Source organism: Mesorhizobium loti R88b (genome assembly GCF_013170845.1).
GTDB classification, from domain to species: Bacteria; Pseudomonadota; Alphaproteobacteria; order Rhizobiales; family Rhizobiaceae; genus Mesorhizobium; species Mesorhizobium loti_B.
Genome location: NZ_CP033367.1, coordinates 4,065,956 through 4,294,120 on the forward strand (window position 1 = coordinate 4,065,956; position 228,165 = coordinate 4,294,120).

The following is a 228,165-nucleotide window of genomic DNA, read 5'->3' on the forward strand; positions in this document are numbered from 1 at the left end:
AGGACGAGGAAGGCCTAGCCGGTCGCGCAGCATGCCCGGCCCGTATTCGGTCCGAACAAGTCCTCGGCGTTGCAGCTTGGGGACCACTTCACGGATGAAATTTTCCCAGTCCTCGGGCAGCAACTGGAACATCAGGACGAAGCCGTCCGCCGCGCCGCTTTCGAACCAGCTTTCAAGCTGGTCGGCCACGTGCGACGCTGTCCCTGCTATCATGTGAACGGAACCGGTGGCGCTGACCTTGCGGGCCAATTGCCTGATCGAAAGGCCTTTGTTCGACTCGTCCTTGATAAGTCCGAGCCAGGTGTGCCAGCCGTTGAAGTTGGCCTCCTGGGGCAGATCCGGGATGGGACCATCTACGGGATAGACAGAAAGGTCGACCCCCGCCCATGTCGACAGCAGGTCTACAGCGACTTCATCGACCATGAACGACTCAAGGTATGCCTGTTTCTCCTCGGCTTCGGCGGTCGACCCGGCCACGACCGGAACGATGCCCGGGAGAAGTCGGAACCCGCTGGGATCGCGCCCGAATTTGGCAAGCCTCGCCATCATGTCGGCGCGGTATTCGATTGCCTGCGCTTGGTTCTTGAGGATCGCAAACTGGAGCTCCGCGTGCTTGGCAGCCAAGTCCCTGCCTGCTCCCGACGATCCTGCCTGCACAATGACTGGATGGCCTTGCGGCGGCCTCGAGATGTTGAGCGGGCCTCTGATCTTAAAATATTCCCCTTGGTGATTTAACAAGTGTACCTTTTCGCTTCGCGCGAAGACGCCTGACTGTTTATCAATGGTGAGTGCATCGTCCTCCCAGCTGTCCCAGAGCGCCTTCGCGACGTCGAGGAACTCGGTCGCGCGCTGATACCGCAAACCGTGGTCGATGTTGGCGTCACGGCCAAAATTCATGGCCTCCTCCTCGAGCCCCGATGTGACGACGTTCCACGCCACGCGGCCTTTGCTGATATGATCGATCGACGCGAACATCCTGGCCGTATGAAACGGCTCAGTGTAGGACGTCGAGCCTGTCACCATGAAGCCGATGTCCTTGGTGACGGCAGACAATGCCGAAACCAGGGTAAGAGGTTCCAGGCGCGGGTTGGCGTAGTGGGGGATGCCGCTGCCGAGGCCGTTCCAGATACCCAAATGGTCCGCGATGAACACCGCGTCGAGCTTCGCGGCTTCAGCCATGACGACAAGTCGCCGATAATAGTCGAAGTCCAGGAAGTCATCGGCAGGGGCGCGGGGATGCCGCCATGACATTCGGTAGTCGCCGTGCGGATTGAAGAAGAACGGCAGTAGGATCATCTGTCCGCGGGGCATTGGCGCTGTCCAGTCCATGGGTGCGCGAGGCGCCTTGTGGTGTTCACGCTATGCGCAAAATCGATCCTTTGAAAAAGATTTATAATGTACAATAGGAAAGCCAGACTTATCGATCGAGGTTCACCCGCGTGTCAGGAATATTCTCCTTGAAGGGCCTTGAAGCGTTCGAGACCGCCGCACGCCGCGGTAGTTTCGTGGCTGCTGCCGAAGAGCTTTCGATCTCAGCGGCCGCTGTCAGCCAGCTCATCCGTGGCCTGGAGGATCACGTCGGACGAAAACTGTTTCATCGGATCAAGCGCCGCGTGGAGCTGACTGAAGCGGGCATTGAGATCCACCCAAGGCTGAGCCAAGCGTTCGATGAGCTGCGGCGCGTTTCCGATGAACTAGCGCAGAAGGACTCGGTCGCGGCGCTTGTTATATCGGTCGCTCCCTCCACGGCCATGGGGTGGCTAGCCCCTAGACTTCCTCGATTCGTCGAGACACATGGCTGGGTGGACGTATCACTCCGAGGCGAGGAAGATCCGGTCGCTTTCGAGAAGGAAGGGATCGACATTCGATTGTCATATGGCTCGTCCCACTATCGCAGCCTCGAGACGGAGATTCTATTGACAGACGCGGTCTATCCGGTTTGCTCTCCCTCCTACATCTCGCGGCATGGAGCGATCGACAAAGGCGCGGACTTGCGGTCTCGTCGCCTGGTTCACACTGACTGGGGGCCTTCGAATGCTTCGTTCCCATCATGGCAGAGCTGGTTCGAGGCCTACCAGCTGACTCCTGGAGCCAAGAGCCGTCGCGGGATGACGGCGAATACGTCGATGGCCGCGCTCGATCTTGCACGCGGCGGGTTGGGAGTCGCGCTAGCTCAGGGACTCTACTGCGCGGACTTTATTGAGAGCGGCGAATTGCTGGTTGTCGGAAAACCTCTGACGTTGCCCAGTCCTTATTCCATTGTCATTCCGCCGCGCAGCCACGCCCGTGCGGCGATGGCCGCCTTCAAGACCTGGTTCGTTGCCGAAATCCGCGCATGTGTCCTGTCGGAAACTTTGCTTGCCGCCGCAGGGACGGCGTCGTGATCTTGACTCTGGCTCAGTTGTACAAACTATCCCTGTACCCTGTTCGATAGGTTCGGTGAGCATTTGGATCGACTGCAAGCTATGGAAATGCTGGTGTCTTCAGTTGAGCAAGGTAGCTTGTCGGCTGCTGCGAGAAAGTTGCGTATTCCTGTTGCCACACTCACTCGACACATCAACGACCTTGAGGCACTGGTTGGTACGAAGCTGCTTGTCCGATCGACGCGCAAGCTTGACCTCACAGATGCAGGCGCAGATTATTTAGCTGCTGCTAAGCAAATCTTGGAGCAGGTTGACGAACAACAGCGTCGTGCGGCGGGTGAATTCACGGCCCCCCGAGGCGAGCTTGTCATTACAGCTCCAGTGCAGGTTGCGCGCCTGCGTCTGCTGCCCGTTGTCGATCAATTTTTGGCGCAATATCCTGAGATAAGAATTCGGCTCCTGCAGTCCGACCGCAATGTCGATCTCATCGATGCACACGTTGATGTTGCGATCCGTATCGGGCATCTGCGCGACAGCAGTTTAGTCGCAACGCGCGTTGGAAGTCTGCGGGCGGTGGTGGTCGCTAGTACGGAGCTACTGACGAAACGGGGCATGCCGGCTACTCCAGAAGACCTACGCGGTTATCCCTGCGTGGTCTTCGATAGCCCGAACCTTTCGACGTGGCATTTTCGCAATCCGGATACTGGGGAAATTTCGACGATCGCAGAAGTGCCACGACTGTTGGTGTCATCGCCGGATGCCGCTGTGGATGCCGCGATCGACGGAATCGGCGCTACGCTCGTCCTTGAACACGATGTTGCCGCTGCGGTGAGCGCGGGAAAGCTGCGCCATATTCTGCAGGAGTTCGAGGTCGAACCAATCCCGGTTCATCTCTTACACCTCTCCCGAAAAGTAATGCCGATGAAGCTCCGCGCTTTCATCGACTTCGCCGTACCAAAGCTGCGGGAGAAGCTGGCCGAGTTTGGGCGTGTCCCATCTGTCTAGCAGGGCAACTGCAGCGCTTTCGGATCGCAGCGCCCAGTGCTTTGCAAGGCCTCGGTGTCAAAAAGAACGACCCGCCGCCTGCGATCAAGATCGAAGCGACAGGCCGGGTTGAACGTTAGTTCTTGTCGTCATCCGGCGTTTTGCGCCGAAGTTGGTTAGAACTGGGTCAGGCCGCCATCCACCACCAGTTCTGTGCCGGTGGTGTATGAGGAGTCATCGCTGGCCAGAAAGAGCGCGGTCTTTGCGAGTTCTACCGCTTCGCCGAAACGCTTGAGGCCAATCCTCTGTGTGATGCCGGCAGCAACCTCTGACAGGGCGGCGTCAGGCAGTCCGATCTTTCCGTAGAATGGGGTTGCGATGGCTCCAGGGCTAAGCGCGTTCACACGGATGCCGCGCGGCGCCAATTCCGCACCCAGGGTACGGACAAGGGACCGGGTCGCCGCCTTGGTCGCGGCCAATATCGATAGGCCCGGATAGCCGATCGTGTTGAGGAACGAGGTAGTGACGATGATGCTTCCCCCCTTAGGGATGATCGCCGCTGTCTTCTGGATCGTGAAGAACGTGCCGGTGAAATTGAGCGCGAGGTTGTCGGCAAGATACGCCTCGGTCACCGCCTCAAGCGGCACGACGGTGGTGGCGCCGGCATTGGCGAAAACGACGTCGATATGACCGAACCTGGCCCGAGTATCCTCGACCGCCTGCTCGATCTCGGCCACATTGCGAAGATCGGCCCGTACCAGTAGTGCCTTTCCGTCCAATGCCTTGCCAGCCTCGGCCAAGTGTTCTTCGTTCGAGCCAACCAAGACTATGTTGGCGCCTTCAGCTTGGAATAGCTTTGCGGTCTCAAGGCCGATACCGGAAGAACCTCCGGTGATAAAGGCTACTTTGTTCTTCAACTTCATTATAGTCTCTCTCCATTCGAATTGGACTGCGGAACATCAGATCAAGCCAAGGCTGACCACTGCCAAGAATGATCCACCTCGCTTGAAATGAGAATGCAGTTCGCCAACTGGAAATGGAATGCGTAGAAATCGAGCAACATCTAACCGAAATATGGAGAGATTGGGGTCTTTCGCGAGTCTAACGGACCAGCGAAATTGACATTCATTGCGCATGCTTGGAAAAGCATTCCGGCATTTTACCAATCATGTCTGGGATCAACTGGTTCCGCCGCTCAAGCCTTATCTGATGGCGCAGCAGGCCCAGTTCCGAGTTGCACGGAACAGCTTGAACCGCCGGCAGGCCATGCGCGATCGAACTGTTGACGGGCTGCGCGGCCTGCGACGTGCCAGATCATAGACCTCGCGGAACTCCTTGATGACGTTCTCATGCTGAACCCTGCGGAGGTTTCGCAAGACCAGATCCTTATCGAGGACGATCGGGAGCCACCACCGGGCATAGCCGACGCGAAACGCCGAACGTGCTTGCGTGCCGCCTTGATGACCGTGAAGAACAGCTGTCGGCTGAGCTCGCGGCGGAATGTATCGTACAAGCCCTTTCGATTCTGGATGGCATTGATTTGCATGGACAGGCGATCGAAACGAGCAGCGGCTTGGCGATCTCGACGACTTGATACAACAACAGTTGATCCAGCGAACCCGTACGGCCGACAAGCTCGACGCCATTGGCGGCGACAGCGCGGTTTACGAGGCAAACTTTGCCCGATGACTGTGAACTCGAACGGCAGCTTACCGACGAGCGCTTCCTGGAAGCAGGCCGTCCGGATACGGCCCAATCTCAGCCGTTGTCGGCGCAAACTGATTTGGACAGGCCCCGGATCCAGCGTCCTGGACGGTCACGTTGGATAACGCGCGGGCTCTACGCCGACAACATTCCGCTCCTCGTCCGTGGTGAACGTTCCCTTCGTTTGATCCAATATTACAAGCACGTTGCCGAAAGGATCACAAAGACGGGCGCATCGCCCGATCGCGATGTCGAAGGCTGGTTCCACTGCCTTTCCGGCCGCTGCCAAAAATTCTCGAAATGCCGTGTCCACATCATCAACCAGAATATCGGTCTCTGGACCAACACGAAGATGAACTACTAGTTCTGCATCAGTTTCAGGCAACGCAAATCCGGCGGCTTCCGCGTCCCGCCAGATAAGCGCATGGCTGAGCCGATCCCGATAAAAGGATATCGCTTCCTTAAGATCGCTTACACGCAGCAGATAGTTGTCGAATTTTCGAAACAACGGTTTTTTGGCGGCCACACTGCACAAGATTATACTTCCGTACGTGTTCCGCAACGACTCAATTGCTGTCCAGCTTGCAACAGCTTTTGTATCGCGCGAAGGGCAGCTTCCCGGCTGTTCGAGCGCAAATCTGTCCGTCAGCAAACGCTTTTCGGCAGCCACAAGCTGCCAAGCCGCTACCATATTTGCGCTTTAGACGGAGTGGGGACACCAGGATCAGCGATCGGAGTCATCGCTGCCTTCGAACCGGCCAGCCACGCGCGCCGCCGTCAATAGCCAGGCACCAGCCTGGTCTCACGCACAGGCAAAGCCATTGCGAAGTGGAAACCGTCGCGGTGGTAGTTCAATTCGAGCTTGGCATCGCACTGCACCGCCACAACCTTCTCAAGCAGCGTCGTGCCGAAACCGCGCCTTTTGGGCTGCTCTACCGCAGGACCGCCCTTTTCCAGCCAATTAAGATTGACGACCCTAGCGTCGCCTGAGCTGCCGACCGACCACCTAATTTCAAGGCGGCCTTGAGGTCGAGATAATGCACCATACTTCGATGAATTGGATGCAAGCTCATGGAACGCCATACCGACCGGTATCGCAATGTCAGCGACTAGCGACACATCCGGTCCCTCGAGCAATACGCGGGACTTGTCGCTGGTATCGTAATGTCGCAGCTCCGATTCAAGCAGCTTATGTAAGGAAGCCATCTGCCAGTAGTCGTCGGTCAGCATCGAGTGCGTGTCAGCCAGAGAAACAATTCTGGCCGAGAAATCTCGCGTGAAGTCCTCCACGCTGCCACTCGACCTAGCGGTCGCACTCATCATTGCACGGACATTGGCCAACGTGTTTTTGACACGGTGATGGAGTTCTCGGATCAACAACTTCTGCCGATCGGCTATTTCCTGCCTCTGTTCAATATAGGACTTCACCTCAAGTTGGCGGGCACGGGCGCGCAGTGCGGAGCGCACAGAATTTGCCAGGCTGGAGGCCAGGAACGGTCGCTCCAGGACAATAAGGTAGCCATCCAGAAACGACAGCCGCTTGTCGATTTCTGTTCCCCGCATGCTCAAGAGCACGATCGGGAAATCCGACCACGTTGGTTGGTGCTCCAACCAGGATGCAAATTGATTTCGGTCGGAGCTGATCAGGGCCTCCTCGGCAACCACCAGACACTGGGCCTCGTCCAGATGCGAAAGGGTTTCATTCAGGCTTGGGCAGATGTGCGAGCGGATTTCATTCGTGGCGAGTATCGACGCCGCAATCTTTGCGTCACGTCCCACTGGCGCAAGTATGAGCACACCGCAGTCAGATGGCATCACGATGCCTTGTCGTTGAGGAGATCGCCCTGCTTGCCCTCATAGGTAGGCACACCAGTCAAAATCCCCCGGAACTCTTCCAACGGCTCCCCAACGGCGAGGCCCGCCGCACTGATCTTGAATTCGCGGATGGTATCCTCATGAGGGCCAACGCGCTTTTTGACGACCGATATAGCCCGTCTCAGCCGGCCGCCGCTTTCAAAGAACCGCAGCAGCATGACCGAATCGCAGAGGTAGGTCATGTCGACAGGAGAGGCCATTTGCCCGATCAGTCCATGATTGGCCAAAAGCAGGATTGTCACAACACCCTTCTGGTTAAGGTAGGTGAGGATCTCGTGCATCTGCAACACGAGATGCTGCTCCTCCGACATTGCGTTGAGGTAACCAGTCAAACTATCGATCACCACAATTCTCGCATTCGATTGCTCGACAGCCGACTGGACGCGTGACGACAACTCGCCCGGCGACAATTCTGCAGGATCAACCTGTTCCAGCAACAAGCTCCCATCGTTGGCAAACGGCTGCAGGTCCATGCCCAGCCCTGAGGCACGCGCCAGGAAGATGCGCTTGGTCTCATCGAACAACAGGACGAGCACGTGTTCACCGCGCTTCAGAGCGGCATAGCAATAAGTACAGGCAATGGTTGATTTCCCAACACCAGATGGGCCCATGAGCAGGGTGCTGGTGCCGCGTTCAAGGCCGCCGCCAACCAGCGTATCGACAGAACTGTCGCTGACGGCCACAGTCCCGTGCTCGGCCACGTCGTGTTCGGCGGCAACTAGACGGGGAAAGACGCTAACCCCACCGGGGCGAATGACGAAATCGTGGAAGCCGCCGCGGATCTGGACACCGCGCATCTTGATCACACGAAGCCGTCGACGTTCCCCTCCATAGATTGGCGAAAGCTGCTCCATGCGGATCACGCCGTGGCTGATCGAATGCAAGTTGAGATCATCATGCTCGGCAGTGAGGTCATCCAGTAGAAGCACAGTGACGTTGTTTAGGAGAAAGAAGCTCTTCAACGCCAAGACCTGCCGCCGGTAGCGCAACGATCCTTGTGACAGAAGGCGGATCTCCGACAAGGAGTCGAACACGACCCGATCCGGTTTGATGCGCTCGATTTCGGCAAGCGCGGACTGCACCGTCTCACCCAATTCCAGATCGGAGGAGTGCACCAAGGTCTGAAGCTGCGACGGGTCGAGACTTAGCTCTGGCGGCACCAGTTCGAGTATTTCGATGCCCTCGAGTGAAAAGCCGTGCCGGTCAGCTACGGATCGCAGTTCTCGCTTACTTTCGGAGAGGGTTATATAAAGACATTTCTCGCCGGTCTCCGCGCCATGGATCAGGAACTGGAGACCGAGGGTTGTTTTGCCTGAACCCGGCCTGCCCTCGACGAGATGTGAACGGAATTTCGCATACCCGCCCCGCAGGACATAATCGAGGCCGCTAACGCCGGATGGTATAGGTGAAGCGTCATCCTGGTCCACGTTGCCTCGCTCATGCATTTCGTGAACAGCCTAACGGATGGCGATTTCAATGGTTCCGCTTCGCACGGCAAAACGAGGCCGTTTCAAGCGCTGTCCAAAGCAGGCTTGCGCTGATTGCCGGACGCGGTGGCGATCGATGGAGCCACCCCCGCCTTGCTTCCCCTGCCAGACGCGAGTCCTGCAGACCTTCGTCGAGAATGAAAAGCAGTATGAGGGGGCTGCCCGCGTCGACTGCGGACGACAGTGTCCGATTGTTCAAAATGCGTAGGTCGTTGCGGAACAGGACGATGATGGGTCGGCTGTCATTCGCGTCCGTCGCTTGTCGGAGTGCCAATCAGCGTTGTGCCGTCGCAAATGCTTATGAAGGAATCCGTTGCCGTTACATCATAGTTTAATGACGGCCGATAGCGACGCTGCCAAAATGATCAGGTTGGCGAGCCCTCTTTGGGCTTCGCTGCTTGGGAGCGACCATCGCACCCTCTCGTCTTTGGAGGCGTCTGATGCATAACCGACCAGTGCGCTCTTACTGCGAAGCATTTTATCCCAACGACCTCGACGCACTAAAAGCCGTTTTTGACTGCCTGTGTGTTGAATTTCATGTGCTTCCCGACACCTCACACGCGCAAGAAATCGCTGCGGAACTCATTAGGCTTTTCCAGACCGGCATGGCTGATGACGATATGTTGAAGATTGCGATGCGCGCCCGCTGGAATAATTACTGCAAGGTAGCTGGTTAAGACCTTTGGCTCCTATCTCTGTCACAATCTGGCGGCGGTACGGATTTTAGCGCAACATTCGCAAGCACTTTGGCATCAGGTCGCTATGTCCGCTTTTCGCGTTGCCCACATTTTTAGCGGACGATCTGCTGTCGGCCCCCGTGCAGACATATCGCAACTTGGTGGGAGAGGAGTGGCGAGCGGTCATTGTACCGTGCACCCGATAAAAGCCATTTGCCGTTCATAGTCAGCTTGGCACGACGAGAACCCAATGATGCATGACGATCAGGTGGATATCGACATCGATATCGCTCGCCAGATGATCCGCGATCAGTTTCCCCAGTATCGCCATGAGGAAATCACCTCGGTGAAGTCCTCGGGAACCGTTAATGCAATCTTCCGCATTGGCGCGAAGAGCGCCGCGCGGTTTCCACTGCGGGCAATGAATCCGACCGACTGCGCCGATATGCTTCGGTCAGAGGCCGCTGCCATGGTTGAGCTTGGGGAACATTGCCCGTTTCCGACGCCCCAGCCGATTGCACTCGGTGAGCCAGGTCCTCACTATCCAATGCCATGGGCATTGCAGACGTGGATCGAAGGCGAAGTTGCCACGCCGCGCGGGCTAAGTGGATCGACGACGTTCGCCCTGGACCTTGCACACCTCGTGGCATCGTTGCGCAAAGCAGACACAAGGGGGCGACGCTTCGACGGGCAAGGACGTGGCGGACATCTCTCCGATCATGACGACTGGCTGGCTGTTTGTTTTGAAAACAGCGAGGGCCTTCTCGATGTGGCTCGGCTGCGCGATTTGTGGGCTGGCTTGCGCGAGTTGCCATCGCCAGAGCCTGTCGTGATGAGTCACAGGGACCTTATCCCGGCAAACCTTCTCGTCCAGAGCGGGCGCCTTGTCGGCGTGCTTGATGGCGGCAGTTTCGGACCAGCCGACCCATCGCTGGATCTGGTAGTCGCGTGGCATCTTCTGGACCGCGAACGAAGGGCGACGTTTCGGCGCCACCTTCAAGTTGAGGATCTCTGGTGGAAGCGTGGTGCTGCCTGGGCTTTCCAGCGGGCAATGGGTCTCGTCTGGTACTACCGTCGCACCAACCCCGCCATGAGTGAACTGGGGCGCAGCACGATCTCTCGCATTCTCGACGATCCGGAAATCTGAATCGAGCAGCCCCTCCGCCGTGCTGGCGGCGGCGCACTGCAGAGCCGCGCCTTGACTTCGCAAATCGCGTCCCCAACTATAGCTTTATGTGCACCGCCGCCAAAATCCTTAGCGATTTTCTTTTCCGGGTTTGCCCCATAGCGGGATCGTAACCCCCGGCTCGGTGGCCATGCGCGCCTCGGGCCGAGGGGTAACATCTAACATCGACATGTGAATTGGCGCAGGGTCGCATCAGTCCCTGCAGCAGCATCGGCGCATTCAGCAATAAACTTTCGTCGCACCGACAACCGTTGACGACCCTTCTGCGGGTCCCAGGCGCGGGGCAGAAGCATGAGTATTCAAATGCAAGACAACACGAAAACCCGGAGCAAGCCGATTATCCGCATCGCACAGTCGGAGCACGCACGTTTGTCGGCGCTAGCGAACACCGTTGCCGCCCGAAAGGCTCGGTCTCCGCCGACACCGTGCGGATGGGCTCGATTGTGACGTTCAAGCCCGACACCGGTGATCCCAAAACGGTCACGCTGGTTTTCCCTGGCGATGCGGACATCTCCCAAGGCAACGTTTCGATCCTTACGCCGATTGGCACGGCTTTGATGGGCCTCTCGGCCGGGCAGTCGATCATGTGGACCGCCAGGGATGGACGCCAGCACCAGTTGCTGGTGCTTCAAGTGAGCCAGCCAGCTCCGGAAGGCGATACAGCCGATCAGCGCGTGGCATCGTTTTCGACAATTGCGACGCGCGTCTAGCCATGGGCGTTTCCATCCGTCTCCTCAATCATGCGGGCAGCCTCATCGCGGGAGTGTGACCCCTGCGCCGGCCAATCCTGGCCAGGCACAGGGGTAGCTCTCCCCGATCAACGCTTGACGCCGGATCCCTGCACAGGGCCGGCCGGAGACTCGCCATGCCCACTATCGATAGCTGCCAACTGACCACCAAGGACTACAGCATTCTTGAAGTGATGCAGGAACGCCGACCTGCCCGCGGCGTTGCCTTGTCGGCTATCCTTCAACGCAAGATTTCGAGCGCGGTTGTAGTGTTTCGCGAAGACATCCCTGCCAGCGTCGTGACACTCAGTACCCGCGTGGCCTATCGGGTGAACGACGGCCCAGCCGAAACTCGCATCGTCGCCCATGACGAGATGCGCGGTCTGGTTGGAATGCTTTTGCCCATCACCAATCCACGCGGCCTGGCGCTGCTTGGTCTGGCCGAAGGTCAGTCCATATCCATTCCGACGACGAACGGAGGCCTTGAAACATTGACGGTGCATGAAGTGGTTTATCAGCCGGAAGCCGCAAGGCGCGAGAGACTGAAGTTGGCGGGGGCTGCTGCGTCGGGCTCGCGGCGACCGGGCGGACCAGTTCTCCGCGTCGTCCATCGTTCCCATGAGGCCCAGGACAAAGCGGCAACGCAAGTCATGGCGGCTTTAGACACCGGGTTCGACGACCCGGGTCCGTCGGCCGCGTGATAGGCTCGACGACGAGCATCCGGCAGGCGATCGATGCGATCGTGCGGCTCCTGAAGTCGTTAGAGCGATATCGGATCAGGTCGCTTTATTATCAGACCTATGGACGCACACCTGTCGCCACGAGCCACGCGGTTTCCAGGCTCTGTCTCCGAACCTCGGTGTCGTCGAACCCTGCGTCTTGCAAGGCAGCAATGACTTCGTCAGGCTCGCGCGGTGTGAAGATGTCGGCTGGCATTTTCATCCGATCCATATGCGCCTTCGGGAGGAAGCCAAGCACGACTCGCCCGCCTGGCTTGAGAACGCGTGCCAGCTCTGCGGCTCCAGCTCCAAGGCCTTCCCAGAAGTACACTGTGTGAACGCTGAGGGCCTTGTCGAATGTGGCATCCGGAACCGGCAGATTCTCCACCGTCCCGAGTCGGAACTCGGCTCGTCCGGCCCGCACTGTATCGGCGAACCGGCGCGCGGCAGCGTCCACGACATCCTGTGAGCGATCTACACCGCAGACGAATGCTGCGCGCCGAAGAAACAGCGGCAATAAAGGTCCGCCGCCGAATCCAACCTCCACGGCACGATCTTCCGAAACCAACTGCAATTGATCGATAGCGAAGCTGTTCAGCCGGGCATTGCCACGGTTCATGCCGGCGCGGACTAGCCAACCGCCGACTCCGCTCGGCCAGGAAAGCTGTTTCGCTAAAAACCTTGGAGCCATTCGATTCCCCACCTGGCTTGAACATAGAGCCGGGAGGCAACTTCTCACCCGTTGGATCAGCCGACTCTATGAAGTCGCTTCATCATCCTATGGAAATTCCGATCAAATCAAGTCGAGCGGCTTTGACGGACATCCGCACTCCTCACCCTGAGAAGCCGTACCGTTTATGGGAAGGCGCCACTCAGTGGCCGATGCTATGGTTGAGCTTCGGAAACATTGCCCGTCTCCGAAGCCTCAGCCGATTGGACTTGGTGAGCGAGGTCCCCACTATCCAATGCCATGGGCATTGCAGACGTGGATCGAAGGCGAGGTTGCCACGCCGCGCGGGCTAAGTGGTTCGACGACGTTCGCTCTCGACCTTGCACACCTCGTGGCATCCTTGCGCCAGACACACGCGGCCGACACTTCGACGGGCAAGGACGTGGCGCACATCTCTCCAATCATGACGATTGGATGGGTGTTTGTTTTGAGAACAGCGAAGGCCTTCTCGATGTGCCTCGACTGCGCGATTTGTGGTCTCGCTTGCGGGAGTTGCCGTTCGCCGCGCCTGTCAGGATGCGGGATTTGGTCTCTAAAGTCACCCGTCGCGCCAGCCAGGGAAAAAGCAAGCTGAACGTCGCCTATGCAATCGGGTTGTGCTGCAATCGGGTTGTGCTTCGGCGCCTTTTTCTCAGCATCGGTCGTGAGTCGGGCATTGCTCTGGCTGTGCGCAGCTGGGGCGCTGCTGAAACGCGTCCGGTGGTCGCCAACGGGTTATCTTTCGTCATCTTTGTTGGCGTTTCTATCTCCGTTCGGGGCGGGTTCGAGTTGGCAGCCGCATTTCTGCATTTCGTAGCTAAGGCTATCTGGCTTTGCGTAGATTTGTAGCGACGTGCAAGGAGGTCCTAGCCAAGCGTTCTGAAGACTACTCAGCGACCCGAAATGCACTGGCTTTTCCGCCTGCTGCGTTTCTAACCCTTATCCAAGGTTTTCCAGGTGCCTTGCCAGGCATCAAGGGCTTGGGGATGGTTTTCACCACTGCATGAACGGGGCTCTGCGCAGCAACCGAAACGGTGCGCACGACTTTCCGACCACTCATCAAGTCAATCCGAAAGCTTTCCATCGGCTCGCTCCTCGCTGGCGAATGTAACACTTCGTCTAAAAAGAAGGATTAACAAATGGCTTTTTCCCGAGAAAATGAATCGCTTGCCCGTGTGCTTGCGCACGAAAGCGGCTATTCGAACCATCCCGCCGACCCTGGAGCCCGACGATGAGGGCATAACCCAGCGCGTCTATGATGGCTATCGCAAGGGCAGGGCCTCGCCACTCACTTACCGCTATCACCTGTCCCGCCAAAAATTCTCTGACTTGGTACGCCACCGTCGGCCTCGCTTCGAATTATAAATCAGGTATTTCGCCTTTAATTTAGATATTAGACATGTCTGATATAAAAAAGAAATCCTCTTTCGAGGAAAGTCCTACCGTTAAGCACCCGAGAAGCTCCGCCTGTCGTTATTAGCTCACAGTCGAATTTCCGGCTGTCGAAGCAACGCAACAGGAGAGTGTCATGAATTCTTTCGTGAAGACCTTCGCCAGGACTCTGGCTAGCAGTGCATTCGTTCTCGCAATTTCACTTCCCGTGGATGCCGGTGGAATCGGCGTCGGCGCTGGCGCATCCGTAGGGGGCGGCGGCGGCGTAAATGCTGGCGTTGGCGCCTCTGTCGGCGGAGCTGGTGGCATCGGCGTTGGAGCCGGGGCATCCATTGGCGGGGCGGGCGGCGTTAACGCCGGAGCCGGCGCTAACGTCGGCGGATCAAACGGAGTGAGCGCTGGTCTCGGCGCTTCTGTCGGCGGCAACAACGGCGTGAGTGCCGGGGCTGGAGCCAATGTTGGGGGTACCGGCGGGATCACCGCTGGCTTAGGTGCCGACGTCGGCGGCACAAGCGGTGTGGGCGTGGGTGTGGGCATTGGCATTGGTGGAACAAACCCAAGCAATCCGTCAAACCCAAGCAATCCGAGTAACCCCAGCAATCCTTCGAACCCCAGCAATCCAAGTCTGTCGAGCAAGGTGGCCCAGATGTCGGACGGCAAAATCGCACGCCTTAAGAAGCGGTGCGCGGACGTGCTCAGCAGTGAAGGCGCGTACGATCGCGATCTGCGTCAACTCTGCCTGCTGATCGCCAGCCGTTAAGCTACTGAGCGCGAGGCTTGTTCCGCACTCTCCAGACCTCGCGCTCGAAAGCCCGTCGCCTCATGGCGGCGGGTTTTTCCTTTCCGGGAACCGCGCAGGTAATTGAAGTTGCCAATGCCGACAGTGTTCCTCCAGGCTTGTCGCTGGCCAAGGTGCGGTTTTTGGCCGGCCCGCGCATCGCTCAAGATGTCGCGGGTCTCAGACCTAGATGGCGGACACATGAGCAAGATCAGAGACCTGGCTGCGATAGGGAAGCCAGTGCTAGGCATGCTGCTCGGCGGCCTGTCGGCCCGATCTTCCCGCCGACCGGAAGGCCACGCATCATCTCAAAGGCTGTAATGGCGTGCCGCAGGTTGCCACCGTCATGCCCGTCGATACCTTCTGGCGACGCCCCCGCCCGGTCGAGCGATACTTATAACCGGACGATAGACGGCGAGGGCGTGTCTCCCGTGGGGTTTGCGTAAATTCCGTCGAAGGGGCGGCGCCTCCTGCATTGAACGTACTGCCGGCGGTCAGGGATCGATCTTCCACGCCGGGGGTCGAACGCCGAAATTGCGTCTAGCTGCGCTGCGTTGATGGGATGGTGACGCCGCTGTCGCCAGGCAGGCAAAGGCTGTCAATGCAACAACGCCAAGACCGTGCTGGCGATAAAGGTAGTTATAGATGGGCTGAGAGCGCCACGGACGGGGAGTGTTCCTGGGAGCGAAAACAGCCGCTATCGACATTCTCCCGGATTGGTTACCGATATCTTACGGCAGGCCTATGCAAATCATAAGAGTACCGATTAGACCCAGGGTCAGTCGAAGGCCACCAGGCCGGTTCACCTGCCATTAGTAACTGTAGACCACTGTGCGCATGCTTTAACTTGCGGCGACGTGATTTGCCATGTTTCGGGCAATAAGGCGAGGTACTGTGCTTGGTCACCAAATCACTCAAGAACGCCGTCAACACTTCTGAGGCGGCAAGCCTGACTGCCCTATCAAAACTGACGATCACCTCATACGAGACACTCGAGCTTGAGCTCCGCGCCACGATTGCAGCGCTCGAAGGGCAGGCGCTTCGTTTCGAGACAGCGATCGACAACATCACCCAAGGGATCTGTTTCTTTAACGCCGATCAGAAGCTTATTTTGTGCAATCGTCGATATGCGGAAATTTACCGGATTGCCCCTGAGCTTTTGCTTCCCGGGCTGACCCTTAGCGAAATCGTTGAACTCCGCGAGGCCGCCGGCACATCTGCAATGCCCGGCGACGCCTACCTCGCAATGGCCCGGTCGGTCAATTCGGGCTCCACTTCAAAAATATGGACCGCCAGTCTTGCTGATGGTCGAACAATTCAGATTTGTCATCAGCCAATGTCGGACGGCAGTTGGGTTGCCACACATGACGACGTCACCGAGCGCATTGCCAGTCGTCAGATCCTCGACGAGCGTATTTCCCTGCAGGCGTTGATCGACTGGGTGCCCGACTATTTATGGGTCAAGGACGCCGAAAGTCGCTTCGTCATCGTTAACAGGGCGCTCGCCGCCGACAGCGGCTTCGAGAAGACCAGCGACATGATCGGCCTGACCGATTTCGAACTTCACGCGCCGGAACTCGCCCAGAAATTTCGCCGCATTGAGCAGCGTGTTCTCGACAGCGGACAACCGATGGTCGACGAGGAGGAGTTTGTTGTTGACGCCTCCGGGGCAGGCAAGTGGCTTTCATCCACCAAGGTTCCGTTGCGCAATATCGAGGACAATGTCTTCGGACTTGTCGGCATCGCCCATGACATCACCGCCCGCAGGCGGGCGGACATCCTGCTAAATGGGCAGGCGCATATCCTCGAAATGATTGCGACGGGCGCTCCGCTCGAGGACGTTCTCGACCGACTGATGCGCCTGGTGGAAGCCCAGCTTAAAGGCATATTCGGTTCCGTGCTGCTTCTTGACAAGGACGGCAGCCATCTCCGGCACGGTGCGGCCCCGAGTTTGGCGAAAGATTACACGAACGCCATAGACGGGGTCGCCATCGGCCCCAAGGTGGGATCCTGCGGGACTGCCGTCTACCGCCGCGAACCGGTCATTGTCACCGATGTCATGCAAGACCCTCTGTGGGAGGATTACCGCGATCTGGCATCGGCCTTCGGCTACCGTTCATGCTGGTCGACCCCAATCATCTCGCAGAGCGCCGTGCTGGGTGTCTTTGCGATGTATTCGATGACGGTACGAGAGCCAACCGAAGCCGAGAGCCAGCTGATTGATTTTACCACCCGCATCGCTGGCATCGCAATCCAACGCAAACGGGCTGAAGATCAGATTCACTTCATGGCCAATCATGATGTGCTCACCGGACTTCCCAATCGCGCTTTGCTTGAAGACCGACTTTCGCAAGCGATCTTGTATGCGCAACGATACGACCGCTGGGTGGCTGTGGTGTTCATCGACCTGGACAACTTCAAACTCTTCAACGACACACTTGGGCACAAAGCCGGCGATGAGCTCTTAAAGATCGTCGCCGGCCGTATGGTCGAATGCGTGAAGGCGACCGACACAGTGGTGCGACTTGGTGGCGATGAGTTTGTCATCGTGCTGTTCGACCAGCCTAAAAACGTCGAACTCGCTTCCGAGACCCTGCAAAACCTTCGAGCGGCTATTGCGGAACCGGTTCAGATCGGCGAGCGTCAGGTAAGCGCGACGGCCAGCATAGGCATCGCGAACTACCCCAGAGATGGCAAGCACTCCGATACGCTTCTGGCCAACGCCGATGCGGCAATGTATCGGGCAAAGGAACTCGGCCGCGACAACGTGCAGTTCTACGCTCCGGAGTTCAACACCAGAGCGCGCGAAAAGATCGAGCTTCAGGAGGAGTTGCGAAAAGCATTGGCATGTTCGCAGTTTAGTCTGGTGTATCAGCCGCAGGTCGATCTTCGTTCCGGGCAGGTCTTTGCGGTCGAAGCGTTAATACGCTGGCAGCACCCGACGCGGGGCGCCATGGCGCCCATGAACTTCATTCCAACAGCTGAGGAAACGGGTCTGATCGTGCCGATCGGCGACTGGGTACTGCACGAGGCCTGCAGGCAAAACAAGGCCTGGCAGCTATTGGGCCTACCGCCGATGACCGTTTGCGTGAACGTGTCGGCACGGCAATTCAGGGAAAAGGCCCTGGTTGGACGCGTCGTCAATGCGCTGGAGGAAAGTGGCTTAGAGGCTCAATATCTCGAGCTGGAGCTTACGGAAAGCCTGATCATGCAGGACATCGACTTGGCAGTCGCAACGATGAACGAACTGCAGCGCCTGGGCGTCCATATCTCCATCGATGATTTCGGAACGGGTTACTCCAGCCTGAGTGCTCTCAAAACTTTTCCGCTTGCCCGGCTAAAGATCGACAAGTCGTTCATCAAGGACGTCGCCAACGACCAGAGCAGCAGGGCTCTTGCCAGCGCGATGATTTCGTTGGGTCAAAAGCTGAACATGAGGGTTATTGCCGAGGGCGTCGAAACGGATGATCAGGTGGCCTTCCTCCGCGAAAGCCATTGTGACGAGATGCAGGGAAATTACTTCAGCAAGCCGATTTCAGCGCAAGCCATCGAAATATTGCTCGGCTGAGACTACGGCAAAGAACTATGGCGTGAACCCATAAACTTGGAGCGGTCGCGCGGACGTCCGCTTTGGTTCCGATGACGAACGTGTCGGACATGGCCCTATGTCCGACAAGTGCCAAAAGGCGAAGTTATTTGATCGAACGGCGGCGGGTTTCCGCTAGCTACTCGTTTAACCATTTCAAATGGCGTCTTGAGCGATTGACTGACGGCGGACCGAAGTCGTGACGACGCTCTCGTCGAACTGCCGGCCAAGATTGGCCAGGATTGGAAAGACGGATAGTTGATGGGGCGAGGCGCAAAATCATTAGGTATGGTTGGCTAATCCCGGAAGCTTTTTCCGCGCCACGTATTGGGCAGAGTGAGCGCCTCCCCGAAAATCGGACAGTGACGGAAGCTACGAACTGACGTCTGCTGATCTCCAAGGACGAGGAGATCAGAATATGCGCAAACGCAGGAATCATGACGCGGGCTTCAAGGCTCGCGTGGCGCTAGATGCCGTGAAGGGCGAGCGCACCATGTCGGAGTTGGCCGCGGATTATGGCGTGCATCCGACGATGATCCACCAGTGGAAGAAGGCGCTGCTTGACGGGGCGGCGGACATCTTCGAGCGGGGCACGAAGATGGCTGCGAAATCTGGAGGGTGAAGTGATGCACCTCATTCGAGGACCCAAGGCGTACACGCCGGTCGAGCTGGCGTTTGCTGGCGCTAAAGCCCGAGAGTTGCGTGCGGAAATCCGGCAGTGCGCGGCCATCCAGCCCGAAGTGACGGCGGTGCAAAAGACCTTCTGCTACGAGACGGCCACATCGCAAGCGAAGCTTCGCTATTACAGGCGAAAAACGAGGGGCACGCCGGGTCGGCCGCAGCGGCACAATCGCCGAACACCAGCCTCTGAAATTCCAGTGTTCAAAGACTCGGTCATGTCAGCTGCGAGCATGCCGCTCCCCGCCACCGAACCGGGATTGCGTGCTACCGATGAGCGGAGGGCGAGGTATTTCCAGCGCGGTCGCGCTTAACTCAACCGATACCTCCTGATATGCGTTCTGTCGGGGGATTCAATGAACCTAAGACGCGGGCTGTTTCGAGTGTGGATAGTGGCCAGCATTTGCTGGCTGATCTTTGTCGGGAGCGTCACCTACTGGGGCGTCCAGCGCCAGATCGCCGAGGGCGATGCCTTTCAACGGATGAAGCGGGACGGGTTTGTCATAGGCACGTTCTGCGATGAGGCCAAAGGTCAGGAGAATGTCGATTTCGACAAGGCCGGTAAGGCGTTCAACGAGGCTATGAAGGATACTGCCGGGCAGGAGCGGGAGTGGTGCCAATACTCACTTGCGGGATATCACAAAGCCCACCCCGAAGAGGCGTCCAAAACCGACGATCAGATCCTTGCAGCGAATTTCATAACGGATGATAGCCACCCTTGGCAGACGGCCTTCTACGGCCTTGTAGCTGCTGCGGCTGCGCCCCTCGCGGTGCTGCTCGTCTGGTTTGTTGGTACGTGGGTGATGGCCGGATTCCGCAAAAGCGAAAAGCCGAGCTAGCTGGAGGGTGGCGATGAACCTGAGGCGTGGCTTATTTAGAGTGTGGGTGTTGATCACCATCGCATGGTTTGTGGCCGTCGGGGCTTTTGCCTACAGCACCTTGCAGCACAGACCAAACCGAATGCCCGTCGCTACCAGAATCATGAGCGGAGACAAACCTGTCGTTGAGATGCTGTGCAGCGAAGCCCGAGGAAAGCTCGGAACTGACTTCTCGACATCTGACACTGGGGTGCCAGGCCCGTGGGATGACTACACGAAGCTCAATGTCGGCACGCGGTGCTATTATTTGATGCCTGCTTACCGTGCGACCTACCCGGAATATGCATCCCTCAGTGATGATCAGCTATTCGGCGATTATGGGCTGCTGTCAGGAGTGAGCGTCAATCCGTGGCCTGTCATCTGGCGAATCCTGGTCGTCGGCGTCAGCGGATCGCTCGCGCTCTTGCTGGTGGGTTGGCTTGTCCTCTGGGCAGGCGCCGGGTTTGCGAAGCCTAGACAGCCTCCACCCGCATAAGCATCCGATCAAAACCGCCGTAGCATTTGGCGACGGTCAGCCGGACCACCTGCGCATCGCCGCTCCACCCACCGGCAGCCGTCATGGCGTCCAAAACCGACTTAGCCAGGTTGTCGACATCCCCGCGCGGCCAGCCGCCTTCTAGGCGTCCTTGTCGTTGCTTTTTGCTATCGCTCTTAGGGGGTAGCTCCACACACTCAATCACAACGCTCAGGCGGCCCGCTAATAGCGACTTGACCTGTTTTCGTAGGTCAACTTCGGCCTGCTTTTTCCAGGCGATGTATGTTTTCGGGTAATGCACGCCCCAGCGTGTGATCCTCGGCCGGGGACACGGTGGCGTCTTGTAGGGCAGAACAAATTCCAGTCACGACACGATGGGACACGCCAAGCCGCGCGACAAGCACTTTCGTTCATGCTGGTCCGGTGCAGGTCACGTCTATGACTGCGTAGCCGCACTTGTTCCCACCTACGTCGGAAATCTTATTCGTCCCAAATGACTGGCATTTGCTCTTTGCCCAAGCTTGCTCATCAGTGCCGCAGGCCAAGTGTATTGTTTCACTCGGGCATTTTTCGGCTATCTCGCCGATACAGATTTTGTAGTGGATCGTGGCATCGGCTCTGCCGCTGTTTGAGCCGCCAGACGGCCTCAGTAGGGCTACGATGGTAATTAACGCCGCCAGCACCGCGACAATAACGAAGGCCGCCAATATCATCATGTCACGTCGGGCGCGGATTTCGAGTTGCTTGATTACAATGTCAGTTCGCTGTTTTTGAGTTAACCCCGCCGTCTCGACAGAAAAACGCTCCGCAATCGCTAAGACTACATCCCCGCGCTCTTGCGCAGAAGCCTGTTTTACCATTTCAATGGCGGCGTTCAGGCGGCTGCGATACGCATACACGCCCGCAGCCACCAGGAAGGCCAGCAGGCTGACCCAAGTGCTTATGTGTTGCGCTGCCTCAAACATGAAGCCTAGCCCCCAGCTTTGACAGCAAGCACTTTATTATACCGTTCGGTAGATGGAAGCCTCTATTTCAACATGCCAAATGAACTGATTGGTTTTCCTTTTCTTCGCCACTTCTCCCCGTCGCATGAGGGACTCAGTTGCGGCCGAGAACGCCGACAAGCACCTTATTGCCCGTCTTGTTTCCGCACCGGCACAGCAGCTTGCCGCCGATGCTGTGAAGGTACTGGTTGCCATACTGGCGCATCACCTTCGCCGTATCCAGCCATCCAATATGACCGCACCTGGCACACTTGGCGCCCAGCACCTCCCATTCCCTAAGACCTTGCACCGTACCGTAGACGCCCGTTGAAGCCTCATACTCATGGTGGCGAACAGGAGGGATGGATGCGGTCAAATCAATTCCGCGTCGAAGTCTCATGGCTGTGCTCAACACTCGGGATAGGAATATGTTCCCGTTTCGTTCCACAGAGTCAAGTGCTCAAAATTCGCCGTCTTTCACCGACAGGCGGGCGGTCATCTTATCAAGCCGATCCTGCCGCCCGTCCACCAAATCGGCAATGATAAGCTCGACCAGCTCAAAACAATCAATCAAGGTTTCAAATTTGGCTTTGCCGGAATGGCTGGCGTAATTTCCGACGTTGCGAAGGGCGTTGAACGTCTTCTTGTGGCCCGGCTTCTTTGCCTCCAGCCGCTCGATCCGGTGGTAGAGCTTCAAGTCGTACTCTTCACCCTTGGCATTGATGTCGGTGCGCAGGATCTCAAAATGGTCCATCAGGAATTCGAGGAACACCCTGATGCGGTTCGCGCACGATGCTGGATCGACCCACAACAGTTCAAACGCCTTTCGCAGATGCGCAGCCAGCTCCTTCTTCAGCCTCGTGGATAGGGGGAAGACCGGCGGCGCGGGGAACATTTGCCGAGGTGTGTAGTAGGTGGAGTCGAAGGTCACCATTTCGCCAACACTCTCCTCGAATTGCTCATGGCGTTCGTGACTAACCCGCCCGCAGGACGCCACCACCTCTCCGCAAATTTTGTTGCTGCACACCAAAAAGCAGATGTAGCGTTCGGTCACATGTTCCGGTTCCCAGCTCCCATCGGATTGTTCAGAAACGGAATAGGCCGTTTCCTTTGTCTGCAAGCTGTCTCTGAGCAGCACCAGTTGGCCAGTCCTGCATCGAGGGCATGGAAATTTGGGAAACGAACTGTAGTAGGGGCGGCAGATGTTTCTTTCCACGGATCACCAGGGAACTGAGTCAGCATTCTTGAATAGAACACTTAGCTTGCTCCAGCCAGCTCGTCCGCACAGTGTTTAGCTGAGCCAGCGTACAAGCAGATTCCGGCGCTCGATGACCTGATTTCCGACCGCCAGCTTCACGTCGCGGATGAACGCGGCCAGCGACGGCAGCTTGCCTTCACCCCAGATGGCCCATTTGTAGGCCTTGCGGATGGCGTACAGCGGGTATTCCTCCAACTCATCAGCCCAGACCTCCACCATAGCGTTCAGCTTCCCCCGGTCCCCTGTGTAGAGGTTAAAGGCGGCGAACATCTTGAGGATCTGAACTTCGAGCTCATGCGCGACGAAGCCAAGGCGATCTTCCACCTGATCGACGAAGCCGGCATTGAGGGGATGGTGTCGAAGCGGCGCGACAGCAAATATCGCAGCGGCCGTTCGACAAGCTGGCTGAAGATCAAGAGTTACGTGATCGACGAATACGAGCTGCTTGCCGTTGAACGCGAGATGGGGAAGACCGCATTCGCCCTGATGGCAGATCGCGCCACCGGGAAATATGTCGGCTCCGCCTTCATCAACTCCATCCGGGCGATCCGCGCGCGGCTCTGGAAGCGCGTCCAGGAGCATGCCGACCCCGCACCGAAGGGTATGAAGCGGCTGGCAACACAATGGGTCAAGCCGGGTCTGATCGGCCGAGTGAAGCACCTGCGCGGCGAGGAAGACTTACGGCATGCCCCACTGCAGGATTTCTGGGATGAGGATGCTGGCCGGGCTTTGGGTTCGAAAGTCAAAATCGCTGACACATTGCGGAAGAAAGCCACCTGACGAACATATCAAGAGCCTGCTCGTGCAGACGGTCGACGGGTCGCAAAGCCAGAAAATCGTCGATCGATATCCGGTCCTGCGGCGCTGGCGGCGTGCCGCCGACGACGACCTCGATAAACAGGTCAAGCTCATCAGCGATGAACGATAGCCTCCATGCTGCCTGAGGGTTGTCTGCCAAAATCATTGATTGAATGGTCATTGCGGGCACCTCCGTGTCTAGCAAGCTCGCCATTTCCCCTCCGCCCGTCTATCCTCAAATTCCGGTATTGACGGTGGAAGTGAACCGAAATGGTTGTTGCGAAGAAGGACCAGGAGCGCGCCGGCTACGCCTGGATGTATGGCGCACAGGCCAGCAGAGACGGGCAACTGCGCATCGTACCCGACTATTGGCAGAATTGGGCTGAGGCCTGGCTGCAAAGCTTTGACGGCGTTCCGCTGGACGGCGCTGTCAAGGCGAAGCCGATCAGCGACCAGATGGAAGCCGAGGTGGACGAGAGCGCAGTCGAAAAGCCGGCGGGAACCTAGGCGCTAGCCTGAGCTTATGAGCTCCATGAGCGCACGAGGCATCAACTTTTTCGATGAATGGCTACGAGACAACCTGCCGACTATCTCGGGCGCCGACGTGATCTCTGTTGCCGAAGCGATCCAGAAGATGTTTCGGGATGCGAAACTGCGGGGCATCGGGAGCGAGGAAATCGAGGTAGAGACAGGAAGTGTTTACGAGAGGGTAGTCGACGCGATCGTCCATTACGTTCCAGAGCTTCCCAAATGAGCACCCGTGGCATCAATTTCCTCGACAAATCGATGGCAGAACAGCTGCCCGGAACCGCGACAGACGATCCAGCCGTGATCAGCAACCTTGCGGACAAAGCGATGAAGGCGGCAGACGCCAAGCCTCAGCTATCGAATCATCCCGCGAAGAACTGTCCACCTCCATGGCTGGCTTCGTGTCAGCCAAGTGGGGATTGGTCCCCGGCTGGGCTCGTGACGACAGCGGCCGCCCGCCGCCCGTCAACGCGCGCTGCGAGACCATCGCGACCAATGGCATGTTTCGCAAAGCATACGCCTCACGGCGCTGCCTGGTCCCGGTGGACGGCTACTTCGAATGGCAGAACCTTGACGCCTCGGGCAAGAAGAAACAGCCTTATGCGATCGCTATGAAGGATGACGAGCCCTTCGCCATGGCCGGCATCTGGGAAGAGTATTCCGACAAGGTCACGGGGGAACTGATCCGCACCTTCGCGATCGCCACCTGCGAGCCGAATGAGATGATGGCGACCATCCATACAGGATGCCGGTGATCCTGGCGCCTTCCGATTATATGCGCTGGCTTGGCCCGGAACAGGATCCTCGGGACCTCATGAAGCCGTACCCGTCCGGCCTGATGAAGATGTGGCCGATCAGCGGCAAGGTCGGCAGCCCTCGTAACAACACGCCTGACATCATCGACGAAATCGGCCTTGGCCCCGATGACCTGTTCGACGTCTGATCACTCCATGTCGGGCACTTCACCACTCGCGAACAGGGTGGTCGGGGCGCCATAGTCGCCCAAGAGCGGGTCTGCGTAGCGGCTCCACGCAATCACGCCGGCGTGGCTGGATGCCAACGTCCTGGCGGTGCGAATGGTCCGATCCTCGCTCCGCTGATCGGTCGGGCCGAAAGCCGTGAACAGTTCTCCGTCTTCCCCGCGGTCGAAGGCAACGATCACAATCAGCTTTGGCTTCTCCTGGCCGGGCAGGATACTCTCAGACATTGCCACTCCCGAGATATTGGTCGCCATCGGAACGATGTGTAAGGCAGAACCAATGCGCAGGTTTCTTGGGCTTCGCATATCCAAACGGCGCGCTCTTGACGCACCCGTAATGCTCGCAGATGTGATTTTCGATGCGATGATATTCGCGCGGTGCCGGCGTCATTCCTTCAGCGACCTTGATTGGCTCGTAGCTCACAATTCAGCCAGCTCAAGCAGTAGATAGCTCTCCGGTACGGCATCGACCGGCCAATCCGCGCAGCACGCCGCTATTGCCGCCTTGTTCGCATCCATCCAGACAGAGGCGCCGTCGCTCTCAGTCTCGGTTGGTGCATGATCGTCAGAAAAGCTGGCAGCGTCCCACCCTTCAAGCGCGAACATACCGTCTGCGGCCTGCTCGGCGGATATTCCGGCTGCCGTAAAAACAGCCTTGGTCGCCTCGATGCTTCGATGCTTCCCTTCGGCGGAAGCGCTTTTGATCTCCAAGCGTAGCTTCATAGCTCATCTCCTGTGATCGTACGGTCGACAGTGAACAAAATGTGAACATTGAGTCAAGGGCACCCTTGACGATAGAGGAATATGTTCCTTATTTCGGGCTGTACCTGGAGCGGAAGGCCTATGGGAAAGCGCCGAAACGCGCCTAACGGCGAAGCTGTGTCGGAATTAGAGTTGGCAGCCCACCAAGCCATTGCTGTAGCCGGTGGGGACATCGTGGTCGCGTTGCTCAACGCGCTCGCGAGGAATTCCGTACTCGAACGCGAGTTGGCGCTTTCTCGCGTGGCGGTGTCATCAGGCTTTTCGCGCGGCTGGCATAAGGCGCGGCCGGCATGAGCAACAGCCACGAAGACAACTACCGGATCGAGGTATGGGATAGTGAGGACGAAAAGACGCTTCTCGAAACCATCAGCAAGGCTTCGGATTTTGCTGTCAGCATGGCGGCCTGGCAAGCCGCCATCCGTCGACGACCGGGCATGCTGTTGATCCACTACAACAGCCGGCACGTCATGGAAAAGATCACCACGCCGGGCGAGGTGAAGCTTCCGCCCCAGGCGATCATAAACGGAAGCGTCCACGCCGGCCTGGACGTGGCCCTCGGCGATTTGCGCGAGTGGCACGTCTTAAGGGCATCGTGCACGAAATGCTCGCACCAGGCCGAAGTCAAGCCGGCCGGGCTGATCCGTCGCTACGGCAAGGGAGCGCTGTTCAGCACCGTCGAGAGGGCACTATTCTGCACTAGTTGCAATAAGGGCGGTCCGGTTCGGCTCGAAATCCACAACATGCCGCGCGGTTAGATTAAAGAGGACCGGCAGCGGAAGCCGACGCGCGCCGACGAAGCCCTCGTTCTATGCGCAGGCGGCGGGGCGTTTAGTGTGCCAAGAAAGCGCCCAGATGATACCCGCTGCAAGCGCCAAGTTTAAGCAGGAATATGCGGGCACAAACGGCATGAAAAAAACGCAGGATAGCGCGGTTTCAGCGGTTTTACCGCTCGTTACACGAACGTGTCGGAAGTAAATTCGCGGATCATTAGAATCAAAATTCGCATGCCGATGAATGAAATATTGAGTACTCGGGCCGATAATAAGGCGTTCGGGAGACTTTACGATGAACAGCAGAATGCAAAGAGACTTTGGAAAGCGCACGAGCAACGTCGCCAGCTCTAAGTCGATCGTGGTTACTCCGGGCGGTCCATCCATGGCCGACTACGCCTTCTACGGCGCGCTTGGGCTGCCGCTACTGGCTGTCATAGGATTTCTTGGCGTTCTGCTGAAGGATCCTCCGTCACGCGATGACAAGTTGGCCCCGTCTCAACCCGCCACGTCAGCGTACGATGGCGGACTGCTTACGGAGGCGACTCGTGTGGATCCTGGCGAGCCCGTTGCAACGTACACGGTACAGAAGGTGACGTCCGAAGGCGCAGGAATCGTAAACGTGATCAACTCGAGGTACAGCGACAACACAGGCGCCTGGTTCACAAACGCCAGGTACGACTGTAACAAGGGAACGCGCTTTACCCTTGCAGGCGGGGAGAGCCAATCCTCGATGTCGACAAAGAGCAACGACTACAAGTGGGCCTATCTAGTAGATGGCTCATCCGCCAGCTTCGTCGCCCGATTTGCATGTTCGAGAGCTGGGTTGAAACTGCACGTGTCAGACTGAACGACGCCGGGATTTCGCGACGCCGTGACACATTTGGCCCGGAAGCGATCGCACTGTGACATGGCGTTCCTAAGTGTCTCGCAATTAGGAGCGGTTTGATGCTCTCAAGCCCCTTCATGGCACCATTTGGGGGTGCAACCAGATCTCTTCTCCGTACTTATGGCGTACATCGCAGCAAATTTCTTGAGAAGCCATATCGTTTAAGCGATTGAAAATATTGGCTCCCCGGGCCGGATTCGAACCAGCGACCAACCGGTTAACAGCCGGTTGCTCTACCACTGAGCTACCGGGGAACGGAGGCTCTTTGAGCAAGTGGCGCAGCCTATAGCAAACACCTTTCGGCTTTGCAAAGAACCATTTCGTATTTTTCCGAGACTTTTTCGCCCAAGCGTTTCTCGCAATCGGCGGGGTCCGCCCTCATATTAGCCGTCTTGGCGATGAGCGCGGAACCGAAACGGCGGTTGCGGCTTTCGTAAACAGGTATTTTCGAGCGACCATACGGGTAGCCATTGGCGATGACGGCAGCAGACGAAAACCGGATACCGGCACGAAAGCTCTCGATTTTCGGGCGCGAGTTCACCATGCCGCAATCGCGCGGCCTGAGAATCACGATCGGTATTCTTTTGACCATCGGCGGCATTCTCGGATTCCTGCCGATTCTTGGCTTCTGGATGGTTCCAATCGGGTTGCTGGTTTTGTCCTATGAATTCGCCATGGTGCGCCGCCACCGCCGTCGCTTCGTCATCTGGTGGGAGCGCAGGCGGAGGCCGGATCGAGCGGCACGCGTCAAACCGCAGGTTTGACCGCATCGCCCTTTGAATGCGCTAAACGCTTGATCGGGCTGGGGATTTTCGAGAGTCCGCCTTTCGGCCAGTGTCTCTTTCCAGGCCCTCACGAATGTCCCCGAGAACGACGGTCGCCGAGGCAAGGCGCGCCCGGTCACGCGGTGAAAGCATGCCGTCTACTGCAATGCAGTCGATCGCATAGCGCAACAATTCCCCGCATCCCGCTCGCGACAGTCCTTTCCAGGCGTTTGTTCCCTTGTTTTCTGGCCGCATGGCGCAGTCCTCCTTGCTTCCAACGGCGGCCAGCGCCCTGAGTTTCTCGCGATCGCCACGCATGCTTAATCTTTGGCTAATGCATGCGGTGACGGCAGTGGCCGCGATGCTCTAGGCGAGAGGGTGGAATTCATGCTGAGGAAACCGCTGGGAATGCGTGGTGGCCGCTTGACGCCATTTTCGCCGCAACCTATTGGAACCGGGTGGAACGCCGGGAGCAACGAGGCCTCGTGGCGGAGTGGTTACGCAGAGGACTGCAAATCCTTGCACCCCGGTTCGATTCCGGGCGAGGCCTCCAATACCCGAGCTCCCGCGCATCCGCGCTGGAGCTTGAAGTTCCGGTCGAAGTGTACCGCGTTGTCGACGCGGCAAGCGGATTGGTTGGGACATGAGCGCTGATTTCTCCGAGCTTCGCGTCAAGATGGTCGATGGCCAGGTCCGCACCACCGACGTGACCAGTGCGCCGCTGCTGGACGCCATGCTATCCGTGCCCCGTGAGCTTTTCGTCGGCGATCGCCAACGCGAACTTGCCTATATCGACGAAGACATCCGCATTGCCGACAGCGCCGACGGTGCACGCTACCTCATGGAAGCATCGCCGCTGGCCAAGCTGATGCAGCTGGCCGAGATCAACACAACCGATTCGGCGCTCGATGTCGGCTGCGGTACCGGCTACGCGTCGGCCATCCTGTCGCGATTGGCGAAGTCCGTCGTGGCCCTCGAAAGCGATTCTGCACTGGCGCAGACCGCGGCCTTGACCCTTTCCGGCCTTGGCTACGGCAATGTGACCGTTGTCCAGGGCGCATTGGCAAATGGTCATGCGGCCAAGGCGCCTTATGACGTCATCTTTGTCGGCGGCAGCGTCGAGAAAGTGCCGGTGCCGCTGCTCGATCAGCTCGCCGAAGGCGGCCGCCTGGTCGCGGTCGAAGGGCAGGGCAATTCGGGCGTGGCGCGACTCTTTTTTAAGGCTGGGGGGGTTGTAACCGGGAGACGGGCGTTTAATGCGGCAATTAAGCCACTACCCGGATTCGAACGTGAGCATGCTTTCGAATTCTGAATGATTTGGCCTTGCAGCGAAGGCTTTGTCATGGTCGCTTGCATTTGAACAAATCGTTGCTCATCCCAGACTGGGGGCACTTTGGGACCGAGCGACAGGGAACACTAAAACACGCCACGCCGGCTACTCCCAGGGAGAAGTTGGCGCGGCGCGGTTCTCATGGAAAACGAATGAGGGATATACCCGTGCCGTCTGTATCCAAGAGTCTCTTTGCCGCCGTCCTCGTTTCCGCGACCGCGCTTTCGCCCCTGGCCGCTTCAGCCGAAACCATCTCCGGCGCGCTTGCAAAGGCCTACCAGTACAATTCCACGCTGAATTCATCCCGCGCCGGCGTGCGTGTCACCGACGAGGGCGTCGCCATCGCCAAGTCGGGCTGGCGCCCGACGATCACGGGATCGGCCAACATCGACTATACCAACACCCGCCAGGCAAATGGCGGCGGCAACTCGAAGCTGACGAGCGGAAGCTACGGCATTCAGATTAACCAATCGTTGTTCGACGGCTTCCAGACCCGGAACAACGTGGCGGCCGCCGAATCGCAGGTCAAAGCGTCGGTGGAAAGCCTGCGCAACACGGAAGAGAACACGCTGTTCAACGCGGCCACGGCCTATATGGACGTGATTCGCGACCGCCAGATCGCTGTCTTGACCGAGCAGAACCTGCAGTTCCTGACCGAGCAGGCGCGTGCCGCGCGCTCGCGTTTCGAAGTTGGCGAGGGAACGCGCACCGACGTGGCCCAGGCCGATGCGTCGCGCGCTTCGGCTGTAGCCTCGCTCAGCGCCGCGCGCGCCCAGGCCTTGGCCAGTGCGGCAACCTATCACCAGGTGGTCGGCGACGAGCCGGGCAAGCTCAAGCCGGCTTCGCCCTTGGGCAGGTTGTTGCCGTCGAGCCTCAATGCCGCGATCGAGATCGGATCGAGGGAACATCCGGCCATTCTCGCCACCCAGCATCTTGTAGACGCCGCCGCGTTTTCCGTGAAATCGGCCGAAGGCGCGCTCCTGCCGCAGCTGTCGGCGTCGGCTGGCATTTCGGAAGATTACCGCAAGGCCATTCCAGACTCCACCGGTTCCAATGGCAATTCGACCTCGGCCAATATCGGCGCGACGCTGACCATTCCGATCTATTCGGGTGGCCGCACCTCCGCGGTCGTGCGTCAGAACAAGGAATCGTTGGGCGAAGCCCGTATCCAGGTCGATGTCAGCCGCGACCAGGTGCGCCAAGCCGTTGCCACGGCATGGTCGCAATACACCGCTGCGCAAGAGAGCGTCTCCGCCAACAGGCAAGTGGTCGATGCCGCGCAGTTGGCGCTGAATGGCGTCATCGAAGAGCGCAATGTCGGTCAGCGCACCACGCTCGACGTGCTCAACGCGCAGGCCACCGTCATCACCGCCAAGATCAATTCCGCCAATTCCGAGCACGACGTGGTGGTGGCGAGCTATGCCATCCTGTCGGCGATGGGCCGTCTGTCGGTCGACCGGCTCGCCTTGCAGGTGACGAAGTACAAGCCTGAAGAGCATTACAACGCCGTCAAGGACAAGTGGATCGGCGTGCGCACGCCGGACGGTCGCTGACGGCAGGCTGGCGACGGCGCGGATCGCATCGTCGCAAGCGGCTCGGCATTTGATAGAAAAGCCGAGCCCGGCCATCTGTTTGTTTGCGCAATCGCGGACAGCAACCTGTCACACGCCTTTGCTGAAATTGCTCTAATCTGTTGAAATCCCACAAGTCCCCAGATTGGGGATTCTCGCGCGGCGATCCGTCGGCTACGCTGTCGCCATGATTCGAATCCGGCTTTGCCGGAGCGGAAGACTACAGAGGTCACAAGGGCGGCGGATGTGACGATGGCAACGGCAAGCAGCGCACAGCGCGAACCTTCCATGGAAGAGATACTGGCTTCCATCCGGAGGATCATCGAGGACAGTGACAACGGCCGCAAGCAGCCGGGAGAAACCGATGAGTTGCGGCAGGATCTGGAGCCGGCGCTTGGCGTCGCCCAGGGTGCCGACGTCGACGCTTTTCGCGCCGAACTGCATGCCGCCCCCGAAGTCAGGAAACCGGTCGTTCTTGCGGAAGTCCAGGCGCTGTCGCCGGAGCCCGCGCGCATGGAATCGCAGCCGCGCATCGATCCTGCGCCGGTCAAGCCGTCGATGACGCTTGCCGAGGTCAGCGCCAGGATCGCGGCCGAGCCGGTGCCTGCCGGCAGGACCACGGCGCCAGTTATCCCGGAGGCTGAGGCGCCGCAGGCTGGCGTCCCGCAGGCCGAGGCGCCGCAGGCCAGTGCGACAAGCGATACCATTGTTGCCGATTGGCGGCGTGAGATCACGGCGGTCGGCGAGCAGGCGAAAGCGATACCGGACCGGAGCATTCGCAAGACGCTCGCCCAGCCCGAGGCGCCGGCGAGCCAACCGGTGGTGGAGGCTGCATTCGAGCGGCCTTCTTCAAGCGACGCTCCAGCAAGCACCTCGCAGGCGCGCGCGCCGGCAAGCGAGGCGCCCACGGCTCGTCCGGCAATCCTTTCCGAGCACACGGGCCGGCAGGTCGCCGCGGCCTTCGGCGAGCTGTCCGACGCCTTTGCCAGCCGTAGCAAGAAGACATTCGACGAGATGGCCGAGGAAATGCTGCGGCCGATGCTGCAGGACTGGCTGGACAACAATCTGCCGACGCTGGTCGAAAGGCTGGTGCGCGAGGAAATCGAGCGCGTGGCGCGCGGCGCGCAGTAATCTCCTCATACGATCGCTCTCGAAACGCTGCCCCATGAGGCGGCGTGTTCGTCGGAGGTCAGCCCGCGCTGGTTGCAAAGCAGATGAGGTTGCCGTCGGGATCCTTGACGATGAACGTGCGGGCGCCCCAGGGTTCGGTCCGCAATGTCTGATGGAACGGGGCCGTGGCCGCCTGATACTCCAGAAACAGAGCCTTGATGTTGTCGACAACGATCGTCGCCGCCAGTAGGTCATCGGTCGAGTTGGCGGCGAGCGGAGGCTTGTCGACATGGCGCAGGTTGAGCCGTGCGCCATCGCGGATGATTTGGGCATAGAAGGGCGGCTCGCCATAGGTGAAGCGCGTCTTGAAACCGAGCTTTTGCCGGTAGAAATTACAGGCGGCTTCGATATCCGAGACAAAGAGCTGTGGTTCGGCAAAGGCGAGATGCGGTTTTGCGCCGTCTGGTGCTGCATCATCGGTCATGGTTCGAAGGCCTTCCTTCAGCGCCTGCCAGCTCTCGAAACCTGACTTCCTGGCAACGAGTTCCTGGGCATCGACAAGCTTGAAGCCGTGATCGAGGATTTGGCTGTCGCTGAGATGGTGAAAACGCGGCAAGAGCCATCCAATCACGGCGGCGACCGGATAATACCGCTCGCGGTGCCATTTGAGATAGAGCTTGGCCTGTTTCTTGTGGTGTTCGAGTGTCGGCATGGGCGCATTGCGGGTTGAGATGGCGTAGGCGGGCAATGCCCCTCCGGCCGGAAGCCGATGCGCCCTACAGCAGCGTTAGTACGGTATTGCCGAGAAGTCCCCGGGTCAAGGCTCGAGCGCCAGCGGCACGGCATTCCGTTGAAATGAACACGGCCGCGCCTATCTGCTTGTGATGGACCGGGGCGGCCCTTGCGGTTGACTTGGCCAAGACCTTCCGATTTACACCGAACCAGCAAAAATCCCGACAGCGCGGACCGTTTCCCCATGCTTGAAAAGACCTACGACGCAAAGACCGTCGAGCCGAAGATCGCCAAAGTCTGGGAAGAGGCCGACGCGTTTCGCGCCGGGGCCGGCGCCGAGGAGGGGGCCGAGGCCTTCACCATCGTCATCCCGCCGCCCAACGTCACCGGCTCGCTGCATATGGGCCATGCGCTCAACAACACGCTGCAGGACATATTGGTCCGTTTCGAGCGCATGCGCGGCAAGAACGTGCTGTGGCAGCCCGGCATGGACCATGCCGGCATTGCCACGCAGATGGTGGTCGAGCGCCAGCTGATGGAAAAGCAGATCCACCGCCGCGATCTGACGCGAGAGCAGTTCATCGAGAAAGTGTGGGACTGGAAGGCTGAATCCGGCGGTGCCATCTTCAACCAGCTTAAGCGGCTCGGCGCCTCCGCCGACTGGTCGCGCGAACGCTTCACCATGGATGAAGGCCTGTCCAAGGCCGTGCTCGAAGTGTTTGTCGCCCTCTACAAGGAAGGCCTGATCTACAAGGACAAGCGCCTGGTGAACTGGGACCCGAAACTGTTGACCGCGATCTCCGATCTCGAGGTCGAGCAGCAGGAGGTCAACGGCAATCTCTGGCACTTCCGCTATCCAATCGAAGGCGAAACCTTCGACCCGGAAAATCCGAAAACCTTCATCATCGTGGCGACGACGCGTCCTGAAACGATGCTCGGCGATACGGCGGTCGCGGTGAATCCGGACGACGAGCGATACCGGCATCTGGTCGGCAAGAACATCGTTCTGCCGATCGTGGGCCGGAAAATCCCGGTCGTGGCGGACGCGTATTCCGATCCTGAAAAAGGTTCTGGCGCGGTCAAGATCACGCCGGCGCATGACTTCAACGACTTCGAGGTCGGCAAGCGCCACAAGCTGCCGGCGATCAACATCCTCACCATCGAAGCCGCCATCAAGTTGAAGGACAATGAGGACTTCCTTGCCGACCTCGATGTGACGCCGGAGCGCCAGGCCATTTGGGACGAACTCGATGGGCTCGACCGTTTCGTCGCGCGCAAGAAGATCGTCGAGCTGATGGAGGCCGGCGGCTTCCTCGACAAGATCGAGCCGCATCGCCACGCCGTACCGCATGGCGACCGTGGCGGTGTGCCGATCGAACCGTTCCTGACCGAGCAGTGGTATGCCAATGCCGCCGAACTCGCCAAGCCGGCGATCGCCTCGGTGCGCGAGGGCCGCACCAAATTCGTGCCGAAGAATTGGGAGAAGACCTATTTCGACTGGATGGAGAACATCCAGCCCTGGTGCATCTCGCGCCAGCTGTGGTGGGGTCACCAGATACCGGCCTGGTACGGGCCGGACGGTCGTGTCTTTGTCGAGAAGACCGAGGAAGAGGCTCTGGGCGCGGCGATCGAATATTATCTGGCTCTCGAAGGCCCCTGGAAGGCCTGGGTCGAGGACAAGCTGGAGAACTTCAAGCCGGGCGAGATCCTGACCCGCGACGAGGACGTGCTCGACACCTGGTTCTCGTCGGCGCTGTGGCCATTCTCGACGCTGGGCTGGCCGGATCAGACGCCGGAGTTGAAGACCTACTACCAGACCGACGTGCTGGTGACCGGCTTCGACATCATCTTCTTCTGGGTTGCCCGCATGATGATGATGGGCCTGCACTTCATGGACGAGGAACCGTTTCACACCGTCTATGTGCATGCGCTGGTGCGCGACAAGAACGGGCAGAAGATGTCGAAGTCGAAAGGCAACGTCATCGACCCGCTCGATCTGATCGACGAGTTCGGCGCCGATGCGCTGCGCTTCACACTGACGGTGATGGCGGCCCAGGGGCGCGACGTGAAGCTCGATCCGGCGCGCATCGCCGGCTACCGCAATTTCGGCACCAAGCTCTGGAACGCGACGCGCTTTGCCGAGATGAACGAAGTCGCCCGTAATGACGATTTCTGGCTGAACGACGCGAAACTGGCGGTCAACCGCTGGATCCTGACCGAGCTGACACTCGCCGCTCGCGAGATCACCGACGGCATCACCTCATACCGCTTCAACGAGGCGGCGGGTGCGGCCTATCGCTTCGTCTGGAACCTGTTCTGCGACTGGTATCTGGAACTGCTGAAGCCGGTGTTCATGGGTACGGACGAGGCCGCCAAGGCCGAAAGCCGTGCCTGCGTCGCCTTCGTGCTCGACGAGATCTACAAGCTCTTGCACCCGATGATGCCGTTCATGACGGAGGAATTGTGGGCGCAGACCGCGGGCGAGGGCAAGGAGCGCTCCTCGCTGCTCTGCCACGCCGCCTGGCCGGCGCCGGACTTCGAGGACGCGCAAGCGGCCGCCGATATCAACTGGCTGGTAGATCTCGTCTCCGGCATCCGCTCGGTGCGCTCGGAGATGAACGTGCCGCCGGCGGCCATCGCGCCGCTGGTTGTGGTCGGCGCCAATGAAGTGACACGTGAACGGCTGGCACGCGAGGAGTCGGCGATCAAGCGGCTGGCGCGCGTCGGCGACATCTCATTGGCTGACGCGGCACCGAAAGGCTCAGCACAGATCGTGCTCAACGAGGCGACGATCTGCCTGCCGCTCGGCAGCCTGATCGACCTCGCCGCCGAGGCTGCGCGGCTGCAGAAGGAACTGGCCAAGGTGACCGAGGAAATCGCGCGCCTGCACAAGAAGCTGTCCAACGAACGCTTCGTCGCCAGCGCGCCGGCCGAGATCGTCGACGCCGAGCGTGAAAAGCTCGCCGAATACCGCGATCAGCAGGAGAAGCTTTCGGTGGCGTTGACCAGGGTGCGCGACGCTGGTTGAGGGGGATTCGGAGCCCTTCGGTCTGCCATCAGGACAGGCTGTTTCTGCCTTCAAAACAGGCATTCCGTTGCGGTAATCTTGACGTAAAAGGAAGTTTGCGCCCCATTGTTGCCATAATGTAACAATGGGGCGTTATACCTGCCAAAACAGCCTTTTCCTGGCCTGTTTTGGGCAGTTTTCGCTGATTTGATCTGTCGATTTGCGCTCAAAAGCCGATTTTTAGGTCTATGGCGAGCGCCTGCACTTTGTCGAAAATACGTTCAAATCACCTGTACGTGTACGCCTCTTGAATTCGTTGTTGCACCGTTAACCTGAATTGGTTCTAGGTTGATGCACTGATGTTCGGGGAGGATTTTCATGAACAATTTGCGACTGAAAGCATTGGCGGGGGCAGGCTGCTTTTCACTGGTGGTATCGGCGGCGAGCGCTGGTGGCTTCGATCGCGGGGGCGTCAACATCGACCAGCTGTTTGATGCTGCGCCCTATTCGTTCGACGCCGGAGTGACGTACGTGTCGCCACAGCGCAAGCTCAAGAACGTGCAGCGTCTGGATGGTTCAGGTCTGTCGACATCGGAAGTAGACGTCGGCGGTGACTATGCTGTGCCTCGGATCGGAATCAAGGCCAACATATTCGAACCGGTCGACTGCCTCGCAAGCTATTCCAAGCCCTACGGCGCTGACGCCGACTACGGGACGAACAACGCTTATTCGCCGACCGCAACCAAATACTCGGTCAAAACCAACGATTATGGCCTCACCTGCTCCTACAAGTTCAATGTCGGGAAAGGCGCCTTTAGATTTATCGGCGGCGTTTCTTATCAGGACGTCGATGCATTCTTGTCTCGCCAGACGCTTTTGGCTTATGGCAATACAGGCCTCGGGAAGTTCCACCTTACAGACTCAGCATGGGGATGGCGCGCGGGCGCCGCGTATGAAATCCCAGACATCGCACTGCGCGGCAGCCTGATGTATTTTTCCAGCTACAAGTACGACGGCCTGTCAGGCACCGTCGACACAACAGGTTTCCGTGGAGGTCCAGTTGCCGATTCAGTTCCTGGGTCAACAGGCGTTTTCCCTGTAAGCGCGTCGGCGGAAATACCTCAGGCTTTGGAGTTTAAGCTTCAGACCGGCGTAGCTCCAGGTTGGCTCGCATTTGGCTCTGTCCGCTGGCAGCAGTGGAGCAAACTTGGGATTATTCCGATCAAAGGAGTGCGTAGTCCCGTGACCGGTGGCATACCGAATTCGCCGGATTCGCCCGTCTCCTTCGATCTGCTTTATCGCGATGGATGGACGATTTCGGGTGGTATCGGCCACAAGTTTACTGACCAGCTATCGGGCCTGATTTCGCTGACATGGGATCGCGGAACTTCGACCACATCCGGTTTTCAATCGGACACATATGCTGTGGCGACAGGCATTTCCTATTCGCCGAACGACAAAGTGGAAGTCAGGCTTGGCGGATCGATCGGCGTGCTGACTAGCGGTTCGTCGACCTTCACTGGTGTGGGCGACACGGCAAATGCCATAAGGTATACTTATGGCAACGATCTACTCTTGGCGGGCTCGGCTTCCGTCAAAGTGAAATTCTAAGCGTCTAGAAAAGTCTGCGCGAAAAGGCCGGGCATTGCCCGGCCTTTTTTTGCCGACCTGTCTTCTCATGACAAGCATTCCGCTGCGTCACTGTTGACGTAAACGGAAGTTTTTGCCGCATTGTTGCCGTAATGTAACAGTGAGCCCATTTGCCTTCGGTGATGGTGTTATTCAGCCATTTTGGCCGGTTTTCGCAGGTTTTTCGCGGCTGCCTTGCACACTGGCAGGCGTCTTGAGCGCGGCCGCGTCGATGCTCGCAGCCTCAGAATTCATTTTCCGAAAATACGTACACGTACGCCTCTTGAAATCGCTGTTGCACTACCCAGGCAATTGGTTCTTGCTTGGGTTGTATTCGAAATTCGGGGAGGCGATTCATGAACAATCTGCGTCTTAAAGCACTGCTGGGGGCGGGATGCTTTTCGCTGGCTTTGCTCGGGACCGCGGTGAACGCGGCGCATGCCGGTGGCTTGGAGCGTGGGGGTTACGACGTCGACCTGTTGTTCGATCCGGCCCCATTCGCTTCGGACGTCAGCGGGACTTATGTCATGCCCGAGCGCAAACTCAAGAATGCGGTGGACACCGCCGTCGGCGGACCACCCCTGACGGTTAGTAGTACGGCTAACAATACCGAGAGCTACTGGGTACCCTATGTTGGCGTCAAGGCGACGATTGGTTATGGCGTGGACTGTATGCTGGATTATTCGCAGCCATGGGGCGCGAGTTCAAACCCCGGCATCTGGAACGGCTCCTATTCCAACATCAACACCCAAATCAAAAGCAACAATTACGCCGGCACCTGCTCCTACAAGATGGATGCCGGCAAAGGGCAGCTCCGCTTTATTGGCGGCGTTTTCTACCAGGAGGTCTATGGCTTCAAGGAAAGCTACGCCAGCCCGTTCCTGGGCACCACAATTGGCCGTGTGGACCTGACCAGCAGTGGCTGGGGCTGGCGCGCCGGTATCGCCTACGAAATCCCCGACATCGCGCTGCGTGCCAGCCTCGTCTACAATTCGCAGGTGAAGCTCGACAATATCGCGGGCACCCTGAACGTCGGCGGTGTCGTCAACAACATCTACGCTCCGACACAGTCGATGCCGGATTCACTGGAACTGAAACTCCAGTCCGGCATTGCGCCCGGCTGGCTCGCCTTCGGTTCGATCAAGTGGGTCAATTGGAGTGTGCTGCAGAGCGTTCCGATTTGCACGACAGCGTCCCAACCGTTTCCGTGCTCAAGCGGAGTTACGAATCCGCTTATCAGGCCGACTTCGCTTGATCTGATGTATCGTGACGGCTGGACGGTCACCGCGGGCCTCGGCCACAAGTTCAACGAGCAGTGGAGCGGCGCCGCGCAGATATCGTGGGATCGTGGCACCTCGCATGGCTATGGCGATCAGACCGATACCTGGACGCTGGGCGGTGGTGTTGCCTACACGCCAACTCCCAATATCGAACTTCGTCTTGCCGGCGCTATCGGTGTACTGACCAGCGGCCATTCGGGTACGCTGACCGACCAGAATGGCTATACGGCCGGCACTGACGTCGCTTACGACTTCGGCAACGATCTGGTCACGGCAATATCGGGCGGCGTCAAGATCAAGTTCTAAGCTTTTGAAAGTGCTAATAAAAGGCCGGGCATTGCCCGGCCTTTTTTTGTTTGCGCCGGCATCACCGATACGCCGGTCATACAAGCCGCGTTGCATATAAGCCGCACTGTGGTCGGCTCGTGCGATTGTGACGTTTTGGCAACACTTTCTGAACAACCCCTGCGCTAAAAGTCAGGTCGAGGAAATTGCCCATTTCCCGCCATAAACCCGGCGCACCTCGAACTTGTCTCGGGACACGCGCCAAAAGGCTCGGCGATGGGGCAGGCCGCACCGCCCGCGGCAAGGAAGAGAATGGACGCCAAAGTCATTTCCAAGGCTAAGCTCCCTAGCCGCCATGTGACTGTCGGTCCGGCACGTGCGCCGCACCGGTCCTATCTCTATGCCATGGGCCTGTCGGCTGCCGAGATCGCGCAGCCGCTGGTCGGCGTCGCCTCCTGCTGGAATGAAGCGGCACCTTGCAACATCTCGCTGATGCGCCAGGCGCAGGTGGTCAAGAAGGGGGTAGCTGCCGCCAACGGCACGCCGCGCGAATTCTGCACCATCACCGTCACGGACGGTATCGCCATGGGTCACCAGGGGATGAAGTCGTCGCTGGTGTCGCGCGAGGTCATCGCCGATTCGGTCGAACTCACCATGCGTGGCCATTGCTATGATGCGCTGGTCGGGCTCGCCGGCTGCGACAAGTCGCTGCCGGGCATGATGATGGCCATGGTGCGCCTCAACGTGCCGTCGATCTTCATCTATGGAGGTTCGATCCTGCCTGGCAGCTATCGCGGCCGCCAGATCACCGTGCAGGATGTGTTCGAGGCGGTCGGCCAGCATTCTGTCGGCGCGATCAGTGATGCCGAACTGCTTGAAATCGAACAGGTCGCGTGTCCGTCGGCCGGTTCCTGCGGCGCCCAGTTCACCGCCAACACCATGGCCACCGTCGCCGAGGCGATCGGCCTGGCGCTGCCCTATTCCTGCGGCGCGCCGGCGCCCTACGAGATGCGCGACCGCTTCAATTTCGCCTCCGGCGAAAAAATCATGGAGCTGATCGCCAAAAACATCCGGCCGCGCGACATCGTCACGCTGAAGGCGCTGGAGAACGCGGCGACCGTGGTTTCGGCCACTGGCGGATCGACCAACGCAGCGTTGCACCTGCCGGCGATCGCGCATGAGGCTGGCATCAAGTTCGACCTCTTCGACGTGGCGAAAATCTTCGAGAAGACGCCCTACATCGCCGACCTCAAGCCGGGCGGCAAATATGTCGCCAAGGACATGTTCGAAGCCGGCGGCATTCCGCTGCTGATGAAGACCTTGCTCGACCACGGCTACCTGCATGGCGACTGCCTGACGGTCACTGGCCGCACTTTGGCCGAAAACATGGAACATGTTGCCTGGAATGAACAGCAAGACGTGGTCCGCCCGGCCAACAGACCAATTACCCAAACCGGCGGTGTCGTGGGGTTGAAGGGAAACCTTGCCCCCGAAGGCGCGATCGTGAAGGTCGCGGGCATGGCGGAGTTGAAATTCTCCGGCCCGGCGCGCTGCTTCGATTCGGAAGAGGAATGTTTCGAGGCGGTGACGCATCGCAACTACAGAGAAGGCGAGGTTCTCGTCATTCGCTACGAAGGACCGCGCGGCGGCCCGGGCATGCGCGAGATGCTGTCAACGACGGCGGCACTCTATGGCCAGGGCATGGGCGGCAAGGTGGCGCTGATCACCGACGGCCGCTTCTCGGGCGCGACGCGCGGCTTCTGCATCGGCCATGTCGGGCCGGAAGCAGCCGTGGGCGGCCCGATCGGTTTGCTGAGGGATGGTGACGTGATCTCGATCGACGCCGTGAACGGCACGATCGACGTTGCGTTGTCCGATGAAGAACTGGCGGCGAGGGCAAAGACATGGAAGGCGCGCACGACCGATTACCAGTCGGGCGCGATATGGAAATACGCACAGACGGTCGGGTCTGCCCGCGACGGCGCGGTCACCCATCCGGGCGGTGCGAAAGAAACACACTGCTATGCGGATATCTGAGTTGTTGAAGTCAACACCAGAGTTGTTGAGGTCATCTGTCCTTTCGGCACTGGTCGCTGTTGCGATCTTTGGCGCCGTGGGCCATGCCATGGCCTTCGACGACAAGGTGTTCGACGACAAGACCGGCGTGAAGCCGCAGTCGAGCCCGTGGGCGGTGTTCCAGTTCGGCTTCTCCGCCTACAAGAGCGGCCACAAGGAACAGGCCGCCGAGGCCTATAAATACGCCGCCGAAAACGGCCAGATCGGCGCCACCTGGAAGCTTGCCCGCATGTATGCCGAAGGCGACGGCGTGGCCCGCGACGACTATGAAGCGTTCAAGTTCTTCTCCGAGATCGTCGACCAGGATGTCGAGCCGGGTTCACCGGAAGAAAGCTACGTCTCCGACGCGCTGGTGGCGCTCGGCGATTATCTGCGCACGGGTATCCCCGGCAGCCCAGTCACCGAAAACGAGGTGGCGGCCCAGGAATACTACATGCGCGCCGCAGCCAACTACCGCAATCCGAACGCCCAGTTCGAAATGGGGCAGATGTTCCTGAAAGGCGAGGGCGGCGTGAAGGCCAGCGTCAAGCAGGCCGGGCGCTGGTTCCAGCTCGCCGCCGAAAAGGGCCATGCCGGTGCGCAGGCGACGCTTGGCCATCTCTTGTTCCAGAGCGGCAAGATCGTTCGCGGCCTGGCGATGATGACCGCGGCGCTCGAACGCGCCTCGCCGGCCGATCAGCCCTGGATCCGCGGCATGCAGGAAGAGGCTTTTGCCGCCGCCGGCGAAGCCGACCGTCGCACCGCGATCTCGCTGGCGGATGACATCCTGACCAAGGGCACCGCCAACACGGACCAGTAGGGTTGTCTGCCGATCTCCCCACGAGAGGTGGAAGATCAGCTAATGCGAAAAATCAGTTCTCGGTGGGCTCTGTCGGCACCATGCTTGGCGCGGGCGTCGAGATCGGCGTGACGTGCAGGTGCGGCGCCATCGTGTTTCCGGGGCAGCTGTCGCCGACCTTCGTCCATGAGGTATTGTTGAGCACCATTTCGCAGCGGGCCAGATGACTCTGGTCGGCCACAGTCAGGCAGGCGACCTGACCGACTGAATAGGATTTTCCATTGGCGAGACATTCCGGCGCGGCGAAAGCCGGCGCGATAGCTGCCATGGCAAGTGCCACGCCGATCGGACAAAGAGCAAATCGAATGGTCATGGGAACCCCGGCCGCCATGATGATTGCCCATCATGCGCCCGATTTGTGGCGATACAAGGTCGTTGTGGCGGCACAAGGGTCGGGCGATTCGCCGGCAGAAGGATTTCCGTCAGGCCGGCTGCAGGGCGAGGTCGATTGCCACCGGCACGTGGTCTGATGGTTTTTCCCAGGCACGCACATGCTTTTCGATCGAGGCCGACGAGAATCGGTTGGCGGCTTCCGGCGACAACAGCAGATGGTCGATGCGGATGCCGTTGTTCTTCTGCCAGGCGCCGGCCTGATAATCCCAGAATGTATAGGTGTCGGGCGCATCGGTGACCGCGCGCACCGCTTCGGTAAAACCGAGGTTGAGCAGCCGGCGGAAGGCTTGCCGCGTCTGCGGCTGGAACAGCGCATCGCCCAGCCAGTTCTCCGGAAAACGCGCGTCGATCGGCTCGGGAATGACATTGTAGTCGCCGGCCAGCACGAGCGCCTCTTCCAGCCTCAGGCGCTCTTCGGCCCAGCGTTCCAGGCGCGCCATCCAGGACAGCTTGTAGGGAAATTTTTTCTCGTCATCGATCGGATTGCCGTTCGGCAGATAGAGCGAGACGACGCGTAGCGCGCCCTTGTCGGTGGAGAACACGCCTTCGATGAAACGCGCCTGTTCGTCGGTGTCGTCGCCCGGCAGTCCCCGGTTCACTTCATCAAAGCGCAGCTTCGACAGGATGGCGACGCCATTAAAGCCCTTCTGGCCATGGGTTTCGACGTTATAGCCAAGCGCTTCGATCTCGGCGCGTGGGAACTGCTCGTCGACCGTCTTGATCTCCTGCAGGCAGACGATGTCGGGCGCGCTTTCGGTCAGCCAGTGGGTGAGGTTGCCGATGCGGGCGCGAACGCCGTTGATGTTCCAGGTGACGATTTTCATGATGGTCTATTCTTCCTGCGGCGGATGGCGTTCGACCAAGCCGATCGTATTGCCAGCCGGGTCTTTTAGGAAGGCCATCCATTCGCTTTCCCCCGCCGGACCGAATGTGCCTTCGGTGTCGCGATGGACAAGCGTCGGCGGCGCGGTGAAGGGGACGCCGGATGCCTTGGCGTCGGCGTGGAAGGCTTCGAGGCCTGTAATGTCGAGATAGACCGTGCCGGCCGGAACGCCGTCGGTGAACAGCAGGCGCACATCGCCCGCCATGATGAAGGCAATACCGGGGGGATCGTAGCGGGCGTGAACGCCCATGCCGAGCACGTCGCGCCAGAAGGCCAGCGTCGAATCAAGGCTGCGTCCGGCGGACAGCGCGACCTGACGGACCGCGCCGATGGCAGGCATGCCACTAGATGGAGAAACTGGTGCCGCAGCCGCAGGAGGCGACCGCATTGGGATTGCGGATCTGGAACGACTGGCCCATCAGGTCGTCGACGAAGTCGATCACCGAGCCGCCCATGTAAACCAGCGACAAATCGTCGATCAGCACCGTGGCGCCGTCCTTCACGATGGCGACGTCGTCATCGTTACGCGCATCGACCAGATCGAACTTGTAGGAAAAGCCGGAGCAGCCGCCACCTTCGACGGAAACGCGCAGCGCCGTCTTGCCGGCGTCACCCGAAACGATTTTCGCGATCCGCTTGGCGGCGGACTCGGTCATTTCGACTTTCATGGCGGTCTTGGCATCAGCGCCCATGGGCGTCACCTTGCTTTCGGTTTCACATGATAGGTATGAAGCGCGAGGGGCCAAGTCAACTGCGGCAGCATCAGCCATGACCAATGAGTTGGGCGACATCGGATTCGGCTACCGGCCGCGCGCGGCCTATGCCACCGATCCGGCGCGCTCGCGCGGGCGGCTGTTCGATGAGGTCGAAAGCCCGACCCGCACGCCGTTCCAGCGCGACCGTGACCGCATCATCCATTCGACCGCGTTCCGGCGGCTGAAGCACAAGACCCAGGTCTTCATCGCCCATGAAGGCGACCATTATCGCACAAGGCTGACCCATTCGATTGAGGTGGCGCAGATCGCGCGTGCCTTGGCGCGAGCGCTACGCGGCGACGAGGATCTCGCCGAGGCGGTGGCCCTTGTGCATGATTTCGGCCACACGCCCTTCGGCCACACCGGTGAGGATGCGCTGAACGAGAAGATGGCCACCTGGGGCGGTTTTGATCACAACGCGCAGTCACTGCGCATCGTGACGCGGCTGGAGCGCCGCTATGCCGAATTCGATGGGTTGAACCTGGCCTGGGAAACGCTGGAGGGCCTGGTCAAGCACAATGGCCCCCTGACGGACGCTGGCGGCAAGGGCCTGAAAGGGCCGGTACCGCAAGCGATCCGCGATTATTCGGAGCTGCAGGATCTTGAGCTTGACCGGTTCGCCGGCATCGAAGCGCAGTGTGCGGCGATCGCCGACGACATTGCCTACAACACGCATGACATCGACGATGGCTTGCGGGCAGGGCTGCTGACGCTCGACATGCTGGAGACGGTTTCGCTGCCGGGAACGATCCTGGCCGGCGTGCGCGAGCGCTACCCCGCGCTCGATGATGTGCGCACCGGGCATGAGCTGATGCGGCGGCAGATCACCGCCATGGTCGAGGATGTCATCGTCTCCACGACCGCCAATCTGGAGCGTGTCGGGCCGCGGAGTGCCGATGCGGTGAGGGCAGCAGGCGAGACGATGGTGACCTTTTCCGCCGAGATGGCAGCTGCCGAGAAGGAACTGAAGGCGTTCCTCTACAAGCATCTCTACCGGCACAAGGAGGTGATGCGCGTGCGCGCCGACGCCGACCGGATCGTCCGAGACCTGTTCGACGTCTATTTCGTTGACCCGCGCGCCATGCCGGACGGTTGGCGCGAGGGGTTGGACCGGGCCGAGGACCGCATCAAGGCGCGCAGCGTTGCGGACTTCCTGGCGGGCATGACCGACACCTACGCGCTCAAGGAACACCGGCGTTTGTTTGACCATACGCCGGATTTGAGCTAGGGCGGGCGCGATTTTGCCGGCCAACGAGCCGGATTCGCCATAAAGCCGCCAGAGCAATACCCATGAACATCTTCGCCGATTTCACCGCGCGAGTCATAAAGGCTGTCGAAGCGCTTGGTCTGAAAGACAAGGACGGCGCTTCGCCCGACCTGTCGCGCATTGCCGTCGAACCGCCGCGTGACGCCAGCCATGGCGACCTCGCGACCAATGCGGCGATGGTGCTGGCCAAGCCCACCGGGCAGAATCCGCGTGTGCTGGCCGAGACCCTTGCGCAGGCGCTGCGCGCCGATGCTGATGTCACGGCCGCCGAAGTCGCCGGTCCCGGCTTCGTCAATCTCAGGCTCAAGGACGGCTTCTGGCATGCGCATCTGACCGCGCTGCTTGGGGAGGGCCGCAACTATGGCCGCTCGACGATCGGCGGCGGCCGGAAGACCAATGTCGAATATGTTTCCGCCAATCCGACGGGGCCGATGCATGTCGGCCATTGCCGGGGGGCTGTGGTTGGCGACGCGCTTGCCAATCTGATGGCGTTCGCCGGTTACGACGTGACCAAAGAGTATGTCATCAACGACGCCGGCTCGCAGATTGATGTGCTCGGGCGCTCGGCCTTCCTGCGCTATCGCGAAGCGCTGGGTGACGACATCGGCGAAATACCGCCCGGTCTCTATCCGGGCGATTACCTGATGCCGGTCGGCCGGGCGCTGGTCGCCGAATTTGGCCGCAAGCTGCTGGAAATGCCCGATGACGAGGCGCTGGCCATCGTCAAGGACCGCACCATCGACGCGATGATGGCGATGATCCGCGAGGATCTGGCGCTGCTCAATGTGCATCACGACGTGTTCTTCTCCGAGCGCACGCTGCATGCAGACAATGCCAAGAAGATCCGGTTGGCGATCAACGATTTGACGTTGAAGGGCCATATCTACAAGGGCAAGCTGCCGCCGCCCAAGGGCGAGAAGCCGGATGACTGGGAAGACCGCGAGCAGACGCTGTTCCGCTCGACCGCGGTCGGCGACGACATGGACCGGGCGCTGGTCAAGTCCGATGGTGCCTTCACCTATTTCGCCGCCGACGTGGCGTATCTGAAGGACAAGGTCGATCGCGGCTTCGTCGACCTGATCTATGTGCTTGGCGCCGACCATGGCGGCTACGTCAAGCGGCTGGAAGCGCTGGCGCGGGCAATTGCCGGCGACGAGGTCAAGCTCACCGTCCTGTTGTGCAATCTGGTCAAGCTGTTTCGCGATGGCGAGCCGGTCCGTATGTCGAAGCGGTCCGGCGATTTCGTCACGTTGCGCGAAGTGGTGGAGGAGGTGGGTCGCGACGCGATCCGCTTCATGATGCTCTATCGCAAGAGCGATGCGCCACTGGACTTCGACTTTGCCAAGGTGACCGAGCAGTCCAAGGACAATCCGGTGTTTTATGTGCAGTACGCTTCGGCGCGCTGCCATTCTGTGTTCAGGCAGGCGAGCGAGCAGTTGGGCGAGGCGAATTTCGATCGCAGCGGTCTGGCGGCCGCAGTGGATTTGCTGACTGACGAGGGCGAGCTCGGCCTGATCCGCAAACTCGCCGAATATCCACGCCTGATCGAGTCCGCCGCTCTTGCGCTGGAGCCGCATAGGCTGGCATTTTACCTCTATGATCTGGCTTCCAGTCTCCACGGACACTGGAACCGTGGCACGGAAAATCCGGACTTACGTTTTGTTAAGGTTAACGATCGTAAATTGACGCATGCCAGACTAGGGCTGGTGCAGGCTGTTTCGGACGTTCTCACGTCCGGCCTGACGCTGATCGGAGCCGCTGCGCCCACCGAAATGCGTTAGGTTTGACTAAAAAACCTGTCACCTTTTGCCCACATTGCGCTGGTATGGGCCAACCCTGCGCGACGTCCATGGCGTCCGAATGAGTGCGAGTTCGGGAACAATAATGGCAGACAGAACCCAGCTGAGAATAGCCGACAACAACGACATCGCCGCCGATGATCCGTTCGCGGAACTGACCAGGATCATGGGCTTCGACCCACGCCAGCCGGTCAAGCCGCAGTCGCCCGCTCAGCCGAAAGCCGACGAGTTGGCACAAGAGGGCGATTTCGACATCGACCTCGAAAAGGAAATGATGGGCGAGTTCGACGCTGGTGACAGCGCCGCCGCTCCGCTTGTCGAGGCTCATGAGCCGGCATTCGAAGCGGCCGCCACCGCATCGGACGACGATTTTGCCGTGTCGCTCGACGATGATTTTCATCGTCTGGACTTCACGGGTGCCGACGACCATGCGGTCGATGCCCGCCATGTGAGCCCTGATGCGGTCGAAACCGCGCCAGTCGTCGAACCTGCCTTCGACGTCGATTTCGACAATGCCGTCGCCAGTTCGCTCGAAGACGTGTCGCCCTTCGAGGAGGATCTGCCGATGGAGGACGAGCTAGCCGCGTCGCTCGATCACGATTTCCACATCGAGGTCGAGGCCGAAGAGTCCCAGCAGGCCGCTGCCGAAGTGCCGGTGGCTGCCGCCTCCGATCATGAATTCGACGACGCGGTCGCGATTTCGCTCGAAGACGAGCTGATGCTTGACGACCATTCACTTGACCACCACTCAGCGGATCAGCGCCATGCGGCGGCGACCGCGGTCGACTATCCGGAGCCGGCCGCCACGCATGAGGCCCAGGCGATTTCCGACGAGGATTTCGCGGGTCACTTCGACGACGCCCTGGCGGATGTCGATATGGATTTCGACGTTCAGGCGGACGAGCCGGTGGCCGTTGACGGGGCGCAAGCGCACGAAGTGTTCGCCGATGCCGTGGACGCGAGGGGCGCGATTTCAGAGCCTGAAGCCGTGTCGGATGACGCTTTCGATCTGGACCTCGACGACGCGTTCGCCGAGGAGCCGGCGGCCGAAATTGCTGCCGCCTCGGTCCAGCCGGTGGCACCAGCAGCTCCAGCAGCCATCATGGCCGAGCCGGTGCGGGCGCCCGTGGCGAACGAGCGGAGCCTCGAGGACGAGTTGAATGCACTTCTGGGCGCCATGACCGCGCGCACGCTGCCGTCGGCCAAGGAGCCTGTCGCTGCTCAGCCAGTCATGGTTCAATCCGTTATGTCTCAGCCGGCTGCTGCTCCTGTCCAGGCGCCTGTCGCCGTGCCTGCAAGGGCTGCCGAGGAACCTGCCGATCTTGTTGGCGATCTCGACTGGGATCTCGATGAGCATGCGCCCGGGGATCTGCATGCCTCCAGCGCCGCTCACACCGATGCCGATCTCGACAATCTGCTGCTCGATGAGCTCCAGGGCCATGATCTTGGCGCCGATACCGCTGATGTCGATTTCGACAATGACGCATTCGATGCGGCCTTGGCCAGGAGCCTCGATCCGCACGACACGGCAGCCTCCCGGCAGGACCAGGCTGATTCCCTTGACTGGTTGGCCGAACGCTCCGCGCCGACGGAGCCGACCCGTTCGTGGAGCCGCGTGACGCCGGTTCCCCAGCAGCCGGCATTTGCCGCGCAGCCGGCCGCTTCGATGGCAGCCAGCACCGTCGCGTCGGCAATGGCTCCATCTGTGGCTGTGGTGCCGCCCTACCGTGCGCCCGAGCCGGTTGCTGCTGCCCCCTATGCAGCCCCCGTATCCGCACCGCAGCCGCGACAGTCCTCGCGCTACGAAGAGATGCCCGATGTCGAGACAGTCGATGTGCCGGAGCGTGTCGTGGCGCTGGCGGACGATCTCGACATTCCCGAGCTGCATTTCGAGGAAGATGAGCCAGCCGCATCAGGCTATGACGATCTCGACGCCGAATTCGCCAGCCTGCTGACTGAAATGAATTCGGTGGAAGTCGCTCCTGCTGCTCCCGCGAGCAGTGCTGCTTATGCCGATGACTCCTACAATGCCGGATTCAATCCGGGATATGCGGCGGTCAATCAGGGGTATGACGCGGTCAATCCGGGCTATGAGACACAGGCATATGAAGCGCCCAAACCGGGTTATGACGGGGTCAAACCGGCCTATCAGCCGGAAGCGCGGACCTATGCGGCACGACCGGCGGAAATGCCGGCTCGTGCTGCCGCGAACACAGGCTATGCCGATGCCTCCGACGGCTTCGATCTCGACAATCTGCCCGGCAGTCAGCCGGTCTCGCAGGCGGATGATTTTACTGTCGACGAGCTCGACTATGATCCCGAACTGGACGAGGCGATGTCCGTTCCGGGGCTCGGCGAACGCGAGGCGGCCAAGCCCGCGCGCCGGCGCGGCCTGTTGCTGGCCGGGATTGTCGGCGCTGTGGTGGTTGCCGGTGGCCTCGGTGCCTTCGCGCTGTCCTTCGGCGGCAAGCATGGCAGCGAAGCTCCTGTCATCGTCAAGGCCGACAATTCGCCGATCAAGGTCAAGCCGGAAAATCCGGGCGGCACCGTGGTGCCGAACCAGGACAACAAGGTCTATGACGCGGTGATCAAGGGCGCCAAGCCCGCCGAGCCGGTCCAGCAAAAACTGGTCACCAGCACCGAACAGCCGGTGGATGTGCAGGCCAAGGATCCGGCCCGCGCCATCGATCTTTCCGCGGATCAGAGCGCTGCCGCCGGCGGAACGGATGACGGCAATGCCGTGTCGACCGCGGGCGCCGCGCCCGCCGACAATGCGGCACCCGCGCCGAAATCCGAGGATCGCATCGCGCAAGTGCTGCAAGATACCGACAAGGGCAACAGCACCGATGTTGTCGCCGTCGCGCCACGCAAGGTGAGGACGATGGTGGTGAAGTCGGATGGTTCGCTGGTGCCACGCGAGGATCCCGCACCCGCCGCACCGCAGGCGTCTGCCGCTGAACCGACCGATCCGGCGCCTCAGCATGTCGCCCCGGCGCAGGCCGATGCCGACCAGACCGGCACAGTGCCGACCGCTGCCGCCCAGTCGGATGACGAGCCAGCCCTCAAGCCGGCAGCCAAGCCCGCTGCTGCGCCCAAAGCCACCGCCAAGGCACAATCCGCTAACACGCCCGCCAAGGTTGCGGTCGCGCCGCAACGCCCGTCCGACCAGCCGGTCGATGTCGTCGGCGAGGTCAAGCCCGATCAGGTGGCTTCGATCGATCCGGCCGCGGCCGGTGGCGGTTCGTGGTCGATGCAGGTTGCGTCGCAGCCGACGATCGAAAGCGCGCAATCGAGCTACCAGGATCTGCAGCGCCGCTATGGCAGCGTGCTTGCTGGCCGCACCGCCAACATCGTCAAGGCCGAGATCGCCGGCAAGGGCACGTTCTACCGCGTCCGTGTCGTGGCCCAGTCGCGCAACGATGCCATCAATCTGTGCACCAGCTACAAGGCTGCCGGCGGTAACTGCTTCGTCTCGCGCTAAACGCCGATCAACCAATCAAGCCGGCGCGGCCCAAGGCCGCGCCGGCTTTTTCATGTGCCCAGCGTTTTTCATGTGCCCAGCGTTTTCATGTGCCGGGTGTTTTTCATGTGGAAGCACTTCTGGCGTTGGATCGTCTGCGACCCGAGACGATTCCCTTTGATCGCGCGAAGCCCTAGACTCCTGATATGACCGAATCAAAATCCATGATCCTCGGCTGTGCCGGGAAATCGCTCACCCGCGAAGAAATCAATTTCTATCGCAATGAATGCCCATGGGCGTTCATCCTGTTTGCCCGCAACATCAGCGAGACCGAGCAGATCCGCGATCTGGTCGCCGAGATGCGTGACTGTATCGGGCGTCCGGACGCTCTCGTCTTCATCGACCAGGAAGGCGGCAGGGTGCAACGCCTGCGGCCGCCCCTGGCGCCAAACTATCCGGCGGGCGGGGCGCTTGGCGCGCTGTGGCGCGACGATCATGACGCCGGCGCCCGTGCCGCATGGCTGATGGCGCGGCTGCACGCCTTCGACCTCTTACGCTACGGTATCACGGCGGATTGCCTGCCGGTGCTCGACGTGCCGATCGAAGGTGCCAGCGACGTCATCGGCGCGCGCGCCTATGGCAAGGAGCCGAGACCCGTGATCGAACTCGGCCGTGCGGCGGCCGAGGGGCTGATGGCGGGCGGCGTGCTGCCTGTGATGAAGCACATTCCCGGCCACGGCAGGGCTTTTGCCGACACGCATTTCGAGCTGCCGGTGGTCAACGCCTCGCTGAGCGATCTGCAGCGGCACGATTTTGCCCCGTTCCGCGAGCTCAACCATCTGCCGATGGCCATGACGGCGCATGTCGTCTATAGCGCCATCGACCCCAACAACCCGGCGACCACCTCCGGCAAGGTCATCGATGAGATCATCCGTCGCGAGATCGGGTTCGATGGGCTGTTGATGAGCGACGACACCTCGATGAAGGCACTTTCTGGGGATTTCCCGACAAAGGCGGCCTCGATCCTTGCGGCGGGGTGCGATCTGGTCCTTCACTGCAATGGCGTTTTCGAGGAGATGGCGGGCATTGCGTCGCGCACCAAGGGGCTTGAAGGCAAGTCACTGGAGCGCGCAAAGCGGGCACTGACCTATATAAAGAAACATGATGCGGTTGAAGAAACCGAGATACGCGCTGAATTTGCCACCTATTTCGATGCGGTGGCCTAACCAGAGGAAGTAACAGGGCTGTGGCGGAAACATTGGAAAGCAAGGCCGCGAAGGCCGCACCGATGGACCGTCTGTGGGCCGAGAATGACGATTCACGCGTCACCGGCGATCCGTCGCTGGTCGTCGACGTGGCTGGCTTCGAAGGCCCGCTCGATCTTCTCCTGCATCTTGCCCGCACCCAGAAGGTCGATCTGGCGCGCATTTCGATCCTGGCGCTGGTCGAGCAGTATTTGACCTTTGTCGAGACGGCGAGGGCGCTCAGGCTCGAACTCGCCGCCGACTATCTGGTGATGGCGGCGTGGCTGGCCTTCCTCAAGTCGAAGCTCCTGATCCCCAAGCAACCGGGCGAAGAGGGCGAAAGCGGCGAGGAACTGGCGGCGGTGCTGCAGTTCCGGCTGAAGCGGCTGGAAGCGATGCGCGATGCATCGGCGCGGCTGGTCAACCGCAACCGGCTCGGCCGCGACGTGTTCGCGCGTGGCATGCCCGAAATGGTCATCATCGAGAAGCGCAACGCGTATTCGGCGTCGCTCTACGATTTGCTGACCGCCTATGCCCAGCAGCGGCAGAAGCAGGCGATCAACAATGTGACGATCGCCAGGCGCGGTGTCTGGTCGCTGAAGGACGCGCGCGACATCCTGACCCGGCTGGTCGGGGCCGTAAGCGACTGGACGACGCTGGAAAGCTTCCTGATCGTCTACATGACCAGCCCCGAGGAAAGGCGCACGGCTATCGCCAGTTCCTTCGCGGCAACGTTGGAACTGGTGCGCGACGGCACGATGGACGTGCGGCAGGATCAGACGTTTGCGCCGATCTATCTGCGCGGCCGCACGCAGGCAATCAAGGCAGTCGAGGTGGCATCATGAGCGAACGCGCCAACGCGTCCGTGATCCCGTTCAAGGTCGAGGATGAGCCGGATCGGGAGCTGTTTTCCGAGGAGGCGGCAGAGCAGGTGCAGAACCCTGGTGAGCGGCTGCACATGGCCGAAGCCGTGCGCATGGCCGAGGCTATCGTGTTCGCCAGTGCTGAGCCCGTGAGCGAAAAGCAACTTGCGGCCCGGTTGCCCGATGGCATCAACATCGCGGCGGCGATGGCTGATCTGCAGCAGATCTATGCGCGGCGCGGCGTCAATCTTGTGCGCGTCGGCGATGCCTGGGCGTTCCGCACAGCCGGTGATCTCGCCTTCCTGATGAGCCGTGACACGGTGCAGCAGCGCAAGCTGTCGCGGGCGGCCCTCGAAGTGCTGGCGATCATCGCCTATCACCAGCCGGTGACGCGCGCCGAGATCGAGGATATCAGAGGCGTCGAGACCTCGAAGGGCACGCTGGACACGCTGCTTGAGACCGAATGGGTGCGCATGCGCGGCCGCCGCAAAACGCCCGGCCGTCCCGTCACCTACGGCACCACCGAGACCTTCCTCGACCATTTTGCGCTCGAGGAAATCCGTGATCTCCCCGGGATGGAGGAGCTGAAGGGCGCGGGCCTGCTTTCGGGCCGCATGCCGTCGAATTTCTCCATTCCGCAGCCGCCGGCCGACCCGGACGCATTGACCGACGACGAGGATCCGCTGACAGACATCGATCTGGAGGAACTCGGCCTGCTGACGCCGCGCGTCACGGAAGATTGACCCGTCGGCCTCTGTCCAAGAGCGCCGATAGGTCGTAGATGCGCCGATTGGTAGCGGGCCAGCGAGTCGAAAAAGCGTGACATCCGTCACCCTTTCAGAAACTCTGTCGCTGTTGTGTTTGAATCCCAACGCGAAAACGCATAGATCATCGCCAGGGAAAACATTCGAGAGAGATTTTGCTATGGGTTCATTTTCGATTTGGCACTGGATGATCGTGCTGGTGATCGTGCTGCTGGTGTTCGGCCGCGGCAAGATTCCGGAGCTGATGGGCGACATGGCCAAGGGCATCAAGAGCTTCAAGAAGGGCATGGCGGACGACGACGTCGCCGAGGACAAGCGCACCGTCGAACACCGTGCCGACGAGACCGTTTCGGCCGTGAAGGAAAAAGCCAGCAAGAGCTGAGCTAAAAAAAGTTCTAGTCGGAACAGATTGCCATGTTTGAAGTCGGCTGGACCGAAATGCTGGTGATTGCGATCGTCATGATCGTGGTCGTCGGGCCGAAGGATTTGCCCAATATGCTGCGTACCTTCGGCCGCACGACGGCGAAGCTGCGCGCCATGGCGGCCGATTTCCAGAAACAGTTCAACGAAGCGCTGAAGGAAGCCGAGCTCGACGACGTCAAGAAGTCGGTCGACGAGCTCAGGGGCCTCAGCCCGGTTGCCGAGATCAAGAAGCAGCTTGATCCGTTCCAGCAGGCGGCGGCCGATGTACGTGCCGGCGTCGACGCTGCGATGAAGCCGAAGCCGGCCGCCGATCCATCGGCGCCCGCTGCTTCGACGCCACAGGCGGCTGAGCCGTTGAAGAACGGCGCGACGGAAATGCCTGGTGTCAGCGGGCCACAAACCGCGCCCGCAACGCCCATATTCCCGGCGATGACGGATGAATCGGTGGTGACGGCATCCAAAGAACCTGCCGTGGCGCCAAAGGCGGCCAAGAAAGCTGCCAAGACGGCTCCGGCGGCAAAGGCACCGCCCAAGGCTGCGACTTCCACGAAGACGGCGACGGCAGAAGCCGCACCGCTGGCGAAGGCAAAAGCCGCACCTGTGGTGACGGCGAAAACCGCACCCGTGGTGAAGGCCAAAGCTGCGCCCGCGTCCAAGGCGTCGACAAAGGCCGTGGCAGCGGCAAAGCCTGAAACCGCCGCTGTGACGAAGCCCGCGCCCAAGACAGCTGCTCCAAAGACCGTGGCGAAAGCCGAGCCGAAACCTGCGCCCGCGAAGAAGCCGGCGTCCAAGAAGACGGCTGGAGCCGCCAAGTGAGCGTTTCGGACAAGGAAAAGGACGAGATCGAAAAATCGTCCGCTCCGCTAATGGAGCATCTGATCGAGCTGCGCAGGCGGTTGATCTGGTCGCTGGGCGGCTTCTTCGTCGCCTTCCTGGTTTGCTTCTTCTTCGCCAAGCGGCTGTTCAACCTTCTGGTCGTTCCGTTCAAATGGGCGACGAAATGGGCGGGGCTTGATCCGCACAAGGTCGAACTGATCTACACCGCGCCGCAGGAATTCTTCTTCACGCAGGTCAAGCTCGCCATGTTCGGCGGCATGGTCATCGCCTTTCCGCTGATTGCCACGCAGATCTACAAGTTCATCGCGCCCGGGCTCTACAAGAACGAGCGCAACGCTTTCCTGCCGTTCCTGATCGCGTCGCCGGTCCTGTTCCTGATGGGCGCCTCGCTGGTCTATTTCTTCTTCACGCCAATGGTGATGTGGTTCTTCCTCGCCATGCAGCAGGTCGGCACCGACGACCAGGTGCAGATTTCGCTGCTGCCGAAGGTGTCGGAGTATCTCAGCCTGATCATGACGCTGATCTTCTCCTTCGGTCTGGTGTTCCAGCTGCCGGTGGTGACCAGCCTGATGACGCGCGTCGGCATGCTGTCGTCCAAGGCGCTGGCCGAGAAGCGCAAATGGGCGATCGTCATAGCCTTCATCGTTGCGGCCGTGCTGACACCGCCGGATCCGATGAGCCAGATCGGCCTGGCCATTCCGACCATCCTTCTCTACGAGGTCTCGATCTGGGCCGCGCGCTGGATCGAGCGGGATCAGGAAAAGCAGCGGGTGGCGCGCGAGAAGGAAGAGGCCGGGGAGACCGTGGCGGATAAGACGCCCGACGAGCCACCGCCGCCGGCTGCTTCGTAAAGGCAACGGGCAGCTACGGAAAAAGACAGTCGCTGCCCAGCCTATCTTGCATCAATCAAGGATGCGGTTTACGCCCTCTGGCCTAGCTTGAGGACGGATAGACCATGCTTGACATCAAATGGATTCGCGACAACCCGAAGGCCCTTGCCGAGGCGCTGGTCAAGCGCTCGTGGTCGGCTGACGAGGCGCAGTCCACGGTCGATGATTTGATCGCCAGGGACGAGGCGCGGCGCGAACATGTCACCGAGCTGCAGACCAAGCAGGAGCGCCGCAACGCCGCCTCGAAGGAGATCGGCAACGCCATGCGTTCGGGCGATGCCGCCCTTGCCGAAAAGCTGAAAGGCGAAGTCGGCGACATAAAAACCTTCATCCAGAATGGCGAGGCGCGCGAGCGCGAGCTCGACAAGGCGCTCACCGATGCGCTGGCGGTGCTGCCCAATGTGCCGCTCGACGATGTGCCGGTTGGCAAGGACGAGCATGACAATGTGGTCAAGCACGTCGTCGGCACGGTGCCGACGCGGCCGAACTGGGTGAAGGAGCACTTCGAGATCGGCGAAGCGCTCGGCATGATGGATTTCGAGCGGGCGGCAAAGCTGTCGGGCTCACGCTTCACCGTGCTCAAGAGCGGCCTAGCGCGGATGGAACGCGCGATCGGCCAGTTCATGCTAGACCTGCACACGACCGAGCACGGCTATGAGGAAGTGATCCCGCCGCTGATGGTGCGCGACGAGGTGTTGTTCGGCACCAACCAGTTGCCGAAGTTCGAGGAAGACCTGTTCTTTGTGCAGCACGGGGAGGGCAGGCTTGGCCTGATCCCGACCGCCGAGGTGCCGCTCACCAATCTCGTGCGCGAGGAGATCACGGCGCATGAAAAGCTGCCTCTGCGTTTCACCGCGCTGACGCCGTGCTTCCGCTCGGAAGCAGGCTCGGCCGGACGCGACACGCGCGGCATGCTGCGCCAGCACCAGTTCTACAAGGTCGAACTGGTGTCGATCACCGATCAGGAATCGTCGCTCGCCGAGCATGAGCGGATGACGCAATGCGCCGAGGAAGTGCTGAAGCGGCTGGAACTGCCGTTCCGCACCATGGTGCTGTGCACCGGCGACATGGGTTTTGGCGCCCGCAAGACCTACGACATCGAGGTCTGGCTTCCAGGCCAGAACGCCTATCGCGAGATTTCGTCCTGCTCGGTCTGCGGCGATTTCCAGGCGCGCCGCATGGATGCCCGCTACAAGGACAGGGATGGCAAGGGCAATCGCTTCGTCCATACGCTCAACGGCTCGGGCACCGCTGTCGGCCGCGCGCTGATTGCTGTCATCGAAAACTACCAGAATGAGGATGGCAGCGTAACCATTCCTGAAGTGCTGCGGCCTTACATGGGCGGTCTGGCAAAGATCGAAGCGAAATAATGCGCATTCTTCTGACCAATGATGACGGCATTCATGCCGAGGGCCTGGCGTCGCTCGAACGCGTCGCCCGCACGCTGTCCGACGATGTCTGGGTGGTGGCGCCGGAGCAGGACCAGTCCGGCTATGCCCATTCGCTGTCGATCTCGGAGCCGCTGCGGCTGCGCAAGATCGGCGAGAAGCATTTTGCCGTGCGCGGCACGCCGACCGATTGCGTCATCATGGGCGTGAAGAAAATCCTGCCCGGTGCCCCTGACCTGATCCTGTCCGGTATCAATTCCGGTGCCAACATCGCCGACGACGTGACCTATTCCGGCACCGTCGCCGGCGCCATGGAAGGCGCGCTGCTCGGCATCCGCTCGATCGCGCTCAGCCAGGGCTACTCTTACGTCGGCGAAGATCGCGTCGTTCCCTACGAGACCACCGAGGCGTTGGCGCCGGCATTGCTGAAGAAGCTTGTCGCCGCGCCGCTGCCCGACGGTGTGTTGCTCAACGTCAATTTTCCCAACTGCCTTCCCGAAGAGGTCGTCGGCACCGTGGTCACCTCGCAAGGCAAGCTCGTGCACAGCCTTTGGGTCGACGAGCGCCGCGACGGACGCGGCCTGCCTTACTATTGGCTCCGCTTCGGCCGCGAGCCGGTCGAAGGCAAGCAAGGCACCGACCTCCATGCGCTGCGCAACAGGCTGGTGTCGGTGACGCCATTGCAGCTCGACCTCACCGCGCATGAGATCCGTGACCAGCTAAGCAAGGCGCTTGCATGAACCACCCAGTCGATGATCGTGAGGGATTTGCCGCTTTCCTTTTACGCCTGCGCGGCAGGGGAACCGTGCCGAAGGCGCTGATCGCGGCTTTCGAGGCGACCCCGCGGCGCGGCTTCCTGGCGCCCCACTTCCACCAGATCGCCTGGTCGGACCGCATGCTGCCGATCGAATGCGGTGAGGCGATCGAAGGTGCCGACATGCAGGCGGCGGTGATCGCGGCCCTTGCCATCGAGCCCGGCAATCGCGTGCTCGAGATCGGCACCGGCTCGGGTTATACGGCGGCGGTAATGTCGCGGCTCGCAGCGCGCATCGTTACCATAGACCGCTACAAGAGCTTGACCGAGCAGGCGAAACAGCGCTTCGAAGCGCTTGGTATCGGCAACGCCATCGCGCGCCAGGCCGACGGTTCCGGCGGCCTGCCCGCCGAAGGACCGTTCGACCGCATCGTCGCCTGGGCAGCCTTCGACAGCCTGCCACGCTTCCTGCTCGATCAGCTTTCAAGCGGTGGCATCGTCATCGCGCCGATCGGGCCGGAGGAAGGCGAGCAGGTGCTGGCCAAGCTGACCAAGGTCGGCAGCCGTTTCGAGCGCGAGGACATCGGCATGGTCAGGCTGCAGCCGATCCTGCACAGTGTCGCCGCGGTGATCTAAGAGCAAGTGGGCCGGTTGGTCATGCAACGGGCGGCCGACAGCGCCGCATGTATGGCGCGTGAACAGGCGGCGCTGCTGCTCGATCCGTCTCGCTGAGATGTGCCGACCATCCCGGTCTGTGCCACGTATCCAGAGGATGCCAAGCCGTGATTGCCGGAGGCCGGCCATTTCTCGGCCATGGCTGGAACCTCTGACCGCCACCGTGAGGCTCTCCAAATGTTTTAAGAAAATTTTCGTCGGATTCTAATGGGTTAACCGCCCAGTAACATTAACGCGCTTTAATCCTGTCTCAGTTGGTGAGAGTTTGTGCGGGTTAGTGCGATGCAACTCAGTGTTTTGAAGACAAACAGTCGCAATCTGGCGCGGGGCTGCGCTGTTCTCATGATTGCAGGCGCGGCCGCCGGGTGCAGTTCCCAGGCTTCGCGGTTCAACAGCGTCGATGATGTCTTCACGTCCTCGACGAACAATCAGCGCGCTATCATCAACAAGCAGGATGCCGTGCAGCCCTATCCGGGCGATGTCTCCGCTGCTCCGCTCGACGGCGCCCACACACAGTCGGTGAGCCGCTCCAGCCTCGAGCCGGTTTCGAGCCGGCCATTGCCGCCGCCGGTTTCAGCCCAGGCCGCGCCTGCCGCCAATCCGGTGCGTGTCGCATCGGCCCCCGCCATGGTGCGCCCGGCGCCGCATCTCGACAGGACGGCAACCGGAACCGTCGAACCGGCTGCGAAGCCGTTCAAGAATGCTCAGCCCGACGCGCCGAAGATGGCCGAGGCGGGCAGGCCGCATGCAACCGAAATCGTCGTCAGGGACGGCGAGACGATCAATGGCATCGCGCAGCACTACAAGGTGCCGGCCGACGTCATCATGAAGGTGAACGGCCTGAGTGCAACCAAAGGGCTGAAGACCGGCCAGAAGCTGGTCATCCCTGCCTATGCCTATTCGAGCAAGGCAGAGCCTAAGGTTGCCGATGCCAAGCCGGCGAAGGATGGCAAGCACGATCTGCCGGCCACCGCGCCTGAAAAGGTCGCCGTGCTGCCGCAGCAGCCGAAGCTCAAGGACGGCAAGTCAGCTGCTCAGGTCGATGCGTCGGCCGCCGCAAGCCAGCCCAAGGAGCCCAAGCCCGCACAGGCGGCCAAGGCAACGGGTGCTGCCGGCACCTATACGGTCCAGTCGGGCGACACGATGTCCTCGATCGCCAGGAAGACCGGCGTCGGCGTTGTTGCACTGAAGCAGGCCAACGGCATGAAGGATGGCTTGCTCAAGATCGGCCAGACCCTGAAGGTACCCGCCGGCGGAACAGCGACGGTCGCCAGTGCCAAGCCGGCGAAGGTCGACCCGGTGACCACGGCCACCACGCAACCGGCCGCGAAGGCTACGCCTGCGGAGACGCTGGCATCGTACACGCCGCCGAAGAAAGATTCGAAGGTCATTCAGCAGGCTGAGGACGACGATGCGGTGGCGCCCGATGCCACGGGCATCGGCAAGATGCGCTGGCCGGTGCGCGGCCGGGTGATTTCGAGTTTCGGGGCTGGCAAGGACGGTGTCGACATCGCTGTGCCCACGGGTACGCCAGTCAAGGCGGCGGAGAATGGCGTCGTCATCTATGCCGGTGACGGGCTCAAGGAATTCGGCAACACGGTGCTGGTGCGCCACGAGAACGGCCTGGTCACCGTCTACGGCCATGCCAGCTCAATCGAGGTGCAGCGCGGCCAGAAGGTCAAGCGCGGCCAGGAGATCGCGCTCTCGGGCATGAGCGGCACGACCGACTCGCCGAAGCTGCACTTCGAAGTGCGCAAGAATTCGGCTCCGGTCGATCCGTCCGGCTATCTCGAATAGTCGGGGGCTATCTCGAATAGAATAAAAAAAGCGATTTGCGGGCCGTCTGACCTCCACTCCGGCCCGCCGGCTCAGCCCGTTCCGCAAGGAGCGGGCTTTTTCAGTTGAGTTCGATCCGTTGCAGACATCTGGCCAACCTGCGATCCTATCGACATGATGGAAAACCCTGCCGCGCCATGGCCTTTGCAGCAAGTCGCGATCGAGCCTAAGTCGAGGGCCAATCGGGAGAAGCTGCTTGTCGCTTTGTCTGAAGTGGCCGTCGAGGATCCGTCCTTCCGCGTCAACACCGACGAAGAATCCGGCCAGACGATTATTTCGGGTATGAGCGAACTTCACCTCGACATCATCGTCGACCGCATGCGTCGCGAGTTCAAGGTCGAGGTCAATGTCGGCGCACCGCAGGTGGCCCATCGCGAGACGATCACGCGCAAGCACGAGCAGGACTACACGCACAACAAGCACACCGGCGGTACCTGGCAGTTCGCTCGCGTCAAGATTCTCTTCGAACCGAATCCGGACAGCAGCGGGCTCCAGTTCGAGACCAAGATCGTCGGCGGTGCCGTGCCGAAGGAATACATCCCCGGTGTCGAAAAGGGCATCAACAGCGTCATGACGTCCGGCCCGTTCGCCGGATTCCCGATGATCGGCGTCAAGGCGACGCTGATCGACGGCGCTTACCACGACGTAGACTCCTCGTTGCTTGCCTTCGAAATCGCCGGCCGCGCCTGCTTCCGTGAAGCGGCACCCAAGCTTGGCGTGCAGCTGCTTGAGCCGATCATGAAGATCGAAGTGGTGGCACCAGAAATCCACGTCGGCAGCGTCATCGCCGAGCTGCACAGCCGTCGCGGCCAGATTCGCGGTCGGGAAACCCGAGACCTGGCCGTCGTCATCAACGCGACAGTGCCATTGGCCAACATGTTCAAGCTGGAGGATGCACTCCTTTCGCATTCGAAAGGGCAGGCACGCCTGAGTGCCAGCTATGCCGGATACGCCGCCGTTCCTCTACCGCCCGACGACCGCGACCCGTCGGCCGCCATGGCCATCGCCTGAACTCCAGTCTCCAAGGTCATTTGCCTGGACCAGCTGACTAAGTCTCGACCTAGTCCTTCAGCGGCTTGCCGAGCCGGCCGGCGAGGTCTTGGGTAAACTGCCAGGCAACGCGGCCCGAACGGGCGCCACGTGTCGTCGCCCATTCCAGCGCCTCGGCGCGCAGCTGCTCGGGGTCGATGTCGAGGCCATGATGGCTGGCATAGCCATTGATCATCTCGAGATATTCGTCCTGCGAACATTTGTGGAAGCCAAGCCAAAGCCCGAAACGATCGGACAGCGAGACCTTTTCCTCGACCGCTTCCGATGGGTTGATGGCGGTCGAGCGCTCATTGTCGATCATGTCGCGGGGCAGCATATGGCGGCGGTTCGAGGTGGCGTAGAAGATGACGTTGGCCGGGCGGCCTTCGACGCCGCCTTCGAGCGCTGCCTTCAGCGACTTGTAGGACGTGTCGTCATGATCGAAGGACAAATCATCGCAAAAAAGGATGAAGCGGAAGGGAGCTGCCTTCAGCAAGCCCATCAGTTTCGGCAGCGTGTCGATGTCCTCGCGGTGGATCTCGATGAGCTTCAGCGGCAGGTCGGATTTGGCCTTTTGTGATTGGGCCTTGGCGTTGGTCTCTGCATGCACGGCCTTGACCAGCGACGATTTGCCCATGCCACGCGCGCCCCATAGCAGCACGTTGTTGGCAGCAAAGCCGGCGGCGAAGCGCTCGGTGTTGTCGACGAGGATGTCGCGGACGCGGTCGACGCCGCGGATCAGGCCGATGTCGACGCGATTGACCTTGCGCACCGGCTCCAGATAGCCGGGATCGGCCTGCCAGACGAAGCAGTCCGCCTCGGTGAGGTCGGTTTCGGGCACCGCCGGCGGGGCGAGGCGGCCGACCGCCTCGATCAGGCGGTCGAGTTTCTTGTTGAGGGCGTCGATGATGCTGTCGGTCATTTCAGGTCTTTTGGTTCGTTTCCTGGGGTGGGCAAGTAGGACTCGATCGAATCCGTCGGCTTCGAAACCGGTTCCAACCTTTTGTTCGAGCGTGATCTTTTCGGAAAACCGGCTCGCGCTTTTCGCGATCATGCTCTAACACGCCTCAACAGGCCGGAAAAGCAGCCGATTTGCCCGGCCGCGCAGTTGCATTGACAACTTTACCGACTATATTCCGGCCAAATTTCAAGGGGGCCGCTCGCGGCCGTTTTTCAAGATTCAGGAGTACCTCAATGCCCGGCGCCTCTCCCGATATGTTCATCAGCATTTTGCCGTTTGTCCTGATTTTTGTGATCATGTATTTTCTGATCATCCGCCCGCAGCGCACGCAGCTGAAGAAGCGCGGCGAGATGCTGGCGGCGGTCCGTCGTGGCGACACGGTCGTCACCGGCGGCGGTTTCGTCGGCAAGGTGACCAAGGTGATAGACGACAACGAGCTCGAGATCGACCTCGGCGGTGGCACCAAGGTGACGGCGCTGCGCTCGACGATCGCCGATGTGCGCGTCAAGGGCGAACCGGTGGCCAACCAGAACGCCAAGAAATAACCTAATTCCAGGCGGAGCGATCCGCGGACACGCTCTGACGGACGACGCCATATGCTGTATTTTTCGCGCTTCAAGATGATCCTGATCTGGGTGGCCGTGGCCATCACAGTGATCCTCGCCGCGCCCAACCTGTTCCCCGCCAGCGTGCTGGCCCAGTTGCCCAGTTGGGTGCCGAAGCGGCAGATGACGCTCGGCCTCGATCTGCAGGGCGGCTCGCACATCCTGCTCGAGATGAACCAGAACGATCTGATCAAGGATCGGCTGGAGACGACGCGCGACGAAATCCGCACGCTGCTGCGTGACGCCAAGATCGGCTACACCGGCCTTGGCGGTACGGGGCGGACCTTGCAGGTCCGCATCACCGATCCCGCCCAGCTCGATGCCGCCAAGACGGCGTTGAAGACCCTGACCGATCCTGTTGCCGCCGGCCTGTTCACGGGCGGCTCGGTCCAGGAAATGTCGCTGGACGAGTCCGAGCCGGGCTTGCTCAAATTCACCGTCACCGATGCCGGCATCAAGTACCGCACATCGACGGCATTGGCGCAGTCGATCGAAGTGGTCGAGCGCCGCGTCAACGAACTCGGCACCACCGAGCCCATTGTGCAGCGGCAAGGCGACGACCGCATCCTTGTCCAGGTGCCTGGCCTGCAGGATCCGCAGCGGCTGAAGGAAATCCTCGGCCAGACCGCGAAGCTGACCTTCCAGATGGTCGACCAGTCGATGCCGGTGCAGGACGCCCTCAAAGGGCGCCCGCCCGCCGGCTCGTCGGTGCTCTATTCCCAGGACGATCCGCCGGTTCCGTACTTGATCGAAAACCGTGTCATCGTTTCGGGCGAGAACCTCGTCGATGCGCAAGCGACCTACAATTCGCAAAACAACGAGCCAGTGGTTTCATTCCGCTTCGATTCGAAGGGAGCGGCGCGCTTCGGCCAGGCGACCGCGCAGAATGTCGGCAAGCTGTTTGCCATCATCCTCGACAACCAGGTGATTTCGGCGCCGCAGATTCGTGAACCGATCCTTGGCGGCACCGGCCAGATCTCCGGCAATTTCAGTGCCCAGAGCGCCAACGATCTCGCCGTGCTGCTGCGCGCCGGCGCGCTGCCGGCGACACTGACGGTGATCGAGGAACGTACGGTGGGTCCAGGCCTTGGCCAGGATTCGATCCATGCCGGCAAGGTCGCAGGCATCATCGGTTCGGTTCTCGTCGTTGCCTTCATGTTCGTTGCCTACGGCTTCCTCGGCTTCCTGGCCAACATCGCGCTGGCGGTGCACGTGGCGATGATCGTCGGCGTGCTGTCCCTGCTTGGCGCGACGCTGACCTTGCCCGGCATCGCCGGTATCGTGCTGACAATCGGCATGGCGGTCGATTCCAACGTGCTGATCTACGAACGAATCCGTGAGGAACGACGTGCCGGCCGCTCCGTGATCCAGGCGATCGACACCGGCTTCACCAAGGCGCTGGCGACCATCGTCGATTCCAATGTGACCTCGCTGATCGCCACCGTGGTGCTGTTCTATCTCGGCACCGGACCGGTGAAGGGCTTTGCCATCACCTACGCCATCGGCATCCTGACCACGGTCTTCACCGCCTTCACCTTCACCCGTTTGCTGGTGTCGATCTGGCTGCGTCGGGCTCGCCCGAAGGAGCTGCCGAAGGCGCCCGTGACCTTCATCCCGCCAGGTACCAAGATCCCCTTCATGGGCATCCGGCGGTGGACGTTCGCGCTGTCGAGCGCGTTGTCGATACTGTCGGTCGTGCTGTTCATGAGCGTCGGCATCAATTACGGCATCGACTTCAAGGGCGGTTCGCTGATCGAGGTGCAGTCCAAGAGCGGTGACGCCAATCTTGGCGATATCCGCAACCGGCTGACGGAACTCAACATCGGTGAAGTGCAGGTGCAGCAGTTCGGCGCACCGAACGACGTGTTGATCCGCGTCGGCACGCAAGACGCCGGTGAAAATGCCGAGCAGACCGTGATCGACAAGGTGCGCGGCGAGTTGCAGGACCAGTATGATTTCCGCCGCGTCGAAGTGGTGGGTCCGACTGTTTCCGGCGAACTGGCCAAGCAAGGCACCATCGCCATGATCGTCGCGCTGGTCGGCATCCTGGTCTATGTCTGGTTCCGCTTCGAATGGCAGTTCGCTGTCGGCGCTATCGTGGCCACGGTGCACGATGTGGTCATGACGCTCGGCTTCTTCGTCATCACCGGGCTCGAATTCAACCAATCGTCGCTGGCGGCAATCCTGACCATCATAGGCTACTCGCTGAACGATACGATCGTCGTCTATGACCGCGTCCGAGAAGATTTGCGAAAATACAAGCGAATGCCGCTGCCGCAGCTGTTGAACAACGCCATCAACGAGACGCTGTCGAGAACGACGCTGACCTCCGTGACGACCAGCTTGGCGCTGTTGGCGCTGGTGCTGTTCGGCGGCGAGGTGATCCGCTCATTCACGCTGGCGATGCTGTTCGGTGTTGTCTTCGGCACCTACTCGTCGATCTTCATCGCCGCGCCGCTGCTGATCCTGTTCAAGCTGCGGCCGCAGGCCACGGCCGACGAGGAGAAGCCTGTCAGCGGCGGCAAGGCGGTCGCGACCTGACGCGCGGCCGCGAAGGGGTGACAATTTATGGCCGGCAAAGGCATCGTCATCCGCGAGGCGCATTTCCCTGGCCGTGCGCCGATCGAGGCCTATGGCAATGGCGGGTTCCGCTTTGCCGACATGTCGCATCGCGGCTCGCTGCTGTGCCTGCCCTCCGGCATCCATGGCTGGGAGCCGGCAAATCCCTTGGCGCTTACTGTGGCGGATTTTGACAGGCTGCTGGCCGAGGCCGATAAGGTCGAAATCCTGTTGGTGGGCATGGGCAAGGATTTGAGGCCGTTGCCGGCGGCGCTGCGGGCTGCGCTGAGAGAAGCAGGCATAGCCTCCGACCCGATGTCGACCGGGGCCGCGGTGCGCACCTATAATGTCCTTCTGGCGGAAGACCGCGCCGTGGCTGCCGCGCTCATCGCCGTCGATTGATATGGCGCAGAATGTTGAAATCGTCATGGATGCGGTGCGCGCCGCCGACCATGACCGCTATCTCACGGCGCTCTATGCGCCGGCCGACAAGCGCGATGCGCTGTTTTCGCTCTATGCTTTCAATGCCGAAATCGCGGGCATTCGCGATCGCATCCATGAAGCGTTGCCGGGCGAGGTGCGGCTGCAATGGTGGCGCGACCTCATCGCCGGCGACAATGATGGCGCAGGCATTGGCCATCCCGTCGCCGATGCGCTGAAGGCGACAATTTCCGCCCATCGCCTGCCTAAGCTGGCTTTCGACAACATGCTCGAAGCCCGCATCTTCGATCTCTACGACGATCCGATGCCGTCGCGCACCGATCTGGAAGGCTATTGCGGCGAAACGGCGGCAGCACTTATCCAGCTTGCGGCAATGGTGCTCGATCCCGTCGAGGCGCCGCGCTTTGCCGAACTGGCGGGCAGGGCGGGCTGTGCGCAGGCGATGACCGGCCTCTTGCTTCTGTTGCCGCTGCACCGCAGGCGCGGGCAGTGTTTTATCCCGGCCGACATCCTGGCGGCGGCTGGGTCGTCGCCGGAAGAGTTTGTTGCCGGCGATGGCGGGCCTGGGGCACAGCGCGCGGTCGCGGCGATGATCGCGCTGGCGCGCGAACACCTATCCGCTTTCGAGCAGGGCGCTGCAGGGCTACCGGCGTCGTTGCGTCCGGCATTCCTGCCACTGGCCTTGTCGCGCGCCTATCTCGACAGGATGGAAGGCTCGCGCCATTCACCGCTCGATGGCGTCGTGCGGCTGTCGGCCTTGCGCCGGCATTGGCTGCTGTTGCGTCGCGCCAGCAAGGGCTGGCTGGCACTTTGACGTAAACGTCAATCGTGTTAAGGAGTCCCCGAGCCGGAACTGTCGCCGAAGATGACAGGCCGATCGGAGGAGATACCCGTCCATGAGCTTGCCTTTACTGGTCGCGATCGTCGCCCTTGGCATAGTGTTGTCTGTCGCTGCCGTGCATTTCACCGGCGGCAGCAAGACCGCGACGCTGGCCGATCGCGATCAGGCTCTGAGCCGCTTCGCCGAGGATTACCCTGACGAGACGGCTGCGACAGTCCGCCTGACGGCAGACGCCAGGACAGCATTCCTGGACCTTGGGCGAGGGCGTATCGGCATCGTTCACAGCATCGGCGACTGCTTTTTGACGCGTGTCGTCACCGCTGCGGACGTCTCGGTGTCCAGTTCTGACGAGACGAACATAATTCTAATGCGGCTGACGGACTTCACCTGGAAAGGCGGCCGCTTCCGCTTCGCCAATGCCGGCGATGCGCAGGCCTTGCTGCAGGTTCTCGAAGCACGCCACTCTGATGCCGCCAGGGAGGCCGCTTGATGGACAACTATGATTTCCCGCAGGTCACCCAGCTTGCCATTCCGTTCTTCGTCGCCGCCATCCTGATCGAGCTCTGGCTCGTGCGCACCGGCCGCGCCAGGGGTTCGTTCGAAACCCGCGATACCTTGACCAGCCTGATGATGGGCACCGGCAATGTGGTTGCCGGGCTGCTGCTTGGCGTCGTCTCCTACTGGGCGCTGCTGTGGCTGTGGCAGTTCCGTTTCTTCAATCTAGGCCTGTCGGTGTGGGTGTTCCTGGTTGCCTTCCTGCTCGATGATCTGCGCTACTATGTCTATCACCGCATCGCGCACCGGGTGCGCTGGGTGTGGGCAGAGCACGTCAACCATCATTCCAGCCAACACTACAATCTGTCGACGGCGCTGCGGCAAAGCTGGACCGGGCTGTTCACCTTCATGTTCGTGCTGCAGGCGCCTTTGGTGCTGCTCGGCTTCCATCCGGCGGTGATTGCCTTCACCTTCGGCTTCAACCTGGTCTGGCAGTTCTGGATCCACACCGAGACGATCGGCAAGATGTGGGGCTGGTTCGAATTCGTCTTCAACACGCCTTCGCACCACCGCGTCCATCACGCCACCAATCCGCGCTATCTCGACGCCAACTATGCCGGCACGCTGATCATCTGGGACCGCATGTTCGGCACCTTCGTCGCGGAGCTGGAAGAGGACCGGCCGCGCTACGGCATCGTCAAGAATCTCGGCACCTTCAACCCGCTGAAAGTGGCTTTCCACGAATGGATCGGCATGTTCAGGGATGCGTTCGCGCCGGGGCTGACTTTGAGTGATCGCCTGAACTACCTGATCAAGCCGCCCGGCTGGAGCCATGACGGCTCGCGCGAAACCTCGGAGAGTTTGAAAGCCGCCTATGTCAGGCGAAATCCGGGGGAGGCAGGCAAGCCAGGGTTGCCGATGGCGGGTGCTGAGCCCGCCGAATAGGGTTCTTATTCCGCGGCTTCTGCAGTTTCTGGTTGTGCCGGCAACCCCAGCCATTGCCGGCAATCGGCTTGCGCACGCGAGGTGATGGCGTGCCGCTTGGCGACCGTTTTATCCTTGCCTCGCAGGCGTTTGCCTTCGATCTTTACCGCTTCCACTGGCGGGAACAGGCCGAAATTGACGTTCATCGGCTGGAACGAGCGCTTGCCCGGTTCGTCGTCGGAGACGATATGGCCGCCGGTGATGTGGTTGAGCAACGCACCAAAAGCTGTGGTGAGCGGCGGCAGCGACAGCGCATGGCCGAGCCTTTCGGCGGCGGCGAAGCGGCCGGCGAGCAAGCCGATCGCAGCGCTTTCGACATAGCCCTCGCAGCCGGTGATCTGGCCGGCAAAGCGCAGGCCGGGGCGCGACTTCAGCTGCAGCGAGGCGTCGAGCAAGGTCGGCGAATTGATGTAGGTGTTGCGGTGCAGGCCGCCCAGCCGAGCGAAATCGGCGTTTTCGAGGCCCGGAATGGTGCGGAAAACGCGCACCTGCTCGGCGTGCTTCAGTTTGGTCTGGAAGCCGACCATGTTGTAGAGCGTACCCAGCGCATTGTCCTGCCGCAGCTGCACAACGGCATAGGCTTTTACCGTCGGGTTGTGGGCATTGGTCAGGCCCATCGGCTTCATTGGCCCGTAGCGCAGTGTTTCGACGCCGCGCTCGGCCATGATCTCGATCGGCAGGCAGCCATCGAAATAGGGCGTGCCTTCCCATTGCTTGAACTCGGTCTTCTGGCCGTCGACCAGCGCCTGCACGAAGGCAAGATACTGCTCCTTGTCCATCGGACAGTTGATGTAGTCCTTGCCGGTGCCGCCGGGGCCGACCTTATCGTAGCGCGACTGAAACCAGCAAATGTCCATGTCGATCGTGTCGAAATGGATGATCGGCGCGATGGCATCGAAAAAGGCGAGAGCATCGGCACCGGTCGCCTCGGCGATCGACTGGGCAAGCGAAGGAGCGGTCAGCGGTCCCGTGGCGATGATCGCCTGGTCCCACTCCGCCGGCGGCGGGCCTGGCACTTCCTCGCGCTGGATTGATATCAGCGGGTGGGCTTCCAGCCTTTTCGTCACCGCTTCGGAGAAACCGTCGCGGTCGACGGCAAGCGCGCCGCCGGCCGGCACCTGGTTGGCGTCGCCGGCGCTCATGATCAAGGAGCCGGCCAGCCGCATTTCGGCGTGAAGCAGGCCGACCGCATTGTTTTCGGCGTCATCGGAGCGGAAGGAGTTGGAACAGACCAGCTCGGCCAGGCTATCGGTCTTGTGGGCGTCGGTGCCGCGAACCGGGCGCATTTCGTGCAGCACAACGGGAACGCCTGCTTGCGCGGCTTGCCATGCGGCTTCGGAACCGGCGAGACCGCCGCCGATAATATGGATGGGGTTTTTGCTCATGCGCGCCGGAATAATCGCTTGCCGCCGCGATTGCAATTGTCGCGCGGCGTTAACCGGAACGTCTGATCTGGAAAGCCTGCCCTGAAAACAACAACACCCGCCGGGGGAGGAGGTCCGGCGGGTGTCGTTTTTGGGGTCGACCCTCGGGAGGAGGTGAAGGCCGACCGTATTCGTCATCGCCGGGGAGGAGGTCGGCTTTGACGAAATCTCTTTCGCGTTTTGAAAAGGGGCGAGACCCTTTTGGAGCAAAATTCGTTTGCCCCGGGGAAACAGCGCCCGCCGCGGGAGGAGGTGCGGCGGGCGCCGTTTTGGTGGCCAACCCTCGGGAGGAGGTGAAGGTCGGACCTATTCGTCACCGCCGGGGAGGAGGTCGGCTTTGACGAAATCTCTTTCGCGTTTTGAAAAGGGGCGAAACCCTTTTGAGCAAATTTATTTTGCTCCGGGGAACAACGCCCGCCGCGGGAGGAGGTGCGGCGGGCGCCGTTTTGGTGGTCAACCCTCGGGAGGAGGATAAGGGCTGACCGTTCGCTGGAGGTCGGGGAGGAGGTCGACCCCAGCGAAATTCTGTTAGATCGCCATCCTGATTAGAGGGCTTGCCGGGCGATGATCTTGATTTCGTCGCGGACGATACCGAGATCATGCAGCTGACGGTTCGAAAGGCGACCCAGCTCGGTAACCGTCTCGCGATAAACGCGCCAGTTACGATAGTTGCGGATCAGGTTCATTGTCGTTCTCTTTTTCAAAACTTGTTCGGACCATTCGCGGCCCGAAGAATTAGACCGCCTTGCGAGCGACGTAAGGAATGTCGCTGCGGCTGATGCCGAGGTCGGTCAGTTCACGGTTGCTCAGGCGGCTCAGCTCGGACACGGTGTCCCTGTAGCGGCGCCAGTTGCGGTAGTTGCGGATCAGGTTCATGGTAGTTCTCGTTTCGTCTTTCTTGCGGATCATTCCGTTTGTGTACGAACCATAAATAGGCGGGCCTATATCGATTTAAAAGCGCTATGGCTGCATGGCAGCAATGCAAATTGTGCAATGCAACATTAACGCGCCTTCACGGACCTGACATAAAGAAGCCAGAATCAGAAAGTGCCGTGACGTCAACGGTTTGGCTGGTTCGGCTGAAAAAAGACCAGACTGGGGGGACACGCGGAATGGCGGGCTATTCGTCACGAGTGAGGTCGGATATTGCGCGGTGGCTGCAGGCAGGCCTGATCGACGCCGCGACAGCCGATTCCCTGACGCGTGACGTCGAGGCCAATGCGCGCCAATCGCTCAGCTTCGGTTCCATCTTGGCGATGATGGCCGCTCTGCTCTTTGGTGCCGCCATCCTGATCTTCGTCGCCGCCAACTGGGATGCGATCCCGCGCCTGGTGCGCGTGGCGGCACTCTTTATCGTCATCCTTGGCGGCTATGTCGGCGGCGCGGTTTTGAAGACACGCGACCATGCGGCGATTGGCGAGGCGTTGTGGGTCGTGGCGGCGGCGGCCTTCGGCGGTTCGATCGCGCTGATCGGCCAGATGTATCATCTGTCCGGCGACGAGGCTTCCGCGCTCGTCACCTGGGGCGCCGGCACGGCACTGGCGGCGGTCGCGCTACGGTCGAACCCGCTGACCGTCGCGGCGGTCGGTATTGCCGATGCCTGGCTGTTCCTGAAAGGGTTCGATTACTACAGCCGCAGCGAGTTTCCGCATGCCTTCGTCGTCATGGCGGTCGTGCTGTTTGTCGTGTCATTCTGGACCCGCAGCCAGCCGGCGCGGCACCTGATCATTCTCTCACTGCTCTTCTATCTCGTGCTGTTGGCGATGAATCACGCCACGCTGCCGGTGGCGATCCCACTGGTCATTGTCTCCATCGTGCTCTTCGCGGCTTCTGTCTTTGCGCCGGAGCCGGTCGACAAGGTCGTGCAGCTTGGCGGCCGCTTGCCTCTGCACGCGCTGTTCGGCTTCCTCACCGGCCTCGCCATCATCCAGTTCGAACTGGCCGACGAAAGCATCTACAACAGCGGTTTCACCGTCGCCTCGGTTATAGCACTTGCCGGTATCGTTGCCGCTATCGTGCTGGCGGGAAGGGAGAGCCGGGGCCTGCGTTGGCTTGCCTATCTCGGCTTCGCCTTCGAACTCGCCATGATCTATGTCGTGACCCTGCAATCGATGCTCGACACGGCCGGCTTCTTCCTTGCCGCCGCGGTGCTGCTCGGCATCCTTGCGGTCGTCATCATCCGCGTCGAAAAGCGCATGAAGGGTCCAGCCAGCACGGGAGCCACGGCATGATGACCGGAAAGAGGCTTGTACTCTCGGCGCTGGTGCTGGCGATCGTCCAGATAGGTTTCCTCGGCTGGATCATCGCCGGCCGCGCGGCGATCCTGCGCAATGGCAAGGAAGTGCTGCTGAAGATAGAGCCACTCGATCCACGCGACCTGCTGCGCGGTGACTATATTGTCCTCGGCTACGACATTTCGCGCATACCGGTGAAGATGATCGCCAACATTCCCGCCGATAAACTCTCCAGCGACGACACCTCGATTGTTGTCAGGCTGAAGAAGGGCGCCGACGGCTATTGGACACCGACCACTGCCTGGTTCGGCAAGGCGCCAGCGCCGGCGGCTGCCGACGAGGCGGACATATCAGGCCATGTCGCGGAGGGCTGGGACCTTCGCAGCGAGGGAGCGTCGATCGCACCGGACTACGGCATTGAACGTTTCTATCTGCCGGAAGGTGAGGGCATGGCGATCCAGAACGACATGCGCGTGCGGCCATTCGGGATACGGTTGGCGCTTGCAAGCGACGGCACCGCCCAGATCAAGGCGCTGGTCGATGGCGACAAGACGCTGTTCGAGGAGCCGCTTTATTAGTCATGATCAATCATGGTCGTTGGTGCGGGTAGAGGGACTCGAACCCCCACGATCTCTCGCCAGAACCTAAATCTGGTGCGTCTACCAGTTCCGCCATACCCGCATGACCCGGCAATCCCATGTAGCCATCATTCTGTCAATGTCAGGTTCAAGATGTTGGGTCGGGTCCAAAATGCTGGGTGATGGCCAAAATGTTGGTTATTCGCCTAAACGCGAAGACTGTTGAAAATTAGCCTCGCCTGTGACAAAAGGCGTGTCAAATGTGACGGGACGCGACGATCCGCTTCTACAAGATGTGATAAGAAGTAGGAAAAACAAGAACTTATTCACATTTTGGAACGCAGTTTGGGAGAGTTTGAGCCGTAATTCCGGTCAAATCGCCAGGTTCCGTACCAAAAGCCATTCCCGGCAAGAATATACCGGCAGGCTGTAAACGGCAGAGGCCGTGGCAGTCTCATTGGTGAAAACAAAGGTTTTACGATGCAGGTCACCGAAACGCTCAACTCCGGTCTCAAGCGCGAGATCAAGATCACCGTGCCGGCCGGTGACATGGAAGCCAAGCTGATGGCGCGTCTGTCAGACGCCAGGAACAAGGTCCGCATCAACGGCTTCCGCCCCGGCAAGGTGCCGGTGCAGCACCTGCGCAAGGTCTACGGCAAGTCGTTCATGGCCGAAGTGGTCAACGAGATCCTCAACGATTCGACCCGTTCGATCATCACGGGTCGCGGCGAGAAAGCCGCCATGCAGCCCGAAGTCATCATGACCGAGGACGAGAAAGAAGCCGAGAAGATCCTGGCCGGCGGCACCGACTTCGAATTCCGCCTCAACTACGAGGTCATTCCGGCGATCGAGATCAAGGATTTCTCCGACATCAAGGTGACGCGCCAGGTGTTCGAGGTGCCGGACACCGAGATCGACGACCAGGTCAAGCGGGTTGCCGAATCGGCGCGCAGCTACGAGCCGAAGACGGGCAAGGCCGCCGAGGGCGACCGCGTCAGCATCGACTATGTCGGCAAGATCGACGGCGAGGCCTTTGCCGGCGGTGCCGGCACCGACCAGCCGCTGGTGCTGGGTTCCAAGGAGTTCATCCCCGGCTTCGAGGACCAGTTGGTCGGCAGCAAGGCTGGTGACGAGAAGCAGGTCATCGTGACCTTCCCGGAAAACTACCAGGCGGCGCATCTGGCCGGCAAGGAAGCGACCTTCGACGTCACCGTCAAGGAAGTGTCCCAGCCCGGCGCGCTTGAAATCAACGACGAGACCGCCAAGAACCTCGGCCTGGAATCGCTGGAGCGCCTGCGTGACGTGGTGCGCGGCCAGATCGAGAACCAGTTCGGCTCGATGACGCGCCAGAAGGTCAAGCGCCAGCTGCTCGACCAGCTCGACGCGGCCTATTCGTTCGAAGCGCCGTCGAAGCTGATCGAGGCCGAGTTCAACAACATCTGGGCGCAGGTCAACCGAGACCTGGAAGCCGCCGGCCGCACCTTCGCCGACGAAGAGACGACGGAAGAGGAAGCCCGCGCCGAATATCTGCGTCTTGCCGAGCGCCGCGTGCGCCTTGGTCTGGTGCTGGCCGAGATCGGGGAGAAGGCCGGCGTCACCGTATCGGACGAGGAGCTGCAGCGTGGCCTGTTCGAGCAGGTTCGCCGCTTCCCGGCCAACCAGCAGCAGGAAGCCTTCGAGTTCTACCGCAGCAACCCCGAGGCGCTGAATGCGCTGCGGGCGCCGATGTTCGAGGAGAAGGTGGTCGACCACCTGCTCGGCCTCATCTCGGTCACCGACGTCAAGGTCAGCAAGGAAGAGCTGATGGCCGACGACGAGGAAGCCGAAACCACGACCAAGGCCAAGCCGGCGAAGAAGGCCGCGGCCAAGAAGGCTGAGGCCAAGGCTAGTGAGGCTGGCGACGATACGGAAGAGCCGAAGAAAAAGGCTGCGCCGAAGAAGAAGGCCGCCAAGGACGCTGAATAAGCTCCCCCATTTGATGGAATCGACGAAGGCCGCCCTTGAGGCGGCCTTTTTCGTTGCGAAACTGCAACAGCCGGTTGCCTTCGCGGGAGGTGGCACTTGGCGACACCATGCGTTGATCATTATCTGCGCTTGTGCTGCAAACCGTATGGTTCTTGGAGGGGGCGTTGAGCTTATTCTTTGAAACGGGGCGGGCCGTCGCCCTGGCGCTCGTTCTGACCTTCTCCTGTGATATTGCCCACGCCGACGCGATTGCCGGCGACTGGCGCTTCGGCACGGGCGATGACGGCCTCGTCACCGCGTCGCTTCATGCCACCAACAAACTGATCACCGGCGGCGGGGCGTTGAGCTATAGCCCGGTCCTGACCATTGCCTGCCGGGCGGCCGGCGAACCGCGCTGGACCGAATGGCTGGAATTGAATGACGCGGTTTCGGCCAGCCGCAAGATCACCATGTCGGTCACTGTCAATGGTGGCGGCAAGTTTGATGAAAGTTGGTCTGTCGGTCCGCGCGGCAGGGTTCTGGTGCGCGACGGCGGCGACGGAATCAAGCGCCTTGTCTCCGCAAGCGAGCTGTCACTTTCCTGGCGGTTCGGATTGTTGTCAGGGCGCGGCCAGGCGGATTTCGACCTTGCCGGGCTTGAAGGGGCGGTCACGCAGATTGCCGGAACGTGCAGGACGGCTCCGCCCTGACCAGATTTCGCTTCAGGCGGCATGCGGCCCCTGAAACCGTTTTCCCGAAAAGACCTCAAGCGCTTGCGGCTTCTCCCCGCCGACGATCCAGTCGGTCAGGTATTTGGTGAAGCCAAGGGCGATGGCAAAGCCATGGCCGGTCCAGGCAAACCCATAGATGGTGTTGTGCAATGCAGCCGGCGTGTCGACGATCGGGATGCCGTCCACCGCGCAACTCTCGACACGGGAAGCATAGACCTTGAGGAAGGAGGACTCGTCGATGAAGGGCAAGGTCGCGATGGCATTGGTGAGGCCGAGCGCTGTCGAACTGAGCGATCCCTTCCAATGCCCCTTCGGCGTATGGGCGACACTCTGACCGCCTGAAAGCATCAGCGTTCCATCCTGGAGCTGCTTCACCGACAGCGTGCGGTGGGCATGACCCAGGAGGTGATTGATCTTTTTGCCGTGCGGGTTGGTGACGAACATCATCTGCGGCATCTGGGTGATGACGGGCATGATCTCTTGCGGCTGGAGGACCGGTTTCAGCAGCGGCAGCACACCGTTGTTGGCCAGGAGAACGAGTTTCTCGCCAACTGGCACGACTTCACCACTCGCCAGCCTGACCCCCGTTGCGCTCCCTTTGTCGTGGAGGATTTCGGTGACGCGTGCGCCGGTACGCAGGTTCGCTCCAGCCTTCCGCGCCTGTTTGGCGAATGCCAGCGTGGCGAAGGTGTGATCGCACACGCCGTCATTCGGGCAATAGACGGAACCGATAAGATCGCCCGACAGTTCCGGCTCACGTTCCAGCGTTTCGTCCCGGTTGAGAAGCTGGGAAGGAACGCCGAGCGCGTTCTGCACCATGGCCATGGCTTCCATGCTGCCGCGCACTTCATGCTCATGGGCGCCATGGGGGATGTTGAAGAGATGAAGCCCACCGATCCGGCGGTAGCCAACGCCGCCTTCGAATTGTTCCTGATACTTCGCCCAGAGCGGAAAGCTGACAGTCGCCATCGGCAGTTCGCGCAAATCTCGGCTGTTTGCACGCACGCCCCGTTCGCCGGAACCACCCGATGCGCCGGCCGCGATGTCGTCGGCCTCAAGCAGCGTGACGGTCTTGCCGGCCTGCGCCAGTTCGTAGGCGAGACTCGCACCATAGATACCGCCCCCGACGATCACGATTTCAGCCGCGGTGGCCTGTGTGGTCATTTTTATCGAGTCCTTCTCGGATATGTGGTCGTGACAATGGCATGCGGGGGAAGTGCCGTCGGCTCACTTCGATATGAGCGGAGGTGTACGATTATTTTAGCCGGCTTTGCAGTTCTATTTCAGCAGGTCGACCAGCACATCGAAAGCCGCGTCGATGTCGGCACGGACCGCGATCCGCACCGCCTCAGCATCGCGATTTCGCAGTGCGGCGAACATCTCCTGGTGGTGCTCGTTGGCGGTCGAATAGTTCCCTGAATCATGCAGCATGTTGAAATAGGGGCTGATCTGCAGCCACAAATTCTCGATAATGTTGAGAATGTTTTCCGAGCCCGCCGCCCGGTAGATGGAGAAATGAAAAGCGTAGTTGGCGCGCAGATAGGATTTGACGTCTCCCGCCGCATTGGCCTGTTCGAGCGCTACCAAGTGCTGGCCGAGCTGCGCAATGCCCTGATCGTCGATGCGCTCGGCTGCCCATGCGGCGGCGATAGCCTCGATCTCGAAGCGGACATTCCTGAGGTCTATGAGGCGCGCGCGGCTTAGTGCGGGAATGCCGATCGAGCGGCCTGAAACAACCATCAAGGCATTGGCCGCGGTCAGCCGCCGCAATGCTTCCCGGACCGGCATCGGACTGACCTCGAAGGCGTCGGCCAGGCTTTGCACCGTGACCATCTCGCCCGGCACGATGCTGCCGTCGAGGATTAGTTCGCTGACATGGCGATAGACCCTGTCCTGCAAGGTCTCTCTGGACAGGGGCGCGATCTCGACCCCCTGTTTCCTGAACGCCGCTCCAGCCATCTCCCATCAACCTCCCCGCGCAAAGTCCTGCGCGACAACCCGTATCCGGAATGCAGGGTTCCGGCTGTCGCGTCAAGCGTCCGCGCATGCCGCTCTGCCGTCAAGCCATTTTATCATTGATCTTTGATCAAATGCTGATACGGTCGGCGACATCGGATGGCGAGGGCTACGTTTCGTGCCTTCGGGAGGCATTCGGTCGTTCGTATCGGGAGGAATTCACATGGGTATCGGATCGAAAGTCCGGCGGCTCACGCTGCTGGCGGGCATGGCTGCTTGCGCCTTTGGCATATCGGCCGGGCAAGCCGCCGAAAAGCACAAGATTTTTCTCAGCATGAGCTATATCGGCAATGATTGGCAGGCGGAGGCGGCAAACATGGTCAAGGCCATGGCCGCCCACAAGAGCCTTGCCGACAAGGTCGACCTGCAGGTCCAGGTCGCCGGGCCCAACGCGCAGCGCCAGATCCAGCAGATCAATGCCATGGTGCAAAGCGGCGCCGAGGCGATCGTCGTCTATCCAATCTCGCCGACCGCACTCAACCAGGTGGTGAAGAATGCCTGCGACAAGGGCGTGAAGGTCTTTGCCTACGACGCCGAGATCACCGAACCTTGTGCCTACAATGTCCATATTGACCAGTTGGAAGCGGGCAGGGTGACCGCCGAATGGCTGGTCAAGAAGCTCAACGGCAAGGGCAACATCATCGCCATCACCGGTGTTCCCGGAACATCCGTCGACGACCAACGGACCAAGGCCGCCAAGGAAGTCTTTGCCAAATATCCCGACATCAAGATTGTCGGCGAGGCTGTCGGCATGTGGAGCCAGGCGGTCGCGCGCACCGAGCTCTCCAAGATCCTCGCCACGCGCAGCTGGGGCGATATCAACGGGCTGTGGATGCAGGTCGGCTGCTTCACCGCCAACTCGCTGCAACTCGAGGCCGGCAAGAAGACCAGCGAACTTCTGCCTTGCGCCGGCGAAGGCTCCAATGGCGGCCGCATCCAGATGCTGCCGGAGGGCACCGACGTCGAAGGTGCGGCTCCCCCCTATGCACCGGCGGGCGCGCAGCGCATTTCCTATGCCTCGCCGCCTTACTCCGGGGCGCTGGCGCTGAAGCTTGCCGTCGAGGCGATCGAAGGCAAGGATGTGCCCAAGACCACGATCCTGCCGCTGCCGCTCGTCACCAATGAGACGATCAAGCTGTGCGATGAAGGCACCTGGGCGGAGATGAAGGCCGGCTGCAACGTCTTCAAGCCGTCGCTGGTTTCCAACCCCGGCTGGTTCGCCTCGATCTTTTCCGATCAGACGCCGGAGATCGGCCTCAACGCGGCGCTTGTCGGGCAACCGGAGAACTGAGTCTCAAGCCAAATCGCGACGATGCGCTGACGTCTTGTCCGCGCATCGTCGATCCGCGCCAATGCGTGGCGTCCAAAAGTGTGCAGCCCGGCGATCGAGGACATGACAGAACACTCCGCGCTTCCCGCCATCGAGATCGACGGCATCGGCAAGGCGTTCGGCCCGACCGTCGCGCTCGACAGCGTGTCGTTCCGCATCGCGCCCGGCAGCGTCCATGCGCTGCTGGGGGAGAATGGCGCCGGCAAGTCGACGCTGGTGAAATTGTTGTCCGGACTGGTGCGGCCGAGTAGCGGCCATATCAGGGTCTTCGGCAAGGAGATCGGCTACGGCGCGCCGCGCACGGCACATGCTTTGGGCGTGCAGACGGCGTTCCAGGAGATGACCCTGGTGCGCGACCTCTCGGTCCTCGACAACATGCTTTTGCCCTATGCTCCCTTCGGCATTTCCGGCCTGATCCGCCGCGGTGCTGCCCGCAAGGCGGTCCGCCGCCACATCGACGAGCTCGGTTTTTCCGTCGATCTCGACGCGGAGGTCAGCGAGCTCGAGCTTTCGGTGCGCCAGAAGATCGAGATCGCGCGCGCCGTCTATCGCAAGCCGCGCATCCTTTTGCTCGACGAGCCGACCTCGACGCTCGCCGGCCGCGACGTCGAGTGGCTGGGCGACATCATCGCCAGACTGAAGGCTGTGGGCACGACCATCGTCTTCATCACCCATCGCATGCGCGAGGTGCGCACCTTTTGCGACACGCTGACGATCCTGAGGAACGGCCGCCACATCGTCACCGCGCCGGTTGCCGATGTCACCGATGGCGACGTCATCGAAAAGATCATCGGCCGCAGCATCGAGCAGACCTTTCCGCCCAAGCCCGATAGTGCCCAGGCCTTCGGTCCGCCGGTCCTCGGCGTGCGCAACCTCAAAGTCGGGCGCAAGCTGGACGGCGCGAACTTCGACCTGCGCCGGGGCGAGATCCTCGGTATTGCCGGACTGCAGGGGATGGGCCAGCAGGACCTGTTCCTGGCCTGCTTCGGCATGGCCGAGATCACCCGTGGCGACGTCCTAGTCGATGGCCGCAAGGTCTGGCTCGGCTCTCCGGCTGACGCCTTGCGACCCAACATGGCCATCGGCCTGGTGCCCGAGGACCGCAAATCCGAGGGCCTTTTCCTGAAACTGTCGGGCAGCCAGAACGCCACTTTGCCCGTTGTTTCGCGCTTCACGCGGTTCGGCCTTGTCGATGCGGCGGCCGAGACCCGCTCGGTCGAGGAGGCATTCGCCACCGTCGAGGTCGACCGCCGCGCGCTGTGGACGCGGGCCGGTGCGTTTTCGGGGGGCAACCAGCAGAAGATCGCCATCGCCAAATGGCTGGTGGCGCAGAGCCGCATCCTGCTTCTGTTCGATCCGACACGCGGCATCGATGTCGGCACCAAGCATGAGCTTTATGTGATGATGCGAAATTACGTCGCCGCAGGCGGCTCGATCCTGCTGCATTCGACCGAGATTCCCGAACTCGTCCACCAATGCGACCGGGTCCTGGTTCTCTATGACGGGGGTATCGCGGCCGAGCTCGAAGGCGACGCCATCACCGAGCCCGCCATCATGCGCCCGGCGCTCGGCCATGCCGGGGAAGCCGCGGCATGAGCAGCGTTTCATCCCCCGTTTCCACTGGCTTCGGGCTGCGCCGCGCGCTGATGCGCAACCGTGGCGCGCTGATTGCCGCCGCCGTGCTGGCGATCCTGCTTTTCATCGTCGACGGGATCAGCGCCGGGCCGCTGACCTATTTCGATGTGTCGTTCCTGTCGAGCGGCGGCGCGACCTCGGCGCTGGCGGCGATCGGCCAGACCATTGTCATCCTGTCGGGCGGCTTCGACCTGTCCGCCGGCGCGGTGATCTCGCTGGTCAATGCCGTGCTGGCATCGAGCATGGACCCGATGGCGCCAGGCGCCAGCATCCTGTTGTGGACAGCGGTCGGCGTCGGCGTCGGCATGGCGGTGGGTGCCTTCAACGGCTTCTTCATTGCGGTGCTGCGCATGCAGCCGATCGTGGTGACGCTGTCCACCATGTTCATCCTGCAAGGCGTCACGCTGCTGGTGATGGACAAGCCCGGCGGTTTCGTGTCGCCCGATCTCGGCACCTTCTATCTGGGCGACGCGATCACCGGCTGGCTGCCAATGCCGCTGGTGGTGATCGGTGTCGTCCTGCTCGCCTGGTTCTGGCTGAAGGGAACCCGTTTCGGCACCGCACTTTATGCCGTCGGCAGCGATCCGGATTCGGCCGCAGCCGTCGGCATCAATGTCGTTCTGGTGCGCTTTGCCGTCTATGTCATCGCCGGCGGCTGCTACGGCCTTGCCGGCGTCTTCATCAGCGCGCAGACCGGCAGCGGCGACCCGCTGGTCGGCAATCCCTTGCTTCTGTCGATGTTCGCGGCGGTCGTCGTCGGCGGCACACGCCTTGGCGGCGGGCAGGGTGGTCCGGTCGGCAGCGTCTTCGGCGCCTTTATCCTGATGATGGTGGTGAACATCCTGCTGGTGCTCAATGTGTCGGCCTACTACGCGACCATCGCGGAAGGCACCATTCTGGTGCTGGCGGCTCTTGCAGGGTCCTTGTCTCATGCATCCGTGCTTGCCGTGCAGCTGCGCGCGGCGCGAGCCCGGTTCGCCGCCTGGCGCGCCGGCATACTGCCCTCGCAGCTTGAGCCGATCGACCGGCGGCTGAAGATCGCCGGGCCGTCGCATGGCCAGCGCGGTCCGGCATCGCCACGCCCGGCGTTCCGCCTGCGCAATGCCGAGACGCTGCGCTATGCGCTGCCGGCCTATGCCTGCCTGCTCATCGTCGTGATCGTCACCCAAATCTGGCTCGGCCGCGCCATCCTCAACCCGGGTTATTGGAATTCTTTGCTGGTGTTGTCGTCCTTCCTCGCCGTGCTGGCGCTGGGGCAGGGTACCGTCATCCTGACCGGCGGGCTCGATCTTTCCGTGCCGTGGACGATCGGTATTTCCGGCATCATCCTGGCCGGCATGGTCAATGGCTCCGATGCTGCCCTTGTCTACGCCTTGCCGGTCGTGCTGGTGATGGCCTGTGCCATCGGCTTCGCCAATGGGTTCGGCATCGCCTATCTCGGCATCTCGCCGATCGTCATGACGCTTGCCACCAACGGCATCCTGCAGGGCTTCGCGCTGATCTATTCGCAGGGAACGCCGGCCGGTTTTTCCTCGCCAATGCTACGCTGGTTCATGACGGCCAAGCTCGGTTTTGTGACGCCGATTGTCCTGCTAATGGTCGTCTTCGTGGTCGGGGCTGTGCTGCTGCTTGGACGCACGCCGTTCGGCCGCCGGGTCTATGGCATCGGCAACGGACTGCGCGCCGCGCGCCTGTCCGGCATTGGCGTCGAGCGCACGCTGATACTGGTCTACATGCTGTCGGCCGTTTGTGCTGCTGTTGTCGGCATCATGCTGACCGGGTTTTCCGGTCAGGCGAGCCTTGGCATGGGCGACGATTATCTCTTGCCGTCGATCGCGGTCGTCGTGGTCGGCGGTGCGCTGATCACCGGTGGGCGCGGCCACTATCTCGGCATGCTCGGCGGCGTGCTGCTGTTGACGGCGCTGCAGATGCTGCTGGCCGGTACCACGCTTCCCTACGCTACGAGGGCAATTCTCTACGGGCTGGTCGTTCTGGGTGCCGTCATGGCGCTGCGCGAACGGCGGCTGCAATGAAAAGGACAGAACGATGAGCACAAAGGCACCCGCATCGGCGGACGAATTTCTGGCCGGGCTGAAAGGACAGCGCGTGCTGGTGACGGCAGGCGCCGGCGGCATAGGCTTTGCTATCGCCGAAACGCTGTCGCGGCTCGGCGCGCGCATCGTCGTCTGTGACGTTTCCGACGAGGCGCTGGCCGCCGCTCCAGGCAAGATCGACCTAGTTGCGGCGGTCAAGGCGGATGTCTCGCGCGACGACGACGTCGACCGGCTGTTCGAGACGATCAAGGAAAAGCTCGGCGGGCTCGACGCGCTGATCAACAATGCCGGCATTGCCGGGCCGACCGGCGGTGTCGACGAGATCGAGCCAGACGACTGGCGGCGCTGCATCGATATTTGCCTGACCGGCCAGTTCCTGTGCGCACGGCGTGCCGTGCCGCTGATCAAGGCGGCGGGGGGCGGCTCGATCGTGTCGATGTCGTCGGCGGCCGGCCGCCATGGTTACGCGTTCCGCACGCCCTATTCGGCGGCTAAGTTCGGTGTCATTGGCTTCACTCAGAGCCTTGCCAAGGAGCTTGGGCCGCACGGCATCAGGGTCAATGCCATCCTGCCCGGCATCATCGAGGGACCGCGCATCGAGGGCGTCATCTCGGCGCGTGCCAAACAGGTCGGCATCAGCCACGAGGAGATGACCGGGCGCTATCTGCAGAACATCTCGCTGCGCCGCATGACCAGCCCTTATGACGTGGCCTCGATGGTGGCGTTCCTGCTGTCCGATGCAGGCATCAACATTTCAGGCCAGTCGCTCGGCGTCGACGGCAACGTCGAAACACTCTGAGGAACAATCCATGGCCAATGTCGCGATTGTCGGAAGCGGGTTCATCGGGCGGGCTTGGGCGATCAGCTTTGCCCGCGCCGGCCATGATGTGCGGATGTGGGACCAGTCGCCCGCCGCGACAGGTGGCGCGCGCGACTACATAGAAGGCGTACTGGGCGATCTTGCCGCGAACGATCTGCTGCGCGGGCAGTCCGTCGACACCGTGCTTGGCCGCATCGCCATCGTCGCTGAGCTGGCGGAGGCGCTGGCAGATGCAGCCCATGTCCAGGAGAACACGCCGGAAAACCTCGACGTGAAGCGGCAGGTTTTCTCGCTGATCGATAGCCTTGCCGGCCCGCAAACAATCATCGCAAGTTCCACTTCGGCGCTGTTGCCGTCGAAATTCACCGACCATCTGCAAGGGCGGCACCGCTGCCTGGTCGTGCATCCGATCAACCCGCCCTATCTCATTCCGGCGGCCGAGGTGGTGCCTGCGCCGTGGACGTCAGCCGAGACGCTCGAAAGGACCCGCGCTTTCCTCATCGATGCAGGCCATGCGCCATTGGTGATGAAGCGTGAGCTCGACGGCTTCATCATGAACCGCTTGCAGGGCGCCTTGCTGGAAGAAGCTTTCCGGCTTGTCGCGGATGGCTACGCCAGCGTCGAGGATGTCGATATCGGCATTCGTGACGGGTTGGCGCTGCGCTGGTCCTTCATGGGACCATTCGAGACCATCGACCTCAACGCGCCCGGCGGTGTGCGCGATTATGTCGAGCGCTACCAGGGCATCTATTCCAACATCTTCCCGCAGATGCTGCGCCGGGTCGACTGGGCGGGCGAGGTCATGAAAACCGTCGAAGCTGAGCGCAGCAAGCGCCTGCCCAGGGAAGGCCTGGGTGAGCGGCAGGTCTGGCGGGATCGCCGACTGATGGCGCTAGCGGCACACAAGAAGAAATCGGATCAGGAGTTCGGACAATGACAGAAACCAGCCGCAAGCCCGGCGCCACAGCAGCCAGGGGCAAGATCATCATTACCTGCGCGGTGACGGGCGCGATCCATACGCCGACCATGTCGCCCTATCTGCCGATCACGCCGGACCAGATCGCCTCGGAGGCGATCGCGGCGGCAGAGGCCGGTGCCGCAATCCTGCATCTGCATGCGCGAGACCCGGAAACCGGCAAGCCCGACCAGACGCCGGAGGCCTTCGCCCGCTTCCTGCCCCGCGTCAAGCAGGGCACCAATGCCGCCATCAACATCACCACCGGCGGCAGCCCCTACATGAAGGTCGAGGAGCGCGTGCGCCCGGCCGCCCAGTTCAAGCCTGAAGTGGCTTCGCTCAACATGGGGTCGATCAATTTCGGGCTCTATCACCTTGCCGACAAATACGAGACCTTCAAGTTCGACTGGGAAAAGCCGCATCTGGAGGCGACGCGCGACCTCGTTTTTCGCAACTCGTTCAAGGACATCGAGTACATCCTGGCGACTTGCTACGACAATGGCACGCGCTTCGAGTTCGAGTGCTACGACATCGCCCATCTCTACAACCTCGCCCACTTTGCCGATCGCGGGCTGGTGAAGCCGCCATTCTTCGTGCAGTCGGTGTTTGGCCTGCTCGGCGGCATCGGCACCCATTCCGAAGACGTTGCCCATATGAAGCGCACCGCCGACCGGCTGTTCGGCGATCAGTTCCGCTGGTCGGTGCTCGGCGCCGGTGCCAGTCAGCTGCGCATCGCCGCGCAATCGGCCGCGCTCGGCGGCAACATCCGGGTCGGGCTGGAGGACAGCCTGTGGGCCGGCAAGGGCAAGCTCGCCAAGTCGAACGCCGAACAGGTCCTGCTGGCGCGCAAGATCATCGAGGGACTTGGCATGGAGGTGGCGACGCCCGACGAGGCGCGCGAGATTCTGTCGCTGAAGGGCGGCGACAAGGTCGCCTTCTGACCAGTCGCTGCAGTCGTCGAAACAGAGGAGGATGGCATGAAGATCGAAGTCGTGGTGGATGTGAAGACGACACTGGGCGAAGGCCCACTGTGGGACGTCGAGCAGGAGCGCCTTTACTGGATCGACAGTTTCGACGGTCGCGTGTTCCGTGCCACCGCCGACGGGCGCGAGATCCGCTCCTGGGACGTGCCGATGAAGATCGGCTCGATGGCGCTGCGTAGGGATGGCAGCGGCGCGGTGGTCTCGCTGCAGCGCGGCTTCCATCTGCTCGATTTCGCTTCTGGCGATGTGACTTTGATCCATGATCCGGAGCCGGACAGGCCGAGGAACCGTCTCAATGACGGCAAGGTCGACCGGCGTGGCCGTTTCTTCGCCGGCTCGATGGACACGATGGAGGAGGGGCCTTCCGGCGGGCTCTACCGGCTCGATCCGGATTTCTCCGTCACCAGGATCGATTCCGGCATCATCTGCTCCAACGGTCCGTGCTGGAGCCCCGACGACCGCACCTTCTATTTCGCCGACACCTGGACCGGCGAGATCTGGGCCTACGACTACGACGTCGCCACCGGAGCGGCCACCAACCGTCGCACCTTTACCCGTGTCGACACCAGCCGGGGCGGTGCGGCGGATGGCTCGACCGTCGATGCGCAGGGCTATCTGTGGAATGCGCTGGTCTATGACGGCCGCCTGGTACGCTATGCGCCGGACGGTACCGTCGATCGTATCATCGACATGCCGGTGAAGAAGATCACCAGCGTGATGTTCGGCGGGCCGAAACTCGACACGCTCTATGTCACCTCGATGGCCAAGCCGCCGTTGCCGCGCTTTCCCGGCGACGGTGTCCTACGTGGCAGCCTGTTCGCCATCACAGGCCTCGGCGTGACCGGTGTTCCGGAGCCGCGATTTGGCGGCTGAGGGTTGGCGCTCGATGGCCTGCGCCGGCGGCGAGGCTACCGCTCTCTGCGTCCAGGAACCAGCGATGCCGCCGGCGAAAGCCTGGCGGCATCTTGACTGGCTACCTTTCGATTGCTGTCCCTACGGCGTTCCAGCCTGAATCGCGGCTGCCGTCTGGTCAATCTTGCCGGCAAGGATGCCCTGGGCCCAAGCCGTCACCTGGGCGTCGACAGGTTTGTTGGCCATATCCGCCAGCGCCGCGTCGAGTGATGCCTGATCGGTGCCGACGGTGGCCGTGGCAGCTGCCGTCGCGGCCTGGGCAGCCGCCGCGTTGTCGGCGTCGACAACGGCCTGCTGGGCCGGGATCTGACTATTCAGGGCCTGGATCTGAGCAGCATTGGCGACCGGGTCCACCTGCAGCGCCGTCAGTTGCGCATTCAGGGCATCCAGTTGGGCCTGAGCAGCCGCCGCCGTGGCGGCTGCCGCTTCAGCCGCGGCCTGGGCTAACTTGGCTTTCGCGGACTGAGTCACGAAAGCCTGAATGGCAGCGAACTTCTTGCTCTTGGAGTTCATATAGGCGTTGATATTGCGTTGCAGCGAGTTCAGCCTGCCAAGCTTGGCGTGGATGTTCTTCTCCTTGGTCACGGACGAGACCTGTGTGGTGTCGACCGTCGTGTCGGTTGTTGTGTCCGTCGTCGCCTTGGCCACTTGTCCTGGCGCTGACGAGGATTTGCCGTGCGAGGCGCCGCTGTTGCCATGCGAGGCGCCAGCGTTGCCGCCGCCGTTGCCGTTGCCACCACCGTTGCCGCCGCCATTGCCGTGCCCATTGCCGCCGGCTCCGGCGAGCGCCGGAGACGCCAGAAGCGTCAGCGCGGCAAGCGCCGCGAAGAGAGTCTTTCGGTTTGTCATGGTAACCTCCTCGGGGATTCGCCATCCGCCCGACAGCTATGGAAGCGTCGTATGAGAAATCACTAATTGTACAGAGTAAACTTTAGACAAATGCGGCCTCAATGCGCGAGACCGATAAAGCCTGCGCCATAACCATTTGATATTACACATAAATAAACGCCAAGAGACTGCTATGGCACTGAAGTCCCATGCCGGCCAGGACCATGGTCCTGGCTATCAGCCAATGTGGTCGAGCAGCTTATCGGAAAGGCGTTGAAATAAGGGAAGCCGATGACGAAATCGTGCTCACATGCGTCACGCTCGAACGCCCTGGCTTTCCTGTCGGCGACCACGGCTTGGTCGCCGCCTAGATCAGCAACAAACCTTTCATGCTGGCGTATCCCTTGCGCCCGATGATGATGTGGTCGTGCACGCCGATCCCCAGCCGCTTACCCGCGTCGATGATCTCCTTCGTCATCTCGATGTCGGCGCGCGACGGCGTCGGGTCGCCTGATGGATGGTTGTGGACCAGGATGATCGCGGTCGCCGACAGTTCGAGCGCGCGCTTGACCACTTCCCTGGGATAGACGGGCGTGTGGTCGACAGTGCCGGTCTGCTGTACTTCGTCGGCGATCAGCGCATTCTTCTTGTCTAGGAACAGGATGCGGAACTGCTCGCGCGCCTCGAAGGCCATGGCCGAGCGGCAATAGGCGAGAAGCTGCGTCCAGGACGACAGGACCTCGCGGCCATGCACCTCGCCGTGCGCCATGCGCTGCGCGGTCGCCGCGACGATTTTCAGGTCGAGCGCCACCGTCGGGCCGATGCCCTTGACCTCCTGCAGCAGGCCGATGGGGGCGCCAAGCACTTCGGCGAACGTGCCGAAGCGTGCCAGCAGCGCCTTGGCGGCTGGCTTGGTGTCGGCGCGCGGGATCAGCCGGAAGAGCAAGAGCTCCAGAAGTTCATAGTCGGGCAGGGCGTCTGGACCTGCCGAGGCAAAGCGTTCACGCAAGCGGTCGCGATGGCCGAGATAGTGCGGTTTTTCGGCTGGAGCGGGCTTCGCCTTCGCCGCGGGCCGAACCGGTACCTCGGAGAAAAAACTCCGCTCGTCGTCGTCGCTGGCCATCCCCATCTGCCCCCGCATCCAGCCATTACTCGGGCAAAGCGGTCGCCCCAGGTCTTAAAATATCAGGTCGGCAGGCCTGGCCGGTCGAGCTTTTTGGGCGATAGCGTAAAAATCTCGCAGCCGGCGTCGGTCACGCCGATCGTATGCTCGTACTGGGCCGACAGCGAGCGATCGCGCGTCACCGCCGTCCAGCCATCCGACAGGACTTTCACATGCGGCCGGCCGAGGTTGATCATCGGCTCGATGGTGAAGATCATGCCTGGCCGCATCTCGACGCCTTCATTGGCGCTGCCATAGTGCAGGATGTTGGGGGCGTCGTGGAAGAGTTGGCCGACACCGTGGCCGCAGAAGTCGCGCACCACCGAGCAGCGCTCCGCTTCGGCAAAGGTCTGGATGGCGGCGCCGATAGCGCCGGTGCGGGCACCCGGCCGGACCGCGGCGATGCCGCGCATCAGGCATTCATGGGTGACCTCGAGCAGACGTTCGGCGGCGCGCTTGATGGTGCCGACCGGATACATGCGTGAGGAATCGCCATGCCAGCCGTCAAGGATGTAGGTCACGTCGATGTTGACGATGTCGCCATCCTTCAGCGGCTTGTTGTCGGGAATGCCGTGGCAGACGACGTGGTTGATCGAGGTGCAGGACGATTTCGTGTAGCCACGATAGTTGAGCGTCGCCGGCAGTGCGCCGTGATCCATGCCGAACTCGAAGACGAAACGATCGATGGCGTCTGTGGTGACGCCGGGCTCGACCATCGGCACAAGCTCGTCCAGGCAACGCGCGGTGAGGTCGCATGCCTTGCGCATGCCGGCAAAACCGTCCTCGCCATAGAGGCGGATCTGGCCGGTGTTTCGGAGGGGTGCGGTGGCGGCGTCGAGATAGGTGACCATTTTGTCCGTGTAGAAGGGTGGGCGCTGCGGGAGTGCGGGCATAATATCGCATCAGATTTGGCACTTGGGAGCAAAAGGTTCAAGGAAGAACTGCCTGATGCGGCCCGAGCCGCCGGGATATTCGTCTCGCCAGGGCGATCTCTTGCCGGTTTTGCATGGCTTGCTTTCCTTTCCGGCCATCGTGCGCTAGGGCGGGGTATGTTTTGGAGATCGCCTCCCAAGCGCGCCAGATCGTTTGAAGCGCCGCTGACGGCAGCCGGCTCATGTCTGATGGGCATGGTGCTGCTGGCGATGCTGTGCCTCGGCCGGCCTGATGTGCCCGCGTTTGCCGATCCCGCACAGGGCGGCGCCAGCGTCGGCCTGGAACGGTCGGGCGAGGTCGCGGCGCTGCTGCGCGTCACCAACAAGGCACAGGCGCTGGAGGTTCGCGCCGCCCGGCCGGCGCTGGCCAAGTTCGCCGGCGGCCATCCGGCCCTGCCGGCTCCGCAAGCTGTTTTCCTTCGGCTCAACCTGACGTCGCCAGCAGTGTCTGTTGCCGGTTATGGGGCGGTCTCCGCTCCCAGCGCAACCAGCAACCAGCCGCGTGCACCGCCATCCACGCAGGCCTGAGCGGTCCAGAACCGCACGTTCACCTCCTTCCAAGTCATTCGCGTCGCGATCCGTGCGGCGGCCGAGAGCCGCGCATTGGTGGCGTGGCGCGTCATTTTCCGGACCATTGCAATGCAACGTATCAAGACATTCAAAAGCCTGTCGGGTGCGGCCTCGGCCGCTTCGTTTCTCTCGGTTCAGGCCTTCATCTGCATCGGAATCGTCTACTGGGCGATCGCCGAGACGCTCTATCTGTCGGGAGCCGGAGCGCTCGTCCTTGGCGCCATCTTCGCCTTGCCGTCAGCCTATGTTCTGCTGACCGTGGTGCGCATGGCCTTCGACGCGGAGACCGACCCGGCCAACCAGTAATCGCGCTGCCAACTCGGAAAGTTCTGCCGGATTACCTCGTATCCGGCAGGCTTTCCTCAACCATTTGCAGCAAAAATCACCGCTTCCGCAGTGACGACACATTTTCGTGGCACAAACCGGTCAAAGCAACTTTTGACGACGAACGGCGTTGCTTGGCGACGCCAGTTCGGGAGATGCAGGATGGACAGATTGCAATTCGAGGTGCCGGTGCGCATCGCACAAGCCCCCGGCCTGCCAGTCGAGGAGATTTACGGCGTCGAGCAGGCGCTCGATTTTCTCCAGGACTGGCCGGCGCGTCGGCAAGGGCCGGTCTATCAGAAAGCCTTCAACGCCTGTTTCGGCGCCACTGTGGACGTGGTCAAGACCGAGGATGCGTGCCGGGCGTTCATGGCGTTTTGCCGTGTCACCGGGCTGATGGCCAGCGACATGATGGTGCCAGGCAGACGTAGCGGCGAGGCGAAGGCGCTGCAGGCCTGAGGGCCGCTTCGCCCATCCCGATCAACCACTACGCTTCTGAACCAAATTGGCTTGAACGCACTGACCATCTCGGTTGCGGATCGTCGCCTCCATCTTCTCCCACGACGACGCATCGGCGGCGGCGTTAAGCTTCCGTTTCCATATCAGAGGCTACGCCATTGCTTGTTCAGCAATGGTTGATTCGTTGCGTCAGTTCATGGTTGCGAAGATGTCCCCAGAAAAAGTCCGTGCATTCCCGATCGATCGTCAGCTATTCCTAGTCAGAGAAGTTGCAGCCAAGCTCGACAATCTGCATGGCGAGACTGCAGCCTCGTTCTGGCGGTCCAAGGCAGCTGAGCTGCTTGATCTCGTTGTCGGGTCAGGCAGGGACAGAGCGACAGCCAGTGATGAAGTGCGCAGGTTTTTCCTGGCCGTACAGAGAGAGCTGCTGGCCGGAATGGCCGCTGAGACAGCACCAATTCTTTCCGCCTGAAGCAAAGACTGCTCTATCACATTGTGCTGCTTACGCTAATAGCGCGTAAACGCTGGCTCTTGCTGTGGTTTCCTGTGCTTGAGCTGCAACACTGCACCTAATTTGCATCGCCTCTATTCTTGGGAGCGCTCATTGCTGCCGTAATCTTCTAGGTTGCATTAGCAGGGGAAGATTTGTGCCCGGGTGGTGCGAGTCGGGGGGTGATAATGGCTCGAGTATGGGGGCAGAGCGCAGTGGAGTCTCGCGTTGTTTTGGGGTGGCTAGAGCACACGGGCTAAGTCTGCGGGAGTGGCAGCGCGCGCGATGATGGTGCGGCCTTGCATCCTTCACGTCGAACTTGCCGTTCTGGACCTCTGACAAATGCGCCGCTTCGATACATCAAAGTTAAATGCGGACAAATTGCTTCGTTGCTAATGAAGCCGTGGGGGGCTGCTCGGGAGGAGCGCCCATGGATATACGAGATATCGTTGCGAAGATGTCAGCCAAGCTGCTGAAGCGCCGTGCGGATACACTGCCGGTGTCCATTAAGCCGATACGCGCGTCCTTGGCCGACATTCCACGTGGGCCGCGGCAGACGTCGGTGTATCGACCATCGCCTCCGGTTCGGCCAGCCAGCAACATGTAGTTTTGCACGAGCGTAAGGTGCGGGGTGGCAAGTCATCCACGTTGCGAATGGCCGAAATATTTTGCGAATGGCCGAAAAGTCAGTGTAAACCGCGATTCGGCGGATGTGTCAGCACATCGCGCGCAGAAACACGGAGCTTCCTGCTGGCCGTTACCGTGCCGCTGGTCGGCGGTTAAGGTCACGGTCCGCTCAGGATGTTCGCTATTCAAGACCCTTTGCATGGTCCCATGCCTTTGACCACATCCTCAGGGCTTTCTGGTCTAGCGCTTTTGGCAGATGCAAGTGCTTCTGGGCCTCTGCCGATGGATAGAGATTGGGGTCCGCGCGGAGTTTCTCGTCGAGAAGTGCAAGTGCTGCCTTGTTCGCGGTCGAGAAACCGGTGTCCGTGGCGGCGGAAGCGGCGATTTCCGAGCGCAGCACAAAGTCGATGAAGGCGTGCGCGGCTTGCGGGTGCGGCGCGTCGCTCGGGATTGCCAATATATCGGCCCACACCAGATTGCCTTCCTTCGACAGGCGGTAGGTAATGGAGAACGGCCGCTTCGCTTCCTTGGCCCTGATGTCGGCGATGTGCATGTCGCCGGAAAAGCCGAGCGACAGGCAGGCATCGCCTTCGGCGAGGTCGTTGATGTAGCTGGAGCTGTGGAACTTGCGCACGTACGGGCGCACCTTCGCGATCACGTCCACAGCCTTCTGCAACTCGTCGGGATTGGTCGTGTCCGGGTCCAGTCCGAGATAGATCAGTGCCAGGCCCAGCACTTGCTCGGCGTCGTCAAGCATGGTGATGCCGCATGGTGCGAATTTGGCGGCAATTTCCGGGTCGAAAAGCATGCGCAGCGAGTCGACCGGGGCATCGGGCATGATGGCGCGGATCTTCTCGACGTTGTAGCCGACACCGGTGGTTCCCCACATCCACGGCACGCCGTGGGCGCCACCCTTGTCGACCTCGTCGAGGCGGGCGGCGACTGCCGGGTCGAGATTGCCGAGGTTGGAGAGGCGGCTTTTGTCCAGCGCCGCCCAGACGCCTGTCGGCAGTTCGCGCTGCAGATGCGGCGCGAGATTGATGGTGACGAGATCGTAGCCCGAGCCGCCGGTGAGCAGTTTGGTCTCGACCATGTCATTGGAATCGAACATGTCGTAGGTGACCTTGATGCCGGTCTCCGCCTCGAACTTTTCGATGCTGCCAGGCCCGAAATAGGACTCCCAGGAATAGAGATGCAGGACCTTTTCCTCGGCCAGGGCCGAGGTCGCAAAAAGGCATGCCGCGGCCAGCGCGAGCCAATATCTCATCACGTTCTCCCTTGGGTTGGCCCCGATCGGGGCTGTTCAGTCAGGCTTCATTTTTGGCAAGCAGGCGCTCCGGTGTCGGCTCCAGCAGAACGCCGTAGAGATCGGGACGCCGGTCGCGGAATACGCCCCAGCTGCGTCTTGCGGCCGCGATCTCATCGAGATCGAGCGCTGCCGTGATCACGCTGTCGGAGACGCGGTCGGCCTCGGCAAGCTTGGCGCCGGTGTGATCGGCGATGAAGGATGATCCGTAGAAGACGATCTCGTTTGCTTCGCCCTTCTCGACGCCGACCCGGTTGGCGGCGATGACCGGGGTCAGATTGGCGCCGGCATGGCCCTGCATGACACGCTGCCAGTGGTCGCGCGAATCCCAGCCGCGAAAGGATGGTTCCGAACCGATGGCCGTCGGATAAATCAAAACCTCGGCGCCCATCAGCACCATGGCGCGGGCGGCTTCCGGAAACCACTGATCCCAGCAGATGCCTGCGCCGATCCTGCCGGCGGCGGTTTCGAAGACGCGGAAGCCGGTGTCGCCATCGGCGAAATAGAGTTTTTCGGAGTAACCCGGACTGTTTGGAATATGGCTCTTGCGGTAGCGGCCGAGCACCTTGCCGTCGGCGTCGATCATGACCAGCGTGTTGTACAGCCGTGACCCGTCGCGCTCGAACAGCGAAACCGGCAGGACGACGCCTGTTTCGCGCGCCAGCGCCGCCATCCGCGCGATGGTCTTGTGTCCTTCAAGGGTGAGGGCGCGGCTGTTGTGGCTGATATCCTCGTCCATGCAGAAGTAGACGCCTTCGAACAGTTCCTGCAGCACTACCAGCCCGGCGCCGCGTCTTGCGGCTTCACGGACACGGTTTTCCAGCTTGTCGAGATTGTTTTCGACCTCATCGGTGCAAGAAATCTGGACAGCGGCGGCAATCAACTGGCGCACGGCTCACCTCCGGTATTGCTGTTGTGTGGTCTGCTATGAGCCGCTGGCGTGCTCGGCTGGGTCATCCAGCTTCTGGCCGCCTTGATCGCGATCTGAGGCATGAGTGCTCATCCTGCTGCTGCCATGATGGCGTGACGTCGTGTCCACTGCATCACACCGGCTGTTCCTGGGTGATGCAGTGGATGGCGCCGCCGGCCGGCACGACGGCGCCGACATCGATGCTGACGATGCGGCGATCGGGGAAGGCACGGGCCACTGCCGCCTTGGCTTCCTCGCCCGAGCGGCGCCCGAAACCCGGCATGATGACGCCGCCATTGGCGAGCGCGAAGTTGATGTAGGAGCGGGCAAAGACAGCGCTCGTCGCCTCGACGTCATAAGCCTCGGGGATCGGGATGACCTCGAAACTACGGCCGCGCGCGTCGGTCTGGGTGGCAAGGGCGGCAAGATTGTCGGCAAGGATACGGCCGTGCAGGTCGGACGGATCGGGGTTGAATTCGAACATCACCACGCCGGGCTTGACGAAGCAGCACATGCCGTCGACATGGCCGTCGGTCTCCAGGTCCAGCGGATCGCCCGGAAGCCACACCACCTTTTCCAGGCCAAGCATGCGCAACAATTCCTTCTCCACCCAGGCCTTGGAGATGCCGGGGTTGCGGTTGGGATGGAGCAGGCTGGTTTCGGTGGCGATCAGCGTGCCTTGGCCGTCTGATGTCAGCGAACCGCCTTCGCAATACAGGAAGGAACGCAGGATGGACGCGTCCTCGCGGGCGAGCAGCCGTTCGGCCAGCGCGTTGTCCTGGTCATAGGGCTCATGCTTGCGGCCCCAGGCATTGAAGCGCCAGGACACGCCGGCAAGGCCGCCATCGGCCAGTTTCAGGAAGGTCGGGCCGGAATCGCGGATCCAGCAATCGTCGATCGGAATTTCGACCACCTCGATCCGGCTTCCAAGCTGGGCGCGGGCGCCGTCGGCGTGGTCGGGATGCGCCACCATGGTGACAGGTTCGAACTGGGCGATGGCGTGGGCGACATCGGCGTAGGCCCTTTGCATCGCGGGCAGGGTGGTGCCATACATGTCCTGCCTGTGCGGCCAGGCCATCCATGTCCTGGCATGCGGCTCGAACTCCGCGGGTCGGCGAAACTTTACCTGGTGTGCCAGCCTGTCGTTCATCAGCACTCTCCATTCATGTATCGAACTCATTGTTAATCGGCTTCGGCGGCCGTACAACTGAGAAGGATTCCTTAGTCGATTGAATGGAATTCATGAATGGTGAAGTTCCGGCACATTCCGCCGACGCAGTTCCTGAAGGGGTTCGAGGCCGCCTCGCGCCTGGAAAGCTTCAGCCGCGCCGCTGACGAGCTCGGCCTCTCCCAGTCGGCGATCAGCCACCAGATGCGCCTGCTCGAAGGCCATATCGGCCAGCCGCTGTTCATGCGTTTCGGCCGTGAAGTGCGCCTGACGGATGCAGGGCGCGACTATCAGCGCACCGTGCGCCGCTGCCTCGAATTGATGGAGGAGGGGTACCGGAGGCTGGAGCCCTTTCGAAAGCCAGGCAGCGTCGTGATCTACGCGCCGCGCGATTTCAGCCGGCGCTGGCTGCTGCATCGACTGCCGGCCCTGCGGGCGGCGGTGCCGGCCTGCGAGCCTTGGCTCGACACCAGTGGCGCGGCCGTGGATTTTGAAACCATGGAACTCGATCTGGCCATCATCTATGCGGGTGCCCCTCCGGAAGGCTGCGAGAGCCTGCTGATCGCCAGGGATTTTCTGTCACCCGTGGCAACGGCGGAACTGGCCCGCACGCTGCGCACGCCGGCCGACTTGCTCGGCGCCTCGCTCATCCACGACGAACGCCCGACTGGCTTGGCGGACTGGTTGCGTGGCGTCGATGTCGAGCCGAACGGCACTTGGCACGGAACCAATTTCAGCGACAGCGATCTGGCACTCGCAGCCGCCGAGCAAGGCCAGGGCGTGGCGCTGGGCAGCCTGATTTTGGCAGGCGAGGCGATCGCTTCAGGAGAGCTCGTGCAGCCGTACGACCATGTCCTCGATGCAGGGCGCGGATGGTACGCGATTTCCACCCGGGACCGGCTGCGGGATATCGATGTGCTGGGGACTTGGGATTGGTTGCGCGAACAGGCGCTGGTGGTTCCTCCACAGGCCGTGCCAAAATAGTGGCGATAGCGGACTCGCTCGCTGTATCGTGACACCACGACCATTGCGGAACGGCGTCACAAGATGCGAATTTGGTGGCACGATGATGTTTTACCAGGACGCCAACATGCCCATACGTAGGATTATGCTTTGCACGGCAGCGATGGTGATTGCCGCTACAAATCTCGCCAACGCTCGGCCTGAAACGCGCAAGATGACGTGTGCACAGACTCAGGCCCTCATTCAGAGCCAACGTGCCGCTGTGTTGAGCACCGGACCGAACACCTATGATCGCTATGTCCGCCAGTTCGGCAGTGAGTGCGATGCCCCTTACGTGCCGATGGTTGACTATGTGCCGGCCAGTGACGGTCAGTGCATGGTCTATCGCTGCGAAGAGCCTTCGCCAATGGTTCCGAATTGATCGGAGGCCACTGCCGCTTTCCCGACTTTCACCGGTCCTCAAACGCTGGCTGATGCCATTTACTTGAGCTTTTGGATCTCCGGAGCCGGCGTCTGGTCGGTCGCCGGAGCCGGTGTGCAATCCTGGCCCTTGCAGTCGAGGACGGGGTCTTTGGCGGGAGGCAGGCAATTTTGCCCCTCGCAATGAATTGCCGGCGCCGGTTCCGGCGCGGCTTGGGCATTCGGCTGAGCAGGCTGGTCTTCAGCGCGAGCAGCAGGAACGCCTGCCATGCAGGTCATGGTCGCGCACAAGAGCGCTATGCGAAGCAAAGTCATTCTTGCCTCCACTGTGGACGATACGCCGGCTCATTCCGGACATCCGGAGAATACTCGCACGGCAGAATCCGTAATAGCTATTCGCTTGCAGGAAGGTTGTCACCTATTCGGGCCGCGTATGTCCAACGGTGACGCTTGAGCTTGGAACAGATCAAAAGGGTGACCAGACGATGCCCAGACGCATGTCCCGTACGCTGCCACGAAAGAGATCAACAGGGCGGTCACGACGGGTAAACGGTGCATGGCTGGGCTGGTCCTCTTTGTTGCAGACCCGTCTACAACCCTCTGCAACCTGATCGGTTCGTCATAAAATGTTTACCTCGTCGGCATGGTTTACGAATGGTTTAGAGACTTCGACAAGCCGGCTATCGCTAGATTGCGTACGGTCGGACGACTGGTCGCCCCGGATCAGTTTCGGCAAGGTCGAGAAGGTCGCCGACGGCGTTCTCATCGGCGTGACCCGCGGCGAGCGCCTCACTTAAAGATGAAGTACAGCGGTACTGAGCCCCCGCTCGGAATTCCATGACCGTTCCCACATTCAAGTTAGCTAAAATGCAAGTGGTCCCTCGCGCGGCCTTGCCTGCGAGGCTTTCTCATCTGCATCGGATTAGAAGCAACGATTTTGACAACGAAAGCCACCGCCGTCAGCGCTGGTCAAAACATATGGATGTTTTCAGTTGGTTGATGGTACGCCCAAGGGGAATCGAACCCCTGTTACCGCCGTGAAAGGGCGGTGTCCTAACCGCTAGACGATGGGCGCGCTCAGACGAAGCGGCTTATACTGACGTTGTGCGCAACCGGCAACCCGTCAGTTGCTGCCTTGGACAACTTTTTTCCGGGGCTTTGGAAACAAAGGTGGTTCGTCACGACTGCATGGCTGGATCATTAGCGGAGGCACCCCATCGCTTCGCTACTGCTCCCACCCGTGGATGACGAAGTTGTGGACGCTTCGGCTAATCTCGAATGTCTGGGATGGCCCACTGGAACGATGTTCCCGGAACGATCTTTGTCGCTAACAGGCTCCGGACCGCCACTCAGTTAGCCGTCGCCACCACCGTCACCACCGCCGCTACGCCGGCGGCAGCGCCAGTTCCAGTCGCGCTCGGGGCCGACATCGACGTGGACCGAATCTGTGTGGCAGTAGGTGCCGACGCCGCCACGGCCGGGCATGGTCCTGATGTAGTTCGCCAGATCCCATTTGGAGACGCCGGGCACCTGGATGTCGGCGGCGGCGCAGTACATGTGCAGCGAATTCTTGGCGCCGTTGGCGCGGCGGTTGCGGGCCGGGTCGCGATAGCCGGAGGTCACCACCATCTTGCGGCCATAGTGGCCTTCAATCGTCTTAAGCACGCGCACCAGCGACGGCTTCAGGCAGGCGACGTCGACGGTCTCGTTCTGCTTCAGCAGCCCGTTGGGCGCAAGCCTGGCCATACCGGCGGCGGATGCCACCTGGTAGGAGCCGCCCGAACCTTCGTCCTCGTTGAGGTCGACGTCGCTTTCGTCGTCGAGGCCGGACTTGCGCTTGATTTCGAACAGGGCTGTCTGGCGCACGCCGGGTAGGGCATCGCTGCCCGTGATGTGACCGGCTTCGTCACCGGTCGAAGCCAACTGTATCGGCTTTGCCGTGGAGTCGGCGGAGGCCAAGGTGATGATCGGCTTTGCCGGTGCCGCTGGCGCCGGCTTGGGCTGCGCGCTTGGCTGTTCGCCCGATCGCGTGTTGATCAGCGGTGCCGGCGTCGCGGAAGCGGGCGTGGCGCCAAACATTGAGGCTAGGAAGCCTCTTTTCTTCGGCGCGTCGGCTTGCGGCGCTTCGCCAGCTGTCACATAGACCGGATTGTTCATCACCGGTGCGGCGGCCGGCTTCGGCGCGGTCACGGCGGCATCGGCGGCGGCGATCTTCTGGGCGACCGCGTCGGTCTGCTGCGCCGTCTGTACCGGCTGCTGCAAGGCCTGCGGGGTTTGCCCCACGATCGTCTCAGCGCCGGCGGGCGTCGTCAGTGGAAAGGCGGCTTCGGGCTTGGCCACCGGCACGTAGGCGACCGTTTCGGGCAGCGCCGTATCGCCTTCGCTCATCACGGTCGTCTGCGTGGCCGTCGTCTGCGATGTCGAATCGGCGGTTGCGATCGGCTTGCCGGCGGCGGCCGCATGGATGTCCGAAGCGGAGGCATTGTAGCCAGGCATTCCAACCGACATTGTCGGGTCGCCGGCCGAGGTGCAGGAGGCCAGGAGCACGGAGCAGAGCGCGGCCACGATGGCGCGGCGTTCTCCCTTTGCGAGGCTCCATCCTGCTGATTTCAAAGTCAAATTCCCCCTCGATACCCGGTCGGTATATCCTTGCCGCGGCGCCTAAGCATCTCTGTCAAGGTGACCTTTGTCTCCGATCCGGAAACGAGACCTGTGTCAAATCCGCAAGCCTTGAAGTATTTTTGCAATGATTGCCGAATTACGGCTGCTTGATGGTTGACGACACCATTTCGCCCGCTTTTACCGGGCCGTCAACTCACCAGACATTACAGTCCGTTACACACGCACCTTCACATAGGTACCGGGAGCATCGCCCAAGGTTTTCATATGCTTGCCGGGTTTGCGGGCCGGCACGCGGGTGTTGTCCTTGGCCTCTATCCAGCTTTGCCAGTGCGGCCACCAGGATCCGGGATGGTCGGTGGCATGGGCAAACCACTGGCCGAAATCACCTGTCGGCGGGCCGCCGGTCCAGTACTGGTATTTGTTGGATGCCGGCGGATTGACGACGCCTGCGATATGGCCCGATGCCGCCATGACGTAGTCGACCTTGCCGCCGAAATATTTCGAGCCGAGGAACACCGAAAGCGCCGGCGCGATGTGGTCTTCCTTGGAGGCGAGGTTGTAGACCGGGATGGTGACATCGCCGAGCGAGAGCGTGTGGCCCGCCAGTTCCATCGTGCCTTGCGAGAGATTGTTCTCGAGATAGCAGTTGCGCAGGTAGAAAGAGTGATTGGCCGCGGCCATGCGGGTCGAATCGGCGTTCCAATAGAGCAGGTCGAAGGGCAGGGGATCCTTGCCGCGCATGTAGTTGTTGACGACATAGGGCCAGATCAGGTCGCCGGAGCGCAGCATGTTGAAGGCGGTCGCCATCTTGGTGCCGTCGAGATAGCCCTTTTCGTTCATCGACTTTTCCACCGCCGCGACCTGGTCCTCGTCGACGAAGACTTTCAGGTCGCCGGCATGGGTGAAGTCGACCTGGGTGGTGAAGAAAGTGGCCGATCGGATGCGATCGTCGCCCTCCTGCGCCATCAGCGCCAATGCCGCCGCCAGCAATGTGCCGCCAACGCAATAGCCGATCGCGTTGACGTCGCGTTCGCCGGTGGCCTTTTCGATCGTGTCGAGGCCGTATTGCAGGCCCTCGCGGATATAGGCCTCCCAACCCTTGGCGCCGTGGCGTTCATCCGGATTGATCCAGGAGATGACGAACACGGTATGGCCCTGTTCGATCGCCCAGCGGATGAAGGATTTCTGCGGGTTGAGGTCGAGGATATAGAACTTGTTGATCCAGGGCGGGCAGATCAGCAGCGGCCGCTTGAGCACCGTCTCGGTCGTCGGATCATACTGGATGATCTCGGCGACATCGCTGCGGCCGACCACCTTGCCGGGCGTCATCGCGATGTTCCTGCCTATCTCGAAGGGCGAGTAATCAGCCTGGCGCATTTTCAGGTCGCCCTTGCCGGCGGCGATGTCCTCGGCCAGCATCTTCATGCCGCGCACCAGGTTCTCGCCGTTCGAGGCAACGGTTTCACGGAACAGTTCCGGATTGGTCAGGATGAAATTCGATGGTGAGATGGCGTTGGACACCTGCTTGACGTAGAAGCTCGCCTTGTGGCGGGTGTGCTCGTCCAGACCTTCGGCGTGATCGACCAGTTCGGACGCCCAGCGCGAGGTGACGAGATAGGCCTGCTTGAGGAAATCGAAGAAGGCGTTGCGGCCCCATTCCGGATCCTGGAAGCGCTTGTCGCCGCGCTCTGGCTTGACGGCATCGTCGGGAGCCTCGGTGTTGGGGCTGACGCGCTGTATGGCGTTCGCCCACACGGTCATATAGCCGGCGAACAGCCGCGTCTGCGCTTCCAGCGCGCGCTGCGGGTCGGCGAGCCAGTATTCGCTGAGCTTGGAGAAGGTCTTGACCATGTCGACGACCGGTTCGGCGACGTGGTCGCGCAGTTCGCCTTTTTCGCGCGGTTCGGCCCAGGCGGAAGCCGCCTTACCGGCCTGCTCGACCATGCGCGCCATGTTCAGGGCGAAGCGTTCCGGGTCCTTCACCAGATATTGCTCGACGGTCGAAGGCTCGTCATCTTCCGTTTTGCCCGAATCGGGTGTTTTGGACATTGTGCGCGGGGTTCCTCCCGAAGCGATTTCTTGACATATTAACATGGGACATCCGACAGGGTCCAATCCCGCTCTACCTCGGCTGCCAAGGAAACAATATGACGATTAACATTGGCGAGACTGTTTTTTTCGGTGCCGCACGCTTTTGCCGCATCGGCGCGGCGATCGTCCTCGTTGGGATCGCCGGGTGTTCGAGCACGAATACCGGCGGTCCGGTGCCGATGGCAGACACTGCCGGGCCGAAGGATACGGGCACCTTTCCGAACCTGAATATCCCGCCGAAGGTGGCAGCCAAGCAGTTCACCAATGAGGAGCGGGATGCCAAGCTTGCCCAGTTGAAGGCGGATGAAAACCGGCAAGGCGCCAAAAAAGGCGGTGGCCCACCGGTTTCCAACCAGGCGGCGCTGACGGATCTGGCCAAGAAGCATGGCCCTCAGACGCTGAAGCAGATCGAAGGCAAATGCGATCCCGCCCTCGACCCTACCTGCAAATGAGTATATAGCGCGCGCCCAACGCCCCCCGATGTCTGGAACTGCCATGGAAGAATTTCACAAGGTCCGCCGGCTTCCGCCTTACGTGTTCGAGCAGGTCAACCGGCTCAAGGCCAGCGCCCGTTCGCGCGGCGCCGACATCATCGACCTTGGCATGGGCAATCCGGACCTGCCGACGCCAAAAGCCATCGTCGACAAATTGTGCGAAGTGGTGCGCGATCCGCGCACGCATCGTTACTCCTCCTCGCGCGGAATTCCGGGCCTGCGCCGCGCCCAGGCCGCCTATTACCAACGCCGCTTCGGCGTGAAGCTCAACCCCGATACGCAAGTGGTGGCCACGCTCGGTTCGAAGGAAGGCTTCGCCAATATGGCGCAGGCGATCACCGCGCCCGGCGACGTCATCCTGTGCCCGAACCCGACCTATCCGATCCACGCCTTCGGTTTCATCATGTCGGGCGGCGTCATCCGCTCGCTGCAGGTCGAGCCCGATGATGGTTTCATCCCGGCGCTGGAGCGCGGTGTTCGTCACTCGATCCCGAAGCCGCTGGCGCTGATCCTCAACTATCCGTCGAACCCGACGGCACTGGTCGCTTCGCTCGATTTCTACAAGGACGTGGTGGCCTTCGCGAAGAAGAACGACATCATCATCCTGTCCGACCTTGCCTATTCCGAAATCTATTTCGACGGCAATCCGCCGCCTTCGGTGCTGCAGGTGCCGGGCGCCATGGATGTCTGCGTCGAGTTCACCTCGATGTCGAAGACCTTCTCCATGCCCGGCTGGCGCATGGGTTTTGCTGTCGGCAATGAGCGGCTGATCTCGGCGCTGACCCGGGTGAAATCCTATCTCGACTACGGCGCTTTCACGCCGATCCAGGTGGCGGCGGCGCACGCGCTCAACGGCGATGGCGCCGATATCGCCGAGGTGCGCGACATCTACCACAAGCGCCGCGACGTCATGGTCGATTCGTTCGGTCGCGCCGGGTGGACCATTCCGGCCCCGGCCGCCTCGATGTTCGCCTGGGCGCCAATCCCGGAGCCGTTCAAGCATCTCGGCTCGCTCGAATTCTCCAAGCTGCTCATCGAGCACGCCGACGTGGCGGTGGCGCCCGGTGTCGGCTTCGGCGAACATGGCGACGATTTCGTGCGCGTGGCGCTGGTCGAGAACGAGCACCGGATCCGCCAGGCGGCGCGCAACATCAAGCGCTTCCTGTCGAGCAGCGCCAAGCAGCCCAACAATGTGGTGCCGCTGTCCGCCCACCGGTAAGCAAAATTCGATCTGATTTGAGGGACGTCGCCTTCCATGGCTGAAGCACTGCGTGTTGGAATTGCCGGACTTGGCACGGTCGGTGCGTCGGTGGCGCGGGTGCTGCGCGACAAGGCGGCGGAACTGACCCGGCAATGCGGGCGCGACATTGTCGTGTCAGCGGTTTCGGCGCGCGATCCGAAACGCGACCGAGGCGTCGATGTCAGTTCGGCAAGATGGTTCGACGATCCGGTCAAGCTGGCGCAGAGTGCCGACATTGACGTGTTCATCGAATTGATCGGCGGCGATGAAGGGCCGGCGCGCCTGTCGGTGAAGGCGGCGCTCGAAGCCGGCCGCCACGTCGTCACCGCCAACAAGGCGCTGCTTGCAAAGCATGGTGTGGCGCTTGCCGAGATCGCCGAGAAGAAGGGTGTGCTGCTCAACTACGAGGCGGCGGTAGCGGGCGGCATTCCCGTCATCAAGACGATGCGCGAGGCGATGGCCGGCAACTCGGTCACCCGCGTGTTCGGCATTCTCAACGGTACCTGCAACTACATCCTGACCCGTATGGAGGCCGAGGGCATCTCGTTTGATGCCTGCCTCAAGGATGCGCAGCGGCTGGGTTACGCCGAGGCCGATCCGACTTTCGATATCGAGGGCCATGACACCGCGCACAAGCTGTCGATCCTGACCAGCCTTGCCTTCGGCACGAAGATCGCGGCCAACGACATCTATATGGAAGGCATTTCCAACATCACGCAGGCCGACATCCGCGCGGCCGGCGACCTCGGCTACCGGATCAAGCTGCTCGGCGTCGCCCAGCGCACCGAAAGCGGCATCGAGCAGCGCGTGCACCCCACCATGGTGCCGACGGCCTCGGTCATCGCGCAGGTGCATGGGGTCACCAATGCGGTGGCGATCGAGACCGACATCCTTGGCGAGCTGCTGCTTTCAGGCCCCGGTGCCGGTGGCAATGCCACCGCCTCGGCCGTCATCGGCGACGTCGCCGACATTGCCAAGAGCCGGCCCGGCTTCCAGCATGGCCCGGTCTTTGGCCGGCCGGCGAAGGAGTTGCGGCCTTACAAGAAGGCACAGATGCGCAGCCATGCCGGCGGTTACTTCATTCGGCTGACCGTGCATGACCGCATCGGGGTCTTTGCTGCGATCGCCAAGCGCATGGCCGACAACGATATTTCGCTGGAATCGATCGTCCAGCATGCGGTCAGCGGTGAGGCCGCCGTGCAGAAGACGGTGATCCTCGTTACGCACGAAACGACCGAGGCCGCCGTGCGCAAGGCCGTCGACGGCATCACCAAGGACGGTCACCTTACCGACAAGCCGCAGGTCATCCGCATCGAGCGGGCAGGGTAGCTCTCAATTCGCTTGTAGCGCGGGAACCCCTGCAAGCGTTTTGCCTGGCTGATGGCAAACAGCCACGATCCGCCGGAACGAATTCGTGTCGACGCCGTTCTCTTGGTCAACAACCAAGGGAGCCACTTCATGGCCGATACCAACAAGTCCGACCTGCCCGATATCGACGATATCCAGAAGACTCTGGAAAAGCAGATCGCCGAACTGCGCAAGGAAATCACCAAGATCAACAAGAGCATTTCGGCAAGGGGCGCTGAGCTGCTCGATGACGCCAGTGAGCAGGCTTCGGATTTCTACGACAGCGCTGCGGCGCGCGCGTCGCGAACCGCGCAGCAGCTGCGCAGCCAGGCTCAGGCGGTCTCGGACGTCGCGCGGGAAAACCCGGGCACGACGACAGCCGTTGTCGGTGTTATCGGCCTGCTCGGCTTTCTTGCCGGCCTGGCGATCGGTCAGTCGATGAATGATACGTCGTCACGCCGTTGGTATTGAGCGCGCACCGATCGAGCCGGCCCTGCCGGCTCGATTTTATATTTCATAAGGCCATTTCAAGGAGGGTACCGTGGCTTCATCCATGTTGATCAGCATCCTGATCACATTCCTCGTCATCATTCTCGTTCTCTACTTGGTGCAGCGCTTGCCGCTCGACGCCAGGATGAGACAGATCGTCCAGGTCATCGTCATCATCATCGGCATCATTTCGCTGCTCAGATATCTCGCGGTTTTCTAGATCGCACAGCTATCATCTGTGCTTTTTCAAGGCGGCCCGGTCGTTTCCGACCGGGCCGCCTTCTTGTTGAAAATACGGTTCAATCGATTGATATTGCTGGCCTTTCGATAAAACTTGCGGCAGGTCTTGCCGTTGTCATGCTCGTTTGACAAAACAGGCGCGCCTCCGGCGGGAGGCGCTGTGAACGAGGATTTCCCCCCATGAATGTGGCCCAGAACATTGTCGCCGGTCTTGACCGGATACTCACCATGGAACTGGTGCGCGTCACCGAAAGGGCGGCCGTGGCGGCAGCCAGGCTGCGCGGGCGCGGCGACGAGAAGGCTGCTGATCAGGTCGCGGTCGATGCCATGCGCCAGGAGCTCAACCGCCTTGCCATCAAGGGCACGGTGGTGATCGGCGAGGGCGAGCGGGACGAGGCGCCGATGCTCTATATCGGCGAGGAAGTCGGCACCGGCAAAGGCCCGGCAGTCGACATCGCGCTCGATCCGCTCGAAGGCACGACGATCTGCGCCAAGAACCTGCCTAACGCGCTTGCCGTCATCGCCATTGCCGAAAAGGGCAGCCTGCTGTTCGCGCCCGACGTCTATATGGACAAGATCGCCATTGGGCCGGGTTATGCCGATGGCGTCATCGACATCGATGCCTCGCCGGCCGAGAACATCGCCAGCCTTGCCCGGGCCAAGGGCGTCGCGGTGTCCGACATCACCACCTGCATCCTCGACCGGCCGCGCCACGCCAAGCTGATCGATGCGGTGCGCGCCACGGGCGCCGCGATCCGGCTGATCGGCGACGGCGATGTCGCCGGCGTCATCCACACCACCGATCCGGAGGAGACCGGCATCGATCTCTATCTCGGCACCGGCGGTGCGCCGGAGGGCGTGCTGGCCGCGGCCGCACTGCGTTGCACCGGCGGCCAGATGCAGGGCCGGTTGATCCTCGATACGCCCGAAAAGGTCGCACGCGCCGCCAAGATGGGCATTTCCAATCCGAAGCGGATTTATCATGCGGAAGACATGGCGCGCGGCGATGTGCTGTTCGCGGCCACCGGCGTCACCGACGGCAACATGCTGGCCGGCGTCAAGTTCGGCCGCACCTATATCACCACGCACACGATCGTGCTGCGTTCGTCGTCGCGGACCGTGCGGGAGATCAAGGCCCGGCATCAGGATCTGGATAAGTTCTAGAGCTGCTTGCGAAGCCGCGCCGCAGTTGCTAGCCCTTGGCTGCATCTGAACCTGGCGGCGCAAGGATTGATGATGAAAGCGTTCGACTGGCACGCGGATCCGGTTTCGCGTGCCACGCCCATCACGAAATCCTACCATAACACCCAGAATGTGCGCCGCTTTTTCATCCGCGAATGCGGCGATGCGTTCAGGTTCGATCGAGCTTTCATGGCTTGGCTCAAGGATGGCCAGGAAAAGACGATGGGCGATGCAGCCGACGAATGGGTGCGGCGCCAGGCTGAAAAGCGGAAAGCGTAGTTTTAGTTGAAATCCTCCGTGACGGCGCACCATCGCGAACCGATTGGCTTTGCCCGCCTTTGGGCTGTTGCTTGTGCATGTCGTTGTCCCAAAACCGCTGCGCACTTTTGGGCGACATGCATTATCCTGCCGCCAACCATAAGTTGGCAAAGCACATGATGGGCGACAAGCGCCTCTTCCTCGATGTCAGGCTGTCGGCGACCGGTTTCTCCTGGGAGCACCGGCTGACCGAACGGCAGGACATGGTCGCGCTGGCCATCGCGCAAGGCCATGGCGTGCCCGACATCGTCGCGCGCGTGCTTGCCGGACGCGGCGTTACCGCCGATCAGACCGAGCGGTTTCTCGATCCGACGATCCGCGACCTGTTGCCCAATCCAGCCTCGCTGACCGACATGGACAAGGCCGCCAACCGCATCGCGGCGGCGGTGATGGCCAGGGAAAAGGTGGCGATCTTCGGCGACTATGATGTCGATGGCGCCGCCTCTTCGGCCCTGCTGAAGCGGTTTCTGACGCATTTCTCCATACCGTCGGAAATCTATATTCCGGATCGTATTTTCGAGGGCTATGGCCCGAACCCCGACGCCATGCGCGAACTTGTCTCGCGTGGCGCGACGCTGATCGTCACCGTCGATTGCGGCACCAACAGCGCCATATCCGTCGATGCCGCCAATGCGGCCGGCGCCGATGTCGTGGTGCTCGACCACCATCAGGTCGGCGGCGCGTTGCCGGCCGCGATTGCCGTCGTCAATCCAAACCGCGATGACGATCTTTCGGGCCAGGGCCATCTCTGTGCCGCCGGTGTCGTCTTCCTTGCCCTGGTGCAGACCGCAAAGGTCCTGCGTGGCCTGAGCGATGTGGCGCCGCCCGACCTGCTTTCGCTGCTTGATCTCGTTGCATTGGCGACCGTTTGTGACGTGGTGCCGCTCACCGGCGTCAACCGCGCCTTCGTCGTCAAAGGGCTGCAAGTGGCCCGCCAGCAGAAAAATGAAGGGATGGCCGCATTGGCGCGGATTTCGCGCATCGGCGAGCCGATCAGCACCTTTCATCTCTCGTATCTGATCGGTCCGCGCATCAATGCCGGCGGTCGCATCGGCGATGCGGCGCTCGGCAGCCGGTTGCTTGCGACGGACGATCCGGTCGAGGCACGGACCATCGCTGAGACGCTCGACCGGCTGAACCAGGAGCGGCAGCTGATGGAGCAGGAGATGCTGGCCGCGGCGCGTGCCGAGGCCGATGCCGAGCTTGCCGGCGGCAACGGTCCGGCGATTATCGTCACCGCCAGCAACAATTGGCATCCCGGCATTGTCGGCCTGCTCGCATCAAGGCTTAAGGACCATGCGCGTCGGCCGGCTTTCGCCATTGCCTTCAATGCCAATGGTGTTGGCACCGGTTCGGGCCGCTCCGTTTCGGGCTTCGATCTTGGCCGATTGGTGCGCGAAGCCGCCGATGCCGGTCTGATCGTCAAGGGCGGCGGCCATGGCATGGCGGCCGGCATCACCGTCGAGCGCACAAAGCTCGGCGAACTCAGGGCATTCTTCGAGGAGCGGGCGGCCGCTGACGTGTTTCGGCTGCAGGATGAGGAAAGCCTCGCGATCGACGGCGCCCTTGCTGCCGAAGGCGCGACGCTCGGCCTGCTCGATGCGCTCGACAAGGCCGGCCCCTTCGGCGCCGGCCATGTCGCGCCGGTCTTCGTGCTGCCTCGCCATCGGCTGGCTGACGCCAGGCCGGTCGGCACCAACCATATCCGCTGCGAATTGCAGTCGGACAGCGGCGGCCGCATCCAGGCGATCGCCTTTCGCGCCGTCGATACGGTGCTTGGCGAATTCCTGTTCAAGAACCGGGGCAAGACTGTGCATGTCGCCGGCTCGCTGTCGGGCAATTACTGGAACGGCAACCGCACTGTGCAGTTTCGCGTCATCGATGCGGCGCGAGCGTGAGAGCTATCCGGATTTGATCAGGCGAGAACCGCCTGGAGACGGGTCAGTTCGCTGATCTGCGCCATCGTTGCCTGGTAGCCGAGCTGGATCGCCTCGTCGGCGCGATGGAATTCGGTGAGGCCGACATGGCTGAGCTTGGGCTGCAGCGACATGTCGGGTGGATCGCCGGCAAGCCTGGCACGCGAAATGCGGTCCTGGATAATGTTGAAGGCCTCGACCATGACGCCGGTAATGCCGAGGCGGGTCTGATGCGACTGGTGGTTCGGGTCCAGGTGGCCGGGGCGGGGCGCGTCCTTTTCGATAACAAGTTCGCCGGCGCTGTGTTTGATCACGGCGGCGCGGCCGAACAGATCGTAGTGAAGGTTGACCGCCACGACCAGCGGCTGCTCGTAGGCGCGGCAGACCGAAACCGGCACCGGATTGACCAGCGCACCGTCGACCAGGATGCGGCCGTTGCAATTCACTGGCTCGAACACGCCAGGCAATGCGTAGGATGCGCGCATCGCCGTGATGAGCGAGCCGCTCGACAGCCAGATCTCGTGGCCGGTGCGGATTTCCGATGCGACGCAGACGAATGGCTTGGGCAGGTCCTCGAAGCGAATGCCCGCCACATGTTCACGCAGCCGGGCATCGAGCTTCATGCCGCCGAACAGGCCGCTGCCGCGCAGATTGAGATCGAGCAGCCCAAAAATGCGCCGCTTGGTGAGGCTGCGGGCGAACGCTTCCAGCTCATCCAGTTTGCCTGCGAGATAACAGCCGCCGACCAGCGCGCCGATCGAGGTGCCGGCGATCATCGAGACTTCGATGCCGGCTTCATCGAGCGCGCGCAGCACGCCGATATGGGCCCAGCCCCTGGCGCAACCGCCGCCCAAGGCGAGCGAAATGCCTGTTTTCCTGGGAGATTTCGTTTCGGATGCGCCGCCGGGCGAGGAGAGGCCGTTGGCCTCGCTCACGTCTGGTCTGCCACGCAATGACGCCCACTCGAGCATCATGATCTCCCTTGTCCCACGGCTAATGTACAGGCGGGCCGTATCGAAATGATGAATCTATGTGGTTGGTGTGAGGCAGAAGGTTCAAGAGGATGGCTTTCGATACGTGGTTTCCGCATCGAACAGCGGCTTGCTGCCGTCATCGGCAAGCGTCCCCTTGCCGTCGACCAGCCCCACCGTCCGATAAAAGCATGAACGCCGGCCGGTGTGGCAGGTTGCGTCGTGGCCCAACACTTTGACGTGCAGCCACAAGGCGTCCTGATCACAGTCGGTGCGCATTTCGACGACATGCTGGAAATTGCCCGAGGTTTCGCCCTTCTTCCAAAGCGCATTGCGCGAGCGCGACCAGTAGTGGGCGATTCCCGTTTCCAACGTCAGCGCCAAGGCCTGGGCATTCATATGCGCGACCATCAAAAGCATGCCGTCCTTGATATCGGTGACCACAACCGTGACGAGCCCGGCGGCATCGAAGCGCGGTGAAAACACCGCGCCTTCTTCGAGAGCCTTCTTGTCTGATGGAGCTTTGGGAAATTCCAGTGCCGACATTGCCGGTCTATTTTCCTGTTGACCGTGACGCCGGCGAGGGGCTTACGCCCCGCCACGCACCATGGTGACGAAACGAACCTGCTCTTCGGGCGTATCCTTGAAGACGCCGGTGAAAGTTGAGGTCAGCGTGGTCGAGCCCTGCTTGCGGATGCCGCGCATGGCCATGCACATATGCTCGGCCTCGATCATCACCGCGACGCCGCGAGGGTTCAGTACATCCTGGATGACGCCGGCGATCTGCGCGGTCAGCGCTTCCTGCGTCTGCAGGCGATGGGCAAAGATATCGACGACACGGGCGATCTTGGACAGGCCGACCACCTTGCCATCCGGCAGATAGCCGACATGCGCCTTGCCGATGATCGGCACCATGTGATGCTCGCAATGCGAGTGGAACTGGATGTCCTTTACAATCACGAGGTCGTCATAGCCGGCGACCTCCTCGAAGGTGCGGCCGAGCTCGTCAGCCGGGCACATGTCGTAGCCGCCGAACATTTCGCGATAGGCCTTGGCCACGCGCTTGGGCGTGTCGATCAGTCCCTCGCGGTCCGGATTGTCGCCTGTCCAGCGCAAAAGCGTGTGCACGGCGGCTTCAACTTCGGCTTCGCTCGGCCGGTCGGTGACCGGCTTGTCCATGTAGGCGGACTGGGGCATGATCTTCTTGATGACGGCATCCATAAAGGCGTCTCCCGTAGTTCCTCTCGAGGAGGAACGAGTTGAACGGACCACGACCTTTCGGTGTCGGAACCCGCCCGGTTTCCAGCCCCGCAAGTGGCGTGAACAGATCAGGTAAAGGCGCCCGCTTCGGTTGCCTTGTCGATACCCGACTGCCAGCATTATATATGGTCAGGCGCAGCGAAAGGAAGACGCTATAGCGGCAAACGCTGTTCGCTTGGCGGCGACGGACTGGAAAAATATGATCAACGACGTCTACAATGCGAAAATTCTCGGTTTTGCCGGAAACATCGCACGCATTGGCCGGCTCGATCATCCGGATGCGAGCGCAAAGGCGCATTCCAAACTGTGCGGTTCGACCGTGACCATCGACCTCAAGATGCAGGATGGCATTGTCACCGACTTCGCCCATGATGTGAAGGCATGTGCGCTCGGCCAGGCCTCGTCCTCGATCATGGCGCAGCATGTCGTCGGCGCGAGCGCCGAGGAATTGCGCGCGGTGCGCGACACCATGCTGAAGATGCTGAAGGAAAACGGCGCGCCACCGGAGGGCCGCTTCGCAGATCTAAAATACCTGGAGCCGGTACGCGATTACAAGGCACGCCATGCCTCGACCATGCTGACCTTCGACGCCGTGGTCGACGCCATCGGCCAGATCGAGAAGAAGCGCGCCGAAGAAGCAGCTTAGGCGTGCTCCTCCAGCGCGCGTCTGCTTTCAGCAAACTCGCCTCGTAACCAGTCGGCGAACGCGGCTGCTGGTTCCGAAAGATCGCGCAAATTCCTCGCCACCAACCAGTAGGCGCCGGATGCAACGTCGATATCGAATGGCTTGATCAGCGCGCCGGATGCGACTTCCCCACCGATCTGCAGGAGATCGCCAAGTGCCACGCCATGTCCGAGCAGGGCGGCCTGCTTTGAAAGCGATGCGTCCGCCAGCATGGGACCCCGCGCGGGCACGGCATCGGCGGGCACGCCGGCTGCCTCGAACCAGCGTGCCCATCCCTGGCGATTTTCCTCATGCAAAAGCGTGTAGCGAGCAAGGTCGATCGGCTTCTCAAGGGGAGGGCTCGAGGCGAGCAGCGCCGGCGACAGAACCGGTGAATCGACCGTCGAGGCGAGCCGCTCGGCCTGGCTGCGGGGCCAGGAGTTTGCATTCGCGCTGAAGCGCAAGGCAAGTTCGGGCTGATCGCTGCGGAATTCGATCAGCCTGGGATCGACTTCGAGGGATATGTCGATGTCAGGCCGCAATTGGCGAAACCGGTTGAGGCGCGGTACCAGCCACACTGAGGCAAGCGACGGCTCGACGCTGACACGAACCACGGACTGCGCGGGGGCGGAAACCAGTTCTGACAGCAGTCTGTCGATGTCGTCGAAACTCCTGACCAACTGGGCGAGCAACCGGCGGCCCGCATCCGTCAGTTCGACACGGCGATGGTGACGTTCGAACAAGGGCTGGCGGAGGAAGGTTTCGAGTTCGCGGATCTGCCGGCTGATCGCGGCCTGCGACACGAACAGTTCCTCGGCGGCCCGGCTGAAACTCAGATGCCGGCCCGCTGCCTCGAAACTCCTCAATGCCGTCAAAGGCAGGCGTCCGCGCTTCATTTCGCATAATCCAGGGTTATCCGAAGTGGAAATTATACTCGTTTGAAGGCCAAGGCCAGCGGCGGTCTAATCCGTGTCAAAGGAGACCGACCATGATCCAGTTCCTGAACATTTTCGGCGATGTCATGCGGATCGCAACGTTCCAATGGCGTGACGAAAGGCACAACACAAAGTGCTGCGAGGAGCCGACCAGTCCTGGCCGGTGGGCAGCTCCGGCTGACAGGCAGCCATTTCGCCGCTCCCGCCTATGGCAACACGGCGGATAAGGGGCGGGGATTGCGTTCTCATGACGAAGCTCACATCTATCGCTGGACAGAACGCGATACGGAGACTGCGGTGCACGACCCGCTTGGGCATGCCCATACTGCCAAACCGCCAGGGCGTGGCCGCAACTGGCCCGGCCCGTGGCGCAAGACGCCCGGGCGTCTGTTGGGCACGTCGTTCGTGCGCCTTTACCAGCTGACGCTTTCCGGCTTTGTCGGCAATTCGTGCCGGCATTTGCCAACCTGTTCCGAATACGCGCATGAGGCGATCGCCCGCCATGGTCTGTGGGCCGGCGGCTGGATGGGATTTTTCCGCGTGCTGCGCTGCGGGCCGTTCGGCACGCATGGCATCGACCTTGTGCCGGAAGCGCTGGCCGATCGCTACGTCTGGTTCATGCCTTGGCGCTACTGGCGGATCGGCCACAAGCGCGGCGAAGCGCGGGGCTGATCGGGCCGCTGTGTCGACGGCTGTCTTTACGATCCGGTAGGGTTAACGCCAGCCTGCACAAAGACTGCGCATTTGAGACAAAATCGAGACAAGAGACATCGCTAAGCCCGCTCGCGAACACCTTTCTGGAGCGAGCATCAATGCGTAACATCGACCGTCTTCCCTTTATCCTGGCTGGAGTCCTGTTCCTGCTTGCCTGGCTGCTGGGGTTTCCGATGCGCGCGCAATCGGCGCCGCTTGGGGATGTGCAGTGCACGCTGATCGCCGATGCGGCGAGCGGCAAGACGCTTTATCAGGACGGCACCTGCGACCAGCGCTTCAGCCCGGCCTCGACGTTCAAGGTGCCGCTGTCGCTGATCGGCTATGACGCGGGCATCCTGAGCGACGAGCACACGCCGACCTGGGACTACAAGCCCGAATTCAACGCCGTGAAGCGGGATCAGAAGACCGTCGATCCGGTGATCTGGGAACGGGATTCGATTATCTGGTTCTCCCGCGAGATTACGCGACGGCTCGGCGGTGAAAAGTTGGCCGGCTATGTTTCGAAATTCGATTACGGCAACAACGACGTTTCCGGCAATCCCGGCAAGAATGACGGCCTGACCCATTCCTGGGTGAACTCCTCGCTCAAGATCACACCGGTCGAGCAGGTCGATTTCCTGCGCAAGCTGCTTGCCCGCAAGCTGCCGGTCTCGGCCAAGGCCTATGACATGACATCGGCCATCATCCCGACTTTCCAGGCGGGAGGCTGGACCGTGCAAGGCAAGACCGGCAGCACCAGGCTGGCCAATGATGCCGACAAGGTCAGGGACAAGCGTTCGCTCGGCTGGTTCGTCGGCTGGGCGAAAAAGGACGGCCAGCAGATCGTCTTCGCCCGGCTGATCGTCGACACCAAGCGCACCGATGTGCCGAAGGGCTGGAGCACGCGCTCCGGGTTCCTGAAGGACCTGCCGCAGCTGGTGAAATGAGTCTGGTCAGGCGTGTCGGCGCGCTCGGATGATGTGGCCGCCGGAATTGTTCGTGGTTCCCTTCGAGGCTCCGGAAAAGCGGGCGGCGATATCGCCGCTCTCGAGATCTTCGATCTCGTCGAAGCCGATCTCGCCCAAGGATTTCGCCAGTTCTGTCGGAACAAAGAAACTGATCCATGGCTCGCCGACAGAAGCGACGCGCGCCGCATGGAAGGCGAGGGCAGCCTGTCCCGCCGCATCACGGTTCTCTGCCGGCTCGCTATAGTCGAACACGACCTCCGAGCCGGGGATGTCGGCAATCCAGGACAGCGTTTTGAAGATCGCTTCTTTTGTCAGGTAGGGCACGACCCCCAACCACATGAAGAAGCTGGGCTCTGTCGACTGCAAACCGGCCGCAGTCAGTTCTGCGGGCAGGCTTTGCCGCTCGAAATTGACCGGCACGAATGTGGTAGCGGGTGGCTCTGCAAGACCGCTATCGGCAATGCATTTGCGTTTCCAGGCTTGCGTGGCCGGGTGGTCGACTTCGAACACCTTGAGATCCGGATACGGATTTCGCAGTGAAAACGTGTCGAGGCCGGCGCCAAGCACGACGAGCTGGCGGATGCCGCGACGGACCGCCGCCGCAAGCCAGTCCTCGGCGAACCGGGCCCGCGCGGTCACGAACAGGCGCATGCGCCGGCGGCGCTCGTCTTCCTGCTCAAGCTCCTGTGCAGCGGGAGCAGCCCCACCCAGGATCGCGATCGCGTAGGGATCGCGAAACAGCCCTGCCTGCGGTGAAAACTGATGCAAGGCCCTCATGCGTGCGACGCCAAGGGCAGTTCGGCTGGGTATGGCGTCTTCCATGCCGATGATTCCAGTTGATGTCGTGCATTTTCGCAAGTGTCTGCGACATCTGTGGCGACATTTCCTGACAGCTGCGCCAATTGCCGCCCTTTACCTGACGCAATGCTGCCTCTAAAACCCGCCCGCTGCCGTTTGTGCATGCGACTGGCGGCTTTACCCCACGACCACCCGCGCTCGTTTGCGGGACTGGATAGGAGAACCATGATGCTGAATTCCGTTTCCCTAACATTTCCCGATGGCTCCGTCCGCGACTACGACGCGGCGATGACCGGTGCCGGTCTTGCCGAATCGATCTCGAAGTCGCTGGCCAAGAAGGCCGTCGCCTACGCCATCGACGGCACCGTGCGCGACCTCAGCGACCCGCTGGGCAAGTCGGGCAAGGTCGAGATCATCACCCGCGACGATGCGCGCGCTCTCGAGCTTATCCGTCACGACACCGCCCACGTGCTGGCGGAAGCCGTGCAGGAGATATGGCCGGGAACGCAGGTGACCATCGGACCGGTGATCGAGAACGGATTCTATTACGACTTCGCCCGCAACGAGCCGTTCACGCCAGACGATTTCCCGGTGATCGAGAAGAAGATGCGCGAGATCATTGCGCGCAACAAGCCGTTCACTAAGGAAGTCTGGTCGCGCGACCGGGCGAAAAAGGTCTTCGCCGACAAGGGCGAGCGCTACAAGCTGGAGCTGATCGACGCCATTCCCGAGGACCAGGATCTCAAGATCTATGCCCAGGGCGACTGGTTCGATCTCTGCCGTGGTCCGCACATGGCCTCGACCGGGCAGATCGGCAACGCCTTCAAGCTGATGAAGGTGGCCGGTGCCTATTGGCGTGGTGATTCGAACAACCCGATGCTGACGCGCATCTACGGCACGGCCTGGGCTGACCAGGCGCAGCTCGACGCCTATCAGACGATGCTGGAGGAGGCCGAGAAGCGCGACCACCGCAAGGTCGGCCGCGAGATGGACCTGTTCCATTTCCAGGAAGAGGGGCCGGGCGTCGTCTTCTGGCATGCCAAGGGTTGGAAGATGTTCCAGAACCTGGTCAATTACATGCGCCGGCGCCTCGACGAGCAAGGCTACCAGGAGGTCAACGCGCCCCAGGTGCTGGACAAGAGCCTGTGGGAGACCTCAGGCCACTGGGGCTGGTACCGGGACGCCATGTTCAAAGTGACGGTCGCCGGCGACGACACCGACGACGACCGCGTCTTTGCGCTAAAGCCGATGAACTGCCCGGGTCACGTGCAGATTTTCAAGCATGGATTGAAGTCCTATCGCGATCTACCCGTAAAGCTTGCGGAATTCGGCAATGTGCATCGTTACGAGCCATCCGGTGCCCTGCACGGGCTGATGCGCGTGCGCGGTTTCACGCAGGACGACGCGCATATCTTCTGCACCGAGGAGCAACTCGCGGCCGAATGCCTGCGCATCAACGATTTGATCCTGTCGACCTATGCCGATTTCGGTTTTGAGGAGGTCAGCGTCAAGCTGTCGACACGGCCGGAAAAGCGCGTCGGCACCGACGAGGCGTGGGACCATGCCGAGGCGATCATGGGCAATGTCCTTGAAACGATCCGATCGCGGTCGGGCAACCGGATCAAGACCTCGATCAATCCGGGCGAGGGCGCCTTCTACGGGCCGAAGTTCGAATATGTGCTGAAGGACGCCATCGGCCGCGAATGGCAGTGCGGCACCACGCAGGTCGACTTCAACCTGCCGGAACGCTTCGGTGCCTTCTACATCGGCTCGGATTCGGAGAAGAAACAGCCTGTCATGGTGCACCGCGCCATTTGCGGTTCGATGGAGCGTTTCCTCGGCATCCTGATCGAGAACTATTCCGGCCATTTCCCGCTGTGGTTCGCGCCGCTGCAGGTGGTGGTGGCGACGATCACCTCCGAGGCAGACGGCTATGCGACCGAGGTGGTGGCAAAGCTGAAGGCCGCGGGACTTCTGGCGGAGGCTGATTTGCGCAACGAGAAGATCAACTACAAGGTCCGCGAACACAGCCTAGCCAAGGTGCCGGTCATCCTCGTCTGCGGCAAACGCGAGGCGGAAGAGCAGACGGTCAATATCCGCCGGCTCGGCTCGCGCGACCAGGAATCGCTCGGGCTTGCCGAGGCGATCGAACGGCTGACCGAAGAGGCGATCACACCCGATCGCCGGCGCAAGCGCGCCGCCTGATTGAACAGCCCTTTGGTGATGGCGGTGGAGCGATCCACCGCCATTTTCATATCCTTGTCACGCCGATCTTGTAACGAGCCCCCATGCTCAAGCTGAAATTGCGCGAAAAACCATTTCCCGAACTTTCCTATGCCAATCCGCATCAGCCGGTGCTGACGCGCTGGGTCATTCATTCCATTGAAGGCCTGTCGGGGCGCGACCGCTATGCCGCGCTCTATGATTTCTGGCGCCGCCAGGTGGTGCCATCAGGCGAGCGCATATTCAGCCGAATGCTTGACCTGATCGACGTGCGGATACGGACCGCGGACCAATGGCCGCCCGCGCCATTGCCGGAGACGCCGCTGGTGATCGTGGCCAACCATCCGTTCGGCATAGGCGACGGGATTGCCGTGCTGTCACTGGTGGAGCAACTTGGGCGGCCGTTCCGGGTGATGATCCACAAGGATCTGCTCAAGATCCGCGAGATGGAGCCCTATTCGCTGCCGATCGACTTTTCCGAGACCAAGGACGCGCTGAAGAACAACATGGCCGTACGCCATGAAGCGGTGCGGCTGCTGAAGGAAGGCGTCACCATCGTGGTGTTTCCCGCCGGGGGCGTCGCCACCGCCCCGAAAGGCTTTGGCCGGGCGCGCGACCTGCCATGGAAGATGTTTCCGGCACGCCTGGTCCAGGATGCCAAGGCGTCGGTTATCCCAATGCATTTTTCCGGACAGAACGGCCGGCTGTTCCATCTGATCAGCGGGCCGATGAATATGGCCGAGCGCGATGGCCGCGTGGCCAAATTCGTCGGCAAGGCATCGCTGACATTGCGCCTTTCGATGCTCATCCACGAATTCGCGCGGCTGTCCGGCAAGGCGATCGACGTACGAGTCGGCGAGGTGCTGAGCTGGAGCGAACTCGAGCCGCTACGCGATCGCAAGGCATTGCTCGACCGGCTTTACCGCGGTGTGTTCGATCTGGCGCCGCAGCTGCCGCGCCGCCGGATTCCCTTCCTGCCGGCACGGACCAAGCTGGCTGCCTGAACTTGGAAATATCCCGCCGAAGGGCGGCTAATCCGCGCCTTCTTCGGGATCCATCGCCGCGGCTTCCGTCGCCAGAACCTCAATCTCCAGGTTCTGCCCGGCCACGACCGTAAAGTCCTTCTGGTAGATGCGGTCGCGGTTCTTGGCGATGATGGTGTAGTCACCCTCGGCCAGCACCATCGAGGCGAAGGCGCCGACGGTTTCCTTGATCGGATCGCCGGATTCGTTGAGCAGCGACCACGACGTGTCGGCGATCGCTTCACCACCGGCCTCGCGCACCAGCTTCATCGTGATCTCGGCGGCGTGATGCTCGACGGTGGCTTCGGTCAGCTTGCCGGCCTCGACGCGGATGTCGGAGCGGATGACCGCATTGACCGCGCCGTAGGTCGACACGACGTGATAGATGCCGGCATTGAGCCGCACGACGCTGTTAGGCTCGACATCGGGAATGATCAGAGCGCGGTCGCCATTGGCCTCGGCGGTGCCCTCATAGATCGAGAAGCGCAGTTTTTTCGGGGGAATGCGCACGCCGCCGGACAGAACCGCGTCAAGCTTCAGGCCGCCGGCATCGAGCACCAGGCTTTCGCGCTTGGCTTCCTTGCCGACTGTGATGCGCTTGGTGGCGCCGGCGCGGCCATAAGAGGCGTGGACCAGATAGCTGCCGGGTTCGAGTTGGAAGACAGCGCTGCCGCCATGCGCGGAGGCGACCATAGGCAATTTGCCGTTGACGGCTTCAGGCTTGAAGACACGCCAGACCAGGCCGCGGGTGATGTCGGTGCCCTTGTCGGTCAACTGGGCCGACAAGGTGAGGGCGCCACCGCCTCCGAGCGCCAGCGGGGTTTCGCTCTTTGGCGTCGCGTAGCTCGAAATTCCGGGAAGTTTCAGGTCACTGACGCCGTCCTTTTCCTGCGCGACAGCCATGGAGACCGGCAGCAGGAACAGCGCGGCGCAGAGCCGGATCAGGAAAAGACGCAGTCGCCCCTCAAACATGCCTTGCTTTGAAGCCCATGGCGGTGGCAATTTCAAGGCTTAAGAGTCCGATCCGTGGCTCTTCCGCCCGGCGCTTGCGCGCCTTTGCCCGAGCCGCCCGAATTCCCGATGGTGCGCTTCAGCTCAAAACAGAGTGTTTAGGAGACTTGCGCCCATGGCGTCGCCGATCATCGACTTCCTGCTGACCCGAAATTCAGCACCGATTCTGGACCTCAAGGAACCTGCGCCGAGCGACGCCGACATCGCCACCATGATCGCCGCCGCCACGCGCGTGCCCGACCACGGCCGGCTCGAACCCTGGCGCTTCATCCTCTATCGCGGCGATGTCCGCATCGAGATCGGCAGACAATTGGCGGCGCTTGCCGAACAGCGCGAGGGGCCGTTGCCGGAAGGCCGCCGCAACCAGGAACTGGCGCGCTTTTCCCGCGCGCCGCTGGTGATCGGCGTTGTGTCGGTGCCCAGGGAAAATCCAAAAATCCCGCAATGGGAGATGTTCCTGTCCGGCGGCATGGCGGCGATGAACCTGATGATTGCCGCCAATGCGCTGGGCTACGGCACCAACATGATCAGCAACTGGTATTCCGACGAGCCGGAGGGCAGGGCGATCCTTGGACTGGCGCCGCAGGAGCGCGTCGTCGGTTTCATCCATATCGGCTCCTATGCCGGCCCGGCGCCGGAACGGCCACGGCCTGATCCGGCAAAACTCTATGCCGATTATTCAGGGCCTTGGGCGGGCTGAATGTTCTACGAACCGTCCAAGGGGCACGGGCTGCCGCACGATCCGTCGAAGGCGATCGTCGCGCCACGCCCGATCGGCTGGATATCGACGCTGAACGAGGCGGGCGAGGTCAATCTCGCGCCATACTCCTTCTTCAACGCCGTTTCGACGCGGCCCTTCATCGTCTGGTTTTCCTCGGAGGGCGAGAAGGACAGCGCCTCCTTTGCCCTGGAAACAGGCGAGTTCGTCGCCAATCTGGTCAGCCGCGATCTGGCCGAGAAGATGAATTACACCTCCGTCAACGCGCCGCGCGGCGTTAACGAGTTCGTCTATGCCGACCTCGCCATGGCGCCTTCGCGCCTCGTCAAGCCACCGCGCGTGGCGGCGGCGCCCGCCGCGCTGGAATGCCGGGTGACGGAGGTGTTCCGCCCGAAGGCGCTGGACGGAACACTGACCAGCGCCGTCGTCGTCGCCGGCGAAGTGGTCGGCGTGCACATCGACGATGCCTTTCTGAAAGACGGCCTGTTCGACATCACCAAGGCCGGCAATGTCGCTCGTCTCGGCTACATGGATTATGCCAGCGTCAGCGATGTCTTTTCGATGCGCCGGCCACGCTGGGGCAAGGAATAGGCCGGGCTTGGCAAATCACCGCGCCTTATCGGCTTTCCGCCGGGCTGTCATGACGGCCCTGACATAGCCGGGTTCACCGATCCGAATGCTTCCATCGGCGAGGCCGAGTATGCGGTCGAGAGCGATCTCGTACAGCCTGACGCGTCTTTCCAGGACATCGATCGCGACATCCATATCGGCGTCGCTGCCGCCGGCGATCGCCTTGCCAACGACGTCATGCGTGGCCATGCCGAACTGCATGACGATGTCGGCGACACCCTCCGGATCGAAGGTCCTGAAGCTGCCGTCTTCGACACCTTGCCGAATGATCTTGACCAGCAGTGGTGAAAACGACGCGCTGGCGGCCAGATTGATGCGGTGGAAAAGCACCAGGTTCTCAGGCCGAAACATGGTCTCGAAAAGAGCCCAGGCCTCCGTCGCGGTCTCGATCTTGGCTCGCCGCGACTGGGAGAGCAGGCTGTTCAGGCGGCCAAGCGGGTCAAGGTCGGGATCGTCGAATATAGCTTGAACCCCAGCCAGCGCCTGTCGTGCGAAGCGGCTGGCCAAGGCTTCCAGAAGAGCCTCCTTGGAGGGAAAGTAGTGATAGAAGGCGCCCTTCGAGATGCCGGCGGACGCAATCACGTCGTTGAGGCTCGCTTTGTCATAGCCCCGCGTCAGGAACAGGGCTTGGGCGTGGTCCAGAAGTTCTTCTCGCCTGAGTTCCGGATGCTTGACGACACGGGGCATGACCAAACCTTCTGCACGCGATGGCTGTTCCCGTCCAGCACGGGATACCAGATGAGGGTCGGCTTGAATTATAGACCATTGGTCGGTATGATAGACCACTGGTCTATTTCAGACAATGCCGCGGGGGCAAACCGTGGAAGGTCGATCATGATCGCGAAATTGGTTCTTCAGACATTCATCTGGTTCGGCGTCATGGGCGCCTTGCTCTTCCTGTCGGCCGGCACGCTGCATTGGCAGGGGGCCTGGGTCTATCTTGTGGGGATGGTGGGGCTCAGTCTCATCCTGGGAATTACGCTGGCGCAGCGCGACCCCGGCCTGATGAATGAGCGGCTGAGCCGTCCCATCCAGAAGAACCAGACAGCGGCCGACAAGGTCCTGCTGTCCATACTGCTGCTCGCCATCCTTGGCTGGCAGATCTTCATGGGCTTCGACTTCCGTTTCGGCTGGTCGACGGTTCCGGTCTGGGCACAGGTGGTCGGCACTCTGGTCCTGCTGGTCGGAATCTGGATCTGCTACCTGACCATGCTGGAGAACAGTTTCGCGGCGCCCGTCGTGAAGATCCAGGATGAACGCGGACAGCACGTGATCACGACGGGGCCTTATAGTCATGTCCGCCATCCGATGTATGCCGGCGCCATCCTGTTCTTCGCCGGCACGGCACTCCTGCTCGGCTCCTGGTGGGGGCTGGCATCGGTGCTCGTGTTCGTCGTTCTCCTAGCCATTCGCACCTTCATCGAAGAGAAAACGCTTCGCGCCGGCCTGCGCGGCTATGACGACTATGCAAATGAGGTTCGCTACCGTCTGATCCCGATGGTCTGGTAGCGGTCAGGCGAAGTGTCTGCCGCCCTCGCACGCCAGCCATCGCAGTGAATTCCTTAGCCGTGAACACGCGAATAGCGATTCCCCTTCACCCGAACACAGGCTAGAACGGTTCACCGTTTCACAGAAACGGCAAACCGCTCTAACTCTTTGTTTTGACGCAATTCCGGACGGAAAACCGTTCACACTTTTCCTGGAATTGCTTTAAGAGAGCGGCTTCGGCGTTGCGTTGGCGCGCGTCGACCTTGGGGATAGTGCGGGGGCAGCGGCGACATGAAGAAACGAGACTCGCTGGCAACCCGGCTGCGCTACCAGTTCGACAGGAGCATGGCCGCCGGCCCGATCGCGCTGATCGGCTGGCTCGCCATCGTTTCCCTGCTGATCATCATCGCCGCCGCGGCTTTCCTTGCGGTGACCCGCATCGCACCGGAGGGCGGTGAGCCGCTGGGCTTCTTCGAAGCGTTCTGGGAATCGCTGATGCGCACGCTCGATTCCGGCACGATGGGCGGGGACACCGGCTGGGCCTTCCGTCTCGTCATGCTGGTCGTCACGCTTGCCGGCATCTTCGTCGTGTCTGCCCTCATCGGCGTGCTCAGCGCCGGTGTCGACGGCAAGCTCGATGAATTGCGCAAGGGCCGCTCGCGCGTGCTGGAGGCCGATCACACCATTATCCTCAACTGGTCGCCATCGATCTTCGACGTCATCTCCGAACTCGTCATTGCCAACGCCAGCCGCCGCCGTCCGCGCATCGTCGTCATGGCCAATATGGACAAGGTCGAGATGGAGGACGAGATCGCGGCCAAGGTCGGCAAACTGGGCAATACGCGCGTCATCTGCCGCAGCGGCGACCCAACCGATCTCTATGACCTGGCCATCGTCAACCCGCAGACTTCGCGGTCAGTCGTGGTGCTGTCGCCGCAAGGCGACGACCCCGATTCGCAGGTCATCAAGACGGTGCTGGCGCTGGTCAACGACCCGGGCCGGCGCACCGACCCCTACAATATCGCCGCCGAGATCCGCGATGGCAGGAATGCCGAGGTCGCCCGCGTCGTCGGCGGAGCCGAGGTGCAGCTCGTGTTGGCCGACCAGCTGATCTCGCGCATCGTCGTGCATTCGAGCCGGCAGTCGGGTCTGAGCGGCGTCTATTCGGAGCTGCTCGATTTCGACGGCTGCGAAATCTACACGACCGAGCAGCCTGATCTCACCGGCAAGACCTTCGGCGAGGCGGTCATGGCCTATGAACACTGCGCGCTGATCGGGCTTTGCGACCAGAAGGGGCGCGTCAATCTCAACCCTTCGTCGGACCTCGTGATCGGCAAGGACATGCGCGCCATCATCATCGCCGAGGACGATGCCGCGATAAAGCTCGGAAGCTCCGGGATCAAGATCGATGCGGCGGCGATCCGTGGGCCGCGGCCCATCGAGCCGAAGCCCGAGCGCACCCTGATCCTCGGCTGGAATCGGCGCGGCCCGATCATCACCTATGAACTGTCGCGATACGTCGCGCCTGGGTCGATCCTGACCATCGCCGCCGACACACCCGGCCTCGAGCAGGAAGTTGCCGAACTGCCGGTCGCCGGCGACAATCTGTCGGTTTCCTGCCGCATCACCGACACATCGAGCAGCACCGCCCTGGCAAGCCTGGACGTGCCGTCCTACGATCACGTGCTCGTCCTCGGCTACAGCGAAACCATGGCAGCGCAGCCGGCCGATACGCGCACGCTGGTGACGCTATTGCATCTGCGCAAGATCGCGGACGATGCCGGCACGCACATCTCGATCGTCAGCGAGATGATCGACGTGCGCAACCGTGAGCTTGCGGCGGTGACCAAGGCCGATGATTTCGTCGTCAGCAACAGGCTGGTCAGCCTGATGCTGGCGCAGGCGTCGGAGAACCAGTACCTCGCCGCGATCTTCGATGACCTGCTCGATGAACAGGGCTCCGAAATCTACATGCGCCCGGTCGGCGACTATGTCGCCATCGATCAGCCTGTGACGTTCTGGACGATCGCGGAATCGGCGCGGCTGCGTGGCGAGATCGCCATCGGCTACCGGCGCATCCGTGCCGGAGACACCGACCAGCGGGCACTGGGCGGCGTTACCGTCAATCCGCTGAAGTCGGAAGCGCTGGCCTATCTGCCCGAGGACCGGATCATCGTGCTGGCGCGGGATTAAGCGGAAACGCCTGCCGCCTTCGCCCGAGCCAGCAGCCGTTCGGCCAGCCGCAGATGCGGGCGGTCGAACATTTTTCCGTCAATGCCGACGACGCCGGAATTTCCCGCCGCTTCGAACGCCGCGACGATCGCCGCTGACTGTTTCACCGCCTCCGCTGAGGGTGTGAAGGCGGCGTTGATGAGAGGCACCTGATCGGGGTGGATCGCCATCTTGCCGGTGAAGCCGTCGCGCTCGGCCTCAGTGCATTCCACGGCGAAGGCCGCCATGTCACGAAAATTCGGGAAAACGGTGTCGATCGCCGCGACCTCAGCGGCTCCGGCCGCAAGGATGGTCGTCAGGCGAGCGTGGCGGAAGAGGTCGGTGTGGCGGCCGTGCTCGTCGCGGGCAGAGCGCGCGCCGATCGCGGCCGACAGGTCCTCCGCGCCCCAGGTGAGACCAGCGAGCCGTGCGCTTGCCCCGGCATAGGTCGCTGCGGCAAGCACACCGGCCGGCGTTTCGGTGATGATCGGCAGGATTCTTGTCGCTCCATCGGCCAAGCCGTTCTGGGCCTCGTGAACCCTGAGCTTTGCCGAAAGGTGCTGGACGTCCTGGCCGCTGTTGGATTTGGGCAGCATGATGCCGTCCGGCCTGGTTGGCACGAGCGCAGCCAAATCGTCATCGGTCAGCCCGGTCGACAGGTCGTTGACCCTGACGTAGATGGCTGAGCTGGTTTGCGCCCTGCGTTCTACGATGAAGCGCGCCGCGATGTCTCGTGCCTGCGCCTTGTTTTGCGGCGCCACGGAGTCCTCGAGGTCGACGATCACCACGTCGGCGCCGGCGCCAAATCCCTTTTCCAGCTTGCGCTCGGAATCGCCGGGCACGAACAGCAGCGAGCGCATCAGGCGGCCTTCTTCTTCAGCATCATCGCTTGCCTGGTGCATTTGGCGACCAGATCGCCATTCTGGTTGTAGGCGCGGTGCTCGAACTCGACGATGCCGCGATCCGGCTTCGATTTGGACTCGCGCACTGAGATGACCGTGGTCTCGACACGAATGGTGTCGCCATGGAAAACCGGGTGCGGAAACACCGTTTCCTTCATGCCGAGATTGGCCACCGTCGTGCCGACGGTGATGTCGTTGACCGAAATGCCGATCATCAGGCCGAGCGTGAACAGCGAGTTGACCAGCGGCTTGCCCCATTCGCTCTTGGCGGCAAAATCGAAGTCGATATGCAGCGGCTGCGGGTTCAGCGTCATCACCGAAAACAGCATGTTGTCGCTCTCGGTGACGGTTTTGCGCAGCGTGTGCTGGAAGACATGGCCGACGACAAATTCCTCGAGATATAGCCCGGCCATTTCTTGGTCTCCTGCGCTGATTGACGGTTGATAGGCGCTGCATCCGGCGCTCGCAAGCCAGTTAATGAACATGGTGAACCGTTCGTAAACCATTTCTGCCTACCGTCTTCAGCGGGGCCGGAAACCTTCCGGCAAGGGGCGTAAGCAGGCGGGCATGGTTGTTGTTTCGCATTTCCTGAAATGGATCTACACGGCAAGAGTGTCCGAGCGCGCCGCCGCGGCCAACGCGCTGGCCCGGGCCTACGTCAATTCCGAATTGCCGTTCGAGGATCGCTGCGCTGCCGAGGCAGCGCTGACGCTGCTGCTCGACGATGCCTCGTCGAAAGTGCGGCTGGCGATGGCTGAAGCGCTCTCCATGAGCCACCATGCGCCGCTGCAGATCATCAGTGCGCTGGCGTCCGATCAGCCGGAGGTTGCCGGCGTCGTGCTGGCGCGCTCGCCGCTGCTGACCGATGCCGACCTGATCAATCGCGTGGCTGCGAGCCCGAAGGCGACGCAGAAGCTGATCGCCGACCGTCCTGTTGTCTCGATGGCGCTGTCGGCGGCGATCGCCGAGATCGGCGAGGCGGAAGCCTGCGCCGTCCTGCTCGCCAACAGCGGCGCTGACATCGCTTCGCTGAGCTTCCGCCGCATGGCCGAACGCCACGGGCATCTGCCGCTGGTGCGCGAGGGACTGATCTCGGATGTCAGACTGCCTGCCGACTGCCGGCATATGCTGCTCATCAAGCTCGGCGAGACATTGAAGACATCGCCGCTGGTCATGGCATTGATGGGCGCCGCACGCGCCGAGCGCGTTATGCGCGACGCTTGCGTCAAGGCCTCGGTGACGCTGATCGAGGGTACGCGCCAGGAAGAACATGCCGCGCTGATCGAACATCTGCGCCTACGCGGCGACCTCACCGCCAGCTTCCTCATCCGTACCATCGCCCATGGCAAAGTCGATTTCTTCGGCTCGGCGCTGGTCGCGCTCAGCCAGCAATCCGAACAAAGGGTGAGGGCGTTGCTGGCCGGCGGGCATGATGTCGCCTTGCAGGCGCTGTTCCGCAGCGCCGGCCTCGCCGCCGCCACGCATGCCATCATCCTGCGCGCGCTGAAAATCTGGCGCGAGGTCGCCAACGGCAAGCGTGTTGCCGGCGTGCAGGAAGTCAGCTGGCTGATGCTCAAGGAAGTGGGTGGACAAGCCGCAGAAGGGGATCTTGCCGCCCTGATCAAGTCGATCCATCTCGACGCGCTGCGCGAGAATGCGCGTGGGCACGCACTGGCGATAGCGGCAGCCTAGCCTTTATCCCTCGCAAAAAAATCCGGAAAATCCTCTATCGCGGCGGCGATGATGCGCAATGACGCCGCGATCTGCAGCACGTCGCCGGTGGTGTTTCGCTGGGCGATGGTCGCCGCATATTGGCGGGCGACGGCGACGGTCGCTGTCTGCGGATCGCCAGGGGCGCGGAAGAGCAGTTCGCGCGCCAGGCCCCTTAGGAAATTGGCAATCGAAAGCGCGGTTTCGGACGGAACGGCATGCGCCTGTTGCGCCTCGCGCAGCCGCAGGATTTCCAGGCCGACTGTAACGGCGGCGACGCCGCCGCCCAGGACCGCATCGCCCTTGCTGCCGGAATTCTGCACCAGCGGCATCAGCTGGTTGACCCGATCATAGGCGAGGCTCTCGAAGGCCGAACGTCTCGGCACGCGCTCATGCAGGCAAAGCCGCGCCAGATCCTCGCGCATGGCGCGCACGATGCGATTGGCCGCCAGCCACGGATCGGCGGGCAGCACCAGGATGAAGACGCCAATCGCCAGCAAGATACCAACCAGCACCGATGCCGAGCCGGCGAAGAACGGGCCGGGATCATAGGTCATCGCCTGATGCGGGCTGAGGAAAGCGAGGAAGTTGATGGCAAAGGCCGTGGCTACGCCGACATAGCGCGGATTGGCCATGCCCAGCGCCGTTGGCACCAGGATCGGCACGACAAACAGGACGAACCAGCCGAAGCCGGGCAGGGCAGGCAACGCGATCTGGCCGACCAGAAAGGCAAAGGGCAAAGCCAGTAGCGTTCCCTTGAAGAAGCCCCAGGACACCTGCACCGGATCGGGGCGAGCGGCGAAAAGGCTGGATACGACGGCAACGAGAATGACCGTGCCCGCCGCTTCCGACCATTTCGTCGTCAACCAGAAGGCCGCGACCAGCAAGGTGGTGAGAGCAGCGCGCACGGCATTGCGCGATGCGCCGGGGTAGTCTCGGTGCACCACCAGAGCTGGCTGCCTGCTGCCTCGAACCGGGCGCGTGACGGGAGCGCGCAAGGCGTCGAGACCACGCAGCACCTGCTTGAAGGCCTCGGCGAAATCGGCAGCGATGGTGAGACGGGTGATGGTGCCGACCCTGTCGTCGCCCTGGTCGACCGAGGCATCGGGAATTTGCCGGGCCTTGGCCGAGATCGCGTCGAGCCGTGTCACCCAGGGGGCGGTGTCGTCCAACGCGCCCGGCTTCGTCGCCAGTTCACTGACAAGGCTATGCAACTCCGAGCGCACCGGTATGAGTGCTGCATTTTTGGGCGCTGCGTGCGAATGCAGCGCGCGTGCCGCCGACAGCGCAGAGAGAAGTTGTCCGATGGTGCGCCGGACCGGATGGGCGCGTGGCGCGAAACTCGGGGCTTCCAGCCTGGCATAGGCGCGCATCTCGCCAAGCGTCTGGGTGTCGGCGACCAGTTTTCGGTGCAAGCCGGCGAGCGTTGCCGGATCACCGCCGGAAAAAGCGCCGCTGGCATAGGTGGCAAGATCGAGGATGCTGCGCTTCAACCGCGAGATGATGGCGTCGGCCGCCAGCTTCGGCAGGATCAGCCGGCTGGTCACGCCGGCACAGACAATGCCGAGCACGATTTCCGCGCAGCGGGCGACCGCAAGGTCGACGACGAGATGTGGCTGTCCGAAGGCCGGCAGGCCGATGATCATCGCGGTGTAGCCGGCAAGGGCAGCACCATAGGCTTCGGGATTGCGCAGCAGTGACGAGACGAAGGTGCAAATCCCGATCCAGACGGCAAGCACGGTCACCAGCACCCATGGGTTGGTGCCGAACACCGTGGTGATGCCGATCGCCGCGATGCCGCCGACCAGCGTGCCGAGCAACCGGTAAAAGCCCTTCGCCAGCACCATACCGGCGACCGGCTGGGCGACGATGAACACCGTCATCATGGCCCATTGCGGGTGATCAAGTTTCAGGACGTAGGCGGCGAGAAGTGCGATCAGGCCGGCTGAGACCGTGCGAAGTGCGAAAATCCAGTCCGAGCGCGTCGGCTGCGTCAGCCCCGCCAAACTCGCCTCGAAATAGCCCTTCAGCCGCGCCCAGGTCACATGCTGGTCTCCATATCGGAAGCGCAAGCTAAACTGGCCAGCGGCTAGATATCCAGCACTTCCGTTGCGGCGAATTCGGCGCGTTCCTGGATGAAGCGGAAGCGGGCTTCCGGCTTGGTGCCCATCAGCTCATCGACCCTGTCCTTGGTGGCTGAATCGATTTCGTTCACATCGACCCTGAGTAGGGTGCGCTTCCGCGGATCCATGGTGGTCTCCTTGAGCTGCGCGGCCATCATCTCGCCCAGTCCCTTGAAGCGGCCAAGCTCGACCTTGCCGCGCCCGGTGAATTCGGTGCGCAGAAGCTCATCCTTGTGCGCATCGTCACGGGCATAGGCAACCTTGCCGCCTTGCCGGATCGAGTAAAGCGGCGGCACCGCCAGATAGAGATGGCCGCCGCGCACCAGCGCCGGCATCTCCTGGTAGAAGAAGGTGATCAAAAGTGAGGCGATGTGGGCGCCGTCGACGTCGGCGTCGGTCATGATGATCACCCGGTCGTAGCGCAGATCCTCGTCGCGGTACTTCGTGCGCGTGCCGCAGCCGAGCGCCTGGATCAGGTCCGATATCTGCTGGTTGGCGGCCAGCTTGTCGTTGCCGGCGCTGGCGACGTTGAGGATTTTTCCGCGCAGCGGCAACACGGCCTGGCTGGCACGGTCGCGCGCCTGCTTGGCCGAGCCGCCGGCCGAGTCACCTTCGACGATGAAGAGTTCAGCGCCTGCAGCCGCATTCTGCGTGCAGTCGGCGAGCTTGCCCGGCAGGCGCAGCTTGCGCACCGCGCTTTTTCGCGACACTTCCTTTTCCTGGCGTCGGCGCACCCGCTCGTCGGCGCGCGCGATCACCCATTCGAGCAGCTTCGAGGCTTCTTGTGGATTGTCGGCCAGCCAATGGTCGAAGGGATCGCGGATCGCTGTCTCGACAATGCGGATCGCCTCGATCGTTGCCAGCCTGTCCTTGGTCTGGCCGACGAACTCCGGCTCGCGGATGAACACCGAAAGCATGCCCGCCGCCGAGATCATGACGTCTTCCGAGGTGACGATCGAGGCTCGCTTGTTACCGACAAGGTCGGCATAGGCGCGAAGCCCGCGCGTCAGCACGTTGCGGAAGCCGGCCTCATGCGTGCCGCCTTCGCCGGTCGGGATGGTGTTGCAGTAGGAATTCACAAAGCCGTCGCCGCCGAACCAGGTCACCGCCCATTCCAGTGAGCCATGGCCGCCCTGCTTCTCGCTCTTGCCGGCGAAGATTTCGCGGGTGACCTGGAAGTCATCGCCCAGTGATGCCTTCAGATAATCCTTCAGGCCGCCCGGGAAATGGAATGCTGCCTTGGCCGGCGTCTGGTCCTTTTCCTTGATCAGCGATGGATCGCAGGTCCAGCGGATTTCGACACCGCCGAACAGATAGGCTTTCGACCGCGTCATGCGGTAGAGCCGGGCCGGCTCGAACGCCGCACCCTTGCCGAAGATCTGCTCGTCGGGATGGAAGCGGATTTTTGTGCCGCGGCGGTTGTGAACCTCGCCAAGCTGCTCCAGGCCGGTCACTGGAACGCCGCGCGAAAAACGCTGGCGATAAAGCTGGCGGCCGCGTGCGACCTCGACCTCGAGATGGTCCGACAGCGCATTGACGACGGACACGCCGACGCCGTGCAGGCCGCCCGAGGTCTCGTAGACCTTGGAGTCGAATTTACCGCCCGAATGCAGCGTCGTCATGATCACTTCGAGCGCCGGCTTCTTGAATTTCGGATGCGGGTCGACCGGAATGCCGCGGCCATTGTCGGTGACGGCAAGATAGCCGTCGGCCGAAAGCTCGACGTCGATGAAGGTGGCATGGCCGGCGACCGCCTCGTCCATCGAATTGTCGATGACTTCGGCGAACAGATGGTGCATCGCCTTGTCGTCGGTGCCGCCAATATACATGCCGGGCCGGCGGCGCACCGGCTCCAGCCCTTCGAGCACCTCGATGTCGGCGGCGCTATAGCCCTCGCTGCCATCCTTGGTCGCGGCAGGACGCTTGGCAGCCTGCACCAGCGGATCCGCCGGACGTGCCGGCGTGCGGGCCGGCTGCGGCTCCTTGCCCAGATTGCCGAAGAGATCGTTGTTGTCGTCCATGCCTGCCATCGGGTCCGATGCTGCGAATCACCCGTCGATACTGCCACGCTTTGCGGCGCCAGGCGACGGAGGTTCCTGTTACGTTCGGGGATTTGACCCCTCATATCCTAAAACCATTCGATAACCAAGCGGGCGGAAATAGGTCTGAGACCGCCGTTCTGCATTCCTGATTCTTTAACAAAGCGGCCTAGCGTGAGCCCAACATAACAAGAGACGACGGGCATCAGGGGTTTCGGCGTGAGGGGCAAGGCCATAACGATGATCGGCATCGCCGCCGTTTTCGGCGCGATCTCGATCTTTGCCGCGGATTTCTGGGTCAAGAGCCAGGCCAAGGCCGATGCCGGGGAGAAAACGGCGTCGATACCCGCTCCCGCCGCGCCCAGGATTGAGTTCAAGACCATCGTGGTGGCAAACGCGCCTTTGCGCTACGGCATGGAACTCGACCGCGCCAAGCTGGTTGAAATCCCGTGGCCGCAGGATTCCCTGCCGCAAGGTGCCTTTCCCACCATCGATGGATTGCTCGGCGAAGGCAGCCGCGTCGTGCTGTCGCCGATCGACGTCAACGAACCGGTGCTGCTGACCAAGCTGTCGGGGCCGAACGGGCGCGCAACGCTTTCCAACATGATGACGCCAGGAATGCGGGCGGTCACCATCCGCACCGACGAGATCGCCGGTGTCGGCGGCTTCGTCACGCCGGGCGACCGCGTCGATGTCGTGCTGACGCGCGATGCCGGCGAAATCCAGGAAGTCGCCAAGAACGCGCAAGGCGCCGCCGGTTCGACCATCACTTCCGAGATTGTCGTAGCCGATGCCAAGGTGCTGAGTGTCGGCCAGGGCGCCGACGAGCGCCAGACGACGCCGCAGGTGACCAATTCCGTGACCATCGAGGTGACGACCGAAGGCGCGCAGAAAGTGGCGCTTGCCCGCACCGTCGGCACGCTGTCGCTGTCGCTTCGCTCCGCCAGTGAAGGCGGCGATGGCAAGAACGGCGTCACCACCATCTCCTCCTTCGGCGGATCGGTGGCGGCCAAGGCCGAGGCCGCGGCCGGCTCGCTGTTCGGCGCCATGACCAAGGAGCCGGAGAAGCCGAAATTCAAGACAATCATCGTGACGCGCGGCACGAAGGCCGAGGAATATCAGGTTCCCGCGCGGGACCAGAACCAGAAGTAAAGGCCGGTGGGGACCGGGCGGGACGGGACAATGCTGATGCGTAGCCTATATCGAATGACGGACCGGTCGCGCATCACGCGCGCCCTGGCGATGGCGGTTGCACTGGCCGCGAGCGGCACGCTTGCCTTGCCCAGCGCGGCCAGGGCGGACAATGACGTCGTCTATGTCTCGTCGACCAAGAATGCGTCGATCAAGGTCGCCAAGGGCAAGCCCAAGACGATCGTGACAAGTGCTGCCTTCTACCAGATCGTCATCGGCGATCCTGATATCGCCAACGTCAACCCGCTGACCGATAAATCCTTCTATGTGCTGGGCAACAATCTCGGCACCACCGGCATCGCGCTGTTCGACGAGAAAAAGCAGCTCGTTGGCACCGTCGACATCGAGGTGACGCTCGACACTGATCAACTGGCCAGCACCATCCGCGCCAGCGTGCCGGACGCCAAGATCAAGGTCGGCTCGGCCAATGGCCGTGTCGTGCTGTCGGGCGAGGCGGATGACGCGGTCGCCGCCGAAAAGGCGAACCAGATCGCCACGCGCTTTTCCGGCAAAGAGGACGTGATCAACTCGGTCAACATCTCGTCGTCGCAGCAGGTCCAGCTCAATGTTCGCTTCGTCGAGATCAACCGCCAGGCGGGGCAGGACCTCGGCGCCAAATACAGCGCCAATTTCGCCTATGGCCTCGGTGGGCGTAGTGTCGTGCTGAACCCGGATGGGGCGTCGGTGCCGACGGCGGGTACAGGCGAGATCATCGGCAGCCTGCTGTCGAATGGCGTGTCCATCGATATCGCCGTCAAGGCGCTGGAGGAACGCGGCCTCGCCCGGATGCTGGCCGAGCCCAACCTGATCGCCCGCTCCGGCCAGACGGCAAGTTTCCTGGCCGGGGGTGAATTCCCGATCCCGGTTTCGGAGGACAACGGCAAGATCTCCGTCACCTACAAGAAATACGGCGTCAGTCTGGACTTCACGCCGACCGTGCTCAAGGACGGGCTGGTCAGCCTCGACATCGCCCCGGAAGTCTCTTCGATCGACGCGTCGGCGTCATACAACATCGGCAACATCTCCGTGCCGGGCTTCATCGTGCGGCGTGCCAAAACGTCGGTCGACCTGAAGAACGGCCAGAGCTTCATGATCGCAGGGCTGCTGCAGACACAAAACGACGTCACCACGTCGCGCATCCCCGGCCTCGGCAAGATGCCCGTTCTTGGACCGCTGTTCTCGTCGAAATCCTACCAGCGGCGCGAGACCGACCTGGTCATCCTCGTCACGCCCTATCTGGTCAAGCCGGTCGATCCGTCGAAGAAAATGGTCGAGCCCACCGATGGCACGCAGCCGCCCAGCAATGCCGACTACTTCCTCAACAACACCGAGGAAGTGAAGGCGTCGGACACCAGCCGCGCGCTGGCGCTGGCCGATGGTAGTGCCGCACGGGCCGCTCCCACCACCACGGTCGGGCATTTCCTCGACCTGCCGAAGGACTGAAGCCATGCGTCTGGTCCTGAGATCGAGCATTACCCTGCTTCTTGCCGGTTTGGCCGGCGGCTGCACCAGCGACGATTACACACGCAGCGAAGGGGTGACGACCGGCGCCGGCAACGCCCAGGCCGCCAACACCGCCATGCAGATGGTCGACCCGTGGAAATACGGCGTCCAGAACACCAGGCTTCTCGTGCCTGCCAAGTCTGGCAATGCTGGACCCGTCACGCCCGATCAGGCTGCGGGCGCGAAGGCATCGCAGGCAAGCACCGAAAACTGATCCACAAGGCGATCGACCTGACAGGCGGCGAAAATGGCAAACGGCATCAAGACCAAGAAGATCCTGCTCGTATCGACGGACAGGACCTTCGTGCAGGACACGAAGACCGCATTCGCCGCCTCCGAGATCATCCAGCTCTCGACGGTGGAGAAGAACGTCACCGAACTGCGCGGCGAGGTCCAGGAGACCGACTTCGGCGCCATCATCGTCGACATGGACGCGGCGAGACTGGAGGAGGTCGAGTCCCTGCAGCGCATCATGCGCCGGCTGGAGGGCAAGGCGCCGGTGGTCGTGGTCACCCAGGAGTTCAACGCCGCTGCCGTGCGCATCCTGGTGCAGCTCAAGGTCGCGGACTTCCTGGTCAAGCCGATCACCACGGCCGATCTGGTGCGCTCGGTCGTACGCGCCCTGCAAGGGCCGGGGCGTGAGGAAAACACGGAGTCGCAAATATACACCTTTATGCCGGCGGCCGGCGGCGTCGGCACCACGACACTGGCGCTGCAGACCGCGTTCCAGCTGCATCATTCGGTGACGCGTGGTGCCTCGACGTGCGTGGTCGACCTCAATTTCCAGCAGGGCGCCTGCGCCGAATATCTCGACCTCGAGCCGCGCTTCGACATCACCGAGATCGAGAACCAACCCGAACGCCTCGACCGGCAACTGCTCGACGTGATGCTGTCCAAGCATGCCAGCGGCCTTTGCGTGCTGGCGGCGCCGACGCACCCGGCCGAGATGCGCTCGTTCAAGACCGATGTCGTGGTACGCATGCTGGACCTTGTCTCGGCCTATTTCGACAATGTCGTCATCGACATGCCGCGCACCTGGTTTCCGTGGACGGAGACCGTGCTGCTTGGCTCCAACAAGCTCTATATTGTCGCCGAGATGACGGTGCCGTGCCTGCGCCACACGCAAAGGCTGATCCAGGCGGTCTATGAGACCGCCGGCAAGGAGGTGAAGCCGAACGTCATCGTCAACCGTTTCGAGCAGAAGATGTTCGACAACGGCATCAAGCAGGCTGACGTCCAGGAGATCCTCGGCGAGCATTTCGTTGGCGGCATCGCCAACAACTACCGGCTGGTGCGCGAGGCGGTCGATCGCGGCGTGCCGCTGCACGAGATCGACCCGAACGCCAATGTCATCAACGATCTGAAAAAGATCATCCTTCCCGAAGAAGCAGTTGCGACCGGGGCCAAGTCGAAGTCGCTGTTCAGTCTCGGCAGGGGCTTATTGAAGAGGAAGGCCGGATGACCAGCCGTTTTTCCACCCTGCAGAACCGCGACACGCGCCCGCAGCGTCCGGCGGACACAGCGCCGGTCGCCCATCATGCGGTCGTCATTCCATCAAACCGAAAGGCTTTGCCGGCAAAAGCGGACGTCGCACCGGCAAAGAACGCCAACAAGGTTCTCGACGCCCGCGTGCGCATTCACCGCATGCTGCTCGAGGAGATCAACCTCGTTGCGCTGGAGCGTTTGCCCAAGGACGAGATGCGCCGGCAAGTGCATGATTTCGTTTCGGAAAAAACCCGCCAGGAGCGAATGGCGATCAACACCGCCGAACTCGACGCGCTAGTCGACGATATCGTCGACGAGATGGTCGGCCTCGGTCCGCTCGAGCCGCTGCTCAAGGACCCAGACATCAACGACATCCTGATCAACGGCCACCAGAATTGCTTCGTCGAAAAGAAGGGCAAGCTGCAGCAGGTCCACATTCCGTTCAAGGACGAGGCGCATCTCTTGCGCATCATCAACAAGATCGTCGCCGCCGTCGGCCGCCGCGTCGATGAATCACAACCGATGGTCGATGCGCGCATGCTGGACGGTTCGCGCTTCAACGCCGCCATCCGCCCGGTTGGCGTCGACGGGCCGCTGGTGTCGATCCGCAAATTCTCCAAGAACAAGCTTGGCCTGCACAGGCTGGTCGAGTTCGGCGCCATCACCCAGAACATGGCCGAGGTGCTGGCGGCGGCGGTCCACGCCCGCAAGACGACAATCATTTCAGGCGGCACCGGCACCGGCAAGACGACGATGCTCAACGCGCTGTCGGCCTTCATTTCCGAAGACGAGCGGCTGATCACCATCGAGGACGCGGCCGAACTTCAGCTGCAGCAGCCGCATGTCGCGCGCATGGAGACACGCCCTGCCAACATCGAGGGCCATGGCGAACTGAAGCAACGCGATCTCGTCAAGAACGCGCTGCGCATGCGACCCGACCGCGTCATCCTCGGCGAGTGCCGCGGCGAGGAAGCTTTCGACATGCTGCAGGCGATGAACACCGGCCATGAAGGGTCGATGGCGACCATCCACGCCAACACGCCGCGCGATGCCATTTCGCGCTTGGAACAGATGCTGGGCATGACCGGCATGCCGATGACGGTGCAGTCGATCCGCAGCCAGATCAGTAGCGCGCTCGACCTGATCGTCCAGCTGACCCGGCTTTCCGACGGCAAGCGCAAGGTGACGAGCGTCGCCGAGGTGACCGGCATGGAAGGCGACGTCATCCAGATGCAGGAGATTTTTCGCTTCGTGCGTACCGGCATGGACGCCGACGGCGGGATTCTCGGTTATTTCGAGGCGACCGGCATTCGGCCGCGCTTCCTCGAGGATCTGCGCGCCATGGGCATCGAGTTTCCCGGACGCTATTTCGAACCCGGCCGACCGCAGGAGTAGCCAAGGTGTTCGACGGGTTCAGCGCGATCTATGTCATCTATGCCGGGGCAGCGCTCACCGGCATCATGATCGCCGAGGCCTGTTATCTTCTCTATGCCGGCCGCAGCGACAAGCGAACCGCCATCAACCGGCGCATGAAGCTGCAGGAAAGCAAGATCAGCCAGGAGCAGGTGCTGATCCAGCTGCGCAAGGAGCGCGGCCTCGATGCGGGCACATCGCTGTTCTCGCCGGACCGGTTCCGCGCCTTGCGCACGCAGTCGGGCATGATCATGCCGATGTCGAAGTTCCTGATGACCACGTCAGGCGTAGCGCTGGCGATGGCCGTGGTCGCCATGTGGTATGGCTTGCCGCCGCTGATGGGGCTTCTGTTGTTCGTCGTGCTGGTGCCGTTGGTGCCGGTGATGGTGATGCGCTTCAAGCGCAAGCGCCGGCTCAAGCGATTCGGCATCCAGCTGCCCGAGGCGCTGGAGCTGATCACGCGCGGTCTCAAGGCCGGTCACCCGGTGCCCGTGGCCATTGCCATGGTGTCGCGCGAGATGCCTGATCCGATCGGCACCGAATTTGGCGTCATCGCCGATGAGGTCACCTATGGTTCCGACCTGGTCTCGGCGTTGAATTCGCTGTTCGACAGGGTCGGCCATGAGGATCTGCCGCTGTTCATCACGGCCGTCTCGATCCAGTCCAGTTCGGGCGGCAATCTGCGCGAGATCCTCGACGGCCTGGCGTTGACGATCCGCGAGCGCGGCAAGCTGCGCCGCAAGGTGCGAGCCATCTCGACCGAAGGTCGCATGTCGGCCTACATCCTGACGGCGATACCGGCACTGCTGTTTGCCGCCATCATGGCGCTGATGCCGGGCTTCTACCGCGATGTCTGGGGCGAGGCGAAAACCTGGTACCTGATCGGCGGGTCGGTCACCTGGCTGATGCTGGGCAATCTGATCATGTTCAAGATGTCGAATTTCAGGTTCTGACATGCAGGGCTTCATCGAATTCCTCGCCTCGCTCGCGCCGACCTCATTGATACCGGTGGCCATCCTGCTGTTGGCCCTGGGCACCGTCGCGGTCGCCTGGCCGATGGTGACGGCGAAGGGCGACCGCAACGACGTGAAGCGCCGTCTCAAGGTCGACCATGGCCCGGTGGCGACGAAACCCGAGCCGGTGCAGAAGAAGAACGCTGACGTCGTGCGCGACAAGGCGGTGAAGCGGGCGCAGGCGTTCTACGCCAGGAGCGATCCGGAAAATGTCGCGCGGCTGCGCATGAAGCTGATCCAGGCCGGCTATATGGAGCCGCGCGCCGTCGGCATGTTCTTCATCATACGTTTCTCGGCGCTGGTCGGCGGCGCGCTTGGTGCCTTTGTCCTCAACCAGTTGATGGCCAGTGCCGACGCGACGATGGCCAGCCGCTGGGCGTTCATCATCCTGTCGGGCGTGGCCGGCTACTTCCTGCCCGGTCTGGTGCTGACCCAGAAGACGCGCGAGAAGATGCGCGAATACCGCAACGGCTTTCCCGATTTCATGGACCTGATGATCGTCTGCTCGGATGCCGGCATGAGCATGGAAGCCGGCATCGAGCGCGTCTCCAGGGAACTCGCCAGGACTTATCCGGCGCTGAGCCAGAACCTGCAGCTGGTGTCGCTGGAGCTGAGGGCCGGGCGCAGCATCGACGATGCGCTTAAGGCGCTCGCCGAGCGCCTCAGCCTGGACGAGGTTCGCTCCTTCGCCACGCTGTTGCAGCAGTCGAAGGAACTCGGCACCAGCCTGTCAGGCGCGCTGCGCGTCTTCTCCGACGAAATGCGCCACAAGCGCATGTCGCTGGCCGAGGAAAAGGCGCACGCCTTGCCGGCCAAGATGTCGATCCCGGTAACGGTGTGCATCCTGCCGGTGGTGCTGATGATCGCGATCATCCCGATCATCGTAAAGATGACGGGCGCGCATTAGCTTGGGTTGATATTCAGCCGGGCAGGCCGATAACTCTCATCTTGCTCCAACCCGGCGCCGCGAGGATATAATGCGAATGCTGTTGCGCACCCTTTTCCTCGGTCTCGCCGCCATCAGTTGGGGACCCACCCAGGCCATGGCCGACGATTGCGGCGATGCTGCCGCGCTGTTGCGGCAGGCTTATCCCAAGGTTCAGAAAGGCGCCGACGGCGGCGCCTTTACGCTCGAACCCAATACCAGCATTGCGCTCGCGCTCCCGCAGGACCTTACGCCCGGCCTGGTCTGCAAGGTCTGGCCTGCCCATGACGATCTGCTGCTGGTCGCGGTGCCGCTGATCGACAGCGCCCAGTCCATCGACGGCCAGCATATCGGCGATGTCGAGCTTCTGGTGGTCGACAGGAAGAGCCTGCAGGTGCGCCAGCGCCTGCTCCAGCCCCGGTTGATGAACGACGATGCCATCGCGATCCGCGACATCGCACTCGACACTGGCCGCTATGGGCTGGCGCCGGGTGTCACCGCCTTTGGCCTGCGCATCGAGATGGCAAACCATTCGCAGGCCAATCCCTTCAGCGAAACCGACCTGCGGCTCTACGCCGTCGCCGGCAATGCGCTGCGACTGGTGCTCGACGGTCTTGTGGTGGCCGGCAATGGCGGCGAAGGCGACACCAATTGCGCGGGATCCTTTCATTCGAGCCAGGTCAGCCTGGCGATGAGCCCGACGGTCCATCACGGCTACCATGACATCATCGCGGTCGAGCGGAAGGATACCGACGAGCCAGCTCCCGACAAGGATGGCGAGTGCCAGTCCCATCCCGGCAAGTCCGTGAGCCGGACCTACCGGCTGCGCTATGACGGCAGCCGCTATCGGGCTCCGGCAGCGCTCAAGGCCCTGGATCCGCCGTGAGAGCCGCCGCCCGCGTCTGCCGTGATTGAGGCGTTGCGTGCCAATGGTTAATGGCCGGTATTGTGGAAACCAAATCTTAGGTGCATTTCGGCACCGAAGTTTAATTGCTCTTCTGTACTGTGATTTCCGAAGAACGACCTGGCAAATCGGGCGACGGGGCAGGGCATGGGTCAGACAAAATTTGCGGCGGTGGCCATGATGGCGGCCGTCCTCGTGATCACCGGTTGCACGACGAACAGCAACGTCGACACAACCAAGACGACCGCGATCCCATCGGCGGCGAAGGCTGTCGACACGTCCGATCTGGCGCAAGGCAAGGCGCAGTTTCGCGATGCCAATTATGGCCTCGCCGAACAGCATTTCCGCAAAGCCGTCGAGTTGAAGGCGGACAATGCGGAGGCCTGGATGGGGCTCGCCGCTTCCTATGACGAACTCGGCCGCTTCGACTTTGCTGACCGCGCCTACAGCCAGCTCTTGAAGGTCGCCGGCCGCAAACCGCAGATCGTCAACAATATGGGCTATTCGCAACTGTTGCGCGGCAACAAGAAGAAAGCCCGGGCGCTGCTGCTCGAAGCAAAGGCCGGCATGGCCGACTCCGCGGTCGTCAACGCCAATCTCGCTTTGCTCAACAAGGGCTGATGCCTGTCTGGTCCTCGCGCCGGGCAAAAGATGCGATTTCCTGACAGGGTGGTATCGACGCTTTGTAAACCCTAACCGCAGCTTGGGTCGAAAGATCGGCTGAAAACCATGTTCGAGCGCTGCCGCTGACCTAGAATGTGGGGCAACCGCCGACGCTCGAGAGGCCCCCGCCCGACATGCTGGATTTCAGTTCGCTCCTGCTCGCAGCCGCCCTGTCGGGTACCTGCCTGGCCGTCACCATGTTTGCGATCTGGTTCACCGCGCCGCGCGCGGGCTTCGTGCTGACGGTGGCATGCGGCATTCTCGTGCTCGTCGCGCATGTGATCCTGTTCTGGCGATACACCAGGGAGCCTGATCCGCTGCTTTGCCAGATCGCGCTGGCGCTGCTCAGCCTGGGCTTCCTCACCATCTGCATTTCGGCCATGCAGTATCTCGGCGTGCCGGACTATAGGCGGGCGGTTGTGCCGACATTTGCCGCCATGGCTGTCTGCGCGGCCGCGACCTTCCTCGGCCTTGACGGTGTCGGCTTCATCATCACCTACGCAGTGGTAACCGTGCTGCTCTCGACGATCGGGGCCATGTTCTGGATCAATGGCAGTCACGATCGCCGGATCCTGCTGGTGGTCTCGTTCCTGAGCGGCACCTGTGCGGTGTCGTTCGCCCTTTGCGGCGTGGTTCTGATGGCCAAGGGCCAATGGACGCTTGGCGCGGCGCCCGATAACTGGGCCGAACGCCTGAATTCCGTCGTGGCCGTCGCCTGCATGACCGGTCTCGGTGCCTTGACGCTCTCGCTTCACCACCTACAGGCGCAAATCGAGTTGAAGGCCGAGACCATGACCGATCCGTTGACCGGGTTGATGAACCGCCGCGGGCTGACGTCGCTCTATGGCGAACGGACCTTTGGTCCGTTCATGACGATCGTCATGTTCGACCTCGATCATTTCAAGAGGACCAACGACATCTACGGTCATCCCATCGGGGACCAGGTCCTGTGCCGCTTCGCCGCCGTCATCCGGAAATATGCCAGGACCGGCGTCGACGCCTTTCGCCTGGGCGGCGAGGAGTTTGCCATCGTCATGTCGCGGATGACGGAAGAGCGGGCCCATGATCTGGCCAGTAAGGTCGGCGTTGCCTTCGGCACCGAAATCGTTGCCACCCCGCTCGGTCCCCTGCGCAGCACGGTCAGCGGCGGCATCGGTGTCGGCGGCACCGATGGCAGCACGCTCGACGAGGTGCTGGCCGAGGCGGATGCCGCACTCTACGCCGCCAAGCGGGCTGGCCGAAATCGCGTCATCAGCCGCACAAGAATGGGCAAGGCCGAACCGGATAGGCCGGCCTTGCGCTCAGCGTAAACCTAGAGGCGACTATTCGGCCGCACCCAGATAGTCCGACAGCGGCGGGCAGGAGCAGACCAGGTTGCGGTCGCCGGCAACATTGTCGATGCGCGACACGGGCGGCCAGTACTTTGCCGCCGTGTCGGCGTCGCCGGCGGGATAGGCTGCTTCCAGACGCGAGTAGGGGTGGGTCCACTGGCCGGCCAGCGTCTCGGCGGCGGTGTGCGGTGCGTTGACCAGCGGATTGTCGGTCAGCGGCCACTCGCCCCTGGCGACTTTCGCCACTTCACCCGCAATGGCAATCATTGCCTCGCAGAAACGGTCGAGCTCGCGCTTGGGTTCGGATTCGGTCGGCTCCACCATCAGCGTTCCGGCAACCGGAAACGACATGGTCGGCGCGTGGAAACCGTAATCGATCAGGCGCTTGGCGATATCGTCGACACTGATGCCGGCGCTTTCCTTGAGCACACGGGTGTCGAGGATGCATTCATGCGCGATGCGACCGCTCCGTCCCTTATAGAGCAACGGGAAGTGCGGCGCGAGCCGTGTCGCCACGTAGTTGGCCGAGATGATGGCGGTCTCCGTTGCCTGCTTCAGGCCGGCAGCACCCATCATGCGGATATACATCCAGGTGATCGGCAGGATGGAGGCGCTGCCGAACGGTGCCGCCGACACGGCATGCGCAGAGCCCTCGGTGACATGGCCCGGCAGATAGGGTTTCAGGTGCGCCTTGACGCCGATCGGGCCAACGCCGGGGCCGCCGCCGCCATGCGGGATGCAGAAGGTCTTATGCAGGTTCATATGACAGACATCGGCGCCGATATCGGCCGGGCGGGCAAGTGCTACCAGCGCGTTGAGGTTGGCGCCGTCGAAATAGACCTGGCCGCCATGCTCATGGATGAGGGCGCAGAGGTGACGGGCGCCTTCCTCGTAGACGCCATGCGTCGAGGGATAGGTGAACATCAGCGCGGCAAGGTTCTTCGAATGCTCGTTGGCCTTGGCCCGCATATCGTCCATGTCGATATTGCCGTCCTCCAGGCAGCGCACGACGACAACGCTCATGCCGGCCATCGCCGCACTTGCCGGATTGGTGCCATGCGCGGAGGAGGGGATCAGGCAGACGGTGCGGTGGCCTTCATCGCGCGCGCGATGATAGGCGCGGATGGCAAGCAGGCCGGCATATTCGCCCTGGCTGCCGGCATTGGGCTGCAGGCTGACCGCGTCGAAGCCGGTGATCTCCGACAGCCAGCCTTCCAGTTCACCGATCATGGCGCGGTAGCCGGCTGAATGCGCCGATGGCGCGAAGGGATGCAGATTGGCGATGCTTGGCCAGCTCACCGGCATCATTTCGGCCGCCGCGTTGAGCTTCATGGTGCAGGAGCCGAGCGGGATCATTGAGCGGTCGAGCGCCAAATCCTTGTCGGCCAGCCGGCGCAGCAGGCGCATCATGTCGGTTTCCGACTTGTTCTCATGGAAGACCGGCTGGGTCAGAAACTCTTTTCCACGCGGCTTGCCGGGCACCGTGCTGTCGGCCGAGGGAGCGGCCTTGGCGCCGAACAGGACCGCGATCGCATCGAGATCGGCGTCGGTCGAGGTCTCGTCGAAGCTGATGCCGACATGGTCGGCGTCGATGACGCGCAGCAGCCGGCCGGTCTTTTCGGCGGCGGCGGCAATCTGCGCGGCCTTGCCTTTCACTTCGGCCGTCACCGTGTCGAAGCGGCTGGCACCGAGCACCGTAACGCCCGCCGCTTTCAGGCCGCTTGCCAGACGATTGGCCAGGGCGTGGATGCGCCCGGCAATCGCCTGCAGCCCGGCGGGGCCGTGCCAGATGGCATAGGCCGTCGCCATATTGGCGAGCAGCGCCTGCGCGGTGCAGATGTTGGAGGTCGCCTTGTCGCGGCGGATATGCTGTTCGCGCGTCTGCAAGGCCAGGCGGTATCCGGGCCGGCCCTTGCTGTCTGTGGACTGGCCGACCAAGCGGCCGGGCATCAGGCGTGTCAGCCTGTCGGAGACGGCGCAATAGGCGGCGTGCGGGCCGCCAAAGCCCATCGGCACGCCAAAGCGCTGCATCGGGCCGACAGCGATGTCGGCGCCGAGTTTCGCCGGCGCATCGGTCAGCGTCAGGCCAAGCGGATCGGCGATGAAGACGACGATGGCGCCGGTGGCGCGGGCCTTGTCGATCGCGGCCCTGTGGTCGCCATAGACGCCAAAGGTGTCGGGCCAGGAGACGAGCAGGGCAGCCGTGTTGTCGTCGATCGTCTCGCCGTCGATCTGGATGCCGAGCGGTTCGGCGCGGGTGCGCACGACATCGAGCGTCTGCGGATGCGGCGTGCCGGCAAGCGCCACCTTGGTGCGCTTGTCGCGGTGGTGGCGCAGCGCAATGCCGACCGCTTCGGCGACCGCGGTCGCCTCATCGAGCAGCGAGGCCGATGCAACCGGGAGGCCGGTCAGTTCGGTGACCAGTGTCTGGAAGTTGAACAGCATTTCCAGACGGCCCTGGCTGATCTCGGCCTGATAGGGCGTGTAGGCCGTGTACCAGGCCGGATTCTCGAACAGATTGCGCTGGATGACCGGCGGCACATGGACGCCGTGATACCCCGCACCGATGAAGCTTTTCAGCACCGTATTCCCAGCCATGGTCGCCGACAATTCGGCCAGTGCTTCGGCTTCGCTCGCTGCCGCGGGTAGGGCCAGCGGCACGTCGAGGCGAATCGATTGCGGCACGGCCTGGCTGATCAGCGTCTCGACCGAGGGAACGCCGATCACCGCAAGCATGGCTCTGACATCGCTGACATCAGGACCGATATGGCGGGCCGAGAAAGGGGTAAGTGCTGCGCTCATCGTTTTTAAGTCCTGTTATCAGGCGATATGGGCTTTGTAGGCGGCTTCATCCATGAGGCCGGCGAGCTGGCTTTCATCGGCAAGCTTCATCTTCCACAGCCAGCCGGCGCCGGTCGCCGCCGAGTTGACCAGCGATGGGTCGGACGACAGCGTGCCGTTGGCCTCAGTGATTTCACCATCGACCGGCGCGTACACATCCGAAGCTGCCTTTACGGATTCGACCACGACGGCGGTATCGCCCTTGGCCAGCTTCTTGCCGATCTCGGGCAGTTCGACGAAGACGAGATCGCCAAGCTGCTCCTGCGCGTAGTCGGTGATGCCGACAGTGGCGATGCCGCCCTCGACACGGAGCCATTCGTGATCTGATGTGAAATAGGTCGTTGCCATGGAATTCATCCTTTACGGTAGCGATGAGGGGTGAAGGGCAGGGAACTGACGTCGACGGGGATCTTCGTGCCGCGCACATCGGCGAAAACCCGTGTCCCGGGCTTTGCCAGCGCTGTGGCGACATAGCCCATGGCGACCGGATGGCCTGCCGAGGGGCCGAAGCCACCCGACGTGACATGGCCGGCGGGGTTACCGTTGGCGTCGAACAGGGCAGCACCGGCGCGCACCGGCTGACGGCCCTCCGGTTTCAGCCCGATGCGCTTGTGCGCCGGGCCGCGTTCCACCGCGTCACGCAAGGCGTCGGCGCCGATGAAAGCGCCGGAAGCACGGATTTCCCTGGGGATTGCCCACATCAGCGCGGCCGCGGCCGGGTCGGTCTCCGGCGTGATGTCCTGGCCGTGCAGGCACAGCCCGGCCTCCAGCCTTAGAGAGTCGCGCGCGGCAAGGCCGATCCACAGCACACGCTCATCGGCAAGTAATTTCGCGACCAGATCCCGAGCGTCCGCCTCCGGCAGGCCGATCTCGAAACCGTCCTCGCCGGTATAACCCGACCGGCTCATGAACCAGTTTTCTCGCGGCTCGACCCCGTGCATGAAAAGCAGCGAGCCGGTCTCGATGCCGGCGCGGGACAGTGCCGCCCAGGCTTCGGGACCCTGGATCGCCAGGAAAACGCGGTCGAGCGGCTCAACCCTGACATCGAAATTAGCAGCCAGCGCGCGCAGATGCTTTTCGTCGGCGGCGGCGTTGCCGGCATTGGCGACCACCATGAACCTGGTATCGCCGAGACGGGTGACGATCAGGTCGTCCAGGATGCCGCCTGCCTCATTGAGGAAGAAGGACAGTTTCGACTGCGAGATGTCGAGCGCGCCGGCGTCCAGCGGGCAGGCGCGGTTGAGTAGCGCAACGGCTTGCGGCCCGCTGACCTCGAACAGCTTCATGTGCGAGATGTCGAACAGGCCGGCATGTTCGCGGGTGTGCAGATGCTCTTTCATCACGCCGGCCGGATAGGTCAGCGGCATCGACCAGCCGGCAAAGGCGCCAAAGCGCGCACCGACCGCGGTGTGAATATCTTCGAGGGGGAGGTGTCTGCTGTCGTCGCCCGTCATGTCGTCTCCAGAGTCGCACGCAATCGGCCGCTGATGGCGACCAGTCCGTGCCCCTCTGTCTGAAGCCTGAGAGACTCGCGCAGCCGGAACTCTGTCAGCGGCGCTTACACCTTCGGCGCGGGGGCAAGCCCCGACTTTCCAGAGTGTCTTTCCCGTCTACGGTTCTTTTGCCTGAGAGATTTCGGGCGATTTCCCCTTCGGCGACAGCTCTCGCTGTTCTCTCCCGCAAACAGGTAGGACTCATTTCCGAGCCCTCGACGCGCCATCCATAGCCCGTCGGCGACACCTTGTCACCTCCCAGCGACATCTAAAGGTGCATCGATATTCAGGTGATGCCGGCCTGCAAACGGCTGATACCTGCGCTTCGGTGCTCACGTACGAAAAGTACCGCTCCGGTTCTCGGTATCAACCATTTTCGACTCGGCCTGACCTGAATCTCAACACACCTAAAGCGCGCCGCGCTGACAAGTCTTCGCTAACCACGCCGTTTGCCGGTTTTTCAAGACACTGCTGATAGAACAGGCCGATGTGACGCTTTGGGGCGGACGGGGACGGCAAATGGGCGAATTGATCATGAGCGCGCCGGTGGCGGGGCTGACTTCAAAGAATCGCATTGCCTCGGAAGATGTCGCGATGCTGCGCCGAGAGGTGTTCGCCGACGGCGTGGTGACGCGCGGCGAAGCCGAGGCGCTGTTCGCGCTCGACCAGACAGCGCGCGACAAATGCGCGGATTGGGCGCCGTTCTTCGTCGAGGCGGTGACCGACTACATCGTTCATCAGGAAAAGCCCTCGGGCTACATCTCGCAGGACAATGCCGACTGGCTGATCCGCACCATCTCGCGCGACGGCATGGTCGACAGCCACACCGAACTCGAATTGCTGGTCCATGTGCTGGAAGAGGCAAGATCGTCGCCGAGCCAGCTTTGTGTTTACGCGCTGGAGCAGGTCGCCCACGCCGTTGTTGACGGCAAGGGCCCGCTGATGCTGGGCGGCACGCTGGTGCCCGGACTGATCGCCAAGGCGGAAGTCGAGCTGCTGCGCCGCATCCTCCACGCCCATGGCGGCGACGGCAACATCGCCATCACCCGCGGCGAGGCCGAGGTGCTGTTCAGGATCAATGAACGGACCGCCCAGGCCAAGAACGATCCGTCCTGGAATGATCTGTTCGTCAAGGCTATCGCCAATTTCGTCATGTGCTCGGCCGGCTATGAGGCGCCCACCCGCGATGTTGCGCTGCGTCAGGAAACCTTCCTCGAACACGCCGACCCGCAAATCGGCGGCTTCTTCAGCCGCATGGTCTCCCGCGGTCTCGCCGGCATCATCGGGGCCTATCGGTCCCCTGATGACATCGAGGCCGAGTGGGAAGCGAAGAACAGAGCGGCCGAGGCGCTTGCCCGTCGCGCCGAGACAATCGATGCCGGCGAAGCCACATGGCTGGTCGGTCATATTGGAGTGGACAGGCCGTTGTATGAGAATGAGCGTGCGTTGCTAACGCTCATCAAGCACGCTTCGCCGGAGATCCATCCGGCTCTTAAGCCTTTGCTCGATAAGGTCGCCTGAAAGAACAAGCGCCTGCACCGTGTCACACCCTAGCTTTTTCGATAGGGTTCGTCGGCCATGAAACTCCCTTAGTGTCGGGTGGGGACGTCCACTTTCAGGGGAGAATGACACATGACCATGCTTAGAAACGTGCTTGCTCTTGCATTTGCCGCAGGCCTTGGCTCGACAACGCTGGCTTTTGCCGGCGGAATGACGCCAGAAAAACAGGCCGATGCTCGCACCAAGGTCGAAACCGCCGTGGCGCTGGCCAACATCGCCAAGGCCGACAAGGACGGCGACGCCATGCTCGTTGCTGCCAAAATGCTGGCGGAGGCCGGACCGGTGGCCGAGCAGGGCGCGAAGATGAAGGACGGCAAGCCGACACTCATGAACACCGCCAAGATGGCCAAAATGGCCAAGGAAATGGGCGCCGACGGCAAGAAGGCCGATGCTGTTGCCAGCATGGCAACGTCCAACGGCGAAACGGCACGCAGCGACGGCTACTGGTACTACAGCTGCGATTCCTACAACAATTGTCAGTGGATCTACGCCGGCTATTGAGCGGGGCCGGGGAGCTCAAATCGTAGCACGGCATTGGCGGTCGGCCCCTGGCTCCCACGGGCCGACCATCACTTTGTCGCGAGGCTAGATGCCGCCATACCAGTCGTAGCCATTGTCTTCCCAATAGCCGCCACGGCCGCCGCCGACATCGGCGAAGCCGTCCACCAGTTCGATCTTGTAGAGATACTTTGGCATCTTGTAGCCGAGCTGGCGCTCGACGCGAACCCGCAGCGGCGCGCCGTTCTCGACCGGCAATGGCTTGCCGTTCAGGCCGTAGGCGAGGATCGTCTGCGGGTGGCGGGCGTCGATCAGGTCGATGGTGCCGTAATATTTGATGTCGCCGGACAGGCTGCGGTCGATCGTGTCGAGGCAATGGAACATGACATAGCGCGCCTGCGGCTTGACCACGGCCTGGTCGAGCAGCAGCGACAGCGGCGTGCCGGTCCATTTGGCGATGCAGCTCCAGCCTTCGACGCAATCATGACGCGTGATCTGGGTGCGGCTTGGCATGTTCATGAGCTGCTCGCGGCTGAGCGACAAAGGCTTCTCGACGAGCCCAGAAACCTCCAATCGCCAATCGGCAAAATTGTTGGCGAGCAGGGCTTTGTAGTCATCATCGTCGGGCGAGGTGACGCCGTTCGGCCGCTGCGGCTGGCGGATGTCGGCCTCGGTGAATTCCGGCGCCAGCGCGTCGCGACCGGCAAGCAAGCGTTGCGCGCGATATGTCAGGCCATTGGCGTTTTCGAGGAAACTGCGCAGGCCGCTGCCAATGCTCAGCTGGCTGTCGAATGCGTCGCAGCCCGACAGCATGATGCCGGAGGCGCCCAGGCTTGCACCCGTCAGGAATTTGCGGCGGCTGATTTCGAATTTCGCCATGTCAGGCACTCCTCTCAGGCGTTTTGTCGTCATGCGCGGGAGGGTCGGTGCGGTACCAGCCGGTGATGATCGAGCGCAGTTCGTTGATCGGGCCGGCGGCAAGGATCATCAGGATGTGGATGACGAAGAAGCCGACCAGCAGCAGCATGACGGTGAAATGGATGGTGCGCGCCGTCTGCCGTCCGCCGAGCACCTCGTTGAGGAACGGCAGCACCGAATTCATGCTGGGCGACATGGCAAGCCCGGTGATGACCATCAGCGGCAACAGCACGAACAGCACGCCGCCATAGGCCATCTTCTGCAAGGTGTTGTATTCGCGGGTGTGGTGGAACTTCAGCTTGGCGTGGTCGATGATGTCCTGCGGCAGCCGCTTGAGGTCGTCGAGGCGCGGCGCAAGATCGCGCCTGATATGGCCGTTGACGAGGCTGGCAACGAACCAGACGATCAAGGTCGTGGTCAGGATCCAGGCGAAGAAGAAATGGATGACCCGGGCAGTGCCGAGATCATAGTAGGAGGGGATGGTCGCCCAGGACGGGAAGCCGCGCGCCGTCTCGTTGCCTGCCGGACCCGACCAGCCGAGCACACCGGTCGTGTCGAAGCGATGGCCAAAGATTTCGGTGTAGCCGCGCGTGCCGGTGCTCGTGTTCTCGGCGCCGATCTCGAAGATCGTGTTGTTGTAACCGAAGCCTGACTGCTTGCCGATATAGAGCTGCGGCCGGGCATTGAAGATCTGCAGGCCGGAAAGCAGCATGAAAAACAAGGAGATGGCCCAGAGCCAGTGCGTCAGCCGCGTCCAGCGCGACTGCCGGTAGATTAGCGGCCTCTCTGTTGATGCGGGACTGCCTAGTCCGGTGGCGGACTGGCTTGTGGCAACCGATTCCATCTTGTCTCGTCTCCTGCCTCGCAGCGCGGCCTGTGCGCTCATTGTCCTCCTCATACGTCGCGATCCAAACCGATGTTTCATCCGATCACGGATTTATTATGGACCGCCCAGGCTGACGGCGAGGTTGACGGCGGCGGCGACGATGACGGTGTTGAAGAAGAACGACAGGATCGAATGGACGAGCACGACGCAACGCATATGCGTCGTCGAGATGTTGGTATCGGCGGTTTGCGCCGTCATGCCGATGACCGCTGAGAAATAGAGGAAATCCCAGCCTTCCGGCCGTTTGTCGCCTGGGAACAGCAATCCGCCGATCGGGATTTTCGTCTTGGTCTTGGTGTCGACCTCGTCGCCGTCCATCCAGTAGACATGGGCATAATGCAGCGCTGCCATGGCATGGATGGTGAACCAGCCGAGCGGGATAGACAGCAGCGCGAAGCCGAGTTCGACCGGGTGGCCTCTGTCCTTCTGATTGATCAGCAGGAACAAGGAAACAACGGCTACGCCGACAACGACAAGCGTCACCGCGAAGATGACCATCACCGGCAGGTCGGTGGCGCGCGCATTCTTGCTCAGATACTTGCCGGTGAACGTTGGCATCTGGCTGACGACAAGAATGACGTAGGCGGCGAAGAATGCATTGGCGCCGATCGAATAGGCGAGCGGAGCGTGCAGCAGCAACGCCACAACAAGCGCCGCAGCGCCGAGGCAGGCCGACATTGCAAACAGCATGTGGCGCTGCATGGGGTTCTTGATCGCGGCGGCCATGGCTGTCTCCACCCTGGGTGGCGCTCGGTTTCTAGCTGGGTGTGGCGGATTTGAGCGCCCGCCGCAAGATGCGGTCGAGTTCGCCGAGGAAGCGCGAACGGTCCTGCGGCGCGAAGCTGGCATTGTAGCCCTTGCTTTCGCCGGTTTCGCGCAGATGCTGCTTGAGATCGCGCATGGCCACCGCCATGCCGATGGTTTCCGGCGTGAACGGGCGCCCGGTAGGCCCAAGCACATGCGCGCCGAGCGCCACCGCGCGGGCGGCGAGCGGTATGTCCGCGGTGATCACGATGTCGTTGGATTTGGCATTCTCGACAATCCAGTCATCGGCAGCGTCGGCTCCCTTGGAGACGACGACGTTGCGGATCATCGGATCGCGCGAGGGCCGCAGGCCACCATTGGAGACGTAGGTGACGATGACGCCAAGGCGCTCGGCGACCTTTTCAACCTCGGCCTTGACCGGACAAGCATCGGCGTCGACGTAGATGGCAGGTGCGGGCATTCTCTCTCCGAAACGGACGGGGCCGGAAACGAATCCGGCCCCATGCCTGAAAGCTCACAGCTGTCAGGCCAACAAGGCGCCCGACTTTTTCGCCGTCCAGGTGGCGATATAATCCATCAGGCCTGGATTGAGGCAGTCATAGGGCTCCAGCCCGATCGTCTTCAGCCGTGCCCGGATGCCGTCCATCCGCTTTGGGTCGACACCGGATTCGATGATCGACGAGACGAAAGCAGTGAAGCCCGGTGGTGACCAGCCATCCTCCTGGAAACGCTCGGGGTGGATGAAGGTCAGGCCCTTGAACGGATGATCACGCTCGACCGGTCCGTGCATGTGAACACCACAGCCGGTGCAGGCGTGACGCTGGATCAACGCCGAGGGATCGACCACCTTCAGCTTGTCGCCATTTTCGGTGACGGTGACATCGCCGGTGCCGGCGACGGCCACGACCGAGAACACCGCGCCGTCCGGCTTCCAGCATTTGGTGCAGCCGCAGGCGTGGTTGTGGGCGATCTGCCCCTTGACCTTCACCTTGACCGGCTTGCTGGTGCAAGCGCAGACCAGCGTGCCGCCGGCAAAGCTCGCGCTTTCCTTCGGCAAGCCATTGTCGATTTTTGGATGCAGTTTTTCAGACATTCTATTCCTCCCTGTTTTGTCATCTCGACTAGGTCTCGACGACCACCTCATTTTCCATGAAGTGCACCACCAACAGGCGATGCACTTCGGTCAGACTCCTTCTTAGAAACGCGCTATGCACGAGGTAAGCGATCTCACCGCGCCCGATCGATCTCCTCCAGATTGATCGTGACGCGCTTTTCTTCGCGAAAGCTACGCCAAAGATCTTCGCCAAAGTTCCGTATTCGATGGATCGTCGACTTCTCAGGGTCGACGAAACGAATTCGAACTTCCTTCAATAGACCACCACGCTTCGGATCGACTTGCCTTCATGCATGAGGTCGAACCCCTTGTTGATGTCTTCCAGCTTCAGCGTGTGGGTGATCATCGGATCGATCTGGATCTTGCCGTCCATGTACCAGTCGACGATCTTCGGCACGTCGGTGCGGCCGCGCGCGCCGCCGAAGGCGGTGCCCATCCAGGTGCGTCCGGTGACGAGCTGGAACGGCCTTGTCGAAATCTCCTGGCCGGCACCCGCAACGCCGATCACGACCGACTTGCCCCAGCCGCGGTGTGAGGCTTCCAGCGCCTGACGCATCACCTTGGTGTTGCCGGTGCAGTCGAACGTGTAGTCGGCGCCGCCGATCTGGTCGGCGCCGCGCTTGGTCATGTTGACGAGGTGAGGCACGACATCGCCATCGATCTCTTTCGGATTGACGAAATGCGTCATGCCGAACCGCTCGCCCCATGCCTTCTTGTCGTTGTTCAGATCGACGCCGATGATCATGTCGGCGCCCGCAAGCTTGAGGCCCTGGATGACGTTGAGGCCGATGCCGCCGAGACCGAAGACGACCGCGGTCGCGCCTTGCTCGACCTTGGCGGTGTTGATGACGGCGCCGATGCCGGTGGTGACGCCGCAGCCGATGTAGCAGATCTTGTCGAAGGGAGCGTCGGGGTTGACCTTGGCGACCGCGATCTCGGGCAGCACGGTGAAGTTCGAAAAGGTCGAGCAGCCCATATAGTGAAAGATCTTGTCCTTGCCGATCGAGAAGCGCGACGAGCCGTCCGGCATCAGGCCTTGGCCCTGCGTGGCACGGATGGCGGTGCACAGATTGGTTTTTCTGGACAGGCATGACGGGCACTGCCGGCATTCCGGCGTATAGAGCGGGATGACATGGTCGCCCTTTTTGACCGAGGTGACGCCCTTGCCGATATCAACCACAACGCCGGCGCCTTCATGGCCGAGGATGGCGGGAAAGAGGCCTTCGGGATCGGCGCCCGACAGCGTGAATTCATCGGTGTGGCAGATGCCGGTCGCCTTGATCTCGACCAGCACTTCGCCCTCGCGCGGACCGTCGAGGTCGACCTCCATGATCTCCAGCGGCTTTCCAGCGGCGACAGCGACAGCGGCGCGGGTTTTCATCAGGCAATTCCTCCAAAAGGCGATTTTTGCGCAAGCTTTCAGGTTTTGCCCTGGCGATCAACAGCTAGCTGGTTCCAGGCTTGGGCCAGTGCGGAGATTTTAATCCCAAACCGATTGAAACACCGCGATTTGTCCAGCCAGCTTGACCGCGCCGGCACAGGTCATAAAAGGAACGGCCGACCCGAGGGATATCTGCATGTTCACCAAGATCCTGATCGCCAATCGTGGCGAGATCGCCTGCCGCGTCATCAAGACGGCGCGCAAGATGGGTATTGCCACGGTCGCGGTCTATTCCGATGCCGATCGCGATGCCGTGCATGTCGAGATGGCCGACGAAGCGGTGCATATCGGGCCGTCACCGGCGGCGCAGAGCTATCTCGTCCCTGAAAAGATCATCGCCGCCTGCAAGGAAACCGGGGCTCAGGCTGTGCATCCCGGTTACGGCTTCCTGTCGGAGCGCGCTGCTTTCTGCGAAGCGCTGGAAGCGGAAGGCATCGTCTTCATCGGGCCGAAGCCCAAGGCGATCAAGGCGATGGGCGACAAGATCGAATCGAAGAAATTCGCCAACGCGGCCAAGGTGTCGACTGTTCCGGGCTGGCTCGGCGTCATCGAGAATGCCGACCATGCCGAAAAGATCGCCGGCGAAATCGGCTATCCCGTGATGATCAAGGCCTCGGCCGGCGGCGGCGGTAAGGGCATGCGCATCGCCTGGGACCAGTCGGAAGTGCGCGACGGCTTCGACCGCGCGCGCTCGGAAGCCAAGAGCTCGTTCGGTGACGACCGTGTCTTCATCGAAAAGTTCGTCGTCGACCCTCGCCATATCGAGATCCAGGTGCTGGCCGACGCACATGGCAACACACTCTATCTCGGCGAGCGCGAATGCTCGATCCAGCGCCGCAACCAGAAGGTGGCGGAAGAAGCGCCGTCGTCCTTCCTCGATGCCAAGACGCGCAAGGCGATGGGCGAACAGTCGGTGGCGCTGGCCAGGGCCGTCGACTACCAGAGCGCCGGCACGGTCGAGTTCATCGTCGACAAAGACAAGAACTTCTATTTCCTTGAAATGAATACACGATTGCAGGTCGAGCATCCGGTGACGGAGCTCGTCACCGGCATCGATCTGGTCGAACAGATGATCCGCGTCGCCGCCGGCGAAAAGCTCGCCATCAAGCAGAGCGACGTCAAGCTGAAGGGCTGGGCGGTGGAAAGCCGGCTCTATGCCGAGGATCCCTATCGCAATTTCCTGCCGTCGATCGGCCGGCTGACGCGCTACCAGCCGCCAGAGGAAGGGAAACTCGGCGATATCGTTATCCGCAACGACACCGGCGTCACCGAGGGCTCGGAGATTTCGATGTTCTACGATCCGATGCTGGCGAAGCTGTGCACCTGGGCGCCGACGCGCATCGAAGCGATCGATGCCATGTCGGAAGCGCTCGACAGTTTTGTGGTCGACGGTATCGAGCACAACATTCCGTTTCTAGCGGCGCTGATGCAGCACCCGCGCTGGCGGGAAGGGGCAATATCGACGGCATTCATCGCCGAGGAATATCCCGACGGTTTCGCGCCGATCGTACCCAACAGCCAGGAAAAGGCCGTGCTGGCGTCGATCGTGACCGCGGTCGAACTGCTGCGCCGCGACCGGCTCGACCGGCTGGGCGGGCGGTTGGCGCCGCATTCGGGAGCGCTCAAGCGCGACTGGGTGGTGAAGATCGGCGAGGACTATCTCACCGCCTCCATTCTCGAAGGCATGATTTCCATCCCGATGGAGATCGACCTCTCGATCGACGGCGGCAAGGCGCTGACCGTTTCATCCGACTGGCGACCCGGCGACCTGATCTGGCGCGGCACTGTTGGTAAGCGCACCGTCGTCGCCCAGATCCGGCCTGTCGCCAATGGCCTTCGCATCGCCTGGAAGGGCATGTCGGTGACCGCGCGCGCCATGCTGCCGCGCACCGCCGAGCTGGAACGGCTGATGCCGGAAAAGGTGGCGCCGGACACCTCGAACCTGCTGCTTTGCCCCATGCCTGGCCTCGTGGTGTCGATCGCCGTTGCCGTAGGCCAGGAGGTCAAGGCCGGTGAGACCTTGGCCGTGGTCGAGGCGATGAAGATGGAGAACGTGCTGCGTGCCGAACGCGATCTCGTCGTGTCGAAGCTCAATGCGAAGCCGGGCGACAGCCTGGCGGTGGACGCCGTGATCATGGAATTCGCCTAGAGACTGTTTGGAAATTCTGCTCCGGCGGCCATCTGATGGCGTTTTCTGCGCTTCCGGTGCTCACGGACCCAAATGTCCGCTCCGCTCCGGTTCTCGAAACCACCATCATATGATTCGCCAGAGCGAATTTCGAAACAATCTCCGACGCCGGGTCGCGGAAGCCTGTGGCTGGCGATCGTTTGTGCTGGACTGGTATCGCCCGGTCCCGGACAATACATTTGTATCGACTCAAGGCCTTCGGCAGCGCGAGAAACCATGGCGGATGACAAACTTCCACGCGATCCCCTGAAGCGCGAAGCCGCGATCGCGGCCGCGCGGCCGGAGGTGCCGGCGCGGCCGTTCGTGCATCTGCGCGTGCATTCGGCCTATTCGCTGCTCGAGGGCGCGCTTCAACTCAGCAAAGTCGTCGGCCATGCGGTCAAGGACGAGGCGCCGGCCATCGCCGTCACCGATACAAACAATCTGTTCGGCGCGCTGGAGTTCGCGCAGAAGGCGGTGAAGGACGGCATCCAGCCGATCATCGGTTGCCAGATCGCGCTCGCCTTTTCCGGTGAAAACAGCGACGGCCAGCGTGATCGCCGCCGCCAAGGGCCGGAAATGCGGCCGGTCGTCCTGCTCGCCGCGACCGAGGCCGGCTATTCCAATCTGGTTCGGCTTGTCAGCGGCGTCTACCTGGAAACACCGCCCGGTGAGGCGGTACACCTGACCACCGACACGCTGGTTGGTCGGGCCGACGGGCTGATCTGCCTCAGCGGCGGGCCGCGCGGCCCGATCGGCAACGCCTTGAAGGAGGATCGCCGCGATCTGGCCAAGACGCGGCTCCTGACGCTCAAGGCGCTGTTCGGCGACCGGCTTTATGTCGAACTGGATCGGGTCGCGGGCTACGACCGGGTCATCGAACATCAGACGATCGATCTCGCCTACAGGCACGAACTTCCGCTTGTTGCGACCAATGAGGCGTTTTTCTCCTCGCGCGACGATTATGACGCGCATGACGCGCTGATCGCCATCGCCGAGGGCTCGGTCGTTGCCGTCGACAACAGACGCCGGCTGTCGCCGGACAATTTCCTGCGCAGCCAGGCCGACATGGCAAAGCTGTTCGCCGACCTCCCGGAAGCGATCGACAACACGGTCGAGATCGCGCTGCGCTGTTCCTACTATCCAAAAACCCGCAGCCCGATCCTGCCGCGCTTCACCGGCGGCGATGCCTCCGACAAGGATGCGGCCGAAAAGGCAGAGGCCGCCGAACTCGCCCGCCAGGCGCGTGAGGGGCTCGACGCTCGGCTTGCGCTGCACGGGCCGACCCCTGGTTACACGGTCGAGCAGTATCGCGAGCGGCTCGAATTCGAGCTCGGCATCATCGAGAAGATGAAATTCCCGGGCTACTTCCTGATCGTTGCCGACTTCATCAAATGGGCCAAGGCGCAAGGCATTCCGGTCGGGCCGGGGCGTGGTTCGGGCGCCGGATCGCTGGTCGCCTATTCAACGACCATCACCGACATCGATCCGTTGCGCTTCTCGCTGCTGTTCGAGCGCTTCCTCAATCCGGACCGCGTGTCGATGCCCGACTTCGACATCGACTTCTGCCAGGACCGCCGCGAAGAGGTGATCCGCTACGTCCAGCAGAAATACGGCCGCGACCAGGTCGGACAGATCATCACCTTCGGTACGCTGCAGGCGCGCGCCGTGCTGCGCGACGTCGGCCGTGTGCTGCAGATGCCTTATGGCCAGGTCGACAAGCTGTCCAAGATGGTGCCGCAGAACCCGGCCAATCCGGTCAAGCTCGCGGATGCCATCGCCAATGAGCCGCGCTTTGCCGAAGAGGCCGAGAGGGAGCCGATCGTCCAGACGCTGCTCGACATGGCGCAGAAGCTGGAAGGCCTCTACCGCCACGCCTCGACGCACGCCGCCGGCATCGTCATTGGCGACCGGCCGTTGTCGGAGCTGGTGCCGATGTACCGCGATCCGCGCTCGGACATGCCGGTCACCCAGTTCAACATGAAATATGTCGAGCAGGCTGGGCTGGTGAAGTTCGACTTCCTCGGCCTGAAGACGCTGACGGTGCTGGAAACGGCGGTCAAGCTGATCCGCCGCCGCGGCATCGACATCGATCTGGCGACCATCCCGCTCGACGATCCCGACACCTACTCCATGCTGTCGCGCGGCGAGGTGGTCGGCGTGTTCCAGGTTGAAAGTGCCGGCATGCGCAAGGCGCTGATCGGCATGCGGCCCGACTGTATCGAGGACATTATCGCGCTGGTTGCCCTTTATCGTCCGGGTCCGATGGAGAACATCCCGACCTACAACGCCAGAAAGCATGGCGAGGAGGAGATGGCCTCGATCCATCCCAAGATCGACCATCTGGTGAAGGAGACGCAAGGCGTCATCGTCTACCAAGAACAGGTCATGCAGATCGCGCAGGAACTGTCCGGCTATTCGCTCGGCGAAGCCGATCTTTTGCGTCGCGCCATGGGCAAGAAGATCCGCGCCGAGATGGACAAGCAGCGCGAGCGCTTCGTCTCGGGTGCTGTGGAGCGCGGCGTCAACAAGCCGCAAGCCGACCTCATTTTCGATCTGCTGGCCAAGTTCGCCGACTATGGTTTCAACAAGTCGCATGCCGCCGCCTACGCTGTCGTCTCCTACCAGACCGCCTATCTCAAGGCGCATTATCCGGTCGAGTTCCTGGCGGCGTCGATGACGCTCGACATGGGCAACACCGACAAGCTGGCCGACTTCCGCCAGGACGCGTTGCGCCTCGGCATCGAGGTTCTGGCGCCGTCGGTGATGACGAGTTTTCGGCCTTTCGAGGTCGGCGAGAACCGCATCTACTACTCGATGGCCGCTCTCAAAGGTGTCGGCGACGCGGCGGTCGAGCACATCGTCACTGTCCGTGGCGAAAAGCCGTTCAAGAATCTCGCCGATTTCTGCGAGCGGGTCGATCCCAAGATCGTCGGCAAGCGGGTCTTCGAAAGCCTGATCATGGCTGGCGCGCTTGACTGCTTCGGCCACGACCGCGCTGCGATGCTGGCCGGCGTCGAACGGATGATGGGGCTGGCGTCACTTGCCCAGCAGAATGCCGTTTCCGGCCAGGCCGACATTTTCGGGGCCTCGCTGGGCGCTCAGTCGCAGGCGCTCAATCTGCCGCCGACGGACCCATGGCTCGCCGCCGACCGGCTGCACCGCGAATTCCAGGTCATCGGCTTTTATCTCTCGGCCCATCCGCTCGATGAATACAAGGCGGCGCTGCAGAAGATGCGGGTGCAAAACTGGGCGGAGTTCTCGGCGGCGGTCAAACGCGGCGCTTCCGCCGGCCGTCTGGCCGGCACGGTGACCAGCAAGCAGGAGCGCAAGACGCGCACCGGCAACAAGATGGGCGTGGTGGCCTTTTCCGACACGTCCGGCCAGTATGAGGCCGTGCTGTTTTCGGAAGGGCTGGCGCAGTACCGTGACCTCCTGGAAGCCGGCCGCTCCGTCGTCATCACCGTCGCGGCTGAGGACAGGCCCGAGGGTGTCAATTTGCGTATCAACTCGGTCCAGTCGCTGGAAGACGAGGCAAGCCGCATCCAGAAGGCGCTGCGGATTTTCGTCAGGAACGATGGGCCAGCCTCGATCATTCAATCCCAGCTTACCCAGCGCGGCGAAAGCCAGGTGAGCATTATCGTGATCAAGGAAGAAGCGCAGGGCGAGGTCGAGATTGCCTTGCAGGGCGGCTACCGCGTCTCGCCACAGATCGCCTCGGCGATGCGCGCCGTGCCTGGCGTGGTCGAAGTGGAGCTGGTGTGATCGCCGCTGTTGGCAGGCGTCGGCATCTGCCGCTCGTGTCATCGCGATCGGCATGAAGGTAGCGGAGAAGGAAGCACCGCAGGGCGACTCCGTATTGGTGCGGCTGCGCCAAAGGCTGCGCGAACTCTACCATGGGCGCACACCCGCCGCCTTCCGGTTTCAGGTGGCTGCAATCGTCATCGATCTGGCCGTCATCGCTTTCTTCATAGCGACACCGGTCATCCAGCAATCGGCCTCGTTCCTGTGGCTGGACTATGCCGTGGCGGCGCTCGTCGGCGCCGATCTGATTGCCAGGCTGCTGGCCTCCAACGACATGCTGCGCCTGATGAAGCAGCCGACCTCCTGGGTGGATGTCTTCATCCTGTTGACGCTGCTGATGCCGACGGCGCTCGCCAATCTCGGCTTTTTGCGCATCCTGCGGCTATGGTCGCTGTCGCGCAGCGGTTCGATCTGGCGGCATTTCGAGATGCGTGGGCTGAGACCCTGGCGCGAGGCGAGCCACGCGGTGATCAACCTGTTGACGTTTCTTTTCGTCATCACCGGCTTTGTCTACACCTTCTTCTTCCGCAACGGAGCCGGGCTGGAAAACTACGTCGACGCGCTGTATTTCACCGTCGCCACCGTGACCACGACCGGTTTTGGCGACATCGTGCTGCCGGGAATGGCCGGCAAGCTGACGGCGATCGTCACCATGATCATAGGCATATCGCTGTTTGTCAGGCTGGCGCAGGCGATTTTCCGACCGGCCAAGGTGTTCTTTCCTTGTCCGCAATGCGGATTGCAGCGACACGAGCCGGATGCGGTGCATTGCAAGGCCTGCGGGCATCTCCTCAATATACCCGACGACGGAAGCTAACCGGCGGCGACGCTACGATGCCGCCACTTCAGCCGCTTGCACCGGCTTGCGCTGCAGATTGAGCAGATTGCCCATCAGGATCAGCAGCGCGCCACCGGCGGTGAAGGCGTCGATCTGTTCCTTGTAGAGCAGCCAGCCGACCAGCGCCGATAGAGGCACGCGCAGGAAATCCATGGGCGAAATGATGGTCGCGTCGGCATAGGTGAGCGCGCGGGCCATGCAGAAATGTGACGACATGCCGGTGAAGGCAATCAGCAGGATCCACGGCCAGAGTTCAAGCGATGGGGTGCGCCATACGTAGAGCGCCGGGATGAGGCCGACCGCCGACTGGATGATCAACATCCAGAAGATGATGCGCACGACGCTGTCAGTCCGCGTCAGCGATTTGACCAGCACCAGGGAGATGCCGAAGCAGACCGCGGCGCCCAGTACGATCAGATGCCCCGGATCGACCGCGTTGACGCCGGGACGGACGATGACCACCACACCGATCAGGCCGAGCACGACCGACGCAAGCTTGGGACGGCTGAGCCTCTCGCCGAGAAAAGTCACCGCCAGGATTGCTGTCCAGATCGGCGTGGTGAATTCGATCGAGATCAGCACCGCCAGCGGGATCAGCGTCAGGGCGTAGAGCCATGCCGCCTGGCCGCTGTAGTGGACGACGTTGCGGGCGATATGGGCGAGGGGACGCTGCGTGCGCATCGCCGCAAAGCCGCCGCTCGTCAGCACCAGCGGCAACAGGATGAAGAAGCCGATCACCGAGCGCAGTTCAAGCACCTGGAAGACGTTGAGTTCGGCTGTCGTGGCGCGGCCGGCGATCGACATCCCCAGGAAGGACGTGATCGACAGCGCCATCCAGAACGCAGCCTTGGGGATCGAGGGGGTGGGTGCCATGGCTGTTATCTCGCAGGCCGGCGCTTTTGCCGCAATCGCTAGCCGATGTATTCTTCTAGGCCAGCTGCCACGGCCTGCTTGCGGCGCTGGTGGAACCTGATACGGGCGCGGGCGTTGACTCCCCATATTTTATCCCTGCTGCCTTTCCATATCGACAAGGAGAGTTTTATGAGACGATACGCGCAAGTCGCGCTTGCTGGCTGCCTGGTGATTGCCGCGGGCGCAGCTCATGCCGACGAGACCAAATTTCTCCAGTCGTTCAAGGGTAATTTCGCCGGCAAGGGCACTGTCCAGGTCACCACGGATGTGCCGAACGTCAGCGTGTCCTGCAGCTTCAAGTCGAATGCGACCTCGACCTCGCTCTCGCTGGATGGCAATTGCCGTGGTCTCGTTGTTGTGTCGCGCGCCATCAGCGCCAATCTGAAGGTCACAGGGGCGAAGTACAGCGGCGTCTATGTCGGATCTCGCACCGGGCCGGCACAGCTGAATGGCAGCCGGTCGGGCAACGCGATCAATCTCGGCATCCGCTGGGCGAAGGACGTCAACGGTGATCGCAAGGCCAAGATGACGGTCGAGAAGCGAGGCGAGAACGGGATCCGGCTGACGGTCATCGATACCGATCCGAAAACCGGCAAGAGCGTGGTGACGAGCAGGATCGATCTGACGCGCGTCTAACTAGCTCATCGCTGCATCCGGCATCAGTCTTCCAGCGGCTCCGGCGGGTGGGCATCGCGGCCCCTGCCGAACGTATAGCCGGTTTCCACCGCCTTGCGGCCGAACTTGTCGCGCAGCGCATCGATGGCGCCTTCGGCCATGGCGCGCTTGCGCGACTGCACGTCGACCAGATCCGGCGGGTCGGCCTTGTCGTCATCGGAGAGATCGCTGACGCCGATGCCGAGCAAGCGAAATTTTGTCCCGTCAGTCTCCTTGCGCAGAAGCTCCACTCCGGTCTGAAAGATGCGGTCCGCGAGCCGGGTCGGGTCGCCGAGCTGGCGGTTGCGCGTGCGCAGCTTGAAATCCTGGGTCTTCAGCTTCAGCACCACCGTGCGCCCGGCAATGCCTGACTTTTTCAGCCGCGCCGAGACCTTTTCCGAAAGGCCCCTCAGCACCGCGACCAGCTCTTCCAGCGACGCGATGTCGGTGTCGAAGGTTGTTTCGGCCGATACGCTCTTGGCATCCTGGTCGGGGTCGACGCGGCGCACATCCTCACCACGTGACAGGCGGTAGAGCCGGTCGCCCATCACGCCGTAGCGGCGCATCAGGTCACCACGCTCCATCTTCTGAAGCTGCCCAATGGTGCGGATGCCGTCGCGCTCCAGCGTGGCGTTGAACGCCTTGCCGACGCCCCAGATCATGGTCACCGGCTGCTCGGCCAGGAAACCGACCGCCTCGGCCTCGCCAATGACCGAAAAGCCGCGTGGCTTGCGGAAGTCCGAGGCGATCTTGGCGAGGAATTTGCAATAGGAAAGCCCGGCCGAAACGGTGATGCCGATCTCCTTCTCGACCGCCAGGGCAAAGCGCGCCAGCACCACCGCCGGCGGCAGGCCGTGCAGCCGTTCGGTGCCGGCGAGGTCGAGAAACGCCTCGTCGATCGACAGCGGCTCGACCAGCGGCGTTAGCGCCTGCATCATGGCGCGAACCTCGCGGCCGACGCGAACATATTTTTCCATGTTGGGCGGGATCACGACCGCCTCGGGGCAGGCTTCCAGCGCCTTGAACATCGGCATGGCCGAGCGCACACCCCGGATGCGGGCGATGTAGCATGCGGTGGAGACCACGCCGCGCTTGCCGCCGCCAATGATCAGCGGCTTGTCCTTGAGCGCCGGGTTGTCGCGCTTTTCGATCGCCGCGTAGAAGGCGTCGCAATCGATATGGGCCAGATGCAGCCGGTATAGCTCCGGATGGCGGGCAAGGCGAGGGCTGCCGCAGCGCTCACAGCGGCGCGTCTCACTGCGCTGAAACGTCAGGCAGTCACGGCAAAAACCGTGATCGGGATTGTTGACAGGGGCCGCCATCACTGCGAACATAAAGAGAACAGAAGCAATGGTACGACAGTGCAGGGCCAGCGACAAGCTTGGCCTGGGGAGAACCGCATGAGCACGACCATAGTGCCGCTGGCGCCTGAGCTCTGGCCTGAATTCGAGGACCTTTTTGGCAAGCAGGGCGCCTGCTACGGCTGCTGGTGCACGCATTTCCGGCTGGCGCCGTCGGCGCGGCGCGAGAGCAGCCGCGAACGCAACAAGGACCATATCAAGGCGCGCATCGAGACCGGCCCGCCGCCCGGCGTGCTGGCGTTCGAGGACGGCAGTGCGGTTGGCTGGATGCAGATCGGGCCACGCGCCGACGTGCCCGAATGGAACAACAAGGGCAGGGGCTCGGCGCCCATTGATGCCGCCGACGCCGCCGATCCGGCCGTCTGGGCGATCTCCTGCTTTTTCATTCGCGCCAAGGCGCGCGGCAGGGGCATCACGCATCGCCTCGTCGAGGGCGGCATCGATTTCGCCCGCCAGAGCGGGGCACGGCTTGTCGAGGCCTGCCCGATCGACCTGTCGCGCGATTCGCGTTCGATCGGCCTGTTCGTCGGCTCGTCGCAGGTTTTCGAGAAGGCCGGTTTCGAAAGACTTGTGGAACGCAAGGCCGGCCGGCCGCTGATGCGGCTGGTGCTGGAACCGGGTGCCTGAACATCATCGTCTTGCAGTTGTGATGGTATTTCCCTACCAGAAGGACGAGACAATTTTTGCCTTTCGACCAAACGGAGAATTCGCGTGAACCGTATGTTGCCAGTTGCCTTTAGCGCGCTTCTGCTCAGCGCGCCCGCTTTCGGCCAGGCCGTCGACAGCCAGGGCGCGAAGCAATTGTCCGATGATCTGTCCCGCTATGTCGGCAAACAGGCGCTCGACAAGGGCATCCTGAAGGTTTCGGCCGAAGGCGATGCCTACAAGATCGTATTTGATTTCAAGGCGCTGGCTGCGACCTTCCCCGATCAGAAGCTGGGGAAATTCGACTTCGCCCCTTACGCCTTGCTGGTCAAGCCGCGCAGCGACGGGACCTGGGATGTCTCGATGGACTTTTCGCAGAGCGCGTCCTTCGAGTTCAATGGACCGGAGGGGCTGCAAAGCACGCAGTTTTCGATCAAGGACGGCAAGGGATCCGGCGTCTACGATCCAAAGCTGGCGGCCTTCATCAGCGGCGCCAGTTCGATCGCCGGCATGACGATGGCTTCCAAGGATGGCAAGCAGCAGATCGAGGCGAGCGCTGGTGCCGGCACCGCGACAATCGCTGCCACGAAAGCCGCCAATGGCGGTGTTGATTTCACCACGTCGCAGAAAGTCTTGAATTTCGTCGAAGCGGTAAAATTCAACGACCCCGAGAACGGGCTGAATTTTCCAGTCACCGTGAAGTCGCCGGAAGTGTCGGTGGAAGCCAACGGCAAGGGCGTGCAGACCAAGCCGCTACTCGACCTCCTGGCATTTGCCGTGGCCAATGAGGACGAGAAGACGCTGAAGGCAAACCAGGCGCAGCTGAAGTCGCTTCTGCTCGCCGCGCTTCCGGTATGGGAGCGCATCGAAGGTACCTATGGCTTCAAGGATTTCGCCGTCGATAGCCCGATCGGCACTTTCGGGGCGACCCAGCTCAGCACCGCCTTCGGCAGCGATGGCGTTTCCCAGAGCGGCACGCTCACCTATGGCATCAAGGCGTCGGGGCTGACCGTGCCGCAGCAGCTTTTGCCGAGCTGGAGCGTGGCGCTGCTGCCCACCGATATCGACCTGAATTTCGGCGGCGCCAATATCGATCTCGACAGCATGGCGAAGAAGGCGATCGAAACCTTTGATCTCAATCAGGATCCGCCGCTGTCGGCCGAGTTCGGCGACCAGCTCAAAGCCGACTTCCTGGCCAAGGCGCCGAAGGTCGTTGTCGGCCACAGCACGATCAAGAACAAGGACATGGAGATCGCGCTGGAAGGTGAGATGACAAGCTTCGGCGAAAAGCCCGATGCAAATCTGACCGTCGATGTCGCGGGCTTCGACAAGATCATGGCGCATCTGCAGGACGCGGCAAAGGCGGAGCCGGAGCTAGGGCAGTACGTGCCTGTTGTTCTCATGGCCAAGGGTTTTGCCAAGACGCTGCCGGATGGCCGGCTGGAATGGGCTGTCAGCACCAAGGCCGACGGCTCGGTCACCGTCAACGGCGTCATGCTCAAGCCCGCCGATCCGGCGGTGGACGACAGCGTCAACGATGGTGACAACGGGAACGCTGGTGGCGGCGCCAACAGCGGTAGCGATAATGGCGGCGGCGCCAATAGCGGCAGCGACAATGGCGGCAGCGACAATGGCGGTAACGGCAATGGCGGCAGCGACAATGGCGGGGCCGGCGCGAAGCTGAATCCCTGAGGATTCGGCTCTAGAGCGTTTCACCGTTTCACGGAAACGTCGAAGTGCTCTATCTCTTTGTTTTTACGCAATTCCCAAGGGAAAACCGCTTCACACTTTTCCCGGAATTGCTCTAGAGCCCCAGCGCGCCCGCGATCTTCGGCGCGGCTTCGTGCCAGTCCTGGACGACAATGACATCGTCTGGGACCGGCGGCAGGAACGTACGCAGCGAATTGTCGGCCATCAGGTGGAAGAGATTGGCGTCGGCGACCGATTCCCGTACCGACGCCAGATTGTGCGGCTGATCGTCGACGAAGACCACCGGCCTGCCGCTCTTGCCGCGCAGCCTGGCGACTGCGGGTCCCTTGGCCATTTCGGTGGTCAGCAGCGGATAGTTCAGACCCAGGGCATCGAGATGCGCGCGACGGACGCCACGATGCCTGTGCGGCATGGCCGTCAGCAATATGATTTCCGCACGGTCACCAAGCGCTGCCAAGGCTTGCGCGGCTCCGTCGGTGATGCTTTGCCAATCGGCTTGCGCGTCGAAGAAATCGCCCAGCAGTGTCGTGACTTCGGGCTGTTCGATCAGGCGACCGCTGGCCGTTTCGGCGATGTTGCCGGTCAGGCGAAAGGACGCCAGGGTCAGGCCGTAGCCGCGCGACTTGAGAAAATGCGGGAACGGGCGGATGAATTCGAGCACCACGTCGTCGACGTCGAGCACCAGCAGCGGCCGGCCGTCGGCCGAAAGTTCCTCGATCTGGCGCAAGGTTTCTGGATCATCGCTCATATGGAATGCTCATGGTTGTCGTCGCCGAGCGGGAGGGCGCGCAACGCCTTGCCGACGGCTGCCGGCGGCGTGCCGGTTTCCTCGGCAAAGCGCATCAGGGTCGGCTCGTGGGCGAGAATAAACTGCAGGACGCCGGCCAAAAAACCCGGCTCGCCTGCGGCTTTACGGATCGAATGCGCCTCTATTCCGGTGATCGCTAGAAAACGCGGCAACAGCTCCGGATCGGAGGCGACGAAGCCCAGCGCCTTCACGGCAATGGTTTCCGCCTCTTCGCGCATTGACGTCGCGTTTGCCATCACTACCTTCGGTATGTGGAAATGAGTCTCTTCCGCATTAATGGCAAGAATTGCTTGCGGCAAGCCTCTACAGCGCGGCGCGCCTTTTGGACGCGCAGGCAGGCGAGACGGAATTCGCGCTGCTTTGCAGCCCGAGGGTTTCCGTTTCGTCAATCATATTGCCGTATAGTGAAGCAGGGTTTGGTGCGTTCAACGAAGGGCGCATGACGGCCACCTTCGAGCGGAAGGACGGCCGGGACGGGATGTCGATGCCGAAGAAGGTCATGATCGTCGAGGACAATGAGCTCAACATGAAGCTCTTTCGGGACCTCATCGAAGCAAGCGGCTACGAGACAGTGCGCACCCGCAACGGTCTGGAGGCGCTCGACCTGGCGCGAAAGCACCGTCCGGATCTCATCTTGATGGACATCCAGTTGCCAGAAGTGTCGGGGCTGGAAGTGACCAAATGGCTGAAGGAGGACGACGATCTGCACGTCATCCCGGTCATCGCGGTGACCGCTTTCGCCATGAAGGGCGACGAGGAACGCATCCGCCAGGGTGGCTGCGAGGCCTATATTTCGAAGCCGATCTCGGTGCCGCGTTTCATCGAAACCATCAAATCCTACCTGGGCGATGCCTGATGTGCCTTTCCAGCCGAGCCGGAGCCTTGTGAAATGACCGCGCGGATCCTCGTCGTCGACGACATCCCTGCCAATGTCAGGCTGCTGGAAGTCCGGCTGCTGGCTGAATATTTCGAGGTTCTGACGGCCAGCAACGGGCCTGACGCCATCGAGACCTGCGAGAACGGCAAGGTCGATGTCGTGCTGCTCGACGTGATGATGCCCGACATGGACGGGTTCGAGGTCTGCCGCAGGCTGAAGAGCGACCCGGCAACGGCGCACATTCCGGTGGTGATGATCACCGCGCTTGACCAGGTGTCCGACCGCGTGCGCGGGCTGGAGGCGGGTGCCGACGATTTCCTGACCAAGCCGGTCAACGACCTGCAGCTGATGACGCGCGTGAAGAGCCTGGTCCGGCTGAAGTCGTTGACCGACGAATTGCGGCTTCGGGCTTCGACAACGCGCAACATCGGCATCGAAGAACTGCTCAGCCGCAATTACGCGTCGGAAGACACGATGCCGAAAGTGCTGCTGATCGACGAACGCAAATCGTCCGTCGAGCGCATTCAGAAAATGTTGCGTGATCGCGCCGACCTCGACGTCACCGGTGACCCGCATGCCGGGTTCTTCCAGGCGGCCGAGACATCCTACGAGTGCGTGATGATCTCGACAGCCTTTGCCGATTTCGATCCGCTCCGGCTCTGCTCGCAATTGCGCTCGCTGGACCGCACCCGTTTCGTGCCGATCATCCTTTTGGCGGAAGAGGGCGAGGAGGAGCGCATCATCCGCGGCCTCGAACTCGGCATCAACGACTATCTGATGCGGCCGATCGACCAGCAGGAACTCACCGCACGGCTGCGCACCCAGGTGCGCCGCAAGCGCTATAACGACCAGCTGCGCGCCAGCGTCACCCAGACCATCGAAATGGCGGTGACCGACGGCCTGACCGGCCTCCACAACCGCCGCTATCTCGACAGCCATCTGCAGACGCTGTTCGACCGCGCTGTCGCGCGGCGCCGGCCGCTGTCGGTGATGATCACTGATCTCGACCGCTTCAAGTCGATCAATGACGCGCACGGCCATGATGGCGGCGACGAGGTGCTGCGGGAATTCGCCCGGCGGCTGCGCAAGAATGTCAGGGGTATCGACCTTGCCTGCCGGTTCGGCGGTGAGGAGTTCGTGGTGGTGATGCCGGATACAGACGGCGTGGTGGCCGAAAAAGTGGCCGAACGTATCCGTGCCGAAATCGCCCAAATGCCGTTTGCCATCGGCGCCGACGGCAAGACGATCGAGGTCACGGTCAGCGTTGGCGTGTCGTCGGTGCTGAAGGGCGTTGATACCGTGGCGGCGCTCATGAAGCGCGCGGATCTTGCGCTTTACGAAGCCAAGAGCGGCGGCCGCAACCGTGTCGTTGCCAAAGCGGCATGACATTCCTGGCTGGATTTTCCAGTCAACCCGGAATGGTTACCCGTTTACCTTAATCCAAGCGATTCGCGAGCCTTGGTTAAGAAACTGTTGATTTTCATAAGCTCTTGCGCAAATGTGCAGGCCAAGACGAAGCCGGCACGAGGGTAGATAGCCGGCTCGATCTCAGGAATACCCCATGATGCTCAGGTCCGCCGCATCTCCTGGGTCCGTGGGGTCGGCCGGCCGGCGCTGGCACATAGTGGCCTCCTCGTACCGCTGCCAAACGCCGACCGGCCCCCTTTGTTTCAAGACTGCGTAGAAGCCCCGAAAGGGGCTTTTTTCTTGCTCGGTAAAATCTGAATGGGGCTTCTTGGATCAGGGGCGGCTTCAACTGCGGCGGCGCGACTGCGAACTGCCGTTCTGGGCTGTCGTTCATCCGGGGCAAGGAGAGCACCTCTCTCCGTTTCATACATATGGCGCACAAGGGACTTGCGGCAAGACCCGGTTGTTCCCGTAAAACCGCGGCCCCAAGCCAGCGGAAACGGGAGTGAAGAGAATGGGTATTGTGTCGCCAGTAGATGAATTGCGTCGCGATCATGCGGTGGTGATCGCTGGAGGCGGTCCGACGGGATTGATGCTCGCGGGCGAGCTCGCGTTAGCCGGCGTCGATGTCGCCATTGTCGAGCGGCGTCCTAACCAGGACCTCATCGGCTTGCGCGCGGGTGGCCTCCACGCGCGCACCATCGAGGTGCTCGACCAGCGCGGAATTGCCGACCGGTTTCTCTCCCAGGGACAGCGCTTCCCGACCGTCGGCTTCCATATGATCCGTTTGGACATCGGCGACTTTCCCAGCCGGCACAACTATCTACTGGCGCTGCGGCAAAACCACATCGAGCGCATATTGGCGGACTGGATGAGCGAGTTGGGGGTGCCGATCTATCGCGGAGAAGAAGTCACGGGTTTTGCCCAGGATGATAGTGGTGTCGACGTGGAACTGTCCGGTGGCCGACGGTTGAGGGCGCAGTACCTCGTCGGCTGCGACGGCGGACGCAGCACGATCCGCAAGGTGGCGGGCATCGAGTTCCCCGGATGGGACCCCACGATGAGCTGGATGATCGCCGAGGTCGAGATGGCGCAGGAACCGGCATTGGGCTTTCGCAGCGACGCCTACGGATTTCATGCGATAGGCAAGATCGAGGAAAGCGACCGGGTGGGTGTCGTGCTGACCGAGAGGCAACTGACCATCGGCGGCGAACCGACGCTGCGCGATCTCAGCGAGGCGCTTGTCGCTGTCTACGGCACCGATTACGGGGTCCACAGCCCGACCTGGCTCTCCCGGTTCACCGACATGACACGGCAGGCCGTCGCTTACCGCGACAGGCGCGTCTTGCTGGCTGGCGACGCCGCGCACATCCATCCTCCGATGGGCGGGCAGGGGCTCAACATCGGCGTGCAGGACGCGGTCAATCTGGGATGGAAGCTGGCCCAGGTGGTTAAGCGGACGTCGCAGGAAAGCCTGCTCGACAGCTATCACACCGAGCGTCATCCGGTCGCCGCCCGCGTTCTTCGCAACACGATGGCGCAGGTCGCGCTTCGTCGCACCGATGACCGCACCAAGGCTTTGGGCGACACCGTTACCGAGCTCCTTGGCCTGGACGAGCCCCGCAAACGAATTGCCGCGGAGATGTCCGGTCTGGGCGTTCACTATGACCTGGGCGAGGGGCACCCCTTGCTCGGGCGGCGAATGCCCGATCTCAATCTGGTCACCGCTAAAGGGCCTTTGCGGGTCTTCAGCTTGTTGCACGATGCGCGGCCGGTGCTTCTCAACCTCGGTGCGTCCGGCAAGCTGGACATTACGCCTTGGGCGGACCGGGTCCGGCAGACCGACGCTTTGTACGCCGGTGTTTGGGAGCTTCCGGTGCTCGGGACGGTCGCTGCGCCCGACGCCGTCTTGATCCGGCCGGATGGCTATGTGGCCTGGGTTGGGATTGGAACCCTGGACGGGCTGGCTGACGCGCTGACCACCTGGTTCGGGCCGCCCGCCGCGCGTTAGCAACACTCCTTAGACCAGGAATGGGTGCCGCGAACCTTTGCGTCAGAAGCGTTCGCGATAATCGCGCGGGTTTGTGCCGAGGACGCGTAGAAAGCCGCGTCGCATCGTCTCTTCCGATCCGAAGCCGCAGCGGCGGGCCGTCTGGTTGACGGCCTGGCCCCGCTCCAGCATCCGTCGCGCCGCCTCGATCCGGATCTCCTCGATCGCGCGCGCAGGTGTGCGGCCCGTTGCCACCCGATAGTGCCTGGAGAAACTGCGCGGGCTCATATTGGCGCGCTCGGCCAGGGTCGGTAGCGAAAGGTCTCCGTCCAGATTGTCCTGAATCCAGCCATGCAGCCGGTCGAAGCGTTCGTCGCCTTGCTGCAGCTTGAGCGTCTGGCTGAACTGCGCCTGGCCACCGGGGCGTTTCAGGAAGACCACCAGCTCGCGCGCCACCGCAAGCGCCACGCGCCGGCCAAGGTCGGCCTCGACGAAGGAAAGGGTGAGATCTATGCCCGCCGTCACGCCTGCCGAGGTCCAGACATTGCCGTCACGGATGAAGATCGGATCGGGTTCGAGGCGGACCGCCGGAAAGCGTTTCGCGAACTCGGCGCAGCGTCCCCAGTGGGTAACCGCACGCCGGCCGTCGAGCAGTCCTGCCGTCGCCAGAAGCATGGCGCCACTGCATACGGAAGCCGTTCGTGTGGCGTCGCGCGAGCGGCCGATGATCCATTGGACGAGTTCGGGATCCTCGCAGGCTGCGTTGACGCCGCATCCGCCAGGCACGATCAGCGTGTCGATCCCTGACCCGTGCACCGGCAGCGCCGCAGTCTCGAGCACGAGACCAGCCGATGTCCTGATCCGCGGCGAGGCGGCGACGACAGTGACCGCGTAGGGAGCCGGTTCGCCGGCCTGCATCCTGAAGTCGTTGGCACTGGCGAAAACCTGAAGCGGCCCGCTGACATCGAGAAGCTGGATGTCGGGATAGGCAAGGATTTCGATACGGCGCATGGCGATTTGGCTTGAAACGAGGGGTGATTGGCGATCGTGCCAAAGCATGATGCCTTAGATTGGCTGAAGTCAACCTGCGGAGATTTTCATGACCCTTCGTTTCGGCATCCTCGTCTTCCCCGATGTCCAGCAGCTCGACCTCACCGGCCCTTATGAAGTCCTGGCATCGGCAAAGGGCGCCGAGGTGGAATTGATCTGGAAGGATCGCAATCCGGTGATGTCGTCGACGCGGCTGTCGCTGAAGCCAACGGCGACTTTCGACGATTGCCGGCCTCTCGATGTGCTGTGCATTCCGGGTGGAGGCGGCGTCAACGCGCTGCTGGAGGATCAGGCCGTGCTCGATTTCGTGCGGGAGCGCGCGGCTCAGACACGCTATGTCACCTCGGTATGCAGCGGTGCCCTGGTGCTCGGTGCCGCCGGCCTGCTCAAAGGCAAGCGGGCGACGACGCATTGGTATGCGCATGATTTCCTTGCCGAGTTCGGCGCCATTCCAGTCGACGAGCGCATTGTCGAGGACGGAAACCTGATAACCGCCGGCGGCGTCACCTCGGGAATCGATTTTGGTCTCGCTTTGGTCGCCAGGCTTCTCGGTCAGGCCGAGGCCGAAACGGTGCAGCTCTCGCTCGAATATGCCCCGGCTCCTCCGTTCCAATCGGGCACACCCGCACAGGCTTCGCCGTCCGTGCTGGCGGAAGCAAAGAAGCGGCTCGCGGCTTCGAGGCGGGTTCGCGAGGACATGTTCGCGCGCTGGCGCGCTACTCGCGCAGCCGTCACGCCGGCGCGAAGCCAAGCTTGAACTGACGGCCGAACGGCGCGCCATGGCGCGCCGTTCGGCCCATCTTCGTTTCGGCTGTTGACACGTCTCTCTGTCCATGCAGAATTGGTTGGGCCATTGCACCACTTTGCATCGCTTTCGGGGAGGATTTGTGGACCAGAACAGCCTGCCACCCATTCAGACGACGGCGCGCGACGACGCCGTGCTGAAGGCGTTGGTGGGCTTTGTTCGCGCCGAGGCCCTACAGCCTGGCGAGCGACTGCCAACCGAGCGTATCCTGGCCGAGCGGCTGAAGGTCAGCCGCAACACAGTGCGCGAGGCGCTGACGCGCTGGGAAGGGCTCGGCCTCGTCGAGCGCAGGCAAGGCAGCGGCACCTATCTCAAGGCGGCCGTGTCACCCGACATGCTGCACATGCCGCTGACCCTGGCGGGCGGCAATGATTTCACCAGCCTGATGCAGACTCTCGAAATCCGCCGTGCGCTGGAAGCGGAGGCGGCCGCCCTTTGCGCCGAACGCGCCAGCCCGGCCGACATCGCCGAGATCGAGCGCAAGCTCGACATCATGGAGCAGGCGTTTCGCACTCGCGACGGCATGTCCTCGGAAGAGGACTGGGAGTTCCACCAGGCGATCTACCGGGTCTCCGGCAATCCGCTGTTCGAACAGATCATCGCCGCCATGCACGAGCTCTTCCACCGCTTCTGGGAGCATCCGCTTGGCGTGCGCGATTTCGGTCACGCCAGCTTTCCCTACCACCGCACCATGTACGAACGCATCATCGCTCGCGACCCGCAAGGCGCCCGCGCCGAGGCGCTCAAGCTGATCGCCACCGTCGAGGACGACCTCAAGCGCGGTGCCGCCAAACTCAAACTTTCGAGCCAGACATGAACGAGCATCCCTCAGGTTTCGACCACGATTATCTTGCCGAGGCGGCGACGCTTCTGGCGCATGACGAACCGTTTCCCGGCGGTGCCGTGGTGCCGCCGATCTATCAGACCTCGCTGTTCACCTTCGCCAATTATGCCGAGATGGCCGACACGTTTGCCGGCAAACGAAGGCAGCCGATCTATTCGCGCGGCGACAATCCGACGGTGATGGAGTTCGAAGCGCGCGTGGCCGCGCTCGAGGGCGCCGAGGCCGCGCGCGGCTTTTCCAGCGGCATGGCGGCAATCAGCGCCACGGTGCTTGCCTTTGTGGGGGCAGGCGAGCGCATCGTTGCGGTGCGCAACTGCTATGGCGATGCCTATCGGCTGTTCGAACGGCTGTTGCCGCGGCTCAATATCAAGGTCGACTATGTAGACGGTTCCGACCCGGATGCTGTTGCCGCGGCACTTCCCGGCGCCAAGCTGCTTTACCTGGAAAGCCCGACCTCGATGATGTTCGAGCTGCAGGACCTGCCGCATCTGACCCGGCTGGCGAAAGAGCAAGGCATCATCACCACGATCGACAATTCCTGGGCGACGCCGGTGTTCCAGAAGCCGATCTCGCATGGCGTCGACCTAGTGCTGCATTCGGCCTCGAAATATCTCGGCGGCCACAGCGACACTGTCGCCGGCGTGGTGGCGGGCTCGGCCGCCCATATCAAGCATATCAACGAGCAGACCTATTCCTATCTAGGCGGCAAACTGTCGCCGTTCGAGGCCTGGCTGCTGCTACGCGGCCTGCGCACGCTGCCGCTGCGCCTGCCGCACCACATGAAGAGCGGTTTGACCATTGCCGAGCGGCTGAAGGCGCATGCCAGTGTCGAGCGGGTCAACCATCCCGTTTATTCGAACCATCCGGGCAAGGCGACGCTGGCCGGCTATGCCGGTCTGTTCTCCTTCGAGGTGACGGACGATATCGACATACCCGTCTTCGTCGACGCGCTGAACTATTTCCGCATCGGCGTCAGCTGGGGCGGTCATGAGAGCCTGGTCGTGCCGGCCAAGGCGTCGCTTGAGCAGACGCCGGGACTGAATTCGATGGCGCGCTTCGGCGTCAGCCCCCGAACCATCCGCTTCAATGTCGGATTGGAAAGTGTCGAAGATCTCTGGGCCGACGTCGCCCAGGCCTTCGAAAAAGCCAGAAAATAACAAGCGGGTTCAAAATGGGAGTCTTGAACATGAAAAAACTGACCGTCATGCTTGCCACCGTTGCGGGGCTGGCGATTTCCGCCGGGAGCGCGCTGGCCGATTCGACCCTGAAAATGGTCGAAGTCATCACCAGCCCGCCGCGCACCGAGTTCCTGAAGAAGCAGATCGCCGATTTCGAAGCCGCCAATCCCGGCGTCAAGGTCGAGCTGATCTCGCTGCCCTGGGGCCAGGCCTTCGAAAAGTTCCTGACCATGGTGCAGGCCGGCGATACGCCCGACGTTGTCGAGATGCCGGAACGCTGGATGGGCCTCTATGCCAACAACGCCCAGCTTGAGGATCTCGGCCCCTACATGGCCAAATGGGATGATGCCAAGACGCTGGGCGACCGCGCCAAGCAGTTTGGCTCGACGGTCAACAACACCCAGTTCATGATCCCCTACGGCTATTATGTGAACGCACTGTTCTGGAACAAGAAGCTGTTCAAGCAAGCGGGTCTCGACGGTCCGCCGGCGACGCTCGACGAGTTCATCGCCGACTCCAAGAAGATCTCGGCCATCCCCGGCAAATACGGCTACTGCCTGCGCGGCGGGCCGGGTGCCTTCAACGGCATGCATATGTTCATGAACATTGCCGCCGGCAAGGGCGGCTACTTCAACGCGGACGGCACCTCGACCATCAACGACGAGGGCTCGGTCAAGGGCCTGCAGATGCTGGCCGACATGTACAAGAACGGCCTTGCGCCAAAGGATGCCGTAAGCTGGGGTTTCAATGAAACCGTCACCGGCTTCTATTCCGGCACCTGCGCCATGCTCAACCAGGATCCGGACGCACTGCTCGGCATCGCCGACAAGATGAGCGCCGACGATTTCGCCGTGGCGCCATTGCCGGTTGGTCCGAGCGGCAAGTCCTATCCGACGCTCGGCTATGCCGGCTGGGCGATGTTCGCCAACTCGCAGCACAAGGACGATGCCTGGAAGCTGATGTCGACGCTGCTCTCGCCCAAGGACAATCTGGAATGGGCCAAGGAAGTCGGCGTCGTCCCGATCCACAATGGCGCCGACCAGGATCCCCATTTCAAGACCGAGCAGTTCAAGGGCTGGTTCACCGAGCTCAGCGACAGCTCGAAATATGAAATGGTGACGCCGCCGACGCATCTGGAAAACCTCGGCAATTTCGTCGACCAGGTGGCGATCAAGAATTTCCAGGAAGTGCTGCTTGGCCAGAAGACGGCCAAGGACGTTGCCGATCAGTGGGCTGCCTTCCTGACCAAGGAACAGCAGGATTGGCTGGCCAAGAACAAGAAGTGAGCCAACTTCTTCCTTCTCCCCATTGACGGGGAGAAGGTGGCCCGAAAGGGCCGGATGAGGGGCTGCGCCAGCACCCCAAGGCTCGCGCTGCCCCTCATCCGCCTGCCCGTCCTCCGCAGCAGCTCCGCTGCCGCTTCGGAGGGTGGACCGGCATTTTCTTCCCGTGAACGGGGAGAAGGACGCTATCCCCGACGCCACGGAGCCGATCCTCAGCAATGACCTACGCCGTGTCCGAAATACGATCCGCCGGTAAGCCGCGCCGCAAGCGGCTGTCGCATGCCGCCATCGAGCCCTGGCTCTATCTCAGCCCGGCGATTATCCTGCTGGTCGTGGTGCTGTTGGTACCGCTGGTCATCGGCATCAGCTACTCCTTCCGCAAATTCTCGGCCTTCAAGTCGGAGTATGTCGGGCTAGGGCAGTATCAGGCGATGTTTTCGGATCAGGTGCTGGGCCAGGCGCTGGTCAACACGCTGTGGTGGACGGTCGCCAGCCTGTTCTTCCAGTTCTTCCTCGGCCTTGGGCTGGCGTTGCTGCTCGACAAGCCGTTCTGGGGTCGCAAGGCGGTGCAGGCACTGGTGTTCCTGCCCTGGGCGGTGCCATCCTTCCTGTCAGGGCTGACCTGGGCCTGGCTGTTCAACCCGATCGTCGGCCCGCTGCCGCACTGGCTGTTCGCCGTGGGGCTCAGAGCCGACCCGACCACCAGCATCCTGTCTGATCCGGCCACCGCGATGTGGGGGCCGATCATCGCCAATGTCTGGTTCGGCATTCCGTTCTTCGCCATTACGCTTCTGGCGGCGCTGAAGTCCATCCCGTCCGAACTGCATGAGGCGGCCGCGATCGATGGCGCTTCGCCCTGGCAGCGCTTTACCAAGGTGACGCTGCCGTTCCTGGCGCCGACCATCGCCATCACGGTCATGTTGCGCACCATCTGGATCGCCACCTTCGCCGACCTGATCTTCGTCATGACCGAGGGTGGCCCGGCCGGCTCGACCAACACGGTGCCGGTCTACATCTATGTCAGTGCCTTCAAGTCGCTGGACAAGGGCTATGCCTCGGCGGTGGCCGTGCTGCTGCTCGTGCTGCTGATCGTCTATGCGATCGCGCTGATCGCCATCCGCCGCTCCCTGGTGAGGCACGTCTGATGATCGCCGGACGCTCAGCCTCGCAACGCTTCTTCGGTGGCATCGGCCTCTACGCGGCAATCGGTGTCTACCTGATCTTCGCCCTGTTCCCGATCTACTGGACACTGAAGATCTCCGTCACGCCGGAGCGGCTGCTTTATTCCGAAGGCGTCACGCTTTGGCCATCACATATGACGTTGCAGAATTTCGTCACCGTGCTCGAAGCCACCGATTTCCCACGCTATTTCCTCAACAGCGTCATCGTCTCGGTGTCGACGGCGGCCCTGGTGACGGTCATCGCCACGCTCGCCGGTTACGCCATGTCGCGCTTCACCTTTCGCGGCAAGGCGACGCTGGCGCTGATGCTGCTTTTGACCCAGACGTTCCCGCTGGTGATGGTCATTCCGCCGATCTACCGGGTGATGGGAGAGATCGGCCTGATCAACAGCCTGACCGGGCTGATCATCATCTACACCGCCTTCAACACTGCCTTCGCCACCTTCCTGATGCAGTCCTTCTTCGATGGCATCCCGAAGGATCTGGAAGAGGCGGCGATGATCGACGGTTGCACCCGGGCGCAGGCGATGCGCAAGGTGATCGTGCCGCTGACACTGCCCGGCATGGGCGCCACGCTCGGCTTCGTCTTCACCGCGGCCTGGAGCGAGCTCCTGTTCGCGCTGATGCTGATTTCCAGCGACGACCAGAAGACTTTTGCTGTCGGCCTGCTCACCTTCATCGGCAAGTTCGCCGTCGATTGGGGGCAGATGATGGCGGCGTCGATCCTGGCGCTGATCCCGGTCTGTATCTTCTTCGCTTTCCTGCAACGCTATCTCGTCACCGGCCTGACCGCCGGTGCCGTCAAAGGATAGATCGATGGCTTCAGTCACACTCGAAAAGGTCCGCAAGGATTATGGCGCGGTCCGCGTCCTGCACGCGGTCGACCTTGAAATCGCAGATGGCGAATTCGTCGTCCTGGTCGGCCCGTCCGGCTGCGGGAAATCAACGCTGCTGCGCATGATCGCCGGGCTGGAAGAAGCTTCCGGCGGCGAGATCCGCATCGGCGAACGGTTGGTCAATGACGTCGCGCCCAAGGATCGTGACATCGCGATGGTGTTCCAGTCCTATGCGCTCTATCCGCATATGGACGTGTCGAAAAACATGGGCTTCAGCCTGCTTTTGAAGAAAGCGGAGAAGACGACGATCGACGCCAGGGTGGACGGTGCGGCCAAGCGGCTGGGGCTGGACACCTACCTTCAGCGCCTGCCGCGCCAATTGTCCGGTGGTCAGCGCCAGCGCGTCGCCATGGGCCGCGCCATCGTGCGCGATCCCAAGGTCTTTCTCTTCGACGAGCCGCTGTCGAACCTCGACGCCAAGCTGCGCGTGCACATGCGCGCCGAGATCAAGGCGTTGCACCAGCAGTTGAAGACCACCTCGGTCTACGTCACCCACGATCAGATCGAGGCGATGACCATGGCCGACCGGATCGTCGTCATGCATGACGGGCTGATCCAGCAGGTCGGCGCGCCGCTCGATCTCTATGACCGCCCGGCCAACATGTTCGTGGCCGGCTTCATCGGCTCCCCCGGCATGAATTTCCTGCCAGCGTCGGTTCGCAAGGGTGCCACTTCTGAAGCCGTGCTGGCTGACGGCCAGGCGCTGAAATTGCCGGATGGCCTGCCGCTTGGGGATGGCGACGCGATCACCATCGGTCTGCGGCCCGAGCATATAAGGCTGGCCGATGACGGCACGCTGCAGGGCGAGGTGGGGGTGGTGGAGCCGCTCGGCCTCTCGACGCAGTTCTACGTCAAACTGGCGAGCCAGCAGCTGTGCGTCTTTGCCATGGGCCGTGCCGGCGTGAAGCCTGGCGATATCGTGCGGCTGTCGGCCGATCCGGCCTCGCTGCATCTGTTCGAGCCTAAAAGCGGCGATCGCATCGGCTGACGAAATTCAGCCGGGGCTGACAGAACGCAGCCCGCAGCTTCTGCCTCGCAAACTAAAACGCCGCCCAGTGGGCGGCGTTTCGGCATTCCAGAGGGAAACCCAGATTACTTGATCTTGGTTTCCTTGAATTCGACGTGCTTCTTGGCGACCGGGTCGTACTTGCGGAACGACAGCTTGTCGGTCTTGGTACGGCTGTTCTTGCTGGTGACGTAGAAGAAACCGGTGTCGGCGGTCGACAGAAGCTTGATCTTGATGTTTGCGGCTTTGGCCATGATCTCAGTCCGTTATGTTCGTGGGGTTTTGGCCGCTGGAGCACGGGAAAACACCCGGACGCGGGAAACTTGGCGCGACACATAAAGAACGTGCCTGGAAAGTCAAGCCCAGTGGGCCTGATGCGGACCGCCCAGGCTATGCATTACGCATAAATTAGACGGTTTCCGCCTCAGGCGCCGCAACCTTCTTCCAGTCTCCGGTCGTGTTCCACCAGCGATTCGGATTGGCGCGGTCGTCCAGCCCCTTGGAGCGGCTGGCGAGGATCGGTTGGATGCGGATCACCGGCTCCTGATAGGAATGGGCCCGGAAAATCGCCTCGACGACACGGCTGGCAAGTGTCTGGTCGTCAGGCAGTTCGAATGAAACCTCGACCGTGCCCGGTCGGCGGCGCAATTCGGTTTCGGCGCCGGCCGCGGCCCCGTCAAGCGGCCTGTAGCGTTCGATGCCGTGTGCCGACTGATAGGCGTTGCGGTCATATTTGCCCATGGCCAGCGGGGCAATCGCAACCACCGCGTCCATGATGCGGTCGACATCGGCAGCCGGGGCCTGGAAGGTCACTAGCAGCAGGAGCGTCATTCGCAGGGATGTCGTTTCAAAACCGCTGTCGATCATGGGAGTGTCCTCAACTTCCGATGTTTTGGGACACTCTTCTAACCCAGCGCTCCTGACACGGTTCTGTCAGCAGCGGGCGTTGCGTCGAGGAGTCAAAGCAGAATCTTGCGGACGAGCCTGACGCCGACCAGTGCCATATAGGCGGCGAAGAACAGGCCGAGCGACCAGCCGAAACCGGACGGACCGAACGCATCCATGCCGATGCCGATCGCCTGCGGACCGAGCACCATGCCGACGCCGTAGCAGAGCACGAAGGCGGCGTTGGCGGATGCCAGTTCGTGGCCGGAAAGCTGCGAGCCGAGATGGGCAAGGCCGATCGTGTACATGGCAGCGACCACGCCGCCCCAGACGAACAGAAGGGCGGCCATCAAGTGCCAGTTCGACGCAAAGAAGGGCATGAATATCGTGCCGGCAAGGCCGACGGTGGCGCAGGCGAGCAGCAGATAGCGGCGATCGCTGACACGGTCGCTGATCATGCCGATCGGAATCTGCAACAAAACGTTGCCGAGACCGATCATAGTCAGCAGCAGGGCTGCGTCCGCTTCGGAATAGCCGATGCGGTTGCCGTAGATGGGAAACAGAGCGAAACCGCCGGTTTCGACCGCGCCGAAGACCAGCACGGCGGCGGTGGCCGATGGCACCAGCCAGATGTAGCGTAGGAAATTGCTGGTTTCGCCATCGGCCACAATGGTCGGGCTTTCGTTGCGTGCGGCCAGTACCGGTATCGCGGCCAGCGTCACCAGCCCGATGATGACGCCGAACGGCCTGAAGCCGGAACTGCCGAGATGGGCAAACAGCCAGGGTCCGGCGGCGAAGCCGAGCGACAGGACGGTGGCGTAAATGCCGAGGACAAGGCCGCGCCGGTGCGGCGGCGCCGAGGTGCTGATCCAGAATTCCGACAGGATGAACAGCACGGTCAGCGCGATATGCAGCACGATGCGCAGCGGGAACCACATCCAGAAATCGGGCGCGAAATGGAAGCCGACAAAGGCCAGAACGCCGGCGGCAATCATGGCCACCATGGTCCAGGCGACGCCGAAGCGCATGGCGAGCGGGGTCGCCAGCGGTGCGCCGGCGATCGAGGCCAGGCCGGCGACGGCCGTGTTGAGGCCGATCATCGAGGCCGAATGGCCGCGCGTTTCCAGGATGACGCTGAGCAGCGGCATGCCGAGGCCAATGGCGATGCCGACGACGCTGATCGACGAGATCGCCGCCACCATCGGCAGCCAGTGTACGCGTTCGTCGCCCTGTGGTTGGGTATCGACCGTCATGGGATGCTGAATACTCTGTCTGTTTGATCTTACGCAATTGCCGGCGGAAAACCGCGTCACTCTTTTCCTGGAATTGCCCTAGAGAAGTTCGCGGATGAAGCGGTTGCGGACAAGCCGGTAGAAGGGCACGGGACCGCCCGGTCGCAGCAGTGGATCATGGGCGAGGCGCTTTTCCAGCTCGTCCAGGATCATTCGGGTAATGTCGGGTATGTCGGCTTCCCTGGCCTTGGCAAGCGGCAACCAGACCAGTTCCTCGAGCTCGTTGGTTGGGCCGCCACCGGGCAGTTCAACGGCGACATCGTTGCGCCAGGCGCTGAAGAAACGCGTGTCGAAGCGGCGCACCCGGTTAGGCGGGGTGATGGCACGGGCGATGAAACGCAGCGTTTCGAGCGAAGGGCTTACGCCGTGTTCGACAAAACCTTGCCAGTCACGCTTGTCGGTCGCAAAGGCGGCCTTCTGGCCGATCAGCAGCCCGGCTTCCTCGTAAGTCTCGCGAATTGCGGACAGCGCGACAGCGCGGGCTCGCGCAGCACTGGTGCGACCGGGACCCGCAAGCAGCTTCGCTTCCTCATCGCGGTGCAATGCGGTGGCTGTGGCGATGCGGCTGTCGGCCGGATCGGTGCGGCCACCGGGAAACACGAACTTTCCAGGCATGAAGGCGTGGCCGGCGTGGCGGCGGCCCATAAGAACCAGAACCTCATCGCCCTTGCGGTCGAGAAGAATCAGCGTCGCGGCGTCACGCGGACGCAGGGGCCGGCCGCTATGTGCGGCAAGACCCTTGTCGAGCTTGTCGACGTCCGCCTTGGTCATTGCTTCCATGCGCTGGACCTAGCGGAAAGTTCTTGCAAACGAAAGTGGCCTTTCACGGTCGGTACGTTGCGCCAGAGGGCGCGCTAGGTTCCGGGATGCGGCTCGATCCCATCCTTTTCGTCACCGAAGCCGTGCATATAGAACGCCCATTGCAGTCCGATGACGGCGCCTTTTACAGGCTGAAGCAGGGCAACCGACAAAATAATGGTCAAGGGCACCCAGATGAGGATGTGCTGCCAGGTGGCCAAGTCGGATGTCGCCTCCACGCCCATGAAAGCGCCGAGAACGATGTGGCCGACGATGACGATGACCAGATACGCCGGCAGGTCGTCCGCGCGATGGTGATGGATTTCCTCGCCGCAGACGCTGCAGGTCTCGACGGTCTTGGTGAAGCCGCGAAACAGCTTGCCTTCGCCGCAGTTCGGGCAGCGGCCCAAAAAGCCGCGCTTCATCGCCGTCCACAAGGGGCGGGCAACCCGGCCGGTGTGATGTTCGCCGCCGAAAACCTGTTCTTGTATCCCTAATTCTTTTGGCATCATCGTCTCCTGCCGCGCGAGCCCGGTCGCGATTGCGACGCACGGGCGCGGCCCTTGGCCTTGTGAAACGACTTGCTGGAGCCTGGCAGGGGCTTCGGGTCGGTCAACATCTCGAAGCGCATCGCGCCGGCCATTGGTGCCACCTCGATGAGCCGGACCTCGACCCGGTCCGCGAGTTGGTAGCCTTTGCCGGTGCGTTCTCCGAACAGGGAGCGGGCCGTTTCATCGTATATATAGTAATCGCCGCCCAGAGTTGACACCGGGATGAAGCCATCTGCGCCAAACTGCGGCAATTGGACAAAAAGTCCTGATTTGGTGACGCCGGAGATGCGGGCGTCGAACCGGTCGTCGATGCGCTCGGCAAGATAGGCCGCGATCAGCCGGTCCACCGTGTCGCGCTCGGCGGCCATGGCGCGCCGCTCCGTGCCGGAGATCAGGACCGCAACGTCTTCGAGCCGCGCCTCCTCATCCTGCGTCAGACCGCCCGGACCGAGGCCGAGTGCGGCGATAAGCCCGCGATGCACGATCAGGTCGGCGTAGCGGCGGATCGGCGAGGTGAAATGCGCGTAGCGCTTCAGGTTGAGGCCGAAATGGCCGATGTTCTTCGGCGAGTATTCAGCCTGGCTCTGCGAACGCAGTACCACCTCGTTGACCAGCGCCTCATTGTCGGCGCCACGCACGCGTTCCAGGATGCCGTTGAACTGAGCAGGCCGCATCTGCGCGCCGCGCGCCAGCGACAGGCCAAGCGTCTGTAGGAACTCGCGAAGCGATTCCTGCTTGGCGAGCGACGGCGCATCGTGGACGCGGTAGACCAGCGCCTGCTTCTTTGCCTCCAGCGTCTCGGCGGCGGCCACATTGGCCTGGATCATGAATTCTTCGATCAGCTTGTGGGCGTCGAGCCGTTCCGGCACGATGACGCGATCGACCGTGCCATCCGGCTTGAGCAGGATCTTGCGCTCCGGCAGGTCGAGTTCGAGCGGCTGGCGGCCGTCGCGACCACGCTTCAGGATCGCATAGGCGTCCCAGAGCGGCTTCAGCACCGTGTCGACGATCGGGGCGGTCTTGTCATCGGGCGCGCCGTCGATCGCGGCCTGTGCCTGCTGGTAGGCAAGCTTCGCCGCGGATTTCATCATCACGCGATGGAAAGAGTGCCTGATCTTGCGGCCATCGGCGGAGAAGGTCATGCGCACCGCCAACGCCGGGCGGTCCTGGCCTTCGCGCAGCGAGCAGAGATCGTTGGAAATGCGCTCGGGCAGCATCGGCACGACGCGGTCCGGGAAATAGACCGAATTGCCGCGCTTCAGCGCTTCGCGGTCCAGTGCCGTGCCATAGCGGACATAGGCCGCGACATCGGCGATCGCCACGGTGGCGATCACGCCGCCGGGGTTCTTCTCGTCGAGGTCGGGCGTGGCAAAGACGGCATCGTCATGGTCCTTGGCGTCGGCCGGATCGATGGTGACCAGCGGCAGGTCGCGCCAGTCTTCGCGATGATCCATGGTCGCTGGCTTGACAGCTTCGGATTCAGCGATGACGTCGGCCGGGAAGATGTGCGGGATGTCGTGGGCGTGGATGGCGATCATCGAGACCGCCTTTTCGCTGGTCAGCGAACCCAGCACGTTGAGTACTTTGGCGCGAGGAAGCCCAAAGCGGGAGGCGCGCGCGGGCTCGACTTCGACCAGGTCGCCATTTTTGGCGCCGTTCTGGAATTCCTTGTCGACGATCAGCTCGGGCTGGCGGCGTTCCACCGGCTCGATGCGGAATGTGCCGTCCTGCAGCACGCGGAAGACGCCGAGCACTGCATCGGTCCGCTTCTCGAAAATCTTCATCACCCGGCCGGTATAGGCAGGTCCTGTTGGCTCATCGGTCGGAAAGGTCTTGGCCAGCACGCGATCGCCAATACCGGGCGCCGGTCCATTGCCGCTGCGCGAAACCCGGATCGAGACTACGGGTGGTTCGCCGGGGCCGACTGCCTCGGCCGGATGCGCCAGCAAGATGCCATCGCCGTCGCGGCCAAAAATGTCGAGCACGGCGACATGGGGCAGGGCGCCCACGCGGGCCAGCTTTTTGCGCTCCTTGGTCAGGACACCTTCGTCCTGCAGGTCGCGCAAAATATCCTTCAGCCAGATGCGGTCATCGCCGCGCAGCGCGAACGCCTTGGCGATGTCGCGCTTTCCGGCACGATCGGGATTTTCGGCGATGTAGCGCAGGATTTCGTCACGCGAGGGCTTATAGTCATCCTTGACCTTGGCTCTCGTGTCGGCGGTGCGTGGATCGCCGTGGCTTCTTCCGGTGATCCTGCGCGCCACGCTGTCCTACCCTTTTTTCTTCGCGGCCGGTTTCTTGGCCGCTGTTTTCTTGGCGGCGGGCGCCTTGGTTGCCGCTGCCGCCTTGCGGAACGGCTTCTTGCCGCCGCCGCCCTTGGCTTCCTTCTCGGCAATCAGCGCCAGCGCATCCTCGATCGTCACCGACTGCGGATCCTTGCCTTTCGGCAGCGTGGCGTTGACCTTGCCGAAATTGACGTAAGGCCCGTATTTGCCGTCGCGCACGACGATCTTGCCGCCGCCGTCCGGATGGTCGCCAAGCTCCTTGAGCGCAGCGGCAGTGCCGCCATTGCGGCCGCCCTTGCCCTTCGACTGCTTCTCGGCAATTACCGTGACGGCGCGGTTGAGGCCGATCGAGAACACATCCTCGATGCTGTCGAGATTGGCATAGGTGCCATCGTGCAGCACGAACGGGCCGTAGCGGCCGAGCCCGGCCGAGATCATCTTGGCCGTTTCGGGATGCTTGCCGATATCGCGCGGCAGCGCCAGCAGGGCCAGCGCCTTCTCATGGTCGATGGAGTCGGGCGTCCAGCCCTTGGGCAGGCTGGAGCGCTTGGCTTCCTTGCCGTCGCCGCGCTGCAGATAGGGGCCGAAGCGGCCCGAGCGCAGCGTGATTTCCTCTGCCGTGTAAGGATCCTTGCCCAACACCTTGGTGCCGTCATCGCCGCCGCCATTCTCGCCATTCGGGTTGGCGGCGTCGCCGAGCTGGCGGGTAAACGAGCATTCCGGATAGTTCGAGCAGCCGACAAAGGCGCCGAACTTGCCGAGTTTCAGCGACAGATTGCCGGTGCCGCATTTCGGGCAGATGCGCGGGTTCGAGCCGTCTTCCCGCGTTGGAAAGACCAGTGGCGCCAATTCCTCGTTCAGAGCATCGAGGACGTCGGTGACGCGCAGTTCCTTAATGTCGGCGACAGCGCCGGAAAAATCCTTCCAGAAATCGCGCAGCACGTCCTTCCAGGCGAGCTTGCCGTCGGAAATCTCGTCGAGCTTTTCCTCGAGCGAGGCAGTGAAATCGTATTCGACGTAGCGCTCGAAGAAGCTTTCCAGGAAGGCGGACAGCAGACGCCCCTTGGCCTGCGGCACCAGCCGGCGCTTGTCGATGGTGACGTAGTCGCGGTCTTCCAGCGTCTTCAGGATCGCGGTGTACGTTGACGGGCGGCCGATACCGAGCTCTTCCAGCTTCTTGATCAGCGACGCCTCGGAATAGCGCGGCGGCGGCTCGGTGGTGTGCTGGGTGGCGTTGATCGCCTGACGGGCAAGCTGCTCGCCGGCCCGGATTTCCGGCAGACGGCGGTTTTCCTCGTCTTCCGCGTCATCGTCCTTCTGGTCGGTGTAGGCGGCAATGAAGCCGTCGAAGCGAACGACGGAACCAACGGCGCGCAGCTCCGCCGTGCGGGCACCGTTCACCGCCTCGATCTCGACCGTGGTGCGCTCGATTTCGGCCGGCTGCATCTGGCTTGCGATAGCCCGCTTCCAGATCAGCTCATAGAGCCGCATCTGGTCGGAATCGAGATATTGGCGGACCGATGCCGGGGTGCGCATGAAATCCGTCGGGCGGATGGCTTCGTGCGCTTCCTGGGCATTCTTGGCCTTGGCAGTGTATTGGCGCGGCTTCTCCGGAAGGTATTTCGGGCCGAATTCCTTGGCGATGGCGTCGCGGGCAGCGTCGATCGCCTCGGGCGCCATCTGCACGCCGTCGGTTCGCATATAGGTGATCAGGCCGGTGGTCTCGCCGCCGATCTCCATGCCTTCATAGAGCCGCTGCGCCACCTGCATGGTGCGCGTGGCGGAGAAGCCGAGGCCCGACGAGGCCGCCTGCTGCAGCGTCGATGTGGTGAAGGGCGGACCGGGATTGCGCTTGTTCGGCTTGGCTTCGACGGACAGCGCCTTGAAGGTGGCACCCTCGAGCATCGCCTTGATGTCGTCGGCCTGCGCCTTGTTGGCAATGTCGAGCTTTTGCAGCTTCTTGCGCTCGAACGCAGTCAGCCGCGCCTCGAAAGTGTCGTTGCGCGGGGTGCCGAGCAGAGCTGCGATCTGCCAGTATTCCTCGCGGATGAAGCGTTCGATCTCGGATTCGCGGTCGCAGACAAGACGCAGCGCCACCGACTGGACTCGGCCGGCCGAACGAGCGCCCGGCAGCTTGCGCCACAGCACCGGCGACAGCGTGAAGCCAACGAGATAGTCGAGGGCGCGACGGGCCAGATAGGCATCGACCAGCGGCGCATCGATCTGGCGCGGATTGGCCATCGCCTCCAGCACAGACGATTTGGTGATGGCGTTGAAGACGACGCGGCTGACCGGCTTATCCTTCAGCACGCGCTTCTGCTTCAGCACTTCCAGCACATGCCAGGAAATAGCTTCGCCTTCGCGATCCGGATCGGTGGCGAGGATCAGGCCGTCGGCATCCTTGACCGCGTTGGCGATATCGGAGAGGCGCTTGCCCGAGGCCGTGTCGACCGCCCAGGACATGGCGAAATCCTCGTCAGGACGCACCGAGCCATCCTTGGCCGGTAAATCGCGGACGTGGCCAAACGAGGCCAGAACCTTATAGTTCTTGCCGAGATACTTATTGATTGTCTTCGCCTTGGCCGGCGATTCGACGACGACGACGTCCATGAGGTCTCATTATCAGCTGTGATGCGGCAGAAGAATTCCGCTGCGCGCGACGAAATCTCGGTTCTGTATGTCGCTCACATGGCCGCGCTTTTGCATCCGGTCAAGGGGAAGCGCCCAAATTGCAAGGCTGTCCGCAGCAATACACTCTAAGAGTGTATGGAGAAAATCGCAGAATTTTGGCTTTCGGGGATGATGGCGCGGAGTAGGCGGAAACAGCCCGTTTCATGTTCGGCGAGTCGATGCGTTCCACCACACACAGGATAGCGACCAGATATCACCCTCTCACAAAAAACCGGCCGCCGGCTGCATGGAGGGTGCCCGGCGACCAGTTGATATCCCACCTAGTAAGCGGGAATAGGCTTCGAGGCTCAGTCGGCCTTGACGATGTGCCAGACGTCGGCGACACCGTCGCCGGTCACGTCGCCAGCCTTCTTGTCCTTGATGAAGGTGTAGACCGGCTTGCCGTCATAAGCCCACATCTTGGTGCCGTCGGTGCGGTCGACAACGCTCCATTCGTCGTCGGCCTTGGCGCCGGCCTCGGCCTTCAGCGGCGGCCAGTTGGCGGCGCATTTGTCGTAGCAGTTGGTCTTGCCCTTCTCATCCTTGTCATAGGTATAGAGCGTCATGCCATTGGCATCGGTGTAGATCTTGGTGCCATTGACCTCGGCTTCCTTCCACGCTTCGGCGGCGAAGGAAGCGGCGGTGCTCAGCAAAAGTGCTGCCAGCCCTATGGTTATGGTTTTCATGGAAATCTCCCTGGCTGATACTTGGAGACACGCGGGAAATCGCGGCCTCGCAGTGTCAACGCCTGCCGGTCACGGTATCTTCCCGAGGGGACCGGGAATCGATCGCCGGCAGGCCGGTAACAATTCTCCCGCTCCGTTCGTACTTGGATGGTGGCGCAGCGGGATTCCCGGCCGGTGCGATTGCCGACAGCGACCGGTTGCCACACATTGGTGATTGGCGCACAGGCCAGAGCGCCGCTATATCGTCGCCAAACAGTCGGAGCTTTGGAATGGCATTGGACATCGGCTATGTCAGCGCGGTCGGGGCGGGCGCCATCTCGTTCCTGTCGCCTTGCGTGCTGCCGCTGGTGCCGCCCTATCTCTGCTATATGGCCGGTGTGTCGGTCGACGATTTCCGCGGCAATGCGGGTGCGACGGCGCGTGAAGGCGCGCGCGGCGCACTGCTCTATTCCTCGATCGCTTTCGTGCTCGGCTTTTCGACCGTTTTTGTAGCGCTTGGCGCGGGCGCCTCGACCATCGGCCGGCTGCTGCGCGTCTGGCAGGAACCGCTGGCGATGGGGGCCGGTGTGCTGATCATCCTGATGGGCCTGAATTTCCTCGGCATATTGCGCATTCCGCTGTTGTCGCGCGAGGCGCGCTTCCAGTCGCAGGGCAAGCCCGCCAGTGCCGTCGCCGCCTATGTCATGGGCCTGGCCTTCGCGTTTGGCTGGACGCCCTGCATTGGCCCGGTGCTGGGGCCGATCCTGACGCTGGCCGGCGGCCGCGAAACGGTGGGCGAGGGCGCGCTGCTGCTCGCCGCTTATTCGCTCGGGCTTGGCATACCCTTCCTGATCGCAGCGCTGTTTTCCGGCGCCTTCATGCGCTTCCTCGGCAGGTTCCGTGTCCATCTCGGCCGTGTCGAAAAGGCGATCGGCGCATTGCTGGTTGTCGCCGGCGTGTTTTTCCTGACCGGCGGCGTGCAGACAGTGTCTTACTGGCTGCTGGAGAATTTCCCGGTGCTGGGACGGCTGGGATAGCGACTCTCGTGATTGCTATCAGAAGTTAGACTCGACTCGCTGAAAGACGCAGACGCTTTTGAATCCGTTGGCGAGCGGCTGGACGAGGATAGCGGTAGGGCGCTGTTCCTGATTGGTCGCTTGGGCCAGCAAATAGAGCTTTCCGTCGATCCTCTGCGTGTCGAAGTGGACGTAGCGCCAGCTCACATCCACATAGAGGCCGGGCATGTGTCCGGCTATGACGCTCCATCCCGATGGTAGTTTGTCCGCCGAGAACTTGTCCCCATCGTTGTTGAGCATGCTCTCTTCCAGAATTTTTGAAGGGTCGGAAGTGACCGGCGCCAGCATCATAAGGTCGCCGTCGAAGTAATGATTGGTCCCGTTCCAACGGACAAGCTTGCGAAGCACGCCGGGCGACACTTCGATCGTTGCGACATTGAGCTCTTGTCCCGCGGTCTCCACAGGGAAGACCTTGGCGGTGTCGTTGGCGGTCATGCTGACATTTTCAAATCCTTTTGGTCGAAGTCGCAGGAATTTTCGGCAGAGGCGTGGCTCGGTGGCTCCACGCGCCAGCAATATGGTTCCGACTGGCGGCCGGCGACTGGATGTCCCGTATTCGACGCCGTCAATCACGTGGCGATTGAGCTGGAATGGCTCGTCTCGGCAGGTGATCGCCCCATTGTCCGGCGCGCCGTAACTATGGGCTGCATAGCAATAGCTCAGCCGATCCGGCCGGATGACGAGTCCGATCAGCCAGGGTGTGTCGTCCATCCCGTAGCCTGGCTTCCATTGTTTGCGCGATAGAATCTTTCGCTTTGCAATCCAGAGGCTGAAGAAGGCCGGCGGATCGCCACCGCCCATGCCATAGCCAAAGGCTTGCTCCCGCCCGTCGCGAACGCGGATTGTCCAGCCATTGGCCATGGTGCAATTCGATTGGCCGAGGGTCGGTGTCGCCGATAACCCCTGGTCGGCGCTGGCCGGCAGTTGATCGTACAGGACCGGCTCTTCGTCCGCCGTCATTGTAAAGCGGACCAGCGCGATGTTGTGGCCGGGTTGGCAAACCACCTCGGCATGCGAGGTGGCGTAGTCGGCCCGAGCTGTCTCCGGACAGATCAGTATCGAAATAAAAAATAGCAGCGCAGCAAGGGTATGCAGGTCACGGCTCAACATTTGCAGCCTCCCTTTTCAGAGCATGCCAGCGCCACTATCCGACGCGAGCCGAGCAACGAAAACACTATTCAGCACAAATTCTTCCGGGAAACTTTTTTGCAATGGACCCGCTGATTAAGAGTCAGCTGCTCTCCGCCATCTCACCGGAATTTAACCGCATTGGTGCAGCATGCCGCCGCTGCTATCCTGTCTTGATTCCCAACCCTTTGATATGGTTGTCCTTCCATGAGCCAGAGATCCTGCCTGTCCATTATCCTCGCCGCCGGCGAGGGCACGCGCATGAAGAGCGCGCTGCCGAAGGTGTTGCACCAGATCGCCGGGCTGCCGATGGTCGCTCATGTGGTGAGGGCAGCCGAGGCCGCCGGCGCCAGCGGCCAGGCGCTGGTGATCGGCCATGGCGCCGATGAGATGCGCAAGGCGGCGGCGAAGTTTGCACCGAAGGCAGAGACCTTCGTGCAGGAGAAGCGGCTTGGCACGGCACATGCCGTGTTGGCCGCGCGTGAAGCAATATCAAAGGGTTACGACGATGTGCTCGTGATGTTCGGCGACACGCCGCTGATCGACGCGGGCGCGCTCACGGTGGCGCGACTGAAGCTGGCGGAAGGTGCCGCCGTCGTGGTGATCGGCTTCCGGCCGCCCAATCCGACCGGCTATGGCCGGTTGATCGAAAAGGGCGGCAAGCTGATTGCTATCCGCGAGGAGAAGGATTGCTCCGAGGAGGAGAAAAAAATAGGCTTCTGCAATGCCGGCATGATGGCGGTGGCCGGTGCGCACGCGCTGAAGCTGCTTGATGCCGTCGGCAACAAGAACGCCAAGGGCGAGTATTATCTGACCGACATCGTCGAGATCGCCAGCGCCCAGGGGCTCGATGTCGTTGCCACTGAAGCCAGCTTCGAAAGTGCTCTCGGCATCAACAACCGTGCCGAACTGGCGCAGGCCGAGGCCATCTGGCAGGCACGCCGCCGGCAGGAGGCGATGCTTTCGGGTGTGACGCTGATTGCGCCGGAGACCGTGTATTTCTCGCACGATACCGAGATTGGCGCCGACACCATTGTCGAGCCGAATGTCTGGTTTGGTCCGGGCGTGAAGATCGCGGGCGGCGCCAAAATCCACGCTTTCAGCCATATCGAAGGCGCCACCATTGCGTCCAATTGCGATGTCGGTCCGTTCGCGCGGCTGCGGCCGGGCGCCGATCTCCGGGAAAAAGCGAAAGTCGGCAACTTCTGCGAGGTCAAGCAGGCTGTTGTCGAGGAGGGCGCCAAGGTCAACCATCTGACTTATATCGGCGATGCGCGCGTCGGTGCGGGTGCCAATATCGGCGCCGGCACCATCACCTGCAACTATGACGGCTATTCGAAATTCTTCACCGATATCGGCGAGGGCGCCTTTGTCGGTTCGAACTCCTCGCTGGTGGCGCCGGTTTCGATCGGCAAGGGCGGCTACATCGCGTCGGGCAGCGTCATCACCGAAAGTGTGCCTGACGATGCGCTGGCCTTTGGCCGCGCCCGCCAGAAGACGATCCCCGGCAAGGGCAAGGATTTGCGCGAGCGCTTTGCCTCGGCCGCGGCGGCAAAGAAGAAGGCGGCGGGCGCCGACCATTAGCAATTATTTGGTGTTTTTCTTCCTTACCGAAGCAATCGAAAATAGAGCAATTGCAGTAACTGGATTGCAAGAGCGGTCTGGCATGGTGCATGCGTTGAGAAGCGTCCGTTACAGCGGGCGAAATGCAATGTGACTTTCGCGGCGGACCGGCGATCCCTAAATAAGCGCTGGTTTTGCCTGGGGAATCGGGGACTGTCTGCATGTGCGGGATCGTTGGAATCGTCGGCAATTCGCAAGTCGCACCGCTCATCGTCGACGCGCTGAAGCGATTGGAATATCGCGGCTATGACTCGGCCGGCGTCGCAACCATCGAGCATGGCGAACTTGGCCGCCGCCGCGCCGAAGGCAAGCTGGTCAACCTCGAACGCCGCCTCAAGGACGAGCCGCTCGACGGCACGATCGGCATCGGCCACACCCGCTGGGCGACGCATGGCGTTCCGAACGAGACCAATGCACACCCGCATTTTTCCAACGGCGTCGCCATCGTCCACAACGGCATCATCGAGAATTTCGCCGAATTGCGCGATGAGCTGATCCGTGACGGCTACTCTTTCTCGTCGCAGACCGACACCGAGGTCGTGGCGCACCTGGTGGCGCGCGAACTGGCCAAGGGGCTGAAGCCGGTCGAGGCCGCGCACCAGGCGCTGAAGCGGCTGGAAGGCGCCTTTGCGCTGGCCATCATGTTCAAGGGAGACGAGGACCTGATCGTCGGCGCCCGCAACGGCCCCCCTCTGGCGGTCGGCCATGGCGACGGCGAGATGTTTTTGGGCTCCGACGCCATTGCGCTTGCCCCGTTCACCAATTCGATCACCTATCTCGAAGATGGCGACTGGGCGGTGGTGCGCCGGGGCGGCGTCGCCATCTTCGACATCGACGGCAAAAAGGTCGAGCGCAAGCGCCAGCAGTCGCTGTCGACCAGTTTCATGGTCGACAAGGGGAACCGCCGCCATTTCATGGAAAAGGAAATCCATGAACAGCCGGAGGTGATCTCGCACACGCTGGCGCACTATGTGGATTTTGTTTCGGGTGTCTCGAAGCCGCTCGACCTGCCATTCGACTTCGCCAAGATCGGCCGGCTGGCGATCTCGGCTTGCGGCACCGCCTATCTCGCCGGCCTGATCGGCAAATACTGGTTCGAGCGCTATGCGCGGCTGCCGGTCGATATCGATGTCGCCTCGGAATTCCGCTACCGCGAGATGCCGCTGTCGGCGAATGATGCCGCGTTCTTCATCTCGCAATCGGGCGAGACCGCCGACACGCTGGCCTCGCTGCGTTACTGCCGCAAGGCCGGCATGAAGATCGGCGCCATCGTCAATGTGCGCGAATCGACCATGGCGCGCGAATCCGATGTGGTGCTGCCGACACTTGCCGGCCCGGAGATCGGCGTCGCCTCGACCAAGGCCTTTACCTGCCAACTCTCGGTGTTGGCGTCTCTCGCCGTGCGCGCCGGCGTGGCGCGCGGCACGATCTCGAAAGAGCAGGAGAAAACCCTGGTGCGCGCGCTTTCGGAAGCGCCGCGCTATGCCAACCAGGTGCTCAAGCTAGAAGAGCAGATCGAGCGGATCGCGCGCGAACTCTCGCGCTACAAGGACGTGCTCTATCTCGGTCGCGACACCAATTTCCCGCTGGCCATGGAAGGCGCGCTAAAACTCAAGGAAATCTCCTATATCCACGCCGAAGGCTATGCGGCGGGCGAGCTGAAGCACGGGCCGATCGCTCTGATCGACGAGAACATGCCGGTCATCGTCATTGCGCCGCATGACCGCATCTTCGAGAAAACCGTGTCGAACATGCAGGAAGTGGCGGCTCGCGGCGGCAAGATCATCCTGATCACCGACAGCAAAGGCGCGGCGCAGGTGAGCGTGAAAACGATGGAGACGATCATCCTCCCGGATGTGCCGGAAATCATCTCGCCGATCATCTATGCGCTGCCGATCCAGATGCTGGCCTATTTCGCCGCTGTGTTCATGGGCACCGACGTCGACCAGCCGCGCAATCTGGCAAAGTCGGTGACGGTGGAATAGGGGACGATCGCCGATACGCCCTGAACGGATCGGTCAGGTGGCCGCTCGCCCTGGTCCGATCCGGTGGGCCGTTCCGCTCGCATGACCGCGCCGGTGATGGCCGCATAATCGATCCTTTAAAAACTTCGCAGTTTCAAAGCCCCTTCCAGTTCACTAATGTTGCGCTGCAACCCGCGCCCCCGGTGAACCATGTCCGATGCCCCCAAGACCTCCGGCATGACCCGGCTGAGGAACTATTTCCTCACAGGCTTCATCGTCTGCGCGCCGCTGGCGATCACCGCCTATATCGCCTGGTCGTTCATCGGCTGGGTCGATTCCTGGGTAAAGCCATACATTCCAGCACGTTACAGCCCCGACACCTATTTGCCGTTTCCGGTTCCGGGGTTCGGGCTGATTGTCGCGCTGATCCTGATCACGCTGATCGGTTTTCTCACCGCTAACATCGTCGGCCGCGCCATTGTCGGTTTCGGCGACAGGCTGCTTGGCCGCATGCCGCTGGTGCGCGGTATCTATGGCTCGCTGAAACAGATTTTCGAGACCGTGCTGTCGAACAAGGGTGACATGTTCCGCCAGGTCGGGCTGGTTGAGTATCCGCGCAAGGGGGTGTGGTCGCTGGTGTTCGTCGCCAGCGAGAAGGAAACCGAAATCAACCAGAAACTCGACCAGGAAGGCGATCCGCTGATCGCCGTGTTCATGCCTTGCACGCCAAACCCGACCACCGGCTTCCTGATGTATGTGCTGAGATCCGACATTGTGCTGCTCGACATGACGATCGAGGAGGGCGCCAAGCTGATCGTGTCGGCCGGGCTGGTGGCGCCCGAGGTGAAAAGCAAGATGGTGACGTTGAATGGCGAGCCGATCAATGGAACGGTCGCCAATCCGCCGCTAGGGCCTCATCCGGCGCGCAAAAGCCGTACGGCCTCGTCGCGGCCGAACAAATAGAGCAGCAGGCGCAGCGCTTCACCCCGATCCGACTGCAGCTCCGGATCGCGTGACAGGATCAGCCTGGCGTCATCGCGGGCCGCTTCCAGCAGATCGGCATGCGCCTCGATGCGGGCCACCTGGAAACCCGGCGTGCCGGACTGGCGAGTGCCCAAAAGCTCGCCTTCGCCGCGCAGTTTGAGGTCTTCCTCGGCAATCAAAAAACCGTCCTCGGTTTCGCGCATGACAGAAAGCCGGCGTTTTGCCGTCTCGCCGAGCGGATCCTTGTAGAGCAGCACACAGGATGAAGGTTTGTTGCCGCGTCCGACCCGGCCGCGCAGCTGGTGCAGTTGCGCAAGTCCAAAGCGCTCGGCATGCTCGATGACCATGACGGTAGCGTCCGGCACGTCGACGCCGACCTCGATGACCGTGGTGGCGATCAGGATGCGGGTCTCGCCCTCTTTGAAAGCGCGCATCGCCTCGTCCTTCTCGGCACCCTTCATGCGGCCGTGAACGAGGCCGATGCGGTCGCCAAACAGCGGCTTCAGCGAAGCAAAGCGATCCTCGGCCGACATCAGCTTGATCTCTTCGGATTCTTCCACCAAAGGGCAGATCCAGTAAACCTTCTGGCCGCCGGCGACGGCGTCCTCCATACGGACGACCAGCTCGTCGAGCCGTTCCAGCGGCAGGGTGACAGTGCGGATCGGCTGGCGGCCGGCCGGCTTCTCCGTCAGTTTCGACACATCCATGTCACCAAAGGCGGTCAGCACCAGCGTGCGCGGGATGGGGGTCGCCGTCATCACCAGCATGTCGGGCGCGTCGCCCTTGGCGGTGATGGCCAGCCTTTGGTGGACACCGAAGCGGTGCTGCTCGTCGATGACGGCGAAGACGAGGTCGTGAAAGGTCACCGTTTCCTGAAACAGCGCGTGGGTGCCGATGACGATGTCGATCTCGCCGCTCGCCAGACCGGCCAGCGTGTCGGTGCGTTCGCGGCCTTTTTCGCGGCCGGTCAGGATGGCGATGCGCAGCCCGACCTTGGCGGCAAGCGGCGTGATCGTCGCCAGATGCTGGCGCGCCAGGATTTCGGTCGGTGCCATCAGTGCTGCCTGGCCGCCGGCCTCGACGGCGCGTGCCATGGCCAGCAGCGCGACCACCGTCTTGCCGGAGCCGACGTCGCCTTGCAAAAGCCGCAGCATGCGTTCGGGATCGGCGAGGTCGGCATTGATTTCGGCCAGCGCGAACTCCTGGCTCGATGTCAGCGAATAGGGCAGGGCGGCGCGCAGTTTCTCGACGATGCGGCCGTCGCCGACCAGGGGACGGCCCGACAGGCGGCGGACTTTTGCCCGCACCAGCGCCAGCGAGACCTGGCCCGCCAGCAACTCGTCATAGGCGAGGCGCCGCCAAGCCGCACCATCAATGGAGACATCGATCGGATCCGCCGGATTGTGGATGCGGGTCAGCGCGTCGCCAAAGGTCGGAAACGTGTGCCGGCGCATAAAGGCGCCGTCCTGCCATTCGGGGAATTCGGGCACGCGGGCGAGCGCCTGGCCGATCGCCCGGCGCAACACTTTGCCCGAGAGACCGGCTGTGAGCGGATAGACTGGTTCGACCAGCGGCAGGTTTTCGGCCTCGCTGGCCAGCGCGATATGGTCGGGGTGGACCATGGTCGGGCGGCCGTTGAACCATTCCATGCGGCCCGAGACCACGACATGCTCGCCGATGGGCATCGCTTTTTCGAGATAGGCGGCGTGCGCATGGAAGAAGGTCAGGCCGATTTCGCCGGTATCGTCATGGGCGTAGACCCGGTAGGGCACCGATTTGTTGCCGCGCGGCGGCGGCTGGTGGCGATCGATGCGCACATCGAGCGTGACGATCTGGCCTTCCGCGGAACCTGCAATGCCTGGCCGACTGCGGCGGTCGATGACGGTGTGCGGCAGTACGAACAGAAGGTCGCCGGCGCGCGCGGTGCGATCACCGAGATCGGCGGGGACCACCTTCTCGATCAGTGCGCCGACCTTCGGCCCGACGCCGGCAAGCGAAGTGATCGGGACAAACAGGGGATCGAGGATGGAAGGACGCATGATGTCAGCTTATGTCGCGACGGCCTCAGCGCAAGGCTGACAGCACCCTCTATCCACGCTATATGCGCCGCAGCAAGTGAGGATGCGGCACAATGACCGGAACAAAACGATCAAGCGAGGGGCTGGATATCAGGCGCCGCAAGCTCTTGTTTCGCTCCTGGCATCGCGGCATGCGCGAGATGGACCTTATCCTCGGCAGCTTCGCCGACGCGGAGATTGCTGCCTTGACCGACGCGGAAATCGACCAATATGAGAGGCTCCTCGACATCACCGACACCGAATTCCTGCCGCTGGTCACGGGCGAAAGCCCGGTGCCGGCCGATCTCGATTGTGCTGTCCTGCAAAAGATCCTGGCGTCCCGCCGGACCATGACTTTCTGAACGATAACCAACACCGTGATTTTATGAGCCTCATTCCCATCATTGGCCTGCCGAAAGGCCGTGCCGGCCAGTTTATCGTCGACGGGGTCGCCGATGGCTACGAAGCCTTCGCGCTGGTGCAGGCGGCACTCGAGATCGCTCCCGACAAGCCGGTGCTTTTCGTGGCGCGTGATGGCCAACGATTGCCTGTTATCATCGAGGCGCTGTCCTTCGCCGCACCCGGCCTGCCGGTGCTGGAGCTGCCGGCCTGGGATTGTCTGCCCTACGATCGCGTCTCGCCCGGCTCGGATGCCGCCGCCAAGCGCCTCGATGCGCTGACCGCCATGATCGCGCTGGCCAAGAAGCCGCACCGTGCCGTCATCCTCACCACAGCTAATGCGTTGCTGCAGCGCATTCCGCCTGCCGACCTTGTCGAATCTCAGACATTTCATGCCAGGCCCGGCAACCAGATCGACATGAATGCGCTGGTGTCGCGGCTGGAAACATCCGGCTTCGAACGGGTGCCGACAGTGCGCGGTATCGGCGAATTCGCGGTGCGCGGCGGCATTCTCGACCTCTTTGCGCCGGGCTGGACCGAGGCGCTTCGGCTCGACTTCTTCGGCGATACGCTGGAATCGATCCGCGTCTTCGATGCCGCCACCCAGCGCACGATCGGCCAGCGCAAGTCGATGGCGCTGCAGGCGATGAGCGAGGTGGCGCTGACGCCGGAAACCATCAGCCGCTTCCGCCGCTCCTATATCGAAGCCTTCGGCGCTCCCCAGCGCGATGACGGATTTTACGCGGCGGTCAGCGAGGGCAGGCGCTTTGCCGGCATGGAGCACTGGCTGCCGTTCTTCTACGAGCGGCTGGAAACCGTGTTCGATTATCTGCCCGACACGCCTGTCATTTTCGACCATCTGGCGCATGAGGCGCTTGCCGAGCGCCACACGCTGATCCTCGACCACTATGAGGCGCGCAAAAAGCAGGCCGACGCCTCATTGAAGGATGCCGTGCCCTACAAGCCGGTGCCACCGGACCTGCTTTATCTCTCGCCGGAAAACCTGATCGCCTCGCTCGGGCCGCGCGAAGCGATCGACTTCACGCCCTTCGACGCGCCCGATGCCGGCGCGAAGAAAGTCTACCACGCCGGCTCGCGCCATGGCCGCAGCTTCGTCGAGGAGCGCGCCGATCCCAACATCAATGTCTTCGATGTCGTCGTCAGGCACATCGCCGACGAGCGCGCCGCGCGCCGCCGCGTCGTCATCGCCGGCTGGACCGAAGGTTCGCTCGACCGGCTAGGCCAGATTCTCGCCGAGCACCATCTTGGCAATCTCAAGCAAGTCGAAACCCTTGCCGAAGCCGAACAGCTCGAGCCGGGGCAGGCGGCATTGGCCGTGCTGCCGCTCGAATCCGGCTTCGAAACGGAAAAGCTGGTCGTTGTCGCCGAACAGGATATTCTGGGCGACCGGCTGATCCGGCGCTCGAAGCGCAAGAAGCGGGCGTCCGACTTCATTGCCGAAGCCTCGGCCTTGTCGGCTGGCGATATCGTCGTCCATGCCGACCACGGCATCGGCCGCTTCATCGGCCTGCGCACCATCGAGGCGGTCGGCGCGCCGCATGATTGCCTGGAAATCCATTATGCCGGCGACGATCGGCTGTTCCTGCCGGTCGAAAATATCGAACTCCTGTCGCGCTACGGCTCTGACACAGCCGAGGCGACGCTGGATAAGCTCGGTGGCGGCGCCTGGCAGTCACGCAAGGCAAAACTGAAGAAGCGCCTGCTCGACATGGCCGGGCAGCTGATCCGCATCGCCGCCGAGCGGCAGATGCGCGCAGCTCCGGCACTGGTGCCGGCCGAAGGCCTCTATGACGAGTTCTCAGCCCGTTTCCCCTATGAGGAGACCGACGATCAGCAGAGCGCGATCGACTCGGTGCGGGACGATCTTGGCGCCGGCAAGCCAATGGACCGCCTGATCTGCGGCGACGTCGGCTTCGGCAAGACCGAAGTGGCGCTGCGCGCCGCCTTCATCGCGGCCATGGAAGGGTTCCAGGTCGCCGTGGTGGTACCGACGACGCTGTTGTCGCGCCAGCATTTCAAGACGTTTTCGCAGCGCTTCTCCGGCCTGCCGATCCGCGTCGCCCAAGCCTCGCGGCTGGTCGGCGCCAAGGAACTCGCCGAAACCAAGAAAGGCATTGCCGAGGGCCAGATCGACATCGTCATCGGCACCCATGCGCTGCTCGGTTCCGCGATCTCGTTCAAGAATCTCGGCCTGCTGATCATCGACGAGGAGCAGCACTTTGGCGTCAAGCACAAGGAGCGGCTGAAGGACCTGAAGACCGATGTGCATGTGCTGACACTGTCGGCGACGCCGATCCCGCGCACACTGCAACTGGCGCTGACCGGCGTGCGCGAGCTGTCGCTGATCGCCACACCGCCGGTCGACCGCATGGCGGTGCGGACCTTCATCTCGCCCTTCGATCCGCTGGTCATTCGCGAGACGCTGCTGCGCGAGCGCTACCGCGGCGGGCATTCCTTTTATGTCGTTCCGCGCATCAGTGATCTCGCGGAAATCCATGATTTCCTGAAGGAATCCGTCCCCGAGCTGAAAGTGGCGGTGGCCCACGGCCAGATGCCGCCGGGCGAACTCGACGACATCATGAATGCCTTCTATGACGGCCAGTACGATGTGCTGCTGTCGACGACCATCGTCGAATCCGGCCTCGACATTCCGACCGCCAACACGCTGATCATCCACCGCGCCGACATGTTTGGCCTGTCGCAGCTCTACCAGCTGCGCGGCCGCGTCGGGCGTTCGAAGGTGCGCGCCTATGCGCTGTTCACGCTGCCGGCACACCGCAAGCTGACCGACACCGCCGAGCGCCGTCTGAAGGTGCTGCAATCGCTCGATACGCTGGGCGCCGGCTTCCAGCTCGCCAGCCACGATCTCGACATCAGGGGTGCCGGCAATCTTTTGGGCGAAGAACAATCCGGTCATATCAAGGAGGTCGGCTTCGAACTCTACCAGCAAATGCTGGAGGAGGCGGTGGCCGAGGTGAAGGATTCCGGCGAGGTCCAGGATGGCGGCTGGTCGCCGCAGATCGCCGTCGGCACCGCGGTCATGATCCCGGAAAGCTATGTTCCGGACCTGCAGCTCAGGCTGGCGCTCTACCGCCGCCTTGGCGATCTCGAAAACACCGAGGAGATCGACGCGTTCGGCGCCGAACTGATCGACCGGTTCGGCCCGCTGCCGGACGAGGTCAAGCATCTCCTGAAGATCGTCTTCATCAAGGCGCTGTGCCGCAAGGCCAATGTCGAAAAACTTGACGCCGGGCCGAAGGGCGTCGTCATCCATTTCCGCAAGCGCGAGTTCTCCAATCCGGTCGGCCTGGTCAAGTTCATCGGCGAGCAGGGCTCGCTGGCCAAGATCCGGCCGGACCACAGCGTCGTCTTTACCCGCGACTGGCCAACAGCCGAGAAGCGGCTCGCAGGCTCGGCGGTGGTCATGACGCAACTGGCGCGGCTGGTGGAGAAGGCGGCCTGAGGTGCATCGATATTCAAGTGATGCCGGCCCGCAAATGCCGGTTTCCTGCGCTTCCCCGTTCTACTGCGTCGCAGTAGAACTGTGCTCACGGACCCAAATGTCCGCTCCGCTCCGGTTCTCGGTATCAACCATTTTCGGCTCGGCCTGACCTGAATCTCAACGCACTCAGCACGGCTTGTGCATTCGCCAGTGCTGAAATTCCGGTCTAGAATAGGAAATCGGCTTCGTGTATGGAGCCGCCAACCCATATAGGGGTGGAATGGCGGGCGAGGGTGCTCGCCGGAAAGAGTTTTGGGTGCAGCGATGACGAAATGGTCGCCGAATTCGTGGAGAGCAAAGCCGATCAAGCAGGTTCCTGCCTATCCGGACCTTGCCGCGCTGAAGAGCACGGAAGCCCAGCTCGCCACATTTCCACCGCTGGTTTTTGCCGGCGAGGCGCGCAAGCTAAAGAAACAGCTGGCGGCTGTCGCAAACGGTGACGCCTTCCTGCTCCAGGGCGGCGACTGCGCCGAAAGCTTTGCCGAGCACGGGGCCGACAACATCCGCGACTTCTTCCGCGTCTTCCTGCAGATGTCGGTCGTATTGACCTTCGCCGGCGCACAGCCGGTGGTGAAGGTCGGCCGCGTCGCCGGCCAGTTCGCCAAGCCGCGCTCGTCCGACAACGAGACCAAGGGCGATGTGACGCTGCCGAGCTATCGCGGCGACATCATCAACGGCATCGAGTTCGACGCCAAATCGCGCATTCCCGATCCCGCACGCCAGGAGATGGCTTACCGCCAGTCGGCGGCGACGCTCAACCTTCTGCGCGCGTTCGCGCAGGGCGGCTATGCCAGCCTGGAGAATGTGCACCGCTGGATGCTCGGCTTCGTCGCCGACAGCCCGCAAGGCGAGAAATACGGCGCGCTCGCCAACCGCATCACCGAGACGATGGACTTCATGAAGGCCGTCGGCATCACCTCGGAAACCAACTATGCGCTGCGCGAGACCGATTTCTACACCAGCCACGAGGCGCTGCTGCTGGGCTATGAGGAAGCGTTGACCCGCGTCGATTCGACCTCTGGCGACTGGTACGCCACGTCGGGCCACATGATCTGGATCGGCGACCGCACCCGCCAGCCCGACCATGCCCATGTCGAATATTGCCGCGGCATCAAGAACCCGCTCGGCCTGAAATGCGGCCCGTCGTTGACCGCTGACGGCTTGCTGGAGCTGATCGACCTGCTCAACCCCGAGAACGAGCCCGGCCGGCTGACGCTGATCGCCCGCTTTGGTTCGGACAAGGTCGCCGACCATTTGCCGAAGCTGGTGCGTGCGGTGCATAAGGAAGGCCGCAGTGTCGTATGGTCGTCCGACCCGATGCATGGCAACACCATCGAGGCCGCCGGTTACAAGACGCGGCCGTTCGACCGTATCCTGAAGGAGGTACAGACCTTCTTCGAAGTGCATCGCGCCGAAGGCACGCATCCCGGCGGCATCCATGTCGAGATGACCGGCAAGAATGTCACCGAATGCACAGGCGGCGCGCGCGCCATCACGGCCGAGGAATTGCAGGACCGCTACCACACGCATTGCGACCCGCGTCTCAACGCCGATCAGGCGATCGAACTGGCCTTCCTGGTGTCGGATCTCTTGAAGAAGAGCCATCCGGTGCAGCACAAGCAGGCTGTGAACGGCTGATTTCAGCTTCTATTGGAATTGAAAAGCGCTGGAGAAATCCGGCGCTTTTTAGTGGCTGGTCAGCGCCAGATTAGCTGAGGCGCCGGCGACACGGGGACCGGCAAGACGGAAGGTGTCAGTCTTTCTTGTAGAGCAGCCAGCTCTTGCCGGCGCGGCCGGCCATTGTCGAATGCTTGGTGACGCGGTTGCGTCCGCTCACCTTCGAGCGGTAGAGCGCCCGGTCGGCCTTGGTGTAGAGGTCTTCAGGCCCCTCGGCCTCCGACGCCATGCAGACACCCATCGATACCGTCACGGTGCCGTAATTCATGCCGGTCTGGCTGCTGGTGAACGGCGTTTGCTCGATCAGGGCGCGAATCCGCTCCGCGATCTCGTAGGTGGCGTCTTCGCTGGCGCCCTCGATGATCAGCGCGAACTCCTCGCCGCCGGTGCGGGCCACGAACATGTCGCCGCGGATGCTGGTCTGGAAAATCTCGGCGATGATCTGGATGATCTTGTCGCCGACAGGATGGCCGTAGCGATCGTTGATGTCCTTGAAGCGATCGATGTCGGCAAGGATCAGGGCGTTGAACAGGATACCCTTGTTGCTGGTGTAGATCCTGGTGATTTCCTTGTCGAAGGCGCGACGGTTCCAGATGTGGGTCAAGGGGTCGGTGTCGGCCAGCCGCTTGTATTCCTCGAGCTTCGACTTGACGCTCTCAAGCTCGGCCGTCTTGTCGCTGAGCGTCGAGGCGACCTGCCGGCCGTGATCGATGGTCGAATTGGTGGCGACCGCCATGGCGTTGGCGATCTTCTGCAGAAGATCTTGGGAGAGCAGACTGCGATTGCTCAGGCCGCTCGATGTCTCGTCGAGGATCCTGCCGTATTTCTCGATGTGGCTGCGCTCGCTTCTCAACAACGAAGCGACGTCCTCTAGCTCCCTGGCGATGACGTCTCGGGCATGCTCGACGATGCTGGGACCATGGTTCTGGGCGAAGAAAGCGCGCCCGATCTTGTCCAGCTCGTCCTGTGTCGGCCGGCTGCTCAGCGCAAGGACAGCGAGGCTGAGCTCGCGATTGGTGCCGCTCAGGGCCTCGTAGAAGATTTCGTAGTTGCGCGGCAGGCCGAGTACCCCCAGCTGGCGCATGGTGGCGACAACAGCGGATGCAATATCGGTGTTTTTTTCGGTTGGGACGGCTGCCGGCTGCATGTCAGATTCACTCTTCCCCTGGGATCCCGACAGAGTTTGCGGGTTCCACTTGTCGCCGACATGGGGAAGGCTACCGACATCCCAGACCAATTTGCGAAGAGACGCGTCCCCACCCACGACCTTCGCTTGAAAGACCATAATTGCGGCAGCGCTAAAGTTTCCTTAATTCGCACGACATCCACAGGTTTTTCTCTACTTGTGGCTGTAGAAGCGTAAACTTCTGCACCATCGCCGCGGGACAACATCCAGTTTGGTGCCCTTGAATCCGAATTGCATGCATCGTGCTGCTGGAAATGAAACTGAATTTCGAATTTGTCACGCCAGTCGATGTCGCATTTGCTTGCGCGTAACCACCGCAAAGCTGGAATCCTGACGACGATGCTAGACAGGATTGCCCAGGGAGAGCCGGAATGAGCGACAGTCACCAGGGATCATGTCTGTGCGGAGCGGTGCGCTTCCGAACGAGTGGTGCGCTGCGCGGCGTCGTCTACTGTCATTGCTCGCAATGCCGCAAGCAGAGCGGACATTTCTATGCCGCGACCAATGTTGCTGACGCCGACATCGTGATCGAAGGCGCGCAAAGCATCACCTGGTATGAAGCGTCCGCCTTCGCCAGGCGCGGCTTTTGCAAGACATGCGGGTCGGTGCTGTTCTGGAAGCCAGGGGATCAGGACTATATTTCGGTCATGGCCGGATCGTTCGACAATCCCACAGGCCTCAAGGGCGACTGTCATATCTTCGTCGGCGACAAGGGCGATTACTACTCGATCGATGACGGGCTGCCGCAGTTTGAGAAATCAACGCCATCAATTCCGGTCGCCGAATGAATTTTGGACGAACCGCCTTATTCCATTGACCGGGTCATTGCTTTATCTCGTGCCGGTGATTCCGAACGGGGTTTGGGCATGCAGCGGCTGATCGATGCTTTTATCAATTCTGTGCGGGCGTTTCGCAAGCTGGCCGCCAGCGAGAAGGCATTCCAGCAGGAACTGATGCTGCTCGCGTTGGCCTTGCCGGCCGGGTGGTTCGTTTCGGTGTCGTGGCGTGGCTATGCCCTGCTCATCGGCGCGGTCCTGCTCCTGATCATGGTCGAGGTGCTGAACACCGGCATCGAGGCGGCCTGCGATGCCTTCAGCCGCGAGTTCAATGTCGACATCCAGCTGGCCAAGGACTGTGGCTCGCTCGCGGTGCTGATCTCGGTGGTGATCGTCGCCGGCGTCTGGGGCATTGCGCTCATCGAGCGGATCACGGGCCTACCGATTTAGCATCCCTGCTCCTACATGACAGTTACCAAAGGAAACTGTCATGTCCGAAACCGCCAATTTTCTGCTTCTCGAACGCCCAGGTCTACCGGATGATCTCCGCTGGCTGGTGCAAAAGTACCCGCGCGAAGACTGGCAAAGCCATGCCAACATCCACGGCATCGCCAATATGTGGCTGCAGCGGCACGACATGTTCCGCGAACTCGGCGGCATGCTGACCACGGGCATCGGCGATTATCGCGAGGGCAGGCTGACAGCGCCTGGCTTCGCGCAATGGTTCGCCCCGCGCCTCAACCATTTTCTCGGCAATCTCGACGGCCACCACAATGTCGAGGACCATCATTACTTTCCGGTCTTCGCCAAGGCAGAGACACGGCTGAAGCGCGGTTTCGAGATTCTCGACGCCGACCACCACACCATCCATGAAGGACTGGAGCGCAATGCCGAGGCGGCCAATGCCTTCATCAAGACGCTTCAGGAGAGCGAGGACAAACAGCGCTTCGCGGCGGATGCCTATGCCGACGAAAACAGCCGTCTGATCGCCATGCTGACCCGGCATCTCGCCGACGAGGAGGACCTGATCATCCCGCTGATCCTCGACCGGGGGGATCGGGCGCTCGGCATCGACTGACGATCAGCTCTCCTTGGCGCGCTCCCGCTTGGCGATGTGGCGAGCGATGAGCCAGGCAATGATCGCCACCGTCAGGCCGATGCCAAGCCCGATCAGCAACCGCTCGTGCCGCAGCAAGGCCTGGCCGACGAAGTGCTCGGCGCCCAGCCCGAAAACGTAGCCGATTGAGCTGAACAGCACGGCCCAGATCACCGATGAGATGGCGTTGAGGATGATGAAGCGCGGCATCGGTATGGTCGAAAGGCCGGCCGCGATGCCACCGACCAGGCGCATGCCGTAGACGTAGCGGTTCGACAGCACGAAGATATTGGGATGGGTGTTGAGCAGGCGATAGGCGCGGCGGAAGCCGGGCCGTCGGCGCAACCTGACGACATAGCGGTTGTCGGCGAAACTTCTGCCGAGGATGAAGAAGAACGTATCGCCGAGGAAAGCGCCCAGCGCAGCCGCGACAAAGGTCTGCCACAGCACGAAGACATGCTGGTGGGCAAAGAAGCCGCCGAGGATGGCGATGCTTTCACCTTCGGCGATGCAACCCAGGAAGACGGCAAGCAGCCCATATTGTTCGATGAAATGATGGATGCCTTCGGTCATGAAGCGGACTGCTGTTGCGACAGCCTTTCGTCGATCCGCTTGACCATCTCGGTCAGCTGCACGATTTCGTCGCGCATGCCGAGGATCTGGCCGTGGCGCAGTTCATCCAGCTTTTCGTGCAGCGCCATGATCTCGATCTCGGCCTTCAGATTGACCTCATAGTCGTGGGCGGCATCGATGCGGTCGCGCTCGGTCTGGCGGTTCTGCGCCATCATGATCACTGGCGCCTGCAGAGCAGCGACCATCGACAACACAAGGTTGAGGAAGATGAACGGGTAGGGATCGAAGGCATCGCGCGACAGCAGCCAGACATTGCCTGATGTCCACAGGACCAGAAAGACGAGGAAGGTCACGATGAACGACCATGAGCCGCCGATGCGGGCGATCGAGTCCGCGAGCCGGTCGCCGAAGGTCTGGTGAAAGGCGACGGCCTTGTTGGTGTCGCGAGTGATCGTGGTGCGTTCGAGGGTCGACTGCAGCACCCGGCTTTCGAGCACGCTCAGGCCGTCCGGCCGCCGCTTGAACCAGCGGTTTGCCAGCTCGTCGATTGTCTTGTTCATGGCCGTCTCCAGGGCTTGCCTTGCCATAAGACGTAGAGGCTGCTGGCCCGCACGGGAAGTGTTACATTTAAGCCGACAGCGAGGGACCGATGGCCGATTTCAAGAAAATTCGCCTGCGCGCGGCAAAACGCAAGGGCGGCGAGGTGGCGCTTGCCGCGCTTTTAGGCCCAGCGCCCGACAATGCCACCATCGCTGCAGTCACCGACGATCGCATTTTGTCTGTTATGGCGGAGCGCGTTTTTGCCGCCGGTTTTGTCTGGCGCGTCATCGAGCAGAAATGGTCGGGCTTTGAAGAGGCCTTTCTCCACTTCGAGCCGAAGCGGCTGTTGTTCCAGCCCGATGATTTCTGGCACGAACTGACTGCGGACAAGCGCATCGTGCGCAACCCCCAGAAGATCAAATCGGTGCGCGACAACGCGGCTTTCGTCGAGCGCGTGTCCAAGGAGAATGGCGGCTTCGGCAAATTCCTGGCCGACTGGCCCGCGGATGATCAAATCGGCCTGATGGCCTATCTCGGCAAGCACGGCAGCCGGCTCGGCGGCAATACCGGCCAGTATTTTCTGCGCTTCATCGGCTGGGATGCCTTCGTCATCTCGGCTGATGTCGGGGCAGCCCTTCGTGATGCCGGCCTCGATATTGCCGAAAGCCCGACATCGAAGAAGGACCTCGACAAGATCCAGGCGCAGATCAATCAATGGGCGGCCGATACAAGTCTGTCGCGCCGGCACATTTCGCGGATCCTGGCGATGTCGATCGGCGAGAACCGCTCGCCGGAGGCATTGCGCCAATATATGGGCGACGACTGATCGTCGGTCACCCGGCCGCGATCGACATTCGTCATTCTGTCTGGGTCTGAATTGGTCCAAATGATCGCCATTGCCCGGGCAATTCCGCCGCGCTAAACCGGCAGCCATGACCAAGAAGCTCGACATCCTGCGCATCGCGATCGCCCAGCTCAATCCGACTGTCGGCGACATATCAGGTAATCTCGCCAAAGCCCGCGAAGCGAGGGCGGATGCCGCCCGCCAAGGCGCCGATCTCGTGCTCTATACCGAGCTTTTCCTTGCCGGTTATCCGCCGGAAGATCTGGTGCTGAAGCCGGCCTTCCTGAAAGCCTGCGAAAAGGCCGCACAGGATTTTGCCGCCGATACAGCGGATGGCGGCCCTGGCGTCGTCATCGGCACGCCGCTGAAGCGCAAGAGCGGCACGCACAATTCGATTATTGTCGCCGACGGCGGCAAGATCCTGGCCGAGCGCTACAAGCTCGATTTGCCGAATTATGGCGAGTTCGACGAGAAGCGTGTCTTCCAGGCCGGTCCGGAACTGCAGGGACCTGTCAATTTTCGCGGCGTGCGGCTGGGCATTCCCATTTGCGAGGACATCTGGGGCGACGTTGCGGTCTGCGAGACGCTGGCTGAAAGCGGCGCCGAAATCCTGCTGGTGCCGAACGGCTCGCCCTACTACCGCACCAAGATCGACGTGCGCCATCAGGTCGTCATCAAGCAGGTCATCGAATGCGGCCTGCCGTTGATCTACGCCAACCAGCTCGGCGGCCAGGACGAGCTGATCTTCGACGGCGCGTCCTTCGCCATCGGCGCCGACAAGACATTGGCTTTCCAGATGAGCCAGTTCGAGGACGCGGTCGACGTCACCACCTGGAAACGCGGGGATGATGGCTGGGTCTGCTCGGAAGGGCCGATGTCGAAAATCCCGGACAAGGAGGAGGCAGACTATCGCGCCTGCATGCTGGGCCTGCGAGACTACGTCAACAAGAACGGCTTCAAGAATGTCGTGCTTGGCCTGTCGGGCGGCATCGATTCGGCGATCTGCGCTGCGCTTGCCGTCGATGCGCTAGGCGAAGAGCGGCTGCGCGCGGTGATGATGCCCTACCGCTACACCTCGAAGGATTCGCTCAAGGATGCCGAGGACTGCGCCCGTGCGCTCGGCTGTCGCTATGACATCGTGCCAATCTTCGAGCCGGTAGAAGGCTTTCTGCATGCGCTGACGCAGCTTTTCGAAGGCACCAAGGAAGGCATCACCGAGGAAAACCTGCAGAGCCGCGCGCGCGGCACCATCCTGATGGCGATCTCCAACAAGTTCGGCTCGATGGTGGTCACGACAGGCAACAAGAGCGAGATGTCGGTCGGCTATGCCACGCTCTATGGCGACATGAATGGCGGCTTCAATCCGATCAAAGACCTCTACAAGATGCAGGTCTACGCGCTGTCTCGCTGGCGCAACAGCCATGTGCCGCCGGGCGCGCTCGGGCCCTCGGGCGAGGTGATACCGAAGAACATCATCGACAAGGCGCCGTCGGCGGAATTGCGCGAGAACCAGACCGACCAGGATTCGCTGCCACCCTATCCGGTGCTGGACGATATCCTGGAATGCCTGGTCGAGAATGAGATGGGCGTCGATGACATTGTGGCGCGCGGCCATGACCGGGCGACGGTGACGCGCATCGAACATCTGCTCTACATTGCCGAATACAAGCGCCGGCAGGCAGCGCCCGGCGTGAAGATCACCCGGAAGAATTTCGGCCGCGACCGCCGCTATCCCATCACCAACCGTTTCAGGGATCGCGGCTAGATACTCGACTGCTTTGAGAAACCTTGGGGGCGTGCATGTTCATCAGCTATTTCAAGGGAACGCCGGAGTATCACATCGTTCGCTTCAGGAACGGCAAGATACGCGGACAGGGGCGCGGCATCAGCTTCTGGTACGGCACATTGGGCACCACCATCGCCATGGTGCCGGTGACGTCGCTCGACAATCCGTTCATCTTCACCGAAACCACGGCCAATTTCCAGGATCTGGCGATCCAGGGGTCGGTCAGCTACCGCATCGTCGATCCGGTGAAGGCGGCGGAAGGTTTTGATTTCAGCGCCAAGCTCAGCAATTCCGACATCGCCGGCGACGGCCGCGAGAAGATTGCCGAGCGCCTCGTGCTGGCCATCCAGAGCCGGGCGCGGGCCGTGGTGTCGAGCATGACGCTGGAGCAGGCGCTCGCCGAAGTGACGAAACTCGGCGGCAATCTGGCCGAATTGCTGCGCAGCGATCCGATCGCCGCGACGGCCGGCCTGTCGATCGAGGAGGTCCACATCACCTCGGTCCAGCCGACACCGGAAATCCGCAAGGCATTGCAGACGGAATATCGCGAGGCGCTGCAGCGACAGGCCGATGCCGCGATCTATGGACGCCGGGCCTGGGGCGTCGAAAAGGAGCGCGAGATCAAGCAGAGCGAACTGGCGACCGAGATCGAGCTTGCCGAACGCAACAAGCTGCTGGTCGATACCGAGGCGCGCAACAAGCTGACGCTGGCCGAGGCCGAGGCCAAGGCGCAGCAGCTGGAACTGACCGTCTATTCGTCGGCGCCGGCACACGTGCTGACGGCGATGGCCTTCAAAGCCTGGGCGGAAAAGGGTGGTTCGGTCGGCAATCTGTCGATCACACCTGACATGCTGACCAGCGCGCTGAGCCAGCTTTCCACGCCGAAAGCCGGAAGCTAGAAGTCCAGCATGGCCGGCGACCAGAGCGACAGGCCGATCGACCGGGTGATCGTCGTCACCCGCAAGACCGAACTCGAGGAGTTGACGGCGCGCTTCAACACGCAGGGACAGGCGCGCTTCTATCTCAGGCAGGCCGGCATGGATTTCGACCCGGTCAAGGCGGCGCACGATACCTATCACCAGGCGCTCGACCGGGTGATGGGCTCGCTTCCCCAAGGGCTCAAGCAATTGCGGCTCGACCGGGAATTGGTGCCGCAGTTCGAATTCGGTACCGATGTGGTGATTGCGATTGGCCAGGATGGGCTGGTCTCCAACACAGCCAAATATCTCCCTTACCAGCCATTGATCGGCATCAACCCGAACCCGGCGCTTTTCGACGGCGCGCTGCTGCCCTGGAATGCCGGCGACACCGAAACTGTCCTCGGACTCACACTTTCCGGCAAGGCAAAGCGCCAGGCCGTGGTGATGGCGGAGGCGCGCTCCAACGATGGAAGGCGGCTGATTGCCTTCAACGACCTGTTCGTCGGCGCCTCTACGCATGTCTCGGCCCGCTATGAACTGACCTATGGCGGCAGGACTGAGCGCCAATCATCGAGCGGCATCATCATTTCGACCGGCGCCGGCTCCACCGGATGGCTGCGCTCGGTCATGGCGGGCGCCGCCGGACTGGCGGCCGCCTATGGCGACACATCCGTGCCGACAGTGCCGCCGCAGGGCTATGACCGTGAAGGCGAGCAGCTGTTCTTCTCGGTGCGCGAGCCGTTTCCCAGCAATATTACGGGCGTTTCGCTCGTCCATGGTGTCATCACCCGCGACCGGCCGCTGGTCGTCTCTTCTCGGCAGAGCAAGGGCGGCGTCATCTTCAGCGACGGAATGGAGGTCGACTTCGTCGAGTTCAATTCAGGCACGGACGTGACGATCGCGATTGCCGATCAGAAGGCCTATCTCGTGGTTCCGTAATCGTGGCCTGTTGAACGCGTTGTTGCAAAATAACCTCAGTCCTTGGGCCAGATAGGCTTTTGGGCGTGAGCCCGTCTTGGCGATGCATCGGGGCGTCTCTATAAAGACCGTTCCGCGATTCATTTGCGGGAGGTCCGAATGGCAGTATTTGAAATGGTAATGCGAGGCCGCGAAGCCTAGGTCTCTACCGGCGCTCCGCGAAGGTCTGTCCTTCGCGCCGGAGCCGGTTTGAGCACAGGCTTATGCCGATGCCGGTCGCCGCCCGATTGCGGGCGTGACGCCAAAATATGCCACTCCGCTTCTGGGCAATCATTAGTCCTTGTGCGGCTTTTTCAATTTTCGACCTTACTGGGATCGGGCTCGTTTGCGCCCGAATGACATCATGGCTCGTTTCAAGATCGATTTGCGCGCAAGCGCCTTTCGCAGCGTTCTTGGTTTCACGTTCACCCATTGGCGGCGCCAGCCCTGGCGGCTTTCGCTGATCATGGCCGGTTTCCTGCTGTCGACGCTGGCCGATGTTTTGACGCCGCTCTATTCCGGCCGGCTGGTCGACGCCGTTGCCAGCAGCGCCGGCGCGGACGCCATTGCCTGGAATGCCGCGATGGCAGCGTTTTCCATCCTGATGGCGCTGGCGTTGGGCGGCCTCGTGCTGCGCAACCTTGCCTTCATGGGCATCGTCGAGCTGACATTGAAGATGATGGCGGATATCGCCGCCGACGCCTTCCACCGCGTCCAGCGCTTTTCCACCGACTGGCACGCCAACTCGTTTGCCGGCTCGACCGTGCGCAAGGTGACGCGCGGTATGTGGGCGCTCGATCTGCTCAACGACACCATCCTGATCGCGCTACTGCCATCGATCGTCATGCTCGTCGGCTCGACGCTGCTGCTTGGCTGGTTCTGGCCATTGATGGGCGCGGTCGTTGCCGCAGGTTCCGTGCTGTTCATCATGGTGACGGCGATGCTGTCGCTTGGCTATGTCGCACCGGCGGCAAGGCTCGCCAACACCTGGGACACGCGCCTTGGCGGCTCGCTGGCCGACGCGGTGAGCTGCAACGCCGTGGTCAAGGGCTTTGGCGCCGAGGAGCGCGAGGAGCGCCGCCTTGCCAAGGTGGTCGCCAAATGGCGTGCGCGCACGCGGCGCACCTGGGTTCGCGGCACCATCAACGGCACCACGCAAGGGTTGCTGCTGCTGGTGATGCGCGCCGCGGTGATCGGTCTGGCGCTGATGCTGTGGTCGTGGGGGCAGGCGAGCGCCGGCGATGTCGCCTTCGTGCTCACCTCGTTCTTCGTGCTGCAAGGCTATTTGCGCGATATCGGCACGCATATCCGCAATCTGCAGCGTTCGGTCAACGACATGGAGGAACTGGTCGATTTCCAGTCCGAACCACTCGGCATCGAGGACCGGCCCGGCGCCAAGCCGATCCGGATCACGCAAGGCGCGATCAGTTTCGACAATGTCACCTTCCACTATGGCAGCCATCGTACGGCGCTCTATCGAGACTTTTCGGTTGATATCGCGCCGGGTGAACGTGTCGGGCTCGTCGGTCACTCAGGCTCGGGCAAGACGACCTTCGTCAAGCTCATCCAGCGGCTCTATGACGTGAATGCGGGAAAGATCCTGATCGACGACCAGGACATCTCGCAGGTTGCGCAAGCGTCGCTGCGCGGGCAGATCGCGATCGTCCAGCAGGAGCCGATCCTGTTCCATCGGTCACTGGCCGAGAACATCGCCTATGCCAGGCCGAGTGCGACGCAAGACGAGATCGAGCATGCAGCTATGCTTGCGAGCGCGCATGACTTCATCACCAGCCTGCCGAAAGGCTATGGCACGCTGGTCGGTGAGCGCGGTGTGAAACTGTCGGGCGGCGAGCGGCAGCGCGTGGCGATCGCCCGCGCTTTCCTGGCCGATGCGCGCATCCTGATCCTGGACGAGGCGACATCGAGCCTCGATTCGGAATCGGAGGTGTTGATCCAGCAGGCGATGGAGCGGCTGATGGTCGGCCGCACCACGCTGGTCATCGCGCACCGGCTGTCGACGGTGCGGGCGCTCGACCGGCTGCTGGTCTTCGACCGCGGCAAGATCGTCGAGGAAGGCTCGCATGACGAGCTGATCCGGCTGAAGGGCGGTATCTACCGCCGCCTGTTCGAACGCCAGGCGCTTGAACTGACCAAGGGGCTCGTCATCTGACCCGAGATGGCCTCCGGCTTCGGCTGGAGGCCATGTCTATCAAGCGCTATCAGCATGAAATGTCCGAATCCCAGTCGCTCGGCGTTTGCTCGCCGAGCAGATCCGCGACGCCAGGCGGTATCCAATTCTTTTCCAGATCTTGAATTTTGAGACGCGCGTTTACGATACTGAGCGACACATGTTGTTTCAACCATTGATTGGTGTACGTTTATTCTAGGCAACCCAAGGACGACCGATGCGAATCCCGGGATTCGATCGATCAGCGCAGGATTTCGCCCTCCGGCAGACGACCTCCATAGGTTTCACGATGCAACTTGTTTCCAAAGTTACCGGTGTGGAGAAAGTGTTCGCGCCGGCGGTGCTGGACTCTCAGCATGGCTCGGTTCGGCCGCTTGCTGCCGAAGATCTCGAGCGCGTCGCCGCACTCTTCCTGACGAAGTTTCGCCGGCGGCGGCGCCACCTCCTCGATCGCGCGATCGCGGAGACGGCCGAGTACATGAGAAAGATCTACCTTGACCCTGCCGGCGGTGCGAGCAACGCTCTTGTCCAGATCACTCCGCAGGGTGATCTGGGTGGCTTCCTCGGTGTCCTGAAAGCCCGCTATGAGCTCAACGGAGCGGCATTGAATGCGGCGATCATTGGTCCGCTCATGGCCGACCCCGGCACCGATCATGGCTCGGCCGGACCGCAATTGCTGCGCGCCGTGCATCAAGGCGAATTCGATCTGCAACTGACGGATTCGGCCAACCGGGTATCCTTGGCCTTTGCGCGCCCGATGAAATACCAGCTCCTGCCGGCACATTGTCTGGGATGGACCCGCATTTTCCGCCCGGCCGCGGTGGCCTCCGCCGCAGTGCGCGGTAAATGGCCGGGCCTGTCTCGTTTCGTATTCGATCCTTGTGCCAAGGCATTCGACCCTTTTACGAGAAAAAGATTCGAGCCGTCCGTCCAGCATTCCTCGTCACACCGGGTCCATCACGAGCCGATGAATGCCGCGCAATTTGCGGAGCGATTGCCAACCGTCGTGTCGGATTACTCGCTTCGGCCGAATTGGCAGGAAGGCGAACTGCCACGGCTGCTCGCGCTGGCGGCCGAGAAGCGAGCGGACGGGCCCCTTCATTTCGGCGGGACCTACGATGAAGCCGGTAAAATGCTCGGTTGCTACGCGTTCTACGGTCAAGCCGGCGGCATCGCGAACCTGTTGCAAATCCAGGCTTCCGGATCCCACTGGGGCGCGACGCTTGATGCTCTGATCGCGGACGCGTGGACTATGGGCTGCGCAGGCGTCATCGGGCAGACGCAGATCCGATTCATGCCGCAACTCTTCAGCTACAAGAATGTCTTCTTCCGCTATGCCGGTGGAACGATGGTGCGCTCGCGTATCCCCGAAGTTGTGGAAGCGGTGCGTTCGGGCGATATCTTCATAGGCGGGTTGACAGGCGACCGCTGGACCCGCCTCAGTTCCGATGATTTCGGCCGCTGATCGCCTTCAATGATCTGAACTGATCGAACAGGCCATGCGTCTCGCATGGCCTAAGTCTTTTCATTGCGCGCTTCATGTTCTATGTGTGCCGACCGGCGCGGGGGCGCGTCTTGTCAATCACAAAAGCATCCGGTACGCCCCGCCCATGACAGTTACCGTTCGTTTCGCCCCATCACCGACCGGCCGCATCCATATCGGCAATGCGCGCACCGCTCTGTTCAACTGGCTGTTTGCCCTCAACAACAAGGGCCGCTTCATCCAGCGCTTCGACGACACCGACAGCGCGCGCTCGAAGCAGGAATTCGCCGACGCCATCCTCTACGACCTGCATTGGCTGGGCATTTTTCCAGACGCGACCGAATATCAGTCACGGCGCTTCGAAATCTACGACGCGGCAGTCGAGCGGCTGAAGGCGGCGGGTGTTCTCTACGCCTGCTACGAAACTCCGGAGGAACTCGATCTCCGGCGAAAAGTGCGCCGCACGCGCGGTCTGCCGCCCGTCTATGGCCGCGAGGCGCTGGCGCTGACGCGAGAGCAGGTGGCCGAGTATCAGAGCGACGGCCGTCGGCCGCACTGGCGCTTCCTGTTGCCCAATTTCACTGGGGATCCGCAGCAGCCGGAGCGCACCGAGGTGCATTGGAACGATCTGGTGCGCGGCGAGGAAACGGTCGATCTGGCCTCGCTCTCCGACCCGGTCCTGGTGCGCGAGGACGGCACCTATCTCTACACGCTGCCTTCCGTCGTCGACGACATCGAGATGGGTGTCAGCCATGTCATTCGCGGCGACGACCATGTCACCAACACCGGCGTGCAGATCGCCTTGTTCAAGGCGCTGGGCGCCGAGCCGCCAGTCCTCGGCCACCACAACCTTTTGACCACCGTCTCGGGCGAGGGGCTGTCGAAGCGCACAGGCGCGCTCTCGATTGAAAGCCTGCGCGAGGACGGCATCGAGCCCATGGCCGTCGCTTCCCTGGCAGTGCTGGTCGGCACTTCGGAAAATGTAGCGGCCGCGCATGATTTGGGCGAACTCGCCGGTCATTTCGACCCGGCCGCAACTTCGAAGTCGTCGGCCAAGTTCGATCCGGACGAGCTTTTCGTGCTCAACCGCGTGCTGCTGCACCATATGCCGTTCGACGAGGCGCGAGACAGGCTGATGGTGCTTGGCATCTCCGGCGAACAAGCCGAGCCGTTCTGGCTGGCGGTGCGCGGCAACCTCGACCGACTTGCCGATGCAGTGGGCTGGTGGCGTATCCTGCGCGAGGGGTCACCGGACAGGCCGGAGTTCTCCGACGATGATCGTGAGTTCCTCGGACAGGCGTTCGATCTGCTGCCGGAGGAGCCCTGGAATGGCACGGTCTGGAAGGACTGGACCGGCAAGATCAGGGAAGCGACCGGCCGCAAGGGCAAGGGGCTGTTCATGCCGCTGAGGCTTGCCCTTACTGGACTGCCTTCGGGGCCGGAGCTTGCAGATTTATTGCCGCTGATGGGTCGGGAAGGAACGTTGGCCCGACGACCCTGACCTTGCGCTGCTCCGGCGGCAAGGCGGACACGGGCGACGTGACCGGCTTGGCGGACAGCCGCTTGATGGCCTCGCGGTCGAGCCGGCCTTCCATATTGGCCAGGGTTTCCGGGTCCGCGCCGGGATCGGGCTTCGAGGCCGGCACGGGAATAAGTGGCGCTGCCTCGGTTTCGGGCTGCGATTGCGACGGATTTGGCGGGTTGCCGCCAATGATCTGGAAATTCTGTGTGGCGGCGTTGCAGCCGCAGGCCGGCGGTCGCGGCATGTTGGACTGCTTGTAGAGATAGGCGGTCGGCAATTCGCTGTAGGGCCTGCCGGTGACGGACGACGTCATCGATGCCGAATCGTCGTCCATCCCGCGCGAATAGAAGACCTGCATCTCAGTGCCGGGGCAGCTCGATTCGCAATTCTTCTGGTCGCGTTCGAAGTCGCTGACGGAGGCGGCGTTCGACATGGGGAAGAAATAGCCGTCGCAGGTGCGCACGCAACTGGTGTGGAACTCGCCGCCAGTGCTCGGAAAGTCCGGAATGCCGGGCTGGTTCAGGACACGGCGGACGTCGCGTTCCTCGCCGGGGTCATCTGGCTGGTCAAGCGTGTCGCTTTGCTGGCTGCCATTACCGAAAAGCTGGTCGAAGAGGTTTGCGTTGCCGTCGTCTCCGCGGTCCGCTTCCTCCAGCGGTGCGCGGCGCGGCGCGGCTGTGTCGTCACGGCAGCCATTGGCGTCGAGCGCAGCCAGGATGCGGCCACGGTCGCGGCGTGAGCCGCCGCCGGCGATCTGGGCACGCTTGGCCTGCAGACTGTCGAGATTGGCGTTCATGCGGTCCAGGGTGGCGTTGAGCCCGGCGCATTGATTGATGTTGCGCGAAAACAGCGAAAACCCGCAACCGGAGCTATTCGCCTGGCCGCGCGCCTTTGAGATCTGTTCGCGCTGCCGGTCGATCGCGGCATCGTATTTCCGGATCATTGCCGGACCACCGCCACCGCCGCGCGAGGCGGCGGCAAGATCGGTCTCCAACTGGCGGCAGGCTCGCGAGGCGGCCTGTGGTTCGCTGATGGTGGCGCCGGACAGCAGCAGGCCAAGCAGCATGGCAGCATGCGCCCGCTTCAACCCTCCGCTTGTCATCCGCCTCAAATCCCGCTTGCCTGTGGTCGCCAAGCTACCCCGTACGCGGTTAATCGTCTATTTCGGATGCGGTCCGGTTGGTTGTCAGAACTTGTAGTTCATGCCGATCTTGACCGTATTGAACGTGTTGTCGAAGGTGGTGCTGGAGTTGGCGCCATAGTCGATGGTCTGGTCGCGCAGGTCGACATATTGATATTCGACCTTTGCCGACCATTGGTCCGTGATCGCTTGCTCCAGTCCCGCGCCAATGGTCCAGCCGACCTTGGTGTTCTTCTCGGAAAAGCTGTTGAGGGGACCGTCGAGATACTGGTTTTCGACGCTTCCGTAAGCGAGGCCACCGGTGCCATAGATCAAGGTACGATCGAACGCGTAGCCTGCCCTGGCGCGAAGCGTTCCATACCAGTCCACCTTGGTGTCGTAAGTATCGCCTCCGCCGACATGTATCTCGTCGGAGTGTCCCTTGATGTCGGCTCCGGAAAAATCGGCTTCGACGCCGAGAACAGCGGCGTTGATCTGGTAGTTGTAGCCGACCTGCAAGCCGCCCAGGAAACCGTCGGTATCGTAGTCCTGTGAGCCTCGGATTGTTGGGGTGTTCGGCAAATTGTAAGCCGCGTCGGTCTTTCCGAAACCATAGCCGATTTGCCCGCCGACATAGACGCCGGACCAGTCATGGACGGTTGCGGGCTCGGCACCGATGGCGTCCGCAGCCAGAGCTTGTCCGCTGATCAGGGACAGCAATGCGGATGCTAGCAACAGGCCCTTCATGACGTCCTCGCCGTCAAATCACAGGGGTGACCATATCAGATCGGGCTTGCCTGTAAAATCCGCTTCCGCCAGCACCGAATTTCCGCAATCGCAAGTTGCCGGACCGCAACACCCGATTTTTGAAACGAAGTGGTTGCCGGCAAATCTGCCGGAGCCGTTTCAGCTGAGATTGACGACTGCCTGCGCCTTGTGTGCGGCCTCGACCACCGCCAGCGCCGTCATGTTGACCACGCCGCGAGATGTGACCGAAGGCGTCAATATGTGCGCCGGCATATCCGTGCCGAGCAGGATCGGCCCGACATGCAGCGCGTCCATCATGGTTCTAAGCGCGGTCAAGGTAATGTTGGCCGAGTCCAGATTGGGGAAAACCAGCAGATTGGCTTCGCCCTTCAGCCTGGAGTGGGGATAGACGCGCTGGCGCAGATGCTCGGACAGAGCGGTATCGGCATGCATTTCGCCATCGCATTCGAGCTCCGGAGCGATGCGCGCCAGGATCGCCGCCGCCTGCCGCATCTTCAGCGCGCTTGGCGAATCGCGCGAGCCGAAATCCGAATGCGACAGAAGCGCCGCCTTCGGTTCAATGCCGAAGCGCTGGATTTCTTCAGCCGCCAGCACGGTCATCTCGGCGACCTCCTCAGCCGTTGGGTCGACCGAGACGTGGGTATCGGTGAGGAAGATGATGCCTCGCTGCGAAATCAGCATCGACAGTGTCGACAGGTCATGGTCCTTGATGCCCGGGCGGGGGCCGATGATCAGCGTCACGTTGCGCAGATGCCGCTCAAAGCGTCCTTCGAGGCCGCAGATCATGGCGTCGGCATCGCCGCGCTTCAGTGCCAGTGCGGCGATCACCGTGTTGTCGGTGCGCACCATGGTGCGCGCCGCCTCAGTCGTCACGCCGCGCCGGCCGGCGAGCTCGATCAGCAGATCGACATAGTGGCGGTAGCGCGGATCGTCCTCAGGGTTGATCAGGCCGAAATCGACCCCCGGCTTGATGCGCAGGCCGTAGCGCTTCAGCCTGACTTCGATGACGTGCGGACGGCCGATCAGGATCGGTTCGGCGATGCCTTCCTCGAGCACAACCTGGGCGGCGCGCAGCACGCGCTCATCCTCGCCATCGGCATAGATAACGCGCTTGGCGCTCGATGCCTTGGCGGATGAGAACACCGGCTTCATCACCAGGCCGGAACGGAAGACGAAGCGGTTGAGCTTGTCGATATAGGCGGCGAAATCGGTGATCGGCCGTGTCGCCACACCGGTGTCGCAGGCTGCCTTGGCGACGGCCGGCGCGATGCGCAGGATGAGCCTGGGATCGAAGGGCGAGGGGATCAGGAATTCGGGTCCGAAGATCGGCGTCTCGCCCGAATAGGCACGTGCGGCGACGTCCGAAGGCTCTTCGCGGGCAAGGGCCGCGATGGCCCGCACGGCCGCCATCTTCATCTCTTCGTTGATGGCACTGGCGCCGCAGTCGAGCGCGCCGCGGAAGATGTAGGGAAAGCACAGGACGTTGTTGACCTGATTGGGAAAATCGGAGCGGCCAGTGCAGATCATGGCATCGGGGCGGGCGGCGCGCGCCTCTTCCGGCATGATCTCCGGATTGGGGTTGGCCAGCGCCAGGATCAACGGTTTTGGCGCCATGTGCTGGAGCAGTTCAGGCTTCAGCACGCCGGCTGCCGAGAGGCCGAGGAAGACGTCGGCGCCCGGAATGACATCGGCCAGCGTGCGCGCCTCAGTGTCTTTCACATAGGGATCTTTCCAGCGGTCCATCTCTTCGACGCGGCCTTCGTAGGCGACGCCGAAACGGTCGGTGACCCAGATGTTTTCAACCCGCACGCCGAGCGAGACCAAAAGATTGAGGCAGGCAAGGGCAGCCGCACCCGCTCCTGATGTGACGACCTTGATGTCCGATATGGTCTTGCCTGCGAATTCCAGACCGTTGAGCACCGCGGCGGCGACGATGATCGCGGTGCCATGCTGGTCGTCGTGGAACACCGGTATCTTCATGCGCGCCTTGAGCTGTTCCTCGACCTCGAAGCATTCAGGTGCCTTGATGTCCTCGAGGTTGATGCCGCCGAAGGTCGGCTCCAGCGCCGAGATCGTCTCGACCATGCGCTCGATCCCAGGGGCGTCGATCTCGATGTCGAAGACGTCGATGCCGGCGAATTTCTTGAACAGGACGGCCTTGCCTTCCATCACCGGCTTGGAGGCCAGCGGGCCGATATTGCCAAGGCCGAGCACGGCCGATCCGTTGGAGACGACACCAACCAGATTGGCGCGCGCCGTGTAGTCGGCGGCGGTTGCTGGATCGTCGCGGATTTCCAGGCAAGGCGCGGCGACGCCCGGCGAATAGGCAAGCGCCAGGTCGCGCTGGTTGCCAAGCGGCTTGGTTGCCTGGATTTCGAGCTTTCCCGGCCTCGGATACTTGTGGAAGTAGAGCGCGGCTTCGTCGAGGTCCGAACGTGCCGTTTTCTTGTTCTCGCCTTCCATGCGGCCCCTCCTCGAAATCTGCCCGAAGATTCCTTTTAGCACGCAGCCCAGCTTTTTCACGATGCTAAATGACGCGCCGGCGGCTTTACCTGCCGGCGCATATAAAATAACAGTTTATCAGATGCTTAAGAGGATTTGATGGCTGTTTGATGCAGCTGTTTTACCGACAAGTTGATCAGAAAGCACTGACGTAGAGACCGCCGTCGACCGGTATGTTCTGCCCGGTCAGATAGCCGGCATGGACTGAACAGAGGAAGGCGCAGATCTGGCCGAATTCCTCCGGCGTACCGAGCCGCTTGGCCGGCACATCGGCACTGATGCGGGTCTTGCGCGCGGCGGCCGCAGCCGGATCTTCTGACGTGCCCGCCTCATGCGGGCCACGCAGCCGGTCGGTGTCGAGCTTGCCCGGCAGAAGGCTGTTGATCGTCACGTTGCGGTCAATCACCGTTCGCGCCACGCCGGCGAGGAACGAGGTCAGTCCGGCGCGCGCACCCGACGACAGGTCGAGACCAGGGATGGGAACATAGACCGACAGCGAGGTGATGTTGACGATGCGGCCGAAGCCGCGCTTGGCCATGCCGTCGAGGACGGCCTGCACCAGCTCGATCGGCGTCACCATGTTCTGGGTGACGCCTTCAAGGATCTTGGTGCGATCCAGTTCGCGGAAATCGCGCAGCGGCGGGCCGCCATTGTTGTTGACCAGGATATCGGGTTCAGGACAGGCGGCGAGCAGCGCCTTCTGCACTTCCGGCCTTGAAACGTCGCCGACGACTTCCGTGACCGTCACGCCGTAGCGCTGGCGCAGCTCCGCCGCGGTTTTGGCGACCAGTTCGGCATTGCGACCGTTGACGACGACATCGCAACCGGCCTCGGCCAGCGCGATGGCGCAGCCTTTTCCAAGCCCCTTGCTCGAAGCGCAGACGATGGCTTTCTTTCCGCGGATACCGAGATCCATGACGATTTCTCCTGTGATTTGGCCGGCAAGCTAGTCCTTAGGCTGGACCAATCGCAACCGTCATACGGTTGTTGCATGAATCGGGGCATAGCCTGCTCGAAAGCAAGGGTGAAATCGCGATGTCAGGCCAAGAGCCCCGCACTTTCCGCAGCATGTTCATTTCCGACGTCCATCTCGGCTCGAAGGCGGCCAAGGCCGAGTTCCTGATCGATTTCCTGCGGTACCACGACGCCGACATCATCTATCTGGTCGGTGACATCGTCGATGGCTGGCGGTTGCGGCGCAGCTGGCACTGGCCGCAAAGCCACAATGACGTGGTGCAGAAATTGCTGCGCAAGGCACGCAAGGGCGCCAACATCACCTATATCGCCGGCAACCATGACGAGTTCGCGCGCCAATTCCAGGGCGTGCATTTCGGCGGCATCGTCGTTGCCGACCGCGCCATCCATGAAACAGCCGACGGTAAGCGCATGCTCGTCATCCATGGCGACCAGTTCGACACTGTCGTCCACAATCAGCGCTGGCTCGCTTATCTCGGTGATCATGCCTATGACGCGGCGATGATCGTCAACCGCGTGGTGACGCGGCTGCGCCAATTGCTCGGCCTGCCTTACTGGTCGTTCTCATCCTGGGCCAAGGTCAAGGTCAAGAAGGCGGTCAACTTCATTGGCTCGTTCCAGACCGTGTTGACCGAGGAGGCCCGTCGCTCGCATGTCGACGGCGTGATCTGCGGCCATATCCACCATGCCGCGATCGAGAATTTCGATGACGTGCGCTACATCAACACCGGCGACTGGGTGGAAAGCTGCACCGCCGTGGTCGAGCACTTTGATGGCCGGATGGAAATCCTGACCTGGGCGCAGGTGCTGCCTGAGTCGCTGGACGAGCCTTTCATCCCGATGCTCATCGAAGATCGCGTGGGGCAGGCGGCCTGACGCGAACGTCGCGACGACTTTAAGCGTTGATCGATTGGTCCAGCCGGTTTCGCCCGGTTTTCCGCCATGTTAAGGGATCGATCACCGTCGCCGGCCAGTCATGCGCGGCGTAATTGGATCGATTCATGTCCCTGCCGCCGCTTTCGCCAGAACAGCTCGTCAAGCCGCGCCATTTCGAACTGCGCATGAGTCTGATTTTCGGCACGCTGTTCATATCGCTCGGCACGCATCTGCCCTATTTCCCGCTCTGGCTGCAGGCCAAGGGGTTTCACGCCGAGCAGATCGCGGTCATCCTGGCGGCGCCGATGTTCCTGCGCGTCGTGGCGACGCCGCTGCTGACGACGCTCGCCGATCGGGCGAGTGACCGCGCCAATGTCTATGTCGCGCTGGTGGCAGCCTCACTGTTGCTCTCGGCGGGTTATTTCCTCACACCGACCTACGCGATGGTGCTGGCGGTCTCGCTGGCGCTGACCATTGTCTGGACGCCACAATCGCCGATTGCCGATTCGCTGGCGCTTTCGGGCGTGCGCCGCTTCGGCTCGAATTACGCCAGCATGCGCAAATGGGGTTCGATCTGCTATCTCTGCGCCAATGTCGCGGGCGGCTTCATCCTGGCGGCCACCGGCCCTCAAGCCGTTCCGGTGATCATATTCCTCGCCCTTGGCGCGGCACTCATCGCCGGGCTGCTGGCGCCGCGCATGGGGCGGCCGCGCAAGGCTTCGCCGCTGTCGGCCACGGAAATCCAGCACGCGGCGCCCAGCCTGTTCAATGCCTATTTCCTCTATTTCACCTTTGGCGTCGGCACCATTACCGCCAGCCACGCCTTCCTCTACGGCTTTGTTTCCATCTATTGGAAATCGATCGGCATCAGCGATTCCGTCGTCGGCCTGTTGTGGGCTTGGGGCGTCGTGTCCGAAGTCTGCATGTTTTTGTTTTTCAATCGCATTTTCGCCTCGGTGTCGGTCGTCAAGGTGATGGTGATCGCCGGCATCGGGTCGATCGTGCGCTGGATCATCTTCCCCCTGATATGGCCGCTCGGCCTTGGCATCGCCGGCTTCTTCGCCGTGCAATCGCTGCATTCGGTGTCTGTCGCCATGGTGCTGATCGGCCTGCAAAGAATGATCGCTGAAACCGTCTCCGAAGAGCGTACCGGTGCCGCGCAAGGCATCGCCTATTTCTTCAACGGCTTCTTCATGGCCGCCGTCACGCTTGCTTCCGGCCCGCTTTATGATCGTCTCGGCGTCGACGGGTTCCTGGTGATGATCCCGATTGCGATCGTTGGACTGGTGCTGATCGGGCTTGCGGCGCGCTCAGCCCCAAAGCGCCCGGTCCGGGGGTGAGACGAGCGAACCCTGGTAGACGAGACCCGGCACACGGTCGCGGGCAAGCAGCAGCGGGCCGTCAAGGTCGACGAAATCGGCGTCCTGGGCGAGCAGGACCGCCGGCGCCATCGCCAGCGACGTGCCGACCATGCAGCCGACCATGATTCCAAAACCCAGTTCGCGGGCGCGGTCGCGCAGCACGAGCGCCGCCGTCAGTCCGCCCGACTTGTCGAGCTTGATGTTGACGGCGTCATAGAGACCAACCAGCGTTTCCAGGTTCTTCGCCTCATGAACGCTTTCGTCGGCACAGATCGGCACCGGATGCCCGATGTGGCGCAGGATTTCGTCTTGGCCCGCGGGCAGGGGCTGTTCGACGAGCGCAATGCCTTGCTGCGCGGCAAAAGCGAGGTTTGCGACGATGTTGTCGTCTGTCCAGCCCTCATTGGCATCAAGGATGATTCGGCTCCGGGGTGCCGCCTGTCTGACAGCCTGGATGCGGGCGACGTCGTTGTCGCCGCCGATCTTGACCTTCAGCAACGGCCGGCTGGCGTTGGCGCGGGCCTGTGCCGCCATCGCTTCGGGTTCGCCCAGCGACAATGTGTAGGCGGTTTCGAGTTGTTGAAGAGAAGCCGGCCAGATTGCGTTCGCCACCGGGGTGCCACTGATCTTGGCTTCAAGGTCCCACAGCGCACAGTCAACGGCGTTCCGGGCAGCTCCCGCCGGCATGGCGTCGAGCAGGGCTGTCCGGTCGATGCCACCGCCGATCCGCTCGCGCATGGCCTCTATCGCGGCACGCACGCCGTCCATGGTCTCGCCGTAGCGTTTATAGGGAACGCATTCGCCGCGCCCGCTATGACCATCCTGGCTGATCGTACAGGTGATGATTTCGGCCTCGGTCTTGGAACCGCGCGAAATGGTGAAGGTGCCGGCGATCGGAAAACGCTCGGCCTCAACCGAAATGACACGCGCCATATTTTTCTGCTCCGGCTATGCGACAAGCGTGGTCGGCAAATCGACAGGTCAGACCCGTCAGGCTAAACAGGACGCCATGTTGACCATCGACAAGCGCGACGCAAGCGGCACGACCGCCTCGGAGGCTGACCACCAACCGCGCGTGGCGGTCGGCGAGGAGGGTGGCGTTCTCGGCTGCGCTTTCTCCGGAGTCTGGACGACACGGACCGTGGCGCTGATCGACGCCGAAATGCGCAAGATCGAGAAACGAAGCGGTTTCAAAACCTTGGCCCTCAATCTCTCCCATATCGAGAAGATCGACACGGCCGGCGCATGGCTGATCGACCGGCTGGTCAGCGTCTTCGAGAAGAAGAACGTCGAGGTCCGGATGCAAGGCCAAAGCGAGATCGCTTCCATCCTGCTCGACGCGGTCGCCGAGGCTGTCCGGCGCGAACCCGAATCCGCACCGGCGCGGCCGCCCAACATCGTCATTCGGGCGCTGGAAGCGATTGGCCGGCGCGTCTACGAAATGCGCGACGATTTCCTCGCCTCGATGAATATTCTGGGCGCAACCATCCGCGGCGCGCAGATGAAGCTCGGGCGCGGCCACGGCGTCAACCCGGCGGCAATCTTCAACCAGATCGATCGCATGGGAGTCGGCGCCATACCGGTGGTGGTGCTGATGTCGGCGATCGTCGGCGCCATCGTTGCCCAACAAGGCGCCTATCAGCTCAGCTATTTCGGCGCCGACCTCCTTGTCGTCGACCTCGTCGGCGTGCTGATCCTGCGCGAGCTTGGCGTGCTGATGACCGCGATCATGATCGCCGGCCGCTCTGGTAGCGCGATCACCGCCGAGATCGGCTCGATGAAGATGCGCGAGGAGGTCGACGCACTGAAGGTTATCGGCCTCAACCCTATCGGCGTTCTGGTGTTTCCGCGGCTGGTCGCGCTTGTCATCGCCTTGCCTTGCCTGACCATCATCGCCAATTTCGCCGCACTTGGCGGCGGCATGGCCGCTGCCTGGCTTTATTCCGGCATCACACCAACGGCGTTTCTGGACCGGTTGCGCGTGGCAATCGACCTCAGCACCATTTTTGCCGGGCTGATCAAGGCGCCTTTCATGGCCATGATCATCGGCACGATCGCCTCGGTCGAAGGTATGAAGGTCGGCGGGAGTGCCGAATCGCTCGGCCAGCACGTGACAGCCTCGGTGGTGAAGTCGATCTTCATCGTCATCATCCTGGATGGGCTTTTCGCCATCTTCTACGCAGCGATCGAGTTCTGAGATGAAGTTGCGGGACAGGAAGCGGGCGAGCACACCGGTCAGCAATGCGGACGAGGGCGACATCGTGCTTTCCGCGCACGACATCACGGTATCCCTGGACGACAAGCTGATCCTCGACAAGCTGTCGCTCGACATCAGGCGCGGCGAGATCCTGGGCTTTGTCGGCGCTTCGGGCGCCGGCAAATCGGTGCTCTTGCGCACCATTCTTGGCCTGCTGCGCAAGCAATCCGGCACGATCAAATTGTTCGGCGTCGATGTCGATAAAGCGAGCGACATGGAACGCGTTCGCGTCGACATGCGGCTTGGCGTGCTGTTCCAGCATGGGGCGCTGTTTTCGGCCCTGACCGTGCAGGAGAACGTTCAGGTGCCGATGCGTGAATACCTCGACCTGCCAAAGAAGCTGATGGACGAGCTTGCGCTGCTCAAGATCGAACTGGTCGGCCTGCCGCCTGATGCGGCGCAGAAGTTTCCCTCAGAGCTGTCGGGCGGCATGATCAAACGCGCGGCCCTGGCCCGCGCGCTCGCGCTCGACCCGGACATCGTCTTCCTGGATGAGCCGACTTCCGGCCTCGATCCGATCAGCGCGGCGGAGTTCGACGAGCTGGTGGTCAAGCTGCGCGATACGATGGACCTGACCGTCTATATGGTGACGCACGATCTCGACACGCTTTTTACCGCGTGCGACAGGGTGGCCGTGCTAGGCAACAAGAAAGTGCTGGTCGAAGGCACCATCGACGACATGATGAAGAGCGAAGAACCGTGGGTAAAATCCTATTTCCGCGGAAAACGCGCCCGGCAACTTGATCTTGCCGCACGTGCATAGCCATAAGTGAAGTAATGGAAACCAGAGCCAACTACGTCATTGTCGGCATTTTCACGCTGGTTGCGATCCTGGCGGCGTTCGCCTTCGTCTACTGGACGGCCGCGATCGGTGACAGGGGCGAGACCGCGGTGCTGCGCGTGCGCATTCCGGGTTCGGCTTCCGGCCTCGGCCCCGGCAGTCTGGTGCTGTTCAACGGCGTCAAGGTCGGTGTGGTCAAGCGCGTCTATCTCGATCTCGACAATCCGACGGTCGCCATCGCCGACGCTCAAGTCGATCGGCTGACACCGATCACCAAGTCGACGCAGGCCGATCTCGGCCTTGCCAACCTCACCGGCCAGGCGAATATCGAACTCAAGGGCGCCGACCCCAAGGAGGTCAAGCTGCTTGACCAGGCCGAGAAGGAAGGCAAGGTCGCGGAGATCATAGCCAACCCATCCGCAGTGACCAACCTGCTGCAGACGGCGCAGAACATCTTCACCCGTGCCGACAAGGTGCTTTCGGAGCTCGAAGGCTTCACCAAGGATGTTCGCGGGCCGCTGACGCAGACCGTTCAGAACGCGCAGACATTCTCCGATGCGCTGGCCAAGAATGCCGACGGCATCGACAAATTCCTGTCCGCCGTCAGTGCGCTGTCCGATGAGCTGAAAGGCGTTTCCGGCAAGCTGGACGGCACGCTGAAGGCCGCCGAAGGGATTCTCAATGCTGTCGACAAGGACAAGATCAAGAGCATTGTTGCCAATGTCGACACGGTGACCGCGAATCTCAAGGAGACATCGCAGCAGCTCGACGGCGTGATCAAGAACGTCGATACGGCGGTCGGATCCGTCAATGATTTCGCCAAGCAGACGCAAGGCACGCTGGCCAAGGTCGACGGTGTGCTCGACGGCATCGACCCGGCGCAAGTGCGTGTCGCTCTGGCCAATATCCAGAAGGCCAGCGAAAACGCCAACAAGGCCGCTGCCGACATCGCTGTCGTGACCGACAAGTTCGCCAGCCGCGCCGATGATATCGACCAGACGATCAAGGATGCCAGGCAACTGACACAGCGGCTCAACGATGCTTCGGTGCGTGTCGACGGCATCCTCGCCAAGGTCGATACTTTGCTTGGATCGGGGCAGGCCGATGGCGTGATGGCGGACGCCAGGGATACGCTGAAATCGTTCAAGCAGGTTGCGGATACGCTGAATGCAAGGCTTGGCGTCATCACCGACAATCTGGCGCGCTTCTCGGGCCAGGGCCTGTCGAATGTCGAGGCGCTGGTGCAGGACAGCCGCCGCTCGATCGGCCGCATCGAGGAGGCGGTCACGGATCTCAGCCGCAATCCGCAACGCATTCTTTCGGGTGGCGACGGTGAGGTTCGGCAATTCGATGGCAGGGCCCGGCGTTGACTTCGGCGTCGGCGAGCTCCAAGAACATGAGCTGCGGATGCGGGTTGATCTTACGATCCGGGGACAACGGGGATCGCGCGTGAAGTCGGTGTGGGTGAGAACTGTTGGATGGACACCGGCTGCGGCGCTGCTTGCGTTATCGCTTGCCGGCTGTGCGGTACTGGGCGGCAAGCCTGCGCCGCTTGACACATTCGAGCTTTCGGCGCCGGCGGTCGACGCCCATGGCCACAGCCGCAAGCAAATCCTGATCGCCCAGCCTTCGGCGCTCAAGGCGCTGGACAGCCAGAATATCGTCATTAAGCCCTCCGACCGCTCGATCCAGTATCTCAAGGGCGCACAATGGGCCGACCGTCTGCCGCTGATCGTGCAGGCGCGGCTGGCCGAGACCTTCCAGCGCTCGGGCAGCTTTGCCGGCGTCGGCAAGCCGGGCGAGGGCCTGGCAATCGATTACCAGGTGATCGTCGAGGTCCGGTCCTTCGAAGTGCGCGTCGATGGCGGCGAACACGCCGAGGTCGACCTGTTCGTGCGCATCCTCAACGACCGCAACGGCGAGGTGCGCGCGTCGAAGAGCTTTACGGCATCCGCGCCCGTTTCGGGTAGTGGCAACCCTGCCTATGTCCGCGCGCTCGACAGCGCGTTTGGGGATGCCGCCAAGCAGATCGTTCGCTGGACCGATTCGGTGATCTGAGCTACGCGCCGGAGCCCCGCCAAACTCTTTCAAGCTACAAGCGGTCGAAGACGTCCGGCCGCAGCTTTCCAGTCTTCATCAGGTGTGCAGGGTGTAGGTTACGGACAGCGCATCGTCGAGCGCGTCGTGTCCCTGCAAGGGCGGGTGTTCGACGCCATAATAGTCCGCAAGCTTGTTGCTTGGCGTTCTCGCCAAATCCTCGATCGGCATCCCGGCAGCGATCAGCAGTTTTACCGCGTTGTCAAACCGGGTGGCCGGGATGGAAGGCTGAATGCCTGCGATATAGCAGCTGATGGCGATCATGTTCAGCTCGTCCTTGCCCCAGGACCAGAACCGCGCGCCACCGGAAAACCGATCGACCTCGGCAAGGGCTTCTCCCAGCGCGACCCCCTCGGTCTCGATGTTTTCCTCGGTGATGCCGGTCAGTTTGGTGAAGAACGGGTCGAGCGCGTATCTCTCACCAAACCGGTCGATCGGCCTGATATAGGCCTTGTGTGTACCGAGCAGCGGAAAGTCGTCTTCGAGCCCAAGCCTGACCGCGCCAATCTGAGCGATGACGGGGTCGGGATCGTGGGCCGCGCACCAGAACCTGCGTTGCGAGCCCTCAAGGCAGAGAAATTCGCAG

General features: G+C 61.9%; 210 protein-coding genes, 4 tRNA genes, 3 pseudogenes and 1 riboswitch (2 of these 218 only partly in view). Of the genes and pseudogenes, 134 read left to right on the plus strand and 83 right to left on the minus strand.

Annotated elements, in window-relative coordinates; all coding sequences use genetic code 11:
- Positions 1 to 1,311, minus strand: the 5' portion of a protein-coding gene (locus EB235_RS19810) for an LLM class flavin-dependent oxidoreductase (protein ID WP_027029336.1). 27 nt of this gene lie to the left of the window's left edge; 1,311 of the gene's 1,338 nt are visible here — the first part of the coding sequence; its start codon is at positions 1,309 to 1,311; its stop codon lies off the left edge, out of view.
- Between the two features lie 146 nt (positions 1,312 to 1,457).
- On the opposite strand from EB235_RS19810, the gene EB235_RS19815 reads away from it, so the two are divergent.
- Positions 1,458 to 2,384, plus strand: a complete 927-nt coding sequence (locus EB235_RS19815) for a LysR substrate-binding domain-containing protein (protein WP_245268758.1) — start codon at positions 1,458 to 1,460, stop codon at positions 2,382 to 2,384.
- A gap of 81 nt (positions 2,385 to 2,465) precedes the next feature.
- A complete protein-coding gene (locus tag EB235_RS19820) occupies positions 2,466 to 3,368 on the plus strand; it encodes a LysR family transcriptional regulator (protein ID WP_032925392.1) in 903 nt (300 codons plus the stop codon).
- Between the two features lie 155 nt (positions 3,369 to 3,523).
- Here the strand turns inward: EB235_RS19820 and EB235_RS19825 are convergent, their stop codons facing one another.
- The 5 genes from EB235_RS19825 to EB235_RS19845 all read right to left on the minus strand — a co-directional run bounded on the left by EB235_RS19825 (position 3,524) and on the right by EB235_RS19845 (position 8,687).
- A complete protein-coding gene (locus EB235_RS19825; protein WP_027029333.1) occupies positions 3,524 to 4,270 on the minus strand; it encodes an SDR family oxidoreductase in 747 nt (248 codons plus the stop codon).
- Between the two features lie 893 nt (positions 4,271 to 5,163).
- Positions 5,164 to 5,721: a VOC family protein gene (locus EB235_RS19830; RefSeq protein ID WP_155256270.1), complete on the minus strand. Its 558-nt coding sequence runs from the start codon at positions 5,719 to 5,721 to the stop codon at positions 5,164 to 5,166.
- A 107-nt stretch (positions 5,722 to 5,828) separates the two neighbouring features.
- On the minus strand, positions 5,829 to 6,869 hold the full coding sequence (locus tag EB235_RS19835) for a sensor histidine kinase (protein ID WP_027029331.1): 1,041 nt from the start codon (positions 6,867 to 6,869) through the stop codon (positions 5,829 to 5,831).
- Positions 6,866 to 8,371, minus strand: a complete 1,506-nt coding sequence (locus tag EB235_RS19840) for an ATPase domain-containing protein (RefSeq protein ID WP_032925390.1) — start codon at positions 8,369 to 8,371, stop codon at positions 6,866 to 6,868. Before EB235_RS19840 ends, EB235_RS19835 begins: the two co-directional genes overlap by 4 nt.
- A gap of 28 nt (positions 8,372 to 8,399) precedes the next feature.
- Entirely contained in the window at positions 8,400 to 8,687 is a 288-nt protein-coding gene (locus EB235_RS19845; protein ID WP_080680735.1) for a deoxyribodipyrimidine photo-lyase, read from the minus strand.
- A gap of 166 nt (positions 8,688 to 8,853) precedes the next feature.
- Here EB235_RS19845 and EB235_RS19850 point away from each other — a divergent pair, with 166 nt between their 5' ends.
- The 4 genes from EB235_RS19850 (at position 8,854) to EB235_RS19865 (ending at position 11,705) form a co-directional block, all read left to right on the plus strand.
- Positions 8,854 to 9,090: a hypothetical protein gene (locus tag EB235_RS19850; RefSeq protein WP_027029329.1), complete on the plus strand. Its 237-nt coding sequence runs from the start codon at positions 8,854 to 8,856 to the stop codon at positions 9,088 to 9,090.
- Positions 9,091 to 9,340: 250 nt separating this feature from the next.
- Positions 9,341 to 10,237, plus strand: coding sequence for an aminoglycoside phosphotransferase family protein (locus tag EB235_RS19855; protein WP_027029328.1), 897 nt, complete (start codon positions 9,341 to 9,343; stop codon positions 10,235 to 10,237).
- A 215-nt stretch (positions 10,238 to 10,452) separates the two neighbouring features.
- Positions 10,453 to 10,986 carry a GreA/GreB family elongation factor gene (locus EB235_RS19860; RefSeq protein ID WP_245268757.1) on the plus strand — a complete coding sequence of 178 codons (534 nt, stop codon included), beginning with the start codon at positions 10,453 to 10,455 and terminating at the stop codon, positions 10,984 to 10,986.
- A gap of 155 nt (positions 10,987 to 11,141) precedes the next feature.
- Positions 11,142 to 11,705: a nucleoside-diphosphate kinase gene (locus EB235_RS19865; protein WP_027029327.1), complete on the plus strand. Its 564-nt coding sequence runs from the start codon at positions 11,142 to 11,144 to the stop codon at positions 11,703 to 11,705.
- Positions 11,706 to 11,802: 97 nt separating this feature from the next.
- Here EB235_RS19865 and EB235_RS19870 read toward each other — a convergent pair whose 3' ends face one another.
- The gene (locus tag EB235_RS19870) at positions 11,803 to 12,414 is read right to left on the minus strand and encodes a class I SAM-dependent methyltransferase (protein WP_032925389.1); all 612 of its coding nucleotides are present in this window, start codon (positions 12,412 to 12,414) and stop codon (positions 11,803 to 11,805) included.
- Between the two features lie 453 nt (positions 12,415 to 12,867).
- On the opposite strand from EB235_RS19870, the gene EB235_RS34815 reads away from it, so the two are divergent.
- Positions 12,868 to 13,281, plus strand: a complete 414-nt coding sequence (locus EB235_RS34815) for a hypothetical protein (protein WP_027029326.1) — start codon at positions 12,868 to 12,870, stop codon at positions 13,279 to 13,281.
- A 679-nt stretch (positions 13,282 to 13,960) separates the two neighbouring features.
- Positions 13,961 to 14,584, plus strand: coding sequence for a hypothetical protein (locus EB235_RS19880; RefSeq protein WP_032925388.1), 624 nt, complete (start codon positions 13,961 to 13,963; stop codon positions 14,582 to 14,584).
- Positions 14,585 to 14,813: 229 nt separating this feature from the next.
- On the opposite strand, the gene EB235_RS35190 is transcribed toward EB235_RS19880, so the two are convergent.
- Positions 14,814 to 14,960, minus strand: coding sequence for a hypothetical protein (locus tag EB235_RS35190; RefSeq protein WP_432443031.1), 147 nt, complete (start codon positions 14,958 to 14,960; stop codon positions 14,814 to 14,816).
- A 540-nt stretch (positions 14,961 to 15,500) separates the two neighbouring features.
- Between EB235_RS35190 and EB235_RS19885 the strand changes: the two genes are divergently transcribed.
- The 4 genes from EB235_RS19885 (at position 15,501) to EB235_RS19900 (ending at position 20,219) form a co-directional block, all read left to right on the plus strand.
- A complete protein-coding gene (locus tag EB235_RS19885) occupies positions 15,501 to 18,170 on the plus strand; it encodes an EAL domain-containing protein (RefSeq protein ID WP_032925387.1) in 2,670 nt (889 codons plus the stop codon).
- A gap of 436 nt (positions 18,171 to 18,606) precedes the next feature.
- Positions 18,607 to 18,810, plus strand: a complete 204-nt coding sequence (locus tag EB235_RS19890; protein WP_155256268.1) for a transposase — start codon at positions 18,607 to 18,609, stop codon at positions 18,808 to 18,810.
- A 412-nt stretch (positions 18,811 to 19,222) separates the two neighbouring features.
- Positions 19,223 to 19,705, plus strand: coding sequence for a hypothetical protein (locus EB235_RS19895; protein ID WP_027029324.1), 483 nt, complete (start codon positions 19,223 to 19,225; stop codon positions 19,703 to 19,705).
- Positions 19,706 to 19,718: 13 nt separating this feature from the next.
- Positions 19,719 to 20,219, plus strand: a complete 501-nt coding sequence (locus EB235_RS19900; protein WP_155256266.1) for a hypothetical protein — start codon at positions 19,719 to 19,721, stop codon at positions 20,217 to 20,219.
- On the opposite strand, the gene EB235_RS19905 is transcribed toward EB235_RS19900, so the two are convergent.
- From EB235_RS19905 to EB235_RS19925, 5 genes are all read right to left on the minus strand, one after another.
- A complete protein-coding gene (locus EB235_RS19905) occupies positions 20,197 to 20,520 on the minus strand; it encodes a RusA family crossover junction endodeoxyribonuclease (RefSeq protein ID WP_027029322.1) in 324 nt (107 codons plus the stop codon). The genes EB235_RS19900 and EB235_RS19905 overlap by 23 nt on opposite strands.
- Positions 20,521 to 20,629: 109 nt before the next feature.
- Positions 20,630 to 21,184 (minus strand): hypothetical protein, encoded by a 555-nt coding sequence (locus tag EB235_RS19910; protein ID WP_027029321.1) that lies wholly within the window; start codon positions 21,182 to 21,184, stop codon positions 20,630 to 20,632.
- 133 nt (positions 21,185 to 21,317) lie between these two features.
- Positions 21,318 to 21,578, minus strand: a complete 261-nt coding sequence (locus tag EB235_RS19915; protein ID WP_155256264.1) for a hypothetical protein — start codon at positions 21,576 to 21,578, stop codon at positions 21,318 to 21,320.
- Positions 21,579 to 21,662: 84 nt separating this feature from the next.
- Entirely contained in the window at positions 21,663 to 22,340 is a 678-nt protein-coding gene (locus EB235_RS19920; protein WP_155256262.1) for a DUF4145 domain-containing protein, read from the minus strand.
- A 153-nt stretch (positions 22,341 to 22,493) separates the two neighbouring features.
- The gene (locus EB235_RS19925) at positions 22,494 to 22,784 is read right to left on the minus strand and encodes a hypothetical protein (protein ID WP_208603616.1); all 291 of its coding nucleotides are present in this window, start codon (positions 22,782 to 22,784) and stop codon (positions 22,494 to 22,496) included.
- Here EB235_RS19925 and EB235_RS19930 point away from each other — a divergent pair.
- Positions 22,755 to 23,240 (plus strand): hypothetical protein, encoded by a 486-nt coding sequence (locus EB235_RS19930; RefSeq protein WP_245268755.1) that lies wholly within the window; start codon positions 22,755 to 22,757, stop codon positions 23,238 to 23,240. The two genes, EB235_RS19925 and EB235_RS19930, sit on opposite strands and share 30 nt — an antisense overlap.
- On the opposite strand, the gene EB235_RS19935 is transcribed toward EB235_RS19930, so the two are convergent.
- Entirely contained in the window at positions 23,203 to 23,439 is a 237-nt protein-coding gene (locus EB235_RS19935; protein WP_155256260.1) for a hypothetical protein, read from the minus strand. The two genes, EB235_RS19930 and EB235_RS19935, sit on opposite strands and share 38 nt — an antisense overlap.
- 89 nt (positions 23,440 to 23,528) lie before the next feature.
- Here EB235_RS19935 and EB235_RS19940 point away from each other — a divergent pair, with 89 nt between their 5' ends.
- The 3 genes and pseudogenes from EB235_RS19940 to EB235_RS19950 form a co-directional block, all read left to right on the plus strand.
- A complete protein-coding gene (locus tag EB235_RS19940; protein WP_027029320.1) occupies positions 23,529 to 23,765 on the plus strand; it encodes a hypothetical protein in 237 nt (78 codons plus the stop codon).
- A 25-nt stretch (positions 23,766 to 23,790) separates the two neighbouring features.
- On the plus strand, positions 23,791 to 24,012 hold the full coding sequence (locus EB235_RS19945; protein WP_027029319.1) for a DUF768 domain-containing protein: 222 nt from the start codon (positions 23,791 to 23,793) through the stop codon (positions 24,010 to 24,012).
- Positions 24,013 to 24,184: 172 nt separating this feature from the next.
- Positions 24,185 to 24,729, plus strand: a pseudogene (locus EB235_RS19950) (SOS response-associated peptidase); the annotation flags it as partial.
- On the opposite strand, the gene EB235_RS19955 reads toward EB235_RS19950, so the two are convergent.
- Together EB235_RS19955 and EB235_RS19960 are read right to left on the minus strand one after the other, a co-directional pair.
- Positions 24,730 to 24,993: a hypothetical protein gene (locus EB235_RS19955; RefSeq protein WP_027029318.1), complete on the minus strand. Its 264-nt coding sequence runs from the start codon at positions 24,991 to 24,993 to the stop codon at positions 24,730 to 24,732. It abuts the pseudogene before it with no gap.
- A 192-nt stretch (positions 24,994 to 25,185) separates the two neighbouring features.
- Entirely contained in the window at positions 25,186 to 25,488 is a 303-nt protein-coding gene (locus EB235_RS19960; protein ID WP_027029317.1) for a hypothetical protein, read from the minus strand.
- Positions 25,489 to 25,817: 329 nt separating this feature from the next.
- On the opposite strand from EB235_RS19960, the gene EB235_RS19965 reads away from it, so the two are divergent.
- Together EB235_RS19965 and EB235_RS19970 are read left to right on the plus strand one after the other, a co-directional pair.
- Positions 25,818 to 26,282 carry a hypothetical protein gene (locus EB235_RS19965; protein WP_027029316.1) on the plus strand — a complete coding sequence of 155 codons (465 nt, stop codon included), beginning with the start codon at positions 25,818 to 25,820 and terminating at the stop codon, positions 26,280 to 26,282.
- A gap of 310 nt (positions 26,283 to 26,592) precedes the next feature.
- On the plus strand, positions 26,593 to 27,147 hold the full coding sequence (locus EB235_RS19970; RefSeq protein WP_027029315.1) for a hypothetical protein: 555 nt from the start codon (positions 26,593 to 26,595) through the stop codon (positions 27,145 to 27,147).
- A gap of 218 nt (positions 27,148 to 27,365) precedes the next feature.
- On the opposite strand, the gene EB235_RS19975 is transcribed toward EB235_RS19970, so the two are convergent.
- Together EB235_RS19975 and EB235_RS19980 are read right to left on the minus strand one after the other, a co-directional pair.
- Positions 27,366 to 27,440: transfer RNA gene (locus EB235_RS19975), tRNA-Asn, on the minus strand.
- Positions 27,441 to 27,469: 29 nt separating this feature from the next.
- Complete coding sequence (locus EB235_RS19980; RefSeq protein WP_245268754.1) at positions 27,470 to 27,778, minus strand: hypothetical protein; 309 nt, start codon at positions 27,776 to 27,778, stop codon at positions 27,470 to 27,472.
- Between EB235_RS19980 and EB235_RS34820 the strand changes: the two genes are divergently transcribed.
- From EB235_RS34820 to EB235_RS20000, 5 genes are all read left to right on the plus strand, one after another.
- Positions 27,663 to 27,950, plus strand: coding sequence for a hypothetical protein (locus EB235_RS34820; RefSeq protein WP_027029314.1), 288 nt, complete (start codon positions 27,663 to 27,665; stop codon positions 27,948 to 27,950). The two genes, EB235_RS19980 and EB235_RS34820, sit on opposite strands and share 116 nt — an antisense overlap.
- Before the next feature lie 479 nt (positions 27,951 to 28,429).
- Positions 28,430 to 28,503 (plus strand) — tRNA-Cys (locus EB235_RS19985).
- Positions 28,504 to 28,593: 90 nt separating this feature from the next.
- Positions 28,594 to 29,262: a protein-L-isoaspartate O-methyltransferase family protein gene (locus EB235_RS19990; protein ID WP_027029313.1), complete on the plus strand. Its 669-nt coding sequence runs from the start codon at positions 28,594 to 28,596 to the stop codon at positions 29,260 to 29,262.
- Positions 29,263 to 29,447: 185 nt separating this feature from the next.
- A complete protein-coding gene (locus tag EB235_RS19995) occupies positions 29,448 to 30,833 on the plus strand; it encodes a TolC family outer membrane protein (protein WP_027029312.1) in 1,386 nt (461 codons plus the stop codon).
- 270 nt (positions 30,834 to 31,103) lie between these two features.
- Positions 31,104 to 31,982, plus strand: a complete 879-nt coding sequence (locus EB235_RS20000; protein ID WP_027029311.1) for a PopZ family protein — start codon at positions 31,104 to 31,106, stop codon at positions 31,980 to 31,982.
- 58 nt (positions 31,983 to 32,040) lie between these two features.
- Here EB235_RS20000 and EB235_RS20005 read toward each other — a convergent pair whose 3' ends face one another.
- The gene (locus EB235_RS20005; protein ID WP_027029310.1) at positions 32,041 to 32,673 is read right to left on the minus strand and encodes a bleomycin resistance protein; all 633 of its coding nucleotides are present in this window, start codon (positions 32,671 to 32,673) and stop codon (positions 32,041 to 32,043) included.
- A 264-nt stretch (positions 32,674 to 32,937) separates the two neighbouring features.
- On the opposite strand from EB235_RS20005, the gene EB235_RS20010 reads away from it, so the two are divergent.
- The 5 genes from EB235_RS20010 to EB235_RS20030 all read left to right on the plus strand — a co-directional run bounded on the left by EB235_RS20010 (position 32,938) and on the right by EB235_RS20030 (position 41,769).
- Positions 32,938 to 35,721: a valine--tRNA ligase gene (locus tag EB235_RS20010; protein ID WP_027029309.1), complete on the plus strand. Its 2,784-nt coding sequence runs from the start codon at positions 32,938 to 32,940 to the stop codon at positions 35,719 to 35,721.
- Between the two features lie 357 nt (positions 35,722 to 36,078).
- Positions 36,079 to 37,311, plus strand: coding sequence for an OmpP1/FadL family transporter (locus EB235_RS20015; protein WP_027029308.1), 1,233 nt, complete (start codon positions 36,079 to 36,081; stop codon positions 37,309 to 37,311).
- Positions 37,312 to 37,685: 374 nt separating this feature from the next.
- Positions 37,686 to 38,915, plus strand: coding sequence for an OmpP1/FadL family transporter (locus tag EB235_RS20020; protein WP_027029307.1), 1,230 nt, complete (start codon positions 37,686 to 37,688; stop codon positions 38,913 to 38,915).
- A 291-nt stretch (positions 38,916 to 39,206) separates the two neighbouring features.
- Entirely contained in the window at positions 39,207 to 40,931 is a 1,725-nt protein-coding gene (gene ilvD, locus EB235_RS20025; RefSeq protein WP_027029306.1) for a dihydroxy-acid dehydratase, read from the plus strand.
- Complete coding sequence (locus tag EB235_RS20030) at positions 40,918 to 41,769, plus strand: tetratricopeptide repeat protein (protein ID WP_027029305.1); 852 nt, start codon at positions 40,918 to 40,920, stop codon at positions 41,767 to 41,769. The genes ilvD and EB235_RS20030 overlap by 14 nt, the downstream gene beginning before the upstream one ends.
- A gap of 52 nt (positions 41,770 to 41,821) precedes the next feature.
- On the opposite strand, the gene EB235_RS20035 is transcribed toward EB235_RS20030, so the two are convergent.
- From EB235_RS20035 to erpA, 4 genes are all read right to left on the minus strand, one after another.
- A complete protein-coding gene (locus tag EB235_RS20035; RefSeq protein ID WP_027029304.1) occupies positions 41,822 to 42,139 on the minus strand; it encodes a hypothetical protein in 318 nt (105 codons plus the stop codon).
- Positions 42,140 to 42,230: 91 nt separating this feature from the next.
- A complete protein-coding gene (xth, locus tag EB235_RS20040; protein WP_027029303.1) occupies positions 42,231 to 43,025 on the minus strand; it encodes an exodeoxyribonuclease III in 795 nt (264 codons plus the stop codon).
- A 6-nt stretch (positions 43,026 to 43,031) separates the two neighbouring features.
- Positions 43,032 to 43,424: a VOC family protein gene (locus EB235_RS20045; protein ID WP_027029302.1), complete on the minus strand. Its 393-nt coding sequence runs from the start codon at positions 43,422 to 43,424 to the stop codon at positions 43,032 to 43,034.
- A 4-nt stretch (positions 43,425 to 43,428) separates the two neighbouring features.
- Entirely contained in the window at positions 43,429 to 43,776 is a 348-nt protein-coding gene (gene erpA, locus EB235_RS20050) for an iron-sulfur cluster insertion protein ErpA (protein ID WP_027029301.1), read from the minus strand.
- 76 nt (positions 43,777 to 43,852) lie between these two features.
- On the opposite strand from erpA, the gene EB235_RS20055 reads away from it, so the two are divergent.
- From EB235_RS20055 to fusA, 14 genes and pseudogenes are all read left to right on the plus strand, one after another.
- Positions 43,853 to 45,067 (plus strand): deoxyguanosinetriphosphate triphosphohydrolase, encoded by a 1,215-nt coding sequence (locus EB235_RS20055; RefSeq protein WP_027029300.1) that lies wholly within the window; start codon positions 43,853 to 43,855, stop codon positions 45,065 to 45,067.
- A 62-nt stretch (positions 45,068 to 45,129) separates the two neighbouring features.
- Complete coding sequence (gene argS / locus EB235_RS20060) at positions 45,130 to 46,887, plus strand: arginine--tRNA ligase (RefSeq protein WP_027029299.1); 1,758 nt, start codon at positions 45,130 to 45,132, stop codon at positions 46,885 to 46,887.
- A gap of 103 nt (positions 46,888 to 46,990) precedes the next feature.
- Entirely contained in the window at positions 46,991 to 50,386 is a 3,396-nt protein-coding gene (locus EB235_RS20065) for an SPOR domain-containing protein (protein ID WP_027029298.1), read from the plus strand.
- A 185-nt stretch (positions 50,387 to 50,571) separates the two neighbouring features.
- Positions 50,572 to 51,591: a beta-N-acetylhexosaminidase gene (gene nagZ / locus EB235_RS20070; RefSeq protein WP_027029297.1), complete on the plus strand. Its 1,020-nt coding sequence runs from the start codon at positions 50,572 to 50,574 to the stop codon at positions 51,589 to 51,591.
- A gap of 62 nt (positions 51,592 to 51,653) precedes the next feature.
- Positions 51,654 to 52,454 carry a segregation and condensation protein A gene (locus EB235_RS20075; protein WP_015317531.1) on the plus strand — a complete coding sequence of 267 codons (801 nt, stop codon included), beginning with the start codon at positions 51,654 to 51,656 and terminating at the stop codon, positions 52,452 to 52,454.
- The gene (gene scpB, locus EB235_RS20080; RefSeq protein WP_027029295.1) at positions 52,451 to 53,215 is read left to right on the plus strand and encodes an SMC-Scp complex subunit ScpB; all 765 of its coding nucleotides are present in this window, start codon (positions 52,451 to 52,453) and stop codon (positions 53,213 to 53,215) included. Before EB235_RS20075 ends, scpB begins: the two co-directional genes overlap by 4 nt.
- A gap of 181 nt (positions 53,216 to 53,396) precedes the next feature.
- A complete protein-coding gene (locus tag EB235_RS20085) occupies positions 53,397 to 53,618 on the plus strand; it encodes a twin-arginine translocase TatA/TatE family subunit (RefSeq protein ID WP_013895102.1) in 222 nt (73 codons plus the stop codon).
- A gap of 32 nt (positions 53,619 to 53,650) precedes the next feature.
- Positions 53,651 to 54,475, plus strand: coding sequence for a Sec-independent protein translocase protein TatB (gene tatB, locus EB235_RS20090; protein WP_027029294.1), 825 nt, complete (start codon positions 53,651 to 53,653; stop codon positions 54,473 to 54,475).
- A complete protein-coding gene (gene tatC, locus EB235_RS20095) occupies positions 54,472 to 55,347 on the plus strand; it encodes a twin-arginine translocase subunit TatC (protein ID WP_027029293.1) in 876 nt (291 codons plus the stop codon). The genes tatB and tatC overlap by 4 nt, the downstream gene beginning before the upstream one ends.
- A gap of 104 nt (positions 55,348 to 55,451) precedes the next feature.
- Entirely contained in the window at positions 55,452 to 56,756 is a 1,305-nt protein-coding gene (serS, locus tag EB235_RS20100; protein WP_027029292.1) for a serine--tRNA ligase, read from the plus strand.
- On the plus strand, positions 56,756 to 57,514 hold the full coding sequence (gene surE, locus EB235_RS20105; protein ID WP_027029291.1) for a 5'/3'-nucleotidase SurE: 759 nt from the start codon (positions 56,756 to 56,758) through the stop codon (positions 57,512 to 57,514). The genes serS and surE overlap by 1 nt, the downstream gene beginning before the upstream one ends.
- Entirely contained in the window at positions 57,511 to 58,164 is a 654-nt protein-coding gene (locus tag EB235_RS20110; RefSeq protein WP_027029290.1) for a protein-L-isoaspartate(D-aspartate) O-methyltransferase, read from the plus strand. The genes surE and EB235_RS20110 overlap by 4 nt, the downstream gene beginning before the upstream one ends.
- 321 nt (positions 58,165 to 58,485) lie before the next feature.
- Entirely contained in the window at positions 58,486 to 60,000 is a 1,515-nt protein-coding gene (locus EB235_RS20115; RefSeq protein WP_027029289.1) for a peptidoglycan DD-metalloendopeptidase family protein, read from the plus strand.
- A gap of 138 nt (positions 60,001 to 60,138) precedes the next feature.
- Positions 60,139 to 61,050, plus strand: a pseudogene (gene fusA / locus EB235_RS20120) (elongation factor G); the annotation flags it as partial.
- A gap of 49 nt (positions 61,051 to 61,099) precedes the next feature.
- Here the strand turns inward: fusA and EB235_RS20125 are convergent.
- Entirely contained in the window at positions 61,100 to 61,990 is an 891-nt protein-coding gene (locus tag EB235_RS20125) for an ATP-binding protein (RefSeq protein WP_027029288.1), read from the minus strand.
- Positions 61,991 to 62,262: 272 nt separating this feature from the next.
- Here EB235_RS20125 and yajC point away from each other — a divergent pair, with 272 nt between their 5' ends.
- The 6 genes from yajC to EB235_RS20155 all read left to right on the plus strand — a co-directional run bounded on the left by yajC (position 62,263) and on the right by EB235_RS20155 (position 67,915).
- Positions 62,263 to 62,574, plus strand: a complete 312-nt coding sequence (yajC, locus tag EB235_RS20130; protein WP_027029287.1) for a preprotein translocase subunit YajC — start codon at positions 62,263 to 62,265, stop codon at positions 62,572 to 62,574.
- A 51-nt stretch (positions 62,575 to 62,625) separates the two neighbouring features.
- Complete coding sequence (secDF, locus tag EB235_RS20135) at positions 62,626 to 65,175, plus strand: protein translocase subunit SecDF (RefSeq protein ID WP_027029286.1); 2,550 nt, start codon at positions 62,626 to 62,628, stop codon at positions 65,173 to 65,175.
- A 27-nt stretch (positions 65,176 to 65,202) separates the two neighbouring features.
- Complete coding sequence (locus EB235_RS20140; RefSeq protein ID WP_027029285.1) at positions 65,203 to 65,595, plus strand: Mth938-like domain-containing protein; 393 nt, start codon at positions 65,203 to 65,205, stop codon at positions 65,593 to 65,595.
- 1 nt (position 65,596) lies between these two features.
- A complete protein-coding gene (locus EB235_RS20145) occupies positions 65,597 to 66,448 on the plus strand; it encodes a phytoene/squalene synthase family protein (RefSeq protein WP_027029284.1) in 852 nt (283 codons plus the stop codon).
- 82 nt (positions 66,449 to 66,530) lie between these two features.
- A complete protein-coding gene (locus tag EB235_RS20150) occupies positions 66,531 to 66,965 on the plus strand; it encodes a hypothetical protein (RefSeq protein ID WP_027029283.1) in 435 nt (144 codons plus the stop codon).
- Positions 66,965 to 67,915 (plus strand): sterol desaturase family protein, encoded by a 951-nt coding sequence (locus EB235_RS20155; protein WP_027029282.1) that lies wholly within the window; start codon positions 66,965 to 66,967, stop codon positions 67,913 to 67,915. Before EB235_RS20150 ends, EB235_RS20155 begins: the two co-directional genes overlap by 1 nt.
- Positions 67,916 to 67,920: 5 nt before the next feature.
- On the opposite strand, the gene trmFO is transcribed toward EB235_RS20155, so the two are convergent.
- From trmFO to EB235_RS20170, 3 genes are all read right to left on the minus strand, one after another.
- Complete coding sequence (gene trmFO / locus EB235_RS20160; RefSeq protein WP_027029281.1) at positions 67,921 to 69,339, minus strand: methylenetetrahydrofolate--tRNA-(uracil(54)-C(5))-methyltransferase (FADH(2)-oxidizing) TrmFO; 1,419 nt, start codon at positions 69,337 to 69,339, stop codon at positions 67,921 to 67,923.
- Between the two features lie 584 nt (positions 69,340 to 69,923).
- Entirely contained in the window at positions 69,924 to 70,064 is a 141-nt protein-coding gene (locus tag EB235_RS20165) for a DUF1127 domain-containing protein (protein ID WP_080680729.1), read from the minus strand.
- 49 nt (positions 70,065 to 70,113) lie between these two features.
- Positions 70,114 to 70,254: a DUF1127 domain-containing protein gene (locus EB235_RS20170; protein ID WP_013531315.1), complete on the minus strand. Its 141-nt coding sequence runs from the start codon at positions 70,252 to 70,254 to the stop codon at positions 70,114 to 70,116.
- A 236-nt stretch (positions 70,255 to 70,490) separates the two neighbouring features.
- Here EB235_RS20170 and EB235_RS20175 point away from each other — a divergent pair, with 236 nt between their 5' ends.
- Together EB235_RS20175 and EB235_RS20180 are read left to right on the plus strand one after the other, a co-directional pair.
- Positions 70,491 to 71,609, plus strand: a complete 1,119-nt coding sequence (locus tag EB235_RS20175) for a DUF2157 domain-containing protein (RefSeq protein ID WP_027029280.1) — start codon at positions 70,491 to 70,493, stop codon at positions 71,607 to 71,609.
- Positions 71,606 to 72,190 (plus strand): GDYXXLXY domain-containing protein, encoded by a 585-nt coding sequence (locus tag EB235_RS20180; RefSeq protein WP_027029279.1) that lies wholly within the window; start codon positions 71,606 to 71,608, stop codon positions 72,188 to 72,190. Before EB235_RS20175 ends, EB235_RS20180 begins: the two co-directional genes overlap by 4 nt.
- Positions 72,191 to 72,210: 20 nt before the next feature.
- Here EB235_RS20180 and EB235_RS20185 read toward each other — a convergent pair.
- Positions 72,211 to 72,293 (minus strand) — tRNA-Leu (locus EB235_RS20185).
- 377 nt (positions 72,294 to 72,670) lie between these two features.
- On the opposite strand from EB235_RS20185, the gene tig reads away from it, so the two are divergent.
- Both tig and EB235_RS20195 read left to right on the plus strand, forming a co-directional pair.
- On the plus strand, positions 72,671 to 74,155 hold the full coding sequence (tig, locus tag EB235_RS20190) for a trigger factor (RefSeq protein WP_027029278.1): 1,485 nt from the start codon (positions 72,671 to 72,673) through the stop codon (positions 74,153 to 74,155).
- 164 nt (positions 74,156 to 74,319) lie between these two features.
- Positions 74,320 to 74,844 (plus strand): hypothetical protein, encoded by a 525-nt coding sequence (locus EB235_RS20195; protein WP_027029277.1) that lies wholly within the window; start codon positions 74,320 to 74,322, stop codon positions 74,842 to 74,844.
- Positions 74,845 to 74,856: 12 nt separating this feature from the next.
- Here EB235_RS20195 and EB235_RS20200 read toward each other — a convergent pair whose 3' ends face one another.
- The gene (locus EB235_RS20200; protein WP_032925379.1) at positions 74,857 to 76,029 is read right to left on the minus strand and encodes an NAD(P)/FAD-dependent oxidoreductase; all 1,173 of its coding nucleotides are present in this window, start codon (positions 76,027 to 76,029) and stop codon (positions 74,857 to 74,859) included.
- 114 nt (positions 76,030 to 76,143) lie between these two features.
- A complete protein-coding gene (locus tag EB235_RS20205; protein ID WP_027029275.1) occupies positions 76,144 to 76,824 on the minus strand; it encodes a GntR family transcriptional regulator in 681 nt (226 codons plus the stop codon).
- Positions 76,825 to 77,044: 220 nt separating this feature from the next.
- Here EB235_RS20205 and EB235_RS20210 point away from each other — a divergent pair, with 220 nt between their 5' ends.
- The 7 genes from EB235_RS20210 (at position 77,045) to EB235_RS20240 (ending at position 85,531) form a co-directional block, all read left to right on the plus strand.
- A complete protein-coding gene (locus EB235_RS20210) occupies positions 77,045 to 78,172 on the plus strand; it encodes a sugar ABC transporter substrate-binding protein (RefSeq protein WP_027029274.1) in 1,128 nt (375 codons plus the stop codon).
- A 102-nt stretch (positions 78,173 to 78,274) separates the two neighbouring features.
- Complete coding sequence (locus EB235_RS20215; RefSeq protein WP_027029273.1) at positions 78,275 to 79,807, plus strand: sugar ABC transporter ATP-binding protein; 1,533 nt, start codon at positions 78,275 to 78,277, stop codon at positions 79,805 to 79,807.
- A complete protein-coding gene (locus EB235_RS20220) occupies positions 79,804 to 81,879 on the plus strand; it encodes an ABC transporter permease subunit (protein ID WP_027029272.1) in 2,076 nt (691 codons plus the stop codon). Before EB235_RS20215 ends, EB235_RS20220 begins: the two co-directional genes overlap by 4 nt.
- A 13-nt stretch (positions 81,880 to 81,892) precedes the next feature.
- On the plus strand, positions 81,893 to 82,699 hold the full coding sequence (locus EB235_RS20225; protein WP_027029271.1) for an SDR family oxidoreductase: 807 nt from the start codon (positions 81,893 to 81,895) through the stop codon (positions 82,697 to 82,699).
- A gap of 10 nt (positions 82,700 to 82,709) precedes the next feature.
- Positions 82,710 to 83,657 (plus strand): 3-hydroxyacyl-CoA dehydrogenase, encoded by a 948-nt coding sequence (locus EB235_RS20230; RefSeq protein WP_027029270.1) that lies wholly within the window; start codon positions 82,710 to 82,712, stop codon positions 83,655 to 83,657.
- Positions 83,654 to 84,616, plus strand: coding sequence for a 3-keto-5-aminohexanoate cleavage protein (locus EB235_RS20235; protein ID WP_027029269.1), 963 nt, complete (start codon positions 83,654 to 83,656; stop codon positions 84,614 to 84,616). The genes EB235_RS20230 and EB235_RS20235 overlap by 4 nt, the downstream gene beginning before the upstream one ends.
- Before the next feature lie 36 nt (positions 84,617 to 84,652).
- Complete coding sequence (locus EB235_RS20240; RefSeq protein WP_027029268.1) at positions 84,653 to 85,531, plus strand: SMP-30/gluconolactonase/LRE family protein; 879 nt, start codon at positions 84,653 to 84,655, stop codon at positions 85,529 to 85,531.
- Between the two features lie 120 nt (positions 85,532 to 85,651).
- On the opposite strand, the gene EB235_RS20245 is transcribed toward EB235_RS20240, so the two are convergent.
- From EB235_RS20245 to map, 3 genes are all read right to left on the minus strand, one after another.
- The gene (locus tag EB235_RS20245; RefSeq protein WP_027029267.1) at positions 85,652 to 86,419 is read right to left on the minus strand and encodes a hypothetical protein; all 768 of its coding nucleotides are present in this window, start codon (positions 86,417 to 86,419) and stop codon (positions 85,652 to 85,654) included.
- Positions 86,420 to 86,765: 346 nt separating this feature from the next.
- Complete coding sequence (gene radC / locus EB235_RS20250) at positions 86,766 to 87,527, minus strand: RadC family protein (protein WP_027029266.1); 762 nt, start codon at positions 87,525 to 87,527, stop codon at positions 86,766 to 86,768.
- Positions 87,528 to 87,583: 56 nt separating this feature from the next.
- The gene (gene map / locus EB235_RS20255; protein ID WP_027029265.1) at positions 87,584 to 88,411 is read right to left on the minus strand and encodes a type I methionyl aminopeptidase; all 828 of its coding nucleotides are present in this window, start codon (positions 88,409 to 88,411) and stop codon (positions 87,584 to 87,586) included.
- Between the two features lie 198 nt (positions 88,412 to 88,609).
- Here map and EB235_RS20260 point away from each other — a divergent pair, with 198 nt between their 5' ends.
- The 4 genes from EB235_RS20260 to EB235_RS20275 all read left to right on the plus strand — a co-directional run bounded on the left by EB235_RS20260 (position 88,610) and on the right by EB235_RS20275 (position 90,317).
- Positions 88,610 to 89,020: a hypothetical protein gene (locus EB235_RS20260; RefSeq protein WP_051429580.1), complete on the plus strand. Its 411-nt coding sequence runs from the start codon at positions 88,610 to 88,612 to the stop codon at positions 89,018 to 89,020.
- Positions 89,021 to 89,131: 111 nt separating this feature from the next.
- Positions 89,132 to 89,368: a hypothetical protein gene (locus EB235_RS20265; RefSeq protein ID WP_027029263.1), complete on the plus strand. Its 237-nt coding sequence runs from the start codon at positions 89,132 to 89,134 to the stop codon at positions 89,366 to 89,368.
- A 180-nt stretch (positions 89,369 to 89,548) separates the two neighbouring features.
- Positions 89,549 to 89,845, plus strand: coding sequence for a DUF982 domain-containing protein (locus EB235_RS20270; protein WP_027029262.1), 297 nt, complete (start codon positions 89,549 to 89,551; stop codon positions 89,843 to 89,845).
- A gap of 73 nt (positions 89,846 to 89,918) precedes the next feature.
- Complete coding sequence (locus tag EB235_RS20275) at positions 89,919 to 90,317, plus strand: DUF6074 family protein (RefSeq protein ID WP_245268753.1); 399 nt, start codon at positions 89,919 to 89,921, stop codon at positions 90,315 to 90,317.
- Positions 90,318 to 91,143: 826 nt separating this feature from the next.
- On the opposite strand, the gene EB235_RS20280 is transcribed toward EB235_RS20275, so the two are convergent.
- The 3 genes from EB235_RS20280 to EB235_RS20290 all read right to left on the minus strand — a co-directional run bounded on the left by EB235_RS20280 (position 91,144) and on the right by EB235_RS20290 (position 94,328).
- The gene (locus EB235_RS20280) at positions 91,144 to 92,229 is read right to left on the minus strand and encodes an extracellular solute-binding protein (protein ID WP_032925378.1); all 1,086 of its coding nucleotides are present in this window, start codon (positions 92,227 to 92,229) and stop codon (positions 91,144 to 91,146) included.
- Between the two features lie 40 nt (positions 92,230 to 92,269).
- Positions 92,270 to 93,160 (minus strand): N-carbamoylputrescine amidase, encoded by an 891-nt coding sequence (gene aguB, locus EB235_RS20285; RefSeq protein WP_051429579.1) that lies wholly within the window; start codon positions 93,158 to 93,160, stop codon positions 92,270 to 92,272.
- Between the two features lie 151 nt (positions 93,161 to 93,311).
- Entirely contained in the window at positions 93,312 to 94,328 is a 1,017-nt protein-coding gene (locus EB235_RS20290) for an agmatine deiminase family protein (protein ID WP_051429578.1), read from the minus strand.
- A 96-nt stretch (positions 94,329 to 94,424) separates the two neighbouring features.
- Here EB235_RS20290 and EB235_RS20295 point away from each other — a divergent pair, with 96 nt between their 5' ends.
- The gene (locus EB235_RS20295; protein ID WP_051429577.1) at positions 94,425 to 95,330 is read left to right on the plus strand and encodes a LysR substrate-binding domain-containing protein; all 906 of its coding nucleotides are present in this window, start codon (positions 94,425 to 94,427) and stop codon (positions 95,328 to 95,330) included.
- A gap of 82 nt (positions 95,331 to 95,412) precedes the next feature.
- Positions 95,413 to 95,730 carry a hypothetical protein gene (locus tag EB235_RS20300; protein WP_432431131.1) on the plus strand — a complete coding sequence of 106 codons (318 nt, stop codon included), beginning with the start codon at positions 95,413 to 95,415 and terminating at the stop codon, positions 95,728 to 95,730.
- A 999-nt stretch (positions 95,731 to 96,729) separates the two neighbouring features.
- Here EB235_RS20300 and EB235_RS20305 read toward each other — a convergent pair.
- From EB235_RS20305 to phaC, 3 genes are all read right to left on the minus strand, one after another.
- Positions 96,730 to 96,804 (minus strand) — tRNA-Glu (locus tag EB235_RS20305).
- A 278-nt stretch (positions 96,805 to 97,082) separates the two neighbouring features.
- Positions 97,083 to 98,348 carry a YcbK family protein gene (locus tag EB235_RS20310; protein ID WP_032925377.1) on the minus strand — a complete coding sequence of 422 codons (1,266 nt, stop codon included), beginning with the start codon at positions 98,346 to 98,348 and terminating at the stop codon, positions 97,083 to 97,085.
- Positions 98,349 to 98,564: 216 nt separating this feature from the next.
- Positions 98,565 to 100,400, minus strand: a complete 1,836-nt coding sequence (gene phaC / locus EB235_RS20315) for a class I poly(R)-hydroxyalkanoic acid synthase (protein ID WP_027029256.1) — start codon at positions 100,398 to 100,400, stop codon at positions 98,565 to 98,567.
- Between phaC and EB235_RS20320 the strand changes: the two genes are divergently transcribed.
- The 8 genes from EB235_RS20320 to recJ all read left to right on the plus strand — a co-directional run bounded on the left by EB235_RS20320 (position 100,400) and on the right by recJ (position 107,650).
- Positions 100,400 to 100,894, plus strand: a complete 495-nt coding sequence (locus tag EB235_RS20320) for a hypothetical protein (RefSeq protein ID WP_245268752.1) — start codon at positions 100,400 to 100,402, stop codon at positions 100,892 to 100,894. The genes phaC and EB235_RS20320 overlap by 1 nt on opposite strands.
- A gap of 43 nt (positions 100,895 to 100,937) precedes the next feature.
- Entirely contained in the window at positions 100,938 to 102,155 is a 1,218-nt protein-coding gene (locus EB235_RS20325; RefSeq protein ID WP_027029254.1) for an LL-diaminopimelate aminotransferase, read from the plus strand.
- A 36-nt stretch (positions 102,156 to 102,191) separates the two neighbouring features.
- Positions 102,192 to 103,505, plus strand: a complete 1,314-nt coding sequence (locus EB235_RS20330) for a homoserine dehydrogenase (RefSeq protein ID WP_027029253.1) — start codon at positions 102,192 to 102,194, stop codon at positions 103,503 to 103,505.
- A gap of 129 nt (positions 103,506 to 103,634) precedes the next feature.
- Positions 103,635 to 103,994: a hypothetical protein gene (locus tag EB235_RS20335; protein ID WP_027029252.1), complete on the plus strand. Its 360-nt coding sequence runs from the start codon at positions 103,635 to 103,637 to the stop codon at positions 103,992 to 103,994.
- Between the two features lie 82 nt (positions 103,995 to 104,076).
- Entirely contained in the window at positions 104,077 to 104,232 is a 156-nt protein-coding gene (locus EB235_RS20340) for a Thivi_2564 family membrane protein (protein ID WP_348626914.1), read from the plus strand.
- A gap of 200 nt (positions 104,233 to 104,432) precedes the next feature.
- Complete coding sequence (gene glpX, locus EB235_RS20345) at positions 104,433 to 105,416, plus strand: class II fructose-bisphosphatase (protein ID WP_027029251.1); 984 nt, start codon at positions 104,433 to 104,435, stop codon at positions 105,414 to 105,416.
- Between the two features lie 72 nt (positions 105,417 to 105,488).
- Positions 105,489 to 105,713: a DUF6434 domain-containing protein gene (locus EB235_RS20350; protein ID WP_027029250.1), complete on the plus strand. Its 225-nt coding sequence runs from the start codon at positions 105,489 to 105,491 to the stop codon at positions 105,711 to 105,713.
- Positions 105,714 to 105,868: 155 nt separating this feature from the next.
- Positions 105,869 to 107,650 (plus strand): single-stranded-DNA-specific exonuclease RecJ, encoded by a 1,782-nt coding sequence (gene recJ, locus EB235_RS20355; RefSeq protein WP_027029249.1) that lies wholly within the window; start codon positions 105,869 to 105,871, stop codon positions 107,648 to 107,650.
- 17 nt (positions 107,651 to 107,667) lie between these two features.
- On the opposite strand, the gene EB235_RS20360 is transcribed toward recJ, so the two are convergent.
- From EB235_RS20360 to folE, 3 genes are all read right to left on the minus strand, one after another.
- A complete protein-coding gene (locus EB235_RS20360) occupies positions 107,668 to 108,639 on the minus strand; it encodes a patatin family protein (RefSeq protein ID WP_027029248.1) in 972 nt (323 codons plus the stop codon).
- 84 nt (positions 108,640 to 108,723) lie between these two features.
- Positions 108,724 to 109,185, minus strand: coding sequence for a phosphoribosyl-AMP cyclohydrolase (hisI, locus tag EB235_RS20365; protein ID WP_027029247.1), 462 nt, complete (start codon positions 109,183 to 109,185; stop codon positions 108,724 to 108,726).
- A gap of 42 nt (positions 109,186 to 109,227) precedes the next feature.
- Entirely contained in the window at positions 109,228 to 109,860 is a 633-nt protein-coding gene (folE, locus tag EB235_RS20370; protein ID WP_027029246.1) for a GTP cyclohydrolase I FolE, read from the minus strand.
- A 238-nt stretch (positions 109,861 to 110,098) separates the two neighbouring features.
- Here folE and EB235_RS20375 point away from each other — a divergent pair, with 238 nt between their 5' ends.
- Positions 110,099 to 110,545, plus strand: coding sequence for an iron-sulfur cluster assembly scaffold protein (locus EB235_RS20375; RefSeq protein ID WP_027029245.1), 447 nt, complete (start codon positions 110,099 to 110,101; stop codon positions 110,543 to 110,545).
- Here the strand turns inward: EB235_RS20375 and EB235_RS20380 are convergent.
- Entirely contained in the window at positions 110,542 to 111,459 is a 918-nt protein-coding gene (locus EB235_RS20380) for a LysR substrate-binding domain-containing protein (RefSeq protein ID WP_027029244.1), read from the minus strand. The two genes, EB235_RS20375 and EB235_RS20380, sit on opposite strands and share 4 nt — an antisense overlap.
- Before the next feature lie 336 nt (positions 111,460 to 111,795).
- Here EB235_RS20380 and yidD point away from each other — a divergent pair, with 336 nt between their 5' ends.
- Positions 111,796 to 112,170, plus strand: coding sequence for a membrane protein insertion efficiency factor YidD (gene yidD / locus EB235_RS20385; RefSeq protein WP_027029243.1), 375 nt, complete (start codon positions 111,796 to 111,798; stop codon positions 112,168 to 112,170).
- A gap of 140 nt (positions 112,171 to 112,310) precedes the next feature.
- Positions 112,311 to 113,138: a class D beta-lactamase gene (gene blaOXA / locus EB235_RS20390; protein ID WP_027029242.1), complete on the plus strand. Its 828-nt coding sequence runs from the start codon at positions 112,311 to 112,313 to the stop codon at positions 113,136 to 113,138.
- A 6-nt stretch (positions 113,139 to 113,144) separates the two neighbouring features.
- Here blaOXA and EB235_RS20395 read toward each other — a convergent pair whose 3' ends face one another.
- The gene (locus EB235_RS20395) at positions 113,145 to 113,936 is read right to left on the minus strand and encodes an SAM-dependent methyltransferase (protein ID WP_245268751.1); all 792 of its coding nucleotides are present in this window, start codon (positions 113,934 to 113,936) and stop codon (positions 113,145 to 113,147) included.
- 249 nt (positions 113,937 to 114,185) lie between these two features.
- Here EB235_RS20395 and thrS point away from each other — a divergent pair, with 249 nt between their 5' ends.
- Positions 114,186 to 116,162, plus strand: coding sequence for a threonine--tRNA ligase (thrS, locus tag EB235_RS20400; RefSeq protein WP_027029240.1), 1,977 nt, complete (start codon positions 114,186 to 114,188; stop codon positions 116,160 to 116,162).
- A gap of 83 nt (positions 116,163 to 116,245) precedes the next feature.
- Complete coding sequence (locus EB235_RS20405) at positions 116,246 to 117,184, plus strand: lysophospholipid acyltransferase family protein (RefSeq protein WP_027029239.1); 939 nt, start codon at positions 116,246 to 116,248, stop codon at positions 117,182 to 117,184.
- A gap of 27 nt (positions 117,185 to 117,211) precedes the next feature.
- On the opposite strand, the gene EB235_RS20410 is transcribed toward EB235_RS20405, so the two are convergent.
- Positions 117,212 to 118,174 carry a hypothetical protein gene (locus EB235_RS20410; protein ID WP_027029238.1) on the minus strand — a complete coding sequence of 321 codons (963 nt, stop codon included), beginning with the start codon at positions 118,172 to 118,174 and terminating at the stop codon, positions 117,212 to 117,214.
- A gap of 154 nt (positions 118,175 to 118,328) precedes the next feature.
- Between EB235_RS20410 and EB235_RS20415 the strand changes: the two genes are divergently transcribed.
- Positions 118,329 to 118,913, plus strand: coding sequence for a nitroreductase family protein (locus EB235_RS20415; protein WP_027029237.1), 585 nt, complete (start codon positions 118,329 to 118,331; stop codon positions 118,911 to 118,913).
- Positions 118,914 to 119,522: a flavin reductase family protein gene (locus tag EB235_RS20420; protein ID WP_027029236.1), complete on the plus strand. Its 609-nt coding sequence runs from the start codon at positions 118,914 to 118,916 to the stop codon at positions 119,520 to 119,522.
- Positions 119,523 to 119,537: 15 nt separating this feature from the next.
- Here EB235_RS20420 and EB235_RS20425 read toward each other — a convergent pair whose 3' ends face one another.
- Entirely contained in the window at positions 119,538 to 120,248 is a 711-nt protein-coding gene (locus EB235_RS20425) for a TetR/AcrR family transcriptional regulator (RefSeq protein WP_027029235.1), read from the minus strand.
- A 147-nt stretch (positions 120,249 to 120,395) separates the two neighbouring features.
- On the opposite strand from EB235_RS20425, the gene EB235_RS20430 reads away from it, so the two are divergent.
- Together EB235_RS20430 and EB235_RS20435 are read left to right on the plus strand one after the other, a co-directional pair.
- Positions 120,396 to 121,070, plus strand: coding sequence for a methyltransferase family protein (locus EB235_RS20430; protein ID WP_027029234.1), 675 nt, complete (start codon positions 120,396 to 120,398; stop codon positions 121,068 to 121,070).
- A 270-nt stretch (positions 121,071 to 121,340) separates the two neighbouring features.
- Positions 121,341 to 123,242 carry a CASTOR/POLLUX-related putative ion channel gene (locus tag EB235_RS20435; RefSeq protein ID WP_027029233.1) on the plus strand — a complete coding sequence of 634 codons (1,902 nt, stop codon included), beginning with the start codon at positions 121,341 to 121,343 and terminating at the stop codon, positions 123,240 to 123,242.
- On the opposite strand, the gene EB235_RS20440 is transcribed toward EB235_RS20435, so the two are convergent.
- Both EB235_RS20440 and EB235_RS20445 read right to left on the minus strand, forming a co-directional pair.
- Positions 123,239 to 124,120: an HpcH/HpaI aldolase/citrate lyase family protein gene (locus EB235_RS20440; RefSeq protein WP_027029232.1), complete on the minus strand. Its 882-nt coding sequence runs from the start codon at positions 124,118 to 124,120 to the stop codon at positions 123,239 to 123,241. The genes EB235_RS20435 and EB235_RS20440 overlap by 4 nt on opposite strands.
- Complete coding sequence (locus EB235_RS20445) at positions 124,120 to 124,575, minus strand: MaoC family dehydratase (protein ID WP_027029231.1); 456 nt, start codon at positions 124,573 to 124,575, stop codon at positions 124,120 to 124,122. The genes EB235_RS20440 and EB235_RS20445 overlap by 1 nt, the downstream gene beginning before the upstream one ends.
- Positions 124,576 to 124,729: 154 nt before the next feature.
- On the opposite strand from EB235_RS20445, the gene EB235_RS20450 reads away from it, so the two are divergent.
- On the plus strand, positions 124,730 to 125,854 hold the full coding sequence (locus EB235_RS20450; protein WP_027029230.1) for a DUF2336 domain-containing protein: 1,125 nt from the start codon (positions 124,730 to 124,732) through the stop codon (positions 125,852 to 125,854).
- Here EB235_RS20450 and EB235_RS20455 read toward each other — a convergent pair.
- Both EB235_RS20455 and parE read right to left on the minus strand, forming a co-directional pair.
- Positions 125,851 to 127,917, minus strand: coding sequence for an FUSC family protein (locus EB235_RS20455; RefSeq protein ID WP_027029229.1), 2,067 nt, complete (start codon positions 127,915 to 127,917; stop codon positions 125,851 to 125,853). The two genes, EB235_RS20450 and EB235_RS20455, sit on opposite strands and share 4 nt — an antisense overlap.
- A 44-nt stretch (positions 127,918 to 127,961) precedes the next feature.
- Positions 127,962 to 130,016 carry a DNA topoisomerase IV subunit B gene (gene parE, locus EB235_RS20460; protein WP_027029228.1) on the minus strand — a complete coding sequence of 685 codons (2,055 nt, stop codon included), beginning with the start codon at positions 130,014 to 130,016 and terminating at the stop codon, positions 127,962 to 127,964.
- Between the two features lie 237 nt (positions 130,017 to 130,253).
- Here parE and cpaB point away from each other — a divergent pair, with 237 nt between their 5' ends.
- From cpaB to EB235_RS20510, 10 genes are all read left to right on the plus strand, one after another.
- Positions 130,254 to 131,186 carry a Flp pilus assembly protein CpaB gene (cpaB, locus tag EB235_RS20465; protein WP_245268750.1) on the plus strand — a complete coding sequence of 311 codons (933 nt, stop codon included), beginning with the start codon at positions 130,254 to 130,256 and terminating at the stop codon, positions 131,184 to 131,186.
- A gap of 30 nt (positions 131,187 to 131,216) precedes the next feature.
- Positions 131,217 to 132,668, plus strand: a complete 1,452-nt coding sequence (locus EB235_RS20470) for a type II and III secretion system protein family protein (RefSeq protein ID WP_032925376.1) — start codon at positions 131,217 to 131,219, stop codon at positions 132,666 to 132,668.
- Between the two features lie 4 nt (positions 132,669 to 132,672).
- Complete coding sequence (locus tag EB235_RS20475; RefSeq protein WP_027029225.1) at positions 132,673 to 132,942, plus strand: hypothetical protein; 270 nt, start codon at positions 132,673 to 132,675, stop codon at positions 132,940 to 132,942.
- Between the two features lie 33 nt (positions 132,943 to 132,975).
- Positions 132,976 to 134,190 (plus strand): AAA family ATPase, encoded by a 1,215-nt coding sequence (locus EB235_RS20480; protein WP_027029224.1) that lies wholly within the window; start codon positions 132,976 to 132,978, stop codon positions 134,188 to 134,190.
- On the plus strand, positions 134,187 to 135,608 hold the full coding sequence (locus EB235_RS20485; protein ID WP_027029223.1) for a CpaF family protein: 1,422 nt from the start codon (positions 134,187 to 134,189) through the stop codon (positions 135,606 to 135,608). Before EB235_RS20480 ends, EB235_RS20485 begins: the two co-directional genes overlap by 4 nt.
- 5 nt (positions 135,609 to 135,613) lie before the next feature.
- Entirely contained in the window at positions 135,614 to 136,579 is a 966-nt protein-coding gene (locus EB235_RS20490) for a type II secretion system F family protein (protein WP_027029222.1), read from the plus strand.
- Position 136,580: 1 nt separating this feature from the next.
- Positions 136,581 to 137,546, plus strand: coding sequence for a type II secretion system F family protein (locus EB235_RS20495; protein ID WP_027029221.1), 966 nt, complete (start codon positions 136,581 to 136,583; stop codon positions 137,544 to 137,546).
- A 76-nt stretch (positions 137,547 to 137,622) separates the two neighbouring features.
- Positions 137,623 to 138,450 carry a hypothetical protein gene (locus tag EB235_RS20500; RefSeq protein WP_080680724.1) on the plus strand — a complete coding sequence of 276 codons (828 nt, stop codon included), beginning with the start codon at positions 137,623 to 137,625 and terminating at the stop codon, positions 138,448 to 138,450.
- A gap of 165 nt (positions 138,451 to 138,615) precedes the next feature.
- Complete coding sequence (locus EB235_RS20505) at positions 138,616 to 139,089, plus strand: tetratricopeptide repeat protein (protein ID WP_032925374.1); 474 nt, start codon at positions 138,616 to 138,618, stop codon at positions 139,087 to 139,089.
- A 176-nt stretch (positions 139,090 to 139,265) separates the two neighbouring features.
- Positions 139,266 to 140,441 carry a GGDEF domain-containing protein gene (locus tag EB235_RS20510; protein WP_027029218.1) on the plus strand — a complete coding sequence of 392 codons (1,176 nt, stop codon included), beginning with the start codon at positions 139,266 to 139,268 and terminating at the stop codon, positions 140,439 to 140,441.
- A 12-nt stretch (positions 140,442 to 140,453) separates the two neighbouring features.
- Here the strand turns inward: EB235_RS20510 and gcvP are convergent, their stop codons facing one another.
- Genes gcvP through gcvT form a run of 3 tightly spaced genes read right to left on the minus strand, consistent with a single transcriptional unit; the run spans position 140,454 to position 144,757 of the window.
- Positions 140,454 to 143,264 (minus strand): aminomethyl-transferring glycine dehydrogenase, encoded by a 2,811-nt coding sequence (gene gcvP, locus EB235_RS20515; RefSeq protein WP_027029217.1) that lies wholly within the window; start codon positions 143,262 to 143,264, stop codon positions 140,454 to 140,456.
- A gap of 18 nt (positions 143,265 to 143,282) precedes the next feature.
- Positions 143,283 to 143,651, minus strand: a complete 369-nt coding sequence (gcvH, locus tag EB235_RS20520) for a glycine cleavage system protein GcvH (RefSeq protein ID WP_027029216.1) — start codon at positions 143,649 to 143,651, stop codon at positions 143,283 to 143,285.
- 5 nt (positions 143,652 to 143,656) lie between these two features.
- Positions 143,657 to 144,757 carry a glycine cleavage system aminomethyltransferase GcvT gene (gene gcvT / locus EB235_RS20525; protein ID WP_027029215.1) on the minus strand — a complete coding sequence of 367 codons (1,101 nt, stop codon included), beginning with the start codon at positions 144,755 to 144,757 and terminating at the stop codon, positions 143,657 to 143,659.
- A gap of 149 nt (positions 144,758 to 144,906) precedes the next feature.
- A riboswitch (glycine riboswitch) is annotated at positions 144,907 to 144,993 on the minus strand.
- A gap of 322 nt (positions 144,994 to 145,315) precedes the next feature.
- On the opposite strand from gcvT, the gene EB235_RS20530 reads away from it, so the two are divergent.
- Both EB235_RS20530 and EB235_RS20535 read left to right on the plus strand, forming a co-directional pair.
- A complete protein-coding gene (locus EB235_RS20530) occupies positions 145,316 to 146,317 on the plus strand; it encodes a hypothetical protein (RefSeq protein WP_027029214.1) in 1,002 nt (333 codons plus the stop codon).
- A 111-nt stretch (positions 146,318 to 146,428) separates the two neighbouring features.
- The gene (locus EB235_RS20535; protein WP_027029213.1) at positions 146,429 to 146,857 is read left to right on the plus strand and encodes a hypothetical protein; all 429 of its coding nucleotides are present in this window, start codon (positions 146,429 to 146,431) and stop codon (positions 146,855 to 146,857) included.
- An 84-nt stretch (positions 146,858 to 146,941) separates the two neighbouring features.
- Here the strand turns inward: EB235_RS20535 and EB235_RS20540 are convergent, their stop codons facing one another.
- The 6 genes from EB235_RS20540 to EB235_RS20565 all read right to left on the minus strand — a co-directional run bounded on the left by EB235_RS20540 (position 146,942) and on the right by EB235_RS20565 (position 151,918).
- A complete protein-coding gene (locus EB235_RS20540) occupies positions 146,942 to 147,733 on the minus strand; it encodes a molybdopterin-binding protein (RefSeq protein ID WP_027029212.1) in 792 nt (263 codons plus the stop codon).
- A gap of 1 nt (position 147,734) precedes the next feature.
- Positions 147,735 to 148,616: a cytochrome b/b6 domain-containing protein gene (locus EB235_RS20545; RefSeq protein WP_032926249.1), complete on the minus strand. Its 882-nt coding sequence runs from the start codon at positions 148,614 to 148,616 to the stop codon at positions 147,735 to 147,737.
- Between the two features lie 96 nt (positions 148,617 to 148,712).
- Positions 148,713 to 149,384: a DUF1345 domain-containing protein gene (locus EB235_RS20550; RefSeq protein WP_027029210.1), complete on the minus strand. Its 672-nt coding sequence runs from the start codon at positions 149,382 to 149,384 to the stop codon at positions 148,713 to 148,715.
- Positions 149,385 to 149,415: 31 nt separating this feature from the next.
- Positions 149,416 to 149,883 carry a YaiI/YqxD family protein gene (locus tag EB235_RS20555; RefSeq protein WP_027029209.1) on the minus strand — a complete coding sequence of 156 codons (468 nt, stop codon included), beginning with the start codon at positions 149,881 to 149,883 and terminating at the stop codon, positions 149,416 to 149,418.
- A 63-nt stretch (positions 149,884 to 149,946) separates the two neighbouring features.
- Complete coding sequence (gfa, locus tag EB235_RS20560) at positions 149,947 to 150,516, minus strand: S-(hydroxymethyl)glutathione synthase (RefSeq protein WP_027029208.1); 570 nt, start codon at positions 150,514 to 150,516, stop codon at positions 149,947 to 149,949.
- 274 nt (positions 150,517 to 150,790) lie between these two features.
- The gene (locus EB235_RS20565) at positions 150,791 to 151,918 is read right to left on the minus strand and encodes an S-(hydroxymethyl)glutathione dehydrogenase/class III alcohol dehydrogenase (protein WP_027029206.1); all 1,128 of its coding nucleotides are present in this window, start codon (positions 151,916 to 151,918) and stop codon (positions 150,791 to 150,793) included.
- Positions 151,919 to 152,114: 196 nt separating this feature from the next.
- On the opposite strand from EB235_RS20565, the gene EB235_RS20570 reads away from it, so the two are divergent.
- The 3 genes from EB235_RS20570 (at position 152,115) to EB235_RS20580 (ending at position 158,766) form a co-directional block, all read left to right on the plus strand.
- Positions 152,115 to 154,127, plus strand: a complete 2,013-nt coding sequence (locus EB235_RS20570) for an acetyl-CoA carboxylase biotin carboxylase subunit (protein WP_027029205.1) — start codon at positions 152,115 to 152,117, stop codon at positions 154,125 to 154,127.
- 255 nt (positions 154,128 to 154,382) lie between these two features.
- On the plus strand, positions 154,383 to 157,910 hold the full coding sequence (dnaE, locus tag EB235_RS20575) for a DNA polymerase III subunit alpha (protein WP_027029204.1): 3,528 nt from the start codon (positions 154,383 to 154,385) through the stop codon (positions 157,908 to 157,910).
- A gap of 52 nt (positions 157,911 to 157,962) precedes the next feature.
- Positions 157,963 to 158,766 carry a potassium channel family protein gene (locus EB235_RS20580; protein WP_027029203.1) on the plus strand — a complete coding sequence of 268 codons (804 nt, stop codon included), beginning with the start codon at positions 157,963 to 157,965 and terminating at the stop codon, positions 158,764 to 158,766.
- A 12-nt stretch (positions 158,767 to 158,778) separates the two neighbouring features.
- Here the strand turns inward: EB235_RS20580 and EB235_RS20585 are convergent, their stop codons facing one another.
- Positions 158,779 to 159,660 carry a DMT family transporter gene (locus tag EB235_RS20585; protein ID WP_027029202.1) on the minus strand — a complete coding sequence of 294 codons (882 nt, stop codon included), beginning with the start codon at positions 159,658 to 159,660 and terminating at the stop codon, positions 158,779 to 158,781.
- 168 nt (positions 159,661 to 159,828) lie between these two features.
- Here EB235_RS20585 and EB235_RS20590 point away from each other — a divergent pair, with 168 nt between their 5' ends.
- Positions 159,829 to 160,335 carry a hypothetical protein gene (locus EB235_RS20590; protein WP_027029201.1) on the plus strand — a complete coding sequence of 169 codons (507 nt, stop codon included), beginning with the start codon at positions 159,829 to 159,831 and terminating at the stop codon, positions 160,333 to 160,335.
- Positions 160,336 to 160,358: 23 nt separating this feature from the next.
- Here the strand turns inward: EB235_RS20590 and EB235_RS20595 are convergent, their stop codons facing one another.
- Positions 160,359 to 161,687, minus strand: coding sequence for a DNA polymerase IV (locus EB235_RS20595; RefSeq protein WP_027029200.1), 1,329 nt, complete (start codon positions 161,685 to 161,687; stop codon positions 160,359 to 160,361).
- A gap of 66 nt (positions 161,688 to 161,753) precedes the next feature.
- On the opposite strand from EB235_RS20595, the gene EB235_RS20600 reads away from it, so the two are divergent.
- Both EB235_RS20600 and EB235_RS20605 read left to right on the plus strand, forming a co-directional pair.
- Entirely contained in the window at positions 161,754 to 162,341 is a 588-nt protein-coding gene (locus tag EB235_RS20600; RefSeq protein WP_027029199.1) for a GNAT family N-acetyltransferase, read from the plus strand.
- 93 nt (positions 162,342 to 162,434) lie between these two features.
- The gene (locus EB235_RS20605) at positions 162,435 to 164,051 is read left to right on the plus strand and encodes a hypothetical protein (protein ID WP_245268951.1); all 1,617 of its coding nucleotides are present in this window, start codon (positions 162,435 to 162,437) and stop codon (positions 164,049 to 164,051) included.
- A 112-nt stretch (positions 164,052 to 164,163) separates the two neighbouring features.
- Here the strand turns inward: EB235_RS20605 and EB235_RS20610 are convergent, their stop codons facing one another.
- Both EB235_RS20610 and EB235_RS20615 read right to left on the minus strand, forming a co-directional pair.
- Positions 164,164 to 164,817, minus strand: coding sequence for a hypothetical protein (locus EB235_RS20610; protein WP_027029197.1), 654 nt, complete (start codon positions 164,815 to 164,817; stop codon positions 164,164 to 164,166).
- Positions 164,814 to 165,113 (minus strand): DUF3572 domain-containing protein, encoded by a 300-nt coding sequence (locus EB235_RS20615; RefSeq protein ID WP_027029196.1) that lies wholly within the window; start codon positions 165,111 to 165,113, stop codon positions 164,814 to 164,816. The genes EB235_RS20610 and EB235_RS20615 overlap by 4 nt, the downstream gene beginning before the upstream one ends.
- 203 nt (positions 165,114 to 165,316) lie before the next feature.
- On the opposite strand from EB235_RS20615, the gene EB235_RS20620 reads away from it, so the two are divergent.
- The 3 genes from EB235_RS20620 to EB235_RS20630 all read left to right on the plus strand — a co-directional run bounded on the left by EB235_RS20620 (position 165,317) and on the right by EB235_RS20630 (position 169,172).
- Positions 165,317 to 165,733 (plus strand): response regulator, encoded by a 417-nt coding sequence (locus EB235_RS20620; protein ID WP_275451165.1) that lies wholly within the window; start codon positions 165,317 to 165,319, stop codon positions 165,731 to 165,733.
- A 33-nt stretch (positions 165,734 to 165,766) separates the two neighbouring features.
- Complete coding sequence (locus EB235_RS20625; protein WP_027029195.1) at positions 165,767 to 167,140, plus strand: PleD family two-component system response regulator; 1,374 nt, start codon at positions 165,767 to 165,769, stop codon at positions 167,138 to 167,140.
- 535 nt (positions 167,141 to 167,675) lie between these two features.
- On the plus strand, positions 167,676 to 169,172 hold the full coding sequence (locus EB235_RS20630) for an FAD-dependent monooxygenase (protein ID WP_032925372.1): 1,497 nt from the start codon (positions 167,676 to 167,678) through the stop codon (positions 169,170 to 169,172).
- Between the two features lie 42 nt (positions 169,173 to 169,214).
- Here EB235_RS20630 and EB235_RS20635 read toward each other — a convergent pair whose 3' ends face one another.
- Entirely contained in the window at positions 169,215 to 170,162 is a 948-nt protein-coding gene (locus tag EB235_RS20635) for a GlxA family transcriptional regulator (protein WP_027029193.1), read from the minus strand.
- An 88-nt stretch (positions 170,163 to 170,250) separates the two neighbouring features.
- On the opposite strand from EB235_RS20635, the gene EB235_RS20640 reads away from it, so the two are divergent.
- The 7 genes from EB235_RS20640 to EB235_RS20670 all read left to right on the plus strand — a co-directional run bounded on the left by EB235_RS20640 (position 170,251) and on the right by EB235_RS20670 (position 177,376).
- Positions 170,251 to 170,958 carry a DJ-1/PfpI family protein gene (locus tag EB235_RS20640; RefSeq protein WP_027029192.1) on the plus strand — a complete coding sequence of 236 codons (708 nt, stop codon included), beginning with the start codon at positions 170,251 to 170,253 and terminating at the stop codon, positions 170,956 to 170,958.
- A gap of 130 nt (positions 170,959 to 171,088) precedes the next feature.
- Positions 171,089 to 171,823: a FadR/GntR family transcriptional regulator gene (locus tag EB235_RS20645; RefSeq protein ID WP_027029191.1), complete on the plus strand. Its 735-nt coding sequence runs from the start codon at positions 171,089 to 171,091 to the stop codon at positions 171,821 to 171,823.
- Positions 171,820 to 173,007, plus strand: a complete 1,188-nt coding sequence (locus EB235_RS20650; protein ID WP_027029190.1) for a PLP-dependent transferase — start codon at positions 171,820 to 171,822, stop codon at positions 173,005 to 173,007. Before EB235_RS20645 ends, EB235_RS20650 begins: the two co-directional genes overlap by 4 nt.
- 29 nt (positions 173,008 to 173,036) lie before the next feature.
- The gene (locus EB235_RS20655; RefSeq protein WP_027029189.1) at positions 173,037 to 174,314 is read left to right on the plus strand and encodes an ABC transporter substrate-binding protein; all 1,278 of its coding nucleotides are present in this window, start codon (positions 173,037 to 173,039) and stop codon (positions 174,312 to 174,314) included.
- 215 nt (positions 174,315 to 174,529) lie between these two features.
- Complete coding sequence (locus tag EB235_RS20660; protein WP_027029188.1) at positions 174,530 to 175,456, plus strand: carbohydrate ABC transporter permease; 927 nt, start codon at positions 174,530 to 174,532, stop codon at positions 175,454 to 175,456.
- Positions 175,456 to 176,304 carry a carbohydrate ABC transporter permease gene (locus EB235_RS20665; protein WP_027029187.1) on the plus strand — a complete coding sequence of 283 codons (849 nt, stop codon included), beginning with the start codon at positions 175,456 to 175,458 and terminating at the stop codon, positions 176,302 to 176,304. The genes EB235_RS20660 and EB235_RS20665 overlap by 1 nt, the downstream gene beginning before the upstream one ends.
- Positions 176,305 to 176,308: 4 nt before the next feature.
- Positions 176,309 to 177,376, plus strand: coding sequence for an ABC transporter ATP-binding protein (locus EB235_RS20670; protein WP_027029186.1), 1,068 nt, complete (start codon positions 176,309 to 176,311; stop codon positions 177,374 to 177,376).
- Positions 177,377 to 177,480: 104 nt separating this feature from the next.
- On the opposite strand, the gene rpmG is transcribed toward EB235_RS20670, so the two are convergent.
- The 8 genes from rpmG to EB235_RS20710 all read right to left on the minus strand — a co-directional run bounded on the left by rpmG (position 177,481) and on the right by EB235_RS20710 (position 186,561).
- Positions 177,481 to 177,648: a 50S ribosomal protein L33 gene (gene rpmG / locus EB235_RS20675; protein ID WP_006201775.1), complete on the minus strand. Its 168-nt coding sequence runs from the start codon at positions 177,646 to 177,648 to the stop codon at positions 177,481 to 177,483.
- 154 nt (positions 177,649 to 177,802) lie between these two features.
- A complete protein-coding gene (locus tag EB235_RS20680) occupies positions 177,803 to 178,261 on the minus strand; it encodes a hypothetical protein (RefSeq protein ID WP_027029185.1) in 459 nt (152 codons plus the stop codon).
- Positions 178,262 to 178,353: 92 nt separating this feature from the next.
- Positions 178,354 to 179,532 (minus strand): MFS transporter, encoded by a 1,179-nt coding sequence (locus EB235_RS20685; RefSeq protein WP_027029184.1) that lies wholly within the window; start codon positions 179,530 to 179,532, stop codon positions 178,354 to 178,356.
- Between the two features lie 78 nt (positions 179,533 to 179,610).
- Positions 179,611 to 180,351, minus strand: coding sequence for an NUDIX hydrolase (locus tag EB235_RS20690; RefSeq protein ID WP_027029183.1), 741 nt, complete (start codon positions 180,349 to 180,351; stop codon positions 179,611 to 179,613).
- A 74-nt stretch (positions 180,352 to 180,425) separates the two neighbouring features.
- Positions 180,426 to 180,878 (minus strand): DUF983 domain-containing protein, encoded by a 453-nt coding sequence (locus EB235_RS20695; protein WP_027029182.1) that lies wholly within the window; start codon positions 180,876 to 180,878, stop codon positions 180,426 to 180,428.
- Positions 180,878 to 183,184: a ribonuclease R gene (gene rnr, locus EB235_RS20700; protein ID WP_027029181.1), complete on the minus strand. Its 2,307-nt coding sequence runs from the start codon at positions 183,182 to 183,184 to the stop codon at positions 180,878 to 180,880. The genes EB235_RS20695 and rnr overlap by 1 nt, the downstream gene beginning before the upstream one ends.
- A 6-nt stretch (positions 183,185 to 183,190) precedes the next feature.
- Entirely contained in the window at positions 183,191 to 185,815 is a 2,625-nt protein-coding gene (gene topA / locus EB235_RS20705; protein ID WP_027029180.1) for a type I DNA topoisomerase, read from the minus strand.
- A gap of 368 nt (positions 185,816 to 186,183) precedes the next feature.
- Positions 186,184 to 186,561: a COG4315 family predicted lipoprotein gene (locus EB235_RS20710; protein WP_027029179.1), complete on the minus strand. Its 378-nt coding sequence runs from the start codon at positions 186,559 to 186,561 to the stop codon at positions 186,184 to 186,186.
- A gap of 269 nt (positions 186,562 to 186,830) precedes the next feature.
- Between EB235_RS20710 and EB235_RS20715 the strand changes: the two genes are divergently transcribed.
- Positions 186,831 to 187,577, plus strand: coding sequence for a cytochrome c biogenesis CcdA family protein (locus tag EB235_RS20715; RefSeq protein ID WP_027029178.1), 747 nt, complete (start codon positions 186,831 to 186,833; stop codon positions 187,575 to 187,577).
- Positions 187,578 to 187,595: 18 nt separating this feature from the next.
- Here EB235_RS20715 and EB235_RS20720 read toward each other — a convergent pair whose 3' ends face one another.
- The gene (locus tag EB235_RS20720; protein WP_027029177.1) at positions 187,596 to 188,726 is read right to left on the minus strand and encodes a hypothetical protein; all 1,131 of its coding nucleotides are present in this window, start codon (positions 188,724 to 188,726) and stop codon (positions 187,596 to 187,598) included.
- Between the two features lie 225 nt (positions 188,727 to 188,951).
- Here EB235_RS20720 and glmU point away from each other — a divergent pair, with 225 nt between their 5' ends.
- From glmU to EB235_RS20735, 3 genes are all read left to right on the plus strand, one after another.
- Positions 188,952 to 190,328 (plus strand): bifunctional UDP-N-acetylglucosamine diphosphorylase/glucosamine-1-phosphate N-acetyltransferase GlmU, encoded by a 1,377-nt coding sequence (gene glmU / locus EB235_RS20725; protein ID WP_027029176.1) that lies wholly within the window; start codon positions 188,952 to 188,954, stop codon positions 190,326 to 190,328.
- 200 nt (positions 190,329 to 190,528) lie between these two features.
- Positions 190,529 to 192,352, plus strand: a complete 1,824-nt coding sequence (gene glmS / locus EB235_RS20730) for a glutamine--fructose-6-phosphate transaminase (isomerizing) (RefSeq protein ID WP_027029175.1) — start codon at positions 190,529 to 190,531, stop codon at positions 192,350 to 192,352.
- Between the two features lie 189 nt (positions 192,353 to 192,541).
- Positions 192,542 to 193,294, plus strand: a complete 753-nt coding sequence (locus tag EB235_RS20735; RefSeq protein ID WP_027029174.1) for a DUF502 domain-containing protein — start codon at positions 192,542 to 192,544, stop codon at positions 193,292 to 193,294.
- Here EB235_RS20735 and recG read toward each other — a convergent pair.
- Positions 193,246 to 195,354, minus strand: a complete 2,109-nt coding sequence (gene recG, locus EB235_RS20740) for an ATP-dependent DNA helicase RecG (protein WP_027029173.1) — start codon at positions 195,352 to 195,354, stop codon at positions 193,246 to 193,248. The two genes, EB235_RS20735 and recG, sit on opposite strands and share 49 nt — an antisense overlap.
- 92 nt (positions 195,355 to 195,446) lie before the next feature.
- On the opposite strand from recG, the gene EB235_RS20745 reads away from it, so the two are divergent.
- The 3 genes from EB235_RS20745 to EB235_RS20755 all read left to right on the plus strand — a co-directional run bounded on the left by EB235_RS20745 (position 195,447) and on the right by EB235_RS20755 (position 200,932).
- A complete protein-coding gene (locus EB235_RS20745; protein ID WP_027029172.1) occupies positions 195,447 to 195,734 on the plus strand; it encodes a succinate dehydrogenase assembly factor 2 in 288 nt (95 codons plus the stop codon).
- Positions 195,735 to 195,757: 23 nt separating this feature from the next.
- Positions 195,758 to 199,255, plus strand: coding sequence for a transcription-repair coupling factor (gene mfd / locus EB235_RS20750; RefSeq protein WP_027029171.1), 3,498 nt, complete (start codon positions 195,758 to 195,760; stop codon positions 199,253 to 199,255).
- Positions 199,256 to 199,558: 303 nt separating this feature from the next.
- Positions 199,559 to 200,932, plus strand: coding sequence for a class II 3-deoxy-7-phosphoheptulonate synthase (locus EB235_RS20755; RefSeq protein WP_027029170.1), 1,374 nt, complete (start codon positions 199,559 to 199,561; stop codon positions 200,930 to 200,932).
- Positions 200,933 to 201,047: 115 nt separating this feature from the next.
- On the opposite strand, the gene EB235_RS20760 is transcribed toward EB235_RS20755, so the two are convergent.
- Complete coding sequence (locus EB235_RS20760; protein ID WP_027029169.1) at positions 201,048 to 202,118, minus strand: diguanylate cyclase; 1,071 nt, start codon at positions 202,116 to 202,118, stop codon at positions 201,048 to 201,050.
- 410 nt (positions 202,119 to 202,528) lie between these two features.
- Between EB235_RS20760 and EB235_RS20765 the strand changes: the two genes are divergently transcribed.
- The 3 genes from EB235_RS20765 to EB235_RS20775 all read left to right on the plus strand — a co-directional run bounded on the left by EB235_RS20765 (position 202,529) and on the right by EB235_RS20775 (position 204,011).
- A complete protein-coding gene (locus tag EB235_RS20765) occupies positions 202,529 to 202,945 on the plus strand; it encodes a GFA family protein (RefSeq protein WP_027029168.1) in 417 nt (138 codons plus the stop codon).
- A 78-nt stretch (positions 202,946 to 203,023) separates the two neighbouring features.
- The gene (locus EB235_RS20770; protein WP_027029167.1) at positions 203,024 to 203,383 is read left to right on the plus strand and encodes a diacylglycerol kinase; all 360 of its coding nucleotides are present in this window, start codon (positions 203,024 to 203,026) and stop codon (positions 203,381 to 203,383) included.
- Between the two features lie 40 nt (positions 203,384 to 203,423).
- Entirely contained in the window at positions 203,424 to 204,011 is a 588-nt protein-coding gene (locus EB235_RS20775) for a hemerythrin domain-containing protein (RefSeq protein WP_027029166.1), read from the plus strand.
- Positions 204,012 to 204,014: 3 nt separating this feature from the next.
- On the opposite strand, the gene EB235_RS20780 is transcribed toward EB235_RS20775, so the two are convergent.
- Positions 204,015 to 204,602: a DedA family protein gene (locus EB235_RS20780; RefSeq protein WP_027029165.1), complete on the minus strand. Its 588-nt coding sequence runs from the start codon at positions 204,600 to 204,602 to the stop codon at positions 204,015 to 204,017.
- Positions 204,599 to 205,162, minus strand: coding sequence for a DUF1003 domain-containing protein (locus tag EB235_RS20785; protein WP_027029164.1), 564 nt, complete (start codon positions 205,160 to 205,162; stop codon positions 204,599 to 204,601). The genes EB235_RS20780 and EB235_RS20785 overlap by 4 nt, the downstream gene beginning before the upstream one ends.
- 89 nt (positions 205,163 to 205,251) lie before the next feature.
- On the opposite strand from EB235_RS20785, the gene EB235_RS20790 reads away from it, so the two are divergent.
- The 7 genes from EB235_RS20790 (at position 205,252) to EB235_RS20820 (ending at position 214,821) form a co-directional block, all read left to right on the plus strand.
- A complete protein-coding gene (locus EB235_RS20790; RefSeq protein ID WP_027029163.1) occupies positions 205,252 to 205,968 on the plus strand; it encodes a DNA-3-methyladenine glycosylase I in 717 nt (238 codons plus the stop codon).
- Positions 205,969 to 206,074: 106 nt separating this feature from the next.
- The gene (locus EB235_RS20795) at positions 206,075 to 207,751 is read left to right on the plus strand and encodes an NAD+ synthase (RefSeq protein ID WP_027029162.1); all 1,677 of its coding nucleotides are present in this window, start codon (positions 206,075 to 206,077) and stop codon (positions 207,749 to 207,751) included.
- Between the two features lie 35 nt (positions 207,752 to 207,786).
- On the plus strand, positions 207,787 to 208,671 hold the full coding sequence (locus EB235_RS20800; RefSeq protein WP_027029161.1) for an SPFH domain-containing protein: 885 nt from the start codon (positions 207,787 to 207,789) through the stop codon (positions 208,669 to 208,671).
- 9 nt (positions 208,672 to 208,680) lie between these two features.
- Positions 208,681 to 209,631 carry a hypothetical protein gene (locus EB235_RS20805; RefSeq protein WP_027029160.1) on the plus strand — a complete coding sequence of 317 codons (951 nt, stop codon included), beginning with the start codon at positions 208,681 to 208,683 and terminating at the stop codon, positions 209,629 to 209,631.
- Positions 209,632 to 210,013: 382 nt separating this feature from the next.
- Positions 210,014 to 211,819, plus strand: coding sequence for an ABC transporter ATP-binding protein (locus EB235_RS20810; RefSeq protein WP_027029159.1), 1,806 nt, complete (start codon positions 210,014 to 210,016; stop codon positions 211,817 to 211,819).
- A gap of 307 nt (positions 211,820 to 212,126) precedes the next feature.
- Entirely contained in the window at positions 212,127 to 213,302 is a 1,176-nt protein-coding gene (locus EB235_RS20815) for a hypothetical protein (RefSeq protein ID WP_027029158.1), read from the plus strand.
- A gap of 145 nt (positions 213,303 to 213,447) precedes the next feature.
- Positions 213,448 to 214,821 (plus strand): glutamate--tRNA ligase, encoded by a 1,374-nt coding sequence (locus EB235_RS20820; protein WP_027029157.1) that lies wholly within the window; start codon positions 213,448 to 213,450, stop codon positions 214,819 to 214,821.
- On the opposite strand, the gene EB235_RS20825 is transcribed toward EB235_RS20820, so the two are convergent.
- The 4 genes from EB235_RS20825 to EB235_RS20840 all read right to left on the minus strand — a co-directional run bounded on the left by EB235_RS20825 (position 214,739) and on the right by EB235_RS20840 (position 220,148).
- Entirely contained in the window at positions 214,739 to 215,944 is a 1,206-nt protein-coding gene (locus EB235_RS20825) for a DUF2865 domain-containing protein (protein ID WP_027029156.1), read from the minus strand. The two genes, EB235_RS20820 and EB235_RS20825, sit on opposite strands and share 83 nt — an antisense overlap.
- Before the next feature lie 84 nt (positions 215,945 to 216,028).
- Positions 216,029 to 216,709 (minus strand): outer membrane protein, encoded by a 681-nt coding sequence (locus tag EB235_RS20830; RefSeq protein ID WP_027029155.1) that lies wholly within the window; start codon positions 216,707 to 216,709, stop codon positions 216,029 to 216,031.
- 159 nt (positions 216,710 to 216,868) lie between these two features.
- Positions 216,869 to 219,193: an NADP-dependent malic enzyme gene (locus EB235_RS20835; protein ID WP_027029154.1), complete on the minus strand. Its 2,325-nt coding sequence runs from the start codon at positions 219,191 to 219,193 to the stop codon at positions 216,869 to 216,871.
- A 175-nt stretch (positions 219,194 to 219,368) separates the two neighbouring features.
- The gene (locus EB235_RS20840) at positions 219,369 to 220,148 is read right to left on the minus strand and encodes an SDR family oxidoreductase (RefSeq protein ID WP_027029153.1); all 780 of its coding nucleotides are present in this window, start codon (positions 220,146 to 220,148) and stop codon (positions 219,369 to 219,371) included.
- A gap of 119 nt (positions 220,149 to 220,267) precedes the next feature.
- Between EB235_RS20840 and EB235_RS20845 the strand changes: the two genes are divergently transcribed.
- Together EB235_RS20845 and EB235_RS20850 are read left to right on the plus strand one after the other, a co-directional pair.
- Positions 220,268 to 221,083 (plus strand): UDP-2,3-diacylglucosamine diphosphatase, encoded by an 816-nt coding sequence (locus EB235_RS20845; protein ID WP_027029152.1) that lies wholly within the window; start codon positions 220,268 to 220,270, stop codon positions 221,081 to 221,083.
- A 125-nt stretch (positions 221,084 to 221,208) separates the two neighbouring features.
- Complete coding sequence (locus EB235_RS20850; RefSeq protein ID WP_027029151.1) at positions 221,209 to 222,423, plus strand: MFS transporter; 1,215 nt, start codon at positions 221,209 to 221,211, stop codon at positions 222,421 to 222,423.
- On the opposite strand, the gene dgcA is transcribed toward EB235_RS20850, so the two are convergent.
- Positions 222,394 to 223,377 (minus strand): N-acetyl-D-Glu racemase DgcA, encoded by a 984-nt coding sequence (gene dgcA, locus EB235_RS20855; protein WP_027029150.1) that lies wholly within the window; start codon positions 223,375 to 223,377, stop codon positions 222,394 to 222,396. The two genes, EB235_RS20850 and dgcA, sit on opposite strands and share 30 nt — an antisense overlap.
- 76 nt (positions 223,378 to 223,453) lie before the next feature.
- Between dgcA and EB235_RS20860 the strand changes: the two genes are divergently transcribed.
- The 4 genes from EB235_RS20860 to EB235_RS20875 are packed head-to-tail and all read left to right on the plus strand — an operon-like array spanning position 223,454 to position 227,540.
- Positions 223,454 to 224,641 carry an MlaE family ABC transporter permease gene (locus EB235_RS20860; protein WP_027029149.1) on the plus strand — a complete coding sequence of 396 codons (1,188 nt, stop codon included), beginning with the start codon at positions 223,454 to 223,456 and terminating at the stop codon, positions 224,639 to 224,641.
- Position 224,642: 1 nt separating this feature from the next.
- Entirely contained in the window at positions 224,643 to 225,464 is an 822-nt protein-coding gene (locus EB235_RS20865) for an ABC transporter ATP-binding protein (RefSeq protein ID WP_027029148.1), read from the plus strand.
- Between the two features lie 14 nt (positions 225,465 to 225,478).
- Positions 225,479 to 226,852 (plus strand): MCE family protein, encoded by a 1,374-nt coding sequence (locus EB235_RS20870; RefSeq protein WP_027029147.1) that lies wholly within the window; start codon positions 225,479 to 225,481, stop codon positions 226,850 to 226,852.
- Positions 226,853 to 226,889: 37 nt separating this feature from the next.
- Positions 226,890 to 227,540, plus strand: a complete 651-nt coding sequence (locus EB235_RS20875; RefSeq protein ID WP_171878149.1) for an ABC-type transport auxiliary lipoprotein family protein — start codon at positions 226,890 to 226,892, stop codon at positions 227,538 to 227,540.
- Between the two features lie 34 nt (positions 227,541 to 227,574).
- Here the strand turns inward: EB235_RS20875 and EB235_RS20880 are convergent.
- A pseudogene (locus EB235_RS20880) lies at positions 227,575 to 228,165 on the minus strand (3'-5' exonuclease) (it continues 23 nt past the right edge of the window).

Bases quoted from the DNA above. Each gene is read 5' to 3' on its own strand.
- EB235_RS19820 (WP_032925392.1), top strand. From the start codon at position 2,466: ATGGAAATGCTGGTGTCTTCAGTTGAGCAAGGTAGCTTGTCGGCTGCT.
- EB235_RS19825 (WP_027029333.1), bottom strand. From the start codon at position 4,270: ATGAAGTTGAAGAACAAAGTAGCCTTTATCACCGGAGGTTCTTCCGGT.
- EB235_RS19840 (WP_032925390.1), bottom strand. From the start codon at position 8,371: ATGCATGAGCGAGGCAACGTGGACCAGGATGACGCTTCACCTATACCA.
- EB235_RS19850 (WP_027029329.1), top strand. From the start codon at position 8,854: ATGCATAACCGACCAGTGCGCTCTTACTGCGAAGCATTTTATCCCAAC.
- EB235_RS19855 (WP_027029328.1), top strand. From the start codon at position 9,341: ATGATGCATGACGATCAGGTGGATATCGACATCGATATCGCTCGCCAG.
- EB235_RS19865 (WP_027029327.1), top strand. From the start codon at position 11,142: ATGCCCACTATCGATAGCTGCCAACTGACCACCAAGGACTACAGCATT.
- EB235_RS19870 (WP_032925389.1), bottom strand. From the start codon at position 12,414: ATGGCTCCAAGGTTTTTAGCGAAACAGCTTTCCTGGCCGAGCGGAGTC.
- EB235_RS34815 (WP_027029326.1), top strand. From the start codon at position 12,868: ATGGGTGTTTGTTTTGAGAACAGCGAAGGCCTTCTCGATGTGCCTCGA.
- EB235_RS19880 (WP_032925388.1), top strand. From the start codon at position 13,961: ATGAATTCTTTCGTGAAGACCTTCGCCAGGACTCTGGCTAGCAGTGCA.
- EB235_RS19890 (WP_155256268.1), top strand. From the start codon at position 18,607: ATGCGCAAACGCAGGAATCATGACGCGGGCTTCAAGGCTCGCGTGGCG.
- EB235_RS19895 (WP_027029324.1), top strand. From the start codon at position 19,223: ATGAACCTAAGACGCGGGCTGTTTCGAGTGTGGATAGTGGCCAGCATT.
- EB235_RS19900 (WP_155256266.1), top strand. From the start codon at position 19,719: ATGAACCTGAGGCGTGGCTTATTTAGAGTGTGGGTGTTGATCACCATC.
- EB235_RS19910 (WP_027029321.1), bottom strand. From the start codon at position 21,184: ATGTTTGAGGCAGCGCAACACATAAGCACTTGGGTCAGCCTGCTGGCC.
- EB235_RS19930 (WP_245268755.1), top strand. From the start codon at position 22,755: ATGCGCGACGAAGCCAAGGCGATCTTCCACCTGATCGACGAAGCCGGC.
- EB235_RS19935 (WP_155256260.1), bottom strand. From the start codon at position 23,439: ATGACCATTCAATCAATGATTTTGGCAGACAACCCTCAGGCAGCATGG.
- EB235_RS19940 (WP_027029320.1), top strand. From the start codon at position 23,529: ATGGTTGTTGCGAAGAAGGACCAGGAGCGCGCCGGCTACGCCTGGATG.
- EB235_RS19945 (WP_027029319.1), top strand. From the start codon at position 23,791: ATGAGCGCACGAGGCATCAACTTTTTCGATGAATGGCTACGAGACAAC.
- EB235_RS19955 (WP_027029318.1), bottom strand. From the start codon at position 24,993: ATGTCTGAGAGTATCCTGCCCGGCCAGGAGAAGCCAAAGCTGATTGTG.
- EB235_RS19960 (WP_027029317.1), bottom strand. From the start codon at position 25,488: ATGAAGCTACGCTTGGAGATCAAAAGCGCTTCCGCCGAAGGGAAGCAT.
- EB235_RS19965 (WP_027029316.1), top strand. From the start codon at position 25,818: ATGAGCAACAGCCACGAAGACAACTACCGGATCGAGGTATGGGATAGT.
- EB235_RS19970 (WP_027029315.1), top strand. From the start codon at position 26,593: ATGAACAGCAGAATGCAAAGAGACTTTGGAAAGCGCACGAGCAACGTC.
- EB235_RS34820 (WP_027029314.1), top strand. From the start codon at position 27,663: ATGACGGCAGCAGACGAAAACCGGATACCGGCACGAAAGCTCTCGATT.
- EB235_RS19980 (WP_245268754.1), bottom strand. From the start codon at position 27,778: ATGGTCAAAAGAATACCGATCGTGATTCTCAGGCCGCGCGATTGCGGC.
- EB235_RS19990 (WP_027029313.1), top strand. From the start codon at position 28,594: ATGAGCGCTGATTTCTCCGAGCTTCGCGTCAAGATGGTCGATGGCCAG.
- EB235_RS20000 (WP_027029311.1), top strand. From the start codon at position 31,104: ATGGCAACGGCAAGCAGCGCACAGCGCGAACCTTCCATGGAAGAGATA.
- EB235_RS20005 (WP_027029310.1), bottom strand. From the start codon at position 32,673: ATGCCGACACTCGAACACCACAAGAAACAGGCCAAGCTCTATCTCAAA.
- EB235_RS20010 (WP_027029309.1), top strand. From the start codon at position 32,938: ATGCTTGAAAAGACCTACGACGCAAAGACCGTCGAGCCGAAGATCGCC.
- EB235_RS20015 (WP_027029308.1), top strand. From the start codon at position 36,079: ATGAACAATTTGCGACTGAAAGCATTGGCGGGGGCAGGCTGCTTTTCA.
- EB235_RS20020 (WP_027029307.1), top strand. From the start codon at position 37,686: ATGAACAATCTGCGTCTTAAAGCACTGCTGGGGGCGGGATGCTTTTCG.
- ilvD (WP_027029306.1), top strand. From the start codon at position 39,207: ATGGACGCCAAAGTCATTTCCAAGGCTAAGCTCCCTAGCCGCCATGTG.
- EB235_RS20030 (WP_027029305.1), top strand. From the start codon at position 40,918: ATGCGGATATCTGAGTTGTTGAAGTCAACACCAGAGTTGTTGAGGTCA.
- EB235_RS20035 (WP_027029304.1), bottom strand. From the start codon at position 42,139: ATGGCGGCCGGGGTTCCCATGACCATTCGATTTGCTCTTTGTCCGATC.
- xth (WP_027029303.1), bottom strand. From the start codon at position 43,025: ATGAAAATCGTCACCTGGAACATCAACGGCGTTCGCGCCCGCATCGGC.
- EB235_RS20045 (WP_027029302.1), bottom strand. From the start codon at position 43,424: ATGCCTGCCATCGGCGCGGTCCGTCAGGTCGCGCTGTCCGCCGGACGC.
- erpA (WP_027029301.1), bottom strand. From the start codon at position 43,776: ATGGGCGCTGATGCCAAGACCGCCATGAAAGTCGAAATGACCGAGTCC.
- EB235_RS20055 (WP_027029300.1), top strand. From the start codon at position 43,853: ATGACCAATGAGTTGGGCGACATCGGATTCGGCTACCGGCCGCGCGCG.
- argS (WP_027029299.1), top strand. From the start codon at position 45,130: ATGAACATCTTCGCCGATTTCACCGCGCGAGTCATAAAGGCTGTCGAA.
- EB235_RS20065 (WP_027029298.1), top strand. From the start codon at position 46,991: ATGGCAGACAGAACCCAGCTGAGAATAGCCGACAACAACGACATCGCC.
- nagZ (WP_027029297.1), top strand. From the start codon at position 50,572: ATGACCGAATCAAAATCCATGATCCTCGGCTGTGCCGGGAAATCGCTC.
- EB235_RS20075 (WP_015317531.1), top strand. From the start codon at position 51,654: ATGGACCGTCTGTGGGCCGAGAATGACGATTCACGCGTCACCGGCGAT.
- scpB (WP_027029295.1), top strand. From the start codon at position 52,451: ATGAGCGAACGCGCCAACGCGTCCGTGATCCCGTTCAAGGTCGAGGAT.
- EB235_RS20085 (WP_013895102.1), top strand. From the start codon at position 53,397: ATGGGTTCATTTTCGATTTGGCACTGGATGATCGTGCTGGTGATCGTG.
- tatB (WP_027029294.1), top strand. From the start codon at position 53,651: ATGTTTGAAGTCGGCTGGACCGAAATGCTGGTGATTGCGATCGTCATG.
- serS (WP_027029292.1), top strand. From the start codon at position 55,452: ATGCTTGACATCAAATGGATTCGCGACAACCCGAAGGCCCTTGCCGAG.
- surE (WP_027029291.1), top strand. From the start codon at position 56,756: ATGCGCATTCTTCTGACCAATGATGACGGCATTCATGCCGAGGGCCTG.
- EB235_RS20110 (WP_027029290.1), top strand. From the start codon at position 57,511: ATGAACCACCCAGTCGATGATCGTGAGGGATTTGCCGCTTTCCTTTTA.
- EB235_RS20115 (WP_027029289.1), top strand. From the start codon at position 58,486: ATGCAACTCAGTGTTTTGAAGACAAACAGTCGCAATCTGGCGCGGGGC.
- EB235_RS20125 (WP_027029288.1), bottom strand. From the start codon at position 61,990: ATGACCGACAGCATCATCGACGCCCTCAACAAGAAACTCGACCGCCTG.
- yajC (WP_027029287.1), top strand. From the start codon at position 62,263: ATGCCCGGCGCCTCTCCCGATATGTTCATCAGCATTTTGCCGTTTGTC.
- secDF (WP_027029286.1), top strand. From the start codon at position 62,626: ATGCTGTATTTTTCGCGCTTCAAGATGATCCTGATCTGGGTGGCCGTG.
- EB235_RS20140 (WP_027029285.1), top strand. From the start codon at position 65,203: ATGGCCGGCAAAGGCATCGTCATCCGCGAGGCGCATTTCCCTGGCCGT.
- EB235_RS20145 (WP_027029284.1), top strand. From the start codon at position 65,597: ATGGCGCAGAATGTTGAAATCGTCATGGATGCGGTGCGCGCCGCCGAC.
- EB235_RS20150 (WP_027029283.1), top strand. From the start codon at position 66,531: ATGAGCTTGCCTTTACTGGTCGCGATCGTCGCCCTTGGCATAGTGTTG.
- EB235_RS20155 (WP_027029282.1), top strand. From the start codon at position 66,965: ATGGACAACTATGATTTCCCGCAGGTCACCCAGCTTGCCATTCCGTTC.
- trmFO (WP_027029281.1), bottom strand. From the start codon at position 69,339: ATGAGCAAAAACCCCATCCATATTATCGGCGGCGGTCTCGCCGGTTCC.
- EB235_RS20165 (WP_080680729.1), bottom strand. From the start codon at position 70,064: ATGAACCTGATCCGCAACTATCGTAACTGGCGCGTTTATCGCGAGACG.
- EB235_RS20170 (WP_013531315.1), bottom strand. From the start codon at position 70,254: ATGAACCTGATCCGCAACTACCGCAACTGGCGCCGCTACAGGGACACC.
- EB235_RS20175 (WP_027029280.1), top strand. From the start codon at position 70,491: ATGGCGGGCTATTCGTCACGAGTGAGGTCGGATATTGCGCGGTGGCTG.
- EB235_RS20180 (WP_027029279.1), top strand. From the start codon at position 71,606: ATGATGACCGGAAAGAGGCTTGTACTCTCGGCGCTGGTGCTGGCGATC.
- tig (WP_027029278.1), top strand. From the start codon at position 72,671: ATGCAGGTCACCGAAACGCTCAACTCCGGTCTCAAGCGCGAGATCAAG.
- EB235_RS20200 (WP_032925379.1), bottom strand. From the start codon at position 76,029: ATGACCACACAGGCCACCGCGGCTGAAATCGTGATCGTCGGGGGCGGT.
- EB235_RS20205 (WP_027029275.1), bottom strand. From the start codon at position 76,824: ATGGCTGGAGCGGCGTTCAGGAAACAGGGGGTCGAGATCGCGCCCCTG.
- EB235_RS20210 (WP_027029274.1), top strand. From the start codon at position 77,045: ATGGGTATCGGATCGAAAGTCCGGCGGCTCACGCTGCTGGCGGGCATG.
- EB235_RS20215 (WP_027029273.1), top strand. From the start codon at position 78,275: ATGACAGAACACTCCGCGCTTCCCGCCATCGAGATCGACGGCATCGGC.
- EB235_RS20220 (WP_027029272.1), top strand. From the start codon at position 79,804: ATGAGCAGCGTTTCATCCCCCGTTTCCACTGGCTTCGGGCTGCGCCGC.
- EB235_RS20225 (WP_027029271.1), top strand. From the start codon at position 81,893: ATGAGCACAAAGGCACCCGCATCGGCGGACGAATTTCTGGCCGGGCTG.
- EB235_RS20230 (WP_027029270.1), top strand. From the start codon at position 82,710: ATGGCCAATGTCGCGATTGTCGGAAGCGGGTTCATCGGGCGGGCTTGG.
- EB235_RS20235 (WP_027029269.1), top strand. From the start codon at position 83,654: ATGACAGAAACCAGCCGCAAGCCCGGCGCCACAGCAGCCAGGGGCAAG.
- EB235_RS20240 (WP_027029268.1), top strand. From the start codon at position 84,653: ATGAAGATCGAAGTCGTGGTGGATGTGAAGACGACACTGGGCGAAGGC.
- EB235_RS20245 (WP_027029267.1), bottom strand. From the start codon at position 86,419: ATGACAAACCGAAAGACTCTCTTCGCGGCGCTTGCCGCGCTGACGCTT.
- radC (WP_027029266.1), bottom strand. From the start codon at position 87,527: ATGGGGATGGCCAGCGACGACGACGAGCGGAGTTTTTTCTCCGAGGTA.
- map (WP_027029265.1), bottom strand. From the start codon at position 88,411: ATGGTCACCTATCTCGACGCCGCCACCGCACCCCTCCGAAACACCGGC.
- EB235_RS20260 (WP_051429580.1), top strand. From the start codon at position 88,610: ATGTTTTGGAGATCGCCTCCCAAGCGCGCCAGATCGTTTGAAGCGCCG.
- EB235_RS20265 (WP_027029263.1), top strand. From the start codon at position 89,132: ATGCAACGTATCAAGACATTCAAAAGCCTGTCGGGTGCGGCCTCGGCC.
- EB235_RS20270 (WP_027029262.1), top strand. From the start codon at position 89,549: ATGGACAGATTGCAATTCGAGGTGCCGGTGCGCATCGCACAAGCCCCC.
- EB235_RS20280 (WP_032925378.1), bottom strand. From the start codon at position 92,229: ATGAGATATTGGCTCGCGCTGGCCGCGGCATGCCTTTTTGCGACCTCG.
- EB235_RS20290 (WP_051429578.1), bottom strand. From the start codon at position 94,328: ATGAACGACAGGCTGGCACACCAGGTAAAGTTTCGCCGACCCGCGGAG.
- EB235_RS20295 (WP_051429577.1), top strand. From the start codon at position 94,425: ATGGTGAAGTTCCGGCACATTCCGCCGACGCAGTTCCTGAAGGGGTTC.
- EB235_RS20300 (WP_432431131.1), top strand. From the start codon at position 95,413: ATGATGTTTTACCAGGACGCCAACATGCCCATACGTAGGATTATGCTT.
- phaC (WP_027029256.1), bottom strand. From the start codon at position 100,400: ATGTCCAAAACACCCGATTCGGGCAAAACGGAAGATGACGAGCCTTCG.
- EB235_RS20325 (WP_027029254.1), top strand. From the start codon at position 100,938: ATGGAAGAATTTCACAAGGTCCGCCGGCTTCCGCCTTACGTGTTCGAG.
- EB235_RS20330 (WP_027029253.1), top strand. From the start codon at position 102,192: ATGGCTGAAGCACTGCGTGTTGGAATTGCCGGACTTGGCACGGTCGGT.
- EB235_RS20335 (WP_027029252.1), top strand. From the start codon at position 103,635: ATGGCCGATACCAACAAGTCCGACCTGCCCGATATCGACGATATCCAG.
- EB235_RS20340 (WP_348626914.1), top strand. From the start codon at position 104,077: ATGTTGATCAGCATCCTGATCACATTCCTCGTCATCATTCTCGTTCTC.
- glpX (WP_027029251.1), top strand. From the start codon at position 104,433: ATGAATGTGGCCCAGAACATTGTCGCCGGTCTTGACCGGATACTCACC.
- EB235_RS20350 (WP_027029250.1), top strand. From the start codon at position 105,489: ATGAAAGCGTTCGACTGGCACGCGGATCCGGTTTCGCGTGCCACGCCC.
- recJ (WP_027029249.1), top strand. From the start codon at position 105,869: ATGATGGGCGACAAGCGCCTCTTCCTCGATGTCAGGCTGTCGGCGACC.
- EB235_RS20360 (WP_027029248.1), bottom strand. From the start codon at position 108,639: ATGCTCGAGTGGGCGTCATTGCGTGGCAGACCAGACGTGAGCGAGGCC.
- hisI (WP_027029247.1), bottom strand. From the start codon at position 109,185: ATGTCGGCACTGGAATTTCCCAAAGCTCCATCAGACAAGAAGGCTCTC.
- folE (WP_027029246.1), bottom strand. From the start codon at position 109,860: ATGGATGCCGTCATCAAGAAGATCATGCCCCAGTCCGCCTACATGGAC.
- EB235_RS20375 (WP_027029245.1), top strand. From the start codon at position 110,099: ATGATCAACGACGTCTACAATGCGAAAATTCTCGGTTTTGCCGGAAAC.
- EB235_RS20380 (WP_027029244.1), bottom strand. From the start codon at position 111,459: ATGAAGCGCGGACGCCTGCCTTTGACGGCATTGAGGAGTTTCGAGGCA.
- blaOXA (WP_027029242.1), top strand. From the start codon at position 112,311: ATGCGTAACATCGACCGTCTTCCCTTTATCCTGGCTGGAGTCCTGTTC.
- EB235_RS20395 (WP_245268751.1), bottom strand. From the start codon at position 113,936: ATGAGGGCCTTGCATCAGTTTTCACCGCAGGCAGGGCTGTTTCGCGAT.
- thrS (WP_027029240.1), top strand. From the start codon at position 114,186: ATGCTGAATTCCGTTTCCCTAACATTTCCCGATGGCTCCGTCCGCGAC.
- EB235_RS20405 (WP_027029239.1), top strand. From the start codon at position 116,246: ATGCTCAAGCTGAAATTGCGCGAAAAACCATTTCCCGAACTTTCCTAT.
- EB235_RS20410 (WP_027029238.1), bottom strand. From the start codon at position 118,174: ATGTTTGAGGGGCGACTGCGTCTTTTCCTGATCCGGCTCTGCGCCGCG.
- EB235_RS20415 (WP_027029237.1), top strand. From the start codon at position 118,329: ATGGCGTCGCCGATCATCGACTTCCTGCTGACCCGAAATTCAGCACCG.
- EB235_RS20420 (WP_027029236.1), top strand. From the start codon at position 118,914: ATGTTCTACGAACCGTCCAAGGGGCACGGGCTGCCGCACGATCCGTCG.
- EB235_RS20425 (WP_027029235.1), bottom strand. From the start codon at position 120,248: ATGCCCCGTGTCGTCAAGCATCCGGAACTCAGGCGAGAAGAACTTCTG.
- EB235_RS20430 (WP_027029234.1), top strand. From the start codon at position 120,396: ATGATCGCGAAATTGGTTCTTCAGACATTCATCTGGTTCGGCGTCATG.
- EB235_RS20435 (WP_027029233.1), top strand. From the start codon at position 121,341: ATGAAGAAACGAGACTCGCTGGCAACCCGGCTGCGCTACCAGTTCGAC.
- EB235_RS20440 (WP_027029232.1), bottom strand. From the start codon at position 124,120: ATGCGCTCGCTGCTGTTCGTGCCCGGCGATTCCGAGCGCAAGCTGGAA.
- EB235_RS20445 (WP_027029231.1), bottom strand. From the start codon at position 124,575: ATGGCCGGGCTATATCTCGAGGAATTTGTCGTCGGCCATGTCTTCCAG.
- EB235_RS20450 (WP_027029230.1), top strand. From the start codon at position 124,730: ATGGTTGTTGTTTCGCATTTCCTGAAATGGATCTACACGGCAAGAGTG.
- parE (WP_027029228.1), bottom strand. From the start codon at position 130,016: ATGGACGACAACAACGATCTCTTCGGCAATCTGGGCAAGGAGCCGCAG.
- EB235_RS20470 (WP_032925376.1), top strand. From the start codon at position 131,217: ATGCTGATGCGTAGCCTATATCGAATGACGGACCGGTCGCGCATCACG.
- EB235_RS20475 (WP_027029225.1), top strand. From the start codon at position 132,673: ATGCGTCTGGTCCTGAGATCGAGCATTACCCTGCTTCTTGCCGGTTTG.
- EB235_RS20480 (WP_027029224.1), top strand. From the start codon at position 132,976: ATGGCAAACGGCATCAAGACCAAGAAGATCCTGCTCGTATCGACGGAC.
- EB235_RS20485 (WP_027029223.1), top strand. From the start codon at position 134,187: ATGACCAGCCGTTTTTCCACCCTGCAGAACCGCGACACGCGCCCGCAG.
- EB235_RS20495 (WP_027029221.1), top strand. From the start codon at position 136,581: ATGCAGGGCTTCATCGAATTCCTCGCCTCGCTCGCGCCGACCTCATTG.
- EB235_RS20500 (WP_080680724.1), top strand. From the start codon at position 137,623: ATGCTGTTGCGCACCCTTTTCCTCGGTCTCGCCGCCATCAGTTGGGGA.
- EB235_RS20505 (WP_032925374.1), top strand. From the start codon at position 138,616: ATGGGTCAGACAAAATTTGCGGCGGTGGCCATGATGGCGGCCGTCCTC.
- EB235_RS20510 (WP_027029218.1), top strand. From the start codon at position 139,266: ATGCTGGATTTCAGTTCGCTCCTGCTCGCAGCCGCCCTGTCGGGTACC.
- gcvP (WP_027029217.1), bottom strand. From the start codon at position 143,264: ATGAGCGCAGCACTTACCCCTTTCTCGGCCCGCCATATCGGTCCTGAT.
- gcvH (WP_027029216.1), bottom strand. From the start codon at position 143,651: ATGGCAACGACCTATTTCACATCAGATCACGAATGGCTCCGTGTCGAG.
- gcvT (WP_027029215.1), bottom strand. From the start codon at position 144,757: ATGACGGGCGACGACAGCAGACACCTCCCCCTCGAAGATATTCACACC.
- EB235_RS20530 (WP_027029214.1), top strand. From the start codon at position 145,316: ATGGGCGAATTGATCATGAGCGCGCCGGTGGCGGGGCTGACTTCAAAG.
- EB235_RS20535 (WP_027029213.1), top strand. From the start codon at position 146,429: ATGACCATGCTTAGAAACGTGCTTGCTCTTGCATTTGCCGCAGGCCTT.
- EB235_RS20540 (WP_027029212.1), bottom strand. From the start codon at position 147,733: ATGGCGAAATTCGAAATCAGCCGCCGCAAATTCCTGACGGGTGCAAGC.
- EB235_RS20545 (WP_032926249.1), bottom strand. From the start codon at position 148,616: ATGGAATCGGTTGCCACAAGCCAGTCCGCCACCGGACTAGGCAGTCCC.
- EB235_RS20550 (WP_027029210.1), bottom strand. From the start codon at position 149,384: ATGGCCGCCGCGATCAAGAACCCCATGCAGCGCCACATGCTGTTTGCA.
- EB235_RS20555 (WP_027029209.1), bottom strand. From the start codon at position 149,883: ATGCCCGCACCTGCCATCTACGTCGACGCCGATGCTTGTCCGGTCAAG.
- gfa (WP_027029208.1), bottom strand. From the start codon at position 150,516: ATGTCTGAAAAACTGCATCCAAAAATCGACAATGGCTTGCCGAAGGAA.
- EB235_RS20565 (WP_027029206.1), bottom strand. From the start codon at position 151,918: ATGAAAACCCGCGCCGCTGTCGCTGTCGCCGCTGGAAAGCCGCTGGAG.
- EB235_RS20570 (WP_027029205.1), top strand. From the start codon at position 152,115: ATGTTCACCAAGATCCTGATCGCCAATCGTGGCGAGATCGCCTGCCGC.
- dnaE (WP_027029204.1), top strand. From the start codon at position 154,383: ATGGCGGATGACAAACTTCCACGCGATCCCCTGAAGCGCGAAGCCGCG.
- EB235_RS20580 (WP_027029203.1), top strand. From the start codon at position 157,963: ATGAAGGTAGCGGAGAAGGAAGCACCGCAGGGCGACTCCGTATTGGTG.
- EB235_RS20585 (WP_027029202.1), bottom strand. From the start codon at position 159,660: ATGGCACCCACCCCCTCGATCCCCAAGGCTGCGTTCTGGATGGCGCTG.
- EB235_RS20590 (WP_027029201.1), top strand. From the start codon at position 159,829: ATGAGACGATACGCGCAAGTCGCGCTTGCTGGCTGCCTGGTGATTGCC.
- EB235_RS20595 (WP_027029200.1), bottom strand. From the start codon at position 161,687: ATGTTCGCAGTGATGGCGGCCCCTGTCAACAATCCCGATCACGGTTTT.
- EB235_RS20600 (WP_027029199.1), top strand. From the start codon at position 161,754: ATGAGCACGACCATAGTGCCGCTGGCGCCTGAGCTCTGGCCTGAATTC.
- EB235_RS20605 (WP_245268951.1), top strand. From the start codon at position 162,435: ATGTTGCCAGTTGCCTTTAGCGCGCTTCTGCTCAGCGCGCCCGCTTTC.
- EB235_RS20610 (WP_027029197.1), bottom strand. From the start codon at position 164,817: ATGAGCGATGATCCAGAAACCTTGCGCCAGATCGAGGAACTTTCGGCC.
- EB235_RS20615 (WP_027029196.1), bottom strand. From the start codon at position 165,113: ATGGCAAACGCGACGTCAATGCGCGAAGAGGCGGAAACCATTGCCGTG.
- EB235_RS20620 (WP_275451165.1), top strand. From the start codon at position 165,317: ATGACGGCCACCTTCGAGCGGAAGGACGGCCGGGACGGGATGTCGATG.
- EB235_RS20625 (WP_027029195.1), top strand. From the start codon at position 165,767: ATGACCGCGCGGATCCTCGTCGTCGACGACATCCCTGCCAATGTCAGG.
- EB235_RS20630 (WP_032925372.1), top strand. From the start codon at position 167,676: ATGGGTATTGTGTCGCCAGTAGATGAATTGCGTCGCGATCATGCGGTG.
- EB235_RS20635 (WP_027029193.1), bottom strand. From the start codon at position 170,162: ATGCGCCGTATCGAAATCCTTGCCTATCCCGACATCCAGCTTCTCGAT.
- EB235_RS20640 (WP_027029192.1), top strand. From the start codon at position 170,251: ATGACCCTTCGTTTCGGCATCCTCGTCTTCCCCGATGTCCAGCAGCTC.
- EB235_RS20650 (WP_027029190.1), top strand. From the start codon at position 171,820: ATGAACGAGCATCCCTCAGGTTTCGACCACGATTATCTTGCCGAGGCG.
- EB235_RS20655 (WP_027029189.1), top strand. From the start codon at position 173,037: ATGAAAAAACTGACCGTCATGCTTGCCACCGTTGCGGGGCTGGCGATT.
- EB235_RS20660 (WP_027029188.1), top strand. From the start codon at position 174,530: ATGACCTACGCCGTGTCCGAAATACGATCCGCCGGTAAGCCGCGCCGC.
- EB235_RS20665 (WP_027029187.1), top strand. From the start codon at position 175,456: ATGATCGCCGGACGCTCAGCCTCGCAACGCTTCTTCGGTGGCATCGGC.
- EB235_RS20670 (WP_027029186.1), top strand. From the start codon at position 176,309: ATGGCTTCAGTCACACTCGAAAAGGTCCGCAAGGATTATGGCGCGGTC.
- rpmG (WP_006201775.1), bottom strand. From the start codon at position 177,648: ATGGCCAAAGCCGCAAACATCAAGATCAAGCTTCTGTCGACCGCCGAC.
- EB235_RS20680 (WP_027029185.1), bottom strand. From the start codon at position 178,261: ATGATCGACAGCGGTTTTGAAACGACATCCCTGCGAATGACGCTCCTG.
- EB235_RS20685 (WP_027029184.1), bottom strand. From the start codon at position 179,532: ATGACGGTCGATACCCAACCACAGGGCGACGAACGCGTACACTGGCTG.
- EB235_RS20690 (WP_027029183.1), bottom strand. From the start codon at position 180,351: ATGGAAGCAATGACCAAGGCGGACGTCGACAAGCTCGACAAGGGTCTT.
- EB235_RS20695 (WP_027029182.1), bottom strand. From the start codon at position 180,878: ATGCCAAAAGAATTAGGGATACAAGAACAGGTTTTCGGCGGCGAACAT.
- topA (WP_027029180.1), bottom strand. From the start codon at position 185,815: ATGGACGTCGTCGTCGTCGAATCGCCGGCCAAGGCGAAGACAATCAAT.
- EB235_RS20710 (WP_027029179.1), bottom strand. From the start codon at position 186,561: ATGAAAACCATAACCATAGGGCTGGCAGCACTTTTGCTGAGCACCGCC.
- EB235_RS20715 (WP_027029178.1), top strand. From the start codon at position 186,831: ATGGCATTGGACATCGGCTATGTCAGCGCGGTCGGGGCGGGCGCCATC.
- EB235_RS20720 (WP_027029177.1), bottom strand. From the start codon at position 188,726: ATGTTGAGCCGTGACCTGCATACCCTTGCTGCGCTGCTATTTTTTATT.
- glmU (WP_027029176.1), top strand. From the start codon at position 188,952: ATGAGCCAGAGATCCTGCCTGTCCATTATCCTCGCCGCCGGCGAGGGC.
- glmS (WP_027029175.1), top strand. From the start codon at position 190,529: ATGTGCGGGATCGTTGGAATCGTCGGCAATTCGCAAGTCGCACCGCTC.
- EB235_RS20735 (WP_027029174.1), top strand. From the start codon at position 192,542: ATGTCCGATGCCCCCAAGACCTCCGGCATGACCCGGCTGAGGAACTAT.
- recG (WP_027029173.1), bottom strand. From the start codon at position 195,354: ATGCGTCCTTCCATCCTCGATCCCCTGTTTGTCCCGATCACTTCGCTT.
- EB235_RS20745 (WP_027029172.1), top strand. From the start codon at position 195,447: ATGACCGGAACAAAACGATCAAGCGAGGGGCTGGATATCAGGCGCCGC.
- mfd (WP_027029171.1), top strand. From the start codon at position 195,758: ATGAGCCTCATTCCCATCATTGGCCTGCCGAAAGGCCGTGCCGGCCAG.
- EB235_RS20755 (WP_027029170.1), top strand. From the start codon at position 199,559: ATGACGAAATGGTCGCCGAATTCGTGGAGAGCAAAGCCGATCAAGCAG.
- EB235_RS20760 (WP_027029169.1), bottom strand. From the start codon at position 202,118: ATGCAGCCGGCAGCCGTCCCAACCGAAAAAAACACCGATATTGCATCC.
- EB235_RS20765 (WP_027029168.1), top strand. From the start codon at position 202,529: ATGAGCGACAGTCACCAGGGATCATGTCTGTGCGGAGCGGTGCGCTTC.
- EB235_RS20770 (WP_027029167.1), top strand. From the start codon at position 203,024: ATGCAGCGGCTGATCGATGCTTTTATCAATTCTGTGCGGGCGTTTCGC.
- EB235_RS20775 (WP_027029166.1), top strand. From the start codon at position 203,424: ATGTCCGAAACCGCCAATTTTCTGCTTCTCGAACGCCCAGGTCTACCG.
- EB235_RS20780 (WP_027029165.1), bottom strand. From the start codon at position 204,602: ATGACCGAAGGCATCCATCATTTCATCGAACAATATGGGCTGCTTGCC.
- EB235_RS20785 (WP_027029164.1), bottom strand. From the start codon at position 205,162: ATGAACAAGACAATCGACGAGCTGGCAAACCGCTGGTTCAAGCGGCGG.
- EB235_RS20790 (WP_027029163.1), top strand. From the start codon at position 205,252: ATGGCCGATTTCAAGAAAATTCGCCTGCGCGCGGCAAAACGCAAGGGC.
- EB235_RS20795 (WP_027029162.1), top strand. From the start codon at position 206,075: ATGACCAAGAAGCTCGACATCCTGCGCATCGCGATCGCCCAGCTCAAT.
- EB235_RS20800 (WP_027029161.1), top strand. From the start codon at position 207,787: ATGTTCATCAGCTATTTCAAGGGAACGCCGGAGTATCACATCGTTCGC.
- EB235_RS20805 (WP_027029160.1), top strand. From the start codon at position 208,681: ATGGCCGGCGACCAGAGCGACAGGCCGATCGACCGGGTGATCGTCGTC.
- EB235_RS20810 (WP_027029159.1), top strand. From the start codon at position 210,014: ATGGCTCGTTTCAAGATCGATTTGCGCGCAAGCGCCTTTCGCAGCGTT.
- EB235_RS20815 (WP_027029158.1), top strand. From the start codon at position 212,127: ATGCAACTTGTTTCCAAAGTTACCGGTGTGGAGAAAGTGTTCGCGCCG.
- EB235_RS20820 (WP_027029157.1), top strand. From the start codon at position 213,448: ATGACAGTTACCGTTCGTTTCGCCCCATCACCGACCGGCCGCATCCAT.
- EB235_RS20825 (WP_027029156.1), bottom strand. From the start codon at position 215,944: ATGACAAGCGGAGGGTTGAAGCGGGCGCATGCTGCCATGCTGCTTGGC.
- EB235_RS20830 (WP_027029155.1), bottom strand. From the start codon at position 216,709: ATGAAGGGCCTGTTGCTAGCATCCGCATTGCTGTCCCTGATCAGCGGA.
- EB235_RS20835 (WP_027029154.1), bottom strand. From the start codon at position 219,193: ATGGAAGGCGAGAACAAGAAAACGGCACGTTCGGACCTCGACGAAGCC.
- EB235_RS20840 (WP_027029153.1), bottom strand. From the start codon at position 220,148: ATGGATCTCGGTATCCGCGGAAAGAAAGCCATCGTCTGCGCTTCGAGC.
- EB235_RS20845 (WP_027029152.1), top strand. From the start codon at position 220,268: ATGTCAGGCCAAGAGCCCCGCACTTTCCGCAGCATGTTCATTTCCGAC.
- EB235_RS20850 (WP_027029151.1), top strand. From the start codon at position 221,209: ATGTCCCTGCCGCCGCTTTCGCCAGAACAGCTCGTCAAGCCGCGCCAT.
- dgcA (WP_027029150.1), bottom strand. From the start codon at position 223,377: ATGGCGCGTGTCATTTCGGTTGAGGCCGAGCGTTTTCCGATCGCCGGC.
- EB235_RS20860 (WP_027029149.1), top strand. From the start codon at position 223,454: ATGTTGACCATCGACAAGCGCGACGCAAGCGGCACGACCGCCTCGGAG.
- EB235_RS20865 (WP_027029148.1), top strand. From the start codon at position 224,643: ATGAAGTTGCGGGACAGGAAGCGGGCGAGCACACCGGTCAGCAATGCG.
- EB235_RS20870 (WP_027029147.1), top strand. From the start codon at position 225,479: ATGGAAACCAGAGCCAACTACGTCATTGTCGGCATTTTCACGCTGGTT.
- EB235_RS20875 (WP_171878149.1), top strand. From the start codon at position 226,890: ATGCGGGTTGATCTTACGATCCGGGGACAACGGGGATCGCGCGTGAAG.